This is a genomic window from Shewanella sp. SM69 (assembly GCF_025653985.1).
Taxonomy (GTDB): Bacteria; Pseudomonadota; Gammaproteobacteria; order Enterobacterales; family Shewanellaceae; genus Shewanella; species Shewanella oncorhynchi.
This window is the reverse complement of record NZ_JAKKRV010000003.1, coordinates 173,015-335,617: the sequence shown is the minus strand read 5'-3', so window position 1 is coordinate 335,617 and position 162,603 is coordinate 173,015. Positions and strand designations below refer to the sequence as shown.

149 protein-coding genes, 12 tRNA genes, 2 pseudogenes and 1 riboswitch (1 of these 164 running past the window's edge) are annotated in these 162,603 nt (G+C 45.1%); of the genes and pseudogenes, 70 read left to right on the top strand and 93 right to left on the bottom strand.

Going from position 1 to position 162,603, the window contains the following annotated elements; all coding sequences use genetic code 11:
* Positions 1 to 234 (top strand): annotated as a pseudogene (locus L5M37_RS07460) (IS4 family transposase); the annotation flags it as partial.
* Positions 235 to 243: 9 nt separating this feature from the next.
* On the opposite strand, the gene L5M37_RS07455 reads toward L5M37_RS07460, so the two are convergent.
* The 5 genes from L5M37_RS07455 to L5M37_RS07435 form a co-directional block, all read right to left on the bottom strand.
* Positions 244 to 726: a GNAT family N-acetyltransferase gene (locus L5M37_RS07455; protein ID WP_263199950.1), complete on the bottom strand. Its 483-nt coding sequence runs from the start codon at positions 724 to 726 to the stop codon at positions 244 to 246.
* Between the two features lie 166 nt (positions 727 to 892).
* The gene (locus tag L5M37_RS07450) at positions 893 to 1,414 is read right to left on the bottom strand and encodes a GNAT family N-acetyltransferase (RefSeq protein ID WP_219250966.1); all 522 of its coding nucleotides are present in this window, start codon (positions 1,412 to 1,414) and stop codon (positions 893 to 895) included.
* A 186-nt stretch (positions 1,415 to 1,600) separates the two neighbouring features.
* Entirely contained in the window at positions 1,601 to 1,903 is a 303-nt protein-coding gene (locus tag L5M37_RS07445) for an NrfJ (protein ID WP_263177099.1), read from the bottom strand.
* 125 nt (positions 1,904 to 2,028) lie between these two features.
* Positions 2,029 to 2,238 carry a DUF3820 family protein gene (locus L5M37_RS07440; protein WP_263177100.1) on the bottom strand — a complete coding sequence of 70 codons (210 nt, stop codon included), beginning with the start codon at positions 2,236 to 2,238 and terminating at the stop codon, positions 2,029 to 2,031.
* A gap of 151 nt (positions 2,239 to 2,389) precedes the next feature.
* Positions 2,390 to 2,860, bottom strand: a complete 471-nt coding sequence (locus L5M37_RS07435; protein WP_263199949.1) for an N-acetyltransferase — start codon at positions 2,858 to 2,860, stop codon at positions 2,390 to 2,392.
* A gap of 526 nt (positions 2,861 to 3,386) precedes the next feature.
* Here L5M37_RS07435 and L5M37_RS07430 point away from each other — a divergent pair.
* The 6 genes from L5M37_RS07430 (at position 3,387) to L5M37_RS07405 (ending at position 9,504) form a co-directional block, all read left to right on the top strand.
* Positions 3,387 to 4,193: a division plane positioning ATPase MipZ gene (locus L5M37_RS07430; protein WP_263177101.1), complete on the top strand. Its 807-nt coding sequence runs from the start codon at positions 3,387 to 3,389 to the stop codon at positions 4,191 to 4,193.
* Complete coding sequence (locus L5M37_RS07425; RefSeq protein ID WP_263196109.1) at positions 4,153 to 4,617, top strand: CopG family transcriptional regulator; 465 nt, start codon at positions 4,153 to 4,155, stop codon at positions 4,615 to 4,617. The genes L5M37_RS07430 and L5M37_RS07425 overlap by 41 nt, the downstream gene beginning before the upstream one ends.
* Before the next feature lie 250 nt (positions 4,618 to 4,867).
* Positions 4,868 to 6,271 (top strand): ABC transporter substrate-binding protein, encoded by a 1,404-nt coding sequence (locus L5M37_RS07420; RefSeq protein WP_263199967.1) that lies wholly within the window; start codon positions 4,868 to 4,870, stop codon positions 6,269 to 6,271.
* Positions 6,258 to 7,997: a GGDEF domain-containing protein gene (locus L5M37_RS07415; RefSeq protein ID WP_263199947.1), complete on the top strand. Its 1,740-nt coding sequence runs from the start codon at positions 6,258 to 6,260 to the stop codon at positions 7,995 to 7,997. Before L5M37_RS07420 ends, L5M37_RS07415 begins: the two co-directional genes overlap by 14 nt.
* A 109-nt stretch (positions 7,998 to 8,106) precedes the next feature.
* Positions 8,107 to 8,931: a zinc-dependent peptidase gene (locus L5M37_RS07410; protein ID WP_028761268.1), complete on the top strand. Its 825-nt coding sequence runs from the start codon at positions 8,107 to 8,109 to the stop codon at positions 8,929 to 8,931.
* Positions 8,932 to 8,955: 24 nt separating this feature from the next.
* Positions 8,956 to 9,504, top strand: coding sequence for a nuclear transport factor 2 family protein (locus L5M37_RS07405; protein ID WP_219250972.1), 549 nt, complete (start codon positions 8,956 to 8,958; stop codon positions 9,502 to 9,504).
* 95 nt (positions 9,505 to 9,599) lie between these two features.
* On the opposite strand, the gene L5M37_RS07400 is transcribed toward L5M37_RS07405, so the two are convergent.
* Together L5M37_RS07400 and ltaE are read right to left on the bottom strand one after the other, a co-directional pair.
* Positions 9,600 to 11,075: an HDOD domain-containing protein gene (locus tag L5M37_RS07400; protein WP_263199945.1), complete on the bottom strand. Its 1,476-nt coding sequence runs from the start codon at positions 11,073 to 11,075 to the stop codon at positions 9,600 to 9,602.
* A gap of 194 nt (positions 11,076 to 11,269) precedes the next feature.
* Positions 11,270 to 12,283, bottom strand: coding sequence for a low-specificity L-threonine aldolase (gene ltaE, locus L5M37_RS07395; RefSeq protein ID WP_263199943.1), 1,014 nt, complete (start codon positions 12,281 to 12,283; stop codon positions 11,270 to 11,272).
* Positions 12,284 to 12,626: 343 nt separating this feature from the next.
* On the opposite strand from ltaE, the gene L5M37_RS07390 reads away from it, so the two are divergent.
* The 3 genes from L5M37_RS07390 to tpx all read left to right on the top strand — a co-directional run bounded on the left by L5M37_RS07390 (position 12,627) and on the right by tpx (position 14,794).
* Positions 12,627 to 13,217, top strand: a complete 591-nt coding sequence (locus L5M37_RS07390) for an OmpA family protein (protein WP_263199941.1) — start codon at positions 12,627 to 12,629, stop codon at positions 13,215 to 13,217.
* A gap of 32 nt (positions 13,218 to 13,249) precedes the next feature.
* The gene (locus L5M37_RS07385) at positions 13,250 to 14,077 is read left to right on the top strand and encodes a mechanosensitive ion channel family protein (protein WP_028761273.1); all 828 of its coding nucleotides are present in this window, start codon (positions 13,250 to 13,252) and stop codon (positions 14,075 to 14,077) included.
* A 123-nt stretch (positions 14,078 to 14,200) separates the two neighbouring features.
* Positions 14,201 to 14,794: a thiol peroxidase gene (gene tpx, locus L5M37_RS07380; RefSeq protein WP_105251878.1), complete on the top strand. Its 594-nt coding sequence runs from the start codon at positions 14,201 to 14,203 to the stop codon at positions 14,792 to 14,794.
* 75 nt (positions 14,795 to 14,869) lie between these two features.
* Here the strand turns inward: tpx and L5M37_RS07375 are convergent, their stop codons facing one another.
* Together L5M37_RS07375 and L5M37_RS07370 are read right to left on the bottom strand one after the other, a co-directional pair.
* A complete protein-coding gene (locus L5M37_RS07375) occupies positions 14,870 to 15,511 on the bottom strand; it encodes a trimeric intracellular cation channel family protein (protein WP_263199940.1) in 642 nt (213 codons plus the stop codon).
* A gap of 361 nt (positions 15,512 to 15,872) precedes the next feature.
* Complete coding sequence (locus L5M37_RS07370; protein WP_028761276.1) at positions 15,873 to 16,433, bottom strand: DUF4136 domain-containing protein; 561 nt, start codon at positions 16,431 to 16,433, stop codon at positions 15,873 to 15,875.
* A 180-nt stretch (positions 16,434 to 16,613) separates the two neighbouring features.
* Here L5M37_RS07370 and L5M37_RS07365 point away from each other — a divergent pair, with 180 nt between their 5' ends.
* The 4 genes from L5M37_RS07365 to ruvX all read left to right on the top strand — a co-directional run bounded on the left by L5M37_RS07365 (position 16,614) and on the right by ruvX (position 18,524).
* The gene (locus tag L5M37_RS07365; RefSeq protein ID WP_263162154.1) at positions 16,614 to 16,931 is read left to right on the top strand and encodes a hypothetical protein; all 318 of its coding nucleotides are present in this window, start codon (positions 16,614 to 16,616) and stop codon (positions 16,929 to 16,931) included.
* A gap of 178 nt (positions 16,932 to 17,109) precedes the next feature.
* On the top strand, positions 17,110 to 17,439 hold the full coding sequence (gene yciH / locus L5M37_RS07360) for a stress response translation initiation inhibitor YciH (protein ID WP_263199939.1): 330 nt from the start codon (positions 17,110 to 17,112) through the stop codon (positions 17,437 to 17,439).
* 66 nt (positions 17,440 to 17,505) lie between these two features.
* Positions 17,506 to 18,069: a YqgE/AlgH family protein gene (locus tag L5M37_RS07355; protein WP_263162149.1), complete on the top strand. Its 564-nt coding sequence runs from the start codon at positions 17,506 to 17,508 to the stop codon at positions 18,067 to 18,069.
* A gap of 29 nt (positions 18,070 to 18,098) precedes the next feature.
* Positions 18,099 to 18,524, top strand: a complete 426-nt coding sequence (ruvX, locus tag L5M37_RS07350) for a Holliday junction resolvase RuvX (RefSeq protein WP_006082513.1) — start codon at positions 18,099 to 18,101, stop codon at positions 18,522 to 18,524.
* Positions 18,525 to 18,609: 85 nt separating this feature from the next.
* On the opposite strand, the gene hemH is transcribed toward ruvX, so the two are convergent.
* From hemH to L5M37_RS07330, 4 genes are all read right to left on the bottom strand, one after another.
* Positions 18,610 to 19,623 (bottom strand): ferrochelatase, encoded by a 1,014-nt coding sequence (gene hemH, locus L5M37_RS07345; RefSeq protein ID WP_012587170.1) that lies wholly within the window; start codon positions 19,621 to 19,623, stop codon positions 18,610 to 18,612.
* Positions 19,624 to 19,655: 32 nt separating this feature from the next.
* Positions 19,656 to 20,195 (bottom strand): glutathione peroxidase, encoded by a 540-nt coding sequence (locus tag L5M37_RS07340; protein WP_113939420.1) that lies wholly within the window; start codon positions 20,193 to 20,195, stop codon positions 19,656 to 19,658.
* A 186-nt stretch (positions 20,196 to 20,381) separates the two neighbouring features.
* The gene (locus L5M37_RS07335; RefSeq protein ID WP_028761282.1) at positions 20,382 to 21,494 is read right to left on the bottom strand and encodes a PilT/PilU family type 4a pilus ATPase; all 1,113 of its coding nucleotides are present in this window, start codon (positions 21,492 to 21,494) and stop codon (positions 20,382 to 20,384) included.
* A gap of 9 nt (positions 21,495 to 21,503) precedes the next feature.
* Positions 21,504 to 22,541 (bottom strand): type IV pilus twitching motility protein PilT, encoded by a 1,038-nt coding sequence (locus L5M37_RS07330; RefSeq protein WP_006082517.1) that lies wholly within the window; start codon positions 22,539 to 22,541, stop codon positions 21,504 to 21,506.
* A gap of 35 nt (positions 22,542 to 22,576) precedes the next feature.
* On the opposite strand from L5M37_RS07330, the gene L5M37_RS07325 reads away from it, so the two are divergent.
* The 8 genes from L5M37_RS07325 (at position 22,577) to L5M37_RS07290 (ending at position 29,689) form a co-directional block, all read left to right on the top strand.
* Complete coding sequence (locus L5M37_RS07325; protein ID WP_168824570.1) at positions 22,577 to 23,275, top strand: YggS family pyridoxal phosphate-dependent enzyme; 699 nt, start codon at positions 22,577 to 22,579, stop codon at positions 23,273 to 23,275.
* Positions 23,276 to 23,491: 216 nt separating this feature from the next.
* On the top strand, positions 23,492 to 24,310 hold the full coding sequence (gene proC / locus L5M37_RS07320) for a pyrroline-5-carboxylate reductase (RefSeq protein ID WP_219233940.1): 819 nt from the start codon (positions 23,492 to 23,494) through the stop codon (positions 24,308 to 24,310).
* Positions 24,311 to 24,356: 46 nt separating this feature from the next.
* Positions 24,357 to 24,905 (top strand): YggT family protein, encoded by a 549-nt coding sequence (locus L5M37_RS07315; protein WP_105251874.1) that lies wholly within the window; start codon positions 24,357 to 24,359, stop codon positions 24,903 to 24,905.
* Positions 24,905 to 25,210, top strand: coding sequence for a DUF167 family protein YggU (gene yggU, locus L5M37_RS07310; RefSeq protein WP_263197139.1), 306 nt, complete (start codon positions 24,905 to 24,907; stop codon positions 25,208 to 25,210). The genes L5M37_RS07315 and yggU overlap by 1 nt, the downstream gene beginning before the upstream one ends.
* Positions 25,211 to 25,345: 135 nt before the next feature.
* Positions 25,346 to 25,780, top strand: coding sequence for a DUF4426 domain-containing protein (locus tag L5M37_RS07305; RefSeq protein WP_113939419.1), 435 nt, complete (start codon positions 25,346 to 25,348; stop codon positions 25,778 to 25,780).
* 122 nt (positions 25,781 to 25,902) lie between these two features.
* Complete coding sequence (gene rdgB, locus L5M37_RS07300; protein WP_131523655.1) at positions 25,903 to 26,520, top strand: RdgB/HAM1 family non-canonical purine NTP pyrophosphatase; 618 nt, start codon at positions 25,903 to 25,905, stop codon at positions 26,518 to 26,520.
* The gene (hemW, locus tag L5M37_RS07295; RefSeq protein WP_263162131.1) at positions 26,520 to 27,686 is read left to right on the top strand and encodes a radical SAM family heme chaperone HemW; all 1,167 of its coding nucleotides are present in this window, start codon (positions 26,520 to 26,522) and stop codon (positions 27,684 to 27,686) included. Before rdgB ends, hemW begins: the two co-directional genes overlap by 1 nt.
* A 152-nt stretch (positions 27,687 to 27,838) precedes the next feature.
* Positions 27,839 to 29,689, top strand: coding sequence for a DUF885 domain-containing protein (locus L5M37_RS07290; protein ID WP_263197137.1), 1,851 nt, complete (start codon positions 27,839 to 27,841; stop codon positions 29,687 to 29,689).
* 655 nt (positions 29,690 to 30,344) lie between these two features.
* Here the strand turns inward: L5M37_RS07290 and L5M37_RS07285 are convergent.
* From L5M37_RS07285 to trmB, 5 genes are all read right to left on the bottom strand, one after another.
* Positions 30,345 to 31,286 (bottom strand): LysR family transcriptional regulator, encoded by a 942-nt coding sequence (locus tag L5M37_RS07285; protein ID WP_006082526.1) that lies wholly within the window; start codon positions 31,284 to 31,286, stop codon positions 30,345 to 30,347.
* A gap of 440 nt (positions 31,287 to 31,726) precedes the next feature.
* On the bottom strand, positions 31,727 to 32,548 hold the full coding sequence (locus L5M37_RS07280) for a YggN family protein (RefSeq protein WP_219233935.1): 822 nt from the start codon (positions 32,546 to 32,548) through the stop codon (positions 31,727 to 31,729).
* 183 nt (positions 32,549 to 32,731) lie between these two features.
* Positions 32,732 to 33,646, bottom strand: coding sequence for a glutaminase B (gene glsB / locus L5M37_RS07275; protein WP_028761292.1), 915 nt, complete (start codon positions 33,644 to 33,646; stop codon positions 32,732 to 32,734).
* Positions 33,646 to 33,972, bottom strand: a complete 327-nt coding sequence (locus tag L5M37_RS07270) for a YggL family protein (protein ID WP_028761293.1) — start codon at positions 33,970 to 33,972, stop codon at positions 33,646 to 33,648. The genes glsB and L5M37_RS07270 overlap by 1 nt, the downstream gene beginning before the upstream one ends.
* Positions 33,973 to 34,020: 48 nt before the next feature.
* Entirely contained in the window at positions 34,021 to 34,737 is a 717-nt protein-coding gene (trmB, locus tag L5M37_RS07265) for a tRNA (guanosine(46)-N7)-methyltransferase TrmB (protein WP_105251866.1), read from the bottom strand.
* Between the two features lie 200 nt (positions 34,738 to 34,937).
* On the opposite strand from trmB, the gene mutY reads away from it, so the two are divergent.
* Together mutY and L5M37_RS07255 are read left to right on the top strand one after the other, a co-directional pair.
* Entirely contained in the window at positions 34,938 to 36,044 is a 1,107-nt protein-coding gene (gene mutY / locus L5M37_RS07260) for an A/G-specific adenine glycosylase (RefSeq protein ID WP_263191135.1), read from the top strand.
* 2 nt (positions 36,045 to 36,046) lie between these two features.
* On the top strand, positions 36,047 to 36,325 hold the full coding sequence (locus L5M37_RS07255) for an oxidative damage protection protein (protein WP_011788659.1): 279 nt from the start codon (positions 36,047 to 36,049) through the stop codon (positions 36,323 to 36,325).
* 87 nt (positions 36,326 to 36,412) lie between these two features.
* Here the strand turns inward: L5M37_RS07255 and L5M37_RS07250 are convergent, their stop codons facing one another.
* Complete coding sequence (locus L5M37_RS07250) at positions 36,413 to 36,988, bottom strand: YceI family protein (RefSeq protein ID WP_028761297.1); 576 nt, start codon at positions 36,986 to 36,988, stop codon at positions 36,413 to 36,415.
* Between the two features lie 4 nt (positions 36,989 to 36,992).
* Positions 36,993 to 37,544, bottom strand: a complete 552-nt coding sequence (locus L5M37_RS07245) for a cytochrome b (RefSeq protein ID WP_028761298.1) — start codon at positions 37,542 to 37,544, stop codon at positions 36,993 to 36,995.
* 389 nt (positions 37,545 to 37,933) lie between these two features.
* On the opposite strand from L5M37_RS07245, the gene L5M37_RS07240 reads away from it, so the two are divergent.
* From L5M37_RS07240 to L5M37_RS07225, 4 genes are all read left to right on the top strand, one after another.
* Positions 37,934 to 38,009 (top strand) — tRNA-Phe (locus tag L5M37_RS07240).
* A 34-nt stretch (positions 38,010 to 38,043) separates the two neighbouring features.
* Positions 38,044 to 38,119, top strand: a tRNA-Thr gene (locus L5M37_RS07235).
* Between the two features lie 706 nt (positions 38,120 to 38,825).
* Positions 38,826 to 38,901 (top strand) — tRNA-Phe (locus tag L5M37_RS07230).
* Between the two features lie 44 nt (positions 38,902 to 38,945).
* Positions 38,946 to 39,021 (top strand) — tRNA-Thr (locus L5M37_RS07225).
* Between the two features lie 437 nt (positions 39,022 to 39,458).
* Here the strand turns inward: L5M37_RS07225 and L5M37_RS07220 are convergent.
* Positions 39,459 to 39,644 carry a hypothetical protein gene (locus L5M37_RS07220; RefSeq protein WP_105251863.1) on the bottom strand — a complete coding sequence of 62 codons (186 nt, stop codon included), beginning with the start codon at positions 39,642 to 39,644 and terminating at the stop codon, positions 39,459 to 39,461.
* A 153-nt stretch (positions 39,645 to 39,797) separates the two neighbouring features.
* Here L5M37_RS07220 and L5M37_RS07215 point away from each other — a divergent pair, with 153 nt between their 5' ends.
* Positions 39,798 to 40,142, top strand: a complete 345-nt coding sequence (locus L5M37_RS07215; protein WP_105251862.1) for a DUF3634 family protein — start codon at positions 39,798 to 39,800, stop codon at positions 40,140 to 40,142.
* Positions 40,143 to 40,225: 83 nt separating this feature from the next.
* Here L5M37_RS07215 and L5M37_RS07210 read toward each other — a convergent pair whose 3' ends face one another.
* The 12 genes from L5M37_RS07210 to L5M37_RS07155 all read right to left on the bottom strand — a co-directional run bounded on the left by L5M37_RS07210 (position 40,226) and on the right by L5M37_RS07155 (position 50,796).
* Positions 40,226 to 40,453 carry a hypothetical protein gene (locus L5M37_RS07210; RefSeq protein WP_113939410.1) on the bottom strand — a complete coding sequence of 76 codons (228 nt, stop codon included), beginning with the start codon at positions 40,451 to 40,453 and terminating at the stop codon, positions 40,226 to 40,228.
* A 294-nt stretch (positions 40,454 to 40,747) separates the two neighbouring features.
* Positions 40,748 to 41,293, bottom strand: coding sequence for a DUF3833 domain-containing protein (locus tag L5M37_RS07205; RefSeq protein WP_105251860.1), 546 nt, complete (start codon positions 41,291 to 41,293; stop codon positions 40,748 to 40,750).
* On the bottom strand, positions 41,281 to 41,895 hold the full coding sequence (locus L5M37_RS07200) for a chalcone isomerase family protein (protein ID WP_263197133.1): 615 nt from the start codon (positions 41,893 to 41,895) through the stop codon (positions 41,281 to 41,283). Before L5M37_RS07200 ends, L5M37_RS07205 begins: the two co-directional genes overlap by 13 nt.
* Before the next feature lie 94 nt (positions 41,896 to 41,989).
* Positions 41,990 to 42,571: a DUF2878 domain-containing protein gene (locus L5M37_RS07195; RefSeq protein ID WP_212600764.1), complete on the bottom strand. Its 582-nt coding sequence runs from the start codon at positions 42,569 to 42,571 to the stop codon at positions 41,990 to 41,992.
* A 91-nt stretch (positions 42,572 to 42,662) separates the two neighbouring features.
* Complete coding sequence (locus tag L5M37_RS07190) at positions 42,663 to 43,937, bottom strand: SAM-dependent methyltransferase (protein WP_131523642.1); 1,275 nt, start codon at positions 43,935 to 43,937, stop codon at positions 42,663 to 42,665.
* Between the two features lies 1 nt (position 43,938).
* Positions 43,939 to 44,733 (bottom strand): DUF1365 domain-containing protein, encoded by a 795-nt coding sequence (locus L5M37_RS07185; protein WP_263199965.1) that lies wholly within the window; start codon positions 44,731 to 44,733, stop codon positions 43,939 to 43,941.
* Positions 44,734 to 44,744: 11 nt separating this feature from the next.
* Positions 44,745 to 45,995, bottom strand: a complete 1,251-nt coding sequence (locus tag L5M37_RS07180) for an NAD(P)/FAD-dependent oxidoreductase (RefSeq protein ID WP_263148721.1) — start codon at positions 45,993 to 45,995, stop codon at positions 44,745 to 44,747.
* Positions 45,992 to 46,792, bottom strand: coding sequence for an SDR family NAD(P)-dependent oxidoreductase (locus tag L5M37_RS07175; RefSeq protein WP_263199937.1), 801 nt, complete (start codon positions 46,790 to 46,792; stop codon positions 45,992 to 45,994). Before L5M37_RS07175 ends, L5M37_RS07180 begins: the two co-directional genes overlap by 4 nt.
* Positions 46,792 to 47,238 (bottom strand): nuclear transport factor 2 family protein, encoded by a 447-nt coding sequence (locus L5M37_RS07170; protein ID WP_219251282.1) that lies wholly within the window; start codon positions 47,236 to 47,238, stop codon positions 46,792 to 46,794. The genes L5M37_RS07175 and L5M37_RS07170 overlap by 1 nt, the downstream gene beginning before the upstream one ends.
* 23 nt (positions 47,239 to 47,261) lie before the next feature.
* Positions 47,262 to 48,764, bottom strand: coding sequence for a deoxyribodipyrimidine photo-lyase (gene phrB / locus L5M37_RS07165; protein WP_263197129.1), 1,503 nt, complete (start codon positions 48,762 to 48,764; stop codon positions 47,262 to 47,264).
* Complete coding sequence (locus L5M37_RS07160) at positions 48,751 to 49,782, bottom strand: MerR family transcriptional regulator (RefSeq protein ID WP_263199935.1); 1,032 nt, start codon at positions 49,780 to 49,782, stop codon at positions 48,751 to 48,753. Before L5M37_RS07160 ends, phrB begins: the two co-directional genes overlap by 14 nt.
* A 60-nt stretch (positions 49,783 to 49,842) precedes the next feature.
* A complete protein-coding gene (locus tag L5M37_RS07155; protein WP_107946875.1) occupies positions 49,843 to 50,796 on the bottom strand; it encodes a YbgA family protein in 954 nt (317 codons plus the stop codon).
* 273 nt (positions 50,797 to 51,069) lie between these two features.
* Here L5M37_RS07155 and L5M37_RS07150 point away from each other — a divergent pair, with 273 nt between their 5' ends.
* A complete protein-coding gene (locus L5M37_RS07150; RefSeq protein ID WP_219254048.1) occupies positions 51,070 to 51,594 on the top strand; it encodes a hypothetical protein in 525 nt (174 codons plus the stop codon).
* A 153-nt stretch (positions 51,595 to 51,747) separates the two neighbouring features.
* Here the strand turns inward: L5M37_RS07150 and L5M37_RS07145 are convergent, their stop codons facing one another.
* Genes L5M37_RS07145 through L5M37_RS07135 form a run of 3 tightly spaced genes read right to left on the bottom strand, consistent with a single transcriptional unit; the run spans position 51,748 to position 53,505 of the window.
* Positions 51,748 to 52,032 (bottom strand): heavy-metal-associated domain-containing protein, encoded by a 285-nt coding sequence (locus L5M37_RS07145; RefSeq protein WP_028761311.1) that lies wholly within the window; start codon positions 52,030 to 52,032, stop codon positions 51,748 to 51,750.
* Positions 52,029 to 52,346: a hypothetical protein gene (locus tag L5M37_RS07140; RefSeq protein ID WP_049821785.1), complete on the bottom strand. Its 318-nt coding sequence runs from the start codon at positions 52,344 to 52,346 to the stop codon at positions 52,029 to 52,031. Before L5M37_RS07140 ends, L5M37_RS07145 begins: the two co-directional genes overlap by 4 nt.
* Positions 52,347 to 52,362: 16 nt before the next feature.
* Positions 52,363 to 53,505, bottom strand: a complete 1,143-nt coding sequence (locus L5M37_RS07135; RefSeq protein ID WP_263197127.1) for a transglutaminase-like domain-containing protein — start codon at positions 53,503 to 53,505, stop codon at positions 52,363 to 52,365.
* A gap of 689 nt (positions 53,506 to 54,194) precedes the next feature.
* Here L5M37_RS07135 and L5M37_RS07130 point away from each other — a divergent pair.
* The 3 genes from L5M37_RS07130 to L5M37_RS07120 are packed head-to-tail and all read left to right on the top strand — an operon-like array spanning position 54,195 to position 57,355.
* The gene (locus L5M37_RS07130; RefSeq protein ID WP_168823015.1) at positions 54,195 to 55,271 is read left to right on the top strand and encodes a porin; all 1,077 of its coding nucleotides are present in this window, start codon (positions 54,195 to 54,197) and stop codon (positions 55,269 to 55,271) included.
* Between the two features lie 9 nt (positions 55,272 to 55,280).
* On the top strand, positions 55,281 to 55,691 hold the full coding sequence (locus L5M37_RS07125; RefSeq protein WP_105251847.1) for a phosphate ABC transporter substrate-binding protein: 411 nt from the start codon (positions 55,281 to 55,283) through the stop codon (positions 55,689 to 55,691).
* Positions 55,692 to 55,735: 44 nt separating this feature from the next.
* Positions 55,736 to 57,355, top strand: a complete 1,620-nt coding sequence (locus L5M37_RS07120) for a methyl-accepting chemotaxis protein (protein ID WP_263199933.1) — start codon at positions 55,736 to 55,738, stop codon at positions 57,353 to 57,355.
* A gap of 113 nt (positions 57,356 to 57,468) precedes the next feature.
* Here the strand turns inward: L5M37_RS07120 and L5M37_RS07115 are convergent, their stop codons facing one another.
* Entirely contained in the window at positions 57,469 to 58,740 is a 1,272-nt protein-coding gene (locus L5M37_RS07115) for an amino acid permease (protein ID WP_168823082.1), read from the bottom strand.
* 256 nt (positions 58,741 to 58,996) lie between these two features.
* On the opposite strand from L5M37_RS07115, the gene L5M37_RS07110 reads away from it, so the two are divergent.
* From L5M37_RS07110 to L5M37_RS07100, 3 genes are read left to right on the top strand one after another with little or no spacing between them, the layout of a single operon-like run.
* The gene (locus L5M37_RS07110) at positions 58,997 to 59,380 is read left to right on the top strand and encodes a RidA family protein (protein ID WP_168823011.1); all 384 of its coding nucleotides are present in this window, start codon (positions 58,997 to 58,999) and stop codon (positions 59,378 to 59,380) included.
* A gap of 24 nt (positions 59,381 to 59,404) precedes the next feature.
* Positions 59,405 to 60,679, top strand: a complete 1,275-nt coding sequence (locus L5M37_RS07105) for a serine dehydratase subunit alpha family protein (protein WP_263199932.1) — start codon at positions 59,405 to 59,407, stop codon at positions 60,677 to 60,679.
* 50 nt (positions 60,680 to 60,729) lie between these two features.
* A complete protein-coding gene (locus L5M37_RS07100) occupies positions 60,730 to 61,389 on the top strand; it encodes a transcriptional regulator (protein ID WP_113939392.1) in 660 nt (219 codons plus the stop codon).
* An 80-nt stretch (positions 61,390 to 61,469) separates the two neighbouring features.
* On the opposite strand, the gene L5M37_RS07095 is transcribed toward L5M37_RS07100, so the two are convergent.
* Entirely contained in the window at positions 61,470 to 63,044 is a 1,575-nt protein-coding gene (locus L5M37_RS07095; protein ID WP_263199931.1) for a hypothetical protein, read from the bottom strand.
* Between the two features lie 227 nt (positions 63,045 to 63,271).
* On the bottom strand, positions 63,272 to 64,186 hold the full coding sequence (locus L5M37_RS07090) for a DUF368 domain-containing protein (protein ID WP_168823005.1): 915 nt from the start codon (positions 64,184 to 64,186) through the stop codon (positions 63,272 to 63,274).
* Positions 64,187 to 64,410: 224 nt separating this feature from the next.
* Between L5M37_RS07090 and L5M37_RS07085 the strand changes: the two genes are divergently transcribed.
* On the top strand, positions 64,411 to 64,911 hold the full coding sequence (locus L5M37_RS07085; protein ID WP_198573750.1) for a hotdog fold domain-containing protein: 501 nt from the start codon (positions 64,411 to 64,413) through the stop codon (positions 64,909 to 64,911).
* A 211-nt stretch (positions 64,912 to 65,122) separates the two neighbouring features.
* Here the strand turns inward: L5M37_RS07085 and xapA are convergent, their stop codons facing one another.
* Positions 65,123 to 65,950, bottom strand: coding sequence for a xanthosine phosphorylase (gene xapA, locus L5M37_RS07080; protein ID WP_263199930.1), 828 nt, complete (start codon positions 65,948 to 65,950; stop codon positions 65,123 to 65,125).
* 135 nt (positions 65,951 to 66,085) lie between these two features.
* Between xapA and L5M37_RS07075 the strand changes: the two genes are divergently transcribed.
* The 4 genes from L5M37_RS07075 (at position 66,086) to L5M37_RS07060 (ending at position 69,447) form a co-directional block, all read left to right on the top strand.
* Complete coding sequence (locus tag L5M37_RS07075; protein WP_263199929.1) at positions 66,086 to 67,003, top strand: LysR family transcriptional regulator; 918 nt, start codon at positions 66,086 to 66,088, stop codon at positions 67,001 to 67,003.
* A 65-nt stretch (positions 67,004 to 67,068) separates the two neighbouring features.
* Positions 67,069 to 67,506, top strand: a complete 438-nt coding sequence (locus tag L5M37_RS07070) for a nucleoside deaminase (RefSeq protein ID WP_028761325.1) — start codon at positions 67,069 to 67,071, stop codon at positions 67,504 to 67,506.
* Between the two features lie 199 nt (positions 67,507 to 67,705).
* Positions 67,706 to 68,911, top strand: a complete 1,206-nt coding sequence (locus L5M37_RS07065; RefSeq protein ID WP_263199963.1) for a DUF418 domain-containing protein — start codon at positions 67,706 to 67,708, stop codon at positions 68,909 to 68,911.
* Positions 68,912 to 68,940: 29 nt separating this feature from the next.
* The gene (locus L5M37_RS07060) at positions 68,941 to 69,447 is read left to right on the top strand and encodes a DUF1294 domain-containing protein (RefSeq protein WP_263199927.1); all 507 of its coding nucleotides are present in this window, start codon (positions 68,941 to 68,943) and stop codon (positions 69,445 to 69,447) included.
* 79 nt (positions 69,448 to 69,526) lie between these two features.
* On the opposite strand, the gene L5M37_RS07055 is transcribed toward L5M37_RS07060, so the two are convergent.
* A complete protein-coding gene (locus tag L5M37_RS07055; RefSeq protein WP_263199926.1) occupies positions 69,527 to 70,141 on the bottom strand; it encodes a TetR/AcrR family transcriptional regulator in 615 nt (204 codons plus the stop codon).
* Between the two features lie 276 nt (positions 70,142 to 70,417).
* Here L5M37_RS07055 and L5M37_RS07050 point away from each other — a divergent pair, with 276 nt between their 5' ends.
* On the top strand, positions 70,418 to 70,897 hold the full coding sequence (locus L5M37_RS07050; RefSeq protein WP_131523614.1) for an HPP family protein: 480 nt from the start codon (positions 70,418 to 70,420) through the stop codon (positions 70,895 to 70,897).
* Between the two features lie 82 nt (positions 70,898 to 70,979).
* On the opposite strand, the gene L5M37_RS07045 is transcribed toward L5M37_RS07050, so the two are convergent.
* Positions 70,980 to 72,335 (bottom strand): short-chain fatty acid transporter, encoded by a 1,356-nt coding sequence (locus L5M37_RS07045; RefSeq protein WP_263162077.1) that lies wholly within the window; start codon positions 72,333 to 72,335, stop codon positions 70,980 to 70,982.
* 234 nt (positions 72,336 to 72,569) lie between these two features.
* Here L5M37_RS07045 and L5M37_RS07040 point away from each other — a divergent pair, with 234 nt between their 5' ends.
* On the top strand, positions 72,570 to 73,040 hold the full coding sequence (locus L5M37_RS07040) for an FKBP-type peptidyl-prolyl cis-trans isomerase (RefSeq protein WP_028761331.1): 471 nt from the start codon (positions 72,570 to 72,572) through the stop codon (positions 73,038 to 73,040).
* 101 nt (positions 73,041 to 73,141) lie between these two features.
* On the opposite strand, the gene L5M37_RS07035 is transcribed toward L5M37_RS07040, so the two are convergent.
* The 3 genes from L5M37_RS07035 to L5M37_RS07025 all read right to left on the bottom strand — a co-directional run bounded on the left by L5M37_RS07035 (position 73,142) and on the right by L5M37_RS07025 (position 78,674).
* Positions 73,142 to 74,524 (bottom strand): IS4 family transposase, encoded by a 1,383-nt coding sequence (locus L5M37_RS07035; protein ID WP_263199925.1) that lies wholly within the window; start codon positions 74,522 to 74,524, stop codon positions 73,142 to 73,144.
* Positions 74,525 to 74,681: 157 nt separating this feature from the next.
* A complete protein-coding gene (locus L5M37_RS07030; RefSeq protein WP_263199922.1) occupies positions 74,682 to 77,288 on the bottom strand; it encodes a glycosyl hydrolase family 18 protein in 2,607 nt (868 codons plus the stop codon).
* 113 nt (positions 77,289 to 77,401) lie between these two features.
* Positions 77,402 to 77,490, bottom strand: a riboswitch (cyclic di-GMP riboswitch).
* A 398-nt stretch (positions 77,491 to 77,888) separates the two neighbouring features.
* Positions 77,889 to 78,674, bottom strand: coding sequence for an ROK family protein (locus L5M37_RS07025; RefSeq protein WP_212600785.1), 786 nt, complete (start codon positions 78,672 to 78,674; stop codon positions 77,889 to 77,891).
* 704 nt (positions 78,675 to 79,378) lie between these two features.
* Here L5M37_RS07025 and L5M37_RS07020 point away from each other — a divergent pair.
* Positions 79,379 to 81,166, top strand: coding sequence for an aminopeptidase P family protein (locus L5M37_RS07020; protein WP_263199920.1), 1,788 nt, complete (start codon positions 79,379 to 79,381; stop codon positions 81,164 to 81,166).
* A 173-nt stretch (positions 81,167 to 81,339) separates the two neighbouring features.
* Here L5M37_RS07020 and L5M37_RS07015 read toward each other — a convergent pair whose 3' ends face one another.
* Positions 81,340 to 82,605 carry an HD-GYP domain-containing protein gene (locus L5M37_RS07015; RefSeq protein ID WP_263199919.1) on the bottom strand — a complete coding sequence of 422 codons (1,266 nt, stop codon included), beginning with the start codon at positions 82,603 to 82,605 and terminating at the stop codon, positions 81,340 to 81,342.
* A 531-nt stretch (positions 82,606 to 83,136) separates the two neighbouring features.
* On the opposite strand from L5M37_RS07015, the gene L5M37_RS07010 reads away from it, so the two are divergent.
* Complete coding sequence (locus tag L5M37_RS07010; RefSeq protein WP_173497556.1) at positions 83,137 to 84,705, top strand: methyl-accepting chemotaxis protein; 1,569 nt, start codon at positions 83,137 to 83,139, stop codon at positions 84,703 to 84,705.
* A gap of 362 nt (positions 84,706 to 85,067) precedes the next feature.
* The gene (locus L5M37_RS07005) at positions 85,068 to 86,369 is read left to right on the top strand and encodes a DEAD/DEAH box helicase (RefSeq protein WP_263199917.1); all 1,302 of its coding nucleotides are present in this window, start codon (positions 85,068 to 85,070) and stop codon (positions 86,367 to 86,369) included.
* Positions 86,370 to 86,486: 117 nt separating this feature from the next.
* Here the strand turns inward: L5M37_RS07005 and L5M37_RS07000 are convergent, their stop codons facing one another.
* Positions 86,487 to 87,377 (bottom strand): hypothetical protein, encoded by an 891-nt coding sequence (locus tag L5M37_RS07000; RefSeq protein ID WP_263199916.1) that lies wholly within the window; start codon positions 87,375 to 87,377, stop codon positions 86,487 to 86,489.
* Between the two features lie 39 nt (positions 87,378 to 87,416).
* Complete coding sequence (locus L5M37_RS06995; protein ID WP_263178129.1) at positions 87,417 to 87,755, bottom strand: ankyrin repeat domain-containing protein; 339 nt, start codon at positions 87,753 to 87,755, stop codon at positions 87,417 to 87,419.
* Between the two features lie 307 nt (positions 87,756 to 88,062).
* Here L5M37_RS06995 and L5M37_RS06990 point away from each other — a divergent pair, with 307 nt between their 5' ends.
* The 3 genes from L5M37_RS06990 to L5M37_RS06980 all read left to right on the top strand — a co-directional run bounded on the left by L5M37_RS06990 (position 88,063) and on the right by L5M37_RS06980 (position 90,349).
* Positions 88,063 to 88,716 (top strand): peroxiredoxin-like family protein, encoded by a 654-nt coding sequence (locus L5M37_RS06990; RefSeq protein WP_131523606.1) that lies wholly within the window; start codon positions 88,063 to 88,065, stop codon positions 88,714 to 88,716.
* A 99-nt stretch (positions 88,717 to 88,815) separates the two neighbouring features.
* On the top strand, positions 88,816 to 89,451 hold the full coding sequence (locus tag L5M37_RS06985; protein ID WP_131523605.1) for a DUF2913 family protein: 636 nt from the start codon (positions 88,816 to 88,818) through the stop codon (positions 89,449 to 89,451).
* A 145-nt stretch (positions 89,452 to 89,596) separates the two neighbouring features.
* Positions 89,597 to 90,349, top strand: coding sequence for a substrate-binding periplasmic protein (locus L5M37_RS06980; RefSeq protein WP_263199913.1), 753 nt, complete (start codon positions 89,597 to 89,599; stop codon positions 90,347 to 90,349).
* Positions 90,350 to 90,429: 80 nt separating this feature from the next.
* Here the strand turns inward: L5M37_RS06980 and L5M37_RS06975 are convergent, their stop codons facing one another.
* Genes L5M37_RS06975 through L5M37_RS06965 form a run of 3 tightly spaced genes read right to left on the bottom strand, consistent with a single transcriptional unit; the run spans position 90,430 to position 93,754 of the window.
* On the bottom strand, positions 90,430 to 90,951 hold the full coding sequence (locus L5M37_RS06975; RefSeq protein ID WP_263199912.1) for a hypothetical protein: 522 nt from the start codon (positions 90,949 to 90,951) through the stop codon (positions 90,430 to 90,432).
* A gap of 18 nt (positions 90,952 to 90,969) precedes the next feature.
* A complete protein-coding gene (locus tag L5M37_RS06970) occupies positions 90,970 to 93,093 on the bottom strand; it encodes an aldehyde ferredoxin oxidoreductase (protein WP_263148864.1) in 2,124 nt (707 codons plus the stop codon).
* Between the two features lie 16 nt (positions 93,094 to 93,109).
* Positions 93,110 to 93,754, bottom strand: coding sequence for a 4Fe-4S dicluster domain-containing protein (locus tag L5M37_RS06965; RefSeq protein ID WP_263199910.1), 645 nt, complete (start codon positions 93,752 to 93,754; stop codon positions 93,110 to 93,112).
* Between the two features lie 355 nt (positions 93,755 to 94,109).
* Here L5M37_RS06965 and L5M37_RS06960 point away from each other — a divergent pair, with 355 nt between their 5' ends.
* Positions 94,110 to 96,479, top strand: a complete 2,370-nt coding sequence (locus tag L5M37_RS06960; protein WP_263199908.1) for an OmcA/MtrC family decaheme c-type cytochrome — start codon at positions 94,110 to 94,112, stop codon at positions 96,477 to 96,479.
* A 158-nt stretch (positions 96,480 to 96,637) separates the two neighbouring features.
* On the opposite strand, the pseudogene L5M37_RS06955 reads toward L5M37_RS06960, so the two are convergent.
* Positions 96,638 to 98,289, bottom strand: a pseudogene (locus L5M37_RS06955) (flotillin family protein).
* A gap of 36 nt (positions 98,290 to 98,325) precedes the next feature.
* Positions 98,326 to 98,961 (bottom strand): YqiJ family protein, encoded by a 636-nt coding sequence (locus tag L5M37_RS06950; RefSeq protein ID WP_131523602.1) that lies wholly within the window; start codon positions 98,959 to 98,961, stop codon positions 98,326 to 98,328.
* A gap of 439 nt (positions 98,962 to 99,400) precedes the next feature.
* On the opposite strand from L5M37_RS06950, the gene L5M37_RS06945 reads away from it, so the two are divergent.
* The 6 genes from L5M37_RS06945 (at position 99,401) to L5M37_RS06920 (ending at position 103,730) form a co-directional block, all read left to right on the top strand.
* Positions 99,401 to 100,906, top strand: a complete 1,506-nt coding sequence (locus L5M37_RS06945; protein WP_263199906.1) for a carboxypeptidase M32 — start codon at positions 99,401 to 99,403, stop codon at positions 100,904 to 100,906.
* Between the two features lie 415 nt (positions 100,907 to 101,321).
* Positions 101,322 to 101,819 carry a GNAT family N-acetyltransferase gene (locus L5M37_RS06940; protein WP_113939489.1) on the top strand — a complete coding sequence of 166 codons (498 nt, stop codon included), beginning with the start codon at positions 101,322 to 101,324 and terminating at the stop codon, positions 101,817 to 101,819.
* Complete coding sequence (locus L5M37_RS06935) at positions 101,816 to 102,166, top strand: DMT family protein (protein ID WP_006082592.1); 351 nt, start codon at positions 101,816 to 101,818, stop codon at positions 102,164 to 102,166. Before L5M37_RS06940 ends, L5M37_RS06935 begins: the two co-directional genes overlap by 4 nt.
* Before the next feature lie 29 nt (positions 102,167 to 102,195).
* Entirely contained in the window at positions 102,196 to 102,453 is a 258-nt protein-coding gene (locus L5M37_RS06930) for a DUF2960 domain-containing protein (protein WP_006082593.1), read from the top strand.
* 58 nt (positions 102,454 to 102,511) lie between these two features.
* Complete coding sequence (locus tag L5M37_RS06925; protein ID WP_263173219.1) at positions 102,512 to 103,021, top strand: RDD family protein; 510 nt, start codon at positions 102,512 to 102,514, stop codon at positions 103,019 to 103,021.
* Positions 103,022 to 103,079: 58 nt separating this feature from the next.
* Complete coding sequence (locus L5M37_RS06920; protein ID WP_263199904.1) at positions 103,080 to 103,730, top strand: OST5 family protein; 651 nt, start codon at positions 103,080 to 103,082, stop codon at positions 103,728 to 103,730.
* A gap of 59 nt (positions 103,731 to 103,789) precedes the next feature.
* On the opposite strand, the gene lptG is transcribed toward L5M37_RS06920, so the two are convergent.
* Both lptG and lptF read right to left on the bottom strand, forming a co-directional pair.
* Positions 103,790 to 104,848, bottom strand: a complete 1,059-nt coding sequence (gene lptG / locus L5M37_RS06915) for an LPS export ABC transporter permease LptG (RefSeq protein WP_105251819.1) — start codon at positions 104,846 to 104,848, stop codon at positions 103,790 to 103,792.
* Positions 104,845 to 105,957: an LPS export ABC transporter permease LptF gene (gene lptF, locus L5M37_RS06910; RefSeq protein WP_113939369.1), complete on the bottom strand. Its 1,113-nt coding sequence runs from the start codon at positions 105,955 to 105,957 to the stop codon at positions 104,845 to 104,847. The genes lptG and lptF overlap by 4 nt, the downstream gene beginning before the upstream one ends.
* Positions 105,958 to 106,200: 243 nt before the next feature.
* On the opposite strand from lptF, the gene pepA reads away from it, so the two are divergent.
* The 3 genes from pepA to L5M37_RS06895 all read left to right on the top strand — a co-directional run bounded on the left by pepA (position 106,201) and on the right by L5M37_RS06895 (position 111,451).
* Entirely contained in the window at positions 106,201 to 107,709 is a 1,509-nt protein-coding gene (gene pepA / locus L5M37_RS06905) for a leucyl aminopeptidase (RefSeq protein ID WP_263199902.1), read from the top strand.
* A 341-nt stretch (positions 107,710 to 108,050) separates the two neighbouring features.
* Positions 108,051 to 108,554, top strand: a complete 504-nt coding sequence (locus tag L5M37_RS06900) for a DNA polymerase III subunit chi (protein ID WP_131523599.1) — start codon at positions 108,051 to 108,053, stop codon at positions 108,552 to 108,554.
* A 20-nt stretch (positions 108,555 to 108,574) separates the two neighbouring features.
* Positions 108,575 to 111,451 (top strand): valine--tRNA ligase, encoded by a 2,877-nt coding sequence (locus L5M37_RS06895; protein WP_263199901.1) that lies wholly within the window; start codon positions 108,575 to 108,577, stop codon positions 111,449 to 111,451.
* 604 nt (positions 111,452 to 112,055) lie between these two features.
* Here L5M37_RS06895 and L5M37_RS06890 read toward each other — a convergent pair.
* The 13 genes from L5M37_RS06890 to recA form a co-directional block, all read right to left on the bottom strand.
* Positions 112,056 to 112,132 (bottom strand) — tRNA-Arg (locus tag L5M37_RS06890).
* Positions 112,133 to 112,234: 102 nt separating this feature from the next.
* A tRNA-Ser gene (locus L5M37_RS06885) sits at positions 112,235 to 112,326 on the bottom strand.
* 45 nt (positions 112,327 to 112,371) lie between these two features.
* Positions 112,372 to 112,448: transfer RNA gene (locus tag L5M37_RS06880), tRNA-Arg, on the bottom strand.
* A 49-nt stretch (positions 112,449 to 112,497) separates the two neighbouring features.
* A tRNA-Arg gene (locus tag L5M37_RS06875) sits at positions 112,498 to 112,574 on the bottom strand.
* 49 nt (positions 112,575 to 112,623) lie between these two features.
* Positions 112,624 to 112,700, bottom strand: a tRNA-Arg gene (locus L5M37_RS06870).
* Positions 112,701 to 112,786: 86 nt separating this feature from the next.
* A tRNA-Arg gene (locus L5M37_RS06865) sits at positions 112,787 to 112,863 on the bottom strand.
* A 44-nt stretch (positions 112,864 to 112,907) separates the two neighbouring features.
* A tRNA-Arg gene (locus L5M37_RS06860) sits at positions 112,908 to 112,984 on the bottom strand.
* Positions 112,985 to 113,006: 22 nt separating this feature from the next.
* Positions 113,007 to 113,098, bottom strand: a tRNA-Ser gene (locus L5M37_RS06855).
* A gap of 205 nt (positions 113,099 to 113,303) precedes the next feature.
* Positions 113,304 to 113,501: a carbon storage regulator CsrA gene (csrA, locus tag L5M37_RS06850; RefSeq protein WP_006082602.1), complete on the bottom strand. Its 198-nt coding sequence runs from the start codon at positions 113,499 to 113,501 to the stop codon at positions 113,304 to 113,306.
* Between the two features lie 118 nt (positions 113,502 to 113,619).
* Entirely contained in the window at positions 113,620 to 114,876 is a 1,257-nt protein-coding gene (locus L5M37_RS06845) for an aspartate kinase (protein WP_006082603.1), read from the bottom strand.
* A gap of 9 nt (positions 114,877 to 114,885) precedes the next feature.
* Positions 114,886 to 117,510, bottom strand: a complete 2,625-nt coding sequence (alaS, locus tag L5M37_RS06840; RefSeq protein WP_263195720.1) for an alanine--tRNA ligase — start codon at positions 117,508 to 117,510, stop codon at positions 114,886 to 114,888.
* Positions 117,511 to 117,829: 319 nt separating this feature from the next.
* Positions 117,830 to 118,300, bottom strand: a complete 471-nt coding sequence (locus L5M37_RS06835) for a regulatory protein RecX (RefSeq protein ID WP_375539965.1) — start codon at positions 118,298 to 118,300, stop codon at positions 117,830 to 117,832.
* A gap of 17 nt (positions 118,301 to 118,317) precedes the next feature.
* Entirely contained in the window at positions 118,318 to 119,385 is a 1,068-nt protein-coding gene (gene recA, locus L5M37_RS06830) for a recombinase RecA (protein ID WP_105251812.1), read from the bottom strand.
* A 402-nt stretch (positions 119,386 to 119,787) separates the two neighbouring features.
* Here recA and mutS point away from each other — a divergent pair, with 402 nt between their 5' ends.
* Entirely contained in the window at positions 119,788 to 122,358 is a 2,571-nt protein-coding gene (gene mutS / locus L5M37_RS06825) for a DNA mismatch repair protein MutS (RefSeq protein WP_263199899.1), read from the top strand.
* A 132-nt stretch (positions 122,359 to 122,490) separates the two neighbouring features.
* Here mutS and rpoS read toward each other — a convergent pair whose 3' ends face one another.
* From rpoS to mazG, 11 genes are all read right to left on the bottom strand, one after another.
* Positions 122,491 to 123,471 (bottom strand): RNA polymerase sigma factor RpoS, encoded by a 981-nt coding sequence (gene rpoS, locus L5M37_RS06820; RefSeq protein ID WP_028761361.1) that lies wholly within the window; start codon positions 123,469 to 123,471, stop codon positions 122,491 to 122,493.
* 80 nt (positions 123,472 to 123,551) lie between these two features.
* A complete protein-coding gene (locus tag L5M37_RS06815; RefSeq protein ID WP_263199898.1) occupies positions 123,552 to 124,448 on the bottom strand; it encodes a peptidoglycan DD-metalloendopeptidase family protein in 897 nt (298 codons plus the stop codon).
* 100 nt (positions 124,449 to 124,548) lie between these two features.
* Positions 124,549 to 125,184, bottom strand: a complete 636-nt coding sequence (locus L5M37_RS06810; RefSeq protein WP_263199896.1) for a protein-L-isoaspartate(D-aspartate) O-methyltransferase — start codon at positions 125,182 to 125,184, stop codon at positions 124,549 to 124,551.
* On the bottom strand, positions 125,181 to 125,930 hold the full coding sequence (gene surE / locus L5M37_RS06805; protein WP_105251808.1) for a 5'/3'-nucleotidase SurE: 750 nt from the start codon (positions 125,928 to 125,930) through the stop codon (positions 125,181 to 125,183). Before surE ends, L5M37_RS06810 begins: the two co-directional genes overlap by 4 nt.
* Positions 125,927 to 127,042 carry a tRNA pseudouridine(13) synthase TruD gene (gene truD, locus L5M37_RS06800; RefSeq protein ID WP_263199894.1) on the bottom strand — a complete coding sequence of 372 codons (1,116 nt, stop codon included), beginning with the start codon at positions 127,040 to 127,042 and terminating at the stop codon, positions 125,927 to 125,929. The genes surE and truD overlap by 4 nt, the downstream gene beginning before the upstream one ends.
* Before the next feature lie 20 nt (positions 127,043 to 127,062).
* On the bottom strand, positions 127,063 to 127,548 hold the full coding sequence (ispF, locus tag L5M37_RS06795) for a 2-C-methyl-D-erythritol 2,4-cyclodiphosphate synthase (protein WP_168822943.1): 486 nt from the start codon (positions 127,546 to 127,548) through the stop codon (positions 127,063 to 127,065).
* A gap of 37 nt (positions 127,549 to 127,585) precedes the next feature.
* Positions 127,586 to 128,377, bottom strand: a complete 792-nt coding sequence (ispD, locus tag L5M37_RS06790; protein ID WP_212601489.1) for a 2-C-methyl-D-erythritol 4-phosphate cytidylyltransferase — start codon at positions 128,375 to 128,377, stop codon at positions 127,586 to 127,588.
* A gap of 12 nt (positions 128,378 to 128,389) precedes the next feature.
* On the bottom strand, positions 128,390 to 128,689 hold the full coding sequence (gene ftsB, locus L5M37_RS06785; RefSeq protein WP_105253074.1) for a cell division protein FtsB: 300 nt from the start codon (positions 128,687 to 128,689) through the stop codon (positions 128,390 to 128,392).
* Positions 128,690 to 128,788: 99 nt separating this feature from the next.
* The gene (gene eno, locus L5M37_RS06780; RefSeq protein WP_263199892.1) at positions 128,789 to 130,084 is read right to left on the bottom strand and encodes a phosphopyruvate hydratase; all 1,296 of its coding nucleotides are present in this window, start codon (positions 130,082 to 130,084) and stop codon (positions 128,789 to 128,791) included.
* A 230-nt stretch (positions 130,085 to 130,314) separates the two neighbouring features.
* A complete protein-coding gene (locus tag L5M37_RS06775) occupies positions 130,315 to 131,952 on the bottom strand; it encodes a CTP synthase (protein WP_012587102.1) in 1,638 nt (545 codons plus the stop codon).
* Positions 131,953 to 132,068: 116 nt separating this feature from the next.
* The gene (gene mazG / locus L5M37_RS06770) at positions 132,069 to 133,007 is read right to left on the bottom strand and encodes a nucleoside triphosphate pyrophosphohydrolase (RefSeq protein ID WP_263199890.1); all 939 of its coding nucleotides are present in this window, start codon (positions 133,005 to 133,007) and stop codon (positions 132,069 to 132,071) included.
* 508 nt (positions 133,008 to 133,515) lie between these two features.
* On the opposite strand from mazG, the gene aguA reads away from it, so the two are divergent.
* A complete protein-coding gene (gene aguA, locus L5M37_RS06765; protein WP_263199888.1) occupies positions 133,516 to 134,628 on the top strand; it encodes an agmatine deiminase in 1,113 nt (370 codons plus the stop codon).
* Between the two features lie 73 nt (positions 134,629 to 134,701).
* The gene (locus L5M37_RS06760) at positions 134,702 to 136,408 is read left to right on the top strand and encodes an amidase (protein WP_263199886.1); all 1,707 of its coding nucleotides are present in this window, start codon (positions 134,702 to 134,704) and stop codon (positions 136,406 to 136,408) included.
* 165 nt (positions 136,409 to 136,573) lie between these two features.
* Here the strand turns inward: L5M37_RS06760 and L5M37_RS06755 are convergent, their stop codons facing one another.
* Both L5M37_RS06755 and L5M37_RS06750 read right to left on the bottom strand, forming a co-directional pair.
* Complete coding sequence (locus L5M37_RS06755; RefSeq protein ID WP_263199883.1) at positions 136,574 to 137,638, bottom strand: methionine synthase; 1,065 nt, start codon at positions 137,636 to 137,638, stop codon at positions 136,574 to 136,576.
* Positions 137,639 to 137,719: 81 nt separating this feature from the next.
* Positions 137,720 to 138,694: a DUF1852 domain-containing protein gene (locus tag L5M37_RS06750; protein ID WP_263199881.1), complete on the bottom strand. Its 975-nt coding sequence runs from the start codon at positions 138,692 to 138,694 to the stop codon at positions 137,720 to 137,722.
* A 1,358-nt stretch (positions 138,695 to 140,052) separates the two neighbouring features.
* Here L5M37_RS06750 and L5M37_RS06745 point away from each other — a divergent pair.
* The 3 genes from L5M37_RS06745 to L5M37_RS06735 all read left to right on the top strand — a co-directional run bounded on the left by L5M37_RS06745 (position 140,053) and on the right by L5M37_RS06735 (position 143,449).
* Positions 140,053 to 140,487, top strand: coding sequence for an OsmC family peroxiredoxin (locus L5M37_RS06745; protein WP_263199879.1), 435 nt, complete (start codon positions 140,053 to 140,055; stop codon positions 140,485 to 140,487).
* Between the two features lie 374 nt (positions 140,488 to 140,861).
* Entirely contained in the window at positions 140,862 to 141,704 is an 843-nt protein-coding gene (locus L5M37_RS06740; RefSeq protein WP_263199877.1) for a PRC-barrel domain-containing protein, read from the top strand.
* A gap of 32 nt (positions 141,705 to 141,736) precedes the next feature.
* Positions 141,737 to 143,449, top strand: a complete 1,713-nt coding sequence (locus tag L5M37_RS06735) for an FAD-dependent oxidoreductase (RefSeq protein WP_263199875.1) — start codon at positions 141,737 to 141,739, stop codon at positions 143,447 to 143,449.
* Positions 143,450 to 143,951: 502 nt separating this feature from the next.
* Here L5M37_RS06735 and relA read toward each other — a convergent pair.
* Positions 143,952 to 146,159, bottom strand: a complete 2,208-nt coding sequence (gene relA / locus L5M37_RS06730; protein ID WP_028761378.1) for a GTP diphosphokinase — start codon at positions 146,157 to 146,159, stop codon at positions 143,952 to 143,954.
* A gap of 152 nt (positions 146,160 to 146,311) precedes the next feature.
* Positions 146,312 to 147,664, bottom strand: coding sequence for a 23S rRNA (uracil(1939)-C(5))-methyltransferase RlmD (gene rlmD / locus L5M37_RS06725; protein ID WP_263162024.1), 1,353 nt, complete (start codon positions 147,662 to 147,664; stop codon positions 146,312 to 146,314).
* 100 nt (positions 147,665 to 147,764) lie between these two features.
* Between rlmD and barA the strand changes: the two genes are divergently transcribed.
* The 3 genes from barA (at position 147,765) to L5M37_RS06710 (ending at position 151,531) form a co-directional block, all read left to right on the top strand.
* Positions 147,765 to 150,566: a two-component sensor histidine kinase BarA gene (gene barA, locus L5M37_RS06720; protein ID WP_263199873.1), complete on the top strand. Its 2,802-nt coding sequence runs from the start codon at positions 147,765 to 147,767 to the stop codon at positions 150,564 to 150,566.
* Positions 150,541 to 151,140 (top strand): YjaG family protein, encoded by a 600-nt coding sequence (locus L5M37_RS06715; RefSeq protein WP_028761381.1) that lies wholly within the window; start codon positions 150,541 to 150,543, stop codon positions 151,138 to 151,140. The genes barA and L5M37_RS06715 overlap by 26 nt, the downstream gene beginning before the upstream one ends.
* A gap of 157 nt (positions 151,141 to 151,297) precedes the next feature.
* Positions 151,298 to 151,531, top strand: a complete 234-nt coding sequence (locus tag L5M37_RS06710) for a DUF3319 domain-containing protein (RefSeq protein ID WP_006082632.1) — start codon at positions 151,298 to 151,300, stop codon at positions 151,529 to 151,531.
* Between the two features lie 21 nt (positions 151,532 to 151,552).
* Here the strand turns inward: L5M37_RS06710 and lldR are convergent, their stop codons facing one another.
* Positions 151,553 to 152,452 carry a LysR family transcriptional regulator LldR gene (gene lldR, locus L5M37_RS06705; protein ID WP_105251752.1) on the bottom strand — a complete coding sequence of 300 codons (900 nt, stop codon included), beginning with the start codon at positions 152,450 to 152,452 and terminating at the stop codon, positions 151,553 to 151,555.
* Between the two features lie 290 nt (positions 152,453 to 152,742).
* Between lldR and L5M37_RS06700 the strand changes: the two genes are divergently transcribed.
* Together L5M37_RS06700 and recN are read left to right on the top strand one after the other, a co-directional pair.
* Positions 152,743 to 153,705 (top strand): AEC family transporter, encoded by a 963-nt coding sequence (locus L5M37_RS06700; protein WP_263199871.1) that lies wholly within the window; start codon positions 152,743 to 152,745, stop codon positions 153,703 to 153,705.
* A gap of 128 nt (positions 153,706 to 153,833) precedes the next feature.
* A complete protein-coding gene (recN, locus tag L5M37_RS06695) occupies positions 153,834 to 155,492 on the top strand; it encodes a DNA repair protein RecN (RefSeq protein WP_131523581.1) in 1,659 nt (552 codons plus the stop codon).
* Positions 155,493 to 155,645: 153 nt separating this feature from the next.
* On the opposite strand, the gene L5M37_RS06690 is transcribed toward recN, so the two are convergent.
* The 9 genes from L5M37_RS06690 to glyA form a co-directional block, all read right to left on the bottom strand.
* Entirely contained in the window at positions 155,646 to 156,140 is a 495-nt protein-coding gene (locus tag L5M37_RS06690; RefSeq protein ID WP_263199869.1) for a phosphatidylglycerophosphatase A, read from the bottom strand.
* Between the two features lie 15 nt (positions 156,141 to 156,155).
* The gene (gene thiL, locus L5M37_RS06685) at positions 156,156 to 157,112 is read right to left on the bottom strand and encodes a thiamine-phosphate kinase (protein ID WP_263199961.1); all 957 of its coding nucleotides are present in this window, start codon (positions 157,110 to 157,112) and stop codon (positions 156,156 to 156,158) included.
* Positions 157,113 to 157,190: 78 nt separating this feature from the next.
* A complete protein-coding gene (gene nusB, locus L5M37_RS06680; protein ID WP_006082638.1) occupies positions 157,191 to 157,595 on the bottom strand; it encodes a transcription antitermination factor NusB in 405 nt (134 codons plus the stop codon).
* Positions 157,596 to 157,606: 11 nt separating this feature from the next.
* A complete protein-coding gene (gene ribE, locus L5M37_RS06675) occupies positions 157,607 to 158,086 on the bottom strand; it encodes a 6,7-dimethyl-8-ribityllumazine synthase (RefSeq protein ID WP_006082639.1) in 480 nt (159 codons plus the stop codon).
* Between the two features lie 130 nt (positions 158,087 to 158,216).
* Positions 158,217 to 159,320, bottom strand: coding sequence for a bifunctional 3,4-dihydroxy-2-butanone-4-phosphate synthase/GTP cyclohydrolase II (ribBA, locus tag L5M37_RS06670; RefSeq protein ID WP_028761388.1), 1,104 nt, complete (start codon positions 159,318 to 159,320; stop codon positions 158,217 to 158,219).
* Between the two features lie 95 nt (positions 159,321 to 159,415).
* Positions 159,416 to 160,072: a riboflavin synthase gene (locus L5M37_RS06665; protein WP_263199867.1), complete on the bottom strand. Its 657-nt coding sequence runs from the start codon at positions 160,070 to 160,072 to the stop codon at positions 159,416 to 159,418.
* Between the two features lie 11 nt (positions 160,073 to 160,083).
* On the bottom strand, positions 160,084 to 161,238 hold the full coding sequence (gene ribD / locus L5M37_RS06660) for a bifunctional diaminohydroxyphosphoribosylaminopyrimidine deaminase/5-amino-6-(5-phosphoribosylamino)uracil reductase RibD (RefSeq protein ID WP_263199866.1): 1,155 nt from the start codon (positions 161,236 to 161,238) through the stop codon (positions 160,084 to 160,086).
* A gap of 119 nt (positions 161,239 to 161,357) precedes the next feature.
* Positions 161,358 to 161,807: a transcriptional regulator NrdR gene (gene nrdR / locus L5M37_RS06655; protein WP_006082643.1), complete on the bottom strand. Its 450-nt coding sequence runs from the start codon at positions 161,805 to 161,807 to the stop codon at positions 161,358 to 161,360.
* 289 nt (positions 161,808 to 162,096) lie between these two features.
* A protein-coding gene (gene glyA, locus L5M37_RS06650) for a serine hydroxymethyltransferase (protein WP_263199864.1) crosses the window boundary here: on the bottom strand, positions 162,097 to 162,603 show its 3' end. It continues 747 nt past the right edge of the window; 507 of the gene's 1,254 nt are visible here — the last part of the coding sequence; its start codon lies off the right edge, out of view — the gene reads right to left on this strand; it ends in the stop codon at positions 162,097 to 162,099.

Here is a 162,603-nt window from a genome sequence, read left to right as displayed (position 1 = left end):
TTGATGGTTCAATGCCTGTTGTGGCTAGTTGGTTTACACGCACAGCAACAGGGCTGGGATAAGCATTTTCAGGCCAATACCATTGGGCATCGAACGGTACTCTCAACGATTCGCTTGGGATTGGAGGTACTCAGGCGGCCTGATTATCAAATCACGGAGAAAGAATTGCTGGCGGCCTGGGTATTATTCGCCAATCAGTTGCTCAAATATGGCTATGCTATGGCTGATTTATGAGGGGATCCTTCAGCCCTGTGCTTTATCCGCCGCATTCAAAAAACGCTTATGTTCATTACGACGAATACTGCGAAATCCCTGTTTCTCAAAAAAAGGACGCGCGAGATAGGACGCTTCAACCGTTAATCGTTTCAGCGCTAAGATTTTAACTTCCTCAAACAACGCAAAATACAAAGAGGTAGCCACCCCAGAACGGGCATATTCTGGATGAACAAACAAACATTCCACTTCAGCAGCGGCTTCAACATCGCTGTCGGCGCCTATCTTAAGATTGATAAAACCCACCAGCATATTATCGGTTTCGGCAACCCAAATAGTGGTTCCCTGTAAGCGTTCAAGCCAATAACTCTCGCTGCGGGTCTCACCTTCAATATAAGCCCATGCAGAGCGCTCGGCGAAGGAGTAAAACTCACCAGAGCCTTGCATTACACTCGCCTCAAAGATTGCCGCCAACTGCGAGACATCCGATGGCGTAAATAGTCGAATCTTCATTCTCTGCCCTCCATCTTGAATCATTAATTGACTTAGATTAACCGAATTCTAATTTAAGCTAAACAGTGCTTATTTAGTTAAATAGTGTCACTAAACGGCGTTAAGCTAATGTTTTACTGTGGAATACCTTACATCACTTTCTAGCTGAAACCATAGTAAACGCGCGTTAAATATTCTTTCCTATATTCTTTTCCATGTAGAAACCGGGGATCACTTGCCCAAGTTTTTGCTGATAACTGCGCTGTATTTGAATAAATCCCATCCGAGTAAACAACCCTTTAGAGAGATAAGATGCGTCCAAGCTCAAGCGCACATAGCCTTGTGCCTTAGCCCAAGCTTCTAAAACAAGATAAGCGCGCTCACCTAATCCCTGCCCTTGATAATCTGGATGTATATATAAGCTATCTAAGTAACCTTGACGGGGGAAATGGGTTTCGACATTGATAAAACCGCAACAAACTGAAGAAGCAGTCGCTTCATCTATGGCTAAAACCACCCACGCCTTCGAGCGACGTAACCGTAAATCCCAATGTTTAGCCGATCTTGGCGCCGCAGACCAAGCCATAAGCTGCGCCTGCGCATAACGAACATGGGTAATGCTGTGCACGCAAAGGTGAAATAACTCACTCACTTCCCGTGCATAACATGATTGATAAGGCTGGATCTCGAACTGTTCAAACGCCATCACTTGAGTGATCCCCTGCTGAGTAATAACGGCTAGAAAAATAGCCGCTATTTTGCCGCCTTTGTCCCCATCGAGATAGTCACAAACTCAGATTTAGCGGCATTGAACGCTAAAAACAAAAACGGCCTCGAAAGTATCGAAGCCGTTGAATTAAAGAGGCGCACAGGTTAGCGCACTCGATACTGCTGACTATTTCTTATCGATTTGGCCAACAAATAACAGTTTATCAAAAGTGCGGTTCAAGGTTTTGCTGGTGAATTCGTTCATCCACATTTGCTCAACCACAGTCACTTTATCGCCTTTGCTCACTTCAGTTTGAGGACCCGCGGCCCAAAAAGTGGTATCAGCTTCTTTAATCTGTACGTAGGTGTAACCACCACCGTTCATCGTATCAACAACAGTACCTTCGTGGGTGACACCCTGAGCCCAAGCACTTGACATGCCTAACGCTAAAGTCGCTACTGCCGCTAATTTTACCCATTTTGCCATCATGCCTGCGTTCCTTTTGTTTTGCTAATATGCTGCATTAAAGCACGCTAAAAACAATAAATCGCTAATCTCTATCACGAAATACAACACTTATCGCAAAAGCAGTATTTTTCTTAAAAAAAGGGAACTCATTTCAACAGCGGTTTTAGCATGCCTTCTAAGCCATTAAGTTTGATTTCGTAAATTAGCGCTAATTGCTCACCAAGTTTCCCTTGAGGAAAACCTTGCTTATGGAACCACACCAGATAAGGTTCGGGTAATTCGAGCAACTTACGTCCAGCGTACTTACCAAAGGGCATTTTTTGATTAACAGCATCAATAAGGAGTTGCTGATCCATAGGTTGTTATCTCATACAGAACGTCACGATAATCCTACGGATGCTACAACATAAGCGAACGAATGTCGCCGTTAACTACGCAAAAGTAACTATATACCCAAGGGCAAAAATACGCGCTAGCTAACACCTAAAAGGCATTCTCACACGAATATTAAGCGATAATTTTTAACAGATTAGGCCCTAAGTTAGCGCAGGGAGCATACTGAAAACCATATTCACTACATAAGCGCTCATGCTCACCATGGGCGGTCATACTGACACAAGTTCCCGCACTCGCATGGTCATCAACAAAGGTCATCACCCGCTCAAGTATTATCTTTGCTAGCCCGTAGGGTTGGTATTCGGGTAAGACAATAAAATCTTCAATCATCAAATGCCCGGGCTTGTTGCCATAAACACACGCCGTTGCCAATAGATTAGACTTAGCGGCCCCAGCGCCTGCATGTTCCAATTCAGTCTTGTCACTTAATCGAATAGAGACCCAGAACAATGCCTGTACATCCGCAAGTTCAACGCCAATAGAAGGGAGGCCAACTGTGGCCCGCAGATTAAGTAGTTCATGAAATAACGGTGCAGTTTCAACGAGTTCAAACTTAATAGGCATAATAGTTTTGATATCCATTTGGCATCCCTTCTCCATGGTTGAAATTTCAAGCGATTTAGACGTCAGTCTATAGAGATGATAAAGCCAGCATTTGGCAATTTGATGACAAGTGCCTCACCAAACAAGACCACTTTCGACTGAGAAGCTGATAATTTACTCAGATCAGTTAATAACATTTAGAAATATAAAATTAACACTTGTACCAAGGAAGAAATAAAAAACTACACCCTAAGTCCTATGCACAGTTACCGATCACCACAAACAACCCTTTTAGCTGACGGATAACAGATAAAACAATTTAAAACCAATAAGATAAAAAAACATTTTTATAAATCCCTCGTCTCATCTTTTTTGTCAAATTAACGACATATGACCAGATACTGACAGAAAAACGCCTACGACAATTTAATTAAAAAACGTCAAAAATCAGCCAATTGACCAAGATTAACATTAGGTTTACATTCGATTTCGGACATCAATGCGGATAGCTCCAAACACATCAACTCGCTGCACAAGGGTCATCAAAAGAATTAAGGAATACGTCATGATAGTCTTAATCGGTGGAGAAAAAGGCGGCAGCGGTAAAAGTTGCTTGGCCCAAAATATAGCTGTATTTCTAACCACAGAATGTAGCGCCTCGGTCATTATGGTGGACTGCGATCCCCAGCGCACCACCTCTGATTGGATCCATGCAAGAAACAACAATCCGCAACTTGCCAGCATCAATTGCGTGCAGCTTTACGGTAAGATCCGTAATGACTTACTCAGTCTTGAGCAACACTATGATGTAGTCATAGTCGACTGCGGTGGGCAAGATAACCTAGCACTACGAGCAACCATGTCAGTCGCCTCTTACATTTTAATGCCCTTAAGACCTAAGCGCCGCGATTTAAAAACCGTATGTCACATGGACGATATCGTCGCGACGTGTAAGATGATTAATCCCAAGTTACAGGCTTCTTTTGTGATCACCCAATGTCCAAGTCTCCCCAATCAAGCTAACCGAATTTTAGAGGCCAAAGAAGTCTGTAAAACCTATGATATCCATGTCCTTGACGCGATAACATATTGCCGCAATGTTTATGATGACAGTGAAGAATCAGGATTATCGGTAATTGAAATCGAGTCCGCAGGAAAAGCAGCCGAAGAAATTCGCACTATCGCCTGCGAACTATTCCAAGTCGATTGTGCTGCCAGCTTAGCCAATCTCCTACATCCCGCGATACACGCTCAGGGAGTGAGTCAAATGCATCATCATTTGACCCATCAAACTCAATCCACTCACACGACTACTCAACGAAGGGGGCAAAATGGGACTCAGCGATCTCAAGAAAAACGCTATGTCATCTAGCAGCTTACAGCACTCGCTTTCGTTAGATGAGTTTATTGAGGCGGCAAACTTGTACGCAATGGGACAAAGTCTGAATAAGATAAAAAGCAATCTAGATCATAAAGCAGATGCAATTGTCACAAAAAACACAGGCTCACAGGCAAATCACATCACAACTGACATGGCCCAGAGCCATTCCAATGTGTTGAGCTTGCACAAACAAAGCCTAGAAACAAACGTATTATTCCCGGCAAAAGTAGAAACTAAAACACACTATCGCAAAGCAACATTTTCCCTCAGTGAAGCGGCTATAACCCATCTTGCTACACTGGCAGAAGAAAGCAGTATATCCAAATCAAAGCTGCTCCGACTCTTGATTGAACAACACTTCGACCTACCTATTACCTTGAGGCAATTACGAGAACAACAACGCCAAAACCGTTAACGATTCGCACTACTCCCACCCTTTTCCGGTAACTTAGCTAAGATCGAGTTACCGGCTTTTTGCTCAAAAAGTAAAAAAACACAATAAAAACCATCATAAAATCGCGGCATAAGTTCTGATCCCACCTATCCTTAAATATACATAATGCTGAATTAATGATATTAACTCAGAGTCAACACGTAACATTAAGGTGTTGTTTTTGTTAAACCAGATCAGATTTATTTTTCTTTGTTTAACCGCAGCGATAATGATGCCCTGTTACGCAGAATTTTCATTGGCACAAATCCCGCCGCTAACAAACAAAACCCCCATTACTTTGGTCGCTGAAAAAGGATTTTGGACCGACTATTTAACCCAAGAAATGTTGCCTAAATTCACCGCTAAAACCGGCGTAAAAGTGCAGGTGGTCAGTACTGAATTAGAGGATATGTTTAACTTACAGACCCAGAATTTACTTCAAGGTTCAGGCAAATACGATTTACTCACAATGGAAGCGGGCTGGGCTAAAGAATGGGCTGCCAATGGTTATACAGTGCCCTTAATTGAACTCGCTAAACTGTACGATCCCGATGGCGAAAAGGCCATGGAGAAATACCTAGAACCCTATTACCCATCGCTACTTAACATCTTGTCCTATCAAGGTGAAATCCATGCTATTCCCTATAACAATTATGTTATGGGAAATCACTATCGAGCAGATCTCTTTGATAATAAAACTGAAAAAGCTCAGTTTCTGCGTCAGTTTGGCTATCCACTCGCACCAGCAAAAACCTTAACAGAGTTACGAGATCAAGCTCAGTTCTTCACTCGTAAAGCAGGCACTATATTGGCGGATAAAATACTGACTCATGACTTTTACGGTCTAGCGCTAATGTCGGGTGATAAGCCCCATATTAACGATGAATTCTCTAGCATGATTTGGAGCTTAGGTGGCACTTGGATGCAGCCAGTCTATAACAGCCAGAAACAGATCTCCCATTTTGAAGTGCCTACCATCAACCATGAAGCCATTGAAGCGGCCAAGCAATATCGCGAATTAATGCCCTATGCCGTTCCCGCTAACGAGCAGTTTGCTTTCAATGAAGCAGCTAATGCTATTGCAACAGGTCAAGCGGCAATGTGGCCTTTTGCCTACAATAATCTGTGGTATAAATCCTTTAAAGTTGAACAGAACATTCTCGGCGCGCGTCTAGCCGTAAGCCAAGTGCCTGGCGGTTATCCCTACAATGGCGCTTATGCCTTTGCCGTTAGCTACGACAGCAAAAAACCTCAAGCTGCCTATTGGCTGCTCAAATATATGGGCACCTATGAGGCACAACATGCCTATGCTATGGGGGGGGGTAATCCCTGTCGTATGGATGTAGTAACAGCCCCAGAATTTAAAGATGAATCTTTAAGAGGTATAGCAGGCGCATTTGAGGCAAGCCACATAGCCAATATGTTTTGGTCTACTAAGGTCTTATCCTTTGGGCATTTCACCAGTACTGCCATGGGACAAATTTACCCTGAACTCAGCCACGCCTGTTTTAGCGCAAGCCGCAGACCCGCTAACAGTGAAGATATTTTCATTAAATTAAGTGCAGAGATAAAACACCTCCAAAATACCTATGGAGAGGTACCTGCTATTGACAAAGAAAATAATGCCAAGCACTAAACCACTGAAAAGTTTGAAACAAAAAATAACCTCAGCCTTCTATATCATAGTGGGCATGGCGCTATTAAATGGTGTTGTCGCCATACTACTGTCACAGCAACTCAAATCAGAAATTGAACACTTAGTCGGGGTAGATGTGGTAAAAGTCACCACTGCGCTGCAACTGGCAAAAAACAGTGAAAAACTACAAATCATTACTGCACGCTTGAATAATTATTATGATGAAAAACAAAGAACTAGCCTGTTAGGTGAACTTTCTACACAATGGGAATTACTCATCAATGACTCACGACTACTGGCCTCAATAGAAACTTCTACTGTCAATAAGCAAGAATTAAATCACGCCTTAGATACTCAACTGTATTACTTACAACAACTGCCATTGCTCAACACGTTAACCGATACTGCCTTACAAGCCAATTCACAGGCAGCCAATATTCAAGCCAACTTAACGTCAATGGCGTCGGGATTTAGCGATGAAATGCAAACCCAATTTCAGCGTATTAATACGGACTCTGAACGCCAGCTTAAGCTGAAAAACGTTGACCAGATTGCTTTAAATATCCATACCAACTATCAGCTATCTTTATTTAGTCATCTAGGAGAACACTTATTTACCCAGTTAACTCAAGTGAATATCATCGACAATCTGGTTGAACTAAACCAAACCCAAAGAGATGCTATGCGGCTGCTGTTAAGCATGGAGGCTATGCTTGATAGTATCGGTGGCGATAAAAACTTATATTTTAATTTGTTATCACAAATAAAACAGACCATGGTCGGTGAAGACAACCTCTTTGAACTTTCTCGCAAAGCGATTAGAAGCACTCATATCGCCAATGCACATTTAGAATACCAAGCAGATGCCGCACAAATCGTTGCGACCTATACGCAGGATCTCGTTAACCAAGTTGAAAATGAAATTCAGCAAACAGGCCGCGAACTTAAAAACGATAGCACCGCATTTATCGTATTGATTTTCTGCAGTGGCATCTTATATTGCTTCTTCATCTGGCTCACCAGTTGGCACTTTATCACTAAGGGAATCATCAAGCCTGTCATGGCGACTCGAGATGCAATGAATGCCATTGCCAATGAAAAACTCGACGCCAGAATGCCTGTCACTGATAACCTAGAGCTCCAGCAAATGGTGAGCTCCTTAGAGACATTAAAAAGCTATGCAGCTCAGGTTAAAGGCATGGCCGAAACCGACGGATTAACTGGCTGCTATAATCGCCGCTATTTAGATTTACAACTCCAAAAAGAATTAGAGTATGCAAGGGACCACAACATGCCCCTAGGTATAATTCTGTTTGATATTGATAATTTTAAACAATTTAACGACAGGTATGGTCATGTCGCAGGCGATCAATGTCTTAAGACAATCGTTAATGCCACCAAATCGATCTTGAAACAACCCACTTACATGCTTGCCCGCTATGGCGGAGAGGAATTCATGATAGTACTGCCATCGAGCAATCTCGAGGAGGCATATCATTTTGCTGAAGTATTACGCAATAAAATCATCAGTTTAAAAATACCACATGAAGACTCCCCCCATGACGGCATACTGACCATCAGTGCTGGTATTACTTGCTGGGAGCGATCACAACCTATGGATACTAATAGCTTAATTAATCAAGCTGATGAGGCTCTCTATCACGCCAAACTAACAGGTCGCAATCGTACAGAGACACGACTAAACCAACCAGTTCGCTATTCCTAACCATAAAATGCGGCGACTGTTCAGTTTCTTTTTTCACCAGAGGATTGAGTTACGCTGACTTCACCCCCATTAGCTAATACTAAGTTAATCAGGATAAAGTCAGGGAAGTATGCTCGCTATTGTTATCACGCTTATTCTAGGAATTGGCGCAATTACCTGGCTACTGTCGAGTCGTTGGCGCAAGACCTTACATCGTCGACGAGTCACGATGAAACCTTTTCCAAAAGAATGGCGCAGCATTCTCAAAAAAAGACTGCCTTACTTCCATGCTCTACCCGCAGATCTACAACTGCAACTCAAACGGCATATCCAAATTTTCATCGATGAAAAAGTCTTTATCGGCTGCGATAATTTTGAGATCACGGATGAAGTAAGAGTCACAATCGCGGCCCAAGCCTGTCTACTGCTACTCAATCGTAAAACCGACTTTTACCCCAAACTGAAACAGATTTTGGTCTATCCCGATGCCTTTATCGTCAATAATCAACATAAAGACACTAGCGGTATCGTGTGGGAACAACGCAATGTGCTGGCAGGGGAATCATGGGAATACGGTAAAGTTGTGCTCTCATGGAGAAATACTCTAGACGGCGCCGCCGATCCCCATGATGGTAATAATGTCGTAATCCATGAGTTTGCCCATCAGCTCGATCAAGAAGATGGCCAAGCCAATGGCGCACCCATTCTGCAGCATTTTGCCGACTACAGCACTTGGTCTGAAGTGCTAAGTAGGGAATTTACCCAATTACAACACAGTGCAAATTTTGGCACGCCCTCATTATTTAATTATTATGGTGCGACTAATCCCGCTGAGTTTTTTGCCGTCATCACCGAAGTCTTTTTTGAGAAACCAGAGGATTTTTACCAACAACACCCAGACTTGTATAGAGAACTGAGCCGCTTTTATCAACTCGATCCGATAAACTGGCATTAACCCATAAAAGTAGAGGCACGCAAAATGCTCAAAGACACTCATGCATTCTCAGTTAAAGGTTCCAATATTAATCGCGCTACCTTGGGGTTACTGCTCAGCGCGTTAATGCTTGGCGGCCTTAATGTAAGCGTACAGGCACAGGACTCGCTAACACAAAGCACTCAAACGACTTCGAATCCTGATCAACAAGCGGCGGCTCACGTATTAGATTTACTCAACCAATATTCAAGCGATGCCAATTGGGATAAATACTTTGCCCTGTACCGAAAAGACGGCATTTTTATTGGCACGGATGCGAGTGAGCGCTGGGGAATGGCGGAATTTGAACGTTACTCCCGCCCCACAAAAGGTTGGCGCTATGATTTAACTGAGCGGCATTTAATCCAACACGGCAATGTCATATTGTTTGACGAGTTATTAAATAGTCCAGCCTATGGCGTCAGTCGAGGAACAGGCACTTTAATCAAAACCAATGGCAACTGGGAAATAGCGCAATACCATTTAAGCTTTCCCATTCCTAATGAGGTAGCCAAGCAAATAACTGCCGAGATTAAAGCCGTAAACAAACAATAGAGCAGCACTTCCAAAAATACGGTTTGAAAGAGTGCAATTTCGAAAGAATACAGTTTGAAATTAAATCACTAAAAGTAATCACTTAAGTTATACCACTATCTCAAAGACACAGTAAAACACACATTCGCCAATTGGGAGAAGTGGATGAAACTTTGAAAATCCACGTCTTCAAATGCCCTTTCCGAAGGACCCCTATCCGCGTAGTAAAACCCGATCACTTTACTATCGACTAATAATGGTGCCAATAAAAAGCCTTGACGTGACACATGTTGCGCTTGTAATTCTTTACACTGCTCTTGCCATTTCTTAGAGCTAGGATCATCTACCCAAAGCGGTAACTTATGCTCCATCGCTTGGTAAAATAATCCCCGCCTATCGCTCAAATCGATAATAAACTCTTGCTTAATGGCATCTGCATCACGACCTAATATCACCCTAGGTTGAAGTTGTTTACGGCTTGGCGACAATAACAGCACGCCGCACCGGTCAACGCCAACGCCCTCAAGTATGCCTTCAAGAACCGTTTGCATGATTTGGTTAAAATCGGCTTTATTAATGGCGAAGCCTGTTAATTCTCGTAGCTTAGCTAACTGAATATTCAAGTTAACTTGATAGACAGGCATATCTAACGGAATGGGAAGTGGAACAGGTTTAACTGTGACCATACGCTTAGGATCTGGTAGATAGTCTAGCAACACCTTAGCACCATATACTTCAGCTAACTTATGGGTCGCATTCGCGCAGCGTTGCATCCGCACCATAAACTCATTTTCTTCTAGTCCAGTAAAACTCGCCGCTTGCGTGATACGTTTCCCTAATTCCTGCTTATCAAGATTAGGTTGAGATAAAATATCGCAGAGCTTATCCGCAATAAAAATAGACCGAATTTCAGGTCTTTGGTCTTCAGGATTATTAACTGCATGGACCAACAGTTCTCCCAATCCCCAATTGCGGGCAATACTTTGAGTTAATAGTGAAAAAGAAGTGCCGAGGGCTTCGCGGGTTATACTTCGTTCCTCAGTTGGCGTTGCACATTCACGCAGTTTTAGATCTAACTCTTCGGTGAACTCACCACCAATACTCCAAAAAGCGCTCTCACCTATGTGATACAGTAAAGAGGCTATAAAAGCTTCTTCCTGCATTTCTTCGTCATAATGGCTCAACATCATCCGTGCAATCATGGCGGCTTGAAATGCTTTAGCCATCAACTTTATTAATCTTTGATATACGTTAGGTGCCAAATTTTTACTCTCTAACAAGCTTGAGAGTAACTTGGCTGTGATACAGATATTTCGCACCGCATCGAAACCAAGCACTATAGCCGCTCGGCTGACAGTAGAGATTTGGCTACTACCTTTATGGTAAATAGCGCTATTAGCAACTCGAAGAATACGAGAAGTTAAGGCGTTATCGTGCATCACGCTACGCCCGAGTAATGCGAGAGAGGAAACGTCATCCTTGGCGAGCTTTTCTAGCGATTTAAGAGTCGAACACAGTGCTGGCATTTCCAATTCACTGATCCGATTTGTCCAATAATCGACCCCTTTATTAGTATTGTTATTAGGTTTCAACCTAAAGTTACCTTAGCGATATAATCTTGTTGTTTTTAGTATAGATAAACGCAAACATTTCGCCTGTTGTCTAAAGCTTGTTTTAGAAAATCATTCATTAATTGCTTAATAATTCAACATTAAGCAATATCTGCCTATAAAAATGCCCAAGACAAAGCTCGGGCATTTCAGTAAAATCGGAAATCAATCCACACTTAGGCTTTGAGGTACTGCTTAACAACACGCAACACTTTATCTATATCCTGACGGCTGATATCTTTATGAGTCACAAGCCGAAGCGTACGCCCTGGGCTTATCAGGATGCCTTCCGCTCGAGAGTGTTTAGCCAATAAGTTCGCATCAATATGGGATGCTAATGTAACAAATAACATATTAGTTTGTACTGCGGCTAAATTGACGTCGAACTCACTGAATTCTGCCAACTGCCGAGCTAAGTACGCTGCATTGTCATGATCTTCACTAAGCCGTTGTACTTGCTCAGTTAAAGCAAGCTTACCCGCAGCGGCAAGTATCCCAGCTTGACGCATGCCACCACCAAGCATTTTACGCCAACGAATGGCTTTCTTAATCAAGCGTTCATCACCTAAGAGTAATGAGCCGACTGGCGCACATAATCCTTTGGATAAACAAATCGACACTGAATCAAAGTGCGCCGTGATATCACTTATTGCAATATTCTGCGCCACCGCAGCATTGGCAACTCGCGCACCATCTAAATGAATTTTTAATCCGCGATTAAAGGCTAATGCCTGCGCGTCCGCCAAATAGCTTTGCGGGAGAACCTTACCGCCAATCGTATTCTCTAAACTAAGCAAACGAGTACGAGCAAAATGGATATCATCAGGCTTAATTGCGGCTTCAATGTCAGCTAATGCAATAGTGCCATCTAATTGATTCATTAAAGGTTGAGGTTGAATGCTGCCTAGGACAGCGGCGCCGCCGCCCTCGAACTTATAATTGTGAGCCTGCTGACCGCACAGGTACTCATCTCCACGATCACAATGGGCCATCAAAGCCAATAAATTTGCTTGAGTACCCGAACAGGTAAATAATGCACTTTCAAAGCCAAACATCTCCGCAGCCATATCCTGCAAACTATTTACCGTAGGGTCATCACCGTAAACATCATCACCCACTTCGGCTCTGGACATGGCTAACCGCATGGCTGCTGTTGGCTGGGTAACAGTATCACTGCGTAAATCTATCATCTTGTCCTCAACTTAAAGTTTGGTTGGCGCATAATGGGCTCAAGACTCTAGCGCTAAAGGCTTATTTTGTATAGTTTATCGTCATACTTGTCGACAAATTTACCGATGTAGAACCTCGCTCATGCTTGAAGCAAGTATCGACATACTGACATCTACTAATAAAAACATAAATATACTCAAGATCTTGCCGATATCTATATGTCGATGTATGGACGCTTGTACGCGTTTAGCTTGGCGAAAAGAGTCTTACTCGTTAGAATGCCACACTAAGATGGTCATGCTACAACAATGCGATCGCTTTAGTAATTTTGACTAATACTTATCGTTCAATAGGTGATTTGTAGTGAAAAACTCCCAATCTCGATGGATTCAGCTAGCGCTTTTGCTATTAAGTTTAAGCCTAACATCACAGGTATTTGCTTGGTCTGACACTGACCGAGATGGAGTGCCAGATATCAAAGATGCCTGTCCTAACACAGAGCCAAATACACCTGTTATGGCTAATGGTTGTGTGGAAGAAGTCTCTGTGGAAATGACTGCATCACCAGTTTGCGATATGAGTCATTCAAATGCTGAGTTAAACACAGATTGTCATAATATTTCTGCAGCTATGGTGTATTTTGAATTTGCCATTGCTGAGGTTGACTTTTCTCAATGGAAAACTTTAGCCTTAGTAAAAGCATTCTTAGAAAAAAATGATGTTGAATTAACCTTAGTAGGTCACACAGATATCGTTGGTACACCAGAGTTTAATTATCAACTATCACTTCAACGGGCTCAAAATGTAAAACGTATTTTGGTTGAAGACTATGGCTTTAATCCAAATCGCTTTACCGTAATAGGTAAAGGTATATCTGAACCTGTAGCGGACAACCGTTCTAGCGAAGGGCGCAGTTTAAATCGACGAGTAGAATTTATCGTCAATAATAAATAGTTTTTGTTAGCGTATATTTAGGGAGTTATTCAATGGAAAACCTCGAAGGTTTATTAAAACAAGCACCAGATCTGATTGTGACTTATGGCTTAAAAACATTATTCGCCATTATCATCTTCTTTGTTGGTAAATACTTTGCGGGCGTAGCACAGAAGCTTGTTCGTAAATTACTTAACAGCCGTAAAGTTGATCCGACAGTCGTTTCATTTGTCGCAAACCTCGCTTGGGCAGTGGTATTTGTTTTCGCGGTTATTGCTACGTTAGGCCAAATTGGCGTACAAACCGCATCACTGGTAGCCGTTATCGGTGCTGCAGGTTTAGCAATAGGCTTAGCGCTACAAGGGTCTCTGTCTAATTTTGCATCGGGTGTGTTAATGGTGTTATTCCGCCCTTGCCGCGTAGGTGACTATATTGAAGCTGCAGGTATCGCCGGCACTGTTGATGAAATAACCATATTCTCAACCAAGCTTCGTACTCCTGATAATAAAGTTATCGTAGCGCCAAACTCATCTATCATGAATGGCACTATCACTAACTACTCAGCGATGGATAGTCGTCGTATCGATTTAGTGATTGGCGTATCTTATTCCGCCGATATCGCACTCACTAAAAAAGTATTGACCGATATTTTAGATAACAACCAGTATGTGTTAAAAGATCCAGCATATACAGTTGGACTTTCTGAATTGGCTAGCTCTTCAATCAATTTCGTGGTTCGTCCTTGGGTAAAAACATCTGATTATTGGACTGCACGTTTCCAACTGCTTGAGCAAATAAAAAATGCATTAGACGCTGCAGATATAGGTATTCCATTCCCACAAATGGATATCCATGTCAAAGAATTACCACTAAGCAAATAACAATTAGTGGATAAAAAAGGTCGGTAATTACCGACCTTTTTTTATGGTTCTACGCATCATTTTAGCGTACCTTAATGGACAGATATTAGCGAAGGCACAGATATTCATGTGTGAGGAAATCCAATGCAAAAATATGTTTCATTTTTAGCCGCAAGCTGTATTTATAGCCTAGTTCTGATGAGTCCCAATACACTCGCCAGTGAGAAAACACAGGTTTTAATGGGTGAAAAAACAGTCACCTTAGAAGGGAAAAGACCAAAATTGTCGCAAATGGCGCCAGGGTTTAAAGTCGTTGATGAGCATTTCACGCCAGTGATGCTAAGTGATTTTAAGGGTAAAACTGTACTGATAAGTGCCGTGCCAAGCCTAGATACAGGTGTTTGCGCACTGCAGACGAAGCGATTCAACAGCGAAGTTGGCCATTTTTCCGATGACGTCATCATGCTAACGATCAGTACCGATTTACCCTTCGCACAGAAGCGTTTCTGTAAAGTGGAAAACGTAGATAAAATCAAAGTGCTATCAGATAGCGTGTGGCGTGATTTTGGTGAAAAGTATGGTTTGTTAATTCAAGATTACGGCTTGCTGGCTAGAGCCATTTTCATCATAGATGCAGAAGGTAAGCTCCAATACCAAGAGTTAGTACCAAACATCACAGAGCATCCTAACTATGATGCAGCGCTTGAAGCCTTGAAAACCCTTCAAGCCCAGCAGTAATTCACAGCTAAAAACAGGGCAGCCTTAGCTGCCCTTTTGTTTAACGGTTCTATTTCTACGATTTGGTTTTACGATTTAATGTGTATGCTGATCGCCACTGGATTGGTAGTCAAAGGTTGGCATAGACCAATGATATCGCAGCGCCAACATCCGTAAGCTAAAACCAACGCTTAAACAAATAACCAGATTAATCCATTCCGTTAACTGATAGGCTTTTAAGGCGATATACAAGCCTGCCGTCAGTAGTGAAATCACCGCATAGAGTTCTTTCTTAAAAATCAAAGGCACTTGGTTACACAGAATATCGCGGATAACGCCACCAAAGACACCTGTGACCAATCCCATGACTACGGCAATTGTTGGGCTAAATCCCAGCATTAACGTCTTTTGTGCGCCCACGATGGAGAATACCGCTAAGCCTAAGGCATCAATAGCCAAAAATAACTTAGACAGATAACGCATCACAGGGGCGATAGCGACAGTGAGCAAAGAAGCGAATGCAATCGCAATAAGGTAATGCACATGCTCAACCCAAATTAAGGGGTAATTTCCGAGCATCATATCCCTTAGTGTACCGCCACCAATTGCCGTTGCGCAGCCAATGATCACCACACCAAACAAATCCATCTGCTTGCGGCCAGCCGCCAGAGCGCCCGTCATCGCCTCGGCAATAATCCCAATCAGCCAAAGTAATCCAATAATCTGCGTCTCATGCATCTTTGCTACTACCAACAACTCAAAGAATTGATTCTGCCTGATAACCTCTCAGTTCTATAATGATTTTATTTTGAATTCATCATTAGAAAAATTAATTCATCATCTTATTAATAATCTGATGCAGACTCCTATTACATTATTAATGTTATAGGATAAATATTATACAAAATAGTCAGTTATAAAAATGTTACCTTCACATTGTCATCTATGAAAATAGAATTTTTAATAAGTATTAATAACGTAAATCCAATCAGATGATAAATAACTGCAGATCATCTAATCGAATGGGCAAAACGCATAAAAATCAGCCACAAAAAAGCGGCCCTCAGGCCGCTTAATGTTCATTCAAACTGAATCAGAACTACTTAGTGTCAGGCTTAGGTGGATAATTTGCCATTACACTGCCCACTGCTTGATTGATGATCTGTACTCTTTCTTCTGGGGTATTTTTGTCGCGAATGGTATCGGCAACAGAACCACGCCAGATCAGTTTAGTGGTTTTATTATCAACCAAATCAATAATCAGGGTACCGACTTCATATTCTCTTACTGTGGTTTGGGTCTGCATATTGCCGCCCCAACCCCATCCTGGACCATAGTATGGGTTGTAGCCAAAATTACTATTGAAGGTATCAACATTAATCTTCTTATCAACTTTGGTCAGATAATTAACAAGTACATCAGCATCTTTTGCATCAACTAATGTCATCCCCTTACTCGCTAACTGGCTATTCACCGCTTCTCTGACCCGTTGGTCCATCAAGCCATCTAGATGATATCCAGCAGAATCCGTTTTCTGAGCAACCCAAGCATAGGTTTTATATTGGGTAAAATTGGCGCTAGGATCAAAATCCCAACCTGACTTCATCGAACTACAGGCACTGAGTGCCAACACAGCTAATGCTACAAAAATATTTTTCATCTTAATTTCCTCAGATGTTCAACCCGAACAAAGACAAGTATCAGAGATATGAATTTAGCTTACAGAGCAATAGCCTAATCTACAACTCAATTGATTAAAAAGCGGCATCTCATTCAGCTTGACTTCAGCAAAACCAAAGATGATAATGATTATCAATTAAGATTTAAAGGGGGTATTGAAATGTACTGGTTTATTAGCGCGTTTATGGTTGCATCTGCCATTTTTTTCCTTGCACCAGAAAAAATTTCTCTCGAAGCGAATAACGCCAAAATAAAACGTCACTTGCCTACCAGTTTACTGATATTACCCCTCCTAGTCCTTGGCTGGTTGGTTATTGATACCATTGCTAATGGCACTAACTATGCCACAGTCGCCGCATTTGGTTTTGTGACTACCGCCTGCTTAATTGCGTTACCTAAGCTGCATAAATTTATTATGCCCAGCGCCTTACTGACTGCAGTAGCGCTGATCGTCATGGTCTTTATGCGCATAAATTAAAACGGCTGATAACGCTCCCTTTTTCAAAAATATGCTTACTTCCCTGCAAAGAGTTAGCATTTTGTTCAGACCACTTAAGGATAATCCTCAAGTGGTCTTTTTTTACCTCCCAGAACCCCTGCAAATTTGATAAACTGAACGGGTATAAGTCATCTTTTAACACCAATGAATGAAATCTATGAAAGCAGATCCTAATGTATCCTTAGTGTACAGCACCGACAAAGGCCGTATAAATGCAGAGCCCGCCACTAAAGCGATTCCTGAATCCGATGGCATAGTCAGGATCCACAGAGACAGTAAAGGCCGCAAAGGTAAAGCCGTTTCGATTATCTCAGGGTTAGGTCTCGATGAAGCAGCGTTAAAAGCAATGGCACAAACCCTTAAGAAACAATGTGGTTGTGGTGGTACGGTTAAAGATTTCACTATTGAGGTCCAAACGGACAACCGCGAGCAATTAAAGCTATTACTTGAGAAACAAAACTACAAAGTTAAATTAGCTGGCGGTTAATCTCGCCCGACTTAGTAATATAGCAGCAAGCTAGATCAACTTAGCCACATCAAACGGAGTAGTTTAATGGAGAGTTTGCAGAACCATTTCTTAATTGCCATGCCCTCACTACACGGTACGTTTTTTGAACGCTCAGTCATTTATATCTGTGAACATGATGCCAAAGGCGCCATGGGGCTGGTGATCAATAAACCGCTCGGTATCGAAGTTAATTCGCTATTAGAACAAATGGATTTGCCAGCTGAGCAAGTCTCCACGGATTTAGTGCTAAATACCAATGTCATGATGGGCGGCCCCGTCTCCCAAGATCGCGGCTTTGTGCTGCATACCTCTCAGCCCTATTGGGCCAATAGCACAGATCTGGGTTGTGGTTTAATGCTAACCACTTCCCGTGATGTGTTAACCGCGATTGGAAGCAACAGATCGCCCGAGAAGTTTCTCGTCGCATTAGGTTATGCAGGGTGGAGTAAAGATCAGCTCGAACAAGAGCTTGCCGATAATTCTTGGCTCACAATTCCAGCAACGAATGCGCTCTTGTTTGACATTAAACACGAAGACCGTTGGCCACAGGCCAGTCGTGCTCTCGGATTTGATGCTTGGCAAGTTTCAGCTCAAGCGGGTCACGCTTAAGCCTATTTCTTAATATAAGTCAGCACACTATGAATTCGAAAACCGTATTAGGCTTTGATTTTGGCACTAAAAGTATTGGTGTGGCTATAGGCCAAGAAATCACCGCTAGCGCCACGCCATTATTGTCAATCAAAGCCGTCGATGGGATCCCCAACTGGGATCAGATAGGCGATTTAATCAAAGAGTGGCAACCCGACCTAGTGGTTGTTGGTCTGCCCTTAAACATGGATGGCACTGAGCAAGATATGACCCACAGGGCGCGTAAATTTGCGAACCGTATCAATGCTAAGTTCAAAGTCAAAATAGCCACTCAAGATGAGCGATTAACCACTACCGATGCTAAGGCAAGATTATTCGAGTTAGGCGGATTCAAGGCGCTCACCAAAGGCCAAGTCGATGCTGTGTCTGCCGTACTGATTATTGAAAGCTACTTCGAAAATAACTTCAGCAAGTAATGCCACAATAAAAAACCATATATAAAGAAAAGGATAAGTTGCCTTATCCTTTTCAGTTTTATGTTTAACCCGATAAATTACCGGATCAAAAATGTGGCTTCACTAAGTTGGCCATCATAGTAATGTGCGCATCATCATCGTTTAGTGCAGCAATGTAACGGAACTTCTCACCACCCGCCTCGGCAAAGAGATGACCATTCTCACCAACAATTTCTTCCAGCGTTTCTAAACAATCGGCGCTAAAAGCTGGGCAAACGATAGCAATATCGCGCACACCTTGTTGCGGCAACGCTTTCAAAGTCGCATCGGTATAAGGTTGTAGCCATTTAGCTTTACCAAAACGCGATTGGAATGTCATCACAAACTCATCTTTACCTAACCCAAGCTTTTCGGTAACCAGTCGAGTCGTTTTCATGCAGAAGCAATAATACGGATCGCCTAAATGCAAATTGCGCTCAGGCATACCATGGTAAGACAACACCAATTTTTGCGGTTTACCATTTGCTTCAAAATCAGCCGTGATCGAATTGGCTAAAGCATTAATAAAATCAGCATTATCATGATAAGTATTAATAAAATGCAACGATGGAATATAGCGCCACTTGGACAACTCAGCCGCAATCGCATCAAAAGCAGAACCCGTAGTGGGCGCAGCATATTGGGGATACAGTGGTAACACCACGATTTTATCAATGCCATTTTGATGCATAGTTTGCAAGGTACTGGCGACCGATGGACTGCCATAACGCATTGCTAAATGGACAGAAACATCATGGTTATCGGCGTTAAGTTTATCCGCTAACTTCGCCGTTTGACGCAAACTAATGTCCATTAACGGTGAGCCGGCCGCTGTCCATACCTTCTGGTATAACGCCGCTGATTTTGCTGGGCGTACCCGCAAAATGATCCCGTGTAAAATCATCATCCACACTAATTTAGGAATTTCGACTACGCGGGGATCCGCTAAGAACTCAGCTAGATAACGCCTAACAGCCGATGCTGTGGGCGCATCTGGCGTACCTAAATTTAATAACAGCACGCCCACTTTGCCGCGCTGTCCGTGTCCAACTTCTTTGGATAAGCCTGAAAATTTAGCCAAAACAGCCTCTTAATTAATAAATACTTATAAAATTAAAGTACAGATTCTATTGCTTGCTTAAGCTCTTCGCTATCTGGCTTCACTTTAGAATTGAACTGTTGCACAACTGCGCCATCGCCGCTAACGACATACTTGTAAAAATTCCACTTAGGCGCACCGGTTTTTTCGGCTAAGTATTTAAATACGCTATTGGCGTCACTGCCACGCACAGCCGAAGTCGACAGCATAGTGAAAGTGACACCGTAATTGATGTAACACACCTTAGCCGTATCTTTCTCATCATTTTCTTCTTGGAAAAAATCATCCGATGGGAAACCAATGACCACTAAGCCTTTATCTTTGTAGTTTTCATGCAATGTTTCAAGCGCTTTAAACTGCGGGGTGTAACCACAGTTACTGGCCGTGTTAACAATCAACACTGGTTTTCCCTGAGTCAATTCACACAGATTAACCGTCTCTTCAGAATGTAATTTTCGTACTTCAAGGTTCAGATACTCGGGACAAGTGGCCGCCATAACGCCAACACTCGTCAAGCTCGCTGTCATAGCGAATATCATGGGTAATTTTTTCATTGCTTTCTCCTTTACCAGTACATTACGCAAACGCACTAGGTAAAGATCATATTGAATTAAAAAATAAAAGCTATGGATAATGGCAACATAGCGATGAAGTAGAACCGATTGAGCTGAACGAAAATCTAATACACAAACAAAAAGCAGCCCATAAAGAGCTGCCTAACCCAGAACCGGACTATCGCGCTAGTCCATGTCTAAGGTGACACCTTCCATAAAACCTGAGCCCGTGGATTCTTTATTCTGCAATTTAATCATCAAACGTAAATCGTTTGGTGAATCAGCATGGTGCAGCGCATCGGCGTAACTAATCTCGCCATCGACATAAAGTTTCAGCAAGGCCTGATCAAACGTCTGCATACCCTGCTCGTTGGATTTTGCCATGGTTTCTTTGAGTAAATGCAGCTCGTTCTTCGCAATTAAACTCGCCACCCTTGGGGTGTTAATCAATACTTCAATCGCGGCTCGACGCCCTGTGCCATCAACTTTAGGGATCAATTGTTGCGCCACAATACCGCGTAAATTCAATGATAAATCGAACAATAACTGTTGATGCTTACTCTCAGGCACGAGATGCATAATCCGGTCTAACGCTTGGTTGGCGTTGTTGGCATGCAAGGTTGCCATACAAAGGTGACCCGTCTCCGCAAATGACAGCGCAAACTCCATCGTCTCTTGGGTACGGATTTCACCAATCAAGATCACATCGGGAGCTTGGCGAAGGGAGCTTTTTAGCGCCGCATCGAAAGATTCAGTATCTATGCCCACTTCACGCTGGGTGATAATGCTTTTTCTGTGGTCATGAACGAATTCAACCGGATCTTCAATAGTCAAAATATGCCCACGAGCATGACCATTGCGATAACCCACCAAGGCCGCCAAGGACGTTGACTTACCCGTTCCCGTTCCGCCTACCATAATGATGAGGCCACGTTTACTCATCACCAGATCTTTTAGAATAGGCGGCAATTTTAAATCATCGACATCAGGGATTTTAGTCTCAATACGGCGCATCACGCAGCCAGGCGATTCACGCTGCCAAAAAGCGCTCACCCGAAAACGACCTAAATCCTTTGCCGCAAAAGCGAAGTTACACTCACGAGTGGAATGAAACTCTTGCTTCTGAGCCTCAGTCATTAACGACTCAACAAAATCCAGGGATTGTGCTGGTGTAAACGCACTTTCTGCCAAGGGACGCAATTCACCGTCAATCTTGGCACTCGGCGGAAAACCCGCTGTGATGAACAAGTCGGAGGCTTTGCGTTCCACTATCACTTTTAAAAACGGACGAACATCCATCATAAATCCTTAAAATGTCGCTTGTTTATTCGAACTTTTCGCCATTGCATCTTCACGAGTGATAAGACCGCGATTGACTAAGTTCTGTAAACATTGCTCTAAGGTCTGCATTCCATGGGCCATACCTGTTTGAATTGCCGAATACATCTGCGCCACTTTGTCTTCACGAATTAAGTTGCGGATAGCGGGCGTGCCCATCATGATTTCATGGGCGGCGACACGGCCTCCTCCCACCTTTTTAATCAGAGTTTGCGAAATAACCGCTTGCAGCGATTCAGACAACATAGTGCGCACCATGTCTTTTTCACCAGCAGGGAATACGTCGACCACACGGTCAATCGTTTTCGCGGCAGAGGTGGTATGCAAGGTACCAAACACTAAGTGGCCCGTTTCTGCGGCGGTCATCGCCAAACGAATGGTCTCAAGGTCACGCATCTCACCGACTAAAATCACGTCTGGGTCTTCACGCAGTGCGCTTCTAAGCGCCGCATTAAAGCTGTGGGTATGGCGGTGAACTTCACGTTGGTTAATCAAACATTGCTTATTTTGGTGAACGAATTCGATAGGATCTTCAATGGTTAAGATATGATCATGTCGATTTTCATTCACGTAATCCACCATGGCGGCAAGTGTGGTACTCTTACCCGACCCCGTAGGTCCAGTCACTAGCACTAATCCGCGAGGGAAACTGGCAATTTTTTTAAAAATTTCCGGCGCACCCAATTGCTCAAGTGACAAAATGTCACTTGGAATGGTACGAAACACAGCCGCAGCACCACGGGATTGATTGAATGCGTTAACACGAAAGCGTGCAAGATTAGGGACTTCGAACGAGAAATCGATTTCTAAATGTTCTTCGTAGTCCTTGCGCTGCTTATCATTCATTATGTCGTACACTAAGCTGTGTACACCTTGATGATCGAGCGCGGGCAGGTTAATTTTTCTCACTTCACCGTCAACACGGATCATGGGAGATATCCCTGCAGAAAGGTGTAGATCCGAGGCTTTGTGTTTTACACTAAATGCCAATAACTCAGTGATTTCCATCGTTTGGGATATCCTTGCAACTAGATAATTACATCATGACAACAATAGCAGACAGACTCGCAATCGCCCAGCGTAGGATCACACAAGCAGCGCAAAAATGTGCCCGCCACCCCAGCAATATTCGCTTACTTGCCGTCAGCAAGACTAAACCTATTGAAGACATTATAGCAGCCTACCAAGCGGGTCAGCGTTGCTTTGGCGAAAACTATGTCCAAGAAGGCGCTGAAAAAATTACTGCGCTCAAGGGGGATTTCCCGGACATAGAATGGCATTTTATCGGCCCACTCCAATCCAATAAAACCAGCATAGTCGCCCAGCATTTCGATTGGATGCATACCCTCTCACGCGACAAAATTGCCCTACGTCTCAATGAGCAACGTCCGGCCGAATTGGCGCCATTAAACGTCTGTATTCAAATTAATATCAGTGCTGAAGACACAAAATCTGGCATAGATGCGGCTCAAATGCTGCCACTGGCCGAACTGATAGCTCAGCTACCTAACTTAGCACTGAGGGGCCTAATGGCAATTCCAACGGCTACCGCGGATACAGAGTTACAGCTTAAAGAGTTTTCTATGTTAAACAATCTATTTCAAGAACTTAAATCGTATTATCCCGCTGTAGATACGCTTTCAATGGGGATGAGTAATGACCTAGATACAGCGATTAGCTGCGGTTCAACTATGGTGCGTATTGGCAGTGCCATTTTTGGTGAACGCAATTACGCTGCGTAAAATCCACTTTAGGCATTTAGTTAGAGGTCAGTTTAACCTTGTTTTTAGCACTTTATGCCCAAATACTGTATTTAAGAACACCGAACATTAACGATTTAAGAGCAATTAGCGAGAGTCGATAATCAGGCTCAGTCATTCAAATGACTAACCGTTTTATCATCTTAATTTAAGGTGAAGATGTTACAAGTTAACGGTTAACACACTGAAGAGAATCAAATGGATCAACAGAAAATCTGCTTTATCGGTGCCGGCAATATGACGCGCAGCATCATCAGTGGCTTAGTCAATAGCGGCTATCCAGCTCAACTCATCCAAGCGACTAATCCCAGCCAAGGTAAACTCGATGCACTAAAAGACGATTTTGGGATTTTGGTTTCTCAGGATAATTTAGCCGCGGCGCAAGCTGCCGATGTCATAGTACTTTCGGTAAAACCACAATTGATGCAACAAGTTTGTGAAGCATTACAGACAGTCGAGCTGTCGAATAAGTTAGTCATCACTATCGCTGCGGGCATTAAAGCAAAGCGATATACCGACTATCTGGCACAAGACATCAAGCTTATCCGCGCTATGCCAAATACGCCGATGCAAATTAGTGTGGGTATGACAGGCCTCTATGCGCCTCAAAGCATTACTCCCGAGCAGAAAGCCATTTGCGATCGTTTGATGTCAAGCGGCGGCGAAATAGTGTGGGTAAATGAAGAGTCAGATTTAGATCAAGTGATTGCACTATCGGGCAGTTCACCGGCTTATTTCTTTTTGCTAATGGAGTCTATGATAGATGCAGGCAAAGAAATGGGAATGGATGAAACAAAAGCCAGAAGTTTAGTGCAGCAAGCTGCGCTTGGCGCTGCTATGATGGCAAAGCAAAACCCACAACTGACCTTAGGTAATTTAAGGGAGAATGTTACTTCAAAGGGCGGCACCACCGCACAAGCGCTGGCGACATTTGAAGCTGCGGATATGCGCGGCTTAGTAAAAAAAGCCATGGAAAACTGTATTAATCGTGCAGAAGAAATGGCTAAAACATTTTGATCCACTAACACGTTTTTATATCGAACTTTAATAGGTAGAAATCTCGATGAATGCATTTACCTTTTTAATCACCACTCTATTCGATCTCTATTTGATGGTGGTGATTTTGCGGATTTGGTTACAACTGGCAAGGGCAGATTTTTACAATCCTTTTAGCCAATTTATTGTTAAAGCAACTCACCCGCTCATCGCACCAATGCGCCGTATTTTGCCTTCCTTAGGGCGATTTGATACCGCATCTTTCGTCCTCGCATTATTGGTTGTGATAGCCAAGCTGCTACTAATTAGCCTCATTGCGGGCGGTGGCATAGACATACTGTTATTTTTGCTGTTTGCCGTTGTATCTGTGGTCAAAAAAGCAGGGGTACTTCTATTTTGGATGCTATTAATACGCGCAATCTTAAGCTGGTTTAACCAAGGCTATAATCCAATTGTAATGATTATGGGTCAGTTAACTGAACCCGTATTAGCACCAATACGTCGTATCATACCGCCAATTGGTGGTTTAGATTTATCCGTAATGCTGGTCATTATTGGTATGAATTTCCTCAATATGTTACTTGCTCAATATATCCCTTATTGGGCTGTGATCTAATGAGTGCAGTGACTTTGCAGCAAGGTGACTTGCTGCTTAATCTCTACATTCAGCCTAAGGCTAGCCGAGATCAAATTGTAGGATTGCACGGTGATGAGCTAAAAGTAGCCATCACTGCGCCGCCTATTGATGGCAAAGCGAATGCCCATTTAAGCAAGTACTTAGCAAAAGCTTTTAAAGTGCCAAAGAGCGACATTCATATAATGAAAGGTGAACTTGGCCGACATAAACAAATCCGCATTATTGACCCTAAGATCATCCCAAGTGTCATTACTGAACTGATGGGGCAAGATAGTGAAAGGTAATTCAGTTGAAAGATCACTCAGTTAAAGAATCGTACAACTGAAAACGAATTAATCCTTTGAATGCTATTAATTTATTGGAAAAAATAGTCACGGCGGCCCTATAATCCAACATTCCCTAATATGAGGTATCCCATCATGTTCCGTAATCTTCTCGCTGTATTAGCCCTCACGGCCAGCCTTTGCGGTGTTGCAAATGCCGAGCAAAAAGAAACTGTCGGCAATTTTGATATTCATTACATGGCACTTGGCAGTACATTTTTAACGCCTAGCATAGCCAAATCCTATGGCATTAAGCGCAGTAGCTACACTGGCATCATCAATATTGCCGTATTAGATATTAGCGAAGCAAATAAGCCCGCAGTACCCGTTGAAATTACTGGAGTTGCTAATAATTTGTTAGATGCGCGAATCAATCTAACGTTTAAAGAGATCCGCGAAGGTGATGCAATTTATTACATTGCCGAAGTACCCTACCGCGATGATCAGGAAATCAACTTCAATATCGCAATTAAATATGGCAATCAACTGAACACGAACTTACAGTTCAAGCAAAAATTCTACGTTGAATAAACCTATTTTATACCTTTGTTGGCGTTGCTTTCCTGTAGCGCCAACCCCTTTCCCTGTCCTTTACTATTGAGCTTGGGTATCATAGTGCCAACGCACGTCGCCCCATTTATGATAGGTATTCCATGCAACAAATCGTCCTCGCCAGCGGTAATAAAGGCAAACTCGCTGAATTCGATCAAATGCTCGCAAGCTACGGTGTCACTGTACTGCCGCAGAGCCAGTTTAATGTCAGCGAAGTAGCAGAAACGGGTACCACTTTTGTAGAGAATGCCATTATCAAAGCAAGGCATGCCGCCGAAATCACCGGACTTGCGGCCATTGCCGATGATTCGGGTTTAGAAGTGGATTTACTCCAAGGCGCTCCAGGCATTTATTCAGCACGTTACGCAGGCGAAAATGCCAAAGATCAAGACAACGTATTGAAACTACTTGAGACGTTAAAAGACCAGCCAGCACCTCGCGGGGCAAGATTCCAATGCGTACTGGTATATATGCGCCATGCGAAAGACCCTACCCCGATTATTTGCCAAGCCTCATGGGAAGGCCAAATCGACTTTAGCCAACGCGGCGCTAATGGCCATGGTTACGATCCGATTTTTATCCCTGAAAATTATCAATGTAGCGCGGCAGAGCTGAGCAGCAACGAGAAAAATGCCTTAAGTCATCGTGGTAAAGCTCTAGTGCAACTCATCGCTGCCATGCAAGCCCAAGGCGTATTAACTGGCGGGAATGCACAATAATGTCGTCAACTGCCGTGACTACTACGATGAAGCTCGAACTGCCACCACTCAGTCTGTATATCCATATTCCCTGGTGCGTACAAAAGTGTCCCTATTGTGACTTTAATTCCCATGGCCAAAATGGCGAACTGCCACAAGAGGCTTATGTTGATGCGCTATTGGAAGACTTACGCCAAGATTTACATCTCGTCCAAGGGCGGCAGATCCATACCATCTTTATCGGTGGCGGCACGCCATCATTATTCGATGCTAAACAAATCAAACGCATACTCGATGGTGCCAATGCGCTAATTCCCTTTAGTGACAATATCGAAATCACTATGGAAGCCAATCCTGGTACTTTAGAGCACGATGACTTTAGTGCCTATCGTGCAGCGGGCGTCACTCGTTTATCTATCGGGGTGCAGAGCTTTTCTAAGGATAAACTCAACTTACTCGGACGTATTCACGATCAAAACGAGGCACAAGTCGCCGCTCAAAAAGCCAGCCAAGCGGGATACTTGAGTTTTAACCTCGATTTAATGCATGGATTACCCAACCAAAGTTTTGCTGAAGCTATGGCCGATATCGACACGGCAGCGGCGCTTAACCCGCCACACCTATCTTGGTATCAGTTAACAATTGAGCCCAACACCCTATTCCACTCAAAACCGCCGCAGCTGCCCGATGACGAAGCGCTCTGGCATATCTATGAGCAAGGTCAACAAAAGCTGGCCGCATTAGGGTATGAGCAATACGAAATATCTGCCTACGCAAAACCTGGTTACCAATGTAGGCACAATCTCAACTACTGGCAGTTTGGTGATTATCTAGGCATAGGCTGTGGCGCCCACGGCAAAGTGACGTTGCCAGAAGAAAACCGCATCATACGCACGGTAAAAATTAAACATCCCAAGGGATATCTGAGTGCACACAACTACACCTTCGAATCGATTGAAGTTGCAGAGGAAGACCGCGCGCTCGAATATTTAATGAATCGCCTGCGTCTGATGACACCTATTCCTAAGCAAGAATTTGAACTGCGCACAGGACAACACAGAGACACATTGACCGAAGGAATGGAAAAAGCCAAACAACGCGGTTTACTCACAGAATCCGCTGAACATTGGCAATTAACCAGTAAAGGTCATATGTTTGTTAATGATTTACTGACACAATTCTGCTAAGCCTGCCGTTAAAATAGCTCTATAAATAATGTGTTAGCTTTCAATAGTGCAGTTTAATACTATTACTGCTAACACATTTTCTAACACTAATATCCATACATTCTTGTTCCGCTTCTTTAGTATTGATGCAAATCAATCTAGGAAGCCTGATCATGCCAATAAAAACTAAAATCAGCTTAGTCGCACTGACCCTTTCAGCTCTGCTGACCATTCCCGCGTATGCAGCATCAACTGCGCCAGCCTTACACAGTGCAAGCGAACCTGTGAATGCAGTAGCGCAAACCGAATCAGAAAAAGCCAATGCCCTGTTCGAAACCATCTTCATGGAAAACATTATGGCGAGTCCCATTTCGCAGACCTATATGGGGATCAAGCAAGACTATGATAAATGGGATGAACTAGGTGATGCCGCCGATGATAAAACCCTAGATCGCACAAAAAAACAACTGGAGCGGGTCAATCAGATTGATGCGACCAAACTCGATCCACAAACTCATCTTAGCCTCACGTTACTGAAGCAAAATCTGCAAAATGACATCGAAGATGACCAATGGCGCTATCATAATTACCCTGTGAATCAGATGTATGGTGGCCACTCTATGATCGCCTCCTTCTTAATTAACCAACATCAAATCACAGATGTCAGCGATGCCAAGGCCTATATCAGTCGCTTGAATGGCGTTCCCAAACGCTTAAGTCAATTACAGACAGTATTAGCCATTCGCGCAGATAAAGGCATTATCGCGCCTAAGTTCGTATTCGCTTATGTGATTTCAGACAGCCAAAACATCATCAAAGGTGCGCCTTTTGATAAGGGCGACGACAGCGCGCTACTCGCAGATTTTCGCCGTAAAGTGAACCCATTAGCGATTCAAGAGACAGAGAAGCAAGCACTGCTTAAACAGGCTGAGCAAGCACTCATTACTCAAGTTGAACCCGCCTATAACAAGCTCATCAGTTACATAAAAACCTTAGCAGCCAAAGCTGATGACCGCGATGGTGCGTGGAAACTCCCTAACGGCCCCGCCTATTACAATAATGCCTTGGCACGAACGACCACGACAAACATGAGCGCCGATCAAATCCATGACTTAGGACTTTCTGAGGTGGAACGTATTCACAATGAAATGCGTGCCATCATGAAGAAGGTCAATTTTAAAGGCGATTTGCAGCAATTCTTTAGCTTTATGCGTGATGATCCCCAGTTCTACTACCCCAATACCGCCGAAGGCAAAGCCGCCTATTTAGCTGAGGCGACTAAGTTCATCGACAATATGAAGTCGCGCTTGGATGAAGTGTTCAAAGTAAAACCTAAGGCCGCCATGGTAGTGAAGCAGGTTGAAGCCTTTAGAGAAAAATCTGCTGGTAAAGCCTTCTATGAACAACCAGCACCGGATGGTTCTCGTCCAGGTAGCTACTATGCAAACCTATATGACATGAAAGCCATGCCAAAATACCAAATGGAGGCGCTGGCCTACCACGAAGGTATTCCAGGTCACCATATGCAGATCGCCATTTCCCAAGAACTGCAAAATATTCCTAAGTTCCGTAAGTTTGGTGGCTATACCGCGTATATTGAAGGCTGGGGTTTATATAGCGAATCTTTCCCAAAAGAAATGGGACTCTACGCCGATCCTTACTCTGACTTTGGTCGCCTAGCAATGGAGTTGTGGCGTGCCTGTCGCTTAGTCGTTGATACTGGCATCCACACAAAAAAATGGACCCGCGAGCAAGGCATAACCTATTACGTGGACAATACGCCAAATGCTAAATCAGATGCGGTGAAAATGGTTGAACGCCATATCGTTATGCCATCGCAAGCGACAGCTTATAAAGTAGGTATGATTAAACTACTAGAGATAAGACATAAAGCAGAGCAACAGCTTGGCAGTCAATTTGATATCCGCGACTTCCATACGCTAGTACTTGCTAACGGCGCATTACCACTGGATGTGTTAGAGCAACAAGTCGATCTCTGGATAGCCAGTAAGAAGCAGGCCTAATGCCTTAATGCTTAGCCGTGAAGCACTGTTAACTTGCTTCACGACTAAAGCGACATAAGTGAAAGTCTTAAGCTGCGCCCAATAAAAAAGCCACTCGAAAGTGGCTTTTTTATTGGTACCATTATCCCGTTAGATAACAGAACCCTTCTCACTGTGGGTCACTATATTTGTTGCATTAATATATGCTTTAGCACTCGCCTTCACATCATTTAACACACAGTTGCGACTTTAGGGTACAGGGAGACAAAACTTGTGCTCAAGGCTACAAACCATCAATAAAAAATTACCTCAGCGATAAGGCTGAGGTAAACCAAAAACTAGGATGATGGTTTAAAGAGCCAACATTGTTTTAGTTCTCAAACTTCTGTTGGCTGTGATCCAAAACTGCATTAACGCCGACCTGTATACAAAAATTGAAAGGGGTCATTTCCAATAAACGTATAGGACTCAGATCATTCCGAATCAACTGTTACCATTGTATTCAATTAAGAACAGAGTTCAAGGATGTTATAAAAAAGTGCTTTAGTAACCCCTAAAAAACCATCAACAAATGTACTCATTAACTCAACCTAAAGCATTGATTTTAAATGACCAGAAAAGTACCTGCCCAATTTAAAACCACATAAGACTGCTTTTGAGAACAATGTTTCCTATTTTACTGACGTTTACTGAATAATTCGACATAGGGAGCATCCCAATACGGTGGCGTTCCTATGTGATCTTTGATGAATTCGATAAAAGAACTAACCTTAGGTGCTAAGTGCTTACGACGGGGATAAACCGCCTGCAATGGCAGATGGTGGGTCAATTGCCAATCCTTCAGTAAAGGCACTAATGTCCCTTTAGCAATTTCATCTTCCATCAGATAACTCGCAAGATACACAACTCCAAGACCACTGATTGCAGCAGATTTTAATGCAGGCGCATTATCCACCCTGAAATTACCCGATACGCCAATTTCACAGTAGTCATCACCCTTCTTAAATTGCCACATGCTGTGCTCGTGCCACTCACCTTGATAGACCAAACAGTTGTGGTCAACTAGCTGCTCAGGTCGAGTTGGCTCGCCATGTTGAGCAATATAGCCAGGCGAAGCAACTAACAGGAATTGGCACTTCATCAGAGGTCTAGCAACCATGCCAAGCGGTAATTGCTCAGACATAGTTAACAGTAAGTCTAAGCCTTCGCTCACGACATCCACTTTATGGTCCAGTAAGCTCACTTGTAGCTCAAGCTCAGGGTGTTTTGCCATAAAAGATGGCAACGCAGGAATGATATGCATCACCCCAAAGGATTGGGAAATACCCACCTTGAGCACGCCGCGGGTCGCATCATTTAAGTTATGCACGCTGGCTATCGCTTGTTCAGCGTCACGCAGCAGTTCTTCACCTTGCAGATACAGCAAATGCCCTGCTTCAGTCAGACTTAAGCTGCGGGTGGTACGTTGAATTAATTGAACACCAAGTCTATGTTCAAGATCGGCGACTTGTGTACTGACCTTAGACTTAGAGATCCCAAGCCTTCTTGCGGCGGCACTAAAACTACCTGCTCTGGCCACATGAGTAAAAATCGCAATAGGTTCTAACAGTTCTAACATGGAAGTCGCCTTAAGCTGTTTACGACAATGATATTAACTTTCGGTGAACAACTATGGTTAGCGTAATCATCGCTTAAAAATAACCATAGCATTGATATCTCGCATCAAAATGATATAACGCAGAGATTTAGACCGAAAAAGTCCACTAAAGTAGGGGGTTATATCTGACTGATATGCCAGCTTTTAATTATATTTTAAGAGTATACCAAATATTCGTCTCTAGACTGTAACATTCCGAACTAAATCGCTGCAAGCCTAGCCTATTAAGCCACATCAACTTAGCCATAAGGGTTGTCGCCACGATTAAACCGTAGCCAATAAAAAAGCCCCTAGTCGATAAATTGACTAGGGGCGTAGCATTCAAGTTTGACTCATGCACAAGGAGATAGAAGTTATTGCAGTTAAAACTAAGGGCGATTCGCAAGAACTATTTACAAGAACTATTCACGCAGTTCCTTGGTTGAGTTTTGTGTCAACACATAAGGTGCTAGTTCTGGCACTTCTTGGCGCAATTGATTTTCAAGCACTAACAAATTTTCAAATCGGTCGCACAAACGGTCAGCCTTAGCTTCTAATCCCTTAGATTGGCTCTCAACTTGTTGCTCAATATCTTGGCCTAAATTGTCCATTTTTTTGGAGAAGGTATCCATCTTGGCTTCAAAATTCTCACCGCCACCAGACATGATTTGGCCACCTAAGTTCATCATAATTGCGCCAATTGAATTCTGGACAATTTGTTCCATTTCCTGCTCGAATTCATCGTTAAATGTACTTTGCATCGAGTCTTCAGTCGCCCCTAAATAGAAGCTATCACCATTCTTATAAGCCACTGAATCAACCCGTTTTTGAACGCCAGCCATCATTTCATCAAATTTTGCACCAGCGGCATCACCCATTAAAGGTGTTAAGGCCATACCAACCGCTTTGGAAGCAAGAGATACTGCCTCATTCACCAGTTCAATCACTTCTGGCACTTGAGTCGAAACTTCATCGGCATATTGAGTAACCAATTTTTTCTGCTTGTCGGTTAAGTTAACTTGCTTACCTTCCACAAATAACTTGTCAACTTCGATACGATACTTTTCTGTGCCCTTCTCGCTCATGACTAATTTTTTAGGCTCAACCATAACGTCATAATTTAAGGCGACTTCACAGCGTTCATCTATTTTTGGCTCTGTTTGTGCTTGCGCCAGCTGTACGCTAGATGTTCCTAAAATCACGCCAGATAATGCAAATCCAGTTAATAACTTATTTAATTTCATTTTTGTTCGTCCTTTAATCTGAATAATTCGATAAACCTAAACTACTGAATAGCTTATAGCAGGAGATGTGCCAACTTTATAACAATATGATTATGTTGGATTTTTAAAGTTAGCACTAAAAGGTCATTAGCGAAATTCGCTAACATTTAGTCTGATAGTGCTAATAAAAAACGAGAGATAAGACTAGAAAATAGAACGACCGAGACGCTGACTGAGATGCTCAAGCATCGCAGTGCCCGCAAGTGAGTTGCCATTATTATCGAGTTCTGGCGACCATACACAAATCGACAGTTCTCCAGGGATCACGGCAATAATACCACCACCGACGCCACTTTTACCTGGCATACCAACACGATAAGCAAACTCACCCGCACCATCGTATAAGCCAGAGGTTGCCAACAGAGCGTTAAGTTGTCGAGTTTGCACTTGAGAGATAAGCTCAGACCCTGTGATACTTTTACCGCGATTAGCCAAATACAACATGGCCTTAGACAAGTCAGCACAATTCATCTTCAAGGCGCAATAATGAAAATAGGTGCGCAGCACAGTATCAACATCGCCTTGAAAATTACCAAACGACTTCATCAAATAAGCGATAGCCGCATTGCGCGCACTATGCTGATATTCTGAATCTGCTACTTGTTTATCGAAACACACTTTATCGTTTTGGCTTAGTTGCCTGACTAACTCAAGCATTCTGTGTTTAGGAGCACCTAAACGACTCTGCAATAAGTCAGCAATCACTAACGCGCCAGCATTGATAAAGGGATTACGCGGCTTGCCACGTTCTAACTCGACTTGTACTAAAGAGTTGAATGAATGGCCCGAAGGTTCTTTGCCAACACGGCTCCAGATTTCGGCTTCTTCATACAAAGTTAACGCTAAGGTTAAGCTGAAAACTTTGGAGATACTTTGAATCGAAAACGGCTCAAGGTAATCGCCCGCACCTAAAGTTTCACCGTCAACAGTCGTGACGGCAATGCCTAATTTTCCAGCATCAACGCTGGCCAGTGCGGGGATATAATTTGCAACCTTTCCTTGGCCGAGCAAGGGTCGAACTTTCTCGACCACTTCCTCAAGTAATGCCAACTCGGGCATTAACCCCACCAAATGTCGTACAGTTCGCTAACTTCAACCTGAGACACTTTTTGGGTCGCCCAGAATGCCTTAACTGCAGCAATATCTTCTTCGGTACATTTCCCAATCGTTTGAGTGGCGATAATGCCTTCCCATTCGATGTGGCCGCCGCCATGGAAACCTAATTTACGGGTTTCGATCACTTCATCGATGAATTTATCTACAGTTGCATCGATATCGGCTTCAGATACTGATGCATCAAAAGTCCAAGCCATATCGAAACCTAACTCTTGGAATTCATCAACGCGCATTTTCTTACGTAAACGACGGCTACGATTAGTTGCCATAGTGATTTTCCCTTTTGTGTTTAAAATTAGCTAAAATTGAGTTCGTGATTAAGCGATACGCTCAAACATCAGATCCCATACACCGTGACCCAGTCTATGGCCGCGGGCTTCAAACTTTGTCAATGGACGATGATCAGGACGCGGCACAACACTGCCGTCGGCCGACTGGTTTTGATAACCCGGAGCGGCTTGCATCACCTCTAACATATGCTCGCTGTACTCTTCCCAGTCAGTGGCCATATGGAACACACCGCCAATTTTTAGCTTGCGACGAATAAGTTCGGCAAATTCAGCTTGTACGATGCGGCGTTTATGGTGACGTTTTTTATGCCAAGGATCTGGGAAGAACAATTGCACTCGGGCTAATGAACCGTCAGCAATCGCATGTTCTAATACTTCCATGGCATCGTGATGATACACACGTAAATTAGTCACACCAGCAATGGCGGCATCACTGAGGCAAGAGCCTACACCCGGTTTATGTACTTCAATACCAATGAAATTTTGCTCTGGTGCATCTTTAGCCATTTGTACTAAAGAGGCGCCCATGCCAAAGCCAATTTCCAGCACAGTATCGGCTTCACGACCAAAAACGTCGCTCAGTACCAATGGCACTGGGCTGTAATCTAAACCCATTGTTGGCCACTGGCTTTCAATAGCGTGTGCTTGGCCTTTGGTTAGGCGACCTTCTCTCAGGACAAAGCTTCTGATCTTGCGCAGATACTTGCCTTCTTCATTAAATTCAGCGGTAGTGACTTCGCTCATTTTTGCCTCGTCTAGTGGACAACACCATCATAAAAGAAGGGCATTATCCAAAGTTCAACATACAGTGCAAGCACTAATGGGGCGAAAGTATACCAAGATTATTTAAGAGTGCGAATTTAGCAGCGATTTTTAGCTTTAGATCCCTTGCCAACTTATCTTTGACGCTTGTCTAAGAAGATAACTGCCGCTACACTGCGCCGATGAAATCTACAGCCTCCTTCGCTACACGTATCGTCTCTTGGTACGACAATCACGGTCGTAAAACCCTCCCTTGGCAGCAAGATAAAACCCCATATCGCGTATGGGTTTCTGAAATTATGCTGCAACAAACTCAGGTTGCGACTGTTATTCCCTATTATCTTAAATTTATGGCGCGTTTTCCCGATGTGTTAGCACTTGCTAACGCGCCAGACGATGAGGTATTACATCATTGGACCGGTCTTGGCTATTACGCTAGGGCGCGTAATCTGCATAAAGCAGCCAAAATAATCCGCGATGATTATCAGGGATTATTTCCAACACATTTTGAACAAGTGCTCGCCCTACCCGGCATCGGCCGCTCGACGGCAGGCGCAGTATTGTCATTGTCACTTGGGCAACATCACCCCATTCTCGATGGCAACGTAAAACGTGTATTAGCAAGACATGGGGCAATAGCAGGTTGGCCAGGGCAAAAGACGGTTGAAGAGCAACTTTGGCAACTGACGAATGCCTTCACACCGCAGCAAGATATTCAGAAATATAATCAAGCCATGATGGATATCGGCGCCAGTATTTGTACTCGTAGCAAACCTAACTGCGCCGCTTGCCCTGTAGCGATTGATTGCAAAGCTCAACTGATTGGCAGACAAACCGATTTCCCTGGCAAAAAGCCTAAAAAAACCATACCAACCAAAGCGGCGTGGATGTTAGTGATGATGCAAGACAACCAAGTCTTTCTAGCTAAACGTCCGCCAGCGGGAATTTGGGGCGGGCTCTGGTGTTTCCCTGAATTCGCTACCCAAGCTGCCCTTGAAACTCATCTTGAAGAGCAAGGGTTTGATGCGCAGCAACTCGAATGGTTAACTGGCTTTAGGCACACATTTAGCCACTTTCATTTAGATATTCAGCCCATGATGCTTAACTTAGATAAAACTCACGGCGATAAAACCCTCGGCAATAAACAGAGCGTGGGTGCTGTCATGGAACAAAACCAGTCTCTCTGGTATAACATAAGTCATCCTTCCAAAGTGGGACTCGCCGCCGCCACCGAGCGCGTGCTAGCCAATTTGGGATCACTCGTTCAATCCGCAGTCAGTAAGGAATAATCATGGCGCGTACAGTCAATTGCGTATATTTAAATAAAGAAGCCGACGGCCTAGACTTTCAACTGTATCCAGGTGATTTAGGTAAGCGCATTTTTGATAACATCAGCAAAGAAGCTTGGGGCCTATGGCAAAAAAAGCAAACCATGCTGATCAACGAGAAAAAACTCAACATGATGAATGTTGATGATCGTAAATTTCTTGAAGAACAAATGACCTCTTTCCTATTTGAAGGTAAAGATGTTGAAATTGAAGGTTTTGTACCAGAAAAAGACCAAGATTAATTCTGGTCGTTAGTCGGCTCTCAGTATAAAGCTTACAAAAAAAGCGCCTTTCGGCGCTTTTTTGTATCTAAATGGCAGAATAAAGAGTTACTTACGCACGCCTTCAACCACTAGATCTAACTCAACATGGCTAGATGCTGGACCTAAATCCATCTTGATACCGAAATCTTTCATCGCAAAGGTAGTTGTGCCCGTAAAACCGGCACGGTAGCCACCCCAAGGATCCTGACCTTCACCCACAGCATGGGCCTTAATCGCTAATGGTTTAGTCACACCATTTAAAGTTAAGTTGCCGTTAATCACTAAATCGCCATTTCCTTTATCTTCCACCGAAGTAGATGCAAAGGTCGCTTTAGCGAATTTGCCAGTATTAAGGAAATCTTCACCGCGAATATGTTTGTCACGCTCAGCATGGTTTGAATCGACACTTAATGTATTCACTGTGACATTCACTTTCATCGCAGTTGGTTTAGCCGCATCGTAGCTAAAATCGCCGCTAAAATCATTAAAACGCCCCACCACATAGCTATAACCTAAGTGATTCACTTTAAATGTAATAGAAGCGTGAGCGCCTTCATGATCAATCACATAGTCAGCAGCTGAAGCCGCCACAGGAGCCAATAGAGATACACCAATCAGTGCGCTTAACAGTTGCTTTTTCATTGTATTATCCTCGTTTAAATTTAATCATTCTAAGTAGGGTAGTGTCTTTATCGATAAAGTGATGTTTTAATGCGCCCGCCGCGTGAATAACGACCAGCGCGATCAAGCTGTAAGCCGCATACTGGTGAATATCACCCGCGATATCAGCTTGGTTTTCAAACAAAAGTCCCAATCCTGGTAGTTCAAACCAATCAAACACCCAGATACCACGGCCATCTGCGGTTGAGATCAAAATGCCAGCAGTCATAATGACAAAGAGCAAGACATAAATAATAAAATGCGCCAAATGTGCGGCCGTCTTTTCCCACGGTTTATGACTCGCCTCAGGTACAGGCTTGGGATTAACTAAGCGCCATACCAAACGAAATATTGTCGCAGCCAATAACAGAATCCCAATACTTTTATGTAGATGCGGCGCAGTCTTGTACCAAGTACTGTAGTAGGTTAACTCCACCATCCACACACCGACTGCAAATAACCCAATCACGACGAACGCACTCAACCAATGGGTCACAATGGCGGTAATTCCATAAGCAAACTGACAATTTCGAAACATACTGCGACTCCGTACTCGCGTTTTCTTCATGCTATCCATGAAATAATATTCATTATCATAAATCTAAATTTAAAAACTAAAATCAGTAAAAATCGCTTATATCTTTCTAAATTTTAGAAAGTAAGCCAAAAATCATGATCTGTGAGCACAAAGCTATAGTAAACATCAGTATCCCTCTGACTTGAAAAATACAGCCAACGAATGAAATTGAACTGAGTTCACAGAATAAGAGATAAAAAACACCCAAGATGTGCATTAAACAGCCGAACGAGTGATTTATCAGGAAAAAGCACTTGCAGAGGTCAAACACCCTAGCTAATATAGCCGCACTTCGAACGATACGGCTTAGCCAACGAGTTCAAAGTAGTTAACTAACACTTAGTTTAGTTGCCCGAATAGCTCAGTCGGTAGAGCAGAGGATTGAAAATCCTCGTGTCCCTGGTTCGATTCCGGGTTCGGGCACCATTATTCTGTAGTAAAAATTGCAGTAAAGATTTAAGCCGGCATAGCTCAGTTGGTAGAGCAACTGACTTGTAATCAGTAGGTCCCGAGTTCGACTCTTGGTGCCGGCACCATATAAAACAATGAAACCACTCAATGAGTGGTTTTTTTGTATCTGAAATTTGAATAATAACTCACAAAGTCTGTGGCCAATCGCAACTGACTTACTCTTGATAATACCAGTAGGTCCCGAGTTCGACTCTTGATACCAGCACCATATAAAACAATGAAGCCACTCAATGAGTGGCTTTTTTGTATCTGAAATTTGAATAAAAACACAAGATGTGAGTAATGAACAGCAACTGATTTACCCTCGATAACAACAGAACAGTTGGCCTCGTGTTTGACTCTTGATACCAGCACCATATCAATAAACAAGCCACTCGCTTACTCTTAGTTGCTCCGCTTAGTTACACCCCATAAATATCAGCCAGCCATCAATCAAAACTCAACAATACCCACTGCGCTCCACAGCTCCTTGCTTGCAATAGATGAGCTTAAACCTTAATTTTTCTCTCCCCAATAGCAGATAAATGAATGAGGAAGTTAGGATAAACAGCCATAAGGAACACCTATTGGCGTTAAAGTGCTGAAACTTTCAGCGGTAAAATAAGAGTAAAACGAAAGAATCAAATAAATAAGCGCATTTTGTTTAATAGTTAATCAGTCACTTAAAAAGGGCTTGCACAGCTAAAGCGAGCACTATATTATACGCGCACTTCGAACGAACAAGGTCTTCACGACTTAGTTCAAAGTAGTTAACTAACGCTTAGTTTAGTTGCCCGAATAGCTCAGTCGGTAGAGCAGAGGATTGAAAATCCTCGTGTCCCTGGTTCGATTCCGGGTTCGGGCACCACTTTTAAGGTAATGAATTCGATTGGGTTTATTACTGTGCTTTACGCCGGCATAGCTCAGTTGGTAGAGCAACTGACTTGTAATCAGTAGGTCCCGAGTTCGACTCTTGGTGCCGGCACCATATAAACAAAAAAGCCACTCAATGAGTGGCTTTTTTGTATCTGAAATTTGAAGTGTTCAGTACAAAGCGCAACTGACTTACTCTCGATAATTTCAGCAGGTCCCGAGTTCGACTCTTGGTGCCCGCACTATATAAACAATGAAGCCACTCAATGAGTGGCTTTTTTGTATCTGTTTTTTGTATATGAAATTTGAATCGTTTCAAAGCAAAACACAACTGACTTTCCTCAATAATAACGATAGCGCCCTCAATACTGGCACAATAAGCGCTCAAATTGAGCGTATAAGATAATTTATTGACTTCACGCAACAGACAATCACTTCATCCTTTACCCCTATAAATGATAGTTTTATATTCGCCACATAAAAAAGCCACTCATTATTGAGTGGCTTTGCGTTCTTATACAAACTATCTAGTTCCAAATGACTCAATCGTGCTTATTTGATGAGCTCGAGTGGCATAGGCCTATCACCTGCTTGAACTTGATGTTGAACATGGCGCCACCCTTGAGTGAGCTCACTTAGATGTGCTTTTCTCTCGGGGAAATGTGTAGCAAGTTTTTCGATAACATCGATTTGCTTCTTACACAATAATGACCAACGATCTGCATTTGATAAGTACATGGCGTTTTCCTTAACTGAGGGGTTACTTTTCCTTAGCCAGTTAAGTCTAGGCTGGAATCATTTTATTGCCAATTCAAAATTGCGCGTTAGCGCACTGTTAAAACAACTAACTCGGGAGTATCTTGGTTCTATAAACATAAGATAGGAGGCGTTATGACAGCCGATATTTTCAAACTCATTTTTGTCGCTATTGGTATATTTCTCGTTTACAAACTGATATTTGGTGGCAAGAAAGGTCTGACTATTTTTGAAATGCATTTTAAAGATGGCCGTATGACTCAGCATAAGGGCAAGATCCCCGAACGATTCGAACGGGAATGCCGCCAAATCGCTAAAACCGAAAAACTGACTTGTACTGTTAGGGCTGAAAAATCAGGAGATGTACGCTTACATATTTCTGCCAACGTGAGTGACAATGTAAAGCAAAGGATTCGTAATCTGTTTCCGTTTGAATATTATGACAAAAAATCGATAGATAACAGTCGTCAAGCGGGTTAGTTCTTCGCCTCTCCCCTAGCAACCTTAATACTTGCTATTGATAGTTAAGTATTGAGGTTGAAGTGAGTTCCTAAGGCATTTTCTTATTTAAACTTAACTGGATACCTAGGTTTTAGAAAATCGGATTCTAACTGACCGTCTTTTCTCGCATCTCGAATACGACGTTCATTATCTTGCACCATAGGATCGCTTGCGGGTTGATGAGGATCGACTTGTTTCTCAGAATGATCCTCAAACTTAAAGTCAAAAGATGAACAAGCAGTTAACGACAGACTTAAAAATACTCCCCATAAAACAACGTGTTTTTTCATCGACTACCCCCTATCTATTTAGACTTAGACTTAGACTTAGACTTAAGTTCAGATTAATTAAATTTAAACAATGGGTTGCAATAACCTTACCCCCATATATCACTTATGCCACTAGCAAAAATGCCTAGCTGCAACTTTGGTTTGACTTCAACACTTTAATGCAGAAAAAAGGGGGTTATTAGCCAAGCTATACTGTTTAAGCCAATTTAAGTCTTAATCAACATTTAAGCCTTAATCAACAGAGTGAATCCAAGACAAGCTGGGGTAAGCCAACTTAACTAAAAATTGCTGAGACTATTTTTGAATAACTAAAGTGACTTTAGCAACTGTGATGCCAAACTTAATAATATCGCTCTGATTTATAATGGTATTATCATTCACTAAGAACATCCAATCGTCGAAATGAACTTGATATTCCTCACCATCCACAGGCAATAACATATCGTATTTCCAACGTAGCGCACTGCCGCTAGATTGGCCATCGGCAGTCCCGATAATGTCACCTGCAGTTCCTGAGTATCGCCCTTCCCCTAGTGCCTTAATGCGCCATACACGCGTTTGAGTTTCACCATCATCATACACAAACCATTCATTAATGACCCCCTCACTTCCCTGCCAACTGGCTTCCATAATGACATTGAATTTGCGGATTACTTTTCCACTAAAATCTTGTACGACCCCAGAGGCTTTTAATGGTCCATTAAAAAATGACTCCAAAACCAATGTCGGATGAGTGTCTTTATAATCAGTCACTTCCACCGATGAACAACTCGACAACAGCCCTATCATTATTAAACCTAAAAATAACTTTCGGCCGACAAGCCGTTTCAACAATCGCATGGTTTTTCTCCGAGTAATTGCGCCCGCAAACTAGGACGACTAGTGGCTTTCGATAACCAAATCGCTAAAAATGCCTCAGCAAAATTAGCATCATGGATAATGTCGAGTGGTTGATGATTAAAGAAAAACTGACTCGTTTGTCCATCTATCACCTTAAAACTTAAATGGTCGCCCTGCTTCACATCGGGCCAAGTCGCATTTAATAAACCCAACCAACGTTGGATATCATTTTCGGCAAACGCTAGATGCTTCCATTGATCTTTTGTCGCTTCGAGCAAATCCTCTGACTCAATATCTCGATAATATTCAATATCTAACAGCAGAGGATATTGCCCCTGTTGATAACGGCCATTTACCGTCATCAGTCTGGCCTTATACAAACTAAACCACAGCCAATCCATTTCTCCGCGGCCCACTTCCTGAAAAGTCTGCGTCACATCGGTGGCATCATTCAGTTCGATAGTAATGTTTTCAAAATCAGGCGTTTTCGCCTCTAACGCTTTTAAAGGTGCGGCCAATAAACTGAGGGCCAATATACTTAAGCAGCTTGAATTCAAAAATGAAAAACCAAGATTTGGGCTACGATTACGAACTGACGACATGGGATCCCCCTTTTACTGCATAATGTCTTACAACAGGTACTTAACTAAAAACGGCATAATGACTTAACCGCGATCAATTCCTACAACTCAATAATTAACGCCCAAACACAGTAAAAGAACGCGCTTTAGTGCTTCGATTAAATCCATAGGGATTAGCAAGTTGGATTAAAAATGGCAGCAAGACTAGCCAAACCAAAAATAACACCACAGCAGAAATAACATTGCCATAGGGCAAACTCACGGCATTAAATTGTGCGCCAGCCAAATAGCTTAACCCACCAAATACGCCCCCGAGTAACGCCTGAAATATCAGCGGTAAAGGTCGCATAAAGGCCAAACTATGATTCAGAGTCAAAGCAAAATGCAGCCACAGGCAACCAAGCCACCAAGGGAAAAGAGCAAACTCAAACACCCCTAAAACAGAGAGTACTGTATCTACGCCTATTCCTAAGGCTGCAACCTTTAGCATCAATAGCAAATCAACTTTGCGATACCCGGGCTTACTTAAGGAAGCTAGCAGGATAAAGTGAAATAATAACAAAGGGATAGTTAACAACAGAGAGGTGTTAAGCCAAAGTACACTAGACCACCATACAGCCTGAAAACTCAAGGCGTTATAGAGAATAAAGCCCTGATGTTTAAAAGGAACCCGAGAGTTAGCTAACATGGACTTCATCTTTGCCTCACTTTTATCTTGCTGTAAACAAAGCGGCTCATTCCAACGAAAATGGTTATTTCCACTAAAGTGACTGCTTAATCAAAACAAATTACGTCGCATTAGGGCTATGGCTTGGGAGATGATGGCTAGCAATGCGATAGTCCGGACGCACAGCCACTAAATGCACTGTGCTTGTGGTACGTTCTAAAAATCCACCTTCACAATAACTTAGGTAAAATTTCCACATCCGAATAAAATCATCGCCATAACCTAAAGCTTGGATTTCGCCTATCGCATGATCAAAATTCTCATGCCAATGTTTTAAGGTTTTAGCGTAATCGAGCCCCATATCATTGAGCGACCAGACCACCATGTCCGTCTGTTTGGCAATGTGACCGACCATTTGGCTCACTGAGGGTAAGCAGCCACCGGGGAAAATATAACGCTGAATAAAATCCACACTTTTGCGATAACTGTCGTAACGTTGATCGGCAATCGTTATCGCCTGTAGCAGCATGCGCCCATTGGGTTTTAACAATGTTTCCAGCTTTTTAAAGAAGCCTGGTAAATACTCATGCCCCACAGCTTCAATCATCTCGATAGAAACAACCCTGTCGTATTCCCCAGTGAGATTGCGATAGTCCTCTGTCAGCAGCGTCACTTTATCGCTTAGCCCTTCGCGTTCGACACGGGCTTTGGTATAGGCGTATTGCGCATCTGAAATCGTTGTTGTTGTCACGTGCACGCCATAATGCTTAGCCGCATAAATAGCCAGCGCGCCCCAGCCAGTACCAATCTCAAGCAAGGTTTGACCCGGCTGTAAATCCAGCCGCTCACAAATAGTCATCAGCTTAAACAACTGCGCTTCCTGCAAACTCGCTTCCTCATGGGGATAAAGCGCGCTCGAATACAACATTTCACGGTCGAGGAATTGCTCATACATAGCATTACCCAAATCATAGTGGGCGAGAATATTCCGCTTTGAGCCCTCTTGAGAATTGCGATTCAGCACATGCTTCACACGGTTTATCGTGCCAGTTAACCAAGAGAATTTGGCTTCAATCTTATCGAGTAAGGCTAAATTACGGGCAAACAGTTGTACGACTTTGGTGAGATCAGGGCTCGTCCAATGGCCTTGAATATAACCTTCACCCGCACCAATGGAGCCTGAAAGCATGATTTGACGATAAAAACTCGGGTGTTTAACCACAAGCGTAGCGTGCAAGTCGGTATGACTCTCACCAAAACGATAACTCTTGTCGCCCTCAACCAAGGTCAAGCAGCCATGTGGGAGACTTTCCAGCGCCTTAAGCAAGACTTTACGCGCAATACTGTCGGGCAGTTTCCCTGTGGTGACTGAGGTTTGCGAAGCCGTATTTTCCATGTTATTTCTCCATCTGAGCTGGATGCGGCACAAAGGGCACACGTTTAAAAAAGAGTTTTAGCGCTTGCCAATAAATCCCGAAGAAGATCTTGAGAGTCATAAAAGGGAAGCGAAACAAAAGCGTCCGTAAATTGGCCGCCGTGATCGGTTGGCGTTTCATCACTAAATTGGCATTAAACAGTTTTTTGCCATTCTCTTGCATCGACTTGTTTTCAATACCGATGTTTAAGTCTTCACTCGGCGCAGACACATGCCAGAGATAACGCATATCGAGAGTCATAAAGGGAGACACGTGAAACACTTTGTCAGAAGGTTTTGGCGCGGCTAAATCGACTAAATAGCAATGGCGCTGATCCCAAGGCGTGTTACTCACCTCGGCCAACATGTATAAAGGCGTTTGATCTTGATAACAAAAGTAGAAATTTACTGGGCTAAAATACACGCCAAAATGGCGGATCTGACCCACAAACAAAACTCGATCACACAGCTTATCTGCGCCTAACGCTGCCACTTGAGTCAATACGCGACTCTTGAGTGCAGCTGCGCTCGGATCGACAACAGCCACTTCACCACTGTCATTGGATATAGTCGTAAAAGAAGTTAAATAGTCTTTAGGATTGAATCTCAGTAAAGCGCGGCGCTGGCTGGCAAAAACTCGCCCCATGGCACTGATCTTATCGACTTCATCTAAATCAATCGCCAACAGCGCCATGGCATAACTAAAGCTATGTTTAATCGGTGTAAAACGGCTATGGGATACAGTGCCGTAATAAATACCGCTATTGAGCTCTGTCATATTTAGACCTGTCATAGGCTGACACCAAAATGGGCACACACATCAAGTGCACTGCGAACGCCATCTTCATGGAAACCATTGTGCCAATAGGCGCCAGCAAAATGGGTATGATTTTGCCCGGATATTTCCTCACGGCGGCCCTGAGCCTTAAGACTGGCTTCGTTAAACACTGGGTGGGCATAATTGAAGCGGCGTATCACTTTCGCCTCATCAATCAACTCAGACTGATTCAAGGTGACACAAAAGGTCGGCGCATTGGCTGGCAACTGTTGCAGTATATTCATGTTGTAAGTCACTGACGCTGGACGTTTTAGATTACCATCTAATCGATAGTTCCAACTCGCCCAGGCTGCTTTTCGCTTAGGTAAAATACGCGTATCCATGTGCAGCACCACATCGTTATTCTGGTAGCTGAGATCGCCTAAAATGGCGCGTTCTGTTGGCGTGGGATCGTTTAACATCCGCAGTGCTTGGTCGCTATGACAGGCTAAAATCACCTCATCGAATTCCAACCATTCACCGTGAACTTGTAACTTCACCCCATTGCCATGGCGTTCAATACCTGTCACAGGTGAGTTAAGGCGGATATTGTCTTTAAAGGGCGCAATAAGATCAGGAATATAGCTACGCGAGCCACCCTTTAGCACATACCACTGGGGTCTATCACTGACATTTAATAAACCATGGTGCTGGAAGAAACGAATAAAAAACTTCAACGAAAACGCGCGCATATCTTCTATGCTCGAAGACCAAATCGCCGCGCCCATGGGCAAAATGTAATGCTCAGCGAAAAATGGTGAGAAGTGTTCATTGTCTAAATAATCACCTAAGTTACCTTCGGGATAAATATCCTGTTGATAGAGTGCCTTACAGCCTTTATTGAAGCGCAATATCTCTTTTAAAAAGGCCCAAAAGCGTGGATTCAGGAGGTTACGCTTTTGGGCAAACAAACTGCCTAAATTGTGGCCGTTGTATTCAAGCCCAGTCAGAGCATTGTGCACGCTAAAACTCATCTCAGTCGGTAATATGGTGACATTAAGGCGAGCCAATAAACGTTCAAATCGTGGATACGTTCTGTCATTAAACACGATGAAACCTGTATCTATAGCGTAGGTTTGCCCTTGATGCTCCACATCGACTGTCGCCGTGTGGCCGCCGATATAGTCATTGGCCTCAAACACTGTAACCCTGTGCGACTCACTTAATAGATGGCCACAGGTTAATCCAGAAATGCCGGTGCCGACGATGGCGATATTTTTCATAAACTCTTGTCCTTTAGCGGCTTGGCTTGAGTATCGTTTGCAATCATTTTTTGCCACACAAAGGCAGGTAAAAACGACATCAACTTCAATAGATAAGTAAAGCGTCGCGGAAAATGGATCTCGGGCTTGCCACCTTTCAGCCCATTACGTATCGCCTTAGAAGCGGTTTGTACACTCACTTGCATTGGCATAGAAAAATCATTTTTTGCGGTCAATGGTGTCGCCACAAAACCAGGGCAAATCAAGCTCACGCCTATGTCGTTCTTGGCAAGATCGAGCGCGAGACTCGAGGCTAAATACTGCACGCCAGCTTTAGAGGCGCCGTAAGCTTCAGCGCGAGGGAAAGGTAAATAAATAGCACTAGAACTCATTAAGCCAATACGTGAACCCCTAGGCATTAAAGGTAAAAATGCCCCGAGGCAATATCCCATTGCAATTAGATTGGTATGGATAACGCGCTCGAACAACACATCATCGAAAGCCTTAGCATCATCAATATATTCACAACTGCCCGCATTCAAAATGACCAAATCGAGCTGAGAATCTGTTTTCGCCAATAGCTCAGCTACATTTTGGCCAGCTTGATGAACTTGGTCGCGCTGGGATATATCGAAGATAAACAACGTAGCACCGACTAGTTCATTCAAGGCTAACGCCTCTAACCTTTGCAGCGAGCGGCCACAGGCAATGACGTGCCAACCTAAGGACAAATAATCCTGCGCCAGTTGCAACCCAATGCCTGAGCTTGCACCTGTAATCAGCACTGTATTTATTTTCATCGGCTTAACAGCGTCCATTACTTTGCCGCCCTGTCTTTGAGCAAGCGGATAAGCCCGCCCATGCAAGGCAAATGCTCATACAACATTTGCCCTAAGTCGAAGTAATCCCTGTGAAAATAAATCTTGTCGTTGAATTTAAGTTGGCTCATGCCATCAACACGGATAAGTCCGCCTTTATTCAACTTAGGGTGGCTATATTCCATCTGCCAGAACAGCGCGGCTTGATTCGCATCCTGCTGTACTTCTTTGATCTCAAACTGAATATGCTTAACATTCTTATATAACTTCGCGAAGTACTGAGTTAACGACGCTAGCCCTGTGATTTGATGCATAGGATCGGTAAAACTAATACTGTCGTCGTAAACCCGACCTAACAGATGCAAGTTATCTTTATTCAAAGCTTGATAAAGCTGAATAAAATCATCAACAAGCGTATTAGTCTCAGTCGTCGCTTGGTTTATCATCTTGTTATTGCTCCTGATCCTATTTATTGGGCCGTGGCCTTTTTCAATACGCCTAATACGGTTAATGCCCTTGCTCTTGCTGCACTGTGCTCGACAATCGCACTTGGATAAGCCGTTTTAGTGTTGAATAACGGCTGTTCAAACAAGGACGGTGTCTGCGCTGTACTGGGTTGATGTAATTGCTTAATTCCCCAAGATGCGAGCTCTGGTAAATACTTACGGATAAAGCTGCCATCTGGATCAAATTTTTCACTCTGGCTTATAGGATTAAAAATACGGAAATAAGGCTGAGCATCGCAGCCACAACCCGCAGACCACTGCCAGCCGCCATTATTCGCGGCTAAGTCACCATCAATCAGTTTTTGGCGGAAATAACGCTCCCCCCAGCGCCAGTCAATCAGCAGATGTTTAGTCAGGAAACTCGCCACCACCATACGCAGCCGATTGTGCATCCAACCCGTTTGATTGAGTTGGCGCATTGCGGCATCCACAATCGGATAGCCAGTACGACCTTCACACCAAGCAGCAAACTCCTGCGGGTTATTGCGCCACTGCACATGGTCGGCTTGACGATTGAAATTGTGATTCTTAGATAAACCGGGAAATGCCACCAGTAAGTGACGGTAAAACTCACGCCAAGTAAGCTCATTTAACCAAGTACGAGCAGGGCTAGTGTCGTCGACAATCACCTCAGGGAATTGATGCAGCAGCGCGGCAACGCATTGTCTTGGGCTAACCACACCAATGGCCAGATAGGGTGAAATTGAGCTAGTACCATCAATCGCGGGGAAATCCCTATCTTGCTTATAATCCTGCACTTTCTGCTGAATAAATGCCGAGAGCAAACGCTTTGCCTGCCCTTCTCCCGCAGCCCAAAGTTCACTCGACACTTTAGTGACATTGTTAAACAAAAGCGGCTTTGGCTCGGCCAACACAGGTCCAAGTGGCGCCGGAACAGGAAGCGGCAAAATGGCATAGCGGGCGGCAATTTCTCGCCACTTACGGCTAAAAGGAGTGAAAACCTTGTACATGTCGCCGGACAAATTCAGCACAGTGCCCGGCTTAAGCAAACAATGCTCATCGGTTAACACCAGAGGAATCCCCGATTGAATACAGGCTTGGTCGCGCTGTTGCTCGTTAATCTCAGGCTCGCGACCAGCAAACACTCGACCAATCCCCTGTTGCTGGCAATAGTGACCGATAAACTCAGGTACATCAGCAAAGGTATCTAACTGAATTAACTCGAATCCAATACCAAGACTCGCCAGCCCTTGGGCAAGTAGATTGATATGACGTTCGATAAAATCCAACTGAATTGACGCAACGTCATGGCGCTGCCACTGGGTTGGCGTAGCAATGTAAATGGCCTTAAGTGCCACGCCATTCTCCCGCGCCCAATCGCAAGCGGCGGTTAATGCCTGATTATCGGCAAGGCGTAAATCTTGGCGAAACCACATCAGTGCATTATTGCCCTGCACTTTTATTGGAATTGAATCTATTGGCATTGAATCGTTAGCTAATGTCATTGTTTTTCTCGCTATTTATCTGCTCGCTTTGATTCACGGTATTCATCTTTCCACTGTGCTTACGACTTCTATTCACCTTCCCCGCTAAACGAGATGGTATTTTCCCAATCAAGTCCGTCGTCGAAGACGCCAAAAAAGCAGATAAAAAGCTTAACGTTGGCGCAAAAGGCCCCATAAACCAGCATGGGAAAGTCATTTGTTCCAATACAGTCAGCATTTCAGTCTGTTCAGAACCCGAATGATTTGAGTCGGGAATAAGCAAAAGTGCATCGACGTTAAGCCTGCCTCGCAGCAAAGGTAAACTGCCCATGGCTTGCTCGCCAAGATCAATAACCGATACCCGCAGCGACGCTAACTCGAGCGATAGAAGTAGAGAAAATAAAATGTTAGTGCGGGTGGAATTAAGCGAGGTATGTGCCCCACGGGATAGACTCACCAGAGCGATTCTCGCCGTCACGGCCTGCCCATTAAAGGCATGACGTCCACCCACTCGGTTAAGTAACTCGCTCTTTAACCAAGCAATAATCAACTCGGCATCGAGCCGCTCATTCACTAAGTCCTCGAGTTGATTAAGCCAAGGTTGTAGCAACTTTTCTTTCACCAATTGGAAAGGATATAAGCCAAATGCATCATCTAATATCTGCTGTAATTTGTGCTGATTGAAATCGAATAATGCCGTATTGAGCGCAGTGACTTGCTCGCACCATAAATCAATGGCTTGAGTTTGAACTATTTCTGTAAATGAAGATTTAGCAGCACTGATCAGCAAAGGTTTAACCTTACTGATCGCAACACCTTTAGCTAGCCATGCATTAATCTCATGGATTTCTTGGATATTTTCACTCGTATATAATCTGTGTCCCTTGGGTGTACGTGCAGGGATCACTAAACCAAAACGACGCTGCCATGCCCTTAAGGTCACGGCATTCACGCCAGTTAAGGCCGACACTTCACCGATGGGGAGTAATATCTCACCATTGGGTTCTGTGTGGGCCGTGTTCTCTATAGTTTGTTTCATATTTCAGTAATAACTCACTAAATCAAAAGCTAAAATCAACTGAATGCGATTAGGTAAACGTTAATAGGCATAGCGCAGCTTTAACGCCTCAGGATGAGGGTTTAAGTACACTTGCTCTTCAATATAAGGTGTTGGAAATTCGCGTAAATAATGGTTAATGAGCGTGATAGGTACTAATAACGGCAATAGACCTTGGCGATATTTCATAATCGCTTCAGACAGTTCTGTCTTTTGCTCTTTGCTCAAATGCTTTTTAAAGTAACCCTGAATATGCTGCAGCGTACTGGTATGATTTTTACGGGTCGCATTAATTTTCAGCGCCGTCATAAAACCTTCAAAGTAGCGGGTCGCGCTTTGCTCAAGATCCTCAATATTGGCCACTATCGGACCAAGCTCGCGATACCATGTCGGGCTGTGTGCCATTAATAGGTATTTATAGCGGGAATGAAACTTCACTAACTTATGCTTAGTCAGCCCTTCATGTTTCATCAGGTGCCAATCGTGATAGGCATAAACGCGGGTGAAAAAGTTCTCCCGCAGCACCATGTCATGCAAGCGGCCTTCTTCTTCCACGGGCAATAGTGGATATCGTTCCATCAACTTGCGAGCAAATACACCAATGCCAGACTTAGAACCATTGTTAGTGCCAATTTTATACTCTGTTACCCGCTCCATGCCGCAGGTTGGCGACTTAGCGCAAAGCAAGTATCCGCCAAGGAAATCGAGCTCTTCAACCTTATTTTCGCTGTATTCATTGAGCTTATCGGTCACATCTAAGCTACCGTCACCACTCTGAACTAAGATGGTTTCCCCATCACGGACTAGTCGGATACTTTTCCGGGGTGCACCTAAGCCAATCGCCATTTCAGGACAGATGGGCACATAATCGAAAAATTGCTTAATCTCTTGATTACAATAGGTCGAATTTTTATGTCCGCCATCAAAACGAACCTTCTCCCCTAATAAGCAAGCACTGATCCCAATCTGAATTCGCTGCGGGTTAAACTTGTACATAAGTCGACTCCTTGTATCACTATGCTTCTAATTACGGACCATAGTTGTACAAGGATCAAGTTTTTGTATAAATATTTTTTAAAAGTATCGTTTAACAGTGACTCCTGATAAATCAACCACAAATAAACCTAACTTGGCCTATAACTTGCTAATTCAAATTGCAAAGTTGTCATCAGATAATATTGAAACGTCCAGCAACACCCATTAGTTAACCGCTCAACATTTTAAACCGCAGGTGGCCAAGGGACAGATTCATATATAAAGGAGTCGAATATGAGCACAATTAACCCCAATAGTTATACCAATACCTTTGCGAAAAGTTATGCCAATGTGCCACTCAAGCAAGTCGAGCCGAGCACAAATGGCCTAGGAACCCGTGCAAATTCAATAACGGCGGCGAATCTAACTTCATCAATAAGCCAAGATACTGTAACGCTCTCCTCTGCAGCATCGGTAACGACTGCCGATACCTATAGCCATCTGGCCCCTAACGCTAAACAAGGCTACACGAGTAATGTGCAAGCCATTGCAGGCACGCCTGAACCAGACAAAAGCATCAACAGGTTGGACAAAGCCATGCAGGCTATTTTAGATAACCGTACAGGAGTCGATAGGGATAAAATTAATAAGATAGATGAAGAAATGGCGAAAGTTGCAGCCGATGAAAATCTATCTGAAGAACAAAAAGCCAAGCAACTAGAATTACTGCAAGCGCAAAAATTGGATCTGATTAAAGAATCATCGGAGAAAAATGAAGAGCGGCAACGTCGTATCGAGCCCGAGGTGTATTACAGCTAACGAAGAAATGACCCGCAAAGGAAAAAGTAGGCAGTGAAGGAAGTAACAGGTGGGATACAGAGTGTATTTTCTCGGTGAAATATCAGTCTAATCATTTGAAGCTAGACTGATATTTTATAATGTCGCTCAATCCGTTACTGAAGACACCGACGCTTAGGATTGTTTTTCTACCTTATTAATACTGCCCTTATACCCAGTTTCGTCGACGGCCTTAAGCAAACTATCTAGATTAAAATCCTCTGGCACTGTCACTAAGGCTTGCTCCGTTTTTAACGAAGCCTTGGCCTTAATCACCCCATCGGTTTTACGCAGCGCTTTATTCACGACAGTGACACACAGCGGACAAGTCATGCCCTTAACATCTAAGGTGACCAGCACGTTTGCCGCCCAGCTCGACGCTGAACACAGACTTAAGGCGAGAAATAACACTAACTTCATTCAAGCACCTCTAATAACCAAGGTAATACAAAAGGATATGACTGAAATGCCAGCACAACAGGTACAGTTAACCAGTACAGCCACAGCATCTGAGTACGACTCAACGTCGCGGTACACAGTGGTTTTTTAGCAAAATAGAGCCGCCAAAATCCCATCAGAATCAGCCCAGTCGACAGTATCAACATGGGCACTTGCAGCCAGCTCAGTTGCTCAATCCCCGACAGACTTGCGGCCGACACCCCGAACACCAGATAAATAAGCGGTGCAATACAGCATAGGCTTGAAGCAACCGCAGCAACCACTGCGGCGGCCATAGTCGCTAAGAGGCCCTTAGCGTTGTTCGGTTGACTGGTAGTCATAGGCAAACACTTTAGGCTCATAATAGTTCACGGGATCGCCATCAACTTCGGCATACGGGTAACCAAAGTTATTCAGTGGTGTCTGTTCGGCTGTAGGGAATAAATCAAAGTCGCGGCCATAGTTAAAGCCAACCCAGTTCATTTCCCAATTGCCAAAGAGGTAATCATTCACGGCCTGAACTGCGGGATCGCTGTGTTCTTTTTTCTCCGTCAAACGCATTTTTGTCACATCAGCAGGATCGGCTGGCAACCAACCATAACCCGCTAAATAGAACATAGCGCGACAATGTTGACCACCACTGACATCGGCAACCCCTTTGTCATCGGCACTACCAAAGGCCTTTTTAGAGTATTCGCCCATCTTGATCGCCTGACCTAAGCGAATCCCAAACATCTCACGGGCAGGGATCCCCACTGCGCGCATTAGCGCCACAAATACTGAGTTAATATCAGTACACTTACCGCCTAACTTGCCACTTTCGAGGATACTTGCTACATCACCCGTACCACAGCCAATCACGCTATTATCGCGAAACATATTAGCGCTAACCCAAAGATAAATCAGTCGTGCTTGCTTCAGTGGTTCAGTCTCGCTGCCAACGATCTTATCTGCTGTTTGCTTCACAATACCATTAATCGGCATGTGTTTAGTCGGCAGCAAATAACGTTCAACATCTGCAGGATAATGTATCTGCTCTGGAGTGCGGTAATGGGTTAAGGCGCCGCTTTTAACGGGTTCCCAATCTATCGTTTCAATATCAAGCTCAACCGTTATTGTCATGTTCGCTTTGGCATCGGGCCAAGTCGCAAACAGGGTTTTGGCGCCATAACTGTTGTTTGAACTGATATAGGCGTCTTTAAAACTGCCCGTAAAATTCAACTGACTCACCAATTGGAATTGCGTGTCTTCAGGTAAAGGTATCCATAACTTAACCACGCCCTCAGAGCCTTCAGGAGCAACAAGATGGTAAGTGTTGGTTAAGATAAAACGGCGGCGTCCATCGCTTGAGCTAGGTTCAACGACACTCGATTTAGAGGAAGATGCCAATACTGGCGTGATAAAACCCGCAGTCGACAAAATAGCCGCACTTTTTAAAAAATTGCGTCTTTGCATTATGACATTCCTTTTATTGGATCATGTTTAGAAAGAAGAGAAACTCAACATAAGAGAGCAAGATTATAGGTGCTATAGCACTGTGCAGCAATCAAGCCGCTAACCATACAGTATAAAACCACTACATCGGAGAAAAAGACTCAGGAAAATATACTACAGCGCTGGCATACTCACGAAATAGAATAAATATCGACGTTGACTTAACAAGCATAATCAATGATAGATTTAGAGTATTTTTATGTAAAAAGCCCAATTTTAGTTTAATAAAAAGTATCCATTGCGTTATTTTTATAATCTAAAGGCTAAATAACAACCACATTTAGCTTTAGCTAATATTGTTAATAAAGATAATTATCTCACCACTTTTCACTCAAGCTTTGAGTCTCTCATTTAGCAAAATCAATAATATTCTTTGGCGAATTTTCGAAACAATTTTCAGGGAGAACACAGTCTCACCTGAACAGTTTAATGGTATGGCTGAGTAATCATTCCAAATTTAGAATATTGAACTTACAGTTTTGACTTAAGTTAGCTCGAATTACCTAACGCTTTTTACTCATAAAATATCAAACTTATCTTTCAAAATGGGAGCCAGACCACTATGTTGCAAAAATATTTAATAAAAGTTTGCGTATGTTTGTGCCTGTTCTAGGCTTAAAAACGAATATACTCACTTAAAGGGCTTTTTTATGAAACATAAGCTTTCATTAGGTCTTTGCTCACTTTTGCTCAGCTCCACCGCTTATGCAGAAGTCAACATTTCAGGTTTTGCCTCAGTTGTTGCTGGTCAAGTTCTCGAAGGTTCGGGCGTTGCAGAGTTTGATTTAGGCCCCACCTTTCTCGCCGACTATCCACTCGTTGGCGCCTATGATGAAGATATTAGTTTCAAACCCGATACCTTATTTGGTATTCAATTCTCAGCGGATTTGCTCGAAGGTTTATCTGCTACTGCACAGGTTGTTTCCCGGGGGGCTGATGACTTTTCGGCAAGTTTTGAATGGGCTTATCTGTCCTATGAGATCAATGATCATTGGACAGTACAAGGAGGTAAAAAACGCTTACCGCTCTACTATTACAGTGACTTTTTTGATGTTGGATATGCTTATCCTTGGATACGTCCACCCGCAGATAATTACACATGGCAAATATTTAACTACACAGGTGTCAGCGCCTTATATAACTATTTAATTGGCGACTGGACTATGTCTGGACAAGTTTATTACGGTAGCGAAGATAGCGAACCTAATAAGCTTTTATCTGATTTTTTCTTCCTCGAAAATACCCGAGAAGTATGGAAGGATATAGGCGGTATTGTTGTTCAATTCAATAAAGATTGGTTAGATATTCGCCTCACGCATATGCAATACACTAACGAACGTTATATTGGTGGTATTCAGCAGGAATGGAATGGTAGCAACCAACGTACGGGTAAGTTTTATGGCCTATCCGTTAATATAGATTATGAGAATTTCCTTTTTTTATCTGAGCTTAACCGCTTAGATCTCGATGGGAGTAATCTAGATACTTATCTTCTCTCGTTCGGCTATCGTATCGATTCAGTGATGCCTTACATTTCCTATTCGGACTTCAATGATGGTGAAGGCGGTGAAGTTCACCATACAAGTTCTGCAGGTATACGTTGGGATTTCCATCCTTCGGCGGCCTTTAAAATTCAGTATGATGACGTTAAAGATGACGGTGGCCCAGGTATGAAAGTCGCAGGGGATTCGAAATCAATCAGTCTTGGCATTGACTTAGTATTTTAGGAGAGAGAAATGAATAAGTTACTTTGCTTAATCCTACTCAGCTTAGTCTCAATGCCACTATTTGCTGGTGTGGTTGTCATCGTTCATCCCAGTAATGCAGACACTGTCGACCAAAAGGTTATTGAAAATATTTTTCTAGGGAAAACAAAGACCTTTCCTGGTGGAGCGCAGGCCGTGCCGGTCAATCTTGACAGTGCAATGCCCTTAAGGGAAACCTTTGATACTAAAGTGCTGGGCAAGTCATCCAGCCAACTTAAGTCATATTGGTCACAAAAAGTATTTACAGGCAAAGGAACGCCACCCAAGGAAGTCACTAGTGGGGCGGAGATGATAAAATTAGTTGCATCGAACCCCAATATTATTGGCTATATTGATAGTAGTGAGGCCAATGATTCGGTAAAAGTTATTGCCGAGTTTTAGATTGGAGTGCCGAGCTCAAGCTCGGCACAACTTGGGGGCAAGGGATGAATTTCTTTAATGATATTTCTATTTTTAAAAAAGTTATCGCGATATTTATTTTAGCAGTCATCATTTTCGCTTTAAACTTAAGCATTAGTGTCATCTCCATAAATAAAAATCGCACCACACTTAATTATATGGAGCAGCAAGTTTACCAAAGAGTTGAACTCGCCAATCAAAACGTGTTTTTTATCCAACGACTCGATGAACTTTACACTCAATCGGTTTCTTTTGTCGACGAAGACCTGTTAACGAATGCAGGTACTATGTATGAATCTCTACGTAAAAACCTACAACAATTAGATAATGTCGATCCCTCGCAAGCCAATAAACTCAGTAATCTATCCGCTAAATTAACCCGCTATAACGACATGACGATTAAGCTGGCTAAAGGCATGTTGGCGGGTACGATTGATATGGCAAACATTGGCCAGATCAGCCAAGAAAAATCCCAAGCCTATGAAGCTGTACTTAATGAAATACAAGATTACAAACAAAGCAAAGTACTCGAATTTAAACAATCGATAAAAGAAGCTGGCGACAGATCTGCGCAAAGTTTGTGGCTCACCCTCTCCATCGGCATCGCTTTGCTGATCGTGATGTTGATTGTCACTATTGCCATTGCACGTGCTATCAGCTCATCTGCGCGTAATGTCGCCCAGTCACTGAGTGAGCTGGCCGATGGAAAAGGCGATCTTAGTCATCAGCTCAAAGTGTCTGGTAGCGATGAACTCGGCCAAGTATCAAGTAACTTCAATCGATTTCTTCGCTTGCTCGGAGATTCTATTCGAAGGGTGGTGAATGTTACCGATCCCTTACTTGATAGCTCGCGCTCACTCAAACAGCGCATGGAAGATGCGACGCATGCCACCCAGCGGCAAAGCCATGATGCCAGCGCAGTACAAGTCTCAATGGAAGACATGCGTCACTCTGTCATCGAAATCTCGCAAAATGCCCGCCAAGCCGCCAGTGCAGCACAGGTCGCGGAGAAAGAAGCCATGCAAGGTATGACAGTCGTTCAGCGTACCATCGATATTTCACAGCAATTAAATACAGGAATTCAGGCGGCTTCTAACTCAATCAACGAGCTCGCCAGAGATACTGAAAATGTCACCTCTATCTTAAATGTGATTACCTCTATTGCCGAGCAAACCAACCTGTTGGCACTTAATGCCGCCATCGAAGCCGCCCGCGCGGGTGAGCAAGGACGAGGCTTTGCCGTAGTCGCTGATGAGGTCCGCGCTCTCGCCTCTAAAACAGCGGATGCAACCACTGAAATTCGCCATGTGTTACAAAACCTTAAAACGGCGGCCATTTCCTCGGTCAATACCATGAATGTGGCGATGTCGAAGTCATCGGAAAATGAAACCAATGCTCAAAATACAGGGAGTGCACTGAAATCAATTCAACAGCAGATTGTCAGTATCAATAGTATGAATACTCACATCGCCTCGGCAACGGAGGAGCAAGCCTCGGTTGCTTCTCAAGTGGTCGATAACGTCGTCAATATGAACGCTTCATTTGAACAGACATTGCAAATTCTGTCGCAGGTTCGCAATGTTTCTGAGGGATTAGTCGATTTTGCCGATGAACTGAAAAACGCCACATCTCAATTCAAACTTTGACCATAGAGCATTATCGAAATGATTGCTCAACATAGAAAACCGGTATTGAGTTTACACTTAATACCGGTTTTTTAATTCCTTAAAGCTTATCTTTTTGTACCACTTTATCCCTGTTAACTAAACGCTAAGAAGGGGGATACGCACAGCAATAAGCCTGTGATAATAATGATATACAGCGACACGCCCTTGTACTTATGTAATGCAGGTACTTGGTACACTAAATAAGCGGGGATCAAACAACCGACTAAACCAAAAATTGGACTACAAATCGACGTAAAGCTCAGCACTGGCGCATTCAACACAATCGCGCCCCAAGATAATAGAATGGTAAAAATCATAATGCCGTAACCAACAAGCTTTTTGTTGATACGATCTTCAGGCATATAACGGCGCAGCATGTTCATGGTCAAACCTTGGCAAGCTTCCCTAAAACCGAGATATACGCCAAAGTAAGCCGTCATCACCGCAAAAATATTCAAGGTTAAACTCAGCAATTTAAGTGTTTGTCCCTGCATACCTTGGGCAACCATAGCAAGAGCCGAGATATTTTCTTCCGATGCACGCACAGCCTGATCATGTCCCATTGCTAGGGTGAATGACACAGCATAAAAGAACACCACGACAAACAAGACGCCAAAGGCAATGTTCATGGCGCGCATCGCTTTAAAGCGCGCTACCGCAAGGGATTTTTCCCGCGAACGGTATGAAATCACCATAGGGCTTAAACTTTGAATAAACAGAATCGATGTTAGCGTAAAGGGCAGCATAACGACCGCATCTTTCAACCAATCTCCCGTTGCTGGGATAGCGCCGATATTATTGATATCCCATTTATCCACCATCAATAACCCTAACACGGCGACAACGCCCAACTTAGTCAGTACCATAAAAGTAGAGATCTTAAACAAAAGATTCTCACCGCGGGAGGCTAAAGCAACAAGACCGCAGATCAAGGCTAAACCATAGAAAGGATTTTCTGACAATAACGCTTTGGTGATCCCAAAACTTTGCAAAAATGAAGCACTGTCGTTTGTAATGGCCGTTGAATAAACGAACACCCAAATAACCAACATGATGAAATACAAACCACCCAACAACATACCCCAGTTTTTACCTAAGTAACCCGAAATCACACTCGGGTAATCCTTACATTCTGGAGATTCCGCTAAGGTATTGATAAACAACCGTTGGAACATATACATGGCAGGATAGCCAATAATGCCAGACAGTAAGAAAACCCATAACCCCATCAAACCGACCTGCACAGGCAAGAATACGATCCCCGCGCCAATCGCCATTCCGATACTCATGATAATCCAGCCCCAATCCGTACTATCGAAGCGGGTATCTGCTTTCCACTGTGCAGCAGTAATTGTTGCATCCATCATTTCACCTTTACCTAGTTGGTATTATTTTGTGCAAATATATTTGAACAAAACAAACTCAGCAATCAAAATACTCAACTTTTGTTGAACAAAGAGTTAAAGCTCACAACTTGACTGAAAACGAGATAAATAGCGCACAAACCGCAGTGTAAAATGAAATTCATTAAAAAATAATTGCAATAAAACATAAAAATACAAATAATGTTGCACATACGCCGACCTAGGCATTCAATTTTATTTGCAAGTTGGAGAGACAATGAAAACTATTATTCACGCAGAACGTGCTCCCGCGGCCATTGGCCCTTATTCCCATGGCACAGCCTATGGCAACCTCATTTTTACCTCTGGCCAACTCCCTGTTTGTAAAAAGAAAGGCAGCGTAGTTGACGGTGGGATTACTGAGCAATCGATTCAATCATTAGAGAATCTCAAATACGTGCTCGAAGCAGGTGGTGGCAGCTTAGACACGATTCTTAAAACCACTTGTTATCTTGCAGAGATCAGTGACTTTGCCGCCTTTAACGAAGTGTATAAAACCTATTTTAAAACCGACTGCCCAGCTCGTAGCTGTTTTGCGGTGAAGGACCTTCCACTGGGCGTTAAAGTAGAAGTTGAAGCGATAGCACACGTTAAAATTTAAGCATTAACATAAGGTTGTAAGCTCATGAAACCCCAATGGCAGCAGTATATTCAAATCATTAAACAAGTGGTTAAGCCCGCATTAGGCTGCACAGAGCCCATCGCCGCCGCTTACGCCGCCGCCGTCGCCCGCGCCTTGCTGGGTGTTGAACCCGATTCAATTGCAGTACAAGTGTCTGACAATCTTTATAAAAACTCTATGGGCGTGTTTGTGCCTGGCACAGGCAAAATCGGTCTGGCAATTGCCGCTGCAGCAGGCGCCATTGCGGGTAATCCGGATGCGGGCTTAGAAGTATTGGCTGTGATCAAGCCAGAACAAGTCGCCAGAGCACAGGCCCTTATCGATGCGGGCAAGGTGACGGTCGAGCGCACCGAAACAGCAGAATTTATCTATTGTTGTGTCATCGCGAAAAAAGGCGACCGCGAAGCCCTAGTGAAAATCTGCGGCGGCCATACACTGATCGCCGAGAAGCGCCTCAACGGCGAATCCGTCTTTAGTGTCGATAGTGCGAAAGCCACCGCAACAGGTTCTATTTGTGAAGGGGTAGATATCACTATCGAGTCCATTTATCGCTTCGCCGAAGACGTCCCCTTTGAAGAGATCAAATTCATTCTCGAAGCCTCTGAGCTAAATGGCAAATTATCCGATGAAGGCATGGCGAATCCCTATGGGCTGGAAGTCGGCCGCACCATGAAAAGCGGCATAGCCGCGGGCATTATCGGTGAAGACTTACTGAACAAAATCGTCATGTTAACTGCTGCAGCATCCGATGCTCGCATGGGCGGGGCAAACTTGCCCGCCATGAGTAATCTTGGCAGTGGTAATCAAGGCATAGCGGCAACTATTCCTGTGGTATTGACGGCACAATGTTATAAGGTTTCGGAAGAAAAACTCGCCCGCGCCTTGATTATGAGCCATCTAGGGGCGATTTATATCAAGTCCCATTATCCACCACTGTCGGCATTTTGTGGCAATACCGTCACCAGCGCAGCCGCTTCTATGGCCATGGTGTATTTAGCCAGTGGCTCGTTCGAACAATCCTGTTTCGCGATTCAAAACGTGATCAGCGACAGCTCTGGTATGGTATGTGACGGCGCTAAAGCGTCCTGCGCCATGAAGGTTAGCACTTCATCCAGTGCGGCCGTGCGCTCATTTTTGATGGCGCTCAGTAGTCACAATGTCTCAGGCCAAGGTATTATTGCTAACGATGTAGAGAAAACCATTAAAAACATTGGCAAAATGATCCTCAATGGCATGTCATCCACAGATGTCACTATTATCGATATTATGTCGGCATGATGATTTTAACCCGCTGAATATTGGCGGGTTAATAACTAAAGGTTGAAATTGTGAAACTGCAAGATTTAACGCAAAGTGATCTGGATATTCTGAAATCCATCGAAAATATCGTCGATGGCATCGCTGCCATGTATGGTCAACACACAGAAGTGGTATTGCACAGCCTAGATGCGAAACATCCGTCTGTGGTCAAAATTGCCAATGGCCATGTCACAGGCCGTGAAGTGGGTGCTCCAATAACCAACCTTGCCTTGCTCAAGCTCAAAACCGGTCAGGATATTTCCAACTCTTACCTGACTAAATGTGCCAATGGTAAGACGCTAAGATCAATTACGACGGTGATCCGTAACAGTAAAAATCAACCCATAGGGTTACTGTGTATTAACAGCGACATGGATGCACCACTGCAATCAGTACTGCGCACTATGATGCCAGAGCAACTCCTTGGCAGCGAACTGACCAGCTCGCCCGAGGTGTTTGCCCGCAATATCGATGAAGCGCTCCATAGCACTATCGACAGTGTGAACCATGAGGTTCGCGCGAATCCCGCGATTTCACCTTCACAAAAGAGTCGCGAAATCGTCAATCAATTGCATGAGTTAGGGATTTTCGAACTCAAGGACAGTGCCCAAGTCGCGGCCACTCGATTGGGGATTTCGGTGCATTCGATTTATCGCTATCTGCGGGAAATCAAAGCCAATCAAGCTTAAAGCGAGAAAAAACTCGCCTAAATAGAAAGGGCTAAGGTGTAAATAACCTTAGCCCTTTGGTTTTATTGTTTTTGTGCTTGTTATTGCGCAGCTTGTCCGCTAAAGCCCATCATATTCCATGCCTGTACTGTGCCATCGGCCATTAAGGCAATGGCATCGAGCAAATTGCTGCGAATGTCGCGCATTTGGCTCAAATCAACGGCTTGTTTATCTAATGTTAACGCAGCCTCGCCTCCCATCCACACCGCAATCGAACCATCTTGGCGTTTAACCGTAAACCCTAAGCCAGTGGGGAAAATATCCGTTGCTTGGGTAATTTCAGTTTTGGGTCCAGAGTGGCCATCAACCACAGTGCCATCCTGTTTTAAAAAGGCAAACTCCCGCTCATAGGTCACCACTTTGCTCACCTGAGTGACTTCTTGATAACGTGGTTGCTTGTCTACCAAGTCCCAACCTTCCCAAGCAATGGCCGTATTATCCTTGCGTAGCGCGACAAACCCCTCCTCAAAGGGATAAACCTTGTGCACTTTTTGCAACTTATCCTGTAGGACTGATGTATCGGCACCATTGAATTTACTGCCCCATACGTGCAATTGACGACTGATGGTTAAGGCGGCAAACGCTCCACGATTTGCATAAATATCAATCACTTTATTGGCGCGTTTTGTAGTCGATAAACGAGCTGGAAACGCGACGTGATACTCAGTCAATTCGCCCTCACCCCAGGTATATACGCTGCCATCCGCCAGCAGCGCCGCAAACCCATGATCCGTGTTGACAACTTTCACGGCAGGCGCTAATTGGCTGAGTTTTGCCAGTTGTTCGTGGCCTTTTTGATCATCGCTGACCCCGCCCCAAGACACTAATTTTCCCGTCGCAGTCCTCGCGGTAAAAGCATTATTGTTGGCATAGAGCAGATCGACATGGTTAAGCTCAGAGGCCACGTGGCGACTATCGCCACCATAAGCGGCATCGCCCCAAGTCACTACTGCTCCCCCCAGCTTTAAGGCAGCAAAGGCACCTTTATTAATCAACACAAAATCAATATTGGTCATCGCAGGCGCAGCATATTGACCCGAGAGCAGTTCGGCTGGTGTTGAATCCTGATTAGACCAACTGACTACGCTACCATCTTGTTTGATGGCCGCATAAAGCCCTTCTGCCAACACAAAAGAACGAACGCCTGTCAGCACTTGCTTCATCCCCATCCCCCAAGGGATAAGTTTGTCATCACGGGTTAAGGCCGCAAAACCACAGGTATTCTCCGCCGCGTATAACTCTTTTACATTGACCAGAGGCTCTGCGGCATTATTGATATCGCCACCACATTCAGCATCGCCCCATGCCACCACAGTACCGTCTTGCTTGAGTGCCGCAAATGCACTGAGATTACTGTAGATTTGACTCACTTGGGCTAACTGAGCAGGCATAGGGATTTTGGTAGAATCGTCGGCTACCTCAAGATTGCTCGGGATGGACGTTAATAAATTATTCGCGGTGGATGGTGATCTGTGAGCCAAGATGGTGTCAGAAATTTGCTGTTTTAATTCGGGCGATATATCAGAATCCTGTTTATCTATGAGTAAGTTCACCACATGACCCAAAGCAAAAATCGCCAGCGCTACACCGCCCCACGAGACCTGTTTTTTATCCACAAGTATATCCTTATCGTAACTGCAAACTCTCACTGAGTTTAAACTAGAACATAACGTCGACTGAGTACGCTAAATGTGAACAGTGATTGTAACCAAAACAGGGCTAAAATGACATTGCCCTAAAGTCGAAAGCTGACCAGATTCAAGTAAGATGAGCATATGAGCAAAAAAATAAAAGCAGCGTATCTCGCTGCTTTTATTGGATATGATGTTGAGGTAACAAAGGGCTAATCTCTTTTGCCCACTTTCTCTAACCCCCAAACCAGTGCAATCGCCGCTAACATACACACAATGGCGAACAGCAGTTGTGAAGGCTGACCCGTTACTTGCTCAAAATTAAGCGGGGAAATATTTTGCTCCAGCAAAGGCACTTGTTCGCCGTGGGAGTTGGTCCGCCAAGTTAAGATTTCTTTCCATGGCCAAATTTTACCTAAGGTACCTAACATTAATCCGGTTAGAAACACGATAGTGGCATCATGGTATTTACGCAGCAGCGCCGACAATAAATGGCTGAACGTCAGTAATCCCATCACGGCACCAGCAGCAAAACAGGCCAAAATATCCAGCTGAATATTTTTAGCGGCAGCGAGGACCACAGGATATAACCCTAACAATAATAAGATGAAACTGCCTGAAATTCCTGGCAATACCATAGCGCAAATCGCAATCGCGCCGCCGAAAAAGATATTCATGTAACTGGCTTCTACCGCGACCGGATTCAGCACAGTAATCGCCCATGCAGCCAGCACACCAAGCGCAAATAACCCTAAACGTGCCACAGTGAAACCACTCACTTGCTTAAGCATATGCACGACAGAGATAAGAATAAGCCCAAAAAAGAACGACCAGATCGGGATGGGATGTACCGCCAACAACCAAGAAATCAGCTTCGCAAAGGTAAAAATACTGGTCAGGATCCCCGCCAGCAGACTCACTAAAAAGCCACCATTAATATGGGCAAATGCCCCTTTTATGCCCTGCGACTTGATAACGCCCCAAAGGGAAGGATTAATGCGTTTTACACTATCGAGCAAAGTATCGAGAATACCCGTAATAAACGCTATGGTGCCGCCCGAAACGCCAGGCACAACATCAGCAGCGCCCATGGCCATTCCCTTAAAATACGTCAGCAAATATTTCACTGTGAGTCCTTGTAGTTAAATCAACATGCCATTGCCGCTACACGACAAATTGGCCGCAATTATACGGTGTTACACTTAAAACCGCGAAATGAAGTTTACTTAATTAAGCCGACTGGTATTTGTTGTTATCCTAATGTTACACTCATCCGACCAGAGCAACCCAAGCTCAACTTGGAACAGGCTCAAGATAACAACACCCCTTTGCACCATTATTAAGGATAACCATGAGCCAGACAGACTCTTCTAGCACTGCAGAACAAAAACCTAATAAAGTGCTCGCGCTCTACCACAAAACTCGCCGTTATCCCTTCGGCCAAAAACTGTTTTCAATCATGGTTTCACGCATGGCGCCCTATTTCGGCACCATCAAACCACTGATCACTGAATTACGCCTTAATCATTGCGCCTGTTTAATTAAAAAACGCCATGCCGTTCATAATCATATAAAAACTGTGCATGTGATTGCGATTTGTAATGGTCTAGAAATGGCCATGGGCGTGATGGCCGAAGCCTCTATTCCAAAACATTTACGTTGGATCCCTAAGGGCATGAGTTTGGATTATACGGCTAAAGCAGGCAGCGATATTTTATGTGTCGCCGAAGTGACCCCAGAGCAATGGACTCCTGGCGATATGCTGGTCCCCGTTACCGCCTACGACACCCAAGGAGTGGTTGTGGTGAAAGGACATATCAAATTGTGGATTTCAGAAAAACCGCAAAAATAAACGATTTGAATCAAGACTTACACTTAATATCAGCATTTAAAAAGGGAGCTTCGCTCCCTTTACTTTTTAACCTTCAGCCGTATTTCGCAAAAACATTCGGTGAACTGAATTGTGCGGCGCCTTGCTCGCTCACGTTTAAGTACGAACTGTTAGATACGAGCTCTTAAAATCGCAGCCCTATCGCAATATAACAGCCCAGTTATACAAAATATTAAGCGAAATGGCTTGCGGTAAAATGCTCAATTAAACGGATAAAGTCGGCTTCAGCAAGCTTGGCACATTTTAATGTTTGTTCATGGGACAACTGCACGTCCCCCAACCCTTCTGCCATATTGGTAATGGCACACACAGCCAACACGGGCAAACCACAATGCGCCGCCGAAATCACCTCTGGCACCACGGACATTCCCACTACATCGCCACCGATAATTTGCATCATGCGGATTTCAGCCGCGGTTTCAAAACACGGGCCAGAGTAAGACACAAAGACCCCTTGATTCACTTCAATGCCTGCGGCTTTTGCGACACTTAAGGCTTCTGATCTCAGGTCTTTATCATAAGCATTGGCTAGGCTAAAAAAGCGTGGGCCGTAGCTATCATCATTCGCGCCCGTCATGGGCGTACCCGGCATAGTGTTGATGTGATCGCTGAAAATAACTAATGATCCCACGCCGATCCGCTCTGGCCGTAATGACCCCGCAGCGTTAGTCACGAGTAACAATTCACACCCTAAACGTTTGAAAGTACGCACAGGCGTCGTCATCACCTTCATACTTTGGTGCTCGTAAAAATGCCCGCGGCCTTTCATGCACACTATATCGATGCCATGTAAGCTGCCGAGCACAAGCTCTCCAGAGTGGCCGACGACGGTACTCACAGGAAAGCCGTCTAACTCTTCATAGGGGATCACTACTTTGTTATCTAAATTATCGGCAAACGCGCCAAGCCCTGAACCCAAAATCATAGCAGCACGGGGAGAGAAATTCGGTTTACAGGCTCGAATCGTCGCAAGGGCATTAATAACAGGATCATGGCTCATACAAGGTACCTCATAGCAAAAGAATGAAAGAGTAAGCGACCCTCAGTATAAGCGGGCTTAGGATTGCAAATAATCGCGATTAACCGCACTATTGTGCTGATAAAAAGGACAATAGCTGAAAATAGTGAGCCTAAAATGAGCACGATAAACGCATCAGAACTCGTCACCTTGAAGATGCTGCGGTATTTTCATCGAGTGGCTGAAGTGAAAAACTTTACCGCTGCCGCCGAACAACTGCATCTATCGAAATCTCCGCTGAGCGCACAAATCAAAGAGTTAGAATCGCTCCTTGGCGTTGAGCTATTCACCCGCAGCACTCGGCAAGTGGAGCTCACACCCTATGGCCAATTGTTAAGAGAGAAGTGCGAGCAAATATTCGAACTGGTGAATACCTCATTGGAACAAGTGGCTCAGCTTGGGCGACTCGATAGAAACCATATTCGGATTGGCATCATGAGCTCGCTGTTTTGGATGGGATTTGGTGACATACTGAAAAGCTTTCGTAAGCAATGCCCTGATAATGAGCTGATATTTCAAGAGTTATCACCTGAAACTCAAAAAGTCGCCTTAGCACATCAAGAAATCGATTTTGGCCTAGTGCGCTACGCCGACACCTTAAATTTGCCGCACCTTCTCGCCGAAACTATCACCAGCGAACCTATGGTGTTAGCACTGGCAAGTAAGCATCCCTTAGCCAGACGCAAAAGCATCGACTTGAGTGAACTCAAAGATGAGCCTTTTACCTTACTCAGCCGTGCCAATTCCGCCTCTAGCGATTTAATTATCGCCAGCTGTCAGGCCGCAGAATTTATGCCGCAATTAGTACAGGAAATGGTCGAGCCCAATAGCTTGATGGCCATCATCGCTGGCGATAACAGGGTATCCATAGTGCCGCAAAGTTATGCTTCACAACCTTGGCCTAGGGTAAAGTTTATTAAATTAAAACAAACCATCCCCGCCGATATCTGCCTGATTTATCGGCCAGAAATGGCTTCGCTGCCGATTATCGACAGCCTGAGGAACTTATTGAAGCAACAAATTAAAACCATTTAGATTGTCTCCCAAACGAGTGCTATGCTGAGTGCAATACTCAGGGTTAATATTTTAAGGATATCAAGATGGATGAATTTTTAGCGGCAGCCATTGAAGAAGCCAAACAAGGACTCGCCGAGGGCGGCATCCCCATTGGTTCGGTATTAGTGATCGATGGCAAAATCGTCGGACGCGGCCACAATAAACGGGTACAAAAAGGCAGTTCAGTACTGCATGCCGAAATGGATTGTCTCGAAAATGCCGGCCGATTTAGCGCCGCCGAGTACCAAAGGGCGACCTTGTATTCCACCCTATCACCCTGCGATATGTGCAGCGGCGCAGTATTACTTTATGGCATACCAAAAGTCATCGTCGGTGAAAACGCTACCTTCCAAGGGCCTGAAGCCTATGTAAAATCGCGCGGTGTGGATGTCACTGTGGTCGATAATGCCGAGTGCAAACAATTGATGCAGGACTTTATCGCCAGCAATCCCACACTCTGGAACGAAGATATCGGCGAGTAATGGTTCGACAGTCTTCTCAATCCGTTTCTGCATTTTTGTATTTCACTTTTTACGTTGGCGCTAGTTCACCTTCTACCTTTCCTGTATTTTACTTTTTGTGTTGACTGTATTTCATTGGAGGCTAGCGCCTGCTAGGCTAGCCCTCCCAAATCCCAGTGAAAAGTGGAACATGTCTACTAGCGAAAGGAACTCAGCTAACGTGCCAGCCAACTTACCTAAAGACCCTTGGTCAAGATCAGACTCCACGCAGCCTGTTGTAATGACGATACCCGCACAGCGTAATGCCAACCTCGATGCTATTCGCGGCTTAGCCGTGTTGGGGATATTTTTTATGAATATCTATTTTATGGGCATTACTTTTTTTGGCTATGCGCCCCATGAAACACAGCCGCTGTCGGATCACATTATCAAAGTGTTCAGTAACTTTTTCATCGAGGCACGCTTTATCAGTCTGTTTTCCATCTTGTTTGGTGTCGGGCTTTTTATTCAATATCAGCGATTTAGCGCCAAAGGCCTAGAAGCTTATTCCCTACTGCGATCACGTTTAAAATGGTTAATTGTATTTGGCCTACTCCACGGCATTTTTATTTGGTCAGGTGATATTTTATTCACCTATGGCATCAGCGGATTTTTAGCTTTGTGTTACAAAGATTTAAGTGTTGAAGCCCTTAAGCGCAAAGCGAATATTTTTATTTTAAGCGCCTTAGTTATCATTACGCTGGTTAGCCTTACGGGCAGCGATGAACCTTTCACTCGAGAATCGAGTCTATTTGCAGAGCAATACAGTGCATGGACCTCTGGCTATGCCGACCAACTATTACTGCAATTGATGCAAGTTGGCTATATGGCACTGGTGATCCCTTTTACCATAATGTGGTTTACGGCTGGCTTGATGTTGCTCGGAATGGCTTTGTATCAACAAGGGACTTTTGAGCAAGGTTTTAGTAAATCGGTACTGGTAAAGTTAGTGCTAGCAAGCGTAACGCTATCACTGCTTGATACCATCTTAGGTTTAACGAAAAATACTATTCTCGTTGCGTTTTCAGATGTGTTAATCATGCTAAGTGCTATTCCTATGGCGCTGATTTACATCCACATTATAGTTAAGGTTTGCCAGAATAATCCTAATATACTGACTTCGTTGCAAAATGTAGGCAAACTCGCGTTTAGTCTCTATATTCTGCAATCCATCATTGGCGTGTTAGTGTTTAGACACTTAGCTCCCGAATTGCTATTGAGCTTAGATAGATGGGGATACATGGCCATGGCGCTGGTTTATTCAGTAGTGCAACTACTGTTAGCCAGCCTGTACTTACGCTATTTCAAGCAAGGGCCGCTAGAGAAACTGTGGCGCCACCTCACATTTAAAAAATACACGGCATCACAAGAACACAAGCAAGCTTAAAAACACTGACACGAGATTGATACCAAATAATGACGAACAAAAAAACTACTAAAACGGGCAACAGCGCTTCACCTCAAACCAATCGCCCGCAAAAGAGTCGAGCACAAAGCGGTCGCGCTCAGAACAGTCGCACACAAAGTAGTCGCGCTCAAAAATCCAATACAGCCGCTTCAGGCTCAAGCCTTATGCCGCTGTTATTGGTGGTGATTTTTCTTGCTAGCTTAATCGGCGCAGCGCAGCAACATATGCTGCCAGTCGGGATTGCGGGCATATACCTCACACTAAGCCTGCTCACCTTTATCGCCTATGCCATCGATAAATCCGCCGCTAAACGTAACAAATGGCGCACTAAAGAAAGCACATTACATCTGCTCGCCCTCATGGGCGGTTGGCCAGGCGCTCTATTTGCCCAAAACCTGTTAAGACACAAGTCCGTTAAAGCCTCATTTAGAAACGTCTTTTGGCTCACCGTTGTCGCTAACTTAGCCGTGCTGGGTTATGGCATAAAAACCGGCGCCGTAGATATGTTTATCTAATGCTCTTATTTAAGGGCTTTTATACAAAGGCCTTTATATGAGGCGCCTTATCTAAGAATCGCTATCTAAGGGTGGCACTCTAAGCAGCATGAGTCGCGGTATCGATCAACTGATCAACCACAGACAACGCCAACAGTGCAGACTGAGTGTCACCTTTTAATTGTGCCGACACTATCGCCCCCTCTTTGAGTAAACCTATTGCTGCAACGAGAAATTGGGTCTTAGCTTTAGGCAAGCCCAATGCAGAGACTTGCTGCTCAATTAAACTCGCCACTCGCTGTTTATGCAGGGCGCAGAGTTGGTGCACAGGATGGCTCGGCTCAGTAAATTCGGCGCTGACATTGATAAAAAAACAGCCGCGAAACTCACACAGTTGCGGCACTCTTTGATTAAACCAATCATCGAGCGCGATAAATAACCCACCAATGCCCTCTCGTCCCGCTGGCGATGCGTTCACTCGCTCGCTAAGCCATTGATAAAAAACCTCATCACGATAGCGAACCACGGCTTCAACTAACTCATCTTTACTGGCAAAGTGGTGGTACAGGGTTTTTTTGGCGATCGCCGATTCCTGCAAAATCTGGTTAATCCCCACCCCATGCACACTTTGAAAATAAAACAGTTTAAATGCGGTAGTGACCAATTGCTGCCGTTTATCCGATGGCGTACCTGTCTGAATCTCAGTGCCCTGCATCAACTCATTCCTCTTCTTTGGTAAACATTCGTTAGCAAATTTTAGCTAACAAATATGAGTCCTATCTTCTCACGAGTAGACAAATCAGTCTACCCGTGAGAACATTCACATCGGTAGACAAATTTGTCTACTTCGGTAACTAAATTAAGTTAATAGTGAAATCAAGAGTGAACACGGAACACCACGGCATGTTAGCGGCGATGGTTTGCTGAACATTCACGTCCACAATTCATTATCAAAATAAGGGCTTAACACAAGCCATTAATGGGAGAAAAGATGCAAAGAATCAATCCACAGAATCTAAAGATGGCCTTGCTCGCAGGGTGTGGAGCCACGTTGTGTATCAGTAGTTTAGCGACGCTTGAACAGCTAACACCGCAAACCATTTGGTTGATGGCCCCCTTTGGTGCCACTATGGTGTTGTTGTTTGCCTTGCCAGAAAGTCCACTCGCTCAACCGAGAAACATTCTCTGCGGCCACTTACTCACGAGTTTGGTTGGACTGATCATTCTAAATACTTTAGGAGTCTCCCCGCTAGCCTTAGGGCTTGCGGTCGGATTAGGTATAGCGGTCATGATGTTAACTCATACTGTGCATCCACCCGCGGGAGCGAATCCTCTGGTCGTTATGCTCACGGCGCAGCACTGGGATTTTCTGTATATGCCCGTCGCCAGTGGTGTTGCGCTCATTCTGGCTTTTGGTTGGCTGTATCACAACTTACTTTGCCGCCGGCAATACCCACAAAAGTGGTTTTAATCATTCATCGCCAATAAAAAAGGGCAATTTTAAATTGCCCTACACTTTACTCTAAAATGCAAAATTGGCTGTCACCTTGCCTTTAGAACCAGCTCAACGCGATACTGATAATCACGCCAGTGATCATCAATTGCATTAAACAAAAACCCATAATATCCCGTGCTTTTAAGCCTGCAATCGCCAGCACAGGCAGTGCCCAGAAAGGTTGAATCAAATTAGTCCACGCATCTCCCCAAGCAACGGCCATTGCGACCCGAGCGACATCTGCACCTAAAGCCTGTGCGGCGGGTAACATAATCGGTGCCTGCACGGCCCATTGGCCACCTCCCGATGGCACAAAAATATTCACAATTCCTGCACTGATAAAGCTCCAAAATGGCAGGCTCTCGGCGCTAGCGATGGCCACAAAACCTTCCGAAATACTTTGGGCTAAACCCGATTGCACCATCACAGCCATAATGCCCGCATAAAAGGGAAATTGGATAACAATCCCTGCGCCGCCCTTAATGGCCTCATTCAAGCTGGTTAATAAACTGCGTGGTGTTTGATGTAACAGTATGGCGAGGAACAGAAATAAGAAATTCACTAAATTGAGATTTAAGCTGCCGCCCTGCACCCAAAAGTAATAACCTAAATATACAAGCCCAGCGCCACCTACACTCCAGCCGAGTAAACGGCTATTTTCTAACTTATCCGCAGGACGGCTTTCAGGCTGACGATCACTCACATTTGCAGAGTTAAGCTCTAACGCCAAAGCATCAAGTTCAGCGCCTTTGTCATCAAGGGCGCTTGGGTCGACATAAACACTGTCTTTTTCTTCTGGCAACATAAAGCGATTTACTAAGGGCATGACCACAAACAGAATTGCCACTAACAATAAATTATAACTCGCGAAAATGGTGTCACTGGTGGGGATGATACCGATTTGCGATTCAGAGAAATGCCCCACCGTCGCTATGGTTAATGGGATCGAACCCGCAAGCCCACCATGCCAAACCACAAAGCCGGAATAGGCGCTGGCGACCAGCAGTCGATAATCCACTTTCACTTTGCGAGCTAAGGCTTTGGCAAATAACGCGCCCACCACTAGCCCAAAACCCCAGTTAATCCAACTGGCGGCCAGTGACACCAAAGTCACTAAAATAATGGCTTGTGGTGCCGACTTAGCCAATCCAGCAATGGCATCGAGCAGCTTTTTAATCGGCGGCGAGCTTGCCAACATAAATCCTGCCACCAGCACTAACAGCATCTGCATCGAAAAACTTAACAGCGTCCAAAAGCCATCGCCCCAATAATTGATGACTTCCAGCGGGGTTTTATGTTCGGCGACCACAGCAGCAATTAATACGACTAAGGTAAGTAAAAGCACGAAAATATAGGGATCGGGTAGATATCGGTCGACGAGTTTGACCAGAGGTTTTGCCGCTTTGTTTAACATAGACTTTCCTTGTTTATTATCTGAATTTTAGTTCTTATTTGTTTTTATTGAATTTTTATTGAGTCTTAAGCCAACAGATTAAGCGATCTCTAAAGCAGGATAAAGTCTTGAGGGAATTTTTAACGGTTTGAACTGGTAGCACCAGATATCCAGCTCAACGCACACGCGAGTGCCGATAGCATCTGATGCTAAAAAACTGATAATATGGCAAAAATTAACTAAGGTGCTCTTTATATGAAAATGTTACTTGCCGTTGTGGTGATTGCTGGGGTGATTTTTTACTTCTTTACCTCGATGAACGGCCAAAAAGCCGCCCAAGAAAATATCCGTTTAGGCAATGAGTTTTTAACACAAAACAAAACCAAAGAAGGTGTGATTACCACAGCTTCAGGTTTGCAATATCAAGTATTAACTCAGGGCGATGGCACAGTTCATCCTAAAGCCAGCGATACAGTGACAGTCCATTATCATGGCACTTTGATTGACGGTACTGTGTTTGACAGTTCGGTTGATCGCGGCGAACCCATCGCATTTCCGCTTAATCGGGTGATTAAAGGTTGGACTGAGGGCGTACAGCTTATGGTTGTTGGCGATAAAATGCGGTTTTTTATTCCCAGTGAACTCGCCTACGGTAACCGTAGCACGGGCAAGATTGGTGGTGGTTCTGTGTTAATTTTTGATGTGGAACTGCTTAAGATTGATTAAATCAGTCTTTAATGAGTCTGTCTTAACGCATTCGGTTGTATTCATAAAAAAACCTAACGCTTAATAAAGAAAAAAGCCCTGAATCCTCGCCTGTCTCTTGATCACATCTTTTGCTCAAGAGACAAGGCTAGCTGGTAACCTTCAAGGATGGTTTGCAGTTTAAACCATCCTTGCCATAACCTTTCCCAGCCTACAATTCCGCTTCGTTTGCTGTCATTCCAGCCCGCGAGTTTTCCTAATCTTAGATAAGCCCAATGCACACTGGGGACTTGTTCGGGCGGTTGGCTTTTTTCCGTCTTTAGCCATAACAACTTCCAGGCCAATGGGCTTAACAGGCTATCGCAAGGCCGTTTTTTCGCTTGTTCAGCTTGGCCTGCGTAACAACGCAGTTGCTGGATACGTGTGGCGATAAATGCCAGAATCACAATCATCCGCTCCAGATTATCTTTGCTTTGCAGCCGTAAGTCTTCCACCTGCGTACCGCCCGTTTTCCAGGATTTATGGAAGTCTTCAATCAGCCAGCGGCGCTCGTAGTAATCAAGAATTTGTTGCGCTTGCTCTGCTGTTGTGACTACCTCAGTCGTCAGCAGGTGCCAACAGAGGCCATCTGCGCTGTCTTTCTCCTGACAACCCACATAAAACAGCGGCACAGACTGGCCCGTTTTATTCGCCGGAACCTTCACGGTAATGGGCGCAAAGCGGATATCACAGTGCGCAACTCTGGCTTTGCGACCGCCTTTTTGTTGCACCTGTACCATCCGCTCACCGGCACTTTGCAGCGTCTCACTAAACGCATAGAGTTTGTGCTGGTCTTCTTCAATACAGCGGCTTTGCATCGAGCGCACAATAAACCGTTGTTGTGTGTCGGTTTTAAAGCGCAGGTATTCGATGATATCGGCTTCACGGTCACAAACCGAAATCACCTTCTGCATCTGTGGTCCCAAGCGAGTCGCCATCGCTGCTGAAGCCCGTTGCCATTTGTAACTTTCTTTCTGTTCATAATCACGTTTGGCACGTTGTTTTTTCTGGCCATAGGCTTCGCGGTCGCGTGCCCAGCGATGCTGCTCAATCAGTCCAACGACCTGCTGCGCCTTGGGTGCAAACAATAAAACCGTGTGCGCTTCCAGCCCGCTGGAATGTTTGTGGGACGTGGTATGTCCAAGTTCTTCCACGACACTTGGGTGGGTGAACTCCAACGACGTGGTGTCTTCCAGCGCCAGTAGGCAGTCAAATGGTTCGCAGGCTTGCACTGTGGCAGCAAAACCTGCCTCAGCAATCGCTGCCGGACTGATATGCTCGTTACGGACAAAGCGATAAGCGGCTTCAATGTCTGCACTGGATGAAAGAGATTGCACGATAGATTGTCCTGTATGAGCTGCAAGTTGAGCCGCCAACTGTACAAGCCGTTTGGTCCTTCGTACATCCCCTAATTTTGCGCGCTGAAAAATGCTCTGTGCCCAGAGTGATGGTTCACTTAAAAACATGGCATGTGGTATCTGAAACAAAAGGTCAGGATCAGATCAGGTTAATTAAAAATGGTTCAAAAAAATCCCCCGGGGCAAACCGAGGGATTTGTGTAGAAGAGACAGGAATCCTCGCAGGGCTTTATTTTTTAACCAATAATATCAAAATTTTGGATAATTACTGGCAGGTTGCCGCGCCAATATCAACCCATACTGCTGCAACACCCGGTACATCACCTTTAGTCCAGTAACTCGCCTTCCAAACACGACCGTTATAGCGAGTAGTTTGACCGCCGTTATACACCACACCCGCATCCCAACCGAGATCAACTTGGCTGAGTAGCAGCCATTGGTCTGCGGTGCGAGATGGCGTATTGCCCTGAGTCCAATACTTTGCTTTCCATACCAACTGACTATGACTCACAGTATTACCCGTGTTGTATACCACACTGGTTTGCCAAGCAGGATAGTTACCGGCATTGGGATCGGTTGCATCGCATCCACCGCCGACCACTTTTGGCGTCACGGTCAGATTAGTCGATGCGCTCGCATCTAAGGCACCATCGGAAACCAGCACACTCAAACCATAGCGGGTCGCTTCGGTAACATTGGGGCCAGTAACCACTAACGTGGCACTATTTTGTCCGATTGCCGACACACCTGCGGGCACAGTCCAAGCGTAGGTTAAGGCATCACCATCTGCATCGGAGGCACTCGCTACTATACTGACGGTTTTACCCGCTTCAACTGTCGCAGTGGCTGCCACACTCACCACAGGTGCTTGGTTCGGAGTATCAGCCTTGTTAGTCACTGTCACTGAATCTGTGGCTGATAGCCCTTCTGGATCAGTCACTTTGAGACTAAAACTATAGGCAACATCAGTTTGCGTTGCAGCCAATTGAATCGCCGCATTCGCCATATCCGCATTCGCGATGGCAACACTTGGCCCAGAGACTTGAGTCCAGAGATAGCTTAAAGCAGCGTTTTCAGGATCGCGCGAACCGCTACCATTGAGCGTCACATCGGCGGGACCGGTGACATTCACATCCGCGTCCGCATTGGCAATGGGCGCTTTATTCACTGGCGGAGTGGTGCCTTCACCATGACCTAAACCTTCGTGCATGGCATTCAGAATGTCACCATTATCGGCATCAAGTTCCCACGCAAAAAGCCCACCAAGTTGATTAGAAAGCACATATTGCCCCTTGGCTTTAACTGAACGAGCATCATCGAAAGTGATTAAATCGCCAGTAGATGCCTTGAACAAAGATGGCGCCTCAGCTGTTTCGTCGTAACTGTAAGTCCAACCACTTCCCATGTAATCGTTCGCTATCTGACGATAATCCACCACACCAGCTTCCCAAGTACCTTTTACTTTGCCCGTTGCCGTCCCCGTGAAAGGATTATTACCACTGTAGCCATTGACACCTGTCCAACCGCGGCCATACATAGCGGCACCGACCACAATTTTCCCTGGGGTCACACCTTGGCCTAACAGCGCATTAACGCCATTAGCTGTGGTGTAACGGGTATTGGGATCCCAACTCGCTTCATACAGATTGGTTTGATGGCCGAGTTCAGTATTAGTCCAACCACCATTAAAGTCGTAACTCATCAAGAAGATGTAATCCATGTACTGCTGAGCAGCCTGATAATCGACTTTTTGAATTTTATCGTCACCAGCGCTAATAGCTGAGGTCAGCTCATAGGTACGACCCGTTTCGGCGCTTAGTTCATCAAGCATAGCCCGCAGTTCACGCATCAGAGTCACATAGGTTTCACCGTCATTGGCATTACCTAAATTTGGGTTAGCGCCATTTCCCCCTGGAAATTCCCAGTCGATATCCACGCCATCGAAGAATTTCCATGTCTGTAGAAACTCTTTCACCGAAGCGACAAAGATATCGCGCTTGGTTTTATCACCGAAGAAAAAGAAGGGATCCGAGAGGGTCCAACCACCGACCGAAGGTAAAATCTTCAAATCTGGATGTGCTTGCTTAAGTGCCATCAATTGACCGAAGTTACCTTTGTAAGGATCTGAATGCTCACTCACTCCCGCCTGCGGTATTTGAATCGCTGCCCAAGGATCGTGAATCGCAACTTTAAAATCACCACGACCACTACAGGCACGTTGCAACGCTTCGAAACTGCCTTCGATTTCTTTCAAGCTATCATTGATGCCATTACCACCACAAATTGGGGTAAAGCCATATAAAATATGGGTTAAGTTTTGCGCAGGTATCTTATCGACCGGAAATTTACGGCCGTATACGCCCCATTCGACAAAGTAACCTCCCACCACTTTGCCTGATTTATTCGCATAGGGACGGTTGTTTTCTTTTAGGGGAGCATTGAGTGGTACTAAATGGCTGCCGTCGGTATCAGCCACGAGGATTTGTTTAGCATCACTCGCTGTACAACCATCGCTGTTACACAGTTGTACTTGCATCTGATAACGGCCGCCCTTGTTCACCTTAAAGTTAGCGGTTCCAGACGCGCCAGATGGGCCTTCCCAAACCACATTGCCGTTGAGCAACACTTGGGCTTTATTGCCCACATCGCCACTCCAAAGGTTCCAACTGACGGAGACATCGGCGGCATCTTTCACCGTAACTAATTGATTGTAAGCGGTAGCCGCTTGATTCACTTCAATAATAGCGAACTTAGTTTCGCCCCAACCTAAAGTCGGTTTACCGGGCGCCGCTGCAAAAACGCTGGCACTGATGGTAGATGCCAGCGCTGATGCCACTAGCAAGGCTGATGTTGAAATTTGAGTCTTGAACATGAGATATCCCTATTGAATTTTTATATGAATCAATAAGGCAAACAAAGCGTAGACAGGAAACAGCACTCTCTTAAAACCATGCAAAACGACTGACAACTGCACGAAGAAAAACCTGTGGTATCCCCGCTATCATAGGTACAGACGAACCCTTAGACCGGAGGCTTTGCGTCCCAGTTTTTCAACTGGTTTGCCTTTTACACACAATGACAACGTTGTCATTGCAAATATCAGCATAAGCGTAAGCGCAATAAAATTGCAACAAAATATTATCAACTGTGTTATTGGCTAAAATCGTAAATAGAACTAGGCATCTGATAAGAAAGGAATTATGCAAATTAAACTATCGCTAATATTTACTTTGGGTAATGAGGATCATCTGAATACTTTAAGAATAAAAAAACAGGACTCGATATGCCAAAGGCATCATAAGTCCTGCTTTATATTTCACAATTTACGTCGCTTATGCAGCTAAAACTCAATCACTAAACATTCATGGCGCAAACCATTGTCGAACAACATGATGATCCTTATGCGCAGGGCATTTATGATCCTTATGCGCAGGGCATTTATGATCCTTATGCACGGGGTTATTTATGATCCTTATGCACGAGGATAGTCCCTTGCGAGCATCACTGATAAACCGCGGCAAACCAAGGTTTCCATATCATCGACACGATTGATTTTCATCTCAGCTAAGGGCGCGCTCAATGCCATTTGCTTTAAGCTTTCGAGGCAGCCTTTGTAGTAAGGAGCGCTATTCATCATACCGCCAGCAAGCCAAATTCGATTAGGATTAAATAAATTAACCGCCCACGCTAATCCCATGCCGAGATAACTGCCCGCGCGATATAAATCATCCTGAGTGGAGATTTTGCGGCTGCGCACTGAATCGCCACTGGCCAGTTGCTCTAAACTAAACTCGCCAGATTCTGTCATCACGCGACAAGGCCCCAACTCCCCCGCCACGCCCGTCGCTCCCGTAAAGACTTGTCCATTAAAGGCAATAGACATACCGATCCCAGTGCCGCACATGACCAATAACTCACAGGCATATTTCGCATCACAAGTCGCTTGCATACCCGCATCGATATCGTTGCAGATAAACTTAAGCTCACCCTGGGTTTTGACTGTATCGAAGCTCAATCCATTGAGTCCAGGTAAAGATTTACAAGAAACCAAACGATTATTTTGTACCAGTCCAGGTACGGCAATCGCTAGTTGGTAATGCTGTAAATCATAATCACGTTCAAACGCCGCGATTTGATTATTTAACTCTTCAATTTTAAAACCTTCACCTGTGGGGATTTTATATTGTTCTGTATGTCCCGCGAGATGAAGTTCGAACAGGGCTTTGGTACCGCCCACATCTATTGTTAGTATTTGCATCGCTTACTCCACTGATACATGTGCCCCACTCTGACCCCGAGTAGAGATGGCAAATGTTAGCATAGGGTCCAAATGTTAGCGATTGAATAAAACTTAAGTTGCTAATTTTTAAGGAACAAGTCCTAATTAAAACATGATCAACCTTTTATTTAATTCACTTTTCATGCTCAAAATCACATAAATAAATTAACAATAAACTCCATAACCTCAAGCGTCTTACCTGCACAAATTCACGATTGTATACAAAATCCTTTATTCGCTACCCTTGCATCTAGCGCGCTAGACTTGCGATAATCCGAGCCGGTTAAAACTCAAATCAACATATACCCAAGCTACCTGAAGATACGAGTTTCAGAGCGCCTAGGGTGCTTCAATTCAAGGCGTATCAATGACAGAATGTCGGCTACCTTTTGAATTGATGCAACACGGAAGTGAAGTGCCCTAGACGCTCCGTCCCGGCGTTTTTTAACGCACTTTATACTGCGTTGGTTATTTTTAACTTAGCCCACTAGGTCTGCAAATAACCGCAATCGCCATGGATGGCGTGAATGCCATTAATGCAGGAGCAATTAATGGCCTTGCCTAAAGTGCGTTAAATTACCGCTGAATCCTGCATCTTCAGGTTGTTTGGGTATAAACCATTCATCCTTAGGCGATCTTCGCCTACCGACTCGCATAGCATGCCAGTCTCAATTGGAGCCCTTATGTCACAATCAATCGCTAACCGTCTCGGTGCTATTCGTAACGAATTAACATCTGCTAATCTCGATGCTTTTATTATTCCCCGTGCCGACGAATATCTGGGCGAATATGTGCCAGCACATAACGAACGTTTGTACTGGGCAACCAACTTTACCGGTTCGGCGGGTATGGCTATCGTATTGAAAGATAAAGCCGCAATATTTACCGATGGCCGCTATACGGTTCAAGTTCGTTTGCAAGTCGATGCCACACTTTTCAGTTATGAAAGCCTAACCGATACACCACAAATTGAGTGGTTATGTGACACGCTACCAGCAGGATCTCGCGTTGGCTTCGATGCGCGCTTACACACCTTAGCTTGGTATGAAAATGCCAAAGTAACCTTAAATAAATCCCAAATCGAATTAGTTGCAGTTGAACAAAACCCCATCGATTTGCATTGGCAGAATCGCCCAGCACAGTCGAACGCGCCTATCACTTTGTTTAGCAACGAGAGTGCTGGTAAAACCAGCCTGCAAAAACGCATTGAAATTGGTGCATTAGTAAAAAAAGCCGGTGGTGATGTTGCCTTAATCGCCGCCTTAGATTCTTTCTGCTGGCTACTCAACATTCGCGGCAATGATGTACCGCGCCTGCCCGTTGTACTCGGCTGTGCCCTGCTCCACGCCAATGGTGATATGCAGCTTTTCACCGATTTAAGCAAACTCCCAGAGGGCATTGAGGAGCATGTTGGCGCTGGCGTAAGCTTTAAGGGCGAGGCATCTCTTGCCGATACACTCGCCAGCATGCAGGATGTAAAACTACTGGCCGATCCGAATTCTGCAAACGCTTGGGCACAAAACATTGCCCGTGAGGCAGGAGCAAAATTGATAGCTGGAATCGATCCTGTCGCTTTACCTAAAGCGCAGAAAAACGCCGCAGAACTGGCCGGCATGCGTGCCTGCCATATCCGCGATGGCGTCGCCGTGAGTCGATTCCTTGCATGGCTCGATGCCGAAGTGGCAGCCAATCGTATGCACGATGAAGGCACCCTTGCGGATAAATTGGAAAGCTTTCGCCTAGAAGATGAGCGTTACCGCGAGCCAAGTTTCGACACGATTTCAGCTGCCGGTCCTAATGCCGCTATGTGCCATTACAATCACAACAATGGCACACCAGCCATGATGACAATGGACAGCATCTACTTAGTGGATTCTGGCGCTCAGTATATTGACGGCACGACAGATGTGACCCGTACCATTGCGATAGGTGAAGTGACCGATGAGCATAAAAAAATGGTCACGCTGGTGCTAAAAGGTCATATTGCCCTCGACCAAGCACGATTCCCGAAAGGCACCTCAGGCCAGCAGCTCGACGCTTTCGCCCGCCAATATTTATGGCAACATGGCTTTGATTACGACCACGGCACAGGCCATGGTGTGGGCCACTTTTTAAGTGTGCACGAAGGTCCACAGCGCATAGGTAAAAATGTCAACGGTATCGCATTGATGCCCGGCATGGTGCTTTCCAATGAGCCGGGTTACTACCGCGCTGAGAGTTTTGGCATTCGCTTAGAAAACCTCGTCGTAGTGCAACACTGTGAAGCACTTAAAGGGGCTGAGCGTGAAATGTATGAATTCGATGCGTTGACTATGATCCCTATGGATGCGCGCCTTATTGATAAGAGCCTGTTAACGCAAGCGGAAATAGACTGGTTTAATGCTTATCATCAGCAAGTATTCAATACACTTTCTCCGTTGATGTCAGGGGATGAATTGGCTTGGTTAACTCAAGTGACTAAAGCAATTTAGCACTCCGCTGATAAGTAGCGATTTAAGTCGTTATTTTAGTCACTTACGCGCTATAAAATAGAACGCCCAAGGCAATTAGCATTGGGCGTTTTTTTAGCGCTATCAGTGTGTTTTAAAACCCACGCCTTATTTCAAAACCATGATTTCAAAACACGATTTAAAAACATGAGTCGCTAAACCATAGTAGGTTGTGCCATCGGCTGATAAGCATCATCCAGCGATGCTTTAGACAACACTTCAAAGTCCTGATGAATTTCAATAAAACAATCGACTAATTCAGGGTCGAAATGCTGACCTTTGCCTTCAATAATTAAGTCGATAGCCTCTTGGTGGCTAAAGGGCCGCTTATAACATCGGGGAGAAGTCAGCGCGTCATAAACATCAACTAGGGCCACTATCCTCGCCGAAAGCGGAATATCTTCACCTTTCAAACCAAGGGGATAACCACTACCATCCCACTTTTCATGGTGACCCGAAGCAATATCGCGGCCCATCTGAATAAAAGTACATTGGGGCGCATATTCCAACAAACTGCGTAGCACTTGTCCCCCGATCACAGGATGAGCTTTAATTTGCTCAAACTCCTGCGGCGTTAATTTACCCGGTTTAAGCAAAATCGCATCGGCAATACCGACTTTACCTATATCGTGCAAAATGGCCGACAAACTAATGTCTTGAATATAATCTTCGTTCAATTCTGCAGGAGGATTGGCGGCCAGTAGTCGCTGCGACGCGAGCATTTTCGAATACTGCCGCATACGTAGCAAATGCGCGCCTGTTTCGTTATCTCTGTATTCGGCGAGTTTAGCTAAGCCTAATACGGTAGCTTGGCGTGATGCTAAGGTTGAATCGAGTGCGTCAGCCAACTTACCTAATAAATAAGTAATAGTTAACGTCAACATGGCATTGGTCACGATAAAATTGACCACCACAACGGCCCAAATACCGATGCTATAACCTTGGGTTTCAGGCCAATTGAGCCAATTAAAATGATAGGCAAAACCAATCAATACCAAACTTAGCCCATTCAAACACTGGGCATATAAGCTGGCTCGATTTCCTAAAAAAATACCGACTAACGGCGGGAAAATAAATAACCAGAAAAAACCAGCTCCCGAAGGGCCAATCGCAATTAAAAAACCGATGCCAATAGCAAAACCTAGCAAGCAGCCACAGCCAAAACGCGTACTATCAGCAAGCTTAGGAAAAAACAGTAAAAGCAGTAAAAATAGATAAGCCAGCGTATCAAATACCACCATAAACCAGAGTTCGGCGATGACGCATAAATACACACTAGTGATGTATACAGGCACGCAGAGAATCGCTAGAAAGCCAAATAAACGTTCAAAAATCAAACGTCGCCAATGTGGCAGTGCCGCCGCTGTTCCCAAGGACGCTGTGGCTAATTTAGTTACACCACGCCTAAGTGATATCGCCATGGGAAGTTCCTCTTATGTAGCATTCCCGCTGTGAGCTAATGAACTAGAAGAGCAAAATTAAGATACACCACTGAAGCAAGGAAAAATAAGCCATCTTTTGTTGCCCATTAAAGAATAGACTAAGGCCAATAAAGCGCTCCATGAATACTGCGATATCAAGCCGAATCAAGGACATTAGTCCAATATCATCGAACATAATTTATATTTAAGATGAATGACAAATACCCACTCAAGACATAAAAGAATAACCCTATACAAAATACTAGAATTAACGATTTAACAGGATAAACGCTCGTTTAACTCCACATTCTCGCTACTTAAAAACTTTATATATTGCAATAGCTTATAAATACGACGAACGATTGATTTTCACCAGTCAGCCATGAGAAACCGCTCTCCTATACCCACACAAAAATGATACTCTTATCACATAACAAACTTACTCCGATGAGAGTCAGCACAAGAAAATTCGCGCCTAACACCGCGCCCTGAACCCTAATGAACCACATCGGCCCTGAATGGACACACTAAATGAGCCAGAGTAACGCCTCAGCGAATAAAATAGTTAATACACAGAGATCAGATCAAGAAATCCGCTTAACACCACAAGATGAACTCATTTCCACCACTGATACTCGCGGTATCATCACTTACGTTAATGCCCGTTTTGCCGAAGTCTCAGGTTATAGCGATCAAGAATTAATTGGCAGTGCCCACAATATGGTGCGCCATCCGGATATGCCGAGTGCCGCCTTTAAAGAAATGTGGGGAAAACTTAAGTCAGGCCAATCTTGGCGCGGCATAGTCAAGAACCGCTGTAAAAATGGTGGCTTCTATTGGGTCGATGCCTTTGTGTCTCCCTTGTTTGAAAACGGCACTATTATCGGTTACCAATCGGTGCGCATTCAGCCTCAAGCCGCCTACGTCACGAAAGCTAATGAGATTTACCAAAGACTCAAATTAGACAAATCCATTCCTAAACCCTTAAGTTTAATGCAAAAACGTATCGTATCTGCGGTTGTAGCCTCCACAGGTTTACTGATCGCTGGCTACTTTTGGGGCTGGGGCGTAATTATCGCAGGGGCGATTCTGATGAGTTTAAACCTCGCCATTTTCTACGATGAGGCTTTTCGTATTCCCGCTAAACTGATTGAAATGCAAACCAAATATGACTCTATCAGTCGTTACATTTACTCGGGTGCCGATACCTCTTCTATCCTCGATTTCCAGCTCATCATGCTACAGGCCAAAATGAATGGCGTACTTGGGCGCACCCAAGATCAAGCCAATCAATTACATGCAATTGCCGATCAATTAGTGGTCGCGACCGAGCAAACCTATGTCAGCCTAGATCAAGAGAAAAGTCAGCTAGAACAGCTCTCTGGCGCGATGGAAGAAATGAGTTCAACCATCACAGAAGTCGCGCAGAATACCCATCTCACCTCGACCAGCATCAATACCGCCTATGATCTCTGCCTTAAAAGCAGTGCTAACATGAAGGCCAACACTCAAAAAATGGAGCAACTGGCAAAGTCTGTTGCCGATGCCACCAACAATGCCCATCAATTAAATAAAGAAGCCGAGCAAGTCGCTAATGCGATGGGCGAAATTGACTCTATTGCCGAGCAAACTAATCTCCTCGCCCTCAATGCCGCGATTGAAGCAGCCCGTGCGGGTGAACAAGGCCGTGGGTTTGCCGTGGTCGCCGATGAGGTTCGCGCGCTATCGAGCAGAACCCAGCTATCGACCAACAGTATTTCTAAGAGTGTCGATAAGATGTTCACTATGCTCAACGCATGGGCCAAAGAAATGGAACAAAGCCGTCAACATGCGGAGCGTTGTGCCAGCGATATTCAACTGTCCGCCGACAATGTAAACACCATTTACCAAGAAGTGAGTGATATCCACACCTTTGCCCAACAAAATGCAGTGGCAGCCGATCAACAGCGTCAAGTGGTCAATGAGATCGCCAGTAATATTCACTCCATCACCCATGCCAGCGCCGAGAACTTAGCCGCAACCCATTTGATTGGTGATGCAGCCCATCTTCTTAAACACAATGCCGAAAAAGCCCTCGGCCTGAGGCGCACCTTCGGTTAAACATAAGTACAAGATCCAAAATACCGCAGCCTAGGTTGCGGTATTTTCTAATGTAGCGAGCTTTAATCCGTATTGTTGAGTCCATATTTTACTCAACCCTTGTATAGATCAATAAGACCTAGCCCACCTGAACCAGTGCCAAGCCTTTTATCCCCTCCTGATGAAATGGTGCAGATAAAATGCCAAAACACTAAAAAGTTCAGGTTTTAACCGAAATTTTTGCTATACTCCGCGCCCGCCATTTTTCTTATAAAATCTGTGTGGAAGAATGAGCCAGTCGGCACGCCTCTCTCCTTAGTCGAGTAAATAATAGAGGCTCGCGGTGCTTGAATGTTTGAATAAGTGAACGATAGGAATCCAAAATGAGATTTGAATCTTTTAGTTTTTCCCCCGAGATTTTGCGCGCTATCTCAGATTGCGGTTATCAACAAATGACGCCTATTCAGCAGCAAGCGATACCTGCTATCCGCCGCGGCCAAGATGTCTTAGCCAGTGCCCAAACCGGTACGGGTAAAACCGCCGCTTTCGCGCTGCCGATCCTGCAAAAGATGGTTGAAAATCCAAGCGAAACGTTAAAGTCGAATGCCCGCGTATTAATTCTTACGCCGACCCGTGAGCTTGCGGCTCAAGTCGCTGACAACGTTACGGCTTACTGCAAGTACTTAAACTTCAGCGTGTTAACTATTTATGGTGGCGTAAAGATAGAAACACAAGCGCAAAAGCTGAAACGCGGCGCCGATGTGATTGTTGCCACCCCAGGTCGCTTACTTGAGCACCTTACCGCCTGTAACTTAAGCCTGTCGAACGTCGACTTTTTAGTCCTAGACGAAGCCGACCGTATGTTGGATATGGGCTTTAGCGCCGATATTCAAAAGATCCTTCAAGCGGTAAATAAGAAACGTCAAAACCTATTGTTCTCGGCCACTTTCTCAAGTGCGGTGAAAAAACTCGCCAACGACATGATGGTTAAACCGCAAGTAATCAGCGTTGATAAACAAAACACTACAGCCGACACCGTTAGCCAAGTAGTTTATCCGGTTGAACAACGCCGTAAACGCGAACTGCTTTCTGAGCTTATCGGCAAGAAAAACTGGCAACAGGTATTGGTATTTACTGCGACCCGTGAAGCCGCCGATACGCTAGTCAAAGAATTAAACTTAGATGGTATCCCATCTGAAGTGGTCCACGGTGAAAAAGGCCAAGGCAGTCGTCGCCGCGCACTGCGTGAGTTTGTGGCGGGTGATGTACGGGTGCTAGTTGCCACCGAAGTCGCCGCCCGTGGTCTGGATATTCCAAGCCTTGAATACGTAGTCAACTATGACTTACCTTTCCTCGCAGAAGATTATGTACACCGTATCGGTCGTACAGGCCGTGCAGGAAAAACAGGCGTAGCCATTTCATTTGTGAGCCGCGAAGAAGAACGTATCTTAGCCGATATCGAAAAATTGATTGGCCAACAGATTCGCCGCGTCACTGTGCCAGGTTATGAAGTTGGCAGCCGCGAATTGCTATTAAAGCAATTGCAAACCCGCCGCAGTTTTGCCAAAAAGCAACAAAGAACCGACAACGTCGGCGCTCAAGTTGCTGCTGAGAAAAACATGCAGGGCCGCCGCGTAAAAATGAAGGTGGGTCAAGCACCGAGCAAGGCAAAAAAACTTAAGTAATTATCCGTTGATTGATATTATCAGTGTTTGTCAATATTGATAAAACAGCGATTTTAAAGCGTCCATAACCGGACGCTTTTTTATACTCACTCAATAATAACCTTGGTAACCTTTATCTCACCGTATTATGTTACCCAATAACGCTTGAAGCCTTGTTTCATTTATACTATTTTCGCCTCGCCACCCTGCGAGAGGAAGCATAATATCCGTTCGAGTACTTCCAGGGTATTTCACACTACAGATATCGGTAAAATGGGTGAATCCATCATATAAAGGTTTTACATACGGATTTGGCATAATTCCCAATTCAGCCAATACCATTAATTGTCCGCGAAAACTATATTTCTCATAGTTAGGAATAATTTTAGCTTTCTTGATGCGCTGTTCTAATTTTCCGGGTGTTTCATCTTGAGGAGCTTGACGGATCATATCGATTAACGATATCAATATACTGATATCCTCTGGTGTAGGAGTACAAGGTGAAATGGCAGCAAATTCTTCTAATTCAACAAGATTACCACACCACCTTTCATTCCATACACTCCCGGCATAGCAACTGAATATTTTATGCCCTTTTTCTATCCAAACATTTCTTCTTATTGAGCAAACGGGACAAACATCCCCTTCGCTGACTATTTTATGTTCGGGAACCGCTTGAGCGAACAAATAACTTAATATGGGTTGTCTTCCTCTTGGAAAACTTGAAAAGCCACATATATATGCCGAAATCAAATTTTCAATCGATAAGTGAGGATGCTCAAGCAACATTTTATAAGCATTAATACATTCATCATGACTATATTTGATTATCTGATTGACAGGATAACCACTTTGTTCAAGTGTTAGTATTTCTGCATTAGATAAACCGTCATTAGAATAGTGTGTAGTCCCAGACTCACAATCAAACTGGTCCCCATTATCTATTCTTTGCATATATCCATTTTCGTCTTTGATATAAGACTTTTTAAAATAGATTTTCTTTAATATTTTAAATAATCCCTTATCCATTTACAGCTCCCGTGATTGAATATTGAAGTGCAATACAATTTATCGATGACCACGTTGAACGCCACCATAGCGCTCCAAATACTTCACCATTTTTTGACTCGTGGCGGTATAACTACCCATATGAAACTCGCCATGCCAATGGGCCAGCTCAACAGGAAGGTGACCTAAGTTATTGGCATGATGGACATCGGCCCCAGCTTCAACCAGTAACATGAGAATATCGAGTAATTGCAGTTGGCAGCAATGCAATAAAGCCGTCATATTTTGTGAGTCGATATATTCGACATCAACACCCTGTTTGATCAACTGTTTTACGGTAATGATATCGTGTTTTACCACTGCATCAATTAAGGCTTGCCCCATCAGCTTGTCGTTCACTCGTTTTAACCACTCCAACACTACGCTGTAATCGCGATAAAATCCAAATGGTTACCGTTATAAATACCTCACCAACCAACCCCATCAGTATCACATTGGTGCAATCATCTGCATTGGCTTGTAAGAATGTTCGGCAATTGCCGCTCTTTTAATGCTCATACCCGTTTAGTGCTAACTCGAACCACTCTTAAGCAAGTTAGACATAACAAATATAGATTTACGCAATATCTCTTTGTCTAAAACGAGGGAAATATTAACAACAACGACTTAAAAAACGAAGAAAACAAAACCAAATTAAGGACTTTATATGCAAACCGCTTCGATGTTACACAGGTTTTACTGCACAACCATCTTACTACTAACAAGTCTAACGGCTATTGCGCAACCCATTGCTAAGGATGAATTTTCCATCAGTCCGCTACTTAATGGTCAGCAAATCCCTAAGGTAAACTTGCAAGATATCAATGACAAAACGGTCGATTTAGCAGAATTAACCCAGAAAAAACCAACCATTTTCTTCTTTTACCGTGGTGGCTGGTGCCCATTTTGTAACAATCAAATGGGGCAACTAAAAGCGATTGAGCCTGAGTTATTAAAAATGGGCTTTCAGTTAGTGGGAATTTCACCCGATACGCCAGCTCAACTTAAGGTTTCGGCGGCAAAAAATGAACTTAAATATCTGCTGCTTTCCGATGAAAAAATGCTGGCATCCCAAGCCTTTGGTTTAGCTTTTTACACTAGCGAAAAAGTGACTGAAACCTATACCGCACGCCTTAAGCTCGAGAATCCTTTATGGATCACCCCTGAAGGTGCCAAACGTTTAGTCTTACCTGTACCCGCCATTTATATCAGCGACGACAAGGGATTGATTCATTTTCAATATATCAACCCAAACTACAAAGTAAGGCCCGCGCCAAAGCTGATTTTAACCGCCGCGAGTTTGGTGGGATCGCAAGAATAAATATCGGTTTAACGACCGCTTTGCTAAACTAGCTCCGCCGCAATCAATATCGTCCAAGTTCAAATAGATAACATCACTTCAGCCCGCGGCGGAGTCATAATGAATTCTCAAACCTATAACCAAGCTGTGCTCGAACTCGCCCTTGCGGGTCTTGCCGATTTAACCGCTTCAGCACAGACCAAGAAAGCCCAGCGCACCTCTGCGCAGGAAAGTCATTTTTTGTGTAATTGGATGGTCGAGTCCTTAAAGGAAAAACGCTTTTCTAAATTGGTAGCCGACGATCTCACGGCTTGGATACGTTTGGCTCGCAGCCAAGGTGCGGGCGCCGAACTCAAGCGTTTACTAGAAAGGATAGTGTATCAATATCAATCAGTTGAAACATCGGAGCCCGCTTTAGGTACGGCATTAAATGCCATGATTGAGACCTTAAAACAAGCCGATTGGTTAGTCTTTACTGACACTGAAATCAGTGCCAAGCTGAAACTCGATGGTGATGGTCAATCTAGCTTAGTGATTGATGCCAAAGAATTTAATCAACATATTAAAGACAATCAGCTGATCAAGCCAATCAACTTATATGTCCGCGCCGATGAACAGACACTAACGCGTATCGCCCTGTCCCATGGGTTATTGCTCAGCCAAGGCAACAAGAAAACCAGTTTGATTAAGCACCATAAAACCTATCAAATTTTCCCTAAAAATCAGCAACCCGCCCTGTGTCAGCTATTGGCTTAAGGTGTAATAGCGAAAAGCAGAAAATAGCTTGAATATGGCGGATGTGACTGATTGTGATCCAATAAACAATTCATTCACACAGTTTAGGTAGAATGGCCATCGGATAGGCCTTGGCTAAAGCAGAGATAACAAGGATAAAAGCAATATGGTTAAGCGATGTTTGCAGTATAAACACTTAGTTCGATTTGCCTTGTTCACCCTTTGCTTGACTCAACAGCATGCCTTTGCGGAACAGCTCAAATACAATATCACTGGCTCCTATTCTTGGTATCCGTATTTTATCGGTGATCAAGCCGAGGCGCCGGGGATGATCACTGAGCTTATTCCGATGATTTTATCTATGGCTGAAATCAAAGGTGAAATCCTAGCCCTGCCGCCAAAGCGCACCAATAATGCGCTAGAAACCGGTCAACTCGACTTTGATATCGTCAGCCCTAGTTGGTTTGAAAAGCAGGATTTAGGGCCGCTGTTTGTCAAATCGGCCCCCATAATGCAAATCACTGAATATGTGGTCACATTGCCAGAGAATGTCAGTAAATATAAAGATATCAGCCAGATAAAAGGCCAAGAAATAGGTACAGTGCGCGGTTCTTTATATCACGACGATAAAGATTTTATCCGTGCTGACTTTACCTCAGAGCAGGAACTGATCAAAGCCTTAGATAAACACAGAGTCAATGCCGTTATTGCTGGTAATTACCCAGCCTTGTATTGGTCGACTCAGTTGCGGATCCCTGTCGCACTGGCGGCAGTGCATTCTGATGGTGACTTAGTGTTTAGGTTGCGAAAAGAACATGCCGATTTGCTTCCTGCCATCAATCAAGCCATAGCGACACTGAAGGCCAATGGTAAAATTGACGAAATCATCAAAAAGTACACTCAAACGCTGGCAAGCTAATTTCACGCTATCCATATGAGATATTTGCGATAAAAAAGCGCCCGAAGGCGCTTAATCAATATCAATAAGGTAGCAGAATCTCAGTTTGACCATTCACAAGGATCATAATTAGCGAGGACGGCCGCATAGCTGTGACTCAACCCCAGAGTAGAGTAGTAATAACCTTTCCCCTGATTGTCCACTGCATAATGGATATCCTCGGCCCCTAGCTGTTGTGGTAATTGCTCACGCACATTGGCTAATGTAGGCTCATCATAAAGATAGGGGGCAAACGTCAGTACACTCTCCAGATAGACCTCAGTATGGCGGCAACTATTGCGACGGATCTGGGCAATAATCGCATCAAACGCTTCACCCCGCTCCAATGCTAACCATTGCTCAGCGTAACGTTCAACTATGCTTCTGTCGGAATAGAAGAAATACCGCTTATCCGACAAACGCATCTGCACATCCTTGTAAGCCTCATTGAGGATCAGGCGAATATAACTGTTAACCGTTTGCTCACTATCCCACTCGAGCCCTGCCACGGCGGCGATTTGCTCCGCCGTGACTAAGCGTCCGTGTTGGCTAAATACCCTGATATAACCGACAAGTTCAATCATAGTGTCCAACTATAGTGTTCAACTGGGTAACAGGCCTCGCGCCGCCAATCTATCGGCAACAAAACCTAGGCTAAACTTGTCGAGCGTGGCCCGAGTTGGCGCACCGGTTTGAATATCCCAACCAAAGGCTTCATAGAACATGTCCAGCGCCGTTTGCATGTCAGCGCGGTCCATCTTGATGGTGCCCTCTTGACCGAAGTTTTTATCTGGATTCAAATCATAAACCCAGTCACTGAGCACATCATGCTCTTCGCGCATATTGCTTTCATTCATTTGCAATACGGTTAAGGCACGGTGTAAATGCAGCACTCTTTCCGCCTTAAAGTCCAATTCCGTTTCTGTGGTTTCAATCCCAGTCACTAAACTGAACATCTGCGATTCAATGGTGCTATCGCCTTCATAGTTGCGATTTTTATCCGGTGATGCCAGCAGTGGGAACATCCAATTACACAGTGTCAGAGAGTCATGTAATACGTTTTTCACCAGCGACCATTTTGCAAAACGGATCTTAGCCGCATTGATTGGGGTATACCAATTCACCTTATCGAATGCACCTTCACCCCATTTTTTCTCGGCAATCGCCACTGTCATATCGTGTGGCAAACCACTGTTAACTATGTTGATGTGGGAATGGCACTGAGCATCACGGTTAAAGACGACGTTGATTAACGTACCCACCTGACCCGCGGTTTCACTAGCATGGTGCACGGCAGCATTGGTTTTTTTGTTGAATACCTTAGTGGCACTTTCTTTATGAATATCCCAATGACCTAACTTGGGATTGGTTCCATCTAAACCCCAGCGTTTGATCAAATCATATAAGCCGTCGGCCATATGGGAGATTTCACCTTCTTTAAACGCCACTCGGCGATAAAAATCAAGTAAGAAAGCGGGATCTTGGTTATCCCAGAGCGCCCAAGGAATACTGTTAAATTCATCTTCAGGTAATAAATGCTTAAACATATCCTTTGTTTTTAGGAATTTAAATAGATGTGAAATGGAGCCATAGTTACACCAAATACCATAGTCATCGAGAATATGAGCCCCTAAAGCGCCCGCCATAGCATGTGCTTCTGTACCATTTTTGGTGCCCATTAAATACTGCGGTACGAGGAATCCCATACAGACGTTAGATATATGTTCGGTTTTACGACCGTATTTGCTTTTCAATTCAGGGACTTTTAGCTCGCAGAAGCAACGTATTGGGCATGAATGACAGCCTCCCGTACGCTTCATCCACTTATTGGCGTATTCCACACCTATGTAGCTCTCTGCCATTGAAGTTCGAAACCCAATACGATTGCGTTCATTCCATGGCACTTCGCCTAAATCGATTTCTTGATCGGCAGCGCCCCACTTCAAACCGGGCCGAGATTTCCAGCGGCTGATAGGTGCTGAGTACTCAGCCCAAGATTGCGGCGTTGAAGGAACGACACCATTATTGTTGGCACCGATAATACCTAAAATATGGTCATCTAAGGCACGCATCTTTTCATTATTGGCGGCGATTTTAACGGCGCCAGTGCCGATAATGCCGATCCCTTTACAATTTTTGGACCCCATTACCGAGCCATGACCACCTGCTGAGTGCCCGCCCTGAGTCATAATGACAGAAAGAGGCACTTGGTTTTCACCCGCTTGGCCAATCGCAGCGACTTGTGCATTGGGTCCCATCATTTGCGCGATCATAGCGTGGGTATCAAATATACCTTTACCCCATAGGGCATCGGCAGGTTCAATCGTGACCTTATCATCCACAATTTTAAGCCACACAGGACTGCTCGCTTTGCCTTCTATAGCAATCGCATCGAAGCCCGCAAATTTCATTGCGGGTGAAAAATGCCCACCAAAGTGACCATCGGCAATCAGATGTTTTTCAATTACGGGACTACGGGAAGTAATGGTTGTTCGTCCAGTACAAATAACGCCTGAACCCGTTAATGGTCCGGCAGAAAAGACAATAATATTATCTGGGTCGATTGCTGTAATATTATCCTTATGATCATCCCACAATATTTTATAACCAATCCCCATACCACCGATATAGTCATAATATTTATTGATTGGCTCATACCATATATGATTAGTTGTTAAATTAACTCTGAGGACTTTACCCGCCCAACCACCTATTTTATCACTCATATTATTTCTCCTGAATTTAAGAAACTAAGCCGGTATATTTTTCATATTGTTCTAATGCAGCTTCAGCCTCTTCCCAGTTATAAAATTTAATTGCACCTGTAGGACAAACTTGCGCGCAGGCAGGTTTACCGTTACATAAATCACATTTGACGGCTTTCATTTTACTGCGAACAACTTTAATGACTTGTTGAGGACACTTATCTGCACAATAACCACATCCGACACAACGTTCTTCATCAATCACTTTGGCGCCAGTTTGTTCGTTCGTTGAAATAGCTTGCTGTGGACAAACTTCAGTGCAAACTTCGCAGTGGCGACAAGTGGAAGGAACAACGGTTTTATCGCCGCATTCTCCTCGTTGTATTTCATAGTCAAATTGCACACCATGTGGGCCATAGTTCATATTTCTTTCTACTTTGACGCGGGCAAGTGTCGGACTGCTATCCCCTTCATGGTTCCAACCACAGGCAATTTCACAGCGTCTGCAGCTAACACAAACCGTAGGGTTCACCACCATGAGTCCACCAGGCATGACTTCTACTATCTCTTGGCTATTACTGTCACTGCCACAACCGGTCAGAAAACTTATTAATGTTCCGCTATAAACTGTACCGACAGTAACGCCCATACCGCCTTTAAGCATTCCTCTTCTGGTAATCATATTTGATCCTTTATTAGTCAAAGCAATATAATTAAAATATGCATACACTTTGATTCCCGACAATTTATGCTAAAGTAATTATGTCTTTGATTTTTAACCTGCGTCACAATTACCCATATTGGGGCATTATTAGATCAAGTTACACGACATGCATCAGAGTAACGTTTTCAAGAATTAACAATTCAACATCTAGCAAATTTAAATAATGCCTCACTTCAAATTACTTTAATATAATTAACAAATAACTTTTAAATTTGGTTAATTAAGTGCAACTCGACTCATAACTAAGTTAATATCTATACCGCATACATTCCGATAAGAGTCCCGACAGAATCTAATTAAAAAGGAATGGAAAATGATGAAAACGAATACCCGTTCTCAATGGAAAATCTTTACGCCAATGGCAGTCGTAGTCTGTCTGATGACAGCCTGTTCCGATGGTGACGATGGGAAAGAAGGTCCACCAGGGATTGTGAGTATCAGCATTGAACAAGCGGATACACTCAAAGCGACAATAGAAAATGTGGTTATCGATGCACAAACTCATGTGCAGGTCGATTTCTTCCTCAGCAATGCCAATGGTATTGCGGTCACAGGACTAGAAAACCTGAAGGAGCTAGATACCTTAGGTGTCGGTATTGCCAAATTAGCACCGCCGCAGGAGCACTATCAAATCACCCAAGCCGCGGCGAATGCTATGGCAACAACTGGCACAGAAGTCACTAACTCTGCAGCAAGCGCGACAGATGCTGCGTTGCAATGGACCAGTTACATCAATAATCAAGTAGAACCTGCCACAAATGCCCAAGCGAATGCACAGACTCAGTGGCAAGCTGGCATTGAAAGCAGCTGTAAAACGGCGTGTCTAACCTCATTAGGCGCGGGCCAATACCGTTACACTTTGAGTAAACCACTCACGGGTTACTCCCAATTTACGGGGATAGATACCCAGTACTCGCCTGAGCTCACCCACAGGATTTACCTAGAGTTAAAACCGTTAGCAAACAGCACAATCGACACTCAGTTGATCAACAGCGTGTACGATTTTGTGCCCGCCACAGGACAGACTGTCGCGGCGGATATGGGCCGTAAAGTGATCGCGCCGGAACAAGCCTGTTTTCGATGCCATAACCCAGACTTAGCCAATACCGATACTCGCCTTTTGATGCACGGCAATAAACGTTTTGCCTTTGAGGGCTGCGTTGTCTGTCACACGACTTACTCTGGCGATCCTGAAACGGGTAATAGCCTTGATATGGCGACATTGACACACCAGATCCACCAAGCCAAATATCAAATTGTAGGTTACAAGGGGCAGCTATATGACTACGCCAATGTGACCTTTCCCGGTGATATGACCCAATGTCAGCAATGCCATATTCCCGGCGCAACGGCGCAAAGTGGCAATAGTAATATCCCCAGTAAAACCGCATGTCTTGACTGTCACAAAGCGCAAATTCCCGCAGATTGGAATGGCACTGTAGCGGGGTTATTCCACAATAGGGAAATTTTTGCCAACCCATGGACACTGGGCTGTAGCGGCTGCCACCCTGATAGCACTAATCCTGAAGGTGTTGGGCTTTTCCACAATGCCGCCGTGAAAACAGCCACTAAGCTGGTGAGCGATTTCCAAGTTAAGTTACTGAGTTCGCAGCTAAGCGTTGAAGCTAAGACCCTTGCGGTGACATTGCAAGTGCAGCAAATGGAGCAACTGCCCGCCAGTCAGCCTATGATAAAATCCTTCTGGTTGATTGCCACTGGTGAAACAAATAGCGCGAACATGCCAATCAATAACGGCCAGCGTAAAGTGTGGGATTTATTAGCAAACACGAGCGACGTCGCCTTAAAAATTACCGCGCCCAATCAGCTAACCGTCACTATATCTAACCTGTCGGCTGCCGATTTTGGCGATCTGAGTCAGTCAAAACTCTACAGTAAACTGGTGCTCTGTGCCGATAAAAATACTGGCTTTGCCGTTAACTGTAATATCGCAAATCAAGAGGTGAGTCTCAGTGCCATTAATTTGCTAAGCCTGCAAGGTCAAGCTGTTACTGCAAAAGCTAAGGTCGATGAACAGGCCTGTCGCCAATGTCATGATCAAGGATTAGAAGATAGAGTTCTGTCAGCGCATCAAATGAAAGGAATTTTTGAACCCAATAGCAGCTGTGGCACCTGTCATGCACCGCAAACGGCAACCGCACTGACCGATGGGCAATGTCAAAGTTGCCACAGTAATGATGCGATTATGTATCTCAATGCCAATGTGATGCATACTCCTGGGGCCAGCCAAATCAAGCCCTATCGCACCATCAACAATACTTTGAGCTACAGGGAAATGGTGCATTCACTGCATGCGGGAACCCGCACTGTAGTGGGTTTTGACAACCCACGTCCCGAACTCACTTACCCTAATGCAAAAAATAACTGTAGTGTTTGTCATAGCACAGGACAGCTCAGTCTCGAGGGGCTAAGTGCACAGCAATCCCTGTTAGTTGCGACACCCGATGCAGCCAACATAGGGCAAATTGCCGAGTACTCACCAACCTTAGCAACCTGCACGGCATGTCACACGCTTATCGATAGTTTAGTCGTCCATGCACGTAGCTTTGGCGGGGTTTACCAAAGCGATGCCAGCGGTGGTCGAATTTACCAATCAGGACAGGAGTCATGCGCAACCTGTCATGCCGAAGGTCGCTCATCGGGGGTCGACAAGGTACACAAATAAGCCGTTAGATTTGATTTAATGCCAAAAAAAAACCGCTCACCATAATGGTGAGCGGTTTTATTTCATTCGTCCTATTTATCAATCTTTTGTCCGCACAAGGCTCAAAAGAGCAACGGCGAGCGCTTTACTTGATTTGACTTAGTTTAATGTCGTTGAGATTAAGGCTTGAGCACACTTTGGCTCTCTACTACCTGCGTTTGGCTATAGTCCTTAGGTCTAGAGTTCGACAAGGTAACACCACTTAAGGCTTCGGCGGTTAAGGTGTTATTGCCGTTCAATAAATCATTCAAAGTTCCAGAGTCGCCATTCACTAACCCTAACTCCCTGAGCATGGCATCGATAACAGGCGCATTGGCGCGATAGTTTAACGCTGCACTGGTCACTTGCTCTGCGATACCACCTTGATGGTGAGCACCTTCGCCACCCGCAGCAAATTGATGACCTGCACTATAACCTTGAAGAATCTTAATACCTTCGATATTTTCTAACGGCTTAACCGCTTGAGCCACGATTTCAGGCAAGGCCTTCAAAATGGCGAGGGATTTTTGCAGGGCAATCTGCTCATCACTCAAGACGTTTTCAGCTTCGTAAAGCGCTTGTTTACCCGCAGCTTCAACGGCATACACTTTTTCATCCGCTTCGGCCTGCAGTTTTTTCGCATCGGCACTGGCGCGCGCTTCAATCAGAATCGCACTCGATCTGTCTTCAGCTGCACGTTTCTCAGCTTCGGCCTGCACTGTTACGCCGACTGCATCACGCTCAGCTTCCTTACGAGCATCAATCACTTCAATCTCTTTGCGACGATTAGCTTCTGCCACTTGGCGCGCTGTGATTACCGCTTCTTCTTTTTCAACTTTCAGTTTTTCGGCTTCAGCTGCACGGGCACGAGCTGCTGATTCTTCTTCAGATTTGGCCGCAACCGCAATGCGTTTTTCCTGCTCAGAAACTTCGATATCCCTTTGCTGTTGAATGCGCGATTGCTCAATCGACTTATACTTTTCAATCTCACGGGTTTCGATATCTTTGGTCTTTTCGATTTCAGCGGTTTCAATGGCGCGCTCTTTAGCAATCTCGGCTTCGCGTTCTTCACGGGCCTTGTTTTCTTTCTGCTTAATAATCTCTGCTTTTTGATCGGCGCGTTTAAATTCGAGTGACTGTTGCTGGATCAAGCGCGCTTCTTCTTCCGACTTTTCAATCTCTAGGGATTCCTTTTCAGCTTCGAGGTTACGCTGCTCGATCTTAATGCGGTTTTCCTGCTGAATATCGTTGGTTTCTTTGCGTTTCTCTTCGATAATCTTCGCCAGACGCGCACGACCTTCGGCGTCAAATGCGTTGTTTTCATTAAAAAACTGCAAATCAGTTTGATCGAAACCCGTTAATGAAACCGATTCGAGTTCGAGACCGTTTTTCTCCAGATCGTTGGCGACGTTATTTTGCACCCGTTGCACAAAATCGGCACGCTGCTCATGCATTTCTGTCATGGTCATTTCGGCGGCCACGGCACGCAGCACGTCGACAAACTTAGACTCCATCAGCTTTTTAAGCTCTTCAACGCGGTTTGTACGCGTGCCTAAGGTTTGCGCTGCCATTTTACCGAGATGGTTTCATGTAATACAGGCAACACAATAGCGCCGCCATCTTTAATGATTTTCTCACCCCCAAAGCCGGTACGCACAAAGGCCATTTCTTTGGTTGCACGTTTATATAACTTAGCGAAAATTAACCCGATCACAATGAGGCCGAGTAGCACCATACCCGCAACGAGCAAAATAAAACTACCGGATGAACCTACGTTTGTTAACACATCCATTTGATTTCCTTTCAATTGATTTATGGCTTGGGAAGATTAATTATCAAAACGCGTAGCAGACCAGACGCGGCCTTCTCGCTTAAGCAGCACGACTTGAGTGCCTGAGGCAAACTCGATATCCGAAGTTTCGGGCTCGACTAAAACGTAATGTTTTTGTTGATGTTTATCGCGAACGACAGCTTCAGAGGGCATGCCTTTAATTGCGCAACCTAAGGTGATAGTGCCGACATAGCCGCTAAGATCATCTAGCGAGATCGCACTCGATTCATTTTTAGGTAAATGATCAGCAAGCACTCGGCCAAAATAACGGCAAGAAAATGCACTGGCGACAATAGCAATGGGTAAAGTGAACAGTTGCGGCAGTAAAAAACCGGCAACACTAACACTGATAAAATTGACGATATAACCCGCAATCGCAAAACTGGTCAGCGCAAGCACAAACCAAATAAGTAATGGGAGTCTATTTAGACACAGCCAACCGGCAATGCCCGTGAGTCCACCCGCGCCCACATCAGCATCATATTCCACATCAGCAGGCACCCATTGGTCTAACGCACTTAACATGCTTAAACCTATGAATAATGCGAAGACTTCAAACACACCAAGGGCCAGTACGCAGGCAAAAGCTATGGTGTAAGGTAAATTAGGCTGTTCAACTAAAAACGCCCACATAGTCATCTCCTTGAACAATACAGCATTCCATTTATTTCACTGTAATTATCGACTTAACCACAACAGAATAGCAAGGCAAGCACAATTTCCAAACTAAAAATTGTCCCTAAAATAGATTTTGACTATCACTCTGCTGCGCCAAAATCGCGTGGCCATCTTCGCTGCTAGTACCCTATCGAAAACCACTTTAACACTACAACTCTCTTTTTAACTTAGCCCGCTAGCGCTGCAAATAGCCGTAATCGCCATATATGGCGTGGATGCCATTTATTCAGGAGCAATAAATGGCCTTGCCTCAAGTGCGTTACTATAGCGTTAATATCAGCCCACTGAGTCCTGCATCTTCAGGTTGTTTGAGTATACTGTTGACGTCATTGTATGATCATCCTGTTATTGTTATTTATTCGCGCAGGATTTGATGCGCCAGAAGGGAAATTCCATGGACTCACCCAAGAGCAAAGTACCAACACCAAGTTACGATAAACTGACAGCACATTTTCAAAAAATTTCTCACTTTGAACATTTCAGCGCTCTTGGTGACTGGGATCAAGCAGCCATGATGCCTATGGGCGGTAATAGCGATCGCGGCGATGCAATGGCTGAACTGGCGCGACATATCCACACACTCAAAACCTCAACCGTCTTAGCCGAACACTTACACAGCGCGACGGACGAATCTCTCACAACGGAACAACAAGCTAACCTGCGGGAAATGCAGTACCAATATCAACAGGCAAATTTAGTGCCCGGCGATCTCGTGCAAGCCAAAACTAAAATGGCCTATCAATGTGAGAATGCGTGGCGTGAACAACGTAAAAATAATGACTGGCAAGGCTTTAAACCAAACCTCAAAGCGGTAATTGCACTTGCTAAGGAAGAAGCGCAGATCCGCGGCGAAGCCCAGAATATTTCCCCCTATGATGCCCTGCTCAATAAATTTGAGCCGGGAATGACCTCGGCAAAGCTGGAGCAAACCTTTGGCGGACTGAAAGATTGGCTACCGACACTCATCCAAGAAGTGCTGGCTAAACAGGCAAACGAGCCTAAGTTAACGCTAAATGGTCCCTTCGATGTTAGCGCGCAGCAAGCCCTTGGCCGAGACGTAATGGATTTTCTGGGGTTTGACTTTAACCACGGTAGGCTGGATATCAGCAGCCATCCATTCTGTGGCGGCGTGCCAAGCGATGTACGGATAACGACTCGCTACAATGAGGCTGATTTCAGTAGCGCTATCATGGGTATAGTTCATGAAACAGGCCATGCCAGATATGAGCAAGGTTTACCTAAAGCGTGGCGTGGACAACCTGCGGGACTGGCGCGTTCTATGGGTATCCACGAGAGCCAGAGTCTATTCTGCGAAATGCAACTCGGGGCAAATCCGGCATTTTTACGCCAATTGCAGCCTAAAATTGCGCAACATCTTAATTGTCATTTTAGCGCCCAAGAATTAGCACAGCATTACACCCGCGTAGCGCCCGGACTTATCCGCGTCGATGCCGATGAAGTCACCTATCCTTGCCACATTTTACTGCGCTTTGAGGCAGAAAAAGCCTTTATCGACGGCAGCTTAACCGTAGAGGATTTGCCTGATTTTTGGTCGACGCAGATGCAACAACTGCTGGGGATTAATACCGATGGCAACTACCAAGACGGTTGCATGCAGGATATCCATTGGGCCGTTGGTGAACTAGGGTATTTCCCAAGTTACACCTTAGGCGCCATGTATGCCGCCCAATGTCGTTTTGCGATGGAAAAAGCCTTAGGGCCAATTGAAACCCTAATCGATACAGGCAAGTTGAACTCGGTATTCCAATGGCTGAGTGAACACATTTGGTCTAAGGGATCTTTGCTCACAACCGATGAACTGATACGCCAAGCAACGGGTGAAACCCTAAATGGTCAATATCTTGAGCGTCACCTGCGCCAACGATATCTGGGCACTTAACCGCTGCTAATGCTTATACCCAAGCTACCTGAAGAGTCGAGTTTCAGAGCGCCTAGGGTGCATCAATTCAAGGCGCATCAATGACAGAATGTCGGCCACCTTTTGAATTGATGCAACACGGAAGTGAAGTGCCCTAGGCGCTCCGTCCCGGCGGGTTTTAACGCACTTTATGCTGCGTTGGTTATTTTTAACTTAGCCCGCTAGGTCTGCAAATAACCGCCTTGCCTAAAGTGCGTTAAATTCCCGCTGAATCCTGTATCTTCAGGTTGTTTGGGTATACAAGCGCTGAAAGCTCAGTTTATACGGGTTTTAAAGCGCTTTATATTGCCGCTGGAGCCTGCATTTTAACGCTGCTTGAGGTTATAATGCCGAGCTTATTTGAATCAGGACTCTTGAAACAGGATAAATGTCAGCCATGTTACTGCGTGCAATCACCCCAGAGGATTGGGATGCCATTTTAGCGATCCAAGACGAGTGTTACTCACAACTGGATCCTGAGCCACTGCACGTACTGCAAAGTAAATGGCAGGTATCACCTCAGTCCTGTTTTGTGTTCGAAGTGGATAAGTCGGTTGTCGGTTATTGCTTGGCTCACCCATGGACCGCCAATATGCCGCCCGCGCTATATCAGCCCATCACCCATTTACCTAAGGCTGATACCTTATACCTACACGATATTGCGATTTCAGCCAAAGCCCAAGGTTTAGGCGCTGGCGCTAAGGCGCTGACCCGCCTAACACTATTGGCGGATCGCTATAATCTCAATTCCTTATCCCTAGTAGCCGTACAAGGTGCCGACAGCTATTGGCTTAAAATGGGTTTTAAACCTAAGGCAATCGATAAATGCCTTGGCAGCTATACTGACGATGCTATGTATATGATTTATAAATTTAATCATAGAGATGAAAAATGAATCCAACCCTAACCACTATCGGTTTACTTTGCTTAAGTAATATTTTTATGACCTTTGCTTGGTACGGGCATTTGAAAACGCTAGGCTCAAAACCTTGGATTATTGCGGCCTTAGTGAGCTGGGGTATCGCCCTATTTGAATACTTGCTGCAAGTGCCTGCTAACCGTATCGGCTACACAGTAATGAATGTCGGCCAGTTAAAAATTTTACAAGAAGTCATCACCTTAAGTTTGTTTGTCCCCTTTGCCTATTTCTATATGAAAGAACCATTGAAGCTCGATTATCTGTGGGCAGGACTGTGCATCTTAGGTGCTGTGTATTTTATTTTTAGAAGTGAATTTAATTAATTTCAGACTTATTTCAGGAGAGCTCCCCCATGGCCCGTCAAGTCACTTATACCTTCAAAGGTAAGACTAAAACTATCGCCTTTAGCTACGACAAACACCATGATTTATATGAAGCTGTGGCCGAAGCCGAGGGCATAGATCTGACCAAATTTTTGGCTATGGAGCAACAAGTCGCCATGACATCTCGTAAAGGTGCCAAGGCTGAAAAAGAATTCAGGAAAGTAGAGTTTGCCCGCTTTGGTTTTAGCAATATCCACTTTGTCAGAGATGAAGAACCTGAAGCCTAGGCTAATGTATTAATTGTTTTTGTATTAGCTGTAAGCACTTCAATAACAGGACACTATAATGCTCAATACCGAACATGCTAACTTCCCCCGCGCAGGATTCTTCCGCCGCCTAGGCGCTGCAGTTTACGATTCGATGTTAGCCGTGGCCGTCTATATGGTTGCTGGCGCAATGGGCTTTGGGATTTTCTACGGCCTCACCGCTTCAGGACTGGCTGGCATGAATGGCTTTGAGCATGTCTCAGATGCACTCAATGGCACGCCAGCTTATCAGGGAATTTATCAACTTTGGCTTGCCTTGTGTGTCGGCACTTTCTACGCATTATTCTGGAGTAAGGGCGGTCAAACCTTAGGGATGCGCGCTTGGCGGCTTAAAATTCAACATCCTAATGGCCAAAACTTAAGCCTGATCACTGCCTACGCTCGCATCATTTGGTCACTGCTCGGCATTGGCAATTTATGGATTTTAATCAATGATGATAAGCGCGCACTGCAGGATATGATGACTCGCTCGGAAGTGGTTGTATTGTCTAAAGAAGCTAACCAAATGCGTAACTGGCACGGCGCTTAGTAGTCAAAAGTATGATTAAAAAAACTGGGCTAAATAAGGATATGCTTTGGTAAACAATATGGATAAAAAAATTAGCTCTGATTTACTAATTATTCTGGCTATGTTCTTTATAGCTATAGCGTTAATAAGTTTAGGTTGGATTTTTGGAAAGTATGTAAACTCATCACTAATCGGAAATTTATTCGACTGGCTTGTTAAGTTCGTAACTATTTTAGGTGGATTTGCTACTGTGTTCACTGCATATATAGCCGGAAAAGCTTTGAATACATGGAGAACACAGTTTGAACACACTGAACGATATAAAGCTATAGTGGATTTAGAAAAGTCTTATAGACAATACATAGATAGTTTTTACATTTATCTTGATGCCCATATAAATTCTTGTAGATTGAAAAAGGAAGCTAAACTTTCTCCTAAAAATAGAGACATTGCTTTAAATGTAAACGATTACAGAGCCTCATGGGAACAAGCTAATGACCAATTTCAGAAATCATATCAATGGGCTAGAACATTTTTAATTGCAGAAGATATTGAAAATTTAGAAGGATATAGATATCAAAAGAATGAGCGCGAAGGAACTTCCTATTTTGAGAATACAAATATTCTGATGCAAAAAATAATACAATCACCAACGACTCAAAATCGTGAAACTTTTCAAATTTATTCATTTGAACTAATGAAAGAATTACTCGCATTAAGAAAAAAATGAACAAATGAAACTTAATAAAAAACGACGCTTTTGCGTCGTTTTTTATTATCAAAGCGGTATCATCGCCGGATAAAGTAGAAGGCAACGCCGGTAAACAGCAAGCTTGGTGCCACTGCCCCCACATAAGCAGGTAGCTCATACACTATACTCATGGGGCCAAAAATCTCATTACTGATATAAAAGCTAAAACCTGCTACGACCCCAAGTAATACGCGCGCACCCATAGTCACAGTCCGCAGCGGACCAAATACAAACGACAGTGCCACTAACATCATCACTGCGACCGTCACGGGCTGCATCACCTTGCGCCATAAAGCAAGCTCATAACGGCTGGGATCTTGACTGTTAGTTTTAAGGTAATCAAGATAACCGACCAGACCACGTATAGATAACGCCTCGGGTTTAATCGACACTACGCTGAGCTTATCTGGCGTTAAACTCGATTGCCATTGGTCTTCTTCAAGATACTCAAGCACGACTTTTTCATAACTTAAATCAGTACGTTTAACGTCAAATAAACGCCAGCGATCTTGGGAAAATACCGCTCGGTCTGCGTGAACTACGTTAGTGAGCTTAAGTTCGCTATTGAATTTATAAAGCGTGATATTGCTGAGTTTATTGATGTTTTCAACTTCACCAATATTAACGAACAAATCACCATCCTTTGCCCAAATTCCACGGTGGGACTTAATTAAACTCCCTCCAGAGAGTTTAACAGCTTGTAACTCATTGGCTTTTTGCTCAGCAATCGGTGCGCCCCATTCCCCTAAAACCATCACCAATAACATCAAAGGCACAGCAGTTTTCATCGCCGACATAGTGATCTGTAAACGTGACATGCCAGAAGCTTGCATCACCACAAGTTCGGAATTTGATGCCAACATTCCCATACCAATCAAAGCGCCTAGCAAGACGGCCATAGGGAAAAACATTTCAATATCCCGTGGCACTAAAAATAAAACATAGATGCCAGCATCCATCATGCTGTAGGTGCCACGGCCAACTAAACGCAGCTGATCAACCCATTTGATGATGCCCGACAAACCAGTCAACACCAGCAAACAAAGCGCTGAAGTGCTTAACAATATTCTGGCGATATAAAGGTCTAATATCTTCATGCTGCCACCTTCTTATTGGCAAACAAGGACGATATACGACTGAAAATAGGCCTATCTTTGCCGAGCAAGAATAACCCCATCAAGAGCGCAGAAACATGGATCCACCACATACCTAAATACAATGGAATAATCCCATCTTGCAATGCCTTACGTCCCGCGACCATTAGCCCAAAATAGCCAAGGTACAAAAGTACTGCTGGGAACATCTTAGCGAACTTACCTTGGCGCACATTCACCCGCGCCAACGGCACAGCAATCAGGGTCATAATTGGAATCGCGAGCGGGATAGCAAGACGCCAGTGGAATTCAGCAGCGGCTTCAGCACCTTCAATTTTAACGAGTTCATCAACGGGCAGTGCAGATAACTTTCGGCGACGCTCATCAACTTGCTGCTCTTTAATTTGCATTTTATAACCACCAAATTCGATCATTTGGTAGTCCTTCGCCTTCGGGCTGCCTTGATAACGCACACCGTCATTCAAGTTCAATTGTTGAGCACCTGAACTATCTTCCTGTACTCGTCCACCTTTAGCCACCACGACATTGGTCACGCCAGTTTCATCATCAGGATCAGGTAACTGGGCTACAAACACTTTATCTAACTCGTTATCTTTACCAATACGCTCAACAAATAATACCGCGCGACCATTGGGACTCGCCTGAAAACGCCCTTGGATTAAGGCGGCAAGACCCGCTTCGGACTGGGCTTTTTCGAGCACTTGGTTTTGCTGTTCTTCTGCCCAAGGAGCAACATAAAGGGATAAATAGCCAGTAAACAGCATATTGATCACGGCGAGGATCAGCGTTACGCGGGTGACATACCACTCACTGACCCCAACACCGTGGAGGATGACCATTTCATTTTCGGAATACATACGGCCGTGGGCCAGTAAAATACCCAAGAACAAACTTAGCGGCAGCACTAAGATCACCAGATAAGGCAAGTTAAGCCCAATCAGAGTCATGATTAAAGAGGCGGGAAAATCGCCGTCGGAGGCATCGGCCAGTATACGCACGAAATGCTGGCTAATAAAAATAGTTAACAGCACTAAAAGTACCGCAATTTGTGCCTTTAAAACTTCTCGAATAAGGTATTTAAATACAATCACAGGCAGGATCCGGTCTCTAAACTTATCTTTTTGCTGGTAACAGACTAACTTTCATGTAAACTGTTTACTTTTGATAGTTTTCTGACCAGCTTCAGGGGTTCTAGGTAAACTTAACGTCACGAAATGCGTGACTCAAGCGCCGAGAATAAATCACCTTTGGAGTAATAACTTAGGCCCTTTTCGGGACAAGCAGACATTATCCAATAAATATAAAAATTTGTCTTTAAGAATCTAGGAGTGCTCATGGAGTTTAGCGTAAAGAGCGGTAGCCCCGAAAAACAACGCTCAGCCTGTATCGTGGTCGGTGTTTATGAACCCCGTCGTCTGTCGGGTATCGCGGAGCAATTAGATAAAATTAGCGAAGGTTATATCAGTAACCTACTGCGTCGCGGCGATCTGGAAGGTAAACCTGGCCAGATGCTATTGCTGCACCATGTTCCTAACGTATTGAGTGAACGTGTATTATTAGTGGGTTGTGGCAAAGAACGAGAATTAGACGAACGCCAATACAAACAAATCATCACTAAGACAATCAACACCCTTAACGAAACGGGTTCAATGGAAGCGGTTTGCTTCTTAACTGAACTGCATGTGAAAGGACGCGATACGTATTGGAAAGTACGTCAAGCGGTTGAAACCACTAATAGCAGTCTTTATAGCTTTGATGCCCTGAAGACCCGCAAAGGTGAAACTCGCCGTCCACTGCGTAAATTAGTGTTCAATGTCCCGACTCGCCGTGAATTAACCTTAGGTGAGCGCGCCATCGAGCATGGTATGGCTGTATCTGCTGGCATGCATTTATGTCGCGATGTAGCCAACATGCCACCGAACATCTGTAATCCAGCCTATTTAGCTTCTCAAGCTCGCCAAATGGCTGAAATACACGACACTCTGCATGTCACCACTGTTGGTGAAGAGCAAATGGCCAAACTGGGCATGAACTCATACCTTGCAGTCGGTCGCGCCAGTGCCAATGAATCCATCATGACTGTGATGGAATACAAGGGCGCTGTCGATAGCACAGAAAAACCCATCGTATTAGTCGGTAAAGGGTTAACCTTCGACTCGGGTGGTATTTCATTGAAGCCTGGCGAAGCCATGGACGAAATGAAGTACGACATGGGCGGCGCAGCGGGTGTTATCGGCACCATGAAAGCCATCTGTGACATGAAGTTACCTATCAACGTTGTGGGTATTCTGGCTGGCTGTGAAAACATGCCATCGGGTAATGCTTACCGTCCAGGTGACATTCTGACCACTATGTCAGGCCAAACCGTTGAAGTGTTAAATACCGATGCGGAAGGCCGTCTAGTTCTATGTGACGTATTAACCTATGTTGAGCGTTTCGATCCTGAATTGGTTATTGATACTGCAACCCTGACTGGTGCGTGTGTGATTGCCCTTGGTAAACACGCATCGGGTCTGTTCTCATCGCATAACCCTCTGGCACACGAGCTATTAAGTGCCGGTGAGCAAAGTGGTGACCGCGCATGGCGCATGCCATTGTGGGATGAGTATCAAGATATGCTCGACAGCCCATTTGCTGACATGACCAACTTAGGTGGCCGTCCTGCTGGAGCTATCACTGCAGCATGTTTCCTTTCGCGCTTTGCTAAAAAGTACAACTGGGCTCACTTAGACGTTGCAGGCACAGCTTGGAATAGCGGTGCTAACAAAGGTTCTACGGGCCGTCCAGTGCCACTATTGACTCAGTTCCTGATCAATCGTGCTGGCGTCGAACTCGGCGAATAACCAACTATCCGGCCTTAGTGTGTTAAAGGCTCGATAAATGAAAGGCGAAGATGAAAATCTTCGCCTTTTTTATTTTCTTAATTTAATCAGAAAATCGATTTCCTGAATAAGAACTTGAATAAAAAACTGAACAACTAATGGTTTTAGAATAATTTTTCAAAGAGTTATAGCTCTACCCTCTTCATCTCCAACGGTTTGAAAGCATCCCATTAAGTCCAGCCAGACAGTGATAGATAAAACCTCACCGTAAGGTTTGCCCTAAGCATTAACCCATACTGACTTTTAGTGTAAACTGCTGCTCTCGTTCACCACTAAAACAAGTGAAGCAAGGCATTGAAATCATGACTCAAGTGCTGTTTTATCTTATGCCGCCAGTGGCATCGCCTGCCAAAGCCAAGGCTGATTCACCTGTTGAAACCGCGAATGCGAACCCTGCACTTTGCGAGATGCATCTTCTGGCATGCCAACTGGCGCAACAGGCTTTTGTGAAGCAACAATGGGTCTATATCCATTGCCAAGATAAACAGCAAGCCCATGCAATTGATGAACTTTTATGGCAGTTTGAGCCAAGTGCCTTTGTACCTCATAACCTCAAAGGTGAAGGCCCGATGACGGGATCGCCGGTAGAAATTGGTTTTGATCGCCTCGGCGCCAACAAAAGTCGCCAAGTTCTGATTAATCTTGCAGACCAAGCGCCCCCATTTGCGGTAAACTTTGGCCACATTATCGATTTTGTTGCCAATGACGATCAGCATAAAGCGGTCGCTCGCGAACGTTATCGACAGTATCGCGGCTTAGGGGTCAATTTACAGACCCAAGACTTAGCAACACATCCACTTAATTAGTTTGAGACAGACACGTTCCCATGGAAAAAATATACGATCCGCAGTCCATCGAGCAAACGCTTTACCAAAACTGGGAAGAGCAAGGTTACTTCAAGCCACACGGCGATGAATCCCAAGGCAATTATTGCATCATGATCCCGCCACCAAACGTGACGGGCAGCTTGCACATGGGCCACGCCTTCCAAGACACCATCATGGATACCTTGACCCGTTACCAACGGATGAAAGGCAAAAATACCCTATGGCAAGTCGGTACTGACCATGCGGGTATCGCCACCCAAATGTTGGTTGAGCGTAAGCTTGAAGCCGAAGAAGGCAAAAATCGCCATGACCTAGGTCGCGATGCCTTTATGGATAAAGTGTGGGAATGGAAAGCGCAATCGGGCGGCACTATCACTAAGCAGCTACGTCGTATGGGCGCTTCTGTTGATTGGGACCGCGAGCGTTTCACTATGGACGAAGGCTTGTCCAAGGCCGTGCAAGAAGTGTTTGTACGTCTGTACGAAGACGAGTTGATTTATCGCGGTAAGCGTTTGGTCAACTGGGATCCAAAGCTGCACACGGCTATCTCTGATTTAGAAGTGGAAAGCAAAGAAAAACAGGGCCACATGTGGCATCTGCGTTATCCACTGGCCGACGGTGAACTGACAGCCGATGGTAAAGACTATTTAGAAGTCGCTACCACGCGCCCAGAAACCATGCTCGGCGACAGTGCGGTTGCAGTGCATCCCGATGATGAACGCTATCAAGCGCTGGTCGGTAAGTTTATTCTGTTGCCGATTGTTAACCGCCGCATTCCTATCGTGGCCGACGATTACGTCGACATGGCCTTTGGTACAGGTTGCGTGAAGATCACCCCAGCCCATGACTTTAACGACTATGAAGTCGGTAAACGTCACAACCTACCCATGTTCAACGTGCTGACCTTAGATGCCGCCATTCGCGTGAGCGCCGAAGTGGTGAACTTTGACGGTACTTTCAACAAAACGCTCGATGGCAGCCTGCCTGAACGTTTTGCCGGACTTGACCGTTTTAAAGCCCGCGATGCTATCGTCGCCGAATTTGACACCTTAGGGCTGCTCGAAAAAATCGCACCTCATGCCTTGAAAGTGCCTTACGGCGATCGCTCAGGTGTGGTTATCGAGCCGATGCTGACCGACCAATGGTATGTGGCTGTTGCGCCAATGGCGAAAACCGCTATCGAAGCAGTTGAAAATGGCAGCATTAAATTTGTGCCGCAGCAATACGAGAACATGTACTTCTCGTGGATGCGCGACATTCAAGACTGGTGTATTTCGCGTCAATTGTGGTGGGGTCACCGCATCCCAGCTTGGTACGACGAAAACGGCAAAGTCTATGTCGGCCGCAACGAAGCCGAGGTACGTGCTAAGCACAATATTGCCGACTCAATGACATTACGCCAAGACGAAGACGTACTGGACACTTGGTTCAGCTCAGCCCTGTGGACTTTCTCGACCTTAGGTTGGCCTGACAATTTAGAAGATTTAAAAACCTTCCACCCAACCGACGTGTTGGTGACAGGTTTTGACATCATCTTCTTCTGGGTTGCCCGTATGATCATGATGACCATGCACTTCATCAAAGATGAAGACGGTAAACCACAAGTCCCGTTCAAAACCGTCTACGTAACCGGTCTTATCCGCGATGAAGCGGGTAACAAGATGTCAAAATCTAAGGGCAACGTACTCGATCCATTAGACATGATCGACGGTATCGGCCTTGAAGATCTCGTTGAAAAACGTACCGGTAATATGATGCAGCCACAACTGGCCGCCAAAATTGAAAAGAGCACTCGCAAAGAGTTTGCTGACGGTATAGAAGCCCACGGCACTGATGCACTGCGCTTTACGCTTGCGGCAATGGCATCAACGGGTCGTGACATCAACTGGGATATGAAGCGCTTAGACGGTTACCGTAGCTTCTGTAACAAGTTATGGAACGCCTCACGCTACGTGCTGATGAACACAGAAGATCAAGATTGCGGCCCTGGCTCACCAGAGTACAAAGGTGGCGAGATGGAGCTGTCGTTGGCAGATCGCTGGATTATTGGCTTGTTCAATCAAACCGTTAAGACCTTTGACGATCACATGGCGGCCTATCGTTTCGACTTAGCGGCCAATACCCTGTATGAGTTCACTTGGAACCAGTTCTGTGACTGGTACTTAGAGTTAACCAAACCGGTATTGCAAAACGGCAGCGAAACGCAAATGCGCGGCACCCGTCACACCTTAGTGACAGTGCTCGAAGCGATGCAACGCCTGATGCACCCTATGATGCCGTATATCACTGAAACCATTTGGCAGCGCGTTAAACCGTTAACCGGTGTCACTGGTGATACCATTATGCTTGCGCCGTTCCCAACATTTGATGCCGCTAAAGTCGATAGCGCAGCAATGGCCGATTTAGAATGGGTTAAGCAAGTAATCGTCGCGGTGCGTAACATTCGCGCCGAACTGAACATTGCCCCATCTAAGCCGCTAAATGCCCTACTTCGTGGTGTTAGCGCGCAGGATAAAGCCCGTGTAGAAGCAAACCAAACCTTCTTCACTACGCTTGCCCGCTTAGAAAGCATGACCATTTTAGCCGATGGCGAAACTGCGCCTATGTCGACCACAGGTTTGATTGGCGAAATGGAGCTGCTGATCCCTATGGCAGGCTTAATCGATGTCGCCGCCGAAATGGCCCGTATCGACAAACAGCTTGAAAAGCTCGGCCAAGAGATCGCTCGTATCGAAGGCAAATTGTCGAACCAAGGTTTTGTGGCAAAAGCTCCTGCCGACGTTATCGACAAAGAGCGCGCTAAGATGGCCGATCTCAAGCGTGATATGGATAAGCTCAACGAGCAAAAATCTGAGTTCGCTAAGTTAGAAGCTTAAGCTTCTCATTTACTCTGATTCACTTGTTATGATTGGTTCTAACTGAATGAAGGGCAGCCACTTGGCTGCCCTTCTTGTATCTAGATCGCTGCAATCTATGAGCAATTATGAGCCTTAATCTACGCTCTTGGGCCAGATGCCGCATTGAACCCGAGTCAATTCTAAACACTGCCATTTAACCTACGGCACAGTATTGAAACCACCTCACCATTCATCCTCATCATTCCCCGTGATCTATCGCTCATGAGCTCACACGTAGCCCATCACTGCCGACATAATTAAACACCACACATGTAGACTAAAGAACAGCTAATACCTCCAGAGGCAGCACTGAGAGACTGACATTGAGTGCAGACATGAATATCTAATGTCGTCATAGACTCTCAACACAGGCAAAAGCAGATTCTTCAGTGAGTTGAACCTAAGAAAGAGAAGTGTTTAAAACGAAATGGCTAAAGATAGCGACACCGAAGATAGCTAAGGTAAAGCAAAAGATGATGATGCAAAGTTAAGGTTAAACCTAAGCGGGTAAAAATATAATGAGTTAAACCTTACAGATTAAAAAATAAAAAGGCCCTGCAATTGCTTGCAGGGCTTATCTATATGGTGCGCGTGGAAGGAGTCGAACCTCCGACCGCCTGGTTCGTAGCCAGGTACTCTATCCAGCTGAGCTACACGCGCAAACTCGTTTTTGTACTTCTAAAGATCCAATCAAGATTGAGTCTAGAATAAGCACTTTTATCTGGCAAATTTATTCTATTCTTCTCGACTAAAAGAATAGAATGGCGGAGAAGGAGGGATTCGAACCCTCGATGGGAGTTAAAGCCCATACTCCCTTAGCAGGGGAGCGCCTTCGGCCACTCGGCCACCTCTCCGCGTTTAACGCTTTAAATCAACAAGACGTATCTCGTTAACTATATTGGTGCGCGTGGAAGGAGTCGAACCTCCGACCGCCTGGTTCGTAGCCAGGTACTCTATCCAGCTGAGCTACACGCGCATGTTAAACGGTAAAACACTAATACGACCTAAATCATATTAATTTAAATTGGTGCGCGTGGAAGGAGTCGAACCTCCGACCGCCTGGTTCGTAGCCAGGTACTCTATCCAGCTGAGCTACACGCGCATGTTAAACGGTAAAACATTAATACGATTTAAATCATATTAATCTAAATTGGTGCGCGTGGAAGGAGTCGAACCTCCGACCGCCTGGTTCGTAGCCAGGTACTCTATCCAGCTGAGCTACACGCGCATTTTAACTCTTTGCTATAAGCAATTATCTACAAAATTTCTTATGAAATTCAAAACTGATGAGTTAAAGATTAACTAATGCAGAGATGGTGCGCGTGGAAGGAGTCGAACCTCCGACCGCCTGGTTCGTAGCCAGGTACTCTATCCAGCTGAGCTACACGCGCGACTTGTATCTAAATTTACTTTTACATCAAACACTAATAAAAAATGGTGCGCGTGGAAGGAGTCGAACCTCCGACCGCCTGGTTCGTAGCCAGGTACTCTATCCAGCTGAGCTACACGCGCACTGTTTTCTATCAGTAAGAAATGGCGGAGAAGGAGGGATTCGAACCCTCGATGGGAGTTAAAGCCCATACTCCCTTAGCAGGGGAGCGCCTTCGGCCACTCGGCCACCTCTCCGTTTTCTTGGCGCACATATTACTGTTTGACGAAAATAAGTCAAACCCTTTTTCCGAAACAGATTCCATTTGAACTGTTTTTAATCACATTGCTGTTATATCAAGCCAATGTATTGATTTACGCCAATCTTTCGGTCTAAAAAATAAAAAAGCCAGTTAAAAAACTGACTCTTCTGTTGCCGTAGTACCCTTGCCAAAACAAGGTACTAAAAGTTACCACCTTCCGATGGTGTACCTGATTTTTCAGATTGAATGCGTTGGTAGATTTCTTCGCGATGAACAGAAACCTCTTTTGGTGCATTCACACCAATACGCACTTGATTGCCTTTTACCCCTAGCACTGTAACTGTGACTTCATCACCAATCATCAGTGTTTCGCCAACACGACGAGTCAAAATCAGCATTCGATAGCTCCTTTATTTCTTAATTCAGCTTACACACGGCACTCATCCGGTAGATGGGCTTATTATAAGGTCAGCTTAGTACAAATTAATAGTATTCAATACTCAAACGGTTATTTAATTACACCTTATTTAGCTCGAAAGCGTGATGTAACGCCCGAACCGCCTTGTGTAAGTCCCTTTCATCGATAACGGTTGATAATTTACTCTCTGACGTCGTGAGTAACTTAGCATGAATAGTTTCATTACCCAAGACTTCTAACATCTTAGTCAATAATCCCATTTTTGCCTGTAAACCTTTGCCAACTAAAGATACTTTTGCACGTTGCCGTTCGATAATCAATGGTCCGAGAGCAAGGCTTTCACTTAAGCCTTCGAGCTCATTAAGCAGAGTATCAACCTTAGCTTCAGCGAGCATAAAACTGACTCGACCCGAAGGATCATCCTCATGGATCCTCAATGGAGAAATAAATTCCACATCGATTTCCAATCGCGTTAAGCAGCCTAACAGCGCTTGATAACGTTCACTGGTGGTAAACAGCCCTTCAATCGTTAGCGTTGCCAGCGCCTTATTAATCGCAATACCTTGCACTAATGAGGCAATCGTTAATTCCGACTCGTCGCCAAATTGGATTAACGTCCCCTGCCCAGCTTCAAAGCTCGACAATACTCGCAGCGGTACGCGAAAACGCTCGGCGTATTCAACAGAATCGGGATGCAATACTTTAGCGCCGAGCTTTGCCATTTCGAGCATCACATCAAACCCAATCACATCGAGGCGACGTGCACTGCTATCAATATTAGGATCTGTGGTAAATACCCCAGCCACATCGGTAAAAATCTGGCATTCATCGGCTTCTAACGCTGCCGCTAAGGCTACTGCAGTGGTATCTGAACCACCGCGTCCTAAGGTGGTCACTTCGCCTTGAGGATCGATGCCCTGAAACCCTGCAACGATCGGCACAACACCATCGGCAAGCAAAGACTGCAAATATTCAGTATCCACTCGCTCGATACTGGCGCGGCCAAATTGACTATTTGTATGAATTTGCACTTGATCGCCCGTAAGGGATTTCGCTTTTATGCCGCGACGTTGTAGCGCCATCGACATCAAAGCAATACTCACTTGCTCACCCGTCGAGACTAGCATGTCTAACTCGCGCGCCGAGGCGCGCGGATTAATTTGTGCTGCAAGTGCAAACAGGCGATTAGTCTCACCCGCCATCGCTGATAAAACTAAGACTTGCTGCTCACCATTGTGAGCTGACTTTGTAATCTGCTCAGCAACCGCTTCGATACGTTCAATAGAACCCACCGAAGTGCCGCCGAACTTTTTCACAAAAAGCTTGCTACCACTAAGCTTTCGTTTTTGGGGCACAGCAACCTCTTAAGCTAGACGCTCAGTAATCCAAGGTAATACTTGAGCCAATGCCGCATCCAGATTTTCTGGCTGGCTACCGCCCGCTTGAGCCATATCAGGACGACCACCGCCTTTACCGCCCACTTGTGCAGCGACCATAGCGACTAGCTCACCCGCTTTGACTTTACCGATCAGATCGTTACTTACACCCGCGATCAGGTTAACTTTCCCTTCCTGCGCAGTGCCAAGAACGATAATGGCCGATTTCAATTTCTGTTTTAATTCATCTTGCAAGCCACGTAATGAACTTGCCTCAACGCCGTCTAATTTTTTGATCAGTACGTTAACGCCATTAACTACAACGGCATCGCCCACTAAGTCTGCACTCGCTGCGGCCGCTAGCTTATCTTTCAACTGCGCCATTTCTTTTTCGAGTTGCTTCATTTTGTCGAGCTGCGCTTTTAACTTAGCCACCACTGAGTTGGCATCGCCTTTCAATAAGGCAGCGGCTTCTTCCAGTTCAGCTTGTTGCTGCGCCACATAAGCCATAGCAGCAGCGCCAGTCACGGCTTCGATACGACGTACACCCGCTGCAATACCCGCTTCAGAGGTGATTTTGAATAAGCCGATATCGCCAGTGCGACCCACATGTGTACCGCCACATAATTCGATAGAGAAATCGCCCATAGTCACAACACGCACTTGTGAATCATATTTCTCACCAAAGAGTGCCATAGCGCCTTTCTCTTTAGCTTCATCTATGCCCATTTCAGCGGTTTTCAGCTCATGGTTACGACGAATTTGAGTGTTAACTAATTCTTCAACTTCTTTTAATTCAGCAGCTTTTACGCCTTCGAAATGGGAGAAGTCAAAACGTAAACGCTCTGGATCAACCAAAGAACCTTTTTGCGAGACATGAGTACCGAGCACTTGACGCAGTGCAGCATGCAGTAAATGCGTAACAGAATGGTTTAACTGAGTACGGTGACGCAGTTTTTTGTCCACTTTCGCTTCAATAACTTGGCCAACGCTCAAGCTACCTGTAGCCAAAACACCTTGATGGCCCGTTGCTTGACCATACTTTTGCGTATCGTTTACCGTAAACTCAATACCGTTCGCAACCAATTGGCCTTTATCGCCGACTTGACCGCCAGATTCCGCGTAGAAAGGTGTTACATCGAGCACGACAACGGCTTCATCACCCGCTTTGATCGCCGTCACTGACTCACCATTTTGATAAATCGCGGTGACCTTAGCTTGACCCGCTAATTCGGTGTAACCACTGAATGCAGTTTCAGCATCAATTTTCAGCGCAGCGTTATAATCTGCACCAAAGTTACCGGCAGCTTGTGCACGGCTACGTTGTTCAGCCATGGCGACTTCGAAACCGGCTTCATCGACAATGATGTTGCGCTCACGGCAGACATCAGCGGTCAAATCCATTGGGAAGCCATAGGTGTCATACAGCTTAAATACGGTTTCACCGTCTAAGGTGTCACCTTTCAACTCGTTTAAGGCAGTATCTAAAATGCCTAAACCACGTTCAAGCGTACGAGCAAATTGCTCTTCTTCCGCTTTCAGTGCTTTTTCAACAATCGCTTGAGTCTCAGCTAACCCTTTTGCTGCATCGCCCATCACCGCAATCAAAGACGGAACCAGCTTGTAGAAGAAAGCTTCGGTCGCACCTAACTTGTTACCATGGCGAACTGCGCGGCGAATAATACGGCGCAGCACATAACCACGGCCTTCGTTCGACGGCATAACGCCATCGGCAATTAAAAATGCACATGAACGGATATGATCGGCAATGACTCGCAGCGACTTTTCAGATAAGTCACTAACACCAATGACCTCTGCGGCTTTAGCAATCAAAGTACGGAAAATATCGATTTCGTAGTTAGAATGTACGCCCTGCATAATCGCAGCAATACGCTCAATCCCCATGCCTGTATCAACCGAGGGCTTAGGCAAAGGTAACATTTCACCCGATGCTTGACGGTTGTACTGCATGAAAACGATGTTCCAGATTTCGATGAAACGATCACCATCCTCTTCAGGACTGCCAGGACGTCCGCCCCAAATATGATCACCATGGTCATAAAAAATCTCAGTACATGGACCACAAGGACCGGTATCACCCATTTGCCAGAAGTTATCTGACGCAAAGGCAGCACCTTTATTGTCACCGATACGTATGATGTTCTCGGCAGCGACACCAATTTTTTTATTCCAGATTTCAAAGGCTTCATCATCTGTCTGATAAATAGTGACGCACAGACGTTCCTTAGGCAGCTTTAACGTTTCAGTTAAAAAAGTCCAACCCAAACGAATCGCTTCTTCTTTGAAATAATCACCAAAACTGAAGTTACCTAGCATTTCGAAAAAGGTGTGATGACGTGCTGTGTAGCCAACGTTATCCAAATCGTTATGTTTACCACCGGCGCGTACACAACGTTGAGCAGTGGTCGCACGCGTATAATTGCGTTTGTCCATGCCAAGAAACACGTCCTTGAACTGGTTCATGCCTGCATTGGTAAATAAAAGTGTGGGATCGTTGCCTGGCACTAATGAACTACTGTCCACAACTTGATGACCATTGCTGCGGAAAAATTCGAGGAAAGCGCTTCTGAGCTCTGCTGTAGTTTGATACATGAAATCATCCTGAATTGGGTAAGCATTACCAGCTACGCCTTAGGCTAGCCGTATTTCTATTTGCCCAGCATTATAAGCAGACTAAGGAAGGACGACCAGTCTTGATTGGTGATATACACATCAGGAATTTAATATTTTAGCGTGAATCGCCCACACCAGAGTCACTAGAAGCAAAACGACAGGATAAAGCACAAATAAAGACGGTGTAAGTTTATCGCGGCACGGACAATATTTAAGCAAGTGAGTCTAATGTGGAGTACGAAATGGACAAGACCCTTTGATGATATTTAGATGAGCTTTTACAGTCTTAGCTTCAAATTTAATAATCTTCATCGAGATCATTGGGATCTGAATCTAGTGCGTAAGTGATTTGATCGTAGCTAAAGCCTTGGCCCATTAAAAAACGCACTCGTTTGGCCTTTTCCTTTGCGATGAGATCCCGAGCTTTAGAGCCCTTCACTTCTGTCACACGGGGAATGCCGTATTTTTTGGTGGCTTTATCTTTTGCTAGCTCAAACCAGTCACAATCACAATTAACCAAAGCGGCTTCAATACAGTCTTTAGATAAGCCTTTCTGTGCGATTGCTTGGCGGATGCGTATTGCACCGTGGCCTCGACTGATGTGGCTTCGCACCAACAGTTCGGCATAACGAGCATCATTAATAAAACCGGAGGATTCGCAAGCATCGAGTACAGGTTCGATATCGTTAAGTTCGAAACCTTTTTCGAGCAATTTATCGCGGATTTGTAAACGGGAATAATCGCGGCGCGCTAACAGCGCGACCGCAATTTGATGGGCTGACTGACTCAGAATACTTCGCCTGTCTCTAAATCAATATTGTCCTCAGTACTATCATCAGCTTTGGCAGCCAAGGCACTCGGATTACTCAAAAGCAACTCACGTAGCGTCTTGTCAATTTCAGCAGCAATAGCAGGGTTTTCAGTCAGATATTTGCCAGCATTAGCACGGCCTTGGCCGATTTTATCACCTTTATAGCTGTACCAAGCGCCCGCTTTTTCAATCAACTTATGGGCTACGCCTAAGTCTACTAACTCACCAGTACGGTTAATACCTTGGCCATAAAGGATTTGGAACTCAGCCTGCTTAAACGGCGCTGCAACCTTGTTTTTCACCACTTTAACGCGAGTTTCGTTACCGACCACTTCATCGCCGTCTTTAATGGCACCAGTGCGGCGAATGTCTAAACGAACAGAAGCATAAAACTTCAGCGCGTTACCACCGGTTGTAGTTTCTGGGTTACCGAACATCACACCAATCTTCATCCGAATTTGGTTGATGAAGATAAGTAAGGTGTTAGATTGCTTTAAGTTACCCGCAAGTTTACGCATGGCTTGGCTCATCATACGCGCCGCTAAGCCCATGTGAGAATCACCAATTTCGCCTTCGATTTCAGCTTTAGGCGTTAATGCCGCCACTGAGTCGACTACGATAACGTCAACAGCGCCTGAGCGAGTTAAAGCATCACAAATCTCAAGCGCTTGCTCGCCGGTATCCGGTTGTGAACACAGCAGGTTATCAATATCTACGCCCAATTTTTTAGCATAAATAGGGTCTAGTGCATGCTCTGCATCTATAAAGGCACAGGTTTTGCCTTCACGTTGCGCTGCGGCAATCACTTCTAAAGTCAGTGTTGTTTTACCTGATGATTCAGGACCATAGATCTCAACTATACGACCCATTGGCAAACCGCCAGCACCTAAAGCAACGTCCAGAGACAGAGAACCGGTAGAAATGGTCTCAACATCCATAGAGCGATCTTCGCCCAGCTTCATGATGGAGCCTTTACCAAATTGTTTCTCAATTTGGATCAATACCGCAGCAAGTGCTTTCTCTTTATTTGGATCGACCTTCATTCCTGTTCCCTCATCAAGACAAGCATTAAGCTGTCAAAAGTGATATTTAATTTACAAACGGGTAATTCAAAAAGCCGCGCTTTTTGTCTTAATTCTGCTGACTAGTATACTGTACAATCATACAGTATCAAGACCTGTGACTGAATTATTTTTAGCTGATAGGATTTTTAATATGGCCAAGGTTTTAGCGAATATTAAATCAGATAATAGCTCCCTTTGATCAATATCCATCGTTAAGGGCTCAATTTTCGCTAAATTATTGCTAAGATTGGCGCAACAAATTTTGCGTGGTCTTTTTAGCTGAAAATTGTACAGCAGTCTTCCGCTTCCATAGCGCTTAATCACCCTTAACCACACAAACTGTATCGCCTTTAGGCAGTCACAACGGACGATAACGATTTAATGAATGTAATTGATACCGATGATTTAGAAAAACATACTCCTATGATGCGTCAGTACTTGACGATGAAAGCAGAACATCACGATATGTTGCTGTTTTATCGCATGGGTGACTTCTACGAGTTGTTTTATGACGATGCTAAACGCGCTTCTGAGCTATTAGGCATTTCACTCACTGCGCGCGGTAAAAGTGGTGGCGATCCTATTCCGATGGCGGGACTTCCTTACCATGCTGTGGAAGGCTATCTTGCAAAATTAGTTCAAATTGGTCAATCAGTTGCGATTTGCGAACAGATTGGCGATCCCGCGACATCTAAAGGGCCCGTAGAACGTAAAGTGGTGCGAATTGTCACACCAGGCACCTTAACCGACGAAGCGTTGCTACAAGAACGCCAAGACAATCTGTTAGCCGCGGTTTATCAAGGTAAAGTCGGTTTTGGTTATGCCACATTAGATGTTTCATCCGGACGTTTTGTGATTGCAGAGCTCGACACGCGAGAGTCATTAGAAGCGGAATTGCAACGCACTAATCCCGTTGAAATCCTCTACAGTGAAGACTTTGGCGAACTAGGTCTACTTAACGGTTTTAAAGGTAAACGTCGTCGCCCTGAATGGGAATTTGATTACGATACGAGTATCAAGTTACTACTGGCCCAGTTCGGCACTAAAGACTTACATGGTTTTGGTATCGCAGATGCACGTTTATCACTGCAAGCTGCGGGTTGCTTGATGCAATATGTCAAAGACACACAGCGCACGGCACTGCCCCATATCAATGCCATTATCCGCTTCAATCAAACCGATAGCATAGTACTCGATGCGGCAACTCGCCGAAATCTAGAACTCACTCAAAACCTTGCCGGTGGCCGCGATAATACCTTAGCCGCAGTATTAGATAACACGGCAACGCCTATGGGCAGTCGTATGTTACAACGCTGGATCCATCAGCCTCTGCGAGATCCTAAGCAAATTAAGGCGCGCCAACAGGCGGTGACTGAACTCCTCGATACCGCAGCCCACGAAGGTTTGCATGAGCAGTTAAAGGCACTTGGCGATATCGAACGTATCATGGCAAGGTTAGCCCTGCGCACTGCCCGTCCAAGGGACTTTGCACGTTTACGTCAAGCTCTGGGCTTATTGCCTGAATTACAACAGAGTTTAAGTACACTGAGCGCGCCGCACACGACTCAATTGCGTCAACACTTAGGTGAGTTCCCCGCTGAGCAAGCCCTACTTGAGCGCGCGATAGTCGATAATCCACCTATGCTTATCCGCGATGGCGGGGTGATCCGTGAAGGCTACAACAGCGAACTAGATGAATGGCGCGGTCTGAGCGAAGGAGCGAGTGATTACTTAGTACAACTTGAAGCCAGAGAAAAAGAACGTACTGGCATCAATACACTTAAAGTCGGCTATAACCGCGTACACGGCTATTACATCGAAGTAAGCCGCCTGCAATCCTCACAAGTACCGCTCAATTATCAACGACGCCAAACACTTAAGAATATGGAGCGTTATATCACGCCCGAACTTAAGGAATATGAAGAAAAAGTCCTCTCGAGCCAAGGTAAAGCCCTGGCACTCGAAAAGCAGTTATGGGAACAGTTATTCGATCTTATTCTGCCAAAATTGCATGAATTACAAGCCTTTGCTCGAGCGGCGGCTGAGCTTGATGTGTTGAGTAACTTTGCCGAGCGTGCCGAAACCTTAGGCTACACTTGTCCAGAGCTGAGCCAAAATATCGGAGTACAAATAGAGGCTGGTCGCCACCCAGTGGTGGAACGTGTTAGCCAAACGCCGTTTATCGCTAACCCAGTGACCTTGCACAATCAAAGACGTATGTTGATTGTCACCGGACCCAACATGGGCGGTAAATCGACCTATATGCGTCAAGTCGCCTTGATTACACTGATGGCCCATATTGGTTGTTTTGTTCCAGCAGATGGCGCCCTGATTGGCCCGATTGATCGTATATTTACCCGTATTGGCGCATCAGACGATCTGGCCTCTGGCCGCTCAACCTTTATGGTAGAAATGACTGAAACTGCCAACATCCTGCACAATGCCACTGCCAGTAGTTTAGTGTTAATGGATGAAATCGGCCGTGGAACATCCACCTATGATGGTTTATCGCTAGCTTGGTCGGCGGCGGAATATTTAGCCCAGCAAGTCGGGGCTATGACCCTATTCGCCACCCATTATTTTGAGCTAACTCAATTACCTGACTTAATGGCAGGTGTTTACAATGTGCACCTTGATGCCATTGAGCATGAAGATACCATCGCCTTTATGCATGCGGTACAGGAAGGTGCAGCCAGTAAAAGCTACGGCTTACAAGTTGCGGCGCTTGCCGGCGTGCCAAACAAAGTGATTAAAGCAGCGAAACATAAATTGCAACAATTGGAGAGTCGCGATCATCAACCAGAAGGAACGAGGACGCCCATTCAAAGCTTACTCGCTTTACCTGAACCGGTTGAAAATCCAGCTTTGACTAAATTAAGTAGCATTAATCCCGATAACTTAACGCCAAAACAGGCGCTTGATTTGCTCTATGAGCTGAAACGCTTGAGCTAGACATCAGGTGATCTAAATAAAAGCCTAAAAATAACAACGCCCACTCTATAGTGGGCGTTTTACTTTATGACGAGATCTCACACTAAGTACATTTTCTGGATAGCTTCTCTGAAAGGCACCAGAAGACAGATATTAGTTTCTAAATAAAGCTTCAACAGATAAACCTTGAGAACCCAATAAATCACGTAAGCGTTTTAATGCTTCCACTTGGATTTGACGAACACGTTCACGGGTTAAACCAATTTCAGCCCCCACATCTTCAAGCGTAGAAGGTTCATAACCTAACAAACCAAAACGACGGGCTAATACTTCTCTTTGTTTTGTGTTCAACTCGTTAAGCCATTTCACAACCGAGTTAGAGATGTCTTCATCTTGCACTTTATAGTCAGGGCCAACACTATCATCATCGGCCAGTACATCTAATAATGCTTTCTCGTTATCGCCCCCCAAAGGCGTATCAACAGAGGTAATTTTTTCATTCAGCTTAAGCATGCGGCTCACATCAGAGCTAGAAACTTGCAGTTTTTCAGCAATTTCTTCCGCTGTAGGTTCATGATCCAGTTTTTGTGCTAATTCGCGGGCTGTGCGCAAGTATACGTTGAGTTCTTTAACAACATGAATCGGCAAACGAATAGTACGAGTTTGATTCATGATAGCGCGTTCAATCGTCTGTCTGATCCACCAAGTCGCATAGGTTGAAAAACGAAAACCTCTTTCTGGGTCAAACTTTTCTACGGCACGAATTAGACCTAAATTACCCTCTTCGATAAGATCGAGCAGTGCTAAGCCGCGGTTATTGTAACGACGTGCAATTTTTACGACGAGACGTAAATTACTTTCGATCATGCGATTACGGGATTTTGCACAACCTTTTAAGGCCTTACGGGAAAAGTAAACTTCTTCTTCTGCGCTAAGCAGTGGGGAAAAACCAATCTCACCTAGATAAAGTTGAGTGGCATCAAGATTTTTTTGCAGGTCATCTTGGACCTGTTGTTCTATTCCTAGCTCTTGGACTAGATCGGTGGCAACTTCTTCTTTTTCAAGATCAAAGTCTACGGTTTCTACGGAAAAATCTACTAGTGCTTCTGCGGCAGTGCTATTTATGCGGCTCATGATCAAATCTCCCAAACCTAATTAAACTGCTGAATTAGTGCAATTTCCTATCCTCCATTTGCCAACAAGGCCCCAAACAATCATTGTTTAGGTAAATAAGTAAGTGGGTTTACAGACTGTCCATGGTAACGAATTTCAAAATGTAACATTACCCGATTGGCACTTGTATTGCCCATTTTTGCAACAGTCTGCCCTGCGAGGACATGTTGCTTTTCTTTGACTAAGATCTTGTCCGTATGAGCATAAGCACTAAGGTAATCGTCACTATGTTTAATAATCACTAAATTACCGTAACCCCTAAGAGCACTTCCTGCGTATACCACCCGCCCATCTGCAGCAGCTTTGATGATATCTCCCCGATTTCCCGCGATCTTAATACCTTTATTTCCCTGCTCATTGGCAGAATAAGTTCCGATTAACTTCCCTCTTACTGGCCACTGCCACTGACTCACACTGGCTGGCAGTGTTGAGGTGGGTGGAACCATTAGTTGGTTAACATTTTGTTGGGAACTTGTTACAAGGTACGCGGGCTTAGCTTTCTGATCAAGTGTTTTTTTCAGATCGTCACTTGACTTAGCATTAGACTGATAAACCTTATCATCTAATTGTTTTTTATCACTTTTACTTGAGTTAACATCTGAATCACCCGTTATATTTCCATCTAAAGTCGTAGATTTTGATTGGTTACTAGATTTAGCATGAGTTAAATATAAAATCTGTCCAGGGTAAATTGTATAAGGGTTATCTAATTGATTAAGTTTAGCTATTTCAGAAAAGTCTTTCCCTGCAGCCCAAGAAATAGAGTAGAGAGTGTCGCCTTTTTTAACTTTATATGAATTCGATTTAATGTGGCCTTTGCTATTTTTAGAATAGCTATGGGAAATATTTTCGACGGGTGCGGGTCTGCTGGCCTGAAAGCTACAGCCTACAAGCAGAAATATAAAGCAAAGGTTTAAGAGTAAACCCGCATTCAACAATAAAAACTCCTTGGTAAAGTTGTATTACTGTTTATGATGAGAAAATGACGCCTTCTGTGCAAAACAAGCACTTCGCTTAACACAGTAGCACAACACAAAGTTAAGCTAACTCTCCATTAATTAAAGGTACAAATTTAACCGTTTCAATGGTTTCAAAACTAAAGCGGTCAGCATTACGCGTAATACGCATCAATTGCTGAGTATCCTCTCCCACAGGTAAGACTAACACCCCTCCATCAGCCAACTGAGACAATAAAGCTTCTGGTATAGTCGCCGCCGCCGCAGTCACCATAATGGCATCGAACGGACTACGATTAGCCCATCCCAACCAACCATCACCATATTTGAACGACACATTATGCAAATCTAATCGTTTTAAACGCTGTCTTGCTTGAATTTGTAAACCTTTGATCCGTTCGATAGTACAAAGCTGAGGCACCAATTGAGCCAAAATGGCTGCCTGATAGCCCGATCCCGTCCCCACTTCTAACACTCGCTGTGGCATCTTGTGCAGTAAGAGTTCGCTCATACGGGCAACAATATAAGGCTGCGAAATGGTTTGCCCTTGTCCAATTGGCAAAGCCGTATTTTCATAGGCTTTATGGGCTAGCGCATTATCGAGAAACATTTCTCGCGGCGTATGCGATATCGCCTTTAACACGGCTTGATTACGGATCCCCGCATCTTGAAGCTTTTTAGCTAAATTCACCGCCGATGTTAAGGCAACTCGAGTCATATTTTATCTACCCAATTTTGCAATGCCGTTAGTTGTCCGTAGGCGGTTAAATCAACCGTCAAGGGCGTAATTGAAACATAGCCATTGGCGATAGCATGAAAATCAGTTCCCTCTGTGGCATCCTGCTCTTGTCCCGGTGGACCAAGCCAGAAGATTTCACGTCCGGCAGGATCTTGCGTTCGCACTATGCCTTCGGCCTTATGACGAGCACCGAGGCGAGTCACTTTGATCCCTTTAATTTGATCAAGTGGCAAGTCAGGCACATTCACATTTAAGATCTGATCTTTTGCCAAAGGCTGGGCCAACAAACCTTGAACTATCCGCCGAGCATAAACAGCAGCCGATTGATAGTGTTCGAATTTACGGCCATTAAGCGAAATCGCTATTGCAGGAAAACCTAAAAAGCGTCCTTCCATTGCAGCGGCAACCGTCCCCGAATATAAGGTGTCATCGCCCATATTTGCCCCCGCATTGATGCCAGACACCACCATATCAGGTTCGCCATCACATAATTCTCGGATAGCCAAATGGACGCAATCTGTCGGTGTACCGTGAACGGAAATATAGCCATTATCTAACCTATTAATTCTTAATGGATTAGTCAAGGTTAATGAGTTGCTCGCACCAGAGCAATTTCGATCCGGCCCCACAGTCAGCACTGTCGCAATTTCAGCCAAAGCCTCAGATAAGGCTTTGATACCTGGAGCATTAATCCCATCATCATTGCTAACAAGGATACGGATCATGACTCTGCTTCAGTCTTAACAGTATCAGTGTTAGCAACTACGTTAGCGTTAATTACCTCAGGCGCAGGCTCCTGCACCAATGTCGCTTGCCATTGCTGCTCTTTAACATCTTGATAATTAACTAACTCTCTCAATAACGATGTTGCAAAACTGCCCGCAGGTAACACAAACTCCAGCACTAAGCCATCGGCGGTTTGTTCGTATTTAAGGCCTTGGGGCTCAAGCAGTAACGGACGGCGTTCTTGCTCTAATCCGGCGTGCTCTAAACCATAGCAATCGTCAGCTAACTCACTCATGGCTAAGGTTTCCACCTCAGCAGCTTCACCTTGGGGTAACATCATGCCGCGCCCCCACAATGGTGCAGAAAGTTGAATGTCTTTTTCAATCAGACGCTTCAATACGATGAGATCCCATTCAGGCGTCACGAAGAAGCTTTTGCTGCCCGCTAACATCACACAATCACCCGCTAAAGGCTTAGTGCCATGGTTGGCTAAACGATATGACACCACAGTGTTAAACAGATTTGAGCGCACGGCAGACAAATACATGCTGCGCTTATTTCTGTCTTTGACTTTTTTACCCGCCATCATTTGGCGACCAAACACTAAGTTTTTGCCATCGTGACCAAAGCGCTGCTCACCAAAGTAATTGGGCACGCCCACTTGAGCGACCTTTTCGATACGACTGATAATGTCTTCCACTTGGGTGACATTTCTCAGGGTAAGAATAAAGCGGTTACCGACTAAGGCACCAATTCGCAGTTTCTTGCTGTGGCGGCTGCTCGACAATATGGTCAAACGATCGCTATTGAGCTCCTTCCAAGTAGGCGTTTCTTTACCAGGAATACGCACACCGAACCATTGTTCTGTGATGGCATTTTTATCTTTTTGCCCAGCGTAGGTCACTTCCTTTGGATGCACCTTAGCAAACTTAGCGATCATTTCAGCGACTTGTACTGTATTTAGCCCTTCTTTGCGTACATGCAGCATATGATGTTCCCCTTCACCCGTCGGGCTAAAAGGCAAAATCTCTTTCACGATAAAATCGCTATTTTGGGTTCTTAGATCTGCTGTACCTAAAGGCTTACCATACAGATAATGTAATTCGCTCATGGGACTTTTTTACTCTTAAGTTAATCGTGTTTGCGGGCCATAAGTACCACGGCTTCTACCGCAATACCTTCTTTACGCCCGGTAAATCCAAGCTGTTCAGTCGTGGTCGCTTTGACATTAATATCGTCAAGTTCCGCGGTTAAATCGGCGGCTAATATCTGGCGCATTGCCTCTATGTGCGGTGCCATTTTAGGAGCTTGGGCTATGATAGTGACGTCAAGATTGCCGAGCACAAAGCCTTTCGCTCTCGCTAAAGCATAGCAATGACGCAGCAATACGCGGCTATCGGCACCCTTATAGGCGGCATCGGTATCGGGGAAATGTTTTCCTATGTCACCGAGCGCTAAAGCACCGAGGATGGCATCGGAAATCGCATGCAGTACCACATCACCATCAGAGTGAGCGACTAGGCCTGTTTCATAGGGCACTTCCACGCCACAAAGGATCAGTGGCCGCGCCGCACCAAATTTATGCACATCGAAACCATGGCCGATACGGATTTTCATTTAATATTCCTAACGTATTATTTTACTTTGATTATGACTATTTAACGGCACGCATCAAAAACAGTTCGGCTAGCCCTAAATCGTCGGGATGCGTTACTTTTATATTATCAGCACGGCCCGAAACGAGTCCGGGTGATATCCCCGCCCATTCCATCGCCGAAGCCTCATCTGTGACTACCGCACCTGCAGCCAGAGCCGCATTGAGGTAATTTTTTAATTGCTGCGCTGGAAATAACTGCGGCGTCAATGCATGCCATAAATTATCGCGGCACACAGTGGCACTGATTTCACCCTGTTTATTCGCGCGCTTCATGGTATCGCGTACAGGCATTGCCAAAATAGCACCTTGGGGGAATTGCACTCTAGATGCGAGTAACTTGTCGATATCCGTCGCGGTTAAACAAGGTCTTGCCGCATCATGCACTAAGGCCCAACTGTGCTCGGGCGCAATTTGCAGCGCCGCCAACACAGAATCAGCGCGCTCACCGCCACCTAATACTGTAATCAATTTGGGGTGCACGGCCTGTGGCAAGGTATCGAAGATAGTATCGTTCGAATGTAAGGCGACGATCACTTGAGAAATGTGCGGATGGGACAAGAGCTTATCTAAGGTATGAGCAAGAATACTCTGGCCGCACACCTCAAGATATTGCTTAGGTCTGTCGGCGCCCATACGGCTACCTATGCCCGCAGCAGGAACGATGGCAACCACAGCTTGAGTGACATGCTCAGCTTGGCGCTGCAATTCAATTTGTGTTACCAGATCAGATTGACTATCGGGATTGGATTGTTCATTTAATCCAAGATCTAAATGTCCTAGCTCTGTCATCCTAACTCCATATTACTGAGATGGACTCGATACCGAGCGCTCACCACCCACGACGCGATAGAAGGTCTCGCCTTCTTTAACCATGCCAAGTTCGTTGCGTGCGCGCTCTTCGATGGCTTCTGTACCACTTTTCAGATCGATGATTTCTTCCTTCAGCACTTGGTTACGCTCATTGAGTTTGGCGTTACCTTCTTGCTGGGCGGCAATTTGTTTTTGCAGAACGAAATATTCAGGAAGACTATTACCTCCCGACCAAAGACGGAATTGCAGTACACCGAGTAGCACTATGAGTGCAATGACAAAAAATTTCATGGAGGAATTAGCGTCAGTATCTTGGATTAAAAAAATATACAGCAGATAGTACAACAAAAAAGGCCACCAAGTGGTGGCCTTTTTACATCAAATATTAAATTACGCCTGACCTTTGATCTCTTTCAAACCACGGTATAGGGCTTTTTCACCTAATTGCTCTTCGATGCGCAGCAATTGGTTGTATTTAGCGACACGGTCAGAACGACACAGTGAACCGGTTTTGATTTGACCAGCAGCAGTACCCACGGCTAAGTCAGCAATGGTTGAATCTTCAGTCTCACCACTACGGTGTGAAATCACGGCGGTATAACCCGCTTCTTTCGCCATACGAATAGCCGCTAAAGTCTCAGTCAATGAACCAATTTGGTTAAACTTGATAAGGATTGAGTTAGCAATACCGTTTTCAATACCACGGGTTAAGATTTTAGTGTTAGTAACGAATAAATCGTCGCCCACTAATTGGATCTTATCGCCCATAATTTGAGTTTGGTAAGCCCAACCATCCCAATCTGATTCGTCTAAACCATCTTCGATAGACACGATTGGGTATTGGTCAGCCAATGATTTTAAGAAATCAGAGAAACCGTTCGAGTCGAAGACTTTGCCTTCGCCCGCTAAATCGTATTTGCCGTCTTTGTAGAATTCAGATGCAGCACAATCCAGCGCTAACGTCACATCAGTACCTAACTTGTAGCCAGCCAGTTCAACCGCTTCTTTGATAATGGCTAACGCATCAGCGTTTGACGCTAAGTTAGGTGCAAAACCACCTTCGTCACCCACAGAAGTGCTTAGACCTTTGTCGTGCAATACTTTTTTCAGCGTATGGAAGATTTCAGCGCCCATGCGCAGTGCTTCACGGAAAGTTTTCGCGCCAACAGGTTGCACCATGAATTCTTGGATATCAACGTTGTTATCCGCGTGCTCGCCACCGTTTAAGATGTTCATCATAGGCACAGGCATAGAATATTGGCCTGGTGTACCGTTTAATTCAGCGATATGCGCGTATAAAGGAATACCTTTAGATGCTGCTGCTGCTTTAGCAGCCGCTAAAGACACAGCCAGAATCGCGTTTGCGCCTAACTTGTCTTTGTTTTCTGTGCCATCTAAGTCGATCATGATTTGATCAAGCTCAGCTTGTGCCGTCGCATCTTTGCCTAATAATGCAGCGCGGATGACACCGTTTACGTTAGCAACAGCGGTTAATACGCCTTTGCCTAAATAACGGCTCTTATCGCCATCACGTAATTCTAACGCTTCGCGGCTACCGGTAGATGCGCCAGAAGGCGCCGCAGCCATACCCACAAAACCACCTTCTAAATGTACTTCGGCTTCAACAGTTGGGTTACCACGAGAATCCATAATCTCGCGACCAATCACGTTAATAATCTTAGCCATAACACCCTCGATTTAAGTTTAAAGATAAAAGAAAAAACCAATACCTATGGGAATAAATGGAAGTCACATACCGCGGAAAATAACAAAATTCCATTTACGGTTTGCGTCCATACAGATGCAACTGATACCCATGCTGTTTACACCCAGAAGTATTAAATTCTTATGTTTCAAGTCGCGACGAGTGTAGCAAAAGGCCGGCCCCAATGTCGCGGGTCCGGCCTCAAATATTCTTACTTCAGATCACGTTTTTGATGCGCACTTGCCGCAGCAATAAACCCTTCGAACAATGGGTGACCATCGCGCGGAGTTGAGGTGAATTCAGGATGGAATTGACCTGCAACAAACCATGGGTGATCTTTTAATTCGATCATTTCCACCAGTTTACGATCAGAAGACAAACCGCTGAAGATCATGCCAGCTTGCTCTAAACGCTCTCTGTATTTGTTGTTCACTTCGTAACGGTGACGGTGACGTTCTACACAGCTGTTGCCTTTGTAGGCTTGAGCCGCTTTTGAACCCTCGAGTAAATGACACAATTGAGCGCCTAAACGCATAGTGCCACCTAAGTCAGAAGCCTCATGGCGCTGCTCAACATTACCTTCTTCGTCAATCCATTCAGTGATCAAACCCACCACTGGGAATGGTGTTTCTTTATTGAATTCAGTTGAATGTGCATCAGCCATACCTGCAACATTACGCGCAAATTCAATCAGGGCAACTTGCATACCTAAACAAATACCGAAATACGGTAGATTGTTTTCACGGGCAAATTTTGCCGCCAGTATCTTACCTTCAACACCACGCTCGCCAAAACCGCCTGGTACTAAGATACCGTCTAAACCCTGTAAGACTTCTTCGCCTTTGGCTTCTACGGTTTGTGAATCAATGTACTTGATAGTCACTGATACGCGGTTTTTAAGGCCAGCGTGTTTTAATGCTTCGTTGACTGACTTATAGGCATCTGGCAGTTCAATGTATTTACCCACCATACCAATAACGACTTCGCCGTTTGGATTAGCTTCTTGATAAATCACATTTTCCCACTCAGACAGATCCGCTTCACGGCATTCTAAACCGAAACGCTTAACCACTAAGTCATCCAAACCTTGTGAACGTAACAAAGCTGGGATTTTATAAATACTATCAACATCTTTTAATGAAATAACCGCACGCTCTTCGACGTTACAGAACAGCGAAATTTTGGCTTTTTCATTAGCAGGAATCGCACGATCACCACGGCAAACCAGCACATCTGGTGCAATACCGATAGAACGCAGCTCTTTCACTGAGTGTTGAGTTGGCTTAGTTTTCACTTCGCCTGCTGCACCTAAGAAAGGCACTAAGGTTAAGTGCATGAACAGAGTACGATCACGACCCAGCTCAACACCGAGCTGACGGATAGACTCTAGGAACGGCAAAGATTCGATATCACCCACAGTACCGCCGATTTCGACGATAGCCACATCATGGCCTTCGCCACCTGCTAATACTTTTTCTTTAATCGCATTAGTGATGTGTGGGATAACCTGAATAGTTGCGCCCAAATAATCGCCACGACGTTCTTTACGTAATACTTCTTCGTAAATACGACCAGTAGTGAAGTTGTTACGACGATTCATCTTAGTACGGATGAAACGCTCGTAGTGACCCAAGTCGAGATCTGTTTCTGCACCGTCTTCAGTAACAAATACTTCGCCATGTTGGGTTGGGCTCATGGTACCCGGATCAACGTTAATGTAAGGGTCCAGTTTCATGATGGTTACATTGAGACCGCGGGCCTCTAAAATTGCAGCTAATGATGCTGCTGCAATGCCTTTACCTAGTGATGAAACAACGCCACCAGTAACGAAGATATACCTTGTAGTCATGCTGAACCTGAGAAAATGAGTTTGAAAATACGTGCTTGTAAGAAAGCACTAGGACGGGGCAGTAGTATACCAAAGGCGGCGCGATTCGACAAACACCAATCGGGATAATTTGCCGTTTATCTCGTCTCTGTCGCTTTTACTTGGTCCCAATAAGCATCGAGCTCCATTAATGTGTGCTCTTCCATGCTTTTACCGCTGTCACTCGCCAACTGTTCTACACCGCGAAAACGGCGTTCAAATTTAAGATTGGCTTGGCGCAACGCTTGTTCTGGATCGACCTTAAGATGACGAGCTAAATTTACCACGGCAAATAGCAAGTCGCCCATTTCGGACTGCACTTTCGCTTGGTCTTGCTCGGGTTGATTCACTTCATGCAAGACTTCATCGATTTCTTCGTGAATTTTAGCGACCACGGGCTCAAGCTCGGCCCAATCAAACCCGACTCGCGCCACCCTTTGCTGAATTTTGATTGAGCGCGACAGCGCAGGTTGGGTACGCGGAATATTGTCTAACGCAGAAACCACAGTATCTGTTTGAGTTTCACCCGCCACTTGCTGCGCCTTTTGCTCACGCTCAATCGCTTTAATCGCCTCCCAATTGGCTTTCATCGCTTGGGCACTATCGCCTATTTGCGGATTTTGCTCACCAAACACATGGGGATGACGACGGGTTAACTTGTCGCTAATTTTCTCAATCACGCTCGAAAAATCAAATAACCCCTGCTCTTTGCCGAGCTGACAATAGAATACGATTTGAAATAACAAATCCCCGAGTTCATCGGGTAACTCATCCCAGGCTAAACGCTCTATGGTATCGGCAACTTCATAGGCCTCCTCTAAAGTAAAAGGCACTATGGTTTGAAACGTTTGCGCTTTATCCCACGGGCAACCCGTGTGCGGATCACGCAGTTTTTCCATGATCTTAAGTAGCGGCTCTACATCTGTTATAGACAGTTCCGTTGTAAAAGGTTCCGTTGTAGAAGGTTCCGTTGTAGAAGTTTCAGTGAGAGAAGGTTCAGTAGAAAATGAGGTTAATGGCGCCGTGTGGGAAGTCATGCTGATATCCTTTAAAGATAAATACTGCAACGGGCGAATATTGAGAAAGAACAAAAAATACGCCTCCGCAGTGTTTTTTAGCAAAAGGCTACAATAAAGCGATGATGATAAGCTAGGTAAAATAAAAGCGCTATTTTGATGCTGAGATCAGATTTTAGTGCTGTATTTCAACTAAGACTTATTTTAACTAAAGAGTATTCGCTCCATTTCGTAATTCATTCATCTCGTGAGCAATAAATTGACAAGCTTCCTCCCCTACAAATTCTCATCTATGTCCTGCATACAAGTATTTAGCGCAAGCCATCTTAAATGATAAGATACGCAGCAATATTTCAATGAAGCTAAAACTCACTGAGTGAAGACCTGACAATTTCGGCCAAACTATGCACATGATAAATGCGGTCCTTCAATTTATTCATTTGATTGATGTTAGGTATATTTCGATTCTGTCGTCCGATGTTAGGACGCACACCCTTATCGTTTTTAAGCATTACTGGAGACAAAACTCATGACAAACGTGACAGTGGATGCCACGCAGTTAACGACTAAGCCATCCCAAGATGGTTTTTATATGCCTGGCGAATGGGCTGCGCAGCAAGCGGTGTGGATGATTTGGCCCTATCGTCCTGATAACTGGCGTGCCGCTGGTGCTTATGCTCAGGCAACCTTTGCTAAAGTGGCCGATGCCATTGGTGGTGCAACGCCCGTGTATATGGGTGTACCTAAAGCCTTTTTAGCTGAAGCTCAAAAAGTGATGCCATCGCACGTCACCTTGGTTGAAATGGACAGTAACGATTGCTGGGCTCGCGATACAGGGCCAACCGTAGTTGTGAATGATAATGGCGAATGCCGTGGTGTTGACTGGGGTTTTAATGCTTGGGGCGGCCATAACGGTGGTTTGTACTTCCCATGGGATAAGGACGAGCAAGTCGCGCAGCAAATGCTTGCGCAGCATAGTTTTGCCCGTTACAGCGCGCCGCTGATCCTCGAAGGTGGCTCCATCCATGTCGATGGTGAGGGCACCTGTATGACGAGTGCAGAATGTTTACTCAATGCCAACCGTAACCCTGAACTGACAAAAGAACAGATTGAAGACTTACTGCGTGACTATTTGAATGTTAAGCAGTTTATCTGGTTGCAAGATGGCGTGTATATGGATGAGACTGATGGCCATATCGACAATATGTGCTGTTTTGCCCGTCCTGGTGAAGTCATTCTGCACTGGACCGATGATGAGACTGATCCCCAGTATCCACGCTCAAAAGCGGCGCTAGAGGTGTTGCAAAATACCGTGGATGCCAAAGGCCGTAAGTTAAAAATCCATCTGTTGCCACAACCGGGGCCGCTGTATTGCACCGAAGAAGAATCAAAAGGTGTGGCCGAAGGCACTGGCGTGCCACGCACGGCGGGTGAGCGTTTAGCCGGTTCTTATGTAAACTTTTTAATCACCAATAATCGCATCGTGTTCCCACTGCTTGACCCTGCAACCGATGATATCGCAGCCCAAAAACTGCAGGAAATCTTCCCAGAGCATGAGATTGTGGGTGTGCCAGCCCGTGAGATTTTATTAGGTGGCGGTAATATCCATTGTATTACTCAGCAAATCCCTGCTGGAAAGTAACCCAAGGAGAACAGCATGACGATTGATGTCACTGTTATTGCACCACAATTGGCTTTCAGCGGGAGGGCGCAAGATGTTTGAAGTCACTGAAGTTTCTATTGCCGAGCTGCGTGCAGCGCTCGAATCTGGCCGCACCACCGCAGTGGAGTTGGTTAAGTCGTATCGCGCGCGGGTTGAGGCATATGACGGCCCTGCGACAAAGACTAAGCTCAATGCGTTAGTGGTGCACAATCCCGATGCGCTCAAAGAAGCTGAGGCGTCAGATGCGCGCCGCGCCCGTGGTGAAACCTTAAGCCCACTTGAGGGTATTCCGTATACCGCCAAAGACAGCTATTTGGTGAAGGGACTGACGGCGGCGTCTGGCAGCCCAGCCTTTAAGGATTTAGTGGCCCAGTACGATGCCTTCGCCGTTGAGCGCCTACGCGCTGCGGGGGCCATTTGTTTAGGCAAAACCAATATGCCACCCATGGCCAATGGCGGTATGCAGCGTGGTCACTATGGCCGCGCTGAAAGCCCATACAATGCTGAGTATCTTACTGCACCATTCGCCTCGGGTTCTTCCAATGGGGCGGGCACGGGCACGGCAGCAAGTTACTCTGCTTTTGGTCTTGCTGAAGAAACTTGGTCGAGCGGCCGAGGTCCGGCATCTAATAACGGTTTGTGTGCTTACACTCCGTCACGGGGCGTGATTTCGGTGCGCGGTAACTGGCCGTTAACCCCGACCATGGATGTCGTCGTGCCTTATACCCGCACTATGGCCGATATGCTTGAAGTGCTGGATGTGATTGTGGCCGACGATCCTATCACCCGTGGCGATCTCTGGCGTCTGCAACCTTGGGTACAAATCCCTAAAGCATCAAGTGTCCGTCCAGCATCTTATCTGGAGCTTGCCGCTCAAGCCGACACGCTTAAAGGTAAGCGTTTTGGTGTGCCGCGCATGTACATCAATAAGGATGAATTGGCGGGAACCAGCGAAAACCCAGGTATCGGGGGGCCAACGGGTCAACGTATTCATACCCGCCAATCGGTTATCGATCTATGGGAAGCGGCTCGTAAAGCCTTAGAAGCCGCTGGCGCCGAAGTGATTGAAGTCGATTTCCCGTTGGTATCAAATTGCGAAGGCGACCGCCCAGGCGCGCCGACCGTGTTTAACCGTGGCATAGTCACGCCTCAGTTCCTCCATGATGAATTATGGGAACTCTCGGGTTGGGCGTTCGATGAATTCCTGCGGGCGAACAATGACCCTAAACTCAACAAGCTTGAAGATGTTGTTGGGCATTTGATTTTCCCCCACGACTTAGGCACCTTGCCAAACCGTGAAGGTGACTTAGCGGCAGGCATGGAAGAGTACGTCAAAATGGCTAAGCGTGGTCTTAAATCCTATGACCAGATCGACAGTATTCCCGATGGTCTGCGTGGCTTAGAGAAGACGCGTAAGCTAGATCTCGAAGACTGGATGGACGAGCTTAAGCTCGATGCCGTGCTGTTCCCAACGGTGGCCGATGTCGGCCCTGCCGATGCCCATGTGAATCCGGCTTCAGCCGATATCGCTTGGAGCAACGGAGTTTGGGTCGCTAACGGAAACCTTGCGATTCGCCATTTAGGCGTGCCGACTGTGACTGTGCCTATGGGAGTGATGGCCGATATTGGCATGCCAGTCGGTTTGACCTTCGCAGGTCGTGCCTATGACGATAACAACCTGCTTAAATTTGCAGGTGCATTTGAGTCAACAGGTGACAGGCGCATGATCCCGCCACGCACGCCAAAGCTTGGCCAATAAGCGCTAAGACAATGCATAAACCTAAGCACTAAATGTATGAGCTTAAAAATGAAAACGGGATTGGCATCAGAATGCCAATCCCATTTTTTTAATACCGACGTCGATACCTTTTCAACAAAGCTAGACTTATGCTGCTGTAAAACAGACAGCAACACTTAACGCGTCTTATCTTAATGCCAAGAGCTCTTTTCTGACGATCTCTGCACCTGCACTCAAGGCGTTGAGTTTGCCTCTTGCGACTTGATGGGATAAAGGCGTCATGCCGCAGTTAGTACAAGGATAAAGCTTGTCGGCATCGACAAATTTAAGGGCTTTTCGTAGGGTGTCAGCCACTTCCTCTGCGGTTTCAATCGTGTCGGTGGCGACATCAATCGCGCCGACCATGATTTTCTTACCGCGAATGAGTTCAAGTAGCTCCATTGGCACATGGGAGTTGTGACATTCTAGCGAGATAATATCGATATTAGACTTTTGCAGTTTAGGAAACACTTCTTCATATTGGCGCCACTCTGAGCCCAAGGTTTTTTTCCAATCTGTATTGGCTTTGATGCCGTAACCATAACAAATATGCACCGCCGTTTCGCATTTTAGCCCTTCAATGGCTCTTTCTAAACAGGCAATGCCCCAATCGTTTACCTCATCAAAAAACACATTAAAGGCAGGCTCATCAAATTGGATAATATCAACACCCGCAGCTTCTAATTCTTTGGCTTCCTCATTAAGAATTTTGGCAAATTCCCAAGCAAGCTTTTCGCGACTTTTATAATGGTCATCATAAAGCGTATCTATCATGGTCATAGGGCCAGGCAGCGCCCATTTAATCGGTTGCGTGGTTTGCTTGCGTAAAAATTTGGCATCTTCGACAAACACCGACTTTTGGCGGCTCACTGGGCCGACAACCGTGGGCACGCTTGCATCATAGCGATCACGAATTTTAACGATTTTACGTTTTGAAAAATCAACGCCGTTGAGGTGCTCAATAAAGGTAGTGACAAAATGTTGCCGCGTTTGCTCGCCATCACTGACAATATCAATCCCCGCTAGCTGTTGATCCTGTAATGACAAACGCAGTGCATCGTGTTTACCGGTAATTAATTCCTCTCCTTGCAATTTCCATGGAGACCAAAGTGTTTCAGGCTCTGCAAGCCATAAAGGTTTAGGCAAACTGCCCGCAGTTGAAGTCGGTAACAGTGTCTGGTTAAGCGATGTTTTATTAAGTCTTGTTGTCATGATAATGATGCCGTATTAGATTAATTATTGAGCGTGGTTTTAAAGCCGTTCTGCGAAGAAAAGTGATTAAGTGCAGAGCGACTAAAGGTAATTAGCAGACCATTGTTCAAAAAGCTTTTGGTAGGGTTTGATAAAGTACTCCGCTGCAAATTTGCCTTGCTCATTAGCCAATTGGCTACGTTCTGCTCGGTCATAAACAATTTGAGTCAGTGAATGATCCAAGTTTTTCAAATTAGGTTGATAGCATTTCCCTGCAACGGCATTGGCGTTATAAATCTCAGGGCGATAGATTTTTTGAAAAGTTCCCATAGTGCTGATGGTGCTTATCAACTCAAGATGGGTGTAATCATTCAGTAAATCACCAAAGAAATAAAAAGCTAACGGCGCCACACTATTTGGTGGCATAAAATAGCGCACCTGCAAGCCCATTTTTTTGAAATATTGCTCAGTTAAAGACGATTCATTTGGCTGATATTCAACCCCTAATACGGGATGCTGATTCTCAATTCTATGGTAGGTTTTATTATCCGACACACTGAGGCAGATAACCGGTGGCTTATTAAAATTCTGTTTGTAAGCATCAGAATTAACAAAAGACTGAAATAGCTTGCCATGCAGACCACCAAAATCATCTGGAATACTAAATTTGGCTTGGCCCTTATTATGCTCTGCCAGTAATACGCTAAAGTCATAATCGCGTACGTAAGATGAAAAGTTATTGCCGACAATACCTTCAATACGCTTATTAGTTTTATGATCAACAATATTGGTTTTCAAAACTTCAATCGATGGGAAGGTTTGACCGCTGCCGTCAATATCCAAATTAACGGATATAATTTCAAGTTCGACAGTATAACGATCACCTTTGGGGTTATCCCAATGCGCTAAGGCATTAAAACTGTTGTCAATCATCTTTAACGCGTTGCGTAAGTTCGCTTGGCGATGACTACCTCTGGCCAAATTAGCAAAGTTGGTCGTGATACGCGTCTTGTCTGAGGGATGATAATTTTCATCAAGACAAATGCTGTTAATCGTAAATGTAAAATGCTTATTCATAGTGATCCAGTATCCCATTGTCTGATTTCAAACCTGAGTTTATGCCCTGCGCTTCTAGCTTCTCGACCCGACTCTGATAGACATTATTCGTGTTCTGTCTGAGGTTCTATTTAACTTAAGTGCCGATGACTTAAGTCCTAATGGCTTAGCTAGTGTGCAACTTCAAGCTTGTCTAATATTTCGCTTGGAGTCATTTATACGTGGTTCGGCACATGAACAAAAACGGTTTTATTTCACATAGAACATGAGCCATATTCATGATCAATTAACATAGCGTTGTTGATTAACCTGAACTAGGGATTGGGAAAAGCAGGAAAGCAGCGACAGTCATATATTTATCTATTTTCGAGTTAGCCCTCCCTAGAGCCAGTTCGTAATATTGCCGCTTGCACACTTGCCCATAGTGTATTTCGAGACCGAAAGATAGCTTCGTCGAGTGTTCACTAGTTGACCTAAAATTAGTAATGATACAAAGTGTCCGTAAATGAACTACACACATTAAGCCTGAGCAACCGCAAATTTTGCTTCGTTTTAGTCTCACATTTTAAAGTTATGAGTATAGGTAGCTATGATTAATCTTATAATTATGATGTTCATTTTTACTATGATTTCTACGCTGATTGTAGAAATTCATTGTCGTATCCAAATAAAAATCATTGCAAAGACAAAAAACACATTTAGTTTAGTTATGCACTATTTCCTTACAATTCCTCTTGCATTGTTCGCAGTGTTTTTTATGCAGAAGTTATGGGATACCACTTATGTTCTCGAATTTTCTGAACTTAAAAAGGCAATAGTCGAACTCGGCTGTGTAATTATTTTCATATTGCCATCAATTTACATTGTATCAGTTCGGTATTCAGGACTAGTTGATAAAATGGAACGTTGGCGTAAAAACTAAGCCTACTAAAGTCGCTCAGTGTGTTTGATGAATCACCGTTTATGGTTCTTGCTGGACTATAGCTAGGAAGTTGAGACTAAAGAACATAGACACCCAACCTTAAATAGCGATCACCCCAGTCACTGCCCATTCGTATAATGGGCGGGAGTTAGCATGTCTGAAATACACCATTTTTAAATGAATTAGCACGTTTTTTTCCTCAGATGCAGTCCAGCTACTTTTGATGACTCTCATTCAAACCACTTTAGCCAGAACAGGTTGTAGGCAAACCGAAAGAACATTAGGTCGTTAATTTAAAATGGGTGGCCTGATCTACTGTTGCATACCGTACAGACGGATACCTATGGTCAAGTCCAGACTGGCATAGGTTGGCAGTATAAGTCGTCTCAATTTGCCCAATCATTAGCGTCGAAAATGAAACCCTTCTTGAGCAATTTTGATATTTAGGAGACACACCATGATTGAAAAAATCGCAACTATCCAATGGCAAGGTCAAGGTAAGAAAGGCCAAGGTAAAATAAGTACCGAGACCGGTGCACTGAAGCAATATCCTTACGGCTTCGGTAGCCGCTTCGAGGATGACCGTCGTGGCACGAACCCTGAAGAAATACTAGCTGCCGCCCATGCCGCGTGTTTTACGATGGCGTTTTCATTCGCCTGTGATCAGGCAGGGTTTGCCACCGCCAATATCGACACCAAGGCAAGTGTGCGTCTCGCTAAACAAGGCGAAGGTTTTGTTATAGACCGCATCGCGTTGACTATGAGCGCAGAGGTTGCGGGCATCGACGAAGCGAAATTCCAAGAGATTGCGGCTGCGGCAAAGTGTGACTGCCCGGTATCGAAGGCCCTTGCTGGTGTTGAAGAGATTACACTGCAAGCGACACTGAAATAACTCATCTCCTAAGACACGGTATCAGCCAGCGCTATGTGGCTAAGCTGTACTAACACCAGCCGCCAGATCTGCCGCTAAAATTCATTTTTTAATTGGTGTGTTCATATCGCCCGCTAAAAATGTTTCCCACAGCCCTTAACATTACCGATTGTCTTTCTATGGTAAATGACCAGCGGTCTGGTGTCAGTGCGTTCACGCACCCACTAATAGTTTGGATTTGGCTGCGAACTCGGCGACTTAGGCATCTGGCAGTTCGTCACTTCCACAAAAATGATACTTACGTTAGATAGCGGACGGACAGCGTCGCCGCTTTTGCATACTACATAGGTATATCGACCCTCTAGGAAAACAAACATTCGAAGGAGACAGTGCTTATGTTACGCACAGTTAAGAATATGGAGGACTATGTCATCAGTGCTACAGATGGCAACATTGGTCATGTTAAAGATGTCTATTTCGATGACGAAACTTGGTGCATTCGCTATCTCGTTGTTGACACTGGCACTTGGCTTTCCAGTAGAAAAGTACTGATTTCGCCTATCTCGATAGGCCAAGCTAACTGGGCGGACAAGCTGTTGCCCGTCTCTATCACAAAAGTTCAAGTCGAGAACAGTCCCGACATCAGCACCCAAAAACCTGTCTCTCGACAGCAAGAAATTCGTTTACTTGAGTACTACGGCTATCCCTATTATTGGGGCGGTGACGGGATGTTGGGCGGTGGTGTGTATCCGAATATGATGTTAACGGGCTACGTCGGCTTAGCGTCTCCACCTGATGTCGAACATCCAGAAGTGGCTAAGACTAATGCACAAACTAAAGCAGAGCAGCACCAAGATGACGACATTCATCTGCGTAGTTGTCAGGTGGTAATCGACTACCGCATTCATGCGACCGATGGTGACATTGGCCACATACAGGACCTGCTTATCGATGAAGAAACTTGGGCCATTCGATACCTGATAGTGAATACGAGTAACTGGTGGCTAGGTCATCAAGTGCTGATTCCTGCTGATTGGATCGAAGATGTGAGTTGGCCCGATGCCAAGGCGTCTGTCAATCTGACACGACAGGCAGTGAAAGACGCTCCGCCGTATAACCCAACGGTGCCAGTGGATCGTAAGACGGAAATGCATATTTACCATCATTATGGTCGCCCCAGTTATGGGCTGGATGACAAGAAACATGAAAGCATAAAATCCCCCCTAAAAGCACGTTAGACACAAACGACGATAATGTTAAGAGGTGCTAAATGTTAGTTGAAGCTATCTCTACATCCACAGAATCCCCCACAGAAGCGAAAAGTGTCGCTATTTTTGGTGGTGGTATTGCCGGACTAACGGCAGCGCATGAATTTGCAAAACTTGGGTATAAAGTGAAGATATTCGAGGCGAATGCGGATGCAGGTGGTTTTTTTAGAAGTGCCAGAAGAAAAGAAGATCAGAGTATGCCTTCTGAATACTCTTGGCATGGAATGGGCCCTTGGTATAACAATTTTTTCGAACTCATCAAGGAGATCCCCTTTGATGAGCATTCCAGTCTCTATGACAACATTCTTTCTCGGCCAGTCGTATTCGGCTTGGCGCCTAACTCAGGTTCGGCTCACTTTGGTGACTCTCACTCCAGCAATGTCGATTTGGAGAACCTGTTTAGTATGACGACCAAAGAAAAATGGCTTTGGTGTTGGCTGATGGGAAAAGCATGGTGTTCAAATACCCGAAGTAGCCAAAAGTACAGCAACATCAACGCTAAAGAAGCTTGGCGACCTTATTTAGCAGCTTCAACACTGAGTACCTGGAGTTCCACTTTTGGCCCTTGGGTGGGCTCTGACTGGTGTCATGTTTCTTTCCATCATGTGGCGCATTTTTTCCGTAAGCAATTGGTCACTAAGTATTGCTATCGTCATCAAGCAGACAGTGAAGGAGGGCCATGGGAACACAAGGCCCGTACGGGATGGCTGCTTCTGAACGGGCCCAGCAGTGAGGTTTGGTTTGATAAGTGGGTCGATGACCTGAAACAAAAACAGGTTGAGTTTTATTGGCAGACCCCACTTCATCGTTTGAGTTTTGAAAATAACCGCATAACAGCGGCAGAACTGGACAATGGCGAAACCGTTCAGGCCGATATCTATGTCCTAGCACTGAATCCCTTTTCTGCGGCAGATATTCTAGACAGAACCCCGCTGCTTCAAAATCAACCGCAACTCAATCTTTTTAAATCCTTGGTACAACAGGGGCCGCATACCCAAGTGCCCTTTAGAATTGGCTTCAAAGAAAAAATGTCTTGGCCGCGAAAGCGATGCGCGCTGGTTATTTCAGACTCCGCTTTTAACCTGACACTTTTTGCTCAGGAACAAGCTTGGGGAGAGTCGAGTTCACTGGGGGAAGATATTCAATCACTGTGGACTGTTACTGCTTGCGTTTCAAAAGTCCCAGGCCCTGTTCATGGCCTTTGTTTGGAACAATGCACTGAGGAGCAATTCCTTGATGAAGTGTTATTTCAATTAAAGCAGTGTGATGCCCTAAATGAACTGGTGAAAAAGGCTAACGGCGGCAAAAGCTGGCAAGATTTTTCCATCGTAAAAATCACCGTTTGGCATGAATGGGCGTTTTCTCCCGAAGGCATAACATCGGCGCAACCCAAATGGGTGAATTCGACCCACACCCAACAATATATGCCACAGCAAAAGACATCAATATCCAACCTTGTTCTGGCAGGCGCTCACACCAAAACGACAGCGGATGTGTGGAGCATTGAAGCCGCGGTCGAGAGTGGCAAGCTTGCGGTAAAGGTTTTTGAGCCGCAACTCAAGGTCATTCCACAGTCGAACTTTCTGGTGTTTAACATCCTTGGGAAAGTGGATGATGTGCTTTATTACTTCAAACTGCCTAACGTGCTGGACGTTTGCTTGGTATTAATGGTTTTGTTATCTGTGAGTACCATCGCTTTTGGGATTGGCGGATAAAGCCTTGCTTATGTAAAAGACAAATAAAGCAGAGTGTATGAATGACCATGAGGATAATGCTGGCTGACAAGGTCGAAGTGAATTGCCCAACAGCGATTCCTGACATTGATTGCGGCCATCGTCATCACCTTTTTCTGCTTATGGACATAGCGATCTATACGTCATCTCCAAGATCAAGTGGGTGCAAGGATTACCTTTCTTAATTACTTTGGTTCACTCGAAATATTAGCCCTCCATGGCTCTCGTTCATAAACTTAGAATCCCTAAGCTTCTATCCACAGTGTCTGAGAGTGAATGCCATGGCACACCTGTATGGGTGATATCAGGCTAACACTAAGAACACCGCAGCTGAACTAACAAGTCATGCAGCTCAATTTCCATAAAATAAGCCAAATAAAAAGGCGGCAGGTGAAATTCACCCTGCCGCCTAATCCTTGATTACTTTCTTTCTAGCTTCTAGATGGTTTCTAGATACTTACTGCTTCAAAAGGCGTTACGAGCCTTAAAGTCGTCTTGCCTCTATCACGCTATCGACTTGTGTCAGTTTCGATAACACCCGCGATAAGCCATCGAGGTTATAAAGCTCCAGTTCCAACTCAATCGCGGCGGTCTGGTTTTTAGTATCCGATGACGAACTCATGGCCAGTACATTGGATTTTTCAGCAGCCAGCACTGAGGTTAAGTCGCGCAATAAACCACTGCGATCGTGGGCTAATACCCGCAGACGCATGCGATAACCGCCGGAGTAATTTTCGCCCCAGACCACATCGACACCGCGCTCTGGATGAACCCGCATTAACTCTTTAACTTGTTCACAATCAGCGCGATGCACAGAAATACCACGGCCCTTAGTGATAAAACCTAAGATCTCATCACCGGGAACTGGCTGACAACAACGGGCGATATGGTTAAGCAAGTTACCCACACCGTTGACTTCAACCTGACCACGGCCACTGGAGGTCGGCTTATGTTGGCCTTTCTTAACTAATTCTTCGACCGCATCTTCTTCTGACACTTCGTCGAGTCGCAGACGGCTTTGAATATGGTTAACCACTTGATGCAGACGCACATCACCGCCACCAATCGCCGCCAGTAAGTCATCCATGCTCGCCATATTAAAGCGCTCGACCGCGATAGCCGCGTCTTTAATTTTAAGGCTCACCCGCGCCAATTCGGATTCAAGCATTTCTTTGCCGGCGACAATATTCTTGTCTCTGTCCTGCTGCTTAAACCAATGCTGGATTTTCGAACGCGCACGCGAGGTGCGGATATAACCTAAGTTAGGGTTAAGCCAGTCGCGCTTAGGATTGGGCTGTTTCGAGGTGATGATCTCGATACGCTCGCCCGTTTCAACCTGATAGGTAAACGGTACAATACGGCCATCGACCTTAGCACCAATACATTTATGCCCTACTTGGGAGTGAATGTAATAGGCAAAGTCGAGCACGGTTGAGCCCAGTGGCAAGTCGACGACTTCACCGCTTGGGGTAAACACATAGACTCTATCTTCAAACACTTGGCTGCGGACTTCTTCGACCAAGTTGCCACTTTCGACCACGTCTTCCTGCCATTGCAGAATTTTACGCAGCCAGTTAATTTTTTCTTCGTAGCCGCTTTGCTTACCGGAATGATTGCCTTCTTTGTATTTCCAGTGCGCGGCCACACCCAGTTCTGCATCTTCATGCATGTCTTGGGTACGAATTTGAATTTCAACGGTTTTGCCCTCAGGCCCCACCACCACGGTATGAATCGATTGATACCCGTTAGGCTTAGGGTTAGCGACATAGTCGTCAAATTCCCGTGGAATATGGTGCCAGAGCGTATGCACTACGCCTAATGCACCATAACAATCCTGCAAACGTTCGGTCACGATACGCACGGCGCGCACGTCAAACAACTCATCAAATTTGAGGTGCTTGCCCTTCATCTTGCGCCAGATACTGTAGATATGTTTCGGTCGGCCGTAGACCTTAGCGCGAATTTGATCTTCATCTAACCTTTGTTGCAACTGACTGACAAACTTGTCGATAAAGACTTCACGATCCAGTCGTTTGCCATCTAATTGCTTAGCAATGTCTTTATAGGTATCAGGATGCAGATAGCGGAAAGAAATATCTTCCAGCTCCCACTTCAATTGCCCAATCCCTAAACGGTTAGCCAGCGGCGCATAAATATCGGCAATTTCACGGGCCAGCAGCACGCGAGTTTCTTCGTCGGCATTTTTCACCGCCCGTAGTAAACACACACGCTCGGCAAGCTTAATCACCACAGCGCGCACATCTTCAACCATAGCCAATAACATGCGGCGGATATTGTCGATTTGCGGCTCGGTTGAACGACTATTAGGATTGATTTTCAAGGCGCCAATCGCGTTCATGGTCACGACACTCGCGACTAAACGCGCCAGCGGCTCACCAAATTTCTCTTGGATGGCTTCTTCGGTCAATAACCCAGCATCGAGCACCACAAACAAAATTGCCGCCTGCAGGGTTTCAATGTCCATGTTTAGCGGTGCGAGGATTTCAATCATCTCTCGAGCACGTTCGAGCAGTTCTCTCTTCGCCGCAGGACTCTTGGCTGGTAAGGCGTCAATCTGCCCTATCAAAGAGAGCAGCATCTGCGCTTCATCGGCATGACCAACATAGCGAGCTACCCAATCTTCTAAGTGAAAATCGGGATCATTAAAGTGCGCTTCGCGAACAGAGACCATCTAATTTATTTCCTTATCCGTGCTCAGAGAGAAAGTGGGCACCACTTCAGCTCTCCTATCTTCAGCATTGGCGCGAACTTGTCAAACCCAACCGACGTAATAATCACATTTTTTACGTTATTCAAACGCTTTGCTTACTTTGCCAGCGCAAATTACTTGGTTAATTCAAACAGTGCCATGGCTTCTATATGGTGTGTTTGTGGGAACATGTCGATAAGTCCCAATTGCTGTAATCGGTAACCGCGCTCTAACAGTACTGCGCTATCGCGGGCCAAGCTCGCAGGATTACAAGATACATACACGACTTTGCGTGGCTTCATCTTCTTCAGCCATTGCAAGCTTTCAAATGCCCCCGCACGGGCGGGATCGAGCAGTAATTTATCAATCTTGCCCATCCAAGGCTCAAGGGATAAATCCGCACTTAAATCGCCGTGGTAAAAGGTCAGTTTATCCAGATTGTTAGCTTTCGCGTTCACCCGTGCCTGAGTCACCATCTCGGCAACCCCTTCGACGCCAATCACATCAGCGCCCATTTTCGCTAAGGGCAAACTGAAATTGCCCATGCCGCAGAACAAATCCAAAATGCGCTCATCTGGCGCTGGCGCTAACCAATCCATCGCTTGAGCGACCATGGCCTTGTTAATTTGTCCATTCACTTGCACAAAGTTACCTGGGGTGAAACTTAAACTCACCGCATCCGACTCAGCTTTGTCATCTAACAGCTGATAAACCGGTAACACTAACTCAGCGCCAACGCCTTGGAATTGGCCTTCATTATCCTGCAGACAAATATGGATCTGATGCTGCTCAGCAAAGGCTGACAGCTTAGCGAGATCTTTATCGTTTAGCGCCTTAGTGATACGCAGCACAGCGAAGTGACCATTATCGGCGGCAATCAACTCAAGATGGCCTAAGCTGGCTTTAGCTGACAATTGGTTCAGCAACTTAGCAAAGGGGACGATCAAGTCCGATAACGGCTTAGCTAACACCAGACATTGACTGATTGGTACCACATTACTGCTACTAGCGGCGCGAAAGCCTAAACTTAAGTGCTTGGTATTTTTATCAAATAAAGTAGCAAGACGGGCGCGGCGACGATAATGCCAACCTTCCCCCGTGAGTGCAGGGGATAAAGCACCGCCTTCAGTACCAGCAAACTTAGCCATAATATCCAGCAACGCGGCTTCTTTATGCTCACGCTGACCCGATAATGACATATGCTGTAAGTCGCAGCCGCCGCAGGTATGGTAGTGTGGACACTCAGGCTCAACGCGCTCAGGACTTGATGAATCGACTTTAATCAACTTGGCACGGGCATAATTTTTCTTTTGCTCGGTGAGCTGTACTGTCACGGTCTCATCGGGCAAAGCGCCAGGGATAAACACGACTTTACCTTGATGTTGTGCTATACCTGCGCCTAAGTGATCGAGCTGTTCTACGCTCAGCGATAACTTAGCCGACAACTGTTTGGAACTATTTGGTTTTGCTTTAAAAAATTGCGCCATTTCGGCCTCTAAATCAATAAAATACTGGCAAAGACCGCCCTCTTTCTGGCAGTCTTATAAAATTATCTTAGTCTCTGTCACAGGAAACACCGCCGCTGCTATGAACCCTGTCAACAACATGACCAAATACAGCCTACGTTCTTGGGTTCTTGTGCTGGCGCTCGCGCCAACAATCTTGGTCGGTATCCTTCTGGGCAGCTACTTTACCATAAACCGTTTTTATGAGCTCGAAGATACGCTCGTCGAACAGGGCAGCAATATTATAGAGCCCCTGTCGATTGCCAGTGAAATCGGCTTAGTGGCGAATGATCGCGAGGCGACCAAACGCTTACTCGCGGCGGCGCAGCTCAACAAATCCACCTTAGTAAAATCCATCGCGATTTTCGATGCTAATAATCAACTCTTTGTGACCTCCCACTATCACAAAGACTTTGAGATTATGCGCTACAAAGAAGCCCTCAACACGCTGCATAAAACCGAAATTGAACATGTGGACGACAGCCTTATTTTACGGACGCCCATTTTTGCCACAGGCCCCAGTGCAGCTCCCGCTAATTACGATATCCAGACAGATGATGGTCATCTTTTAGGTTATATCTCGATAATAATCAATAAAGAACGCGCCTTGTTAGAGCAACATAGAGCCGCAGTCGCCGCCTTTATTATCGTGTTGATCGGCGTGCAGTTAAACCTGCTATTTACTTTCCGGCTAGTGAAAAACGTCACTCAGCCCATTACTGAAATGGTGCGCGTCGTCGCTAAAATCCGTGAAGGTAAATTAGACGCCCGCTTAGATGGCAACTTGATTGGTGAGCTGGACTTACTCAAACGCGGTATCAATGCCATGGCGGGGTCGCTATCGGAATACCATGATGAGATGCAGCAAAATATCGACCAAGCGACGTCGGATCTGCGGGAAACCTTAGAGCAGATTGAAATCCAAAACGTCGAGCTGGATTTAGCTAAAAAACGCGCCCTAGAAGCCAGCCGAATTAAATCTGAATTCTTAGCGAATATGTCCCACGAGTTACGTACGCCGCTCAATGGTGTTATCGGTTTTGCGCGGCAATTAGTCAAAACACCATTGCATTCGAGCCAAGTCGATTACATCAAGACCATAGAACGCAGTGCCACTAACCTGCTGGGTATCATCAACGACATTCTCGACTTTTCTAAACTCGAAGCCGGTAAAATGGTGTTAGAAAACATGCCCTTCGGCCTTAGGGAAACCATAAGCGATACGATTACCTTGATCTCCGGCAGCGCCCAGGCCAAAGGCCTAGAACTCGTCGTCGATATCGCCCCCAACGTGCCCGACAATGTCAATGGCGATGCCATGCGCGTATGCCAAATCATCAATAACTTGGTTGGTAACGCGATTAAATTCACTGACTCTGGCAGCGTGATGGTCAAAATCGAACTGCAGAGCCAGTCGGACGAACAAGTGGTACTACGCTGTGATGTGGTCGACACAGGTATCGGCATCGATGAAAGCCAGCAGGACTTTTTATTCCAAGCCTTTGGCCAAGCAGACTCGTCGATTTCGCGCCGCTTTGGTGGCACCGGCTTAGGTTTAGTGATCACTAAACGTTTAGTGAATCAAATGGGCGGCCAAATCGGCTTTACTTCATCCCCAGAAAAAGGCTCAAACTTCTGGTTCAGTTTGCCGCTCGGCTTAGGTCAATTCCAAATCGGTGACTCACTGCCGCTCGAAAAACTCAAAGACAAAACTATACTGTTTTACGAACCACGAGTACTCACCCACGCAGTATTAAGCCGCCAATTGAATCAATGGGATACAAAAGTCACCCATCATCAGCATATACCAAGCTTGTTGACTACGCTCACCACGGCTGAAGCGCCATACGACTATGTTCTCTTGAGTTGCCATGGGTTTAGCGATTCAAAACAACTGGTGAGTACCCTAAACTTGGCGAAGACCAAAACAGATTGCCTTATAGTGCTATACGATTGCCAAGAACAGGATGCCTTAACCCAATTTATTCGCCCGAATGCCGATGTGGTCTTGTCTCTGCCAGTCAGTGAGCATCAGCTTGCGCGCAACTTACTCTATCCACCGATGGAGTACGACATCATAGCCCCTGCGACAATATCAACGCCGGTTGCGCGCCAATCTTTAACCGTGCTCGCGGTAGATGATAACTTTGCCAACTTAAAACTGATTGATACTCTACTCAGCGAATTAGTGACGACTGTGGTTGCCGTCAACAGCGGTGATGAGGCAGTTAAACAGGCGAAGACTCGCACCTTCGACTTGATTTTTATGGATATCCAAATGCCTGGCACAGATGGCATTAGTGCCACGAAGCAAATTCGCCAAGGCTCGATGAACCGCAACACGCCGATAATTGCCGTGACAGCCCATGCCATTGCCGAAGAACGCGAACTGATTTTAAGCAGTGGTATGGACGGATATTTGCCTAAACCTATTGATGAAGCGGCACTCAAAGATATTATTCATCGCTGGATCACTCGACCTAAGTTCACCCATTTTGACCTGCATACGCTGAACTGGGATTTATGCTTAACCCAAGCCAATCACAAGGCCGATCTCGCCTTAGATATGCTTAGAATGTTGCTCGACTCATTGCCGCAAACCGTGGCGACGATTCAAACGGCGCTAAGTCAAAACGAGCACCCTGTCATGCTCAGTACTATCCATAAGCTGCATGGTGCGAGCTGCTACTGCGGCGTGCCCACCACACAAAGGTTATGCCAAGAAATTGAATCGGCACTAAAACGTGAAACATCGGTTGAAGATCTCGAACCCGAAATACTAGAGTTACTTGATGAGTTAACTAAGGTAGAATCTGCGGCAAATCAAGTGATATCACAGCTATCAGCGGAAATAACAGATGACCAAAAAAACGGGCTTCTTTAAACGTCTCAAGGCGTTAACACTGCCACAAAAACAACTCTTTGCCACTGCACTTTGCCAACGTATGTTGCCCAACTATCAACTGTTTTCCGAAGTCTGTGAGTTTGGCGATCCTACTGTGTTGAGTACCGCATTAGAACTATTGTGGCAATCCCAGTACGACTCCAAGCTCAAATTCAATGTCGATGTGCATCTGCAACGCCTGGAAGATAACACCCCAGATCCTGCTGATTTTGAAGCCTATGGCGTCTATCCGGCCATGGATGCAGTGGTCGCCATATCGACCTTACTGGGTGCAATTCAAGGCAAGATTGAAGAAGATATAGTCAATATCAGCAAATTATCATCCAGCACAGTGGCTAACTACATCGAAGCGATCAGCGATGTCGATTTGGTGGATGAAGCATTAGATGATTTCGTTTTCGCCCATGAAGTCATGGAAGAAGAGAAAGAATTACAAAATTCTCTGTTGGAAATTATTGAAGAAAATCCGAAGATCACCGCAGAACTGGTCAAAGGTTTACGCAAAGACATTATCGAAGCTGGCGTATCAAATATCGGTATCAGCGTCGCTTAATTGATGGGGGTGCTTGGGGTTACTCGAGCACCCTTATTTCTAAACAATGTTTCTAAACAATAAGCCTCTAGTCTCGACTGCAATCACTTTCATGCAAGCCACAAAACGAGTAAGACCAAGGCTAGCAAGTTCCATCAGCCAATATTGAGTTATTCCAATGAAAAAGATTGTTTATCAAGGATTTGTCTTAACCAATAGCGAAGGACGAACCGACAGTTGGAAACTGACCATCAAAGATCAACAGCGTATCGGTTCTTTATTTGAACTACGGCGTTTAGTGGGGTACTTCTTGGAACTCGGCATACTGCCCGCGACACGCTCCAGCCTGCAAGATGCAAAACAAACGCAAAACACCATGAGCAAAAACACCGTAAAACCTAAAAGACGCTAAAAATCAGTTCTCCTCAATAAATCAACGCATAGAAAATAACTCTGGCGCCTTTGACTGCATAAACTCAATAAAGACTCTTACCTTTAGCGGCTGCTGGCTGCGCTGATGATATAAAATCGAAATTCGCCTCTGTTCGCCAATCCATTCAGGCAGTAATACTTTAAGTTTTCCCTCTTTAATCTGCTGTTTTACAAATAGTTCAGGACCATACAAGATCCCGCCATGGCCTAAAGTAGCCTGAATCGCTCCGTGTAAGTCCGTGAGGGTGAGCTTAGTCGGGCCATTAAAATAAAAAGACTCGCCGCTTGGATGCTTTAAATGCCAATTAAACAGCGGCCAGACTTTTATCAGTTGATGGGCTTCAAGATCATCGGGATGCTCAAGTTTAGGTGCCTGAGCCAAGTATTCTGGCGTGGCAAACAGGCAATAGTCGAGCTCGCCTAAGGTACTCGACACCCAAGAAGAATCAGGCTGAGCCCCGCCAACAATCGCCACATCTATGCCTTTATCGATCAAATCGACTAACTCATTACTCTGGGAAATGTGCAAACGGATATCAGGATACAAACGGCCAAACTCATTCAATGCTTGAATAAACACGATGGAAATAATCGAAATCGGCGCGGCGATGCGTAAGGTTCCCTCGGGTTTATCACTACCTAAACCACTTAGTTCATCAAATTGAGCAACCACACTCTGGTAGCGTTGAAAGAGCGCCAGCCCTTCCTCCGTCAATCGTAACTTGCGGGTACTGCGCATAAAGAGCTGTTTATCGAGCTTCTCTTCCAACTTCGCTAACTTGCGGCTCACAGTGGCGATAGGCATATCGAGCTCCTTCGCCGCCTGCGAAAAACTGCCCGCATTGACTAAATGCACAAAAAGATAGACAAGTTGTAGTTCAGCGCCTAAATCATCACTCATTGCATATCCTAATTTCACATATTGGGTATTGACGTTAAAACGCTAAATTCACTAAGTGATTGTGTTTTAAACATTGAATTATTCACTTATACGACCATAGCGCAATAGCCTTAGATTGAAATGGTATGTTATTTTGTGGCGAGTTTTACTGCGCTGGCGCTAAATCTGGCTCTAAAGTGACATAAAAAGAAGCAAGTGCTGTAACTCTGTCCACCAAGAATCATAGCGACAGTAAAATGACGACGGTGGGCGAGTTTATTCAAATTTAATCGTAAGGATGAGTGAGGGAAATGACCATTTTAACTCCTCTGTTTGCCGTCTTCGGGATCATGTTGCTCGGCACACTAGTGCAAAAATTAAAACTCTTGCCCGTCGATACGGATCAAGTGCTAAACCAGTATGTGTACTATATTGCGTTCCCCGCGATCATGCTTATCGCCCTCGCGCAGCAGCCGATTGGTGAGATTTTGCAATGGGGATTTATTGCGGGCTACAGCACAGCTATGGTGATCACTTATCTTGTCTGCCTAGGGCTATCGCTGATCGCTAACCCTAAACAGCATGCAGTTGCCGCTATTCGAGCCCTCAATGCCACCTTTGGTAATACGGCATTTATTGGTATTCCACTGCTCATCATCCTCTTTCCGCAGCAGCAAAGTGCGTTAGTCGCCGCCGCGATTGCCAGCTTATTATCCGTGCTGATGTTTGCCGTCGCCTTAGTCTCGATGGAACTGGCCACTAACACCCAAAGACAACACCACGCCTTAGTCATAATGGCGATGGCGGTAGGTAAAAACCCTATCGTTATTGGTAGCTTAATTGGCGTCGGCATTTCGGCGCTAGAGATAAAACTGCCGTCAGGGCTGGCGCTAATGATCCAGCAAATAGGCAATACCTCAAGCCCCTGCGCCCTATTTGCTATCGGCATGGTACTCGCCAAAGCGATGCGCTACCAGAAAGATAGCAGCGTATTTAGCCCCAAAAATTTTATCGAACTGAGCCTTATCAACCTCTTCAAGCTGGCTATCCAACCGGCACTCGTCTACTTTATGCTTAACCGTTTTGGAGTAAGTGGTGACTACCTGATCATGGGCGTGATCTTGAGCGCACTGCCCACCGCGGCTAGCGTGTACTTACTCGCCCAGCGTTATAACACTCAGGCTTCAACCAGTGCTCAAGGCATTCTATTTGGCACCTTAGTCACTTTCTTCAGTTTACCTATCTTAGAAAGCTTAGTAAGAACCAATGCATAATCAGTTAATTAAAAATATTTACTGCCAATAATGCCGATTTTTCACCCAAGCCACTTTACTGTATATAAAATCAGTATATACTGTTTATCAATACAGTGGTTTGGTATGTTTTTCGACAGGAATTCACTATGCTTTGCCAACTCAGCATTAATAACTTCGCTATCGTCCGTTTTTTAGAACTGGATTTTCGCCCCGGTATGACCAGCATCACAGGTGAAACCGGTGCAGGTAAATCGATTGCCATCGATGCGCTAGGCCTATGCCTAGGCAATCGCGCCGATGCCAGCAGTGTTCGTCCCGGAGCCAATAAAACCGAGGTCAGCGCCCGCTTTTCCTTGGATGATATTCCACTGGCAAAACGTTGGTTAGAAGATAACGATCTTGAACTCGATGATGAATGCATACTACGTCGGACCATTGGTAGCGATGGCCGTTCACGCGCCTACATCAATGGGAATCCAGTGCCGCTGACGCAACTCAAATTACTGGGTCAGTTGCTCATCGGTATTCACGGCCAACATGCGCACCATGCGATGTTAAAAAGTGAACATCAACTCACCCTGCTCGACAGTTATGCCAACCACAGATTACTTATCGATACGGTTGCCGCCAGCTTTCAACGCTGCAAGCAAATTGAGGCTGACCTAAAACAACTCGAAGCCTCACAGCATGAACGTATTGCCCGTAAGCAATTAGTGCAATATCAAGTAGAAGAACTCGATGAGTTTGATCTTAAAGTTGATGAGTTCGATGAAATTGAGCAAGAGCACAAACGCTTAGCCAATGGCACTGAGTTGATTGACACCTGTCAAGCGAGCTTAGATATACTCACTGAAGGCGAAGAGAACAACATAGAGTCGTTGCTCAATCGAGTCGTTTCCCTCGCCGAAGATCTGCAAAGCTACGATCCTGCATTAAGCAATATCAACACAATGCTCAATGATGCCTTAATCCAAGTGCAAGAAAGTGCCGGCGAATTACAGCACTATTTGAGTAAGCTTGAACTCGATCCAACCCACTTTGCCTATTTAGAAGAACGGCTATCAAAAGCCATGCAACTGGCGCGTAAGCATCATGTTAGCCCGAATAAACTGGCCGAGCATCATTTAGCATTAAAGGCTGAGCTAAGCACCTTAGACAGTGATGAAAGTAAACTTGAAGAAATTCAGCTTCAAGTCGAGGCAAGTAGAGCCGCTTATCTTAGCAATGCGCAAAAGCTCAGCCAAAGCCGTGCCCGCTATGCTAAAGAACTCGACAAACTGGTGACTCAGTCAATCCACGAACTGAATATGCCTAAGGGTAAATTTACGATCGAAGTCAATTTCCACCCCGAGCAAATGTCAGCCAATGGCAGTGACAATATCGAATTTATGGTAACCACTAACCCTGGCCAACCTTTGCAACCGATTTCGAAAGTCGCGTCTGGCGGTGAGCTCTCACGGATAGGGCTAGGGATCCAAGTGATTACCGCGAAGAAAGTTGCCACACCGACATTAATTTTCGATGAGGTGGATGTCGGGATTTCCGGCCCCACCGCAGCAGTGGTGGGCCGCATGTTACGCAGCTTAGGGGAATCGACCCAAGTACTGTGCGTGACTCACTTGCCGCAAGTTGCGGGCAATGGTCATCAACACATGTTCGTCGATAAATTTAATAAGGCAGGCAGTACTGAGACCACAATGAAATCGCTCGATCGTGAGCAGCGTATCCAAGAGCTTGCAAGACTGTTAGGTGGCGATACTATCACCAGCAATACCCTAGCAAACGCAAGGGAACTGCTGCAATAGTAGTATGGATCAAATAACGAATGAGGTCGCTAAACGCTTGAATCTACACACTGTATATCACAAGCTAAGGGGCTATATCAAAAACTAAGGGTTAGTTGTTGACTATGCTAACTAACATGCCGGGTTAACTATCATGTTAGGTTAGCGATAATGTTAGCTAAAAAACCAGACTAGCCCTTGCAGACAAATAAACGAAAACACGCCCGCTAAGACATCGTCAATCATAATGCCAAAGCCACCATGAACTTTGGCATCGAGCCATCGAATAGGCCAAGGCTTGATGATGTCGAAAAAGCGAAATAGACCAAAGCCGACTAACAACCAACCCCAACCTGCTGGTGCCGCTATCATAGTGATCAGTAGCCCAACCACTTCATCCCACACAATCGCACCGTGATCGTGTACCCCCATATCTTGAGCGGCTTTACCGCAGATATAAAATCCCGCAAATGCGCTCAATAAGGTTAAGCCGATATACCAAGTGAGCGGTAATGGCGCCATCAATAAATAGAGGGGAATGGCTGCTAAGGTACCGAAAGTACCAGGCGCTTTAGCGGCGAGTCCACTACCAAAACCGAGTGCCAAAAAGTGGACAGGATTTTTTAATGACAGGCGCGTTAGCACCTGATCCTTTGACAACCATTTCATTAACATGCTCTTCGCTTAAAAGTGCTCGAAACCGTGATACGGCGGTGTAAACGGCTCACCATTGAGTTGCAACTTGAGCTTACTGCCTGCACAAATTTGTCCAACGCGAACAAACTTTGCTCCAGCATGGCTCAACGCTGTCTCAAGCGCACCTTTTTGCGCTTCAGGAACGGTGAACAGCAGTTCATAATCTTCGCCCCCCGTAAGCGCATAACCTAAGGCATGCTCCTCGCTGACGGTATCTTGCATCGCGCGTGAAAGCGGGATGCAATTAACGTCCACCACAGCACCAACTGCCGAAGCCTTAAGCACATGACCGATATCCGAGATAAACCCGTCGGAAAGGTCGATTGCACTGGAGGCAAGCGAACGCAAAGCTTGGCCCGCTAAGACTCTTGGTGTTGGACGATAATGTCGATTAATCAGGAATTCTTTATGCTCGGCTCTGGCCTGCTGCGCGCCTCGAATGATATCCAGACCTAAGGCCGAATCTCCGAGCGTGCCCGTGACATAAATCCAATCACCCGCTTTAGCACCATGGCGCGTGAGTGCCTTGCCCGGTGGGACTTGGCCGTGCACTGTGATGTTAATCGCCCGTGGACCACGAGTCGTATCGCCGCCAATTAAGGCGATGCCATAGTAATCGGCCGCTTCAAACAAGCCTTCACTAAAACCACTTAGCCAAGTCTCATCGACTTCGGGTAGCGTTAAGGCAAGCGTCATCCACGCGGGTTCAGCGCCCATGGCTGCCAGATCAGATAAATTTACCGCTAAAGCTTTGTAACCTAAGGCAGCGGGAGGCATGTCGGGGAAGAAATGGACATTTTCAACTAAGGTGTCACAGGAGATAGCGATCGACTTGTTTTCTGCGGGTTGCACTAAAGCGCAATCGTCACCGATGCCAAGCTTCACATCACGGCGAGTGGGGCCGCGGTTGCTAAAATAACATTCAATTAATTGGAATTCTTTCACTGTACAGTTTGGCACGACTTACATCGGCCACCTTTGTTAGCAATGAAAAACGGTATCCTAAGATACCGTTTGTCTTTATTACTTGCGTGCAACCAGTTTGTCGAGCAGTCCGTTCACAAACTTATGACTCTCGTCCGCACCGAAAGCTTTTGCCAACTCAATCGCTTCGTTAATCGCGACCTTGTATGGCACATCTTTACGGAAAGTCAGCTCATAGGTCGCTAAACGAACTATGGCTTTCTCTACTGGAGACACTTCATCAATCGGGCGTTCCAGATGCGGGATGATCAGCTCATCCAATTGGGTTTTCTTCGTTGCAACGCCTGAAAATAGCTCACGAAAATAAGCTACATCAACACCGTCGAGACTTTGTTCAGTTAAAAACTCATGCTCGACATCGGCAATATTATTCCCGCTTAGTTGCCATGAATAGATGGCTTGAACGGCTAAACGGCGGGCCTTGCGGCGCTCAGAAGGCTTCATTATTTTTCCTACTATAACAACTGTTGTTCAAGTTCTTGCAGAACATTGACCATTTCAAGCAGGCTTAGAGCAGCTTCGCCGCCTTTGTTACCCGCTTTGGTACCTGAACGTTCAATCGCTTGTTCAATGGTATCAGTGGTCAAAACACCGAAAGCAACAGGCAGATCAAATTCTAAAGCAACTTGAGCTAGACCTTTATTACATTCGCCTGCAACAAAATCAAAATGAGGAGTACCACCACGGATCACCGCACCTAATGCGATAATACCGTCGAATTTACCACTGGCAGCTACGCGACGCGCAGCTAGCGGCAACTCAACCGCACCAGGTACACGGACAACAGTGATATTGTCGTCGCTGACTTGGCCAAAACGTTTCAGCGTGTCAAGTGCACCTTCAAGCAAGCTCTCAACTAAAAAGCTGTTGAAACGCGAAATTACAATCGCAACTTTGGCATTTTTCGCTTCGATATTACCTTGAACTACGTTCATTATCTTACCTAATTTAGCTAAAGCACCCAGCTCGGGGCGAAAAGTGGCGACATGATATCACAGCCAATTGCCCAGAGCCCTATGCAAATTATCAGAAATTGTTAATTTTACTTCAGTGTAACTTTGGGTTTTAGTCCGCCACATACTCAGTCACTTCAAGGCCAAAGCCTGAAAGTGAGTGGTAGCGTTTAGGCGAGCTGAGCAGGCGCATCTTAGTCACACCAAGGCTGGCGAGAATTTGCGAGCCAACACCCACACGGCGCGACGTCCCCTGCCATTTTGCAGAAGCAGGCGCTTGGCCTTGATCTTCGGCTTCAAAGGCTTTCACCTTAGAAAGGATTTCACAGGGATGTTCTTGATTCCCGAGTAAAACCAATACACCACCTTCTGCAGAAATACGCTCCATCGCCTTTTCGAGTGGCCAGCTGCGTTGCTGATCGCGCTCTGAGTGGAGTAAATCGTTGAAGGTATTTTGCAAATGCACGCGCACCAAACAATCTTCTTTCACCTCACCTTTGACTAAGGCAAAGTGCAGTTGATTGTCGATAGTGTCTCTAAAAGTCACCATATCGAACTCACCGAAACGGGTCGGTAATTTACATTTAGCTTCACGCACAACCGTGGTTTCTTTGGTATTGCGATACTCGATTAAAGCCGCGATAGTGCCGATTTTGATGCCATGCAACTCGGAGAAAATCTCCAAATCTGGGCGACGTGCCATAGTGCCGTCTTCGTTCAAAATCTCAACGATAACGCCCGATGGCTCAAGTCCCGCAAGACGGGCTAAATCACAGCCAGCTTCAGTGTGGCCTGCGCGGGTTAATACACCGCCGTCCTGTGCCATTAACGGGAAGATATGCCCTGGTTGCACTAAATCAGACGCTTTAGCCTCTTTAGCCACAGCCGCTTTCACCGTTACAGCGCGATCGTGGGCCGAAATACCGGTAGTCACACCTTCTGCCGCTTCAATAGAAACCGTAAAGTTAGTCGAGAACTGGGCGTTATTATTCGTCACCATTAAAGGCAGGTTTAACTGCTGGCAACGGGCTTTAGTCATGGTCTGGCAAATGAGCCCACGGCCATATTTCGCCATAAAGTTAATCGCTTCTGGCGTTACCATTTCGGCCGCCATGATCAAATCACCTTCGTTTTCTCTGTCTTCGTCATCCATCAAAATAACCATTTTACCTTGACGAATATCTTCGATGATCTCTTCTATACTGTGCAGCGCCATTGTAGGACCTTATGATTTTACTGTTATTATGAAATTCTATACCTAAATAACCTAAGCTGCCGATAAGCTTAAGTTAAATAATCTGCTCCTGTGCACTAACGCACAAAGCCGGCACGGGCTAACATTTCCATGGTGACGCCACCGTTCTTGCTGTCTTTGCCATCATAATTCATCAAACGTTCAAGATAACGGGCGATTAAATCCACTTCGATATTCACCTTATCGCCCGCTTGCAGGTCGATTAACGTGGTTTCCCCTGCGGTATGCGGCACTATGGTCAAGCGGAATCGACTGCCGTCCACTTCATTAACCGTCAGACTCACGCCATCAATGGTGATGGAACCTTTATGGGCAATGTAACGCCCAAGCTCTACGGGTGCGGCTAACCAAAATTCAATGGCTTGACCACGCACTAAGCGTTGCTCAACCGTTGCCATACCGTCAACATGGCCGCTGACCATATGGCCGCCTAAGCGTGTGGTTGGGGTAACCGCCTTTTCAAGATTCACCTTAGTGCCCACGTTGTAGTGAGCAAAGCCGGTTAGACTCACGGTTTCGGCTGAGATATCAGCCACATAACCGTCTGCTAATTGCTGCACAACCGTTAAGCACACACCGTTGGTAGCAATACTGTCGCCTAGACGTACATCGTTTAAATCCAGTTTGCCGCTCGCCACGGTAAGACGAATATCATCGCCTTTACGCTCCAGTTTGCACAGGGTGCCAACGGCTTCAATAATCCCAGTAAACATGGTTAACTCACTTAATTAAATAAAGAAGTATCAAGCTTAACGCTCAAGATTAAACGGGTATCTGGCCCTATTTTGCGCTCATCGACCAACGTGAGTGCAGGAATGTGTGCCATGGTTTGATAATCGGGCAATTGCAGCAGATTACGCCCATGCCCACCGAGGATTTTCATCGCTTGATATAGCACTAACTCATCGGCCAGCCCCTCTGCTAAAAAAGCGCCTGCTAAGGTTGCACCCGCTTCCACCAACACGTGATTACAGCTTTGGCCTAAATAGCTTAATAGTTCAGGCAATGAGACGCGACCTTCAATTGCAGGTAACAGGAGGCAACTCACATGGGAGGGTAATTGCGCTTGAAACTCTGCGGAATAAGCCACGGTCGAGACCAAGAGTATCGGCGATACGATAGCTAAGCAGGCGGCGGATAACGGCAAACGGGCGCGGCTGTCGAGTATCACTCTTAATGGCTGCAGTAATTGCGCCTCGGTTACACTGTCTTTTAAGCTGCCAAGTTCCTGATAACGCACATTAAGTAAAGGAGCGTCTGCCAGTATGGTTTCGATCCCCGTAACTAGCGCGCAGGAACGTAAGCGTAATCGCTGCACGTCGCGGCGAGATTCTGGACCAGTTATCCATTTAGACACACCGTTAGACAGCGCAGTTTTACCATCGAGACTCGCAGCCAATTTGACTGTAACTCTGGGTAAACCCGATTCCATGCGCTTCATAAAGCCTAAATTCAAGGCATAGGCTTCATCGCGATGTAATCCCACATCCACTTCAATACCGGCATCGCGCAGCATTTGAATGCCACGACCACCTACTTGCGGATTAGGATCTTCAACCGCCACCACCACGCGTTTAACGCCAATATTGATCAGCGCCAAGGCACAGGGTGGCGTGCGGCCATAATGGCTACAGGGCTCTAAGGTGACATAGGCCGTTGCGCCGCGGGCGTGTTCGCCAGCCATACGTAACGCATGCACTTCGGCGTGGGGCTCACCCGCTTTTTGATGATAACCTTCGCCGACAATCTGATTATCTTTAACGATAACGCAGCCCACACTGGGATTGGGCCTCGTGGTGTAAAAGCCTTTGCGCGCCAATTGAATCGCGCGGCTCATCATTTGGGTATCGAGTACGGACCAACTTATGTTCAAGCTCATGTTCAACCCTGTTGTTAAAGGTTTCGGCTTTCACCAGTCTTACAAACCTGTCTTTTAAATTTGTGCTTTCACGCCAATCGCTCGTACACGTCTGCCTTGTCGGCGACAAAACTCAATGACTACTTTTGCAGTTTGGCGATGGCTTCGCCAAATTCAGACACGTCTTCAAAGGCACGGTACACGGAAGCGAAACGAATGTAGGCGACTTTATCGAGGCTCATCAATTGCTCCATCATTAAGTTACCGACCATTTCTGACGGCACTTCCCGCTCGCCAGTGGCGCGTAGGGTCGACTTGATTTTGCTGAGTGCTTGCTCGATTTCATCCATAGATACGGGGCGTTTTTCAACGGCGCGTAACATGCCACCTTGGAGTTTTTCTTCATCGAAGGGTTGGCGTGAACCATCGCGCTTAATCACCCTAGGCATGACTAATTCGGCGCCTTCGAAGGTGGTAAATCTTTCATGACATTCGGTGCATTCTCGGCGACGGCGCACTTGGTGGCCTTCTGCCACTAATCGGGAATCGATGACTTTAGTATCTGTCGCGCTACAAAATGGACAATGCATTGAGCCTCCTGCCAGTGAATGCGAGTAAAGCGTTAATGGCTTTACCTGTTAAAATCTCAGCCAAACACAATGGATTTAAGCCTAAGATTTTACCAATAAAAATGGCCGCTAAATGCGGCCATGGGATTTTATCCTATTTATGGGCTGAGGTTAACTACCTGAGCTTAACAACCTAATGTTAACTACTTGATGTTAAGTACCTGATGCTAAATACCTGATGTGATAAGTATCAAGTCTGTCGGCGGTCAATCTCGGCCATTCATCTACTAAACGTAGATGCATAGGCAAATTAGCCGTAAACAGGGAAACGTGCGCAAAGTGCCAATACTTGGTCTTTAACACGCTCAATCACAGCAGGATTGCTTGCATCATCAAGGATGTCACAAATCCAGCCCGTCAGCTCTTTCGATTCCGCTTCTTTAAAGCCGCGGCGCGTAATGGCTGGCGTACCGATACGCACACCAGAGGTCACAAAGGGTGAACGTGGATCGTTTGGCACTGAGTTTTTGTTCACAGTAATGTTAGCGCTACCTAAGGCGGCATCGGCTTCTTTACCCGTTAAGTCACGACCAATCAGATCAACTAGCATTAAGTGGTTGCTGGTTCCGCCAGAGACGATTTTGTAACCGCGCTCAAGGAACACTTCAACCATAGCTTTAGCGTTGTTAACCACTTGCTGTTGGTAAACTTTAAATTCTGGCTCTAGGGCTTCTTTGAACGCCACCGCTTTACCGGCGATAACGTGCATCAATGGGCCACCTTGACCGCCTGGGAATACCGCAGAATTCAACTTTTT

Bases quoted from the DNA above. Each gene is read 5' to 3' on its own strand.
- L5M37_RS07385 (WP_028761273.1), top strand. From the start codon at position 13,250: ATGGAAAACCTCGAAGGTTTATTAAAACAAGCACCAGATCTGATTGTG.
- L5M37_RS06665 (WP_263199867.1), bottom strand. From the start codon at position 160,072: ATGTTTACTGGGATTATTGAAGCCGTTGGCACCCTGTGCAAACTGGAG.
- pepA (WP_263199902.1), top strand. From the start codon at position 106,201: ATGGAGTTTAGCGTAAAGAGCGGTAGCCCCGAAAAACAACGCTCAGCC.
- ribD (WP_263199866.1), bottom strand. From the start codon at position 161,238: ATGAGCTTGAACATAAGTTGGTCCGTACTCGATACCCAAATGATGAGC.
- yciH (WP_263199939.1), top strand. From the start codon at position 17,110: ATGAAAGCAGATCCTAATGTATCCTTAGTGTACAGCACCGACAAAGGC.
- L5M37_RS06990 (WP_131523606.1), top strand. From the start codon at position 88,063: ATGCAAACCGCTTCGATGTTACACAGGTTTTACTGCACAACCATCTTA.
- L5M37_RS07255 (WP_011788659.1), top strand. From the start codon at position 36,047: ATGGCGCGTACAGTCAATTGCGTATATTTAAATAAAGAAGCCGACGGC.
- L5M37_RS06700 (WP_263199871.1), top strand. From the start codon at position 152,743: ATGACCATTTTAACTCCTCTGTTTGCCGTCTTCGGGATCATGTTGCTC.
- barA (WP_263199873.1), top strand. From the start codon at position 147,765: ATGAACCCTGTCAACAACATGACCAAATACAGCCTACGTTCTTGGGTT.
- phrB (WP_263197129.1), bottom strand. From the start codon at position 48,764: ATGACATTAGCTAACGATTCAATGCCAATAGATTCAATTCCAATAAAA.
- mutS (WP_263199899.1), top strand. From the start codon at position 119,788: ATGAATGTAATTGATACCGATGATTTAGAAAAACATACTCCTATGATG.
- nrdR (WP_006082643.1), bottom strand. From the start codon at position 161,807: ATGCATTGTCCATTTTGTAGCGCGACAGATACTAAAGTCATCGATTCC.
- hemW (WP_263162131.1), top strand. From the start codon at position 26,520: ATGTCGTCAACTGCCGTGACTACTACGATGAAGCTCGAACTGCCACCA.
- ispD (WP_212601489.1), bottom strand. From the start codon at position 128,377: ATGACAGAGCTAGGACATTTAGATCTTGGATTAAATGAACAATCCAAT.
- L5M37_RS07130 (WP_168823015.1), top strand. From the start codon at position 54,195: ATGAAACATAAGCTTTCATTAGGTCTTTGCTCACTTTTGCTCAGCTCC.
- L5M37_RS07105 (WP_263199932.1), top strand. From the start codon at position 59,405: ATGAAACCCCAATGGCAGCAGTATATTCAAATCATTAAACAAGTGGTT.
- L5M37_RS06935 (WP_006082592.1), top strand. From the start codon at position 101,816: ATGAATCCAACCCTAACCACTATCGGTTTACTTTGCTTAAGTAATATT.
- L5M37_RS07205 (WP_105251860.1), bottom strand. From the start codon at position 41,293: ATGCGATTGTTGAAACGGCTTGTCGGCCGAAAGTTATTTTTAGGTTTA.
- L5M37_RS06980 (WP_263199913.1), top strand. From the start codon at position 89,597: ATGGTTAAGCGATGTTTGCAGTATAAACACTTAGTTCGATTTGCCTTG.
- L5M37_RS07110 (WP_168823011.1), top strand. From the start codon at position 58,997: ATGAAAACTATTATTCACGCAGAACGTGCTCCCGCGGCCATTGGCCCT.
- recA (WP_105251812.1), bottom strand. From the start codon at position 119,385: ATGAAGGTCGATCCAAATAAAGAGAAAGCACTTGCTGCGGTATTGATC.
- relA (WP_028761378.1), bottom strand. From the start codon at position 146,159: ATGGTCTCTGTTCGCGAAGCGCACTTTAATGATCCCGATTTTCACTTA.
- L5M37_RS07335 (WP_028761282.1), bottom strand. From the start codon at position 21,494: ATGGATGTTCGTCCGTTTTTAAAAGTGATAGTGGAACGCAAAGCCTCC.
- L5M37_RS07075 (WP_263199929.1), top strand. From the start codon at position 66,086: ATGAGCACGATAAACGCATCAGAACTCGTCACCTTGAAGATGCTGCGG.
- L5M37_RS07185 (WP_263199965.1), bottom strand. From the start codon at position 44,733: ATGACAGAGCTCAATAGCGGTATTTATTACGGCACTGTATCCCATAGC.
- rlmD (WP_263162024.1), bottom strand. From the start codon at position 147,664: ATGGCGCAATTTTTTAAAGCAAAACCAAATAGTTCCAAACAGTTGTCG.
- xapA (WP_263199930.1), bottom strand. From the start codon at position 65,950: ATGAGCCATGATCCTGTTATTAATGCCCTTGCGACGATTCGAGCCTGT.
- L5M37_RS07425 (WP_263196109.1), top strand. From the start codon at position 4,153: ATGGGACTCAGCGATCTCAAGAAAAACGCTATGTCATCTAGCAGCTTA.
- L5M37_RS06965 (WP_263199910.1), bottom strand. From the start codon at position 93,754: ATGATTACCAGAAGAGGAATGCTTAAAGGCGGTATGGGCGTTACTGTC.
- L5M37_RS07420 (WP_263199967.1), top strand. From the start codon at position 4,868: ATGCCCTGTTACGCAGAATTTTCATTGGCACAAATCCCGCCGCTAACA.
- ftsB (WP_105253074.1), bottom strand. From the start codon at position 128,689: ATGAAATTTTTTGTCATTGCACTCATAGTGCTACTCGGTGTACTGCAA.
- L5M37_RS07040 (WP_028761331.1), top strand. From the start codon at position 72,570: ATGAAAATGTTACTTGCCGTTGTGGTGATTGCTGGGGTGATTTTTTAC.
- ribE (WP_006082639.1), bottom strand. From the start codon at position 158,086: ATGAACGTAGTTCAAGGTAATATCGAAGCGAAAAATGCCAAAGTTGCG.
- truD (WP_263199894.1), bottom strand. From the start codon at position 127,042: ATGAGCGAATTACATTATCTGTATGGTAAGCCTTTAGGTACAGCAGAT.
- L5M37_RS07415 (WP_263199947.1), top strand. From the start codon at position 6,258: ATGCCAAGCACTAAACCACTGAAAAGTTTGAAACAAAAAATAACCTCA.
- L5M37_RS07325 (WP_168824570.1), top strand. From the start codon at position 22,577: ATGACAACAATAGCAGACAGACTCGCAATCGCCCAGCGTAGGATCACA.
- L5M37_RS06940 (WP_113939489.1), top strand. From the start codon at position 101,322: ATGTTACTGCGTGCAATCACCCCAGAGGATTGGGATGCCATTTTAGCG.
- L5M37_RS07375 (WP_263199940.1), bottom strand. From the start codon at position 15,511: ATGCATGAGACGCAGATTATTGGATTACTTTGGCTGATTGGGATTATT.
- L5M37_RS07370 (WP_028761276.1), bottom strand. From the start codon at position 16,433: ATGAAAAATATTTTTGTAGCATTAGCTGTGTTGGCACTCAGTGCCTGT.
- L5M37_RS06960 (WP_263199908.1), top strand. From the start codon at position 94,110: ATGATGAAAACGAATACCCGTTCTCAATGGAAAATCTTTACGCCAATG.
- L5M37_RS07195 (WP_212600764.1), bottom strand. From the start codon at position 42,571: ATGAAGTCCATGTTAGCTAACTCTCGGGTTCCTTTTAAACATCAGGGC.
- L5M37_RS07070 (WP_028761325.1), top strand. From the start codon at position 67,069: ATGGATGAATTTTTAGCGGCAGCCATTGAAGAAGCCAAACAAGGACTC.
- L5M37_RS07125 (WP_105251847.1), top strand. From the start codon at position 55,281: ATGAATAAGTTACTTTGCTTAATCCTACTCAGCTTAGTCTCAATGCCA.
- L5M37_RS07220 (WP_105251863.1), bottom strand. From the start codon at position 39,644: ATGTACTTATCAAATGCAGATCGTTGGTCATTATTGTGTAAGAAGCAA.
- L5M37_RS06920 (WP_263199904.1), top strand. From the start codon at position 103,080: ATGGATAAAAAAATTAGCTCTGATTTACTAATTATTCTGGCTATGTTC.
- L5M37_RS07455 (WP_263199950.1), bottom strand. From the start codon at position 726: ATGAAGATTCGACTATTTACGCCATCGGATGTCTCGCAGTTGGCGGCA.
- tpx (WP_105251878.1), top strand. From the start codon at position 14,201: ATGCAAAAATATGTTTCATTTTTAGCCGCAAGCTGTATTTATAGCCTA.
- L5M37_RS07155 (WP_107946875.1), bottom strand. From the start codon at position 50,796: ATGTACAAGTTTAACCCGCAGCGAATTCAGATTGGGATCAGTGCTTGC.
- aguA (WP_263199888.1), top strand. From the start codon at position 133,516: ATGACAAACGTGACAGTGGATGCCACGCAGTTAACGACTAAGCCATCC.
- L5M37_RS07020 (WP_263199920.1), top strand. From the start codon at position 79,379: ATGTCACAATCAATCGCTAACCGTCTCGGTGCTATTCGTAACGAATTA.
- L5M37_RS06755 (WP_263199883.1), bottom strand. From the start codon at position 137,638: ATGACAACAAGACTTAATAAAACATCGCTTAACCAGACACTGTTACCG.
- L5M37_RS06810 (WP_263199896.1), bottom strand. From the start codon at position 125,184: ATGACTCGAGTTGCCTTAACATCGGCGGTGAATTTAGCTAAAAAGCTT.
- L5M37_RS06690 (WP_263199869.1), bottom strand. From the start codon at position 156,140: ATGAAATGGTTGTCAAAGGATCAGGTGCTAACGCGCCTGTCATTAAAA.
- alaS (WP_263195720.1), bottom strand. From the start codon at position 117,510: ATGTATCAAACTACAGCAGAGCTCAGAAGCGCTTTCCTCGAATTTTTC.
- L5M37_RS07430 (WP_263177101.1), top strand. From the start codon at position 3,387: ATGATAGTCTTAATCGGTGGAGAAAAAGGCGGCAGCGGTAAAAGTTGC.
- L5M37_RS07010 (WP_173497556.1), top strand. From the start codon at position 83,137: ATGAGCCAGAGTAACGCCTCAGCGAATAAAATAGTTAATACACAGAGA.
- ispF (WP_168822943.1), bottom strand. From the start codon at position 127,548: ATGAAAATCCGTATCGGCCATGGTTTCGATGTGCATAAATTTGGTGCG.
- L5M37_RS07045 (WP_263162077.1), bottom strand. From the start codon at position 72,335: ATGTTAAACAAAGCGGCAAAACCTCTGGTCAAACTCGTCGACCGATAT.
- L5M37_RS06775 (WP_012587102.1), bottom strand. From the start codon at position 131,952: ATGACTACAAGGTATATCTTCGTTACTGGTGGCGTTGTTTCATCACTA.
- L5M37_RS07180 (WP_263148721.1), bottom strand. From the start codon at position 45,995: ATGAAAAATATCGCCATCGTCGGCACCGGCATTTCTGGATTAACCTGT.
- mutY (WP_263191135.1), top strand. From the start codon at position 34,938: ATGAAATCTACAGCCTCCTTCGCTACACGTATCGTCTCTTGGTACGAC.
- L5M37_RS06895 (WP_263199901.1), top strand. From the start codon at position 108,575: ATGGAAAAAATATACGATCCGCAGTCCATCGAGCAAACGCTTTACCAA.
- L5M37_RS07340 (WP_113939420.1), bottom strand. From the start codon at position 20,195: ATGAAAAAATTACCCATGATATTCGCTATGACAGCGAGCTTGACGAGT.
- L5M37_RS06740 (WP_263199877.1), top strand. From the start codon at position 140,862: ATGTTACGCACAGTTAAGAATATGGAGGACTATGTCATCAGTGCTACA.
- proC (WP_219233940.1), top strand. From the start codon at position 23,492: ATGGATCAACAGAAAATCTGCTTTATCGGTGCCGGCAATATGACGCGC.
- L5M37_RS07135 (WP_263197127.1), bottom strand. From the start codon at position 53,505: ATGCAAAGACGCAATTTTTTAAAAAGTGCGGCTATTTTGTCGACTGCG.
- L5M37_RS06760 (WP_263199886.1), top strand. From the start codon at position 134,702: ATGTTTGAAGTCACTGAAGTTTCTATTGCCGAGCTGCGTGCAGCGCTC.
- L5M37_RS06750 (WP_263199881.1), bottom strand. From the start codon at position 138,694: ATGAATAAGCATTTTACATTTACGATTAACAGCATTTGTCTTGATGAA.
- L5M37_RS07210 (WP_113939410.1), bottom strand. From the start codon at position 40,453: ATGAAAAAACACGTTGTTTTATGGGGAGTATTTTTAAGTCTGTCGTTA.
- rpoS (WP_028761361.1), bottom strand. From the start codon at position 123,471: ATGAGCCGCATAAATAGCACTGCCGCAGAAGCACTAGTAGATTTTTCC.
- ribBA (WP_028761388.1), bottom strand. From the start codon at position 159,320: ATGGCGCTGCACAGTATAGAAGAGATCATCGAAGATATTCGTCAAGGT.
- L5M37_RS07270 (WP_028761293.1), bottom strand. From the start codon at position 33,972: ATGGCAACTAATCGTAGCCGTCGTTTACGTAAGAAAATGCGCGTTGAT.
- L5M37_RS07050 (WP_131523614.1), top strand. From the start codon at position 70,418: ATGCAAAGAATCAATCCACAGAATCTAAAGATGGCCTTGCTCGCAGGG.
- L5M37_RS07150 (WP_219254048.1), top strand. From the start codon at position 51,070: ATGAGCACAATTAACCCCAATAGTTATACCAATACCTTTGCGAAAAGT.
- L5M37_RS07410 (WP_028761268.1), top strand. From the start codon at position 8,107: ATGCTCGCTATTGTTATCACGCTTATTCTAGGAATTGGCGCAATTACC.
- mazG (WP_263199890.1), bottom strand. From the start codon at position 133,007: ATGACTTCCCACACGGCGCCATTAACCTCATTTTCTACTGAACCTTCT.
- L5M37_RS07175 (WP_263199937.1), bottom strand. From the start codon at position 46,792: ATGGACGCTGTTAAGCCGATGAAAATAAATACAGTGCTGATTACAGGT.
- L5M37_RS07140 (WP_049821785.1), bottom strand. From the start codon at position 52,346: ATGGCCGCCGCAGTGGTTGCTGCGGTTGCTTCAAGCCTATGCTGTATT.
- L5M37_RS07405 (WP_219250972.1), top strand. From the start codon at position 8,956: ATGCTCAAAGACACTCATGCATTCTCAGTTAAAGGTTCCAATATTAAT.
- L5M37_RS07025 (WP_212600785.1), bottom strand. From the start codon at position 78,674: ATGCAAATACTAACAATAGATGTGGGCGGTACCAAAGCCCTGTTCGAA.
- L5M37_RS07290 (WP_263197137.1), top strand. From the start codon at position 27,839: ATGCCAATAAAAACTAAAATCAGCTTAGTCGCACTGACCCTTTCAGCT.
- ruvX (WP_006082513.1), top strand. From the start codon at position 18,099: ATGAATTCGAAAACCGTATTAGGCTTTGATTTTGGCACTAAAAGTATT.
- L5M37_RS07435 (WP_263199949.1), bottom strand. From the start codon at position 2,860: ATGGATATCAAAACTATTATGCCTATTAAGTTTGAACTCGTTGAAACT.
- eno (WP_263199892.1), bottom strand. From the start codon at position 130,084: ATGGCTAAGATTATTAACGTGATTGGTCGCGAGATTATGGATTCTCGT.
- L5M37_RS06985 (WP_131523605.1), top strand. From the start codon at position 88,816: ATGAATTCTCAAACCTATAACCAAGCTGTGCTCGAACTCGCCCTTGCG.
- L5M37_RS07005 (WP_263199917.1), top strand. From the start codon at position 85,068: ATGAGATTTGAATCTTTTAGTTTTTCCCCCGAGATTTTGCGCGCTATC.
- L5M37_RS07200 (WP_263197133.1), bottom strand. From the start codon at position 41,895: ATGTCGTCAGTTCGTAATCGTAGCCCAAATCTTGGTTTTTCATTTTTG.
- L5M37_RS07330 (WP_006082517.1), bottom strand. From the start codon at position 22,541: ATGGAAATCACTGAGTTATTGGCATTTAGTGTAAAACACAAAGCCTCG.
- L5M37_RS06735 (WP_263199875.1), top strand. From the start codon at position 141,737: ATGTTAGTTGAAGCTATCTCTACATCCACAGAATCCCCCACAGAAGCG.
- L5M37_RS07280 (WP_219233935.1), bottom strand. From the start codon at position 32,548: ATGAAATTAAATAAGTTATTAACTGGATTTGCATTATCTGGCGTGATT.
- L5M37_RS07445 (WP_263177099.1), bottom strand. From the start codon at position 1,903: ATGATGGCAAAATGGGTAAAATTAGCGGCAGTAGCGACTTTAGCGTTA.
- lptG (WP_105251819.1), bottom strand. From the start codon at position 104,848: ATGAAGATATTAGACCTTTATATCGCCAGAATATTGTTAAGCACTTCA.
- L5M37_RS06930 (WP_006082593.1), top strand. From the start codon at position 102,196: ATGGCCCGTCAAGTCACTTATACCTTCAAAGGTAAGACTAAAACTATC.
- L5M37_RS07355 (WP_263162149.1), top strand. From the start codon at position 17,506: ATGGAGAGTTTGCAGAACCATTTCTTAATTGCCATGCCCTCACTACAC.
- L5M37_RS07030 (WP_263199922.1), bottom strand. From the start codon at position 77,288: ATGTTCAAGACTCAAATTTCAACATCAGCCTTGCTAGTGGCATCAGCG.
- L5M37_RS07015 (WP_263199919.1), bottom strand. From the start codon at position 82,605: ATGGCGATATCACTTAGGCGTGGTGTAACTAAATTAGCCACAGCGTCC.
- L5M37_RS07215 (WP_105251862.1), top strand. From the start codon at position 39,798: ATGACAGCCGATATTTTCAAACTCATTTTTGTCGCTATTGGTATATTT.
- L5M37_RS07000 (WP_263199916.1), bottom strand. From the start codon at position 87,377: ATGGATAAGGGATTATTTAAAATATTAAAGAAAATCTATTTTAAAAAG.
- L5M37_RS07170 (WP_219251282.1), bottom strand. From the start codon at position 47,238: ATGATAAACCAAGCGACGACTGAGACTAATACGCTTGTTGATGATTTT.
- L5M37_RS06710 (WP_006082632.1), top strand. From the start codon at position 151,298: ATGAAAAAGATTGTTTATCAAGGATTTGTCTTAACCAATAGCGAAGGA.
- L5M37_RS07145 (WP_028761311.1), bottom strand. From the start codon at position 52,032: ATGAAGTTAGTGTTATTTCTCGCCTTAAGTCTGTGTTCAGCGTCGAGC.
- L5M37_RS07085 (WP_198573750.1), top strand. From the start codon at position 64,411: ATGAGCCAGACAGACTCTTCTAGCACTGCAGAACAAAAACCTAATAAA.
- L5M37_RS07115 (WP_168823082.1), bottom strand. From the start codon at position 58,740: ATGGATGCAACAATTACTGCTGCACAGTGGAAAGCAGATACCCGCTTC.
- glsB (WP_028761292.1), bottom strand. From the start codon at position 33,646: ATGCCCGAGTTGGCATTACTTGAGGAAGTGGTCGAGAAAGTTCGACCC.
- yggU (WP_263197139.1), top strand. From the start codon at position 24,905: ATGAGTGCAGTGACTTTGCAGCAAGGTGACTTGCTGCTTAATCTCTAC.
- L5M37_RS07305 (WP_113939419.1), top strand. From the start codon at position 25,346: ATGTTCCGTAATCTTCTCGCTGTATTAGCCCTCACGGCCAGCCTTTGC.
- L5M37_RS07120 (WP_263199933.1), top strand. From the start codon at position 55,736: ATGAATTTCTTTAATGATATTTCTATTTTTAAAAAAGTTATCGCGATA.
- csrA (WP_006082602.1), bottom strand. From the start codon at position 113,501: ATGCTGATTTTGACTCGTCGTGTTGGCGAAACACTGATGATTGGTGAT.
- L5M37_RS07285 (WP_006082526.1), bottom strand. From the start codon at position 31,286: ATGTTAGAACTGTTAGAACCTATTGCGATTTTTACTCATGTGGCCAGA.
- L5M37_RS07060 (WP_263199927.1), top strand. From the start codon at position 68,941: ATGACGAACAAAAAAACTACTAAAACGGGCAACAGCGCTTCACCTCAA.
- L5M37_RS07190 (WP_131523642.1), bottom strand. From the start codon at position 43,937: ATGGAAAATACGGCTTCGCAAACCTCAGTCACCACAGGGAAACTGCCC.
- L5M37_RS07440 (WP_263177100.1), bottom strand. From the start codon at position 2,238: ATGGATCAGCAACTCCTTATTGATGCTGTTAATCAAAAAATGCCCTTT.
- L5M37_RS06945 (WP_263199906.1), top strand. From the start codon at position 99,401: ATGGACTCACCCAAGAGCAAAGTACCAACACCAAGTTACGATAAACTG.
- ltaE (WP_263199943.1), bottom strand. From the start codon at position 12,283: ATGATAGATTTACGCAGTGATACTGTTACCCAGCCAACAGCAGCCATG.
- L5M37_RS06925 (WP_263173219.1), top strand. From the start codon at position 102,512: ATGCTCAATACCGAACATGCTAACTTCCCCCGCGCAGGATTCTTCCGC.
- recN (WP_131523581.1), top strand. From the start codon at position 153,834: ATGCTTTGCCAACTCAGCATTAATAACTTCGCTATCGTCCGTTTTTTA.
- L5M37_RS06970 (WP_263148864.1), bottom strand. From the start codon at position 93,093: ATGAGTGATAAAATAGGTGGTTGGGCGGGTAAAGTCCTCAGAGTTAAT.
- L5M37_RS06745 (WP_263199879.1), top strand. From the start codon at position 140,053: ATGATTGAAAAAATCGCAACTATCCAATGGCAAGGTCAAGGTAAGAAA.
- L5M37_RS06715 (WP_028761381.1), top strand. From the start codon at position 150,541: ATGACCAAAAAAACGGGCTTCTTTAAACGTCTCAAGGCGTTAACACTG.
- L5M37_RS07365 (WP_263162154.1), top strand. From the start codon at position 16,614: ATGTACTGGTTTATTAGCGCGTTTATGGTTGCATCTGCCATTTTTTTC.
- L5M37_RS07245 (WP_028761298.1), bottom strand. From the start codon at position 37,544: ATGTTTCGAAATTGTCAGTTTGCTTATGGAATTACCGCCATTGTGACC.
- L5M37_RS06950 (WP_131523602.1), bottom strand. From the start codon at position 98,961: ATGTGGGCGTTTTTAGTTGAACAGCCTAATTTACCTTACACCATAGCT.
- L5M37_RS06975 (WP_263199912.1), bottom strand. From the start codon at position 90,951: ATGATTGAACTTGTCGGTTATATCAGGGTATTTAGCCAACACGGACGC.
- surE (WP_105251808.1), bottom strand. From the start codon at position 125,930: ATGATCCGTATCCTTGTTAGCAATGATGATGGGATTAATGCTCCAGGT.
- L5M37_RS07055 (WP_263199926.1), bottom strand. From the start codon at position 70,141: ATGCAGGGCACTGAGATTCAGACAGGTACGCCATCGGATAAACGGCAG.
- L5M37_RS07035 (WP_263199925.1), bottom strand. From the start codon at position 74,524: ATGTTTTTAAGTGAACCATCACTCTGGGCACAGAGCATTTTTCAGCGC.
- L5M37_RS07250 (WP_028761297.1), bottom strand. From the start codon at position 36,988: ATGAAAAAGCAACTGTTAAGCGCACTGATTGGTGTATCTCTATTGGCT.
- L5M37_RS07315 (WP_105251874.1), top strand. From the start codon at position 24,357: ATGAATGCATTTACCTTTTTAATCACCACTCTATTCGATCTCTATTTG.
- rdgB (WP_131523655.1), top strand. From the start codon at position 25,903: ATGCAACAAATCGTCCTCGCCAGCGGTAATAAAGGCAAACTCGCTGAA.
- trmB (WP_105251866.1), bottom strand. From the start codon at position 34,737: ATGAGCGAAGTCACTACCGCTGAATTTAATGAAGAAGGCAAGTATCTG.
- lldR (WP_105251752.1), bottom strand. From the start codon at position 152,452: ATGAGTGATGATTTAGGCGCTGAACTACAACTTGTCTATCTTTTTGTG.
- L5M37_RS06900 (WP_131523599.1), top strand. From the start codon at position 108,051: ATGACTCAAGTGCTGTTTTATCTTATGCCGCCAGTGGCATCGCCTGCC.
- L5M37_RS07160 (WP_263199935.1), bottom strand. From the start codon at position 49,782: ATGAAACAAACTATAGAGAACACGGCCCACACAGAACCCAATGGTGAG.
- nusB (WP_006082638.1), bottom strand. From the start codon at position 157,595: ATGAAGCCTTCTGAGCGCCGCAAGGCCCGCCGTTTAGCCGTTCAAGCC.